Genomic DNA, 230,686 nt, shown 5'->3' with positions numbered 1-230,686 from the left:
GGATGTAAAAGGAAAGGTGATGATGCCGATTCATTGGGGAGCATTCACATTGGCTTTGCATGCGTGGACAGATCCGGTGGAACGTGCATTGAAAGCTGCTGAGCGTAAGAATGTGGCAGTGGCAACGCCGCGGATTGGCGAAACCATGGCTGTTGAAGGTGAAATCCATGTAAACACGGCATGGTGGAGACAAGTTTAGAATTCGAGTAGGTTAAAAACTGAAAAAGTAAAGAACTGGATACTGCATGCCAGCCATGGTATTATGGATAGGTTCGTAGAAAGCAGCAATCAGGAGAGGTAACAATAAAAGATGGCAGAACAAAAAAGTGAACGAAGATTTCATTTCCTAGGTGTTCTATTAGGTTTATGCGTGGACAATTTGGGGACCTTTATCTCATCGGCATTAATTGGCAGCATTTATTTCGCCTCAACCACAGTTGATGAGAATGATTGGAGTCGAATTTATTCGAACATTGGTTTATTACTCGTGTTTATGGTGGTTGGCTTATTCTGGTCTTTTCTTGGCGGTTTTGTCGCGGCTAAGGTTGCCAAGCGTGCTGAGTATTTCAATGCGTCGATTATCGGTGTCATTGGGGCAGCGATTGGCTTTGACTCCATGCTGACGAGTCATGATAGTCCGCTTTGGTATGACCTTACCGGTTTTATCATCATTGTTCCAGTTTCTCTGCTAGGCGGGTATGTGGCCTTGAAGAAAAAAAATAAGACATCCAAGTAAATCTTGCAATCACAACAAAAGAGACTCGGCGTTGCTTGGTGCCGGGTCTCTTTTTCTATGAGGGACATTGTTAACTCATAGTCGTAGGGATATGAGAAAGCATAGCGGCTTTTACTCTATCAATAGTTTGCTTAAGTTCCATATTTTCAAAAACATGCTCGCATTCTTTCCGATAGGAGACCTCTTCAATATAGTGGTTCATGTAATGATCGATGACGTCCATCGGGGTACTGCGCGCTAATAGCCGTTCCATAATGGTTTGTTTGCTTGCATAGATGAAGAGACGTATCGCTCTTTCACCGAATTCATACTTAAAACGGTTCGCTGCGTAGCGATTTACAATGACATATATCATTCCGTTCTCGCGGAGCGCCTCATTAATATCCGCTTTTTTGATGCCATAGAAGTTGCCGTCGATTTCTACGGTTTGGAAAAACTCGCCAGCAATATCTGCGTCTATAAATGCTTTGCGAGAGATGAATTTGTAGTCCCTGCCTTCGATTTCTTTCGGACGCGGAGTTCTGGTTGTATACGATACAACCGATGTGTAACCAAGCTCTTTGGCGATTTGGTGCGCAATGGTTTTGCGTCCCGAACCGCTTGTGCCAGCGAACACGAAGATGAATCCATCAGAATTATAGCCGCTCATATGAAACCCTCCCCCAAATTTGTATTGAAAGCGTTTCCTGGATAGCTCCATTATATTACGAAAATTCAGAAAATTAAAGAGGGAGTTTCATGAGCTAGATGATAACCTTGTTACTCACATAGGGTCTTTTACGGTATACTAGGAGGAGAAGATATGATGCATGGAAAGGACAATGACTATGCCCAAATATGCGAATTTCAGTGCTGAAGCAACGGAATCACTTAGAAGCAAAACAGGCAGCACACAATTGGAATGTTATACGTACATAGATCCCAAAGTATCGGAAGACAGTTTTTTTATTGTGAAGACGACAAATAAGGTGATTCAGGTTAGCTTTTCGGAAATTACGTATGACCCTATCCGTTTCTCCAGCTTAATGGATGGCTTATATCGAGCTTTATATGAATAATTGCGTGGACAAGCTTTTCGATAGATGATAGGATGAGGGTAATTGCATAGCGATGGAAATAGGTGCTGTATGTTTAATCGCATATAGTTAAAAGGGAAGACCGGTGAAAAACCGGCACGGACCCGCCACTGTATAGATCGCCGTTCAACACGGCATTTCCTTGAATGAGGTCACTGGTCAAATGGACTGGGAAGACACAAGGAGAAAGATCGAAGTCAGGAAACCTGCCTATTTTAACAACACAATTGGCCTACGAGGAGTTAGGCTGTGTTAGAGAGCGGTTACTCCTGAACGTTTATTATTCATGTATCCAAGGAGCATTTCTAACATATTAATGTTAGAAGTGCTCTTTTTTGTTTTCGTATTCTAGTAGAAAGGGTGAATCGTATTGTTAGGAAACCTGCTTGTTATCGGCTTTGGTCCAGGGAGTTTTGAACATATAACGAAAAGAGCGCGTGAGGCCATTCAAGAAAGCGAAATCATAATCGGCTACAACACTTACGTTGATTTAATCGCTGGCTTGTTAAGCGAGCAGCAAATTGTGAGAACCGGCATGACAGAAGAAGTGAGTCGGGCGCAAGAGGCTGTACGTCAAGCAAAGCTTGGCAAGAAAGTTGCTGTTATTTCAAGTGGAGATGCCGGAGTCTACGGGATGGCGGGACTTGTTTATGAAGTGCTGATGGAGCAAGGCTGGACACAAGCTGAGGGCGTGGAGGTTGAGGTCATTCCGGGAATTTCAGCTGTTCATTCAGCGGGATCCCTGCTTGGCGCACCGCTCATGCATGATTCGTGTACGATCTCACTGAGTGATCATTTGACGCCGTGGGAATTGATAGCGAAACGAGTTGAAGCTGCGGCAATGGCGGATTTTGTAATCGCGCTCTATAATCCGCGCAGTGGAAGGAGAACGAGGCAGATTGTAGAAACGCAGCGCATTTTGCTTCAATACCGATCACCACAAACGCCTGTCGGCATTGTGAAAAGCGCATACCGGGATCGGCAGCACGTTGTGGTTACATCACTTGCGGACATGTTGAACCACGATATTGGCATGCTGACGACGATAATTATCGGGAATTCGACTACGAAGCTCTATGACGGACTCATGATAACGCCAAGGGGATATCAAAGGAAATATACGCTGGGAGCGGACATACAGGAGCTCAAGCCGCACCAAAGGTTGAAGGCCGAGGCTGAGCCGTGGGCATTGGAGCAGTTGGAAGTTCAGCCAGAACGAAGAATGGGACTGGATGATGAAGAGGATTGGGAGGCATGGGACGACGAGGAGCAGCATACGGTAATAGCATCGAAGCCGGCTGCGACCGTCAGATCAGCTGGTGGGGGCAGTTCCTTGCAGTTGGCTATGGAAGCACTGCAGCTTGCATCTAAGGGCAACAACAGCGGCATTCCCGAATTTGGCCAAGCACTTACAGCTACGAAATCGATTTTTGAATTTGCGGTTAGTCCTGGCATAGCGAATAAAAAACTCACGGCAGCGCAGCTCTGCGCTTTAGGAGAAATGATTGGCGATCGCGGTGATATTGAATATTCTCCGCATCATCAGCTCATTGTTCGCATCCAGACGGACGATCCGAGGCAGATTACTGCCGAGTTAAGCGAGCTGGGCCTGTTGCTTTCCCCAATTGGAGATGTCGCGCAAATCAAAGCATGCGACTTTTGTAATTTGGAAAAAGGTGAATCCATCCCCTACGCGGAAGCGATTCATCGGAGAATCGGCAATCTTGAAGTCCCCAAAGAGCTGAAGATTGGCTTCAACGGCTGTGGGATGGCCTGCTACGGTGCTGTTCAACAAGATATCGGGATTGTTTACCGGAAAGAGAAGTTTGATTTATTTCTGGGTGGAAAAACGGTGGGACGCAACGCCCATCCTGCTCAACCTGTTGCGGAGGGCATAGCGCCGGACGAGCTCGTTGATCTGGTAGTCAGAATTGTAGAGCGTTACCAAACAGAAGGACATCCGAATGAACGTTTTCATAAATTTTTTAAACGAGTGAAAGAAATCGAAGGCTACAAGCATCAGGAAATGGTCGGCTTTGTTATTGAAAATGCGATTTGCGGCGATTAATGCAGATGCTTACGATGCAAGTTTTGCTAAAGCAAAACTCAGTTAATGCTTACGATGCAAGTTTTGCTAAAGCAAAACTCTTAGGAGGAATTTAAAGATGGATGCTGTTTTATTTGTAGGGCATGGAAGTAGAGAGAATGAAGGGAACGAGGAGGTTCGCCAGTTTGTCGCTGAAATTGCGGGCAAAATGCAGGGACATATCGTGGAGACTTGCTTTTTAGAGTTTGTGGAACCAACTATTATGCAAGGAATTGATCGTTGCATTGAGCTTGGAGCAACGCATGTCGTTGTTATTCCGATTATTTTATTTGCAGCGGGCCATGCCAAAATACATATCCCATCTGCGATTGACGATGCAAAACGAAAGTATCCATTGGCTAAATTCACCTATGGCAGGCCGATTGGAGTTCATGATCAAATTCTGGATATTTTGACTTCAAGAGTCGAGAATGTGGGCATTCAAGTGAATGAAGAACTGGAAGAGACGGCCCTGCTCATTGTTGGACGCGGAAGCAGCGACCCGGATGCGAATAGCGATTTATTTAAAATAGCCCGTTTGTTTTGGGAGAGACTCAAGGTTAAATGGGTGGAAACAGCGTTTATCGGAGTGACGGCTCCGCTTATGGATGCAGGCGTTGAACGATGCATGCTGCTCGGTGCCAAACGGGTTATTATTTTACCTTATTTCTTATTTACAGGCATATTGATTGGGCGTATGGAAGAGATGGTTCAAGGGTACCGAGAGAAATACAGCGAGCATGAATTTCAAATGGCGCCATACTTTGGCTTTCATCCTCTTCTTCAAGAAATATTGATCTCGCGCGCGCAAGAGGCGCTTCAGGATGAAGTGAAAATGAATTGCGATATGTGCCAGTATCGCCTTGAGGCAATGAAGCATATCGATCACCATCATCACCACGATCATGATCATGGGCACGACCATCATCACGATCATGACCACGATCACGACCATGATCACCACCACGATCACAACCATGACCACGACCACGCGCACGATCATGCGCATACGGGAGGCAGCAAGCGATGATTCTCGTTCTTGCAGGAACAAGCGACGCCAGAGAGCTGGCGCTGCATATTCGTTCAGTAGGCTTCACTGTGCTCACGACGGTTGTGACGGAGAGTGCTGCCAAGAGTATGGAAGCGGAGCAGCTTCCTGTTCTGACAGGACGGCTTACCGTCACGGACATGCAGGAGCTTATCCGTGACAGAAAAATTTCCGCTGTTGTAGATGCAACGCATCCATTTGCTGAAGAAGCTTCGAAGAATGCGATGGCTGCCTCGCAGCAAGCAGAAGTGCCATATGTACGTTTTGAACGGCAGAGCTTGAGCATCGAGCAGAGCGCTTTGGTGACGACGGTTGACGATTACAAGCAGGCAGCAGAATTGGCAGCTGAGAAGAAGGGAAGCATTATGCTAACCACAGGCAGCAAGACGCTGAAAATTTTTGCAGATCGGCTCATCGGGTTGCCGGATACAACGCTCATTGCACGTATGCTTCCACGTAAAGACAATATGGAAAAGTGTGAAGAGCTGGGCATTGATCAGAAGAATATCGTCGCTATGCAGGGGCCATTTTCGAAAGAGCTGAATAAAGCGCTGTACGAGCATTACAAGGTAACACTAATGATTACAAAGGAAAGCGGTAAAGTCGGTGCTGTCGACGAAAAGCTGGAAGCAGCGCTAGAGATGGGAATTCCGAGCATTGTGATCGGCAGGCCTGCTCTTGAATACGGCAATCTGTATTCAGATTATGAAGGTGTTCTTGATTATATCCAAACGCATATTCACAAGGAGGCTTAATCTCGATGGAATTTCATACAGAGTTCAAACCGTTAACCGTCCAACCGCAGGAAATTGAAGAAAAAAGCTTTGAGATGATTACCGAGGAACTAGGGGAGCACTCGTTTACGGCTGAGCAATATCCGGTCGTACAGCGCGTTATTCACGCCTCTGCCGATTTTGAACTGGGCCGCAGCCTGGTGTTTCATCCTCGCGCAATCGAAGCGGGGATAGCAGCGATTCGAGCTGGAAAGATTTTGTTCGCCGACGTGCAAATGGTTCAGGTCGGCATTAGCAAGCCGAGAATCGAGCAATTCGGCGGCGAAGTGAAAGTCTATATTTCCGACCCGGATGTCATGCAGGAAGCCAAGCGTTTGAACACGACCCGAGCGATTATTTCGGTACGCAAGGCGATTCAGGAAGCCGAAGGCGGCATTTTTGCGATCGGCAATGCGCCGACGGCACTGCTTGAGCTGATCCGCCTGGTTAAAGAAGGGGTTGCGAAGCCGGGGCTGATCGTTGGTGTGCCGGTTGGCTTCGTATCTGCAGCGGAATCGAAGGAAGAATTGCTGAAGCTGGATGTTCCGTTCATCACGAACATCGGCCGCAAAGGCGGCAGCCCGGTTGCCGTTGCAGCGGTCAACGCGCTGTCGATTATGGCGGCGCGCCAGGAGTAGCGCGCGCCATGGAAGATCAACCGGGCAAGCCGCTGCGCCACGGTTACACGACTGGCTCCTGCGCGACCGCAGGAGCCAAAGCTGCGCTGCTGGCGCTCATTGAGCAGGCGCCGCAAGATGAAGTAGCCATCCGTATCCCGATCGGGGATACGGTTGCTTTTGCTTTGCACAGCTGTACCTACACGCAGCTGTGGGGGGAAGCTGCCGTTATCAAGGACGGCGGCGATGATCCGGACGCGACGCACGGTGCGGAGATCATCGTGCGCGTGAGCTGGCGAGCCGAGCCTGGCGTCGGCATCGATGGAGGCATCGGCGTCGGGCGCGTGACGAAGCCCGGCCTGCCCGTGGACATCGGTCAAGCGGCGATTAACCCGGTTCCGCGGAAAATGATCCGCGAGACTGTGCAGGGCGTGCTTGACCAGTTCGAGATCGAGCGCGGCGTCGACGTGCTCGTGTCCGTCCCAGCCGGCGAGGAGATCGCTAAGAAGACGCTGAATGGGCGTCTTGGCATAATCGGCGGCATCTCGATCCTTGGCACACGCGGCATCGTGGTGCCTTTCTCGACCGCCGCCTATAAGGCTAGCGTCGCGCAAGCGATTCGCGTCGCGGTCAAATGCGGTTGCGACCATATCGTCCTGTCGACTGGCGGCCGGACGGAGACGTACGGGATCGCGATGTATCCAGAGCTTCCGGAGGAAGCTTTTGTCGAGATGGGCGATTTCGTTGGATTTGCCTTAACGCAATGTCAAAGACAGGGCATCCGGAAGGTAACGCTTGTCGGTATGATGGGCAAGTTTTCCAAGGTTGCGCAGGGTGTCATGATGGTGCACTCCAAGAGCGCTCCGGTGGACTTCGGATTTCTGGCACAAGTGGCGATTGAATCCGAAGCTTCCGATGATTTAGTCCAAGAAATCAGAGGCGCGAATACGGCTTCGCAGGTCGGGGATTTGATGGCCGCAGGCGGGTATTTGCGTTATTTTGAGCGATTATGCGAGCGCTGCTGCGAGGCCGGCCTGCAAGAAGTTGGGCGCGACGGATTCGATATCATCGAAACGGTCATTATTTCCATGAAAGCCGAGCTGCTTGGCAAAGCAGCTTTAGTTAACTATAGCAAGTTGGAGGAGAACGGGGAACGATGAGCACACATATCAAAATGATTGGCATCGGAGATAGCGGTCAGGGCAGTTTGCTTCCTTTGTATACGAAATGGATCGAGGAGAGCGAGGTGCTTGTCGGCGGCGAGCGGAACTTGGCGTTTTTTCCAGCCTATCGCGGAGAAAAAATCGTGATCAAAAGCAGTTTGTCTGCGCTAATGGCACAGCTTAGAGAAGAAACGCGTTCCGTTGTTATTTTAGCATCGGGAGATCCGCTTTTTTATGGCATTGGCGGGTATGTATCCCGAAATTTGGATGGCGTCTCTTTCTATCCGCATACCAGCTCCGTTCAATTGGCTTTTGCGCGGATGGGCGAAAGCTGGCAGGACGCTTTTATTACCAGTGTACATGGGCGCAGCATGAAGGGACTTGCACAGCGGATCGACGGAAAAGACAAGGTGGCACTCCTTACAGATGAGACGAACACGCCAAGCGCGATTGCTGCCTATTTATTAGGTTTTGGCATGACGGAATATGCCGCCTTTGTTGCCGAAAATCTGGAAGGGGAGGAAGAGCGATGCGGCTGGTACACACTGGAACAGCTGCGCTCAACTTCCTTTTCACCCCTCAATGTCGTTATTTTAAAAAGACAATTTACAGTCCCCTCCTGGCCTATAGGGATTGAAGACGACCAGTTTGCGCAGCGCAAGCCGGATAAAGGTCTGATTACGAAAAAAGAAGTAAGAGTGCTGAGCATAAGCCAGCTGGCTTTGCAGCCGGACAGCATCGTTTGGGATATTGGCACTTGCACGGGGTCTGTTGCGATTGAAGCGGCCCGGATTGCTCGGGAAGGCGCTGTTTTTGCGATAGAGAAAAATGAAGACGATCTACGAAATTGTTTGGAGAACAGTGCCAAGTTTCGAGTGGATATTACGGCTGTACAGGGTAGAGCGCCAAATGGCCTGGAAGCATTCCCGGATCCGAATGCCATTTTCATTGGCGGCAGCGGCGGCGAGATGCAGGAACTGCTGGAGCTGTGCGCGAAGCGGCTTAAGCCGGATGGAACGATTGTCCTCAACGCTGCGACGATTGAGACGTTGTATGAAGCGGATCAAACGTTTACGAGACTGGGCTTTGACGTAAATGTTACCCTTGTGCAAGTGTCGCGCAGCAAACCGATTTTGCATATGAAGCGTTTTGACGCGCTGAATCCGATTTACATCATCACAGCGAAACGCAAACAAGCGGAGGCACAGGAGGCAATCGGCAATGAGTAAACTTGGTACGTTATATGGCTTGGGCGTAGGGCCTGGGGACCCGGAATTAATTACGGTTAAAGCCTTTCGATTGTTGAAAGAATGTCCGGTCATCGCCTATCCGAGAAAAAAACGCGGAGCGAAGAGCTATGCGCTTGCCATCACGGAGCTATATGTGAACACTGAAGAGAAAGAAATGATGGGGCTCACGTTTCCCATGACTCGTGATCGCGAAGCGCTGGAAATGCAATGGACCAAAACCGTTGAGAGTGTGTTTAGCCATTTGGCGGAAGGCAAAGATGTCGCTTTCGTGACGGAAGGCGATCCGATGATTTTCAGCACCTATATCCATCTCATGCGGTTGATGAATGAGCGGCATCCGGAGGTCAGGACGCTATCGATTCCTGGTATTTCCTCGGTGAACGCATCGGCCTCACGGCTGGGCATTCCGATGGCGGATGGCGATGAACAGATCGCGATCGTACCGGCTGTAGACGATTATGACAAAATGCGTAAAGCGATTGAAGAACATGATTGCATCGTTTTCATCAAAGTGGCTAAAGTGATTGATCTTATGCTTACGGTGCTGCGTGATTTGGGTCTTGTCCAGAAAGCGTCGGTGATCACGAAAGTGACCTCTTCAGAAGAAGAGATCTGGCGCAATGTGGCTGAGCTGCAAGGCAGGGAATTGGAATATTTAACCTTAATGGTGGTGAGAAAATAGATGAAGTTATATATCATTGGCGCAGGTCCCGGAGATCCGGATTTAATAACAGTTAAAGGCTTAAAGCTTCTTCAGCAAGCGGATGTAGTTATGTACACGGACTCTTTAGTGAATGAGGAATTGATTGCAAAGGCGAAGCCAGAGGCAGAGGTGCTGAAAAGCTCGGGTATGGAGCTAGGCGAGATGGTCGGAATGATTGTAGATCGGCTCAAGCAGGGGAAAATGGTTGTGCGCGTGCATACCGGCGACCCGGCGATGTTCGGCGCAACGATGGAGCAAATCGCGCTGCTTCGAAAGGAAGGGATCGGCTACGAAATCGTGCCGGGCGTAAGCTCCGTATTCGCTTCTGCCGCGGCAGTTGGCGCAGAGCTTACCATTCCTGATCTGACGCAGACGGTCATTCTGACCCGGGCAGAAGGCCGCACACCGGTTCCTGAATTGGAGAAACTGCGTGACCTCGCAGCGCATCATTGTACGATTGCGCTGTTCCTTAGCGCTACGTTAATCAAAAAGGTTGTCGGAGAGCTGGTTGAGGCGGGGTGGAGCGAAGAAACGCCAGTAGCTGTCGTTCAGCGCGCCACTTGGCCGGATCAGCTGATTGTTCGGACCACAGTAGGTCAATTGGAAGCTGATATGCGGAGCAACGGGATTCGCTCTCATGCAATGATTTTGGCGGGCTGGGCGCTGGACCCGGAGATTCACGGGAAAGAGGAGTACCGTTCCAAGCTGTACGATAAATCCTTTACACACCGCTTCCGCAGAGGTGTTAAGCCATGATTTCATTAAGTGAAGGCGTCGTTCCGGCGATTGATCAGCGAGGCGATTATGCCATTGTAGCCATTACCAAGCATGGTGTTGAAATGGCTCGGAAATTGAACGAGCAAATGAGTGGCACCGATCTGTATTACATGAGCAAATTTGCCCAGGGCGATGAGGAGCAGCGATCTATTCAATTATTTGAAGGCAGTGTGCGCTTATTATTTCCCGCTTTATTTCCCGCATATCAAGGACTCATTATTATTATATCGTTAGGGGCTGTTGTTCGAATGATCGCTCCCCTGCTTCAGGATAAAAAGAAGGATCCAGGTGTCGTCGTCATTGATGACAAAGGCGAACATGTAATCAGCGTGTTGTCGGGCCATTTGGGTGGAGCGAACGAACTTACGCTTGAAGTAGCTGCAGCTTTGAATGCGAGACCGGTCATTACAACCGCTTCGGATGTGCAAAAGACGATACCTGTTGATCTTTTCGGCCGGCGGTTTGGTTGGGTGTGGGAATCCGCAGAGAAGCTGACGCCGGTCTCCGCTTCCGTAGTCAATGAGGAGCGGATCGCTGTCGTCCAGGAGTCGGGCGAGACTGGCTGGTGGACGCATGACCGTCCGATACCGCCAAACATTCAACGTTTTGCATCCATTGATGAAGCTCGTGCAAGCGATCCGCATGCAGTGCTGCTTGTCACGCACCGGGAGCTTCTGCAGGAGGAACAGTCGATCTTGCGAAATGGCGTCCTGTACCGGCCCAAAGTCATCGTGCTTGGAATCGGCTGTAATCGCGGCACATCCGCAGAGGAAATTGAGGCGGTCATTCATGAAACGCTGGATGAGCTCGCTTTTTCCATTCGCAGTGTGAAAGCGGTATGTACGATTGATTTGAAAAAAGACGAAGTAGGCTTGCTTGAAGTTACGGCGAAGCACGGATGGCAATTCATTCATTACACGCCTGAAGAGTTGAATCGCGTGTCGATAGACGCACCCTCCGAGACTGTTCACCGGTTCACAGGGGCATACGGCGTCAGCGAACCGGCGGCGAAGCTGTACCTAGGTCGAGATGAGCTTGCGCTGGTGAAGAAGAAATCAGGCAATGTGACGATTTCGGTCGGGCTTCTTGATTTTGCCTCAGGAGGCCTGTGATGGAACGCCGAATTGTTATTGCAGGTACTGGCAGCGGCGTCGGCAAGACGACGATGACGATTGGCCTTATGGCTGCTTTGCAAAAAAGAGGTCTCATTGTACAGGGCTTCAAATGCGGCCCAGATTATATTGACCCGACGTATCACACTGCAGTGACAAGTAGAGTTTCTCGCAATTTAGACGCTTGGATGGCCGGGCGTGAGGCAGTGAAAGAAATTTACTTGCGAGGCAGTCAAGGGGCGGATATTTCCATCGTAGAGGGCGTTATGGGGATGTACGATGGCAAAAATCCGTTAACGGATGAAGGCAGTACCGCGGATATTGGCCGCATTCTTGACGCTCCGGTGCTGCTTGTTGTCAATATCGCCAGTATGGCGCGCAGCGCGGCAGCGATTGTCAGGGGCTTTCAGCAGTTCGGGCAAGGGGACCGCATCGTCGGGGTTATTGCCAATCGAGCAGGCAGTGAAGGTCATTTCAAGATGGTGAAGGCAGCCATTGAGCAGGAGTGCGGTATTCCAGTCATCGGTTATTTGCCGCGGGAAGCGGATATTGAGCTGCCAGAGCGGCATCTTGGGCTTGTCCCATCTATCGAACGTGGGGAAATGCAGCCTTTCTTTGACAAGCTGATCGAGCGCATTAGCACGCATATCGATTTGGACAAGCTGCTGGAGATTGCTGCATGCGAGCCGATGGCAAGCAGCTCTATGGCAACCCTGTCCGTACGTTCATCCAATGAAAAAAGGGTCCAAATCGCAGTGGCTAAAGATGCTGCTTTTCATTTTTATTATCCGGAAAATTTGGAGCTGCTTGAGGCCGGAGGCGGGGAGATTGTTTACTTTTCTCCATTGGCTGGTGAAGAGGTTCCCGCAGAGGCAGACGGCCTTTATATCGGAGGCGGCTTCCCGGAAGAGTTTGCGGAACAACTTGCCGCACATGAGCATGTGAAGACCTCGATCCGTGAGCGTGTCGCAGAGGGGATACCGACTCTCGCCGAGTGCGGCGGCTTCATGTATTTGACGGAGCAGATTGTAGATACCTCAGGAAACGTGTACCCGATGGTAGGCATCATTCCCGGCCGAGTCAGCATGGGGACGAAGCTGGCTGCCCTTGGCTATCGGGAGGTCGAGGGAGGAGAGGGCAACTTCCTGTTCGCTCTTGGCGAACGCGCTCGGGGGCACGAGTTTCATTATTCCTCCTTTCAAGCGAAAGAAGGCGCCCAGTTCAATGCTGCTTTTCAATCCAAAGGAAGATTCGGCACGAAGGCTGAGGGCTATACGCATAAGAACGTCGTAGCCGGTTATACGCATCTATATTTTGCCTCACAGCCCCGTATGGTGGATACATGGATCAAGGCTTGCGAAACGTATCGACGAAATCGTCTCTAACACAAAACCCCCTCCGGACTTTGCGGAAAGGGGGTTTTGTCATGGATCTTTCGACTATTTTATGTAAGACATCGCTTGGTCTGCAATCGTTTGTTTGTAGCGATCAAGACAGTTGCAAAGATAATCTTTGCGGCAGATCGGGCAAGGTTCTTTCATTAATCTATTCAAATTCGTTACTTTACCGACACCGGTTTCGGGGTCTCTTTCGAAGAAAAGACGGCATTGATTCCGGTCTTTCAGTACGACGACGATTTCGAAAAGACCGTTCTTCTTGTTATCACTGACTATTTTTGCATCTACAACCTGCGGATCGTAAGCCATATGTAATTCCTCCTAAGAGTTCTGCTAAAGCAAAACTTTCTACGTATGCAAAAGCAATAAACTAGCGTGCCTCATCTTTGTTAGCTTGGGCGCATTAGTATATTATATAAATAAAAGAGATTTTATTCAATAGGAGGCAGCGCGGTATGGTGATTGATTATTGCGAGGAGGAAATCGTTGAAGAACGGACGCAGCTCCATATTGGCCTTCAGTTCGAAGATGAGCCGGGATCCTTGTATGTAGCGGAGCTGGAGCTTGGTGTGGACGAAAGCGTGAGTAGTTGGAAGCTCTATTTTAACGGCTTCGATTGCAAGTATACATTTCGTCATGAAGAAAAGGAGCAACTCATTCAATATGCGGCTGAGCAGGGCATAGCGATTCGCATGAACGCATGAAAAAAGGAATCATCGCCCTGCATGCGGCTGAGATTCCTTATTTTATGCTTTTGATTTTGGCGGGATCGCGTTTCTTGCAGCGTGGGCGTCAGTCTGGATACAGGATTCGTGCCGTTCCAGTGCAGCCGATTTATTGCGGGATCGAGCTTGCCTTCTCGAATGTGTTGTTTTCTTTTCTTTTGAGCGGAAGACATGGACATTGTTGGTTTCCTCTTTTCATTTTTTTATAAAGAAATACGGATATCTTTTATTGTAATTTACAAGTGGAGCTGCGGCAATGGAAAGATTATTTATAATCAGTTGACCGCATCTGGAAAAAGGTGATGACATGCGCATACATATTCAACTATCTGTTGCTGGGGATCAAGTGAAAGAGGAAGTGCTGGAAATTGTCGAGCAGAAGCTTGGCGATCTCTCGGATGAAGAAATTGAGCGCGCGATTGAAGTTAAGATTCGGACTTGGATGGATCAAACGGTGCAAGTCGCGTGGGAAGTGCTTGATGATGAATGAGAAAAGCTCCGAAGCGGGATGTTGATTCCCTTTTCGGAGCTTTTTGTATACTGTCGTATGTACGGTTAGTGAACGATAGTGCTAACGCCTGTTTTCTGTAGGGCATGTTCCCAGCTGGGGTAATAATACAGAGCGTTTTTCATTAAATCGGGATGCTGTTTCTTCACATTTTTTTTAGCTAACGACTCTCCGTTGTTGTGAAGCTGCACAATATGGCCTAGCACTTCGTCCGCACTCATGTTTAGCTCCAAGAACTTTCATCTCCTTTACATAAATGATAATAGACAAAGGCTTGCCAATGATTAGGCAAATTATACATAGAAGCAGGCGATATAGGACAAAATATGGCTACCACGAAGCGAAAGGAAAGTCGGTGTCTATCATGAATTGGCCGTCTTTGTCATTATTTTCTTCGAAGCCGCTGCCAGTATGCAAAGGAAAGATTAACGTAGGTGCGAATACGAATGCCAAATTGCGGGATTTGCAGCCTGGGAGAATCGTCGTCCTTCGACAATGTGATCTGGATGAGGATATCGCCCAGAAATTCATTGACCGGAAAGTGAAAGCCGTCATTAACTGTCAGGAGACGATGAGCGGTTCATGCCCGACAGAGGGGCCGCTGATGCTGCTCCAGATGAATATCTCCATATGGGAAGTGGAAACTGACGCTTATGATCGATTTGCCGAACAATTGGATGTAAGTATTTACGAACAAATGATTGTTTACCAAGGATGTGAGATTCCATGCAAGGCGTTCACTCGGGAGGATTGGCTGTTTCACTATCAAAATGCGACGAATCGAGTCACACAGCAGCTTTCCAAGTTTATAGACAATACGCTTACTTATGCCCTGCAGCAAAAGCATGCAGTCATAGATCCATTGCCGCTGATCGCTCTTCGAACTGATCTGGCGGGTAAGCCTATTTTGATTGTGTCTAAGGGGAAAGGATGCAAACAAGATTTAATGGAGGCTAGGGCGTTCATCCATGAAATCTGCCCCATCTTGATCGGGGTAGAGGACGGCGCCGATGTCTTATTGGAGTGCGGGTATCGGCCGCATGTCATTATTGGCGATATGGCAAGTGTGACAGATCATGCATTGACCTGCGGAGCAGAATTAGTTGTCCACAACAATCGAGATGAGAATGGAGTGGCGCCAGGCCTGGTAAGAATCCATGCAATAGGCAGAGAAGCGCACTTGTTATCTTGTTTTGGCACAAGCGAAGATGCTGCGCTGCTGCTTGCTTTCGAGAAGCAAGGGGAGTGGTTGATCACCGTCGGAGCACATGCCCACATGATGGATTTTATGGAAAAAGGAAGAGCAGGGATGGGGAGTACGCTGCTTGTACGTTTAAAACTTGGGGCGAAAGTGATCGATATCAAAAGTGTTGGGGTTCTTTTTCGGCGTTCAACTTCACGTTTAAAGGACGCTTGGGTCACCTTATTGTTATCGTTAGGGTTGATCGCGCTGAGCTTGATGCAGATGAGTTGGATAACGAAGAAGTTATCCCATGTGGTTTGGAATTGGGGCGGGCATGGATGAACAAGCTTATATCGTCGATTAGGCCGGACATCATGTTCGGCCTTATTTGATATGTGGACAATGGGTGTTCACGCGTTATTCTTCTTGCGTTTCGCTTTAAAGCGGGGAGCGACATAATTGCGTTTGCGATCGCGGAAAAACGTCCACCCCCCGATAAAGGCAACGCCGATAAGGAATAATATAAGTCCTAGCGTAAATTTTCCCCAGAGCACATGACCGTCTTCCGGATTGAATTGGGCGAATATCGAATCCTTCATGGCAAGAAATCCGTAGGTCGCTGTCAAACCGGGGATGACGAGGAGAAGAATGGCAATAAATCGATAAAATGGCGCTTTCATAGCTGCTCCTTACTTCATTTCTTAAGTTTTATCTATCATCATACTCTGAATCTGTTTTTGTGTCTAATTCACAAATAAGACTATGATTTCAATCCCAAAAAAGGGTAATATAATAGAGACATCCGTATACATATGAGGGTAGTGAATGTCAGTTAATGCTTACGATGCCAGTTTTGCTAAAGCAAAACGCCTAGGAGGAATTAATATGAGTGAACATAGATATGATGTGGTGGTGCTTGGCGGAGGAATCGGCGGCTATACAGCGGCCATTCGCGCAGCGCAATTAGGCAAAACGGTTGCCATTGTGGAAAGAGACAAGCTGGGAGGCACCTGCCTGCATCAGGGGTGCATTCCAAGCAAAGCTTATCTTCGCAGCGCGGAAGTGTACGCGACCATGAAGAACAGCGAAGAATACGGCATTACGGCTGCTTCTGTCGAGCTGAAGTTTGGCAACGTCTTAAGCCGGAAGCAACGCATCGTGGACCAACTGCATCAAGGCCTGCAGTTTTTGATGAAAAAAAATAAAATCGCGATACACTATGGCAATGGCCGTATTATCGGGCCTTCTATCTTCTCGCCTAGAAGCGGAGCTGTTTCCGTAGAAAAGGAAGACGGCGATATCGAGACGCTGCTCTCCAGCAATTTAATCGTTGCAACCGGTTCAAGGCCCCGCAGCTTGCCAGGGTTGGAAGCGGACGGGACTTACATTCTTACGAGTGAAGATGCACTTCGCATGGAGGAGCTTCCGAAGTCCGTCATTATTGTAGGCGGCGGTGTTATCGGAGTGGAGTGGGCTTCCATGCTGAATGATTTTGGCGTCGAGGTAACGATTGTTGAGTTGGACAAGCACCTCGTTAGTTTGGAGGATGCCGACATCTCCAAAGAGCTCGAACGTTTGTTCAAAAAACGCGGCATAAACCTCGTAACCGGAGCCAAGGTACTAACGGAGTCCGTGGCTATTGCTGATGGACAGGTGTCTTTAAAGGCTGATAAACAAGGCGAAACGATCGAATTGGCAGCAGATAAAGTGCTCGTGTCTGTTGGACGCATTGCAAACATTGAAGGCATCGGTCTTGAAAATACAGATATTAAGGTGGAGAAAGGCGTCATCAGCGTGAATAACTTCATGCAAACGACTGAGTCCCATATTTATGCAGTGGGCGATGTGATCGGCGGCCTCATGCTGGCGCATATGGCTGGGCATGAAGGAATTTTGGCGGCTGAGCATATTGCCGGTCAAACGCCGCATGAATTGCAGGCGCATCTCGTACCTCGTTGCACCTATACGCGCCCGGAAATCGCAAGTGTCGGCTGGACACAGCAGCAAGCTGTGGACCGGGGACATCGCGTGAAGGTTGGCAAATTCAGCTTTAAGGCGATTGGCAAAGCGCTCTTGTACGGAGAAGCCGATGGCTTCGTCAAAGTCATTGCAGACGCTGATACGGATGACATTCTTGGCGTTCATATGATTGGCCCCCATGTTACGAATAGCATTACGGAAGCGGCTCTCGCCCAGGTTCTGAATGCGACGCCTTGGGAGGTTGGCCAGACGATCCATCCGCATCCGACATTATCTGAAGCGCTAGGCGAAGCGATGCTTGCCATAGATGGGATTGCAATCAGCGGATAATTCGTGGATAAAAAATTGTATTCATAATCATTTCCGTTTATAATATGCTTATAGAGTCAAGTCTTAGGACCAGGTAATAATTTTATGTAAAGAAAATCAATCAAGGAGGCAAACTCCATGTCAATCGGTCAACTTTATAAGCATAGAAGTTTAGATCTATCTGATGATGATGTTATTCGTATGTATACGGTTATGAATCTTGCCGCTAAATATGACGAAAGAGCTTTTATGCTTCAGCGTGCGGGGAAAATTCCTTTTCACGTGTCTGGAATGGGGCAATATGCAGGTCAAGTAGGGGTAGCTTTCGCCATGAAAGCGAATCATGATTATTTCCTGCCTTACTATCGTGATTATGCGTTTGTCCTTTCCGTCGGCATGACAGTGAAAGATTTGATGCTTGCTGTTTTTTGCAAAGCGGAAGACGTCAACAGCGGCGGCAGACAAATGGCGGGTCATTTTGGCGATAAGAAAAATCATGTGGTGACAGGTTCGTCCCCCGTAACGACACAAGTGCCGCATGCGGTCGGCATTGCGCTGGCCGGGAAAATGAAGAAACAGGATTTCGTTACTTATGTTTCTTTCGGCGAAGGCTCCAGCAACCAGGGCGACTTTCATGAGGGTTGCAACTTTGCAGGCGTACATAAACTTCCTGTTATTTTCGTATGTGAAAATAACCAATACGCGATCTCTGTTCCGCTTCATAAACAGGTTTCCGGCAAAATCGCAGATCGTGCTTTGGGTTACGGGTTCCCTGGTATTCAGGTCGATGGCAGCGATGTGCTGGAAATGTACAGGGTGACCAAGGAAGCCAGAGAAAGAGCGGTTCGCGGCGAAGGGCCGACGTTGATTGAAATGATGTCTTATCGTCTCATGCCTCATTCCACGTCTGATGATGATATGTTGTACCGGACAAAGGAAGAAGTCGAGCAAAACCGCCAAAAAGACGGCATTCTCAAATTCAAAGAATATCTAATGGAATGCGGTCTTTGGAGCGAAGAGCAAGATCGCGAGCTTCAGGAACGGCATAAGCAAGAGATTAATGAAGCTACGAAATATGCGGATCTCGCTCCGTACCCGAAACCGGAAGATACGCTCCTCCATGTTTATGCAGAAGGAGATGGCAACTAATTTATGGCAATGATTACTTATTTGGAAGCAATTCGTTCTGCGATGCAAGAGGAAATGCACCATGACGATAATGTCTTCGTCCTTGGCGAAGATGTGGGCAAGGGTGGCGTGCTCAACACAACCAAAGGGCTGCGCGATCTGTTTGGCGAAGACCGTGTCCTCGATACCCCGCTTGCGGAGTCTGCGATCGTCGGTGTGGCCATCGGCGCGGCGATGTATGGCATGAAACCGATCGCGGAGATTCAGTTTGCCGATTTCATTTTCCCGGCAACGAATCAAATTCTTAGTGAAGCGGCGAGAATACGCTATCGTTCTAATAATGACTGGAGTTGCCCGATTGTTATCCGGGCGCCTTATGGCGCGACCGGCGCAGGCGCCTTATATCATTCGCAGTGTCCGGAATCTGTCTTTTTCGGTACGCCGGGCCTTAAAATCGTTGCGCCATCGAATCCTTACGACGCCAAAGGGCTGTTGAAAGCGGCGATTCGCGATGCGGATCCGGTGCTGTTCTTTGAGCACAAGAAAGCCTATTTGTCGTTGACCGCGGATGTGCCGGAGGACGATTATATCGTGCCGATCGGTAAAGCTGACGTGAAACGCCAAGGCACGGACATTACGGTCATCGCTTACGGTATTGTCGTTCAATATGCCCTTCTCGCAGCGGAAGAGCTGGCGAAGGAAGGCATTTCCGCACACGTGCTTGACTTGCGTACGTTGCAGCCGCTTGATAAAGAGGCGATTTTGGAAGCGGCAGCGAAGACGGGCAAGGTACTCATTGCTCATGAGGACAATAAAACAGGCGGCGTTGGCGCTGAGGTGTCCGCCATTATTGCGGAAGAGATGCTCTTCGAGTTGGATGCTCCTATTGCAAGATTATGCGGCCCGGACGTTCCGGCTGTGGGGAGCAATCCGCCAATGGAAAAATTTTTCCTGCTCAACACGGATAAGATGAAGGAAGCGATGCGCAAGCTCGCGATGTTCTAATCACTGGATTCTTTTGGGAGGTACCTAGATATGAATGAAACCAACAGCCGGCTTACCGAGGTGACGATTCCGCATTTGGCGGAAAGTCTCGTTTCGGCTACTGTCGGCAAATGGCTTAAACAGCCTGGCGATTATATTGAGCAATATGACGTGCTTTGTGAACTTTTCACGGAAAAAGTAAACACGGAGATGCCTTCGCCGATTGAAGGCAAGCTTGTCAAAATATTAGTCGGCGATGGCGAAACGGCTGCCGTTGGCGAAGCGATTTGTCTCATTGAAGTTCCGGGCGAAGCTTCTGCAGGAGATGCAGGAACGGGATCTTCTGTCCATGGTGGCGCCGCTCATGCAGGCGCTGCTTTGTCCGAAGATGGGGACCAAAGCATGAGGGGTCGCTTCTCGCCTGCTGTTCATCGGATGGCACAGGATAATCATGTAGATTTGTCACGCGTGCCAGGCACAGGATTGGGTGGACGTATTACTCGCAAGGATGTAGAGCAGTTTATCGCATCGGGAGGAGCAACTGCTAGACCTGTGGCTGCCTCGCAACCAAGCCAGCCAGCTGCAGTACCAACGCAAGCGCAAGCAAATGCCAACGCTGCCGATAACATCCAGCCTTCCAAGCAGCCTGTACGCAGCTCCGGCATTCACTTATCGGCGAATCCGCCGACACCGCTTATCGAAGCTGAGGGACACTCGCTTGATTCCCGCAATGAGCATTTCATTGATGTAACGCCGATCCGCAATGCGATCGCTACGCGGATGCGCCAAAGCGTGACCGAAATTCCGCACGCATGGACGATGATCGAGGTCGATGTGACGAATCTCGTTGTGCTTCGCAATAAGGTGAAGGACGAATTTATGCGCCGGGAAGGCATTAATCTGACGTATCTAGCCTTTATGCTCAAAGCAGTTGTCAACGCCATCAAAGATTATCCAATCATTAACTCTGTGTGGGCTGTAGACAAAATTATCGTCAAACGCGATATTAATATTTCGTTGTCCGTCGGAACGGAAGATTCCGTATTGACGCCGGTTATCAAGAAAGCCGATCAAAAAAATATCGCAGGATTAGCCAGAGAAATCGATGAACTAACGAAGAAAACGCGTGCGGGGAAATTGTCGCTAAACGATATGGTGGGCGGAACTTTTACGGTAAATAATACAGGCTCCTTCGGTTCGATTCTTTCGTATCCGATCATTAACTACCCGCAAGCAGCTATTGTGACCTTCGAATCGATTGTGAAGAAGCCTGTTGTTATACAAGATATGATCGCGGTGCGCTCTATGGTTAACTTGTGTTTGTCGCTGGATCACCGTATTCTGGACGGCGTCATTTGCGGAAGATTCCTGCAGCGAGTGAAAGAGAACCTGGAAGGCTATAATTCAGATACGAAAATATACTAAGCTTATGAATTAAAGAATAAGCCTGCAGTAAACAATAGGCTTGATAAAACCATGATTATAAGCATGACGTAAATAACTACTTTAAACCAGCGTTTGTTCTGTAACAAGGTAATCACTCCTTTTATCGTCAAAAGCTTGTCTCATTCGAACGTACGTCAATGGACGTTGTTTTCATTGTAACTCATTGTGTGTATCGGAGGAAAGTACATGATCCAGCAAAACCGGTTAGTCGAAGAATTCATTGCCCTCGTCCAAGTCGATAGCGAGACGAGGTTCGAGCAAGAAATCTGCGTTGTGCTGAAAGAGAAGTTCAGCAAACTTGGCCTTCAAGTCGTGGAAGACGATTCCATGGCCAAAAGCGGTCACGGTTCCGGCAATCTCATCTGTACATTGGAAGCGACGGATGCCAATGCGGCGATTCCTACGATTTTTTTCACATCCCATATGGATACGGTAGCGCCCGGCAAAGGCATCAAGCCGCAAATCGGCGAAGACGGTTATATTCGCAGCGACGGCACGACGATTCTGGGCAGCGATGATAAAGCTGGAATCGCGGCCATGATTGAAGGCATTCAAGTGCTCAAAGAGCAAAACATTCCACACGGACGGATTCAATTCGTTATTACGGCAGGAGAAGAAAGCGGATTGAAAGGCGCCAGAGCCATGGATTCCAAGCTAATGGAAGCCAAATTCGGCTATGCGCTCGATTCTAACGGCAGCATTGGCGATATCGCCACCGCTGCACCTGGACGCGCGGAAATTGAAATCATTTTCCATGGCAAATCGGCTCATGCCGGGGTAAATCCGGAAGATGGCATAAGCGCCATCCAAGTAGCCAGCAGAGCCGTTTCACGCATGTCGCTTGGCCGGATTGATAATGAAACAACTGCGAACATCGGCAGTTTCTCAGGCGTAGGCCCGCTTAATGTCGTGTGCGATAAAGTGAAGCTGGAAGCGGAAGCCCGCAGTATAGTCCAGCATAAGCTGGAGACGCAAATTACTTCAATGAAGGAAGCCTGTGAATCGGCTGCCGCTGATGCAGGAACTTCATGTGAATTCCACGCGGATATTGTATATGCATCCTATATGCACGATGACTCTGCTCCAGTTGTGCAGCTTGCAGCCAGAGCGCTGTCTACGCTTGGTTTGACCGCTCGCACGTTTCACTCGGGCGGCGGCAGCGATGCTAACATTTTTAACGGTATGGGCATCCCAACGGTGAATTTGGCCGTAGGCTACCATGAAATCCACACAACCAAAGAACATATCGCCATCAGCGATTTGGTTAAAACGGCTGAATTACTGGTTGCTATTGTCAAAGAATCAGCCAAAGGTTAAATGAGATATCTTCATACGGAAAAACCGATAAGCCTGTCTCTGGTTAAGAGAGGACTGATCGGTTTTTTTGATAAACAGAATGTATTGAAGTCTTTACGGAACTAAAGCGTTAGGTGTTAGGGATGCCCAATCTAACACGCCAGAAAGCATATGTCGTCAGGTATGTGTGTGACGAGCTCACAAGAGCGGAGAGATTCCGCATGTAACATGTGTTACGAGCATTTGGCAGGATGGACGTAGAAGATTCAGAAATGCCACAGCGGTTTGGAGTATTGAAATACCTCCTCGATCTGCGTTAGATCGTCTTTTGGCATGGGCGAGCGGAACGTAGGTGCGTTAAGAGGCGGTATTTTCGGTTGTAGGGACGTTTCGCGGAACTACCGTACCTTATGAGCAGGAAATGCTGGGTTGTAGGCACGTTTTCGCAGTTTTAACGCACTCTAGTTCCGCTTCAGGAGGAGAAAAGGGTCATTACCGTGGAATAAGGCATCGTAGTTCCGTCAATATCGCTGTGCATGGGGAATCGGCGGTCCGGTAGTACCTTCACGGTTTTCTTGCGAAGCTTGCGGAGGCTTCGTAGTCCAGTCAATATCGCTGTGCATAGGGAATCGGCGATCCGGCAGCACCTCCACGGTTTCATGCGAAGCTTGCTGAGGCGAGATGTACCTGGAATCTTACAGGGGTGTCCATGGGTATGAATACTGGATGGAAGACAGGTTAGTCAAACGAGAAGTGGAAGACAGCACAAAGTCGAACAGAAGAGGGAAGGGTGTGGGGTGGAAAAGCGATAGCGGTTGGAATCCATGCCCAATTTCCCCCATGCTCAAGCGTATGGGTTTAAATAGTCTATATGCTCATTGAACCGCTATGGTGGTCTCCTATTTGGAGGGAAAGGGAATTACTTGAGGATCCTGCATGTTTCCAAGCAGTGGCTGTTTTGTGAGCATTTGATTCACATAATCCCGCAGGGTGACTTCTTTATTTACGTTTTGGAGCATCACGCGTAAACAACGTTTAACTTCCCAAGCTTTACCCACAAGTCGGATTTGATGGTCAGTCACATAGCTTTTCATAGGGCATTTCCTCATTCCCTGTAAAATTTTGATATAATGTACGATATGCACAATCTGGACAAGTTATGCTTTCTAAAAGGAAAACTCAGCAACGTTACGAAGATAGTTTTCCTAAGGGAAAACTCTAGGGAGGATATCAACAATGACAAATAATAAAAAATTTGAGGAAGTTACGTTAAGTTCACAGCCTATTTTCAAAGGGAAAATTATTTCCCTACAGGTCGATACGGTGTCACTTCCTAACGGTGAAACCGCAACTAGAGAAATCGTTAAACATCCGGGTGCTGTTGCCGTTATCCCGCTTCTGGATGACAAAATGATTGTTGTTGAGCAGTACCGGAAGCCTTTGGAGAAAAGCCAAGTAGAGATTCCGGCCGGTAAGCTGGATGCCGGCGAAGAGCCGCTAAAAGCTGCGCTTCGGGAGCTTGAAGAAGAAACCGGTTATCGATCCGAGCACGTGAAGCATGTCAGCTCTTTCTATACATCTCCAGGTTTTGCGGATGAGATCATTCATTTATATGTGGCGGAGCAGCTCATAGCCGGAGAGGCGCGACCTGACGAGGATGAGTTTCTGGCGTGCGAGTCCATCACGCTGGAAACAGCGCAGCAGTATATCCGCGAGGGTCGCATTAGCGATGCGAAAACCATTATGGCGGTATATGTGTGGCAGCTTTATAAGCTAACAGGACACATTTAAGATGAAATCTTATTATGTTGATCTTCATATCCATATAGGACGCACCGAAAAAGGCAATGCAGTGAAGATCAGCGCAGCGAATGATCTGACTTTTTTCAATATTGCCCATGAAGCTTCCGAGAGGAAAGGTATGGAAGTCATCGGCATTATCGATTGTCATTCACCGACAGTTCAAGATGAAATTATGATGTATTTGGACAAAGGGGAAATGAAGGAGCAGGAAGGCGGCGGCATTCGCTATCACGAAACTACAATACTGCTAGGCAGCGAAATTGAGGTGCGGGACCCTGGCATGGGGCCTGCGCATTTACTTGCGTATTTGCCTAACCTAGCGGTTATGCAGGACTTCACCAACTGGATGAAGGGTCACATGAAAAATGTGGAACTTAGTTCGCAGCGCATTTATGTGCCCGCCCGCGTGCTTCAAGATGAGGTGCTGGGGAGAGGGGGCATCCTCATTCCTGCTCATATTTTCACCCCGCATAAAAGCGTGTACGGCAGTTCCTCGACAAGGATGGATCACCTGCTGGATCTGGACGGCATCTTCGCTGTTGAGCTAGGTCTCAGCGCCGATTCGGAGATGGCTGGCTTGATCTCAGAGCTCGATCCATTTACGTTCGTAACGAATTCTGATGCGCATTCCCTTGGCAAGATTGGCAGGGAATATAACCGCATAGAACTCGCGGCTCCTAATTTCGCGGAGCTTGTCAAAGCGTTGCGCCGTCAAGAAGGACGTGGTGTTACCGCCAATTATGGATTGAATCCGCGACTGGGCAAATATCATCGGACCTACTGCGGTGCATGTGAATCAATTCTTGATGAAAGCGAGTCAACAGTGGAGCGTTGTTTGTACTGCGGAAGCAAGAAAATTGTACGCGGCGTGATGGACCGCATCCTGGCCTTAGCGGATCGAGAGGAGCCTTATTTGCCTCCGTACCGGCCGCCATATCATTTTCAAGTGCCGCTGGAGTTTATTCCTGGACTAGGCCCCAAAAAACTGAACCAGTTGCTGTTTCGCTTCGGGACGGAAATGAACGTCCTTCATAAGGCTGCATACGAGGATCTGGCCCGCGAAGTCGGTGAAGATATCGCCGCTTACATCGTACAAGCCCGCGAAGGGCTTCTCGATCTGGAGGTAGGCGGAGGGGGACGTTATGGGAAAGTGAAAAACCATTCATAGAAATTACGCTGCGCTCATAAGCTTGTCTGTGTAAGAGTTTGCATACATGGGACATGGGAAGGGGCCGCGGGATGAACAGAAACTTATCGATGAAGCACTATATGAAGGATAATTTGCCGCTCTTTATATTCGTCGCCGTGCTGTTTATCATTGGGGTTGTATTCGGCGCTGTGATGGTTAATGCGCTATCTCTGGAGCAGAAACAGGAGATGACGCGCCATTTGGGCAGCTTTTTTAATGAAATTAACGATGGTGCAGAGTTTGACAGTAAGATGTCCTTTACGCAATCGTTTGGCATGCATATGAAATGGATATTGCTCATTTGGTTGTTCGGGCTATCGATAGTCGGTCTGCCGCTCATTCTGGTTTTGGATTTCTTGAAAGGTGTGCTGATCGGCTTTACTGTGGGTTACTTGGTCGGCCAAATGTCATGGAAGGGCATGCTTTTTGCCCTTGTATCCGTGGCACCGCAAAATCTGATTGTTATTCCGGCCATTCTCTTTTGCAGCGTTGCGGCAATGGGATTCTCCATTTCCATCATCAAAAATCGGTTCATGAGCCGAAATGGAGCGATTTACCAGCCTTTCATGCGCTATACCTCCATTACGTTGACGATGGGTGTATGTTTGCTTGGTGCCGCATTATGGGAAGGGTATATCTCGCAGTTGATGATGAAATGGGTAACTCCCATGCTTACAGGACTTTATGGATAAGAAGACATAGCATGTTCTGTTGACTTTGTCAGTATGCTCCCTCTATAATGTATAAAGTGGCTACATTTGGGCTTTGATGCCCACCGGTTTGAGGGGGAGGCGTATGGAAGCAAGGATCGAGAAGATTAAGCAGCAGCTGCAATCCCAAGGGTACAAGCTAACCCCTCAAAGGGAAGCGACGGTTCGTGTACTGCTGGAAAATGAAGAAGATCATTTAAGTGCTGAAGATGTGTTTATGCTCGTGAGAGATAAAGCTCCTGAGATTGGCCTGGCAACGGTTTATCGTACTTTAGAGTTGTTAAGCGAGCTGCACGTTCTGGAGAAAATGAATTTTGGAGACGGCGTAGCCCGTTACGATTTGCGTGACGATAGCACACGTCACCATCACCATCACTTAATCTGCGTGCAATGCGGGTCCGTAGATGAAATTTTGGAAGATTGGCTCGGGGAGTTCGAAGAACGACTGGACCGTGATTTTCATTTTCAAGTGCTTGATCATCGGCTTGATTTTCAAGGCATTTGCCATCGCTGTAACGATAGAGGGAAGCCGGACTCATTGGATAAATCCAAAACATCAGCTGCACAGTAAGCTGTTTATACAAAGAAAATGCCTGTATGCGCGAGTTGCGTGTACAGGCATTTTTGTCTTGGGATCATAAGATAAAGGAAGAGATCCAATGGCTTGTTCACATAATGAGACTGGAAGATAGGGAACCTTAAGACAATAACGCGCGGAAGAAGGTTATCACATGAGCCTATATCAATGTATCGTCGGTGTGCCGAAAGAAATCAAAAACAATGAAAACCGCGTTGCCCTTACGCCAGGCGGGGTGGGTATGCTCCGAATGGCCGGACATCAGGTGCTTATAGAAGCGGGAGCAGGAGTTGGCAGCGGCTTTGCCGATGAGGATTATGTGAAAGAAGGGGCTATTCTCCTTGCAGAGGCCTCCGACGTATGGGCAAAAAGCGAGATGATCATGAAGGTCAAAGAGCCGTTACCTTCAGAATATGGATACTTTCGGGATGGCTTGATATTGTTTACGTATTTGCATCTGGCGGCTGCCGGTGATTTAACCGAGCACTTAATTAAGGAGGGCGTAACAGGGATTGCCTATGAAACGATCCAACTTGCGAATGGCTCGCTCCCTTTGCTAACCCCCATGAGTGAGGTGGCAGGCCGGATGTCCGTACAAATCGGCGCCCACTTCTTGGAAAAGTTTTATGGGGGGCGCGGCATTTTGCTTGGCGGTGTGCCGGGTGTGCCCCCTGCGGATGTCGTCATTCTCGGGGGCGGCATCGTCGGCACGAATGCCGCAAAAATGGCGCTCGGGCTTGGCGCCAATGTTGTTATTATTGAGCGAAGCGCTGACCGGATGAGGCAGCTTGATGATATTTTTGGCGGACGGGTGCGCACACTCATGTCCAATCCTTATCATATCGCGAGTGCTGAGCAGAAGGCGGATCTCCTGATTGGCGCCGTTCTGATCCCTGGCGCACGTGCGCCTCGATTAGTGACAGAGGCGATGGTGCAAGAGATGAAGCCTGGCGCGGTGATTGTAGACGTAGCGGTCGATCAGGGAGGCTCTATCGAGACGATAGACCGTGTGACGTCTCATAGCGATCCAATTTATGTGAAGCATGGCGTTCTGCACTATGCTGTGGCAAATATGCCAGGTGCCGTCCCGAGAACGTCTACATTGGCACTAACGAATGTTACGCTTCCTTACGCGCTTGAGCTAGCTGGGAAAGGGTTTCGCCAGGCGATTGCAGGCAATTCGCCGCTTCAGCTTGGTGTTAACACTTGCCAGGGCAGCGTTACGCATCCTGCTGTCGCCGAAGCGCTAAATAGACCCTATACGCGATTGTCCTACCTGACATAAAACCGGGTTCAGGATCATATCTTGTCCTTAATGAATCCTATGAATAGGGGGACTGGCTATGGTCTTTTCTTATCGTAAATGGATGACGCGGCTGCGGTTTATTTTTCTTTTTATGGCACTCACTGTGGCCTTGTATCAAGTCATGGTTGTATTAACGGGCTGGATTCAGCCTGTCAATAAATACAAAATGCCTTCAGGGAAGTCCGTCAAGGTGTTTGAACAGCATCAACATGCGGCTGTAGGCGATGCCAGTACGATGAGCGACCGTCTGCGATTATTTTATTGGTATGGAGAATAACGCGTAAAAAAGAGGAATAGCCTGCAGAAATGTGGAATTCTACTTTTATGAAAACATGGACATGTAGCGAAGGAGCTTATTTGCATGATGAAAAATGACCTGCAATCCTTCATCCGATTTTTGTCAGAGGAGCGCGGACTCTCGCAAAATACGCGTCAATCCTACGAGCGGGATTTGCAGCAGTTTGCCTCTTACTTGGAGCAGCAAGGGCTGAGGGCTTGGAGAGATTCAGGGAAACCCCACATTGCTGCATATGTAGCGAAGCTGAAAATTCTTGGACGAGCTTCTGCAACTCTTTCTCGCACACTGGTATCTATCCGAGCTTTTTATCAATATTTGCTTCGCGAACGTGTCATTGACACGGATCCTTCACGCCATGTGGAAACACCTAAGCTGGAGAAAAGACTGCCCAAAGTAGTCTCGATTGATCAAATTGAGAAGCTGCTTGAAGCGCCGGATGCGGGGACCGTCAGCGGTTCAAGGGATAGAGCGATGCTGGAACTCCTATATGCCACGGGGATTCGAGTTTCTGAGTTAATTTCCCTGGATGTGACGGATATCAATTTGCAATTTGGGTTTATTCGTTGTGTGGGAAAAGCGGATAAAGAACGGATGATTCCGATTGGATCTATGTCGATTCGCTGTTTAAGTCATTATTTAGACCAATATCGGTCGTTGTTAATAAAGCAAGCTTCCGATGAGGGGGCGTTATTTATCGGGCATCTTGGGACCCGCATGACAAGACAAGGTTTTTGGAAAATCTTGAAACGCTATGCGCAAGAAGTGAAAATCGAGGAAGAGATTACGCCCCATACACTTCGGCATTCCTTTGCTGCGCATTTGCTTGAAAATGGAGCTGACCTCAGGTCGGTTCAAGAAATGCTCGGGCATTCCGACATTTCAACCACGCAAATCTACGTACAAGCAGCAAAGTTAAAAATGAAAGAAGTATACAATCGCGCTCATCCGCGTGCGAACATGTGAGTTGGATCAGCGGCATGCCTGCCAATTGCGGGCGGCCGTTTTTTTGCATTCCGGCAACAGAAATGAGATAATTAAGGGTGGTTAAAACTAGCAATTGATTTGGAGGAACCCAATGTGCGTTTCGAACGAATTTGTTTAATTGTTCTTGATAGTGTTGGCATCGGCGAATCGCCGGATGCGGAGCAGTTTGGCGATAAAGGCGCTCATACGTTAGGACACATTGCAGAGACCGTACCTCATTTCGCACTGCCGAACTTGCAGCAGTTAGGGTTGGGTAACATTGCCGACTTGCAAGGGATACCGGCGGCGGCACTGGCTGAAGGTTATTATGGCAAAATGGCGGAGGTATCCGTTGGCAAAGATACAATGACAGGACATTGGGAATTAATGGGTCTTCACTTATCAATCCCGTTTAATGTATACCCAGAAGGGTTTCCGGAGAAGTTGATTCGCCAATTCGAAGAGGAGACCGGTCGTAAAGTGATCGGCAACAAGCCCGCCTCAGGTACGGAAATATTGGACGAATTGGGCGAAGAACAAATGAAAACGGGAGCCTGGATCGTCTACACATCAGCCGATAGCGTGTTTCAACTGGCTGCGCATGAGGATATCATTCCACTTGAAGAACTATACCGCGCTTGCGAGATAGCAAGAAAGCTTACTCTGCACGAAGAGTTTGCGGTTGGCCGCGTGATTGCAAGACCATATGTGGGTAAGGCGGGAGATTTCAAGCGTACGCCAAACCGTCATGATTATGCGGTAAAGCCGCCGGCGCCTACTGTTATGGATCATCTCAAGCAAGCGGGGCTGGATGTTATCGCAATCGGTAAAATCAATGATATTTTCGATGGCGAAGGCATCACACAGGCCTCATCGACCAAAAGCAATCTGGATGGCATCCAGAAAACGATTGATGTTCTTGGACAATCCTTTAAGGGACTCGCTTTTACAAATCTGGTAGATTTTGATTCGCTCTATGGACATCGCCGAGATCCTCAAGGCTACGGCAAAGCGCTACAGGAATTTGATGCTTTTGTGCCTCAGCTTAAAGCGGGGCTGGGACCGAACGATTTGTTGATCCTTACCGCGGATCATGGGAATGATCCGGTACACGCTGGTACGGATCATACTCGCGAGTATGTGCCAGTAATTCTTTACAGCCCTGGCCTGCAGTCTCCTGCATCCATCGGCGTCCGCGCTACATTCGCTGATTTGGGCGCGACAATCGCTGAAAATTTCGGCGTTCCGTCCACGGGTAACGGCGAGAGCTTCTTAAGTCTTTTAAAATAATATTCTGCTCACCCAATTTCTAGGAGGTACCTACCATGACCGAAACGAACATGATTCAGAAGATTCAAGAGGCAGCAGCGTATATAAGCAAAGAAACCGGGATCAAACCGCAAATCGGGCTTATTTTGGGTTCAGGACTTGGTGTGCTGGCTGATCTGATTGAGAAGCCTATCGTTGTTGACTATTCCCGAATACCGCATTTCCCTGTATCAACGGTTGAAGGGCATGCGGGCGAGTTAGTTGTAGGTACAATTAAAGGCAAAGCAGTGTTGGTGATGAAAGGCCGTTTCCACGCCTATGAAGGCTATGGAGCGGAAACCGTGTCTTTCCCTGTTCGTGTCATGAAGGAGCTAGGTGTTCAAACGTTAATCGTCACCAATGCGGCGGGCGGCATTAATGAGTCTTATCAAGTGGGGGATCTTATGGTCATTAGCGACCATCTCAACTTGACATACCGCAACCCGCTTATTGGGCCTAACGATAATGCGCTGGGCGTTCGTTTCCCGGATATGTCGGAAGCATACAGTAAACGGCTGCGCAAACTAGCGCACGATGTGGCGGCTTCGCAAGAATTCAAGCTGCAAGAGGGCGTATATGTCGGACTGCTTGGCCCTAATTACGAAACTCCTGCCGAAATCCGTATGTTCCGCACGCTTGGCGGAGATGCAGTTGGCATGTCTACCGTTCCTGAAGTTATTGTCGCACGCCATGCAGGTATCGAAGTGCTTGGATTCTCTTGTATTTCCAATATGGCTTCCGGTATTTTGGATCAACCGCTATCCCACGCGGAAGTAATGGAAACGACAGAGAAAGTTAAGCCTAAGTTTCTCAAACTCGTCCTGGGCATTATTGAAGCTCTCTAAGCGGATTCGAACTTGATTGATATGTATTGAATAAAAGGAGATACGACATGGAACTGACATACATAGAGCAAATTAAAGAAGCGGCGGGATATATTCAGGGCCGTTTGGGCGAAGTTAAGCCTGTTGTTGGTTTAGTTTTAGGATCTGGTTTGGGAGATATGGCGAATCAGGTTGAAAATCCAATCGCTATCGAGTATGCCGATGTGCCTCATTTTCCGGTCTCTACAGTAGAGGGGCATGCAGGCCGGTTTGTAGTGGGGACGCTAGAAGGAAAACAAGTTATCGTCATGCAGGGCCGTTTTCACTATTATGAAGGTTACTCCATGAAAAAAGTGGTGTTCCCTGTCTATGTCATGAAAGCGATCGGCGTACAAACGGTCGTGATGACCAACGCGGCGGGCGGGATGAATCGTGATTTCCATGCCGGCGACCTGATGGTCATTAGCGATCATCTCAATATGACTGGCGATAACCCGCTGATCGGGCCTAACCATAATGATCTTGGTGTTCGTTTCCCGGACATGTCGGAAGCGTACAATCGTGAATATCGTCAACTCGCCCATCGCCTTGCCCAATCCGTTATTGGCGAAGATGGAACGCCTCTTAAGCTGCAGGAAGGTGTTTATGCGGGCATTACCGGACCAACCTATTGCACGCCAGCGGAGCTGTCGATGCTTGCCCGTATTGGCGGGGATGCTATCGGGATGTCAACCGTTGGGGAAGTAATCGCAGCGCGTCACGCAGGGCTTAAGGTGCTCGGTATTTCATGCATTACAGATATGGCGATTGGCGAGGAGCTGGAGCCGCTTACACATGAGCAGGTTGTTGCGGTTGCGAACAAAACGAAGCCTAAATTCATTGCGTTGCTCAAAGCATTTGTGCGTGAAGTGAAGGTCTAGCGTAAGGTTGTTGTAGCTACAACGGATTTCATGAACCACGACTACTTTCCATTGGATCTTACCATCCGAAGGGAAGTGGTCTCTTTGTTGTTGAAATTTGCGAATAAAGATTTTATGGATGACAGGGAATATCAAAACGTATCGCGAAAGACAATAAGTGGATATGTTCATATCTTAGGAGAATTTAAAGAATATTTATAACCAAGGAATTATCGACACGAGTGATTAGTTTACGTTTTAACCAAAGAATTGCTTTGCAATTCTTTGTAGTCTTAAGCCCTTGGGCTTGGCGCTCGCAGTTGAGCAAATCTAAAGGTGTAAAGTTTTTTTAGAAACTCTTCGGTTGTAAATAGTTCTAATTCACAACTATTTGGTAACCGTGAGGGATGTCTTGGATAATGTCCATCTTTTGTTAGTTTTAGGCAATAAAGTTGATGTCCATTATCATTGAGCATTCTAGTTACCTTATTATGTCGATGGTTATAAAAACCTTTCTCACCCCACGCAACGATGACCTTACTTGATCTTTTTGCGGCTTCGAGAATATGCTAGTCATTTTCTTTTCCCTCAGGTTCTGATTCTGTTCTGATGGCAATAGGGTCAGTTGAGATAAGAGCGTAAAGATTAACTACTTCGATCCAAAACCAAACTTTTTAGCAAAATATATGCAGCGTTTGATTGATTGATCATCTATTTCGGCATCTGCAATGCTTGGATTTAGCATTACATAAAGAACTCTTGGTAAAGAAGAATCCCATTCTCTAAGAAGTGAATATCTGTACTTACGTTTATCGCTAAAAATGGCTTCCCTTTTCATTGTGTCCACTCCTTCAATCATGTCATAAATATTCCCAATAATCTTATCACTATATAGGACAAAGAGTCTATAAATTGCCTTTGTGAGTAAGAATGACCTATTTAGATTAATTTGAGATAGGTCAAAGGGTCTGGGTTCGCATTTAGATCGAAGAAGTTTATTGAAGGACTTATAATCCGAGTGTTCCATATTGCCAATAACTTTATGGCTAAAAGTATACCATTTGCAATGCCGATCTTCCTCACAAAATCGGGTGAAAAGGTCATTTCATAATGTGGTTACATTATTTTTGAATCATTGCAAATTGAACTGGTATGTTATGAAATACTATGCTAATATACTGGAAATGATTCGGAAGGTGATAGTGTGGGAGAAATCAAAAGATTTGGTTACATCCGTGTATCTTCAAAGGAACAAAATGAAGCAAGGCAAGTCGAAGCACTCAAAGGATTGGAAATACAAGAGCGTGATCTATTTATTTACAAGCAAAGCGGCAAAGACTTTGATCGTCCACGCTACAAAGCTTTGAAGATGGTCTTACGAAAGGGCGATATACTTTTCATCAAGGAATTGGATAGGCTGGGACGAAATGCCGAAGAGATCAAACGCGAGTGGCAAGAAATAACGCAAGATATTGGTGCAAACATTGTGATCTTGGATATGCCGATCTTAGATACACGGCAATATAAGAATGGACTTGAAAAGGTTATAACCAACATCGTGTTGGAGTTACTATCGTATATGGCTGAAAGGGAAAAGGAAAAGATCAATAGCAGACAAGCAGAAGGAATAGCTACAGCTAAGGCAAGTGATGTTAGATTTGGTAGACCAAGGCTGGAGATCAACAAGGAGTTTGCTGCGGTGTATGATGAATGGAAACCAGGTAACATTACCGCTGTTGAAGCTATGAAAAAGGTTGGCATGAAAGCTAATACGTTTTATCGAAGGGTTAGCGAATATGAGAAGGCAAGAGCGTCCGTTTAAGTTGGATGCTTTTTTTCATTGTTTATATTGGGGGAACCCCGGGGTGGATAAAACCTAATAAAAAACATGCTTTTTCTTGATGGGGCTATGCACAGCAGAGCAGCGATCTTATGTTAAAATACAATTCCAATTTCAGATCATTTGGTAGTATTATAGGCGAATTACCGAAAATATCAAATATTACTTGACTAATTTATAGTTAAAGTGTAAATTGGTAGATGTAAGTAGTACTCTTAGTGGGGTGTTCGTGTGAGGAAAATAGAGTTGCTGTCTGAAATTTTGGCTAAAGAGTTTGTAGAAATGATGATACTAGGGAATGAGCAACACAAAGAGTCGCTTTCGGAAAGTGCTTCCTATACTAATAATGGACCTCAGTTCTCTAGGTCAGATTCCATACACACATCTATAAACAGCTCATTTTCAAAAAAACTTGGCTATTTAGTTTCCAAAAAAAGGGTTGTCAACTATGAACATATCAGAGTATATGATCATTCTACCAAGCACCTATATGTACTCACAAGAGATCATACTTATAACAATCTTTTGAAGCGGGACAAGCCAAATAAGCAGCCCCACTTTCTTGAAACGTATGCTTTAAGCAATCGAGATCTTAAGAAAGTTAATGAACTTCCAGGTCAAATTGTAATGGACTTAGAGCAAGAGAAAAGTGTATTACCGACTGAGAACGAATATCTGAAAAGGAAGTACTTGTCTGAATTTATTTTTGGATTAGAAGTTGAAGTTGTAGTTATCGTTACTTACAGTGTTTATAAAAACAACATTTTTAGGATAAAGGCGATAGTTCCTTCTGCTAATCTTAAAGAAGATGTATTATCTGAAGTGGATTGGACAAAATATAGTGTTAACTACAAGAGTGTGGAGAAAGATTTTACGTCCGATTCTAAGGCTAAACAGTTGCAGGACGACGTTGACAAACAGAAAACGGAAATTAAGCAAATGCTTAAGTTAAAACCAAATGTTAAATCCAATGATTAGAGTTTAGTCGCACTACTTAATAGGAACTGAGGGAAGCAAAAATGGCACGTTCAAGTAACTTTAATCCGAATAGGTTAAGGACAGCTAGACAATACGCAGGATTAACGATTTCTGAGCTTGCTGAGCAGGCTTGTGTTTCAAAACAAGCGATTTCTCAGTTTGAAACTGGACGTAGCACTCCTAGTTTAGAAACTCTCATGAGAATGATGGCAGTTCTTAAGTTTCCAAGGGATTTTTTCTATGAGAATGAAAGAAGTGAAGAAATACAAATAGGTAACACGTTTTTTCGCTCATTGGCAAGTACCAGCAAAAAAGAACGTATCTCACAGGTTCAAAAAACAGAATTACTCTCAGAAATAGTTAGTTTTTTTGAACAATACATTGACTTCCCATTACTAAACTTACCAAATTTAAAGGAAATAATTGAACTTACAGACGAGAAGCTGGAGAATGCAAGTTTGCTATCTAGCGATGATATTGAAGATATTACATTAGCATTGCGGAGAGTTTGGAATATAGGAGAAGAACCGATCACTAATATGGTTTATCTCCTTGAATTGAATGGTATCATAGTTTCTTCACTATCCACAGAAACTCATAACATTGATGCATTTAGTCAACGTCAAATCTTAGGTGGTAGGGAGCGGTATTTAGTAGTCCTAGGGGATGGAAAGCAATCTGCTTCAAGGAGACAGTTTGATGCTGCTCACGAGTTGGCGCATATATTGCTGCACAATTGGAACGTTGATTCAAACGAAATCCTTGCAGAAGAGCATCGACTTATAGAGCAACAAGCAGATAAATTTGCAGGGGCATTTCTTCTTCCCAAAAATGCTTTTACTCAAGACTTACACTATCCAACGAATCTTGACTTTTATGTTGAACTGAAGAAGAAATGGAGAGTTTCAATTGCTGCAATGGTAGTTAGGGCATATCACTTGGAGGTTATTTCCTACAACCAGTATCATTACTTAATGAGACAAATGAACTCTAGGAAAATGAGGGTAAAAGAACCACTAGATGATTTTTTGCCTATTCCGCAACCTGTACTATTAAGTCAGGCAGTTGAAATGCTGCTTGCAAATAATGTGTTGAAACCACAGCAAATTTTGCAAGGTAATGGACTAAGTTTGACAAAAGATGTAGTTGAATATCTTTTGAATTTAGAATCGGGTACGCTGAATGAAAAAGAGGAAAAAGCGGAAGTTATATTGCAATTAGTAGGAAAAAAGGCAACTACTTGGAAGGCATAGAGGAATCAATATAGATACCCCGCAGGCAGATAGAAGAAAAAGAAGGTATTTGAAGGGCTTCAATCATGATGCTCTTTTTTTGTTTCTATATGTTGGTTGCTTTTGACTTAAGTGCGCTCACAGTCAGTAAGTCAAGTGAAGCATGTAGTTAATAAATTAGGAATAAGTTCAACCTTCCTTTACCTGATGTAGGGAAAGTGCTGGTCGGACTGGCTACCCTTTGCTATAATCTTTGTAATGGAATTTTATGGTATTGGAGGATGCGGTATGGAGGACGAAGAATATGTAGAAATAAACAAAATGGACAAAGATAGAATCCTGTTTTTTATGAACAATTATGACTTGATTACCAAATACGAATTAGTTGAGGATAGGATTTGTTTAGGTGAGATTACTGATGAAAATACTTGTAGGTTTTGTGGCAAAGGAACGCCTGAGGTATCCTTCAAAACAATAGCCCATGCTATTCCTGAATTTATAGGAAATAGACTTCTATTTTCAAGTTACGAATGTGATACATGCAATGGAAAATTTGGAAGATCAATAGAAAATCACTTTGCTAATTTCTTAGGCATTGCAAGAACTTTGTCGCAGATTAAAGGCAAAAAAGGCATTCCATCTTATAAAAAAGGTAATTCAAGGATTGACGTTGACAAGGTAATTAGCGTAAAAACTAGCGTAAATGACCCGATCTATAAGCTAGATCAAGAAAGTCATGTCATTGACTTTGAAGGCTTCAAAGAGCCTTTCATTCCAGCAGCTGCATATAAATGTTTAGTAAAGATGGCAATTAGTATTATGCCCGAAGAAGAAGTACAACATTACCGAAAAGCCGTTAAATGGATACTGGAGGAAGATCTTAAAGAATGTACGTACCCACATTTGACATTACAAGCATTAAGAGCGTTTTCGCCTGTTCCGAGTAAATCCATTACAAATCTATTGTTTAGGCGTAAAGAACATAGTAAGGACAATGTTTTCTATATGATTTATGTTGTTATCTTTAGCAGTTACATGTACCAGATTTATTTGCCACTGTCCCCAAAAGACGATTCATTAATTGGTAAAGACATTGTCATAGCACCCTTTCCTGCATACTTGAATAGTCCTCTTGATGAATCAATATATGAATGGAGGGACTTTACGAATTACGATTTAGTGAAAGACGAACCAATAACAATCCGATTCAGATATGAGAGTGAAACAGCACCTATTTAAATGGATATGGAAGGGTATTGTTGAATAGATGAAAGCAGCAAACATTGATAAGATCAAGGAATTAGGACATTTATTTAGAAATGCAATCGAAAAGTTAGAGAAAAGTGAATTTTCTAGTTCTACTTGGTTCGAAAACTTTCCAAGGGGTTGCTGTGGGGACACTAGTGACCTTTTTGCAAAGTATTTACTAACCCTTGGAATACAGACAGAATACGTTTGGGGCATTAACAGCAAACGTCAGTCTCATGGATGGTTAGAGTATGAGGATTACATTATGGACCTAACGGCTGATCAGTTCCATGAAATTAGTGAAAGAGTTTTAATTACTAGAGAAGGGATTTGGTATCAACAATTTAAGGGGCAAAGAAGGAGTATACACGACTTTGAGAAATTCAGTGACTTCAACTCTTTGCGGCTTGGAAAAATCTATGGTAACGTTATTAAACGTTTAGAACTTTAGCACACGAATAAAACTTGCATTTTATCTAACTCTCATTGAATGTTCAACTCCATACATAAACGCCAATAGCCGCAGGACTTGTGGCTGCTAGAGCAAGAGGAAGAAAAGGTGGCAGCCCTCCGCTGGATGAAAAGAAGGTTAAGCAAGCGTTGAAGCTATACGATAGCAAAGAGTATTCGTTGAAGGAGATCGTTGACCTCACTGGTGTTTCAAAGCCAACGTTGTATCGTGAGTTAGAGAAGCGGAAGGTAATATCATAGTAATGGTTAAATGGTAAAAGCATCCTCATGGAGGGTGCTTTTCTTTGTTTCTATAAGGGAACAGGGGGGGGACTTATGATCAAATGAAAATTCACTTTTTTCCCAGACCCCATGTGCGCTCCCAGCCAGCGCCAATAAACCTAATTTGTACGATACCAAACATACCTAACATCTTGCTGAATAAAATTTATTAAACTAAATGGATTTCTAATATTTTCCTAATAACATCATGCTATTATTTCTCTATAAGATACTTTACGGAAAAATTCCCCATTAAATGGAGAGTGATATTATGGAATCAACCCTAAAAGCAAAAATCGAAGCTTTACGTTATGAGATGTTTGAACAGGCATGGATTCACGGAAGTCTTACACATGATAAAGTTGTTGAAGTTAGCCAACTATTGGATCGCTACATTTTAGTCTATCAAAAGCATATACTGAAAAAAGTTAATTTGAAGCTAATTGGTTAGATTTGGGAATATGACACATATAGCTTGAAAGCAATATGAAGAAAGAAAGCTATCCGTTGTGGGGAGCTTCTTTGTGTTGAGTTTGATGTATAATAGGAATAAAAAGGAAATAGGGGCATATCCGTTTGAAATACTTTACAGATAAATTATGGACTCTAATGAATCAAGGGAGCTTTGAAGATCAGGAACAGGCGCATCTGCAATGGACTGAGAACAATCAAGTATATAATGAACTCTATCTACAACTTCAAAATAGGCTGTCACGTAAGGTTTACGATCATTTCAAAACAAAAAGCTTTCACGATTATTGCCTAAAGAGTGTTGATGTGAAGCATTCTGCTTATGGCGTGTTGAACCCAATTGAGGTTACGGTAACAGTGATCAATGACATAGAGGAATGGAAAATCACGTTCAAGAAAATCAAGAAACTTGAATTGAAATTTGGGTGTGGTGAGAGTGACTTTGAACAGCGCAGAGGGTTTGATGACTGGGGCTATAATGAGATACTGATTGTAGATGATGATACGTTGTCATTTGAGGTTTTGTTTGCTTCTGGAGCTACTATTTTGGTTCATTTCAAGAACAAACAGATGTTTTTGGAGAAAAGGAATGGATATGGAACAATTTAAATTAACAGGTGAGCATGGTTATATCGTAATTTCCATTGAAGAAGTCTGGGGTTATCCAAGTTCTACTTCTCATTTTGGTGGGTACGATACTATAGGCACAGTGGAGTTAAAAAGTGGGAACTATAAATTAGCAGGTGAACTATGGTTTACGACAGGTGAAGTCTACTCATTTTATAGCCAATTAGGGGATTGCTATAAAAACCTACAAGGTACAGCAACATTCTGTAACCATGAAATGAATTTGACTATTGAAGTAGCCTTTAGTAATCGTGGTCAAGTCATTATTAGAGGAAGTTATAAAGAACAATCTCATGTTGATAACGAATTGCGATTTGAGTTCCATAGTGACCAAAGTTATATAGCTGCCACGTTGAAAGAGATTGAATGCCTAGTTGAAAAGTATGGGGATATGAAGGGCAAGAAGGTGTAGAAAAGCTATAATGTAAATATGGTTCGTGAAACGAAAAGTGTGCTTGCCTATCACCATACTCGCCCCTTCTATCCATTACATATAGCAGTTATTCCGAAAAGACATATTTCTTCGCTTATAACTTTAGATGAAGCTGATAATATGTTTGGACCTCTGTCAATAGACTGGACACATAGAATCGAGAGAATTACGCAATCGATCGGAGCGTACGTTCGTACTCATTGGGTTGTCATATACCCTATGGAAGAATGGATTATTTTCCCATTATAGAAGCATGTTATGTACTCGAAGATTTTCTCCTTTGCTTCTTGCCGAGTCTTAAATTTGTGGAGATAGATCAGTTCTTTCTTCAGGATACTGTGAAAGGACTCGATACAAGCATTGTCGTAGCAGTTTCCTTTTCGGCTCATGCTGCCCTTCATCTTGTATTTTCTGAGATGACCCTGATAATCCGCCGAGGCATACTGGCTGCCGCGATCGGAGTGGTGAATGAGGCCTTCTGATGGGCGCTGGATCCTATAGGCATGATCCAGCGCCTCCATGACTAATCCTTTCGTCATTCTTTCATCCATGTGAAAGCCCACGATCTTGCGCGAACATAGATCTTCAACGCTCGCCAAATAAAGCCATCCCTCATCCGTTGGAATGTAAGTGATGTCCGAAGCCCAGACTTGATTAGGTTTTTCTGTGGCAAACTGTTGATTCAGAACATTGTCGGCCACGGGTAGGTTGTGTTTAGAGTTTGTTGTGGCTTTATATTTCCTCACTGTGCGTGACTTCAGGCCGAGCTCCTTCATAATACGTGCGACCGTACCAAGTGAGATTTGAACACCTTGCTGGGTTAGAGCCTTCCGCACTTTTGGACTCCCATAGAGCTGCCTGGAGTCGAGAAAAGTGCGGCGGATCAACTTCTCCCATTCTTTTCGCCGCTGCTTGCCAGAGCTTTCCGGACGCTTCGTCCATTCATAATAACCGCTTCGTGAAACCTTGAACACTTCGCACATCTTTGCGACTCGGAGCTTTAAGCGGTATCTGTGGATGAACTTGTAGATTAGCGCCGGTCTTTGGCAAAGTAGTGCATTGCCTTTTTTAAAATGTCGTTCTCCTCTTCCAGATCACGAATGCGCTTTTGGAGTTCGCGCATAGCCTTATCTTCGGGCTTTAACTGTCCACTACCAGGGAAAGCTTGGTTTCCATCTTGCTTCACTTCTGTAATCCATCTGTACAGAGTATTCTCGTGGAGCCCCATCTCACGAGCTACCTGCGCCACCGTCTTCCCCTCTTCTTGTACTAAACGAACGGTGTTAATTTTGAATTCCTTGTTGTATTTTTTCGTCATTGTTAGACACCTCACTATGGATGCTTTTATTTTCGCATTCTCGCTTCTATGTGTCCAATTAAAAGAGTACCATCAGATACAACTCAATGGGATAGGGATAAGTTGAGTGAAATGGTAAGTTTATTGTATTAATGGAATCAAGGGAGAGGCTAAGGCTGCTCTCTTTTCGTTTAATTGATACAATTACGTTTTCATATGCCTTCGCAAAATCGCTCCTGAGCGTTCTTGGTTGATTGGAGTAGGAATTTACTTTCTACTATTTAAAGTGGCTCATATTCAAAATCTGCTAGTCTAGATTGGATTTATGTGGTTGTTGTATGTTCGTTAATGTATATGAGGATTGATGTAGCGGTGAAAAGCTTCTCTAAATATATAGATGAATTTCGTCGGTTGAAATGAAATGGATGAATTACTTGGGAGTAGTCTGCAATGCTGTATCTTTTTTATTTTTAGACTTATATTTTTGGTGAAATGTGGAATTTGAATGCTAAGAATCTACGTAATAACGTTACTTTTTGGTTGAATATGTGTGTCGAACAAGAACAACGAATGTAATGATATGTAATTATTGATAAGTTTTACAAAAAAAGAAAACCAACAGCAATTACGCTCTTGGTTTTCTTTTTTCGTATTATATTTTTATTGTTCACCCTACCTAATCCTTTTATAGGTATCAGGTAGGATGGTGTAGTCAATTTTTGTTTTTGAGTATGGTGTCGTCAAAATCCTTTTTCGTTGAATGTAAAGCTTAGGGATGAAACTCAGCGATTAGAGCTTTAGCCTTTCCCAAAAGTAAGAAATAAGCAACTTCAGAATTTTTGGATTATAGTTCAGGAATAAATCAAGTAACAGAAAGAGAAAATGTGCTATTTGGTTCATCTATATGTCCTCCAGTGGACACCACCCTAGACACCATGCACTTGTTCAGTACAATCATATAATTTTTGGCAAGGGTGAATCAATATTATCTTTATGGAAAAGAACTTACGTCGAAAGGTGTTTGCACTACTGCCTGGATGATTATTTTTACTCTTAAAAATAGACTTTTGATTTATCACCCTATTGCTATTAAGAATAGTTTTTTAAGGATTGGGGTACAAATCAATGGTGGTGAGTTAGTGTAGGGGTCGGATCTGGATGCTGGATTGGGACGGCGAATACTTTCCTTCTAGGCAACGAATAATACAAAATAATGAGTCTTATACGGTAATGTACAAAGCCCTTTACAAATCACCACAACTACTTTATTATAATTGCTGGAGAATACGATGTAAGGTAGTTGTTGAGAGTGAAACCCGAGGGAAATCCTTGATACATAAGGGATTTAACGAGCTAGGACGGCGAGGAGCTGGAGCCGCTTACACATGAGCAGGTTGTTGCGGTTGCGAACAAGACGAAGCCGAAATTCATTGCGTTGGTCAAAGCATTTGTGCGTGAAGTAAAGCTGGGCTGAGGCTGCGCTGAACAGCCTATCTCCTTTTAAAATAAGATCCTGAAGACCTATGCTAAAAGGCGGAGTCATGCTACAATGTAGTTAATTAGAACTACAAACCTCCAAAACAAGGACGTGATGGAGCATGACAAGTCCTCAACTATTAGTAGCTAACTGCCCGCGTTGCGGGAAGGTTTATCAGAGGAATTTAAGAAATCAGTGCACGGATTGCAGCCGAAGTCTGGATTCGATGCTTTATAACTGTCTTGAGTACTTGCGTAAAAACCATCGTTCTACCAGTGAACAAGTTAGCGCGGCAATTGGCGTAACGACGGAGCAATTAGTCATCTGGATGAAAGAGGGAAAATTGCTGCTTTCGGACTATCCCAATTTGCATTATTACTGCGCTGCTTGCGCGAAGCCTATTAGAGAGCATAAGTTATGTGTCGATTGCACGAGCAGATTGAATAACGATATACGTAAGCTGTCATTCAAAGAGCAGCCCGTTACTTACTTAAGGGAGAAACAACGAGGACTTGTTGGCGGTTTCCAAATACGCGAGAGGTTAAGAGGCGTGTAATTAACGGCTGAATGGGCAATAGTAAAATTGGGTCTCGGCAAGTGAAGGTTTGCAGATACCTCGTTCACACTTTCGTCACGAAATATTCAACAGTTTGCCATCAATCATATATGGGATTGTTTGAACTTGTTAGGTAGAATAGATGAAGTGAACCACACTAAGAGGGGGATATGCATGCAAAAGTGGATTTTCTTTGTGTTATTTATACTTGCGGGCGCATTGGGACTGGGAGTCCTCTTTCAAGATATTTCCGCACGCCAAGATGCAAAAGCTGCTGATGCAGCAGCAAGCAAAGGTCAACAACTTAAAATTACAGCTTCTAACTGGCAGTTCGACTCCGCTGATTACACGATTAAAGCTGGTGAACCTACAAAGGTTTCCTTGTCTTTAAAAGAGGGCGTTCATGCAGTTGAAATCAAAGGTCTGGATATCAAATTGGACAAGGAAAATCCTTCCAAGCAAATCACGTTTGATAAACCGGGAACTTATGAAATTGAGTGCGTTCTTCCATGCGGTGAAGGTCATGCGAAAATGAAGTCGAAATTAGTCGTACAATAAGAGATATTTCAGAAGGGGGCTCATGTGGCTCCCTTTTTTCGATTCGAATTGGAGGTATGGGCGATGAGAATGGTGGATTTGATCCATAAAAAGAGACTAAATGAAGCACTGGATGAACAGGAAATTCAGTTTATTGTTAATGGCTACACAAACGGAGATATCCCCGATTATCAAATGTCCGCGCTGCTGATGTCGATATTTTTCAACGGTATGACTGGAGCAGAAATCTCTGCGCTTACTCTCGCTATGGCAGGATCTGGAGAAATGATTGACCTTTCCGAAATTCAAGGGATTAAGGTGGATAAGCATTCTACAGGGGGCGTTGGTGACAAAATCAGTTTGATCGTCGGACCCATTGTAGCTTCATTAGGCATTCCTGTTGCTAAAATGTCGGGACGAGGCCTAGGGCATACAGGTGGTACGGTTGATAAGCTGGAGTCCATACCAGGTTTCCAGATCGAATTGACCAAAGAGGCTTTTATTGAGGCCGTAAATACGAATAAAATTGCAATCGTTGGTCAGAGCGGCAATTTGGCGCCTGCAGACAAGAAGATGTATGCATTGCGCGATGTAACCGCAACGGTAGAGTCGATTCCACTGATCGCAAGCTCCATTATGAGTAAAAAAATTGCTTCAGGCGCTGATGCCATCGTGCTCGATGTAAAGATCGGTTCCGGCGCTTTCATGAAAACGTTGGACGACGCTAGAGTACTAGCCCGCACAATGGTGGATATCGGCAAGAGTTTGAACCGCAACACAATCGCGATGATTACGGATATGGAACAGCCGCTAGGCCGCGAGATTGGGAATGCGAACGAGATCATCGAATCCATCGAGGTGCTTCGCGGCACAGGGGATAGGGAATTGACGGAGGTCGCGATTTCGGTAGCATCGTACATGGCGGTGCTGGGCAAAGCGTTTGACACCTTTGAGCAGGCACAGGCGGCGATCAGAGATATTGTAGCGAACGGGAAAGCGCTGGAGACATTTAAGAAATTCGTTGCCAGCCAAGGGGGCAACCCGCAAGTCGTTGATCAACCGGAGCTGCTGCCGACGGCTGCTTATCATGTGGAAGTCCTCGCTGCCAAAGAGGGCTATGTGAATCAAATCGATGCCGAACAGATCGGCATCGCGGCTATGCTTTTAGGCGCCGGTCGGGCGAAGAAAGAAGATCAGATCGATTATGCGGTAGGTTTAACGCTTAACAAGAAAATTGGCGATACGGTTCAGGTTGGCGACTCCATCTGTACGATTCATGCCAATCGTCTCGATGTGAAAGAAGTTGAATCCATGATTCATGATGCGTATCGGATTGAAGCTGAGAAGCCACCTGCCGTGCAATTGATATACGATGTAATCGCATAAAAATGGTTTCACGCAATGAGCACTTCCCTATGTGGAAGTGCTTTTTTATTTTCCCTTCTTTGGAATATTTTATGAAGAAAATGTCAACACTGATTAGCAGTAATTCATGCTGCAAGTGTAACGCTTACGCTTCATGCTTACGACGCCAGTTTTCTGCCGAAAACTCAAAGTTTACGCTTACAAGGGCCAGTGTTTCTGGCGCAAAACTCTCAGGAGGGGTAGAATTGCTATGCTAAAAAAAGGGTTTATCAGTCTAATATGTTTACAGATGTGCATGCTGCTGCTAATGCCGGCAGTTTTCGCTGAAGAGAAGAGGGCACAACCGGTAGATTTAACGCCTAATGCACAATCAGCTGTGCTGATGGACGCGGACACAGGCACTGTGATTGTGGACAAGAATAAGGATGCGAAGCTGCCGCCAGCCAGTATCACGAAAATTATGACCATGCTGCTTATTATGGAGGCTATCGATCAAGGCAAAATTAAAATGGATGAGAAGGTGCGAGCAAGCGAATACGCAGCATCCATGGGCGGCTCTCAAATATTTCTTGAACCAGGCGAAGAAATGACGGTTCAGGAAATGCTCAAAGGCATCGCGATGGCTTCAGGCAATGACGCATCCGTTGCGATGGCTGAGAAAATCGCTGGTTCCGAAGAAAATTTCGTGCAAATGATGAACGAACGCGCACAGCAATTAGGTATGAAAAACACACATTTCTCTAACTGCAACGGTTTGCCTGTCGACAATCACTATACAACCGCAAATGATATCGCCATCATGTCCAAAGAACTGCTCAAACATGAGGAAATTACGAAATTTACAGGTGTCTACCAAGACTATCTGCGCAAGGAGACAGCAAGTCCATTCTGGTTAGTTAATACGAATAAGCTGGTTAGGTTCTATAGCGGAGCCGACGGCCTCAAAACAGGTTATACCAGTGAAGCGAAGTTCTGCTTGTCGGCTACTGCGAAGAGAGACAATTTACGTGTGATTGCCGTTGTTTTGGGAGAGCCCAATACGAAAACGCGGAATGCTGAAGTAACGAAGCTGTTTGACTTTGCATTTGCACAGTATTCTAATTATCCGTTATTCAAATCGGGCGACAGCCTTGGGAATTTCACGATAAATAAAGGCCAAGTTTCATCTGTCCCATTGGTTGCGAAACAAAATTACAGCATTCTGATGAAAAAAGGCGAGGCAACTCAAAACATTCGACATGAGCTGCAAATCGATCCGAATCTCAGAGCGCCGATTGCTTTAGGGCAGCCGATTGGCAAAATCATCGTCTATAATGGCGATAATGTGTTGGCAGAGTATCCGTTGGAGTCTCCAGTCGCAGTAAGCAAAGCATCCTGGTGGAAGCTGTTTAAACGGACGACATCCCATCTGTTCCATACAGATTAATAGGGAGATTACACGAATAAACTCGCATTTGTTCTTGTTTTAGCGCTTTTCTTCTAGTTTTGTCGGGTGGCAGGAAATTCCATCTTCCCTGTAGAAATCTTGTTTCATGACAGGGAAGGAGTGAACATGTTTGAGCCTGCAAATTGAATTCGAGCAAGGCCGGAGAGCGCTGATTGTTAGATTGAAAGGCGAGCTGGATCATCATACGGCAGATAGTGTTAAAGCAAGGATGGAGGAAGCAATCGCTAAGGAGGAGACGAGGCATCTCATTCTTAGTTTAAGAGATCTTTCCTTCATGGACAGCTCCGGTCTCGGCGTTATACTCGGTCGCTACAAGCAAATTACGGGCAAGGGCGGTAAGATGGTCGTGTGCGATGTTACTCCTGCTGTTTACCGACTATTCGAGCTTTCCGGTATGTTCAAGATTGTAACGATTCAAGATGACGAGAGATCCGCAATCTCCAGCCTGGAGGTTGCCTTATGAGTGATAAAAATTTTATGACCTTGCAGTTCGCCAGCCGTTCTGAGAATGAAGCCTTCGCACGGGTAGCCGTTGCGGCATTCGTATCTCAGCTGGATCCGACGCTGAATGAGTTGACGGATATTAAAACGGTTGTATCGGAGGCTGTGACCAACTCCATTATTCATGGATACAACAACCGAACCGACGGCGTGATTACCATCTCGACGCAAATTGATGAGGACATCGTCCACATCACGGTTGAAGATAATGGGCAAGGAATTGATGATTTGGAGCAAGCCAAGCAGCCGCTTTATACATCTAAGCCGGAGCTAGAGCGTTCAGGCATGGGGTTTACGATCATGGAAAATTTTATGGATGAAGTGGAAGTTGTGACAGCCGTCGGAATCGGAACCAAAATAAAAATGTTGAAGCGAATTGAATCTAAAAAAGCTTTATACAATTAGGGGTTTGATCTATGGATGTGGATTTGAAGCACGCCTCTCACAGTTACTTAGACGACAGTGAAGTCAAACGGTTAATCGCCCTCAGCCAATCCGGAGATCAACTCGCTAGAGAAACGCTTGTCAGCTGCAATATCCGACTGGTTTGGTCTGTTGTTCAACGGTTCTTGAACAGGGGATACGAAGCCGAAGATTTGTTCCAGATCGGTTGTATCGGACTTCTCAAGTCCGTTGACAAATTCGATCTATCTTATGATGTCAAATTTTCTACCTATGCGGTGCCGATGATTATCGGCGAGATTCAACGCTTCCTGCGCGATGACGGAACGCTTAAGGTCAGCCGCTCGCTCAAAGAGCTCGCGAACAAGATTCGCAAGACGAAGGACGAGCTTTCCAAACGTCTCGGACGGCTGCCGACGATCAAAGAAGTCGCGGAGGAGCTGATGATAACGGCAGAGGAAGTTGTCTTCGCCCAAGAGGCGAATAAGCCGTTATCCTCGATTCACGAGACCGTATTCGAAAACGATGGAGATCCCATTACATTGATGGATCAAATCTCGGACGAGTCCGGTGAGAAATGGTTCGAGAAGCTGGCACTCAATGAAGCTATTGGCACCCTTTCGGAGAGAGAACGGCTAATTGTCTATCTGCGTTATTTCCGCGACCAGACGCAGTCTGAGGTGGCCAGCCGGTTGGGGATTTCGCAGGTGCAGGTCTCCCGGCTGGAGAAGAAAATTTTGCAATCGATCAAAGATCAGATCGCTCAGTAGTGGCCAACACGCTTAATAAACCGCTATTTCCTTCACCGGGGAATAGCGGTTTTTCGTTATTTTCAGATAGGAGGATTTACCATGCCGTTCAACGATTATGCGCATGAAAAATTTTGCATACTACCCCTATACATGGATGTTCACAGCCAATGCTTCTTAAAGGAGTGAGAAAATGAGACAAGCTGCCGCTCCGTACTTGTATATCCGACTTCGCAGGAGAGCGCGCGTACGCAAAGGAAATCCTGTGAATTTAAGTCATATCGCCCAGTTGATTGTCGAACCTGAATATGAAACCTATCTATCAGAGCTTGTGATCCATCATCCTCAGCACGCGGACGGGAATCGTGTACTTATCGATATGATGCTGATTGTACGTAAAGTAAAGGAGCGTTTTCCTGAACTGCAAATCGAACATTTCGGGGAGCCTCATGTCCTTCTTGAAATTTACACGGATAATAAGAAACCAAATCCGGTTCTTATCGGCATCGTATGGTTGCTGCTCTTTATCGGTTCAGGACTTGCCATTATGAACTTTCATGCAGATGTCAGCATGCTGGAAGTCCATCAACGCATTTATGAGCTGATGACAGGAAGGAGGGTGGAGCACCCTCTTATTTTGCAAATTCCTTACTCCCTTGGCATTGGGGTAGGTATGGTCATTTTCTTCAACCATCTATTCAAGAAAAAATTCAATGAGGAACCAAGCCCGCTGGAAGTGGAAATGTTCATGTACCAAGAGAATGTGAATCATTACGTGATTACGGAAGAGTACGGCAAAATTCATGAAAAGGAAGAAGCCAAGTGATTGTGCAGGCTGGAGAAGCTCTATTAGCTGCTTTTATTGGCCTGGCAGGCGGGATCGCTGTAGGTAGCGGAATGGTTGCCTTCCTTGTTGTTTTGGATATTATCCCTAGATTAGCTCAAATCACCTATTCCTTTAAAAGCATTCACAAGTATGAAGCCGCAGTTGTTACAGGCTCTCTCGTTTGTACATGGGTTGATTTCAGCCAGTGGAAGCTGCATTTATTTCCGATGGGAGCTGCTTTTGTTGGCTTGTTTGCAGGTTGTTTTGTAGGCATGCTTGCCGCGGCCTTAACGGAAATCATTAATGTTCTGCCCATACTGGCCAAAAGAGTGGGCATGGGATCTTATATGATTTTACTGCTGATGGCGATGATTTTTGGAAAGGTCATTGGCTCTTTATTTGAATGGCTGCTGTATTAATAATCGCGGATGAGGTGAAAGGGAATGAAAGTGATCGTAAAAGCAGGTGATGCCAATAGTAACGACACGGCCAAGGATCAAAAGGAAGAGCAAAAGCTGGCTGTCGATGAGGAAGGCAATTTGTCTGCATACAATCCGGAAAGGGATATGACTGCGACAGAAAAGGCTCTGAAGGTTCAAGAAGATATTCCCCGCAACTTGAGGGAAGTGCAAAGAGTGCTTGAGGAACGAGTCGGCCTTAACAAAAGCTTTGATCTTGTGCTCAGGGAAATGGTATTCGGCTCAAAGCGCGTAGGCGTTTTTTATTGCAATGGCTTTATCAAAGACGAAGTATTGACTGAAATTATTAAACGCTTGACTTATGCGGATAAAGCGGCAGTTGAGCACCATACGGTGGAAGCCTTCGCCGAGAAGCTTATTCCCCATAATCAAGTTAAAACGTATAAAAAAATATCCGAAGTTATTGGGCAAGTGCTCATGGGGGGGACTGCGCTTTTCATTGAAGGCGAGACGTCGGCGATCACCATCGATGTGAAGAATTACCCGGCTCGTTCTACGGAAGAACCTGATTTAGAGCGCGTAGTCCGCGGGTCTAGGGACGGCTTTGTTGAAACGTTGCTGCTTAACGTGACCCTTGTCAGACGTCGAATACGGGATGAAAGATTCAAGCTTGAAATTATGCAAATTGGCAAAAGAACGAAGACGGATATATGTGTCGCATATATTAATGACATCGCTGATCCAAACTTGGTGGAATCCGTCAAAGATAAAATAAAGAAGGTGGAGATCGACGGGCTTCCGCTTGCTGAGAAGCAATTAGAGGAAGCTATTGTGAATACAGGCTGGAATCCGTACCCGATGGTCCGTTATTCCGAGCGGCCGGATGTTGTGTCCGCACATTTATTGGAAGGGCATGTCTGTATTTTCGTCGACACATCACCTAGTGTAATGATATTGCCTACAACATTCTTCCATCATGTCCAGCATGCGGAGGAATACAGGCAGACGCCTTTCATTGGCACCTATTTAAGGTGGGTGCGATTCGCCGGCATCATGGCTTCTTTATTCCTGCTGCCCTTGTGGTTTCTAATGGTGATGGAACCATCCTTGAAGCCGGCGGGTTTGGAGTTTCTCGGTCCGCAAAAGCAGGGAACGCTGCCGCTGCTCGTACAATTCCTTCTCGCCGATATCGGTATCGATCTCATGCGGATGGCCGCGGTGCATACCCCTTCGCCGCTCGCGACTGCGATGGGGCTAGTTGCAGCGATTTTGATCGGGGATATCGCCGTCAAGACGGGACTTTTTATTAACGAAGTCATTCTCTATTTGGCACTTGCCTCTATTGGCATGTTCGCCACGCCAAGCTATGAGCTCGGACTTGCCAACCGCATCACCAGGTTGGCGCTTCTCATCGTCGTCTCTATTTTCCAAGTGCCAGGACTCGTTATCGGAGCAACCTTATGGCTGCTGTTTCTAGCTACGCGGAGATCCTATAATTCTCCGTACATGTGGCCGTTAATACCATTTAACGCAAAAAGTTTCTTTTCTATTCTGGTACGTCGGCCTGTTCTTGCTGCCAAAACGAGACTGAGTCTAACCAAGCCGATTGACGGTACTCGCCAGCCGAAATAGCATAGGAAAAGGGCATGGAACTTTCCTGTCCTTTTTTGTATGTTCTGTCGAAGCGTGTATTGTCAAAAGCGCTTGCCATATGGTACTTTAAATAGTAATGCTCATAAAGCCGCAGAGCGGTAAATGGCAACAAAGTTTAGGAAGAGGGGAAACCAAAGCTATGTATTTACACGGTACGAGCAAAATAAATGATCAAGGCCACCTCGAAATCGGCGGTGTCGATGCAACCCAGCTGGTTGCAGAATACGGTACGCCTTTATATGTGTATGACGAAGCACTCGTGCGTCAACGCTGCAGCGAATTTGTAGAAGCCTTCAAAGCCTCTGGCTTGAAGTTCCAAGTTGCTTACGCAAGCAAAGCTTTCTGTGTGATGGCAATGTGCCGCATCGTTGAAGAAGAGGGCATGTCCCTTGACGTCGTTTCCGAAGGCGAACTGTTTACAGCGCTGCAAGCAGGATTCCCAGCGGAGCGTATCCATTTCCACGGAAACAATAAAACGGTAGAAGAGATCGAAATGGCGATCGATGCGAAAATCGGCTGTTTCGTTGTTGATAACTTCATCGAGCTGCAAATGTTGAATGCAATTGCCGGCGAAAAACGCCAAAAAGTTAAAATCTTGCTGCGAATTACGCCGGGCGTTGAGGCGCACACGCATGAATATATTTCGACAGGTCAAACCGATTCCAAATTTGGTTTCGATTTGGGCAACGGTTCCGCACTTCGCGCGATTCAAGAAGCTTCCCAATTGAGCAACTTGGAAATTTTGGGCGTTCATTCCCATATCGGGTCGCAAATTTTCGAAGTAGAAGGTTTCCGGATGGCAGCTGAGAAAGTGGCCGGTTTTGCTGTTCAAGTTCGTCAAGAAACGGGCGTCGTCTTCAAGGTAATTAACCTTGGCGGCGGATTCGGCATCCGTTATGTGGAAGGCAATACACCTCTTCCTGTAGCGGTTTACGTGAAAGCTATCACGGACGCTATCAAAGAAAACTTTGGCAGTAACAATTATCCGCTGCCAGAGATTTGGGTAGAACCAGGCCGGAGCATTGTAGGCGATGCGGGCACAACGCTTTACAGCGTAGGTACGACCAAAGATATTCCTGGCGTTCGTAAATACGTTGCTGTAGATGGCGGCATGACTGACAATCCGCGTCCAGCTCTGTATGAGTCAGAATATGAAGCAATGCTCGCTAATCGTGCTACGGAGCAAGCGCAAGAAGTCGTTTCTATTGCAGGCAAATGCTGCGAGAGCGGCGACATGCTGATCTGGGATCTGAACTTGCCGAAAGTAAACGCGGGCGACGTTCTGGCTGTATCCTGCACAGGTGCTTACAACTATGCGATGGCTAGCAATTACAACCGTATTCGCCGTCCGGCTGTTGTATTTGTGAAAGATGGACAAAGCGATTTGGTTGTGAAACGCGAGTCTTTTGACAATATCGTAGGCAATGATGTTATCCCGGCAAGAATGAAGCAAGTTAGCAAAACCGTGTAAACGAAAAAAAGATGCGAAAGAAGGTACCTTGAGCTCAAGCTCTAGGCTGCCTTCTTTTTTTATCAGAATGTTTTACCCTTTACGGAACTAAAGCGTTAGGGGTACCCTCACTAATACGTGAGAAAGCATATGTCGTCAGGTATGTGTGTGACGAGGTTACAGAGCGGAGAACCGCAGGCATCGTGTGGCACGAGCTTTTGACAGGATGGATGTGGAAGATCCGGAAGTACCGCAGCGGGTTGGCGTATTGAAATACCGCCTCGATCCTGCGATAGATCGTCTTTTTGCATGGGTGAGCGGAACGTAGGTGCGTTAAGAGGCGGTATTTTCGGTTGTAGGGATATTTCGCGGAACTACCGTACCTTATGAGCAGGAAATGCTGGGTTGTAGGCACGGTTTCGCTCATTTAACACACCCTAGTTCCACTTCAGGAGGAGGAAAGGGTCGTTACCGTGGAATAATGCATCGTAGTTCCGTGGATATCGCTGTGCATGGGAAATAGGAGGTCCGGCAGTACCTGTTCCGTTTTCTTGCGAAGCTTGCGGTGGCGAAATGTCCCCGGAATCCCCGGAGTCTTGGGGAGGAATACCGGATGGAAGACAGGTAAGGGAAGAGAGAATCTTTTTCCGAACACTGTATAAAACCCTCTCCCTGGAGCAAATATAAAGTTTGTTGCAAACACGAAATAAGGGAGAGATTAGGGAATAATGACAACAAATAGCGGACAACAGGGTGCACACGGAATTGGACAGGTGGAAGAACAGTTGAACAAGCAAGCACAAGCAGCTGAGCAAATGCAAGGACTCAATGAAGTCGATCAGCATGTGCGCGCTGCAGCAAATGAAAGAAGTTCGGAACTCGATGATGTTATCGACAGAGAAACAACCTGAAAAGAGTGAAAACACCACGGGCTTCCTCACGAAGTCGGTGGTGTTTTTGTCTCCGTTTGTGAAATGAATGCTTTCATAGTAGAATAAAGTAATATTGTCTAAAGGAGTGGACCACAAATGGCCAAACAAGCAAAAATTAAACTCGCAGGCGGCGGAGAAGTTGTTATCGATCTATTCGAAAACGATGCTCCTAATACCGTTGCTAACTTTGAAAAACTAGCAAACTCCGGTTTCTACAACGGACTCGTTTTTCATCGTGTTATCCCAGGATTCGTAGCACAAGGCGGATGTCCTTCCGGCACAGGAACAGGCGGCCCTGGCTACCAAATCAACTGTGAAATCAATCCGAACAAACATGAGCGCGGCACGCTTGCTATGGCTCATGCAGGCAGAAACACTGGCGGAAGCCAATTCTACATCTGCTACGCGCCTCAGCCGCACCTTGACGGACAACACACGGTTTTCGGTAAAGTGTCCAAAGGCATGGAATTCATCGATGCTTTCAAAGGCAAAGATTTGATGGAGAAAGTTGAAGTTGTAGAAGCTTAGTCCCTACATAGATTTTTAACGTGAAAACCCTTGTCAATCAAGGGTTTTCTCTATTTGTTGGCTGTGAGAGAAGGTAGGGAAAAGAGCGGCTTGCGGACGTGATTTCTAACATGAAGAGAGAGATAGCGAATGTGAAATGTGAAAATTCCCCTTGCTTTTTCCATGTCCTAGTGATAAATTCATAACCAAAGTAAGTTGTTGCTTTTCAGGCAGCATCTTTGCTTTTATGAATATGTGCAACCTTCGGGGCGTGGCGAAATTCCACACCGGCGGTGATTCGTTGGAAGCTATCCAAGCTTCCGATCGATAAGTCCGTGACCCGTTTTGAAGCTCAGCGGTACCTGACATACAGCTTCGCTACGGCTGACCCGGTGCAATTCCGGGACCGACAGTATAGTCTGGATGGGAGAAGGAGAATGCGAATTACAGATTCGCTATGCACGTTTGTACATTTTTTCACAATGACAAAAATTCGACAAGTCTGTTTTCAAATGCGGACTCGTCGTTGTTGTTTAGTTTGAACGAAAATGTAACAAGCGCGTATGGCTGAAGCTTCTTCGTGTTACCTAAACATTCTCTGGCCCCTTTCCTACACTGGATGGGGCTATTTTGCATTTTGAATACTTCTTTGGAGTGGACGGTGAGCATTGTGCAGGCATTGAATGACGAAACTTACATGCGGCTCGCTTTGCAGTTGGCGGAGAGCGCGTTGGGTCAGACGGGCATTAATCCTGTTGTCGGATGCGTACTGGTAAAGGATGGACGCATTATCGGTATGGGAGCCCATCTTCAACGCGGTCAGGGCCATGCCGAAGTTCTCGCGCTGCAGATGGCAGGTTTAGAGGCAAAGGGCAGCACGGCATACGTGACGTTAGAGCCTTGCAGTCACTTTGGGAAAACGCCGCCATGCAGCGATCGTCTGATCGAAGCTGGTGTCGTGCGTGTCGTCGTCGCCGGAACGGATCCTAACCCGCAGGTTGCGGGTTCCGGCATTGCCAAGCTGCGAAACCATGGTATCGATGTGAGCGTGGGACTTCTTGCAGAGGAATCTTCGGCGCTAAACGAGGTTTTCAATAAGTACATTGTCACGCGGTTGCCATTCGTGACGATGAAGACGGCAAGCACGCTCGATGGCCGAATCGCGGCCAAAACCGGTGATAGCAAGTGGATCACGTCTGACGCATCCCGGGCTTTCGTGCATACCTTGCGCCACCGGCATCAAGGTATTATGGTCGGCGTCAGCACCGTCATCGCCGACGATCCGCAGCTGAGCGCCCGCGGAGACGTACCGGCTGTGCAGCCGGTACGGATCGTCGCGGACTCACAGCTGCGAGTCCCGCTGGGCGCCCGTGTGCTGCAGGAGCAGGATCGTCAGCCGACGATCCTGCTCGCGAGCGCACAGGCGCCAGCAGAGCGCCGCGCCGCGCTGGAAGCGCGCGGCATACGCGTTCTCACCTGCGGCGACGGCCCGCAGGTGGATCTGGCGCTCGCCATGCGTCAGCTCGGCGAGCTCGAGATCGGCTCCATCCTCCTCGAGGGTGGAGGCCGGTTGAACGGCGCCATGCTCGAGCGGCGCCTGATCGACAAGGTGGTGCTGATGTTCGCGCCGAAAATTATCGGCGGCGGTGCGGAAGCACCAGCGAACTTCAACTTCGTCGGCTTCGCGAAGATGGCGGATGCCATTGTGCTCGACCGCTTGAAGGTGGAGCAGATCGGACCGGACATTTGCATGACGGGTTATCCGCTTTATAAGTAATGAATGGGTTATTCAAGAGGTTGTTTAGCTTCTAACGAAAGGAGGACTGGCATGTTTACCGGAATAGTGGAAGAGATTGGCAGCATGCGCCGCATTCACAGTCAAGGACAAGCCATGGTGCTGACCATTGGCGCTACAAAAGTGCTGGAGGATGTTCTCCTTGGCGATAGCATCGCTGTGAACGGCGTATGCCTGACCGTCATCGCTTTTGATGCGGATTCCTTCTCCGTGGATGTAATGCCAGAGACGTACCGCAAGACCAATCTGCGCAAGCTGACAAGCGGCACGCGAGTCAATTTGGAGCGGGCCATGGCAGCGAATGGGCGCTTTGGCGGTCATATCGTACAAGGGCATGTCGATACTACGGCGACGATCCTCTCTCGTATCCCCGAAGAGAATGCGGTTGTTTACCGGTTCGAGCCGGAGAACAAACAGATATTCAAATATATGATCTCAGGCGGCTCCATCACGATTGACGGCATCAGCCTCACGATCGTAACCGTGACAGAACGCGATGCCGCTGTCTCGATTATCCCGCATACCTTAGCGCAAACCGTTCTTCACGATAAGAAAGCGGGAGATACGGTTAACATTGAGTGCGATGTACTGGGCAAATATATGGAGAGACTTCTGCATTTCGGGCCATCCGAAGACGGGGGCAAAGGGAAAAAGACGGGTTCTTTATCCGAAAGCTTTTTGGCCGAGCACGGTTTTATGTAAGTACAGAAAGTTTTTCTTAGGAGAGATGACTATGGCAGACATACGCTTTAACCGAATTGAAGATGCGATTGAAGATTTAAAACGAGGTAAAGTGATTATTGTTGTTGATGATGAGGATCGTGAAAACGAAGGGGATTTTATTGCTCTCTCGGATAAAGCGACGCCTGAAGTCATCAACTTCATGATCAAAGAAGGACGCGGGCTCGTGTGCGTGCCGATTACGGAAGAACGAGCGCAAGAGCTGGATCTGCCTCCGATGGTTGCGCGAAACACGGACTACCATGGTACGGCTTTTACGGTTTCCGTAGACTCGATTGAGACGAGTACGGGCATTTCTGCGCATGAACGCTCAAGAACAGTTCAAGCGCTGATTGATCCGCGGACGAGACCGCATGATTTCCGCAGGCCTGGACATATTTTCCCGCTGATTGCCAAAAAAGGCGGCGTGCTTCGCAGAGCTGGCCATACGGAAGCTGCTGTTGATCTTGCCATTATGTGCGGAGCGTACCCTTCCTCAGTCATTTGCGAGGTAATTAAAGAAGACGGCTCCATGGCGCGCGTCCCTGATTTGATGGAAATCGCTGAGAAGCATGAGCTTAGCATCATCACCATTCAAGATTTGATTCATTATCGCAATCAGAAGGAGAAGCTTGTTGAGCGTGAGGTTGAGATCAGCCTACCCACCGATTTCGGTACTTTCAAGGCGATTGCTTACACCAACCAGCTGGATAATAAAGAGCATGTCGCTCTTGTTAAAGGTACGCTAGACCCCAATAAACCGACGCTGGTTCGTGTTCATTCCGAGTGTTTGACTGGCGATGTGTTTCATTCTCACCGCTGTGATTGCGGACCTCAGTTGGACGCTGCATTAAAACAGATTGATGAAGAAGGCTCTGGTGTATTATTATATATGCGACAGGAAGGTCGCGGCATCGGCCTAATTAATAAATTGAAGGCTTATGCCTTGCAGGAGCAGGGATTTGACACGGTCGAAGCGAATATTAAGCTTGGCTTTGCTCCGGATTTGCGTGATTATGGCATCGGCGCTCAAATTTTGAAAGACCTTGGCATCAGCCAACTGCGTCTATTGACCAATAACCCGCGGAAAATTAAGGGTTTGGAAGGCTATGGCTTGGAAGTGGTAGAGCGCGTGGCGATCCAAATGGAGAGTAAAGAGCACAATGTAAATTATTTGCATACGAAAAAGAAAAAGCTTGGACATATGCTGGAATTTCATGACTCTGGCAGCGGTATTTAATATACACAACCTCACATAGAGAAAGGGAGAAACACTCATGGCAAACATTTTCGAAGGACATTTAATTTCACAAAACTTGAAATATGGTATCGTTGTAGGCCGTTTTAATGAATTCATTACATCCAAACTTCTAGGAGGCGCGCAAGATGCTTTGAAGCGTCATGGAGTCCAAGAAGATGAAGTGGACATTGCTTGGGTTCCTGGAGCATTTGAACTTCCTTTAATCGCGCAAAAAATGGCGGAAAGCGGCAAGTACGATGCCGTCATTACGTTGGGTACCGTTATTCGCGGTTCTACTCCGCATTTCGATTATGTATGCAGCGAGGTAGCTAAAGGCGTTTCGGCCATTAATTTAAAAACGGGCATTCCGACGATCTTTGGTGTGTTAACGACAGATTCCATTGAACAAGCCGTGGAACGGGCCGGTACGAAAGCTGGCAATAAAGGCTGGGAAGCCGCTGTAACTGCGATAGAAATGGCGAATTTGACGAAGCAATTCTCCTAATGCTGTCTTATTTTCACCTGGATACTTTGCTTCCCAGACTGCTCGCATTTCTCATCGCGATGACGCTGCATGATGCAGCGCATGCAGGCACAGCCTGGCTATTGGGAGATCGAACAGCTCGGCAGAGCAAGCGATTGTCGCTAAACCCCTTGGCACATTTAGATGCCTTGGGGCTAGCTATGATTGTGTTCGGCCCCTATGGGTGGTCAAAGAAGATTCCTGTGGATAGGACGCAATTCCGCTCGCGGCCCAGGCTGTCGCATTCGCTAGTATATTTGGCAGGGCCTCTAATGAATATAGGGCTTGTATTTTTCTTTTGGTGGCTGTATTTTTTTCTTCCTGCTTGGGTAGGCGAAGGTATGGAGACGACGGCGATTGAAGAATGGCGTGTTTATTTGCAGTATTGCGTGATCGTAAATGTGATGATAGGACTTATTCATATATTGCCGTTATACCCGCTTGATGGCTGGTTTATCATGCAGGGACTCGTTCCTGCCAAGCACCAACAATGGTTTAAGCGAAATGAACGCTATGGTTTATTACTCGTTCTTATTCTTATGATTACACCGATAGGCCAGTGGGGATTGGCTCATATCTACCCGTTTGCCGCGCAGCTGGTTATGAACTTATTTTCACTATGACAAGGGGGAGAGCGGAGTGAAAGTCACCTATAAGTTGGAAGCGTTTGAAGGCCCCCTTGATCTGCTTTTACATTTAATTGATAAAAACGAACTTGATATTTATAATATTCCAGTCAAAGAAATCACGGATCAGTATTTGGCTTACGTGCAAGCGATGCAGGAATTAGAGCTTGAAGTGACAAGCGAATTTCTGGTTATGGCGGCCACACTGTTATCCATTAAAAGTAAAATGCTGCTGCCTAAGCCCCCCGTTATTGAATTTGATGAATACGATTACGAAATGGATGATGAATTCGATCCTCGCGCCGAGCTCGTAGCGAAGCTGATTGAGTACCGGAAGTACAAATCGATTGCCGATATGCTCCGGGATAAAGAGGTGGAACGAAGTTTAGTTTACACCCGTGAACCGGAGGATTTAACCCCATTTATGCAAGTTGTGCATGAGAATCCGGTCGAGGGTCTTGATGTAGGCGACCTGCTCATTGCGTTCCAACGTACGCTGCGCAAACTATCAAACCGCAATGTAATCGCCAAAATTCGCAGGGATGAAATATCCGTGAAAGACCGCATGCGAGAAGTGGTTGACCTGCTTAAGTTCAAGGGCGGTAAAATATTATTTTCCAAACTGTTCGATTATGAAATGACGCGTGAAGAAATTGTCGTCACGTTCCTAGCTTTACTAGAATTGATGAAAATTAAAAAGATTATGTGCTTCCAGCATCAGCTGTTTGAAGACATTGTCATCCAAGCGAAAGAGGAGGATCCTGCAATTGACACTCAATTTTCAACAGATGAAATCAATTATTGAAGGCTTGCTCTTTGCGTCAGGCGACGAAGGCTTGGATGCCAAGCAATTGGCTGAAGTATTGGAACTGGATTTGTACCTGGTGAATGACTTGGTCCATGATATGAAGAAAGACTTCAAGCGCAAAGGCCGCGGCATCCAGATTGTAGAAGTAGCCGGAGCTTACCAATTGACAACTCTAGCCGAGCATGCGCCTTATTTTGAACGGCTTGCCTATACGCCTTCACGCTCTTCCCTTTCACAAGCGGCGCTGGAGACATTATCCATCGTTGCGTACAAACAGCCTATTACGAGGATTGAGATTGAAGAAATTCGCGGTGTAAAATGTGATCGCGCGCTACAAACGTTAACAGGCAAAGATTTAATCGAGGAAGTCGGACGCGCTGATGCAGTCGGCAGGCCGATCTTATATGGGACCTCCAAGCAATTCCTTGAATATTTCGGTCTTCGATCTATCCAAGAATTGCCGGATTCCGCAAATTTCCAAGGGAATTTCGATTTAGAAGAAGAAACGCGAATGTTGTTTGACCGACTAGGCGATCAGAAGCAGATCACTTTCGAGGACATGGATAAAGGCATCGAATAATGACATATACTAACTCCAATGGCGAGAAGACTCTTTCTTGCAGTGGAGTTTTTTTGTTGAGGAGGGATGAACGGTTGTGGTTATGGCTAGGGCTGGTCGGCATCATTTTGATCGTTTGTGTCGTAAGCTTGTCATTTAGCTTTGTTCGCGGAGAGCTGTATTTCTCCAGAGTTAAGGATAACGATACGCTTTCTATGGAAATAAGGGCTTTGTTCGGTCTGGTTAAGTACCGCTACGTCATTCCCATCATTCAATTCAAAGGTTTTGCCCAGGGGATTATGATACGATCTGAAACCGTGACGAAGTCGAGCTCCAAGCTGTCGGATGCACATAAAAAGCATATTACGAAAGAAAAAGTGATAGAGTTTTACAAAAATGCCCAATTGATTCTTGTTAAAACGCTCGATTTCTATGATTGGATGAAACAAACTTTAGCCAGAGTAGAGTGCACTGAGCTCAAGTGGGTTACTCGCGTCGGTGTTGGCGATGCCCCGGAGACAGCCATCACAACGGGGGCGATTTGGGGAATCAAATCCTCATTAATCGGATTTGGCATTCGTTTTGTCAAGCTAAAGGTAAAGCCGCGAATTGATGTGATCCCGCAATATAATCAACCTCAGTTCACTACAGAGTTTCGCCTCACTGGGCGCATTCGGGTAGGATTCATCGTGTTTGCCGGTGTCCGATTGCTTATGAGGGCAGCGAAAATCAAAGGCGGCATGCGTACGTGGTATCAATTACTAATGAAGTTGAGAGTCAAGCCAGCTTCTTGATTTTTCTTACATAAGGGCTTTCCAATGGGGGCAATCTAAAAAAGAACCATTCCAGCTCTTTTAAGCTTACGTTTTCGCATTTTAGAAAAATCTAAGGAGGAATCTCACGATGTCCGAGCATCCGATTCAAGGATTAATGAAAGTAGCCATGGAAAATATTAAAGAAATGGTGGACGTGAACACCATCGTCGGGGATCCGGTTGAAACGCCGGATGGCAGCGTCATTATGCCGATTTCCAAAGTCGGTTTCGGCTTCGCGGCAGGAGGCAGTGAGTTCGTAACCGATTCTGAAATTGAAATTGAAGGCGGCATGAGTAAAACCGATGCGTTTAACGCGAAAGTAGCTCTTCCTTTCGGAGGAGGCAGCGGCGGCGGGGTCTCCATAACGCCAATTGCGTTTCTCGTCGTTGGCAAATCGGGTGTGAAAGTTGTGCCACTCGACAACCAAACACATATCCTGGAACGCCTAATCGATTCGGCTCCGCAAGTGGTCGATAGGATTCAAAGCATGATCAAAGGGATGAGTTCAAAAACACATGCAACGGGGATCAACACCGTTCCGGCATCGTCGACGAATGTTGACGGACCCAATTTCATCGTGTAATTTGATCAGCGAATTAAAAGAACCTTCAGGGCCACGATAAGGTGGTTTTGAAGGTTTTTACATTCAGAATTTTAATATTTGTTAGATCAAATAACGTAAATACACGTAAACCTGAGCAATCACCAGCGAAACGATTGTAAGGGGGGCTCCAACTTTTAAAAACTCCAAATAACTGAAACCTTTGCCCTCTTTAGAAGCAAGACCCGCGACAATGACATTTGCGGATGCGCCAATGATTGTACCATTCCCTCCTAAGCAAGCGCCAAGCGCAAGCGACCACCATAGCGTATTGATTTGCGGTGAATCAACGGCGAGACCGAGTCCATCTGCCATGTCTTTGATCAAAGGAATCATCGTGGCAACAAAAGGGATATTGTCGATGGTGGCAGAAGCAATACCTGATCCCCAAAGGATAAGAATGGCCGCAATGCCGATATCACCTTCGGTCACCTCCAAAGCTTTCATCGCTAAATGCTTAATCAGCCCAACCTCTTGAAGCCCCCCCACTAAGCTGAACAATCCTGCAAAAAAGAAGATCGTCACCCATTCTACGGAATCAAAAGCAGTTTCAACCTCGTGTTCTTTTAGTCCAAAAAGCATGAGTAAAATCGCACCCGTAATCGCGACGACGGCGGCATCTACATGAATGATGGCATGCAGCATGAAGCCTAGAATGGTTAAAGTCAGTATGAGCAGCGATTTTTTCATGAGCACAGAATTTTTAATACATTCATGTTCATTCATTTTCATCAATTTAGCCTGCAGTTGGGGATTTGGTCTCAACTGTTTTTTGTACATCCAATATAGAAGCAGAAGCGTTACTGCCATGATGATAAGTGTGACGGGGGCAAGATTAAGCAGAAATGCATTAAAGGTTAAATGGGGGTTGGCAGACCCTATCATAATGTTCGGGGGATCCCCGATCAGCGTCGCTGTTCCTCCTATATTAGAGGCGATGATTTCCGCCATGAGATAAGGAACGGGATTGACTTCAAGAATGCGCGTAATCGCAAGCGTGACAGGGACGACCAAAAGCACAGTAGTTACGTTGTCCAGGAGGGCTGAACCGAAAGCTGTTAAGATCGTCATGATCAATAGGATACGAAGTGGATCTCCTTTGACCCACTTAGCCGCCCGGATAGCCACAAATTGAAATATGCCTGTTTGGTTCGTAATGCCAACGAGAATCATCATGCCAATCAGTAAAGTGATGGTTTCCCATTCGATATAGTGTTCAAATGCTTTGTGAACATCTAGGATACCTGCAAAAATCATAACTGCAGCACCCAGTAGAGCTATTACGGCCCGGTTTACTTTTTCAGAAATGATGAACGCATACGTCACTAAAAAAATAATGAATGCAATCCAGGTAAGCATGCCATTCCCTCCCTAATCGTTGAGTTTCTGTTTAGTTTGCTCGGATAACCCTGAAAATAGCAAAAAGAAGCCTGCGTTGGCAGGCTCCTCCGGTGATTTCCGTATGCAATTCATTCTCATTATATCGGCGAAGTGCCTTTTTGTAAATAACGGGACTTGGACATATCCGGCGCCTAAAGGCATATACTTGTACAAACTCAGCCTAATCTCACGAAGAAAGTTTTGCTACAGCAAAACTCTTAGGAGGAAAACAATGAAGAAAAGATTCAGGATCGGTATGCTTTGGGCGGTTATTGTGGCCTTGTTATGCGTTCCAATCGGACAAGTCGAGGCTGCGCCTCCTGCCATAGGCACGAATGCGGTCGGTGCATCGCTCATCGATGTGGAGTCTGGCCGGATTTTATACAGTGAAAAGGGAGACGTGCCTATGCGCATCGCCAGCTTGACCAAAATCATGACAGCGATCGTCGCCATTGAGCAGGGCAAGTTGACGGATAAGGTCAAAGTAAGCAAAAATGCTTTTGGCAAAGAGGGCTCTTCCATTTACTTGAAACTAGGCGAAGAAATGCGCCTCCAGGATATGCTGTATGGCTTGATGCTGCGCTCGGGCAATGATGCTGCGACGGCGATTGCCGAGCATGTCGGCGGAAGTGTCGACGGCTTCGTATATTTGATGAACGAGAAAGCCAAGATGATCGGCATGGAACATTCGCATTTTACGAATCCATCCGGTTTGGATGAAGGAGAGGGGCATCGTTCCAGCGCGAATGATATGGCCAAGCTAACTGCTTACGCGTTAAAAAATCCAGTCTTCCAAGATATCGTGTCCACAAAGATGAAAAAGGTTCCGAACCCGAATGAGAGCTGGGATTATACGTGGTTGAACAAAAATAAGATGCTTTCCCTTTTTGAGGGTGCGGATGGTGTCAAGACAGGGTATACGAAGCTCGCAAAGCGTTGTCTTGTATCTTCGGCAACGAGAGATGGACAGCAATTGGCTGTCGTTACTCTGAATGATCCGAACGACTGGGGAGACCATGCCAGACTGCTCCAATATGGGTTCAAGTATTATCCGCTTCAGCAGATCGCAAGTAAGGGCGAAGCCGTGGAGGGTAGTCCTTGGGTCATTGGCAGCACGTTTTCCTATCCGCTTGCCGAAGGGGAAGCAAGTTTACTTAATAAAAAAGTGGAACTGGCCGATCCGGTTTCAACGAGTTATCGATTAGGCGAACGAGGCGCTATTCAATATTTTCTGAATAAGAAGCTCATTCAAACGATCCCTTTATATGATAAAACGAGCACACGGATGCAAGCTAAAGATCTCTCGACCTTCAGCTTCAAGGAAGGAAAGCAATATCAAGAAACATTGCTGGACCGTTACGGGATGATCTGTCGAATGCTGATTATAAAGCTATTTAATTACTCTGAGCCCGAATGGACGGATTAGGAGGTTTGCCAAGATGGTGAATTGGATCTGGTTATTTTTTATCGTGGTCGGGTTTGTGGTAGCAGCGTTTAACGGCAACGTGGAGGCTGTCACTCAGGCAGCTTTTGACGGCGCTAAAAGCGGGGTAACCGTGTGTTTCGGATTGATTAGTGTGCTCGTATTTTGGCTTGGCATGATGCGCATCGCGGAGGATGCAGGCATTCTGAGCAAGCTGGCTGTCCTGCTGCAGCCTTTTGTCCGCTTTCTATTCCCCAGCATTCCGAAAAATCATCCGGCCTTGGGCTATATCATGTCGAATATGAGCGCCAATATATTAGGGTTGGGCAATGCGGCCACACCTATGGGGATCAAGGCCATGCAAGAGCTGCAGAAGCTGAATGCGGGCAAGGATACCGCGAGCCCTGCCATGTGTACGTTACTTGCGCTCAATACTTCAAGCATAACGCTAATTCCTACTACATTAATTGCCATTCGAATGAATTTTAACTCGGTGAATCCGGCAGAAATCGTGGGCACTACATTAATCGCGACAGCAATATCGACAGCAGCGGCTATACTGGTTGACCGTTGGTATCGGAGGTCGCGCTCGCCCATTCCTCCTTTGAAAGGATGATCACGTATGTACGCCTTCGTATCGCTCCTATCCGCATGGGCCATTCCTGTTATGATCGTCTTCATTCCGTTATATGCAGCATACCGTAAAGTTCCGGTCTATGAATCTTTCGTAGAAGGGGCGAAGGAAGGTTTCGATACCGCAATCAAAATTATTCCGCATCTTGTGGGCATGATGGTGGCTATCTCTGTTTTCAGAGCATCAGGAGCCATGGATCTCGTGTTAGGTTGGATGCGGCCCTTGTTCGAACATTTAGGCATTCCTCCGGAGGTTCTGCCGCTGGCGATTCTACGGCCGATCACTGGTGCGGGTTCGCTTGCTTTCACTACAGACCTGATTGAACAGTTCGGGCCTGATTCGATGATAGGGCGCATGGCCTCAACCGTTCAAGGCAGCACAGACACAACTTTATATGTGATAACGGTCTACTTTGGGGCTATTGGCATTCGGAAAGCAGGCTATGCGCTGAAAGTCGGTCTTATTTCCGATCTTGTAGGCTTCGTCGCATCGGTTATAATTTGTTATCTCGTGTTTGCATAAAATCATTGCGCACTTGTGATTTGCATTTAACTCCGTTATCATTAGCATGAGGTGAAAACGGATCATGGAAAGACTGCAAAAAGTATTGGCCGAAGCGGGGATCGCATCTCGCAGGAAGTGCGAGGAAATTATTACGTCCGGACGCGTACAAGTAAACGGGGAAGTCGTTACAACACTTGGCGTGAAAGTGAATCCGCAAGAAGATGAAATTAAAGTGGATGGACGTTACATTAACCAACAAAAGAAGATTTATGTCATTTTGAATAAGCCAAAAGGGGTTATTACAAGTGCAACAGATCCAGGCGGGCGTAAAGTGGTTACGGACTTCTTGCCTGGGATTAGAGAACGTGTCTATCCGGTTGGACGACTGGATTATGACACGGAAGGGTTGTTGCTCCTGACTAATGATGGGGAATTCGCTCATTTGTTAACACATCCAAAGCACCACGTGCCCAAAACCTATCAAGCCACGGTAAAGGGTGTCCCGCACGGAACGCTGCTAGATAAGCTGAGAAACGGCGTGCAGCTTGAAGACGGTATGACTTCGCCTGCTGAAGTCGAATATGCGGACGTCAATCCGGATAAAAATGAAACGATAATTGAAATAACGATCTACGAAGGCCGGAATCGGCAGGTGCGCCGTATGTTCGAATCGATTTCTTTTCCCGTCATTAAATTGAAGCGGATTAAGTTTGGTCCGATCTTCTTAACTGGCTTGCCTAGAGCGAAGTATCGCCATTTGACTCCGAACGAGGTTGAAGAGCTTAAAGGTGCAGCTCTCCAGACACATAACGTTCAAAAAGGCCAATAAGAAGTTGGCCTTCTTTTCGTTATAATGGACATAGAATCGTTTGGAAAATGGCTAAGAATGCTAAAAAGCGAAGGTGATTGAACGTGGGTAAAAAGAAGAAATGGGTACAGATTGCGATATTCGCCGTCGTGCTCATTATTGGCGTGTTTACCATTATTACGAATTTATCTGCTGCCGATAGCAAGAAATATCCGCAGGTGGGAAGTAAAGCGCCTGATTTCTCCTTAATCGGCTTAGATGGGAGTTCCCACAAATTGTCGGATTATAAAGGTAAACCGGTATTGGTCAATTTCTGGGGCACATTCTGCCCTCCGTGCAAAGAAGAAATGCCTGATCTGCAAAAGCAATATGAGAAATGGAGCTCGAAAGGCGTCGTTTTCCTGGAAGTGAATGTCGATAAGAACAAAATCACCGTGCAAAGCTTCATGGAGCAATATAAGCTGAATCTTCCCGTGCTGCTTGACGCAAAGGAAGAAGTTCGCAAGCTTTATGGCGTCATGGATTATCCAACGACTTTCTTTATTGGACCTGATGGTAAAGTGGAAGTAAAGAAAATTGGTCAAATGACAGAATCATTTATTGACCAAACGCTTGCCGATTTGGTGAATACCGCCAAATAGAATCGCGAACTCAGCTAATGCTTACGAAGTAAGTTTTGCAAATGCAAAACTCAGTTTATGCTTACGAAGATAGTTTTCCTCCGGAAAACTTTTAGGAGGTCATCATGTTTCACAACACCAAATGTGATTGCGGGCATCAGAATCCGACAGGCACCGCGCTTTGCGAAGCATGCGGCAAGCCGCTCGTTGATGTGGATGGCAGAGATCTGCTGGAAATGCGATATGATGGGATGGCCCGCCGTTCACAGAAAACAAATCCTTCATACCTCGATAAAGTCTGGAATTTCTTCTCCTCGGTTAAAATAGCGGTATGGATTATTATCGTAACGCTGATTGCTTCTGCGGTAGGTACGATTTTCCCACAGGAAAATACGTTTCTGGATATGGATCCGGCACAGTACTATCAGCAAAATTATGGTACGCTGGGCACTATTTATCATTCGCTTGGCTTTTCCCACACGTTCAGCTCATGGTGGTTTATTACGCTGCTCTTTATGATTGGCACATCGCTTGTTATATGCAGTTTGGATCGCGTATTACCGCTATACAAAGCTTTGTCGAAACAGCAAATTCGCAAGCATGAGAACTTTTTAACGAGGCAAAAAGTTTCGTTTCAAGGTCCCATTCCAGAAAAGGCGAAAGCTGAACAGTGGACAAGCGGTCTAGCAGTGCTCCTGCGAAAAAAGCATTATCGCGTACATACAGATGGAACAGCGCTATTGGCGGAGAAATATCGATTTAGCCGCTGGGGGCCCTATATCAACCATATTGGTCTCATTATATTCCTATTGGGAGTATTAATGCGCAGCATACCTGGATGGCATATGGACGAATATATGGGAATTCTTGAGGGGGAAACCAAACAAATCCCTCATACGTCCTACTACATAAAAAACGAGAAGTTTACGCTTGAGCTTTACGATAATAAGGACTTGCCGGAAAGCATTAAAGATAAGGGTCAGATTGTACCGAAAACTTATGAAACAAAAGCTGTTCTGTATCATTGCTCAGCAAACTGCGAGGATACCTCGAAAGAGCCGGTGCTTGAGGAAGTCCATCAAGCGGACATTCTAGTTAACCATCCTCTGGATTATAAAGGGTTGCAAGCGTATCAATTTGATTATAAATCCTCGCCAATGTTGATTTCTGTGAAGCCAACGCTAAGCAATCCGCAGACGGGCGAAGCCTATGGAAGTTTCGAACTTCCGATGAACAACCCGAAGGATGAATATCAAGTTGGCGCTTATAAGTTGAAACTGAAGGGATATTTCCCAGAATTTGGACTAGATGACAAGGGCCAACCGATTAGCAAATCGAATGAACCGAAAGCGCCTGCATTTATTTTTAATATAACAGGCCCTGGCCTGGCTTCATCAGGCGAGCCTTATCTGTATTTTCCAAGACAAGTGGATAAAGAAACGTTCTCGCAAGATGTCATAAACGGGGCTATTGCGCAGAAGCTGAAAATTGCAGTAGGTTCCATGGAAGGCGTGCAATTCGCGGAATATACAACCTATTTGAACATTCGTGTCGATAAAGCCATGCCATACATCTGGGTTGGATCCGCCATCTTTATGATTGGCGTGATTATGGGCTTTTACTGGCAGCATCGCCGGATATGGCTTCGAATTGATGATGAACAAATCACGCTAGGCGCCCACACCAATAAAAATTGGTTTGGACTTCGCAATGAAGTGGCTGCTGCTCTGGCGAAAAATAGCTTAGTTCTCGACCCAAAATCGTTGGATAAAGGAGGAAAGCAAGGGTGAACGTCAATTCAGTCTCCAGTACATTTCTGTTCATTGCCTTTTTTGTATATCTCTTCGCCTTTTTGATTTTTGTTCTTTCCATAACGGGGAAAAAGTGGAGCAATCGCGATCCTGAAGAACATACGAAGCGTTGGGGCTTTGCTGCTTTTATTTTATCAGTAGCAGGTTTCGCTTGTCACTTGACCTTTTTCTTCACGAGATGGGCAGAAGGCGGTCATATTCCAACGTCAAATATGTACGAGTTTATGACCTTCTTAGGCATGATGATCATGTTTGCGTTTCTGATCGTGTATCTGATTTATCGCACGCCTGTACTCGGTGTGTTCGCGCTTCCGATTGGCTTCCTGATTATCGCGTACGCATCCGTATTTCCGAGTGAAGTGCAACCACTAATTCCCGCTCTGCAAAGCTATTGGTTGAAAATACACGTAACAACAGCCGCAACAGGAGAAGCCTTCTTTGGTGTTGGTTTTGCCGGCGGATTAATGTATTTGCTGCGTGCCATTGATTTCAAGGGAACTTCCAAGCAAGATAAGCGTGAACAAAGAGGGGTGGAACTAACGTTACTTTTCATCCTGATCTTAGTCGGCTTCATTGCTTCAATATTTACATTTAATGGTTCCGGATATAAAGCTGAGTTTACGAAGCAAGTAACGGTTACCGATGCACAAGGGCAACAGCAAATTCAAACAAAAAATGAGACTTACGTTCTGCCTCCTATCGTTCAGCCGTCTGGTATGCAAGTAGTCCAGATGAAATCGTTCCTCGGCATGTCGGAGCCTCTCTTTACAGCTCCATCATGGATGGAAGGTGCAAGCGCAGGACGTAAGCTGAATACGGTAATATGGTCCGTCCTAGTGGGTCTGATCCTGTATGGGCTGGCTCGACTAGTGGCAGGCAAACAATTAGGTGCGGCTATCGGTCCCGTTGTGAAGGGAATGGACCCGGAGGATTTAGATGAGATTAGTTATAGAGCCATTGCGATCGGCTATCCGATCTTTACGCTAGGTGCACTCATCTTTGCTATGATCTGGGCACAGGAAGCATGGGGCCGTTTCTGGGGATGGGATCCTAAAGAAGTTTGGGCGTTGATTACTTGGTTATTCTATGCCGTGTTCCTGCATTTACGTCTTTCCAAAGGCTGGCAAGGTAAAAAGTCAGCATGGTTATCAGTAATTGGCTTTATCGTGGTCATGTTCACCCTAGTTGGGGTGAATCTTGTGATCGCCGGTCTTCACTCTTACGCAGGGGTTTAAGGCTAAACTAGGAAAAGGATGTGGCTCCTCATGGAGATGAAAGCTAGCATACTAGTCGTTGACGATGAAGAACGGATTCGCAGACTGCTCCGGATGTACTTGGAGAAAGAAGGCTATATCATAGAAGAAGCAGAAGATGGTGAGACCGCTTTGCGTATGGCGACGGATGCAGACTATGATTTGGTTCTGCTTGACGTGATGCTGCCGGGTATTGACGGCATTGAAGTATGTGCACGTTTGCGTCAAGTCAAATCTACGCCGGTCATTATGTTGACGGCCAAAGGGGAAGAGACGAACCGTGTAAGCGGGTTTGAAGTAGGTGCCGATGACTATGTCGTCAAGCCGTTCAGTCCTCGTGAAGTCATTTACCGGGTCAAAGCGATTCTTCGCCGCTCTTCGGCAACGGCTTATTTGTCCAAAGACGCGGGTTCAAGCAACAATATTGTGTTCCCGAATTTGATCATCGAACATGACGCGCACCGTGTAACCGCAGGCGGGCAAGAAGTGGCATTAACGCCGAAAGAATACGAGCTGCTGCACTACTTGGCTGTGTCGCCTGACAAAGTGTTCTCGCGTGAAGAATTGCTTAAGGATGTCTGGAATTATGAATTTTTTGGAGATTTGCGAACCGTAGATACCCATGTTAAAAGATTGCGCGAAAAATTAAATAAAGTATCCCCGGATGCTGCAGCTATGATTACGACCGTATGGGGTGTAGGTTATAAGTTAGAGGTGCCTAAATAACGTGTTTATTTTCAGAAGCGTCGTAGGTAAGCTGTGGTTGACAATTATTGGCCTGGTTGCGGTTGTACTGCTCATACTGGGCTTTTTTCTTGTCAATTATATGGAAAATTACTTCTCCCAAGCCAAGGATCAGAGAGATAACATGGAAAAGCTCGCTGTTCGCTTCTCCGATGAAGCATCGCGGCATATGTTTGACGATCAATTTTATTTGCTTAGCAATGAACTGCTCAGCTTTCAGGATGCGAGGATGCTGGTCATCATGAAGGATATGAAGGAAACAGTGCTTCCTCCTGTAGAGGGCAGCAATCTACCTTCGTATCACGCATTGGATTTCTTCACAGAGAATGAGCTTAAACAAGTATTTGCCGGACAGATTGCTTCGAAGCCGAATATCAATTCGGGCAGCGCCCGCTTTCGTGGAGGAACCGAATATCTGGTAGTGGCAGTACCTCTGAAAAGTCCCCAAGGTACGATTGTCGGCGCTACCCTCGTGTATCAATCTCTCCAATCATTCGAGGCGACGCAGAATTATATGCTCAAGCTATTTGTTTCTGTTTCGTTTGTTGGTTTCTTAATGACGACTTTTTTCGCTTTCTTTTTGTTTTCACGAATTACCCGTCCGCTTCAACAACTGAAGAAAGCAGCAGATTTAATTACGCACGGCGAATATGGGACGCGTGTTCCCATTCTGTCTAAGGATGAAATCGGTGAGCTGGCCAAGACATTTAACCATATGGGCGAGAAGCTCCAGGAGAGCATTAAGGCACTGAGTCAGGAAAAGGAACACCTTTCCAGCATTCTGCGAAGCATGACGGACGCTGTCATTACGTTAGACGCTGACGGATCTGTCATGCTGACGAATCCGCAAGGCGAGAAGATCGTTCAAGAGTGGAGCGCGATTGAATGGGCCGATGATGAAGGGATGGAGCGTTTCCGCAAGCCGGATACGTCGCTGGGCGACTGGGGGCTTACCAGCTTCAGAAATCCTTATTCCGAGCCGATTCCGGCTCCGCTAATACCGCTCTTTGAAGCGGTCGTAGACGAGTCCACGGAAGCCGCTTCAAAGCTGTACGTGCAGAATGGCGTCTGGTCTGTAGCCATGACGCCGCTGTATTCGCGTGAGCATGTACGGGGAGCCGTCGCCGTCCTGCGTGATGTCACGGAAGAGGAACGGCTCGACAAGCTGCGCAAAGACTTCGTAGCGAACGTGTCGCATGAGCTGCGCACGCCGCTCTCCATGCTGCAGGGCTACAGTGAAGCCCTGCTGGACGATATTGCCTCCACGCCGGAGGAGCGCAAGGAGCTGGCGCAGGTCATCCACGACGAGTCGCTGCGCATGGGGCGGCTCGTTAGAGATCTGCTTGATCTGGCCCGGATGGAAGCGGGCCATCTCGAGCTTTATTTCAGGGAGACGGAGGTCGACTCCCTGGTGAGGCGCATGCACCGTAAATTTACGGTGCTGGCCAAGGAGCGCGGCATTGCGCTTAGCGCTCAGCTGCCGGAGCAGCCGCTCATCCTCCAGCGGGGGGATGAGGATCGCCTTGAGCAGGTGCTGACCAACCTGCTCGACAATGCCTTCCGGCATACGGCGTCTGGGGCGCGTATTGCCGTTAAGGCGGAGCCGACGATTTATAAGGATATGCCGGCGATTCGTATTGAGGTCACGGATGAGGGGAAAGGGATTCCCGCCGAAGACCTGCCGTTTATATTCGAGCGCTTCTATAAGGCGGATAAAGCGCGGACACGCGGTTCTTCCGGCGGTACGGGGCTCGGGCTCGCCATTGTTAAGAATATCATTGACGCCCATCAAGGCAGCGTCACCGCTCAGAGCTCGTTGGGGCAAGGAACGACGTTCACCATTTTGCTGCCATGTGAGCATAAATGAGAATTGTGTAAATATTTCGACAAAAAGAAGAGGCGTTTGCTGGAGAAAGACTCAGCAAACGCCTCTATTTTGTAGAATATTCAAACAAAATCTTGTTGTTCGTGAAACACTTTAATTCTTAACAGCTATATGTTTCTTACAGGGTTACAGAGTAAGAGCTCGTACATTGACGATTTCAGCTAGTTTGGTCAGATCAGCCAGCACCTCGGCAGGAGCCGATTTGTCAATCGTCAGAACCATGATTGCTGAACCGCCGATTACTTTACGGCCTACTTGCATGGTGGCAATGTTGACTTCGTTGCTTCCGAGCAGAGTACCTACGCGGCCGATAATACCTGGCTTATCGTTATGGGAGATCAACAGCAGATTGCCTTCTGGAGCGAAGTCAACCGGGTATTGGTCGATACGCACGATGCGTTCGCCGAAACCTGCGAGCAATGTACCAGCAAGTGTTTTTTCTTCTTGCTTGGTTTTCACGGTTACTGTGACCAAGTTCGTGAAGCTGCTTGATATGTTGGAAGTTTGAACAACGATGTTCACACCGCGCGATTTAGCCAAATGCATAGCATTGATGATGTTAATGGACTCAAGTTGGTTCTGGAACACACCTTTGACGATGTAACGAGTCAATTGGCTGGTATCCACATCTACCAGATCACCGGCATAATTGATGACGATTTCCGAAACGGCACCTTGTGCGATTTGACCAAGGACGCTGCCGATTTTCTCGCCAAGGCCGAAGTAAGGCTGAAGCTTGCTCAGCACGTTTGCCGGAACCGGAGGCATGTTAACCGCATTTTTGAACGGCTCATTGCGCAGGATGTGAAGGACTTCCTCGGATACGTCAATCGCAACGTTTTCTTGGGCTTCAATTGTGGAAGCGCCAAGGTGAGGCGTTACAATTACTTTAGGGTTGTTCAAGAAAGGATGATCTTTTTGCGGAGGCTCCACTTCAAATACGTCGAAAGCAGCTCCAGCAACGATGCCTTGATCGATGGCTTCTACCAAAGCCATTTCATCAATAATACCGCCGCGTGCACAGTTTATGATGCGAATGCCTTTTCTCATGAGATCAAATTGCGGTTTGGAGATAAGATGGCGAGTTTCCGGCGTTAGCGGTGTATGCACGGTAATGAAATCCGCTTGTGCAGCAATTTCGTTCACCGTACCCAGTTTCACGCCCATTTTCTCAGCGCGCTCTTCCGTCAAGAAAGGGTCATAGCCAATAACGTTCATGCCGAATACTTTAGCGCGTTTGGCAACTTCGCTGCCGATACGGCCCATACCAAGGATACCAAGTGTTTTGTTGCGCAGCTCGACGCCGATAAATTTACGATCCCATTCGCCGCCGACTGTTTTTTTGTAAGCTTGTGGAATCATCCGAGCAGTCGACATCATCATCGCGAAAGTAAGCTCGCAAGTTGCAATCGTATTGCCGTCAGGAGCGTTAATGACAACAATGCCTCGTTTTGTTGCTGCTTCCAAATCAATATTGTCTACCCCGACACCGGCGCGTCCGATTACTTTCAGTTTACTTCCGGCATTCATAATCTTATCCGTTACTTTGGTTTGGCTGCGAACGAGCAGGGCGTCATAGTCGCCAATAATAGCCACGAGTTCATCTTCCGAGAGTCCGGATTGTTTAACAACCTCAACGTCGCTTGCATCGTAAAGCATTTGAATTCCCATGTCGCTGATTGGATCGGATACTAATACTTTAAACATAATAGTTTGCCTCCCTTGAGTTTGTGGAGCTGTACGGAGCAACATTGGCTGCGCAAGCCACCATTTCTTGTGATTGAACATAAAAAAAACTCCCAACCCCTCAGTTACAGACACTTATGTCTATAGCCAAAGGGACGAGAGATTGATTTCGTGGTACCACCCTAATTCGCTACCCGTTCGCACGGACAGCCTCAACGGTCTTATGACCTGGAACTGTAACGGGTTCCTATCCCGATTGCACCTACTGAATTCAATGCAATAACTCTGGAGTGCTCCGCAATCGTTAGCTGCCGATTCTCACCAACCATCGGCTCTCTGAAAGCTATTTTACTTGCTTGGCTCCGTCAACGCTTTACTGTATGATAGAATTTTTATAAGAGTAACATGGGTTTGAAGTGGTGTCAATACATGTCGAAGCATTTTCACAAGTAATCAGCTTGAAACCACCACGTTCGTTTTTCGCGCATTTCGTTATTTATTTTATAGTATGCGTTTGGAGAATGCAATGCTCAAAGGTTGATATTTCGTTGCTTTTTCGCTATTCTTCTTTTTAAATCGATGTACGCAAGCATGACGGAAAAAAGGGGGGGATACAAATGGAAATCGCAAGCATTCAACCGCATAAATTCCTTGAAGCATTGGAGCAAAATTTGTTGCAGGACAGCTTGATTGTTGATGTAAGAGAACCATATGAATGGGAGTACTACCATTTGGAGGAGGCTTTTTTACTACCCATGCAGCAAATCCCAAATCGTTTGGGGGAACTGCCGGGGGAGAAAGATATTTATGTTGTTTGCGCGCATGGTGTTCGGAGCTTTCATGTCGCGCAATTTCTGATGGAGAATGGATACCAGCGCGTAATCAATGTAGAAGGCGGTATGGCGGCTATCGGCATGCTGCGTGGCTTTCAATATGATTGAGATGACAAAAGCCGTGCGCCTGGGGCGCACGGCTTACTAATTAATTGACATCATAGAAGAAGGGAAGCTGTGGCAGCAATTCGTTGCCATACCATTTGGCTTTGCCTTTCACAAAATCCCCTGATCGGACAGCATTCGTGTTAAGCAGGAGATCCATCGTTTGATTGACGTCATTCACGTTCATTTTCTTCGCTTGCCCATTAGCGATGAATTCATCGATACGAATGGTTAAATCTTGCGGATAAAATGGCGTGAAAGCTTTGTTGTTCAGCAATTTGGTTGTTATGTAAAGATTTTTGACATTGACATTCATAGCCCGCCATTGATCCAGATTTGCATTGTTTTTGGGGTCGAATGCTTCTAAATCGTGATCCATCGTTCCGTTCCATACGACGATGGAATCGAAGTAGTCTTTTTGAGCTGTTAACGCCTGCATTTTTGCTTCTTGGAAGTAGGCGTCGCTGTCGATTGCCGCTACAAGCTGAGAAGCGCTCATTCCATTTGCTTTACTTTGGTAGCTTTTTAACGTATCGGCGAAAAGCTTAAGGCTTTTCAAGTAGCCTTGGTGGGCCTGCACAAGCAGCGGAGAAGACGCCGGCATATTTTTGCTGTGTAAGGCATTGTATTTCTCGTCAGCGAGTTTAGACAATTCTTTGAGAACAGCAGAGGCGTCAACCGACGAATTGCCGAGTTCAATTTGGTTCATTTGTTCGAACCATTTATTCTGAAATTCCCTAAAGGGTAAAAAGATGGTATGGTAATATGAGACCAAAACCTGTTGATCATAAGCCCCAATTTCTTGTGCCGCGGCTTTGTCTGCATGCATGATTTTGTCATATTTTTGATCCGATTTCTGACCTCCAATCTTCAAACCATAAAAAAAAGCGCCGAGTATACAAACAAGCATAAAGATGAACATGAGGGCAAATAAATAATCAGTGCGGGTCAGACGCTTATCCATAAATCAAGCTCCTTATTCTCTCTTTTTCTTTTAATAAGTATAGGTGAAATAGCCAGAAAAGGGAATATGTGAGGAAAAGAGGCAGCTTTCATGAGAAAATTTGATTTCAAGAATATTCGCTTCGGCAAAGTCGATTTGAACGACTTAAACGATCGGGCGCTACTGCTCAATTTATACATAACCCAGCTTCTAACACTTATTATCGGAATGATCATCGTTTTATTTCAGAGCAACAACAAGATTCTTTCTATATTTCAGATTAGCGGCGGATGGAAGATCCCGATTTGGGGTTGTTTGTTCGCCATTGTGGTACTGGGTGTTGATGTGCTTATATCCAGATGGATTCCCAAGGAAGTGTCTGATGACGGTGGAATTAATGAGATGCTGTTTGGCCGACGTGCCATTTGGCATATTGTTTTAATTTCTTTGATTGTCTCGATTTGCGAGGAATTGTTGTTTCGCGGCGCGCTGCAATATTGGTGGGGGCCTTACTGGACGAGCATTGTATTCGCGGCCATTCATATCCGTTATTTGCAGCATTGGCTTATGACAGGGATGGTATTCGGGATTAGTTATGGTCTCGGTTGGATTTATCAGCAAACAGGAAGTCTCTGGACGCCGATCATCGCCCATTTTATTATTGATGTAGTGATGGGCTGCATACTACGCTTTAGCAAGGAGGAAGAACAGACCTCATGAGAGTAGGAGAAAGGAAGAGCATGCGTTCGGCGCAAACAAACCAGGATGATGAAATAGACGATACATACTTGCCGCCCCGCAGAGCGATTCACCCTTCCGAACAGGGGAAATGGACACGAATTTTTTATTTAACGTTGCTCTGGTTATTTATTGTTCTCGTTGTAGGGTTGACGATTTGGGGGATTCGCTATTCATGACATCATCTAAAAGATGCCAGTCAAGCAAAGTTGTTTAACATCACTTAAGAAGCTATGATAGATTCATAGTTTCTTTTATTTTTGGGAGGGAACAGCCAGATGATATCCGTACAACGTTCAAAATGGTTTTTATTTTTCAAAATGGGTGCAATCATGTTTCTCTTATTATCCGGCATGATCTGGGCTGCGAAGCCTTCGTATGCGCTATCCTACGGATCCACGACGTATCCGAAAGGCAATGTTGGCATCTCAAGGCCAGACATTATGGCTACTATTTACTTAAGTGAAGGCAAGACGACGGAGAGCTATCATTTTTATTTAAATGGGAAAGAAGTTAAAGCGAGTTATGATCCAGTCTCGGTCAAATATGTGTACCGTCCGGAGAGTGATTTGCCCCCAGGGGACTATTCGGCAAGTCTGGTTTTCTCGTTTGAAGGTTATCAGCCAGTAAGTATTGACTGGAAGTTCACGATTTTACCTAACGCTACTGCGATATCTACAACGACGTCCAAAGAACAGCAGGATGGTTTGCGGGCAATTAATGATTATCGGGCTAAGCTGGGATTGTCAGCAGTCAAATTCAGTGATCCATTGAATACCGCGGCGCAAAAACATGCGGAATATTTAGCGCAAAATAAAATTGATCCGATAAGTAGTTCAGTGTCCATGCATGAGGAAGATGCTTCATTAGCTGGTTACTTCGGCAAAACGCTTGGTGATCGAATGCAGTATATTGGGTACTCGCGCTCGGGCAGTGAGGATGTGGCTTACAATCACTCGACACTCGTGGAAGCCATTGATAGCTTATTTGATGCTCCTTATCACCGTTCTCCGTTTATGGTACCTGGTCTCGTAGAAGTTGGCATATTCAAATCCGGAGATTTTCACGTCATTGAATTTGGTTATGCGGATGGCGTTTCTCCAGAGCTTGTGGTATCTCCAGGTAGCAATGATGTGTATGCCCCAACGGAATTCGACGGGCACGAAGACCCCGATCCACTTCGCCTTCATTCAGGAAATGAATATCCTGTTGGTTATCCGATCATGGCCACTGTCAATGGGCCAGGCGTCCAAAAGGTTAGCCTAGTGGAAGCTGAGCTAAAGGATGAGAGTGGAAGTGTTGTGCCGCTTCTGATCAATGCTCCGGATAAAGATGAGCATTTGGATACAGAAGTCATTCTGATTCCTGCAAAGCCGCTACGATTGGATACTACGTACAAAGCCAAAATTAAACTGACGGCTGCGATGAAGGATGGTAGTACAAGGCCGTTTGATAAAGAATGGAGCTTCCGCACAGAACCTAAATCAGGGCTTGGCGTCCTGAAGCTTCACAAAGACGCTGTGGCATATACGATGCAAATGGGTAATTTCGGCCTGAATCGAACGCACACAGTTACATTTGGTTTAAATGACGATGCTTACAAGCTGGATATGATCTCTTATCCGATGAATAAAAAGCCCTATATTTTAGATGGAACTTCATATCTATATATCCGGGATTTAGCAGCGGCATTGGGAGCGACAGTCGAATGGGACGATAAGCAGAAAGCGGCTATTTATAAAAAGAAAGATAAGACGATTATTTTTTATACGCAGCGCAATGCCTATTCAATTAATGGCGAGGAGCATGAGACAAACTCAGGAGCCAAATTGGTCAACGAAACAACGATGATCCCTGTCAGGCTGCTCTCGGAAACTTTGGGTGCAAAAGTCAGCTACGTTGAAAGCACACGTACCGTGATCATTAATTATTAATCGTAAAAGCAAGAGCCCTTCCAGCCAATTTAAGTTGGTTGAAAGGGCTCTTTTTTCTTATCTCATCTCAAGCTCTATGGCATTAGGATCAACAAAGGAATAGCCTTTTTCTTCGAGCTGGGTCAATAGTGTATCGAGGATTGAAACGGTCCAAGGCAGCTCATGCATTAAAATATTGCTGCCATTATGCAACTGCTTCATAACATTTTCAAGCACTTTATTCGGATCATTCTTTTTATTGGTCATTTCCCAGTCGAGGGAACCATTGGACCACGTCATGTAAAGCATATGTTTGTTTTTGATTTTTTCTTTTAAATAATCGTTGCCCGCACCAAACGGCGGACGGAAAAATTGCGGCTCTTGACCAATCAGGTCTTTGACAGCCTTTTGAACGTCATCGACTTGTTGATCGATTTTGGCATTATTCATATCCTTCAAATTATCATGATCCCATGCATGATTTCCAATGATTTGACCGCTGTCATGAATAAGTTTAACTAATTCAGGCTTCTGCTTGATGCGATAACCATTGAGGAAAAATATCGCCTTCGCATTATGCTTCTTCAGAGTAGCAATAAGCGCGGCGTTCATTTCCTGCTCTTTCGGTCCATCGTCGAATGTGAGCAGGACAACTTTTTTGTTGCCGCTTGGATCGTTGGGAACGATATCATAATTTTTGTTCATATGGTAGTCCTTTTTGACTTGTTCTGGCGCCCGGGTTGGAATCGGTGTCGGAACTGGCGTAGCTGTAGGCGTTGGACTGGGTGTTGCGGTTATTGCCGGTGCCTGACTGGCGGTTGCTGCAGGACTCGTCGTGGGCTTTCCTTGATTGCATGCTGTCAATAAACATACTGCGCAAACCAGAAGTAAACTTGCTTGTTTCATTTGAATTCTCCTGTCCTCTTCGATAGTTCTTGTGATAGTTCTTATTTCGGCCTGTTAGTATTTTACCATATTTCTCGACGAACATATCTCCTTTGTTTTCCTATGAGTACGAGCGTATGCAGGTCATGAATCTGCACAAGCTAATCTTGATTCAAACTACTTGACATGGAGGGAGACCAAATGAAAATTGGTACATTTTTACTTGGTGGCATAGCAGGTGCAGCGGCGGTCATTTATTTGAATCGCAAAAGCAAATCCATGATGCTGTCCGCATTCAGTTCTTCAAGTGAATCAGTGGGCAAAGTCATGGACAAAGCCAGGGACAAATTTGTAAGTAAAACCTTCAAAGATTCATCCATTGATTCATCGGCCAAAAGTTATTCGAGTGCAAGTTCTGGCAGCGCCGGAGGCCTTAGCCAAGTAGAAAAAATCGTCAAGGAAGACCCTGGTTTAAAGTCAACCGTCAATGAAATATTGCAGGAAAATGAGAAAACCACCGCAACCATTCAATAAACATAAGGCACAAGCACAGTCAGGCTTACCTACGGGGCCTGCTGTGTTTTTTTTATTTATATAGAACTTCCGCGTGCATTTATCAAGAATAAGTGTTAACATGAAAGGTGAAAACGTCAGGGGATGCAAGTCCATTTCGTTTTCAACGACTCACCTTTTTCTTTTTTCAGTCATATTCTGTTTTAATAAGGTGAACATGCTAATGATGATAGCTTTTCTTCGAAAAGCTCAGTAGCGCTTACGATGCAAGCTTTCCAATCGGAAAGCTCTAAGGAGGATCCTATCATGAAAATTGAACGCTTAAGTCAGGATAAGATACGGATTTTCCTAACATTCGATGACTTAACTGAACGCGGAATTCAAAAGGACGATATGTGGAGAGAGATTCCGAAAGTACACGAGCTTTTCAGCGAAATGATGGACCAGGCTTACTCTGAACTCGGATTTGACCCATCCGGCCCCCTTGCAGTCGAAGTATTCGCGTTGCCGGCACAAGGAATGGTAGTTATTGTAACGAGAGGCAAGCTTGATTTATATGCGAACTCCGACGCTTATGACGAACATGAGGCTGAAGAAGTGTACGAAATGGAAGTCACGCTTGAACAGAGCGATTTGATCTCCTATGCTTTCCGTGATTTTGAAGATCTGCTTCGCGTTTCTAAAGTAATTAATCCGCTTTTGATGGAAGGCGGTACATTGTATTCCTATAAAGGGAAATATATTTTACAACTCGAGCCTGTTGAGCTGGAGGATTCCAAATATCAGGCGCTTATTGCGGTGCTGTCGGAATTCGGTGAAGCCGCTTCAGTCACTCCAGCCGTTCTCGAAGAGTATGGAAAAACAATCATTGCCGACGATGCGGTGAAGGTGCTTTGTCACCATTTTCGTTAAGTCGTTGCAGCATGCAGTTAAATGAAACAAGCATCTCTCAAAAACTTCCGTTTTTGCAGGATGCTTTTTTTCGTTGTGTACAATAGTGAAAGAGATGTGCCTGTATCGGCAACTGTTGATTAGGACTGGTTTTTGTTCTAATGCCCACGACAGATGTTGCGAGAGGCTTCTTTGTATTTCTCCCATTCATAGCGCCGTATAGAATACTTAACCAGCGAACAAGCTAAAGCAACACGTTTGTACAGGGTGAGACAGCCCGGTTTGTTTCCATGACCATGATCCAACAATTAATTTGCCTAGAGGTGCATCTAATGTCGCATACAGAAAATTTAAATGTGCTCCAAGCGACTCAATCTGTTGTTCATGAGGCGCTCAAAAGACTGGGCTATCCGGAAGAAATGTATGAGCTGCTGAAGGAGCCGCTGCGAGTGCTGACTGTGCGCATTCCTATTCGAATGGATGACGGGGCCGTAAAAGTATTTACAGGCTATAGGGCTCAGCATAATGATGCGGTAGGTCCAACCAAAGGCGGAGTGCGCTTTCATCCAGCTGTTACCGAAGACGAAGTGAAGGCTTTATCGATCTGGATGAGCCTAAAGTGCGGCATTTCCGACTTGCCCTATGGCGGAGGCAAGGGCGGCATTATTTGCGATCCTCGTGAAATGTCTTTTCGTGAACTGGAGCGATTAAGCCGTGGGTATGTGAGAGCGATCAGTCAACTGGTGGGACCAGCCAAAGATATTCCGGCGCCGGACGTTATGACGAATTCCCAAATCATGGCTTGGATGATGGATGAATACAGTCGGATTCGAGAGTACGATTCACCGGGATTCATTACGGGTAAACCCATCGTTCTCGGTGGCTCGCATGGACGTGAGACAGCGACAGCCAAAGGTGTTACGATTATGATCGATTTCGCCCTGCAGAAGAAAAACATACAGTTGAAAGATGCGAGGGTTGTCATCCAAGGTTTCGGCAATGCGGGAAGTTATTTGGCAAAGTTCTTGCATGAAGCCGGAGCAAGAGTGATCGGAATATCAGACGTGCATGGAGGTTTATATAATCCGGATGGATTGGATATCGACTATTTGCTAGATCGTCGTGATTCATTCGGAACGGTCACGAACCTGTTTAAAAACACGCTGACAAATAAAGAAATTCTTGAACAGGAGTGCGATATTCTCGTGCCGGCTGCGATTGAGAATCAGATTACTTCGGACAATGCGGACCGGATAAAAGCGAAGATTATCGTGGAGGCAGCGAACGGTCCGACGACATTAGAAGCGACGAAAATTTTAACGGATAAAGGCGTGCTTATTGTGCCGGACGTGCTTGCGAGCAGTGGCGGGGTCATTGTTTCTTATTTTGAGTGGGTTCAAAATAATCAAGGGTATTACTGGACGGAAGCTGAAGTTCATGCCAAACTGCAAATTGTCATGGAAAAGTCGTTTGAAAATGTCTATAATATTCATAGCACTCGTGGAGTCGATATGAGACTAGCTGCCTATATGGTTGGTGTGCGCAAGATGGCGGAAGCGTCCCGTTTCCGCGGTTGGGTCTAATCGTAGCAATGGATTGAAATTTGAGCAAAAGGGGGAGCTATGCATGCAAATACTGCCGATTATTTTGGCAGCAGTAGCCCCGGGTCTCTCTCTGCTTGCATACTTTTATTTGAAAGATCGTTATGAAACCGAACCGATTCATTTGGTCATTCGAATGTTCCTATTCGGCGTTCTTCTGGTGTATCCGACAATGGTACTGCAGCATTCTTTTATTGAAGAGATTGGCGAAGGCACATTTACATCTGCATTTTTCTTATCCGGTGGAATTGAAGAGTTTCTAAAATGGTTTGTATTGTACCATCTCATTTACCGGCATGCGTCCTTTGACGAGCCTTACGATGGGATCGTATATGCGGTTTCAGTCAGCTTGGGCTATGCAACATTAGAAAATATTATTTATGCATTCTTGAACGCGTCCTCTTTCTCAGCTTTGATGATTCGCGCTCTGTTGCCTGTTTCGGGGCATGCCCTTTTCGGTGTGATGATGGGTTACTATATGGGCAAAGCCAAGTTTTCGCCACAAAGGTCGCAAAGATACCTATGGTTCTCTTTACTGCTGCCTATCGTATGGCATGGGCTTTTCGACTATATTCTGCTTATTGCTAAATCGTATTGGTTCTGGATTATGATTCCGGTCATGTCTTACCTCTGGATACGTACGATTTGGCGGGTTGATCGAGCGAATGCGCGTTCGCCACTGCGCATGGCCGCGACGGATGAGAAGATTAAAGTAGGCTGAAATTGGTCATAATGGACAGTAACAGGGCGATTCTAACGAAATCTGCCGGGAAACAGCCGGGAGGGTGTACATGTCCACAACACGAGTAAAAGTGACAATCCGCTGTAAACAGTGCGGAGAACGGTTTGTGCTGAAAGGCAAAAAGGAAAAAGGAAAAATTGAAACCGGATTTCGTCAATGCATCTGCAGCAATGAGCATGATTTTGACGTTGACACCGATGATTGAGAAGGCCCATTCTTATCGAATTGGCCTTTTTTCATTGTCATTTTTGTATGCATAAACCTTTGTTTCCAAGCAAAAACTAATGCTAATCTTAACGGAAATGAAAGGAGAGTCATCTTGTGTACAAAAGATTAAGTATTGTCATGTTCCCATTCCTCGTGCTCGCTGTTATTGGCGCATCCGTATGGGGGTATTTGGAACACCAGGAGAAGAATACGATTCTCATCAAGGCCGAAAATCAATATCAACGTGCCTTCCATGATCTTTCTTTCCATGTGGACAAACTCCAGACTGAATTAGGCAATACGTTGGCTGTGAACACTGCGTCAGAGCCCTCCTATCGCAAAGGACTGGTGAATGTATGGAGGCTCACGAGTCAGGCCCAAAATGATATTAATCAATTGCCGCTTTCACTGCTTCCCTTTAACAAAACGCAAGATTTTTTAGCGAATATGGCCAACTTCTCTTACCGCATGTCTGTTCGGGATATGACGAAACAGCCATTGAATGAGCAAGAGGTGAAGACATTAACTGCTTTATATGACCACTCCAAAGATATTACGACGGAGCTTCGAGGGGTACAGTCCAAAGTCATCACGAATAATTTGCGATGGATGGATGTAGAGACCGCTTTAGTCTCCCAGAATGAAGTGCATGATAATGCAATTATCGATGGGTTCTCAACCGTTGATAAAAAAGTCGGAGCCTATGAGGAAATGAATTGGGGACCAGGAAATCTTAGTATTTTTTCGAAAAATGATGTCAAAATGCTGTCTGGCGAAGAAATGACGGCGGATTCCGTCAAGCAAAAGGCTGCTCAATTCTTAGGAACTACGGATACAGCCCAGATGAAGGTTATTGAAAATGGGAATGCCGGACCGGAATATCAGAGCTTTAGTGTCGTTGTACCTGGAGTTGGCGGCACTGAGGGCGACATTCAAATGGACTATACAAAAAAAGGCGGCCATCTCATTTATTTCATGAAGCCGCGCAATGTGCCGGCAACGAAATTCGATCTTCGCCAGGCCAGAGATGTTGCCAATGAATTTCTGGATCAGCACGAATACAAGGATATGAGCGCTGTTAGTTATAATCAATATCAGAATACGGCCAACATCATTTTTGCTAAACGTGAAAAAGAGATCACGATTTATCCGCAGCAAGTAAGTGTGATGGTAGCTCTGGATAATTTGGAGGTCACAGGGGTTCAGGCTACCGACTATGTGTTCGGTCAAAAACAGCGGAACTTGGGGGCGGCTCCAAAGGTAAGCGTTGAAGAAGCGCGTAAGACATTAAGCAAGACCATGGAAGTAACCAGCCAGTCGCTTGCGATCATCAAAAATGACTTGGATGAGGAAGTGCTTTGTCACGAGTTCATCGGTAAAATGAATGGAAATCTATATCGGGTCTATGTGAATGGAGATTTGGGCACAGAGGAGAAAATCGAAAATATCCGTCCGGAACAGGCGGCTGAAGCTGAGAAAAAACAATGAAAAACGAGAAGCGGGATTTTCTCCTTGCTTCTTTTTTTACTTTCTTAAATATTTTGTCGTGGTATAATCGTTGAAGTAGTGTTAAAGCACTATAAATGGTCATATTATGTCGGAGGTGCAGACATTGCTTCCAAAGGTTAACGAAATTTTACATTTACAAGTAAATTCAATTGACGATGAAGAAACAGCGGTTGAATACAAGTCTAGAATTGCCGACATTACGGCTACAGCGATTGTCATCGAGGTTCCTCTCAATGAGAAAACAGGTCGCTTGAAGAAGCTTTATATGGGGGATGAGCTGAGTACATACTTTTTGGCTCAAGGTGGCGTGAAGCATTACTTCACAACTTCAGTAACAGGTTTCAGGGAAGATGTGATTCGATTAGTTGAGCTTAAAATTCCCGAACCTGAGTCTATTACGCAGGTCCAACGCAGAAGCTTCCTAAGAGTGCTGGCTGAGCTTGAAATTGCTGTGAAATTATCGGATCACATCCAATTCGTTGCGATTACCGAAGATGTAGGCGGCGGTGGCATATCCTTTATTTGCGAAGGGCACATTCTTCTGGGCGTACAAGTGCCAATATCATGTTGGGTTCTTGTACCTTTCAAAAATGGCGTGATTGAGCATGTTCAGTTAAAAGGGGAGATCGTCCGTGTGAAAAAGTTGGAAACCGGCAAACAGCTGGCCATGGTCCGGTTCGTTGATATTACGGACAGAGACCGTCAGAAGCTGATTCGCTTTTGTTTCGACAGACAAATGGATTTTCGCAAAAGATAAGCGCATGAGACACGCGCCATTTGGGTATACTACAAGGCAAAACTAGCGATGCAAGCAGGTGAGACTATCATGCCTTCAGATCAAGAGCGTCAAACATACGAGCAGCTGTTTATTCTCTTCTCCACTAAAGTGGAGAAGGTAATCATTCGAGCGACGCTCGTCTTTTTTATTTTACTAATTAGTGCCCAAGCCTTATTGCAAATTCCATACATACGGAGTCATTTTACACGTGTGGAGCCCCTGGAGGGCAAGCCCTATCCACGGCCTCAAGACCCTTAGGTCGGCTCATCTTAGACAGGTTGCTTCTACTTGGGAAGATCATTCCTAGTTTTGCATATGCTCTGGTAGTGTGCTATAATTTTCTTAATTAGCAGGCAGTGCCTGCTTTTTTGTTCGTAAGGTATTGTTAGGAGGAACTGCAGCTTGGATAAGTTCAATATTGCCATAGATGGTCCTGCTGGAGCCGGTAAAAGCACCATTGCACGGCTGGTTGCCGGAGCGCTTGGTTTTGTTTACGTGGATACAGGGGCTATGTATCGTGCAGTAACGTGGAAAGTACAGCAAGAAGGGCTGCGTCCTGATCAAGAAACAGAAGTTGCGGCTTTAGCCAATCGTATGCGCATCGAGTTGATTCCGCGAGCCGACGGGCAACAAGTCATCGTGGATGGCATCGATGTCACCAAAGACATTCGTACAACAGCCATTACTGATGATGTTTCCCAAGTTGCAAGCATCGGTGCCATTCGGCAGCTTTTGGTCACCCTGCAGAAGCAAATGGCGGCCGCTAAAGGCATCGTGATGGATGGGCGAGACATTGGCACGCATGTTATTCCTGACGCTGAAATCAAGATTTTCCTTACGGCCAGCGTTACGGAACGGGCAGAACGCCGATTCAAAGAAATGCAAAGCAGCGGAACCTGCACGATGACGCTGGCGCAATTGGAACAAGATATTGCACGCCGCGATCAGATGGATCAGGAAAGAGAAATTTCTCCGCTGAGACGTGCACACGACGCTATTTTAATGGACAGCACAGCGATGACAATTGAAGAAGTCGTGGACGAAATTCTTGGGCTTTGCAAAGACAAAGTCGGAGGTGGCAAATAAGATGCTGTACCGCATCGGTCGAGCCATATTTCGTTTTATTTTTACGCTCTTTTTTGGACTTCGCGCAATTGGCACCGAGAATGTTCCATCAACTGGAGCGGTTGTGCTTTGCGGCAACCATACCAGTCTTTGGGATCCGCCACTACTAGGAACGCCGCTCAAACGGAAAGTTCATTTCATGGCCAAAGCGGAGCTGTTCGACATTCCGGTTGTTGGAACTGTAATTTCGAAGGTTGGAGCGTTTCCTGTGAAGCGTGGTGGCGTTAGCAAGGAATCGATTCGCCTTGCCATACAATTGCTCAAAGATGGCAATATGATGGGCGTTTTCCCGGAGGGGACACGCAGTAACGCAGGCGGTATGGGGAAGAAAGGTGCAGCCAGTCTTGCATTGAAGGCAGGTGCAGCCGTCGTTCCGGTAGCTATAATAGGCAATTACTCCTTGTTTCGCCCGATGACGATCGTCTATGGTAAACCGCTTGATTTGAGTGCGTTCACGAGTGGAAGTTCAGAGGATTTGGAATTGGCAACAGAAACAATCATGAAAGAAATTCGCAAGATCCATGCCAACCATAGCAAAGGCTGAGACCTTGCATGTATGGAAACGAAAGCTTGGAATTATACTACTCTTAAGCGAATGGAAGTTTTTAGTTTGAAACAGAGGAGATGCTTTGGTTAGCAGCTGCTTTGTGACTTATAAATGATTTATTGTTGGTTGCAAATAGAGGAGGGTAAACCCATGTCAGAAGATGTAAACGTTCAAGATCAAAATCAAGAAATTCAAGAAGCTCAAGAAACTGCCGTATCGCAAGCAGAAGCAGAGCAAGCACTTAATAATGTTGCTGTGCTGAAGAAAGGCGCTACCGTTAAAGGTAAAATCGTTAAGGTAGATGCAGATCAAGCGTTCGTTGATATCGGATACAAATACGATGGTGTTATTCCTGTTCGCGAGCTTTCTTCCGTAGCTTTGGAAGATGCCGGCCAAGCGGTTCAAATCGGTCAAGAGGTTGAATTGAAAGTGGTAACTATCAATGATGCGAAAGAAACACTGGTTCTTTCCAAACGCGTCGTGGACAGCGAAAAGGCTTGGGAAACTTTGCAAGGCCAATTGGACAGCAAAGAAATCATTGAAGCAACAGTCGCGGAAGTTGTTAAAGGCGGACTCGTCGTGGATATCGGCGTACGCGGTTTCGTGCCTGCTTCCATGGTGGAGCGTCAATTCGTTGAAGATTTCTCCTCGTACAAAGGCCGCACATTGCGTCTTCGTGTGAAAGAAATCGATCGTGAGAAAAACAAAGTCATCCTTTCTCAAAAAGATGTGTTGGATGAAGAATTCGAAGCGAACAAAAAGAAAATCATCGAAGGTCTGCAAGTAGGTCAAGTGCTTGACGGTACGGTTCAACGCTTAACTCAATTCGGGGCGTTCATTGATATCGGCGGCATTGATGGTCTGGTACATATTTCCGAAATGGCTTGGCACCATGTAGAACAAGCATCGGATGTTGTTAAAGAAGGAGATCAAGTGAAAGTGCAAATTCTGAAACTTGACTCTGCAAACGAAAAAATCAGCCTGAGCATCAAAGCTACCCAAGAAGGTCCTTGGTCCAAAGTGGATCGCGAATTCAAAGCTGGCGATATCGTGACAGGTACGGTAAAACGTCTGGCTGCATTCGGCGCTTTCGTTGAAGTAGCACCAGGTGTAGAAGGTCTTGTGCATATTTCCCAAATTGCGCACCGTCACATTGGCACACCTCATGAAGTGTTGAAAGAAGGCCAAGAAGTTCAAGTGAAAATCTTGGAAATCAACACGGGCGAGAAGCGCGTTAGCTTGAGCATCAAAGAAACAGAAGAAGCTCCAGAAGCTCCGGCGGCAGCAGCTGCGAAACCAGAAAGAGAAAGACAACCACGCGGCGATCGTGATCGTGGCAACAGCGCGAGTCATCAAAAAGAGATTGCTGGCAATGAAAACGTATCTTTGAGCAATCAAGGTTTGTCCTTGACACTTGGAGAGCGTTTCGGAGATAAACTTTCCAAATTCAAATAAGTAATCATGAATACAGCATACTACGAAGCTAGCTTTCAACAGGAAAGCTCAGCAAAGCTTACGAAGATTGTTTTGCTAAAGCAAAACTCAGTATATGCTTACGAAGCTAGCTTTCCACAGGAAAGCTCTTAGGAGGACATCAGGAATGCGCATTTCACGTAAAATGGAGCATGTCCATTACGCGCTGGAGCTTGGTCAATCAGGGCAGCAAGGGCTGTCGGATATCAAGCTTGTGCATAACTGTCTGCCTGAGACTTCGACGGATCATATCTCGTTACAAACGGAAATCGGCGATCTCATTATGAGTTCGCCGTTTTTAATTAATGCGATGACTGGCGGGGCTCAGGAGACAGAAAATATTAACCGTCAGTTGGCTATTATGGCGCGGGAGAAAGGGCTGGCGATGGCTGTTGGCTCTCAGATGTCGGCGATCAAAAACAGCGAGGTAGCTTCCAGCTATCAGGTCGTGCGACGTGAGAATCCGAACGGTCTCGTGTTCGCGAACTTGGGCAGTGAAGCGACAGTAGACCAAGCGCTAAGAGCGATTGACATGATAGAAGCAAATGCATTGCAAATTCATTTGAATGTCATGCAGGAGCTGATCATGCCGGAAGGGGATCGCAGTTTCGTCGGCATGCTGGACCGAATTGCCGCGATTGTTCATCGGGTTCACGTGCCGGTTATCGTGAAGGAAGTCGGTTTTGGCATCCTAGGGGAAAATGCCAAACAGCTTCAAAGCATCGGCGTCCGTATCCTGGACGTCGGCGGTTCGGGCGGCACGAACTTCGCCGCCATCGAGAATGCCCGTCGTCCTGCAGCGATTAGCTGGCTGGACGACTGGGGCACATCCACAAGCATCGCCTTATTGGAGGCGATGACTGTGTATCCCCGAGGCGCTGTCATCGCCTCGGGCGGCATTACGAACGCTTTGGAAGCTGCCAAAGCGCTTTCGCTTGGCGCCTCAGCCGTAGGCATGGCGGGCGCGTTCTTGAAAGTGCTGCGCGCCGAAGGCGCAGAGGCGCTTCACTGTTTTGCAGACGAGCTCGAGCAAGGACTTATTCTAATTATGACGGCGCTTGGCGCTAAGTCTGTGCATGCCTTATGGGATCACCCCGTAGTCATTATGGGTGAAACGGCGGAATGGTGCCGGACTAGAGGCATCGATTTAATTTCATATGCAGGAAGAAACAGCCGGAGTAAATAATTGTTTTTTTGCCATACTAAGGATCAGACAGCTGCTTCCATCGTTATTCATAAACGAAGGGAGGGCTGATGATCCGCAGGGTGGTAATGTAATGATTATGAACGCCGGTTATTTGTCTCTCATACTCCTCTGCATCACGTTGATTTTGTTTGCCAGCGGGTGGAAGGAGCTTTACGTCAGAAGTATATCGCATAAGGGAATGCTTCTTTTTTTTGCAGCTTGGCTCGTTTTTTCGCATATCGCAGTTACAATCCACCAGGTACATGTGCAGCTTGTCTATGTCTGGATGCTATGTGTTAGCTTGGGCATTCTTTATGTAACAAAGGGTTTCATCCATAAGTTTCATCTCCTATCCATAGGACTTCTGCTAGGCTCGCTGGACTTCTTATTGCAACAGCTTTTGGAGATGGACCCGATACTTATCGTAGGTAATTCCAAATGGGACACCGCCTTGCTGCTTGCGCTTGTAGCAACTATGCTTCAGCGTAATGAACTGGAGCAATTTGCAGGCCTTTCTATCGGTTATTTGCTTGGGGATATGTATCAGGCCAGCATTCATCCGATAAACGGCATTCATTACTTAGGAGGGTACCATTTTCAAGATCAATGGTGGCTTTCTATTTTCGCAGCAAGAACGTTGACGATTGTTGTCCAAATGGCCTATTCGGGCTGCCGCTTTGCCATCAGAAGCTGGCTGGATCGGAAGGGAGGGTGGCGAAAATAATGGATTGGCTGTATGCGCATCGCTATACAATTGGTATCGTTGTGGGGACTATCTTTGGTATTCTTGCCCGGCTGAATATGCTGCGCACGGATTATCGGCAGTACCCTACCTATCCGCATGGGAAAATTATACATATATCTTTGGGCGTCATAGCTGCCGGTTTAGGTGCAGTAGCCGTGCCCGCTTTGTTGGATAAAAACTACACAGCTGTGACTTTTCTGTCCCTCGCTGCTCAGCAGTTTCGGGATGTACGCAATATGGAAAGACAGAGTTTGACGAAGATTGATGAGTTAGAGCTTGTGCCTAGAGGCGCAGCTTATATAGAAGGAATTGCAATGGTGTTTGAGGGGAGGAATTATTTAGTTATTTTCACCTCCTTTGCAGCTTCCCTTTTTTGCATATGTTTCGCTTGGTATTGGGGGATTCTCGCTGGGGTTTTATCGATTTGCATAGCCAATTATTTCAAGTCGGGCAACAATCTCGCATCCATTGCTGATATCGAACAAGTTCCTATTCGATTAGATGGTCCCGATCTCTTTGTAGGATCGATTTACATCATGAATGTCGGATTGGAAGATAGCCGTAAGAAAATTCAGGAACACGCGCTTGGCTATGTGATCAAACCAAAAAATCGGAATTCTCGGGTTACTATAGCGAATTTAGGCCAAAGACAAGCCATTTTGCACGACATCTCCACGTTGTTCGGTGTATACCGGGATGAGGGCGAGCCATCCCTATTGCCCATGGCTAAGCTGGATATGAATTCAGGCACACTTGGTTTGCTGCTTCTTCCGCAGGAGAAGGATGCAGAGAAGACGTACATTGCGCTGCATAGAGTACCAGTTCTGGAGAGTGCGGTCCGCATGCCATCGGAAGCTGGCGTGAATAAACGGAAGGAGGCTTAGCCCATGTCGCAAATTCTCGCTATTGTGACGATGGAGAAAGAACGGGTGGGCGGAGGCGCTCCTATATTTGTGGTGGATGATGCAGATCAGCAGCAAAAAGTATCTTTCTCCTTAGAGAAAATTTTGGATGCAACCGCACATGATTTGAAAAACGGCACGATGATTTTGGTGAAGCACTCCTGATTGCAATCAGGAAATGCTGCTCAGGCGAGAGTGATCTCAAATGTGATTAGCCAAGACGTGTCTTTTTTGTTATGATGTAAGTTGCGTATTTTTCCATATCTGAACGTGGAATGAGTATACGAAGACAGTTTTCTATCGATAATTGAGAAAAAAAGCTTACGAACAAAGTTTTTCTAACGAAAAACTCGAAGGAGTGAAATTACAATTGGCTAGACCCATTATTGCAATTGTTGGCCGACCGAACGTCGGCAAGTCCACCATTTTTAATCGAATCGTAGGAGATCGTCTTGCGATTGTGGAAGATAAACCAGGTGTCACGCGCGACAGGTTGTATGGCGTAGGCGAGTGGCTAAATCAGCCTTTCAGCGTTATTGATACGGGTGGTATAGAAATTGATGAAGAGGACGCCATCCTAAAATCGGTGCGCATCCAGGCACAACTTGCCATTGAAGAAGCGGACGTAATTATCTTCATGGTCGATGCCAAAGCAGGTGTCACACCGTCTGATGAGGAAGTTGCACAGCTGCTGTTCCGTTCTAAAAAGCCGATCGTTCTAGCTGTTAACAAGGTTGATAATCTTCAGCGCCAGGACGATATCTATGAATTTTATAGCCTCGGTTTTGGGGATCCTATCGGCATTTCCGGCTCACATGGCATTGGGATTGGCGATTTGTTAGAGGCGGCATGCGCGCATTTTCCAGATTCGAAGGACGAGGAATATGGCGAGGATGTTGTTAAATTTGCGCTTATCGGCCGTCCGAACGTCGGCAAGTCATCTTTAACGAATGCCATCCTTGGCGAGGAACGCGTCATTGTTAGCGATGTAGCTGGAACGACACGTGATGCGATCGATACACCATTTGAACGAGATGGTCAAAAGTATGTTATTATCGATACCGCTGGTATGCGTAAAAGAGGCCGCGTGTATGAAAATACGGAGAAATACAGCGTTATGCGTGCAATGAAAGCCATTGAGAGAGCGGATGTTGTCCTTGTTGTGATCGATGGTGAAGAAGGCATTATTGAGCAAGACAAACACATTGCGGGTTATGCGCATGAAGCTGGGAAAGCGGCAGTCTTTGTTGTGAACAAATGGGATATTGTTGAGAAAGACGACAAAACGATGCATCAGTTCACGCAAAAAATTCGTGACCACTTCCTCTTCATGACCTATGCGCCAGTTGTATTTGTATCTGCAAAAACGACTCAGCGCTTACAGAAGCTGTTGCCTGTTGTTGTGCAAGTCGCGGAGAATCATGCGTTACGCGTGCCGACTCACGCACTCAACGATGTTATTTCGGACGCGGTGGCCTATAACCCACCACCTACGGATAAAGGTAAACGTCTGCGTATCAATTATGTAACTCAGGTAGCCGTTAAGCCTCCTGTGTTTGTTATTTTCGTGAATGAGCCTGAACTCATGCATTTTTCGTATGAGCGCTATTTGGATAATAAGATTCGTGGAGCCTTCGGCTTTGAGGGCACACCGATTCGAATATTAAGCCGCAGGAAATCTTCTGACAAAGAGTAGGAGGGACGCAGTTTGTTTCCGATCGTTACAATAATCGTAGGTTATTTGCTAGGTTCCATTAGCTTTAGTTACTTATTTGGAAAATGGTTTAAGGGTATTGATATCCGCAAACATGGCAGCGGGAATGCTGGAGCAACGAACACACTCCGAGTGCTAGGTAAAGGCCCGGCGATTCTAGTTCTGTTGCTGGATGGCTTCAAAGGAGTAGGAGCCGTTTACCTTGGTAAATGGGTCGCCCCTGGAGCCGATGAGATCTGGATTCCAGTTCTATGCGGCTTGGCAGCAATTGTCGGACACAATTGGCCCATTTATTTTGGTTTTCGCGGGGGCAAGGGGATTGCTACAACGATTGGCGTTATGGCTACCCTTTGCTTCATTCCTACTGTAATTGCTGGTGTAACTGCGATTGTTATCATTGCGATTACCCGATTCGTTTCACTCGGTTCCTTAATTCTTACCGCACTCTTACCTTTTTTGATTTGGGGAATGGATCGACCACTGCCAGTGTTATGGATTTCCATATTGCTTTGTGTGTTTGCTTTTGTTCGTCATCGGACAAACATTGTGAAGCTGTTACAAGGGAAAGAGAACAAACTGGGTCAGAAGAGGGTGCAATAAAAAGTATTGCGGTCTGGCTAGAGGGGACTCTTTGCCTATGCTTATCAAATGGATGGGGGAAAATGGACCATGTCGAACAAAGTATCAGTTCTTGTTGCCGGCAGTTGGGGCACGGCGCTTGCCTCTGTTCTGGCGGATAATGGCAAGCAAGTGCTGTTATGGTCTCGGAATGAGCAACAGGTTCTTGAAATAAATGAAAAACACCGAAACAGCCGGTTTCTGGAGGACGCCCCGTTGTCTCCGCTCATCGTAGCAACGAGCTCATTGCAAGAAGCTGTCGAAGATGCGGATGCAATTGTGTTGGTCGTTCCTTCTTCCGGCATGCGGGAAATGGCCGCACGAATTCGACCTTTCCTGAAGAAGGACGTGCTGTTGATTCACGCGACCAAAGGTTTCGAAACAGGGACGTTAAAAAGAATGACGGAAGTGCTCGCCGACGAGCTGCCTGAATTGGATGCCAGACGGCTTGTTGTTCTTTCCGGTCCGAGTCATGCGGAGGAAGTGATCCGTAAATGTCCAACGACGGTCGTGGTCGCCGCACAAGATTTGGAGGCGGCTGAAGCTGCGCAGGATTTGCTAATTAATTCGTATTTCCGAGTGTATACGAATCCGGACGTTGCTGGCGTTGAAGTCGGCGGCGCGCTCAAAAATATTATTGCGCTCGGTGCCGGATTAACCGACGGACTTGGATTTGGGGACAATGCCAAAGCAGCGCTAATGACCAGAGGCCTCGCTGAAATTGCCCGATTAGGCGCTGCCATGGGTGCGAAATCTCTTACATTTGCTGGCTTGGCGGGAATCGGCGATTTGATTGCCACTTGTACGAGCAAGCATAGCCGGAATTGGCGCGCCGGCAACAGACTGGCACAAGGCTTGCCTCTCGATGAGGTTCTTGCTGAGATGGGGATGGTTGTCGAAGGCGTCAAGACAACGAAAGCCGCCTACGAGCTGTCCCGCAGCTTCCAGGTAACCATGCCGATTACCGATGAGCTCTATCAAGTGCTCTTCGCAGGGAAATCACCAAAGCTGGCTGCGCAGGATTTGATGGGTCGCGTTAGAACACATGAAATCGAAGAGATTGCTACCGGGGCTGCGACAAATTGGTTGGGGTAGCCTACACCACCTAAACTCCGCTTTCATACTATACCTTAGACGCTTATAGTCACCAAGAGGTATAGGGAGGCGACAGGAATGGCTAACAGAGATATGTCCAAGGACGTTCTTAGCGTAGTGAAAAAGAAAACGGGAAAGTCTGTTACATCTAAGGATATTCAGAAAATTGCCAGCGGCGTCGATTCATCTACTTTACAAAGCGAGACTCAGCTTCGTCAACTGATCAAGCAAGTCTCCGGTCTTGTGAATGTGAAAGTATCTGAAGAAACGATGAATGACATCGTGCAAGCTGTAAAAAGCAGCAAGTTGGATACGAATAACATGCAGCAGTTGATGAATATGATGCTAGGCAAGAAGTAAAAAGCATAAAGGGGATGTGTCCCCTTTATGCTTTTTTTCTTACAAAGATAATTTATATGTTGTTTTAAGGGGAGCAAGCTTGGTTTGGAGAGATCGTACAGTAAGCGGTTCATCGAACCATTGGATTCTAAAGGCGTTATCATGAGCGGGCTAGCGGAACTACGGTGCGTTATGGCTAGTCATACCGGCTTAAATAGACGTTTCGCGGAACTGCAGTACGCTATGCATCAGAAATTAGGAATTACACGCTAGCAAATACCTATTTAATGCATCACAGTTCCTCGTCACTAGTAAAAAAAGGAAATTTAAAGGAATAAGGCACCGTAGTTCCGTTATTACAGCTGGGCGATAACCCGTGATGGAAAAAGAGGGGATGGGACTGGGGTGGAGAGCGATAGCGCCCCGTATTTGAATTTGTCTTACTACCGCTAAGTAAATTCAATGAAAAGACGACTTCAAGAAGCGGTCGGCACCCATTCCCAATCCACTCCCCATGCGCCAACGTAAGGTTTATATCAAGGACGCCGAGAGGCGTTTTTCTTATTGAGGCAAAGGATATTTAATCTCTCCTCCCGCACTCCAAACGTCATCCTATGAACCTCGGTAGAGCTTTAATTCACCTTATGCTATAATTAGCACTGGAAAACGCTAATCTCATGCTTACGGAGTCTATATAGGCGGCGAAAATCTTTTTAGGAGCAATGTACATGACAAGTTTGGATAAAATGTGGGCGTCATTTGTTGCCATCGGACTTATGGTCGGCGCTTCCTTCCTGATCTCGTATGCAAGAACACGCACCAAAGGTGCAGTTCGTATTATTTTATCGACAATCGCCTTTTTATTGTTTGTTCCCATTATGCTGTATATGCTGCTATCTTTGTTTTAACAGTGCTGGAGGTCGGGAAGATGCTAGAATTAAAAACGCGTAAAATTCAAAAACAGGTCGAGCCGGAAGCGGGTTTAACCCTACTGGATCATGCGCTCAAGCATGATGTGGAATGGGGTTTTTCATGTACCCGCGGAACCTGCGCCAGATGCCGTTGTTATGTTGCGACAGGCCGAGAACTGTTAGCACTGCCTTCTGAAGCTGAAGAAGACAGGTTGGAGCCAGAAGAGCTTGAGCAGGGGTATCGTTTAGCCTGTCAATGCGTCGTGAAACAAAGCGGTGACATTTCCATTACACACAAGCCATATTTCTAACATATACGGAAAGGAGTGGGCATGGTGGTCCTGCTTCAACCGCTTTTACCAACATTTGAGGCTTTACATAAGCAATTGCTACAAGCCCAAGGCGCTCGCTGGTTGATCGGCGGCAGTTGCGGATTGCTTTTACATAACGTTGATATTCAACGAAGTCCAAGAGATCTGGATCTTTATGTGGATGGAAGTGATGTGGCTGCTGTACACGCTTCTTTGAAGCAATTTGCCGTGGATTCGCCTGAATACAATGAAACCCCCATTTATGCGTCCATTTTAAGTCATTATGAGCTTCATGGAAATGCCGTTGAGGTCGTAGGGGATTTTCGAGTAAATGCATTTCATTCGGCCTATTGTGTTGAAGCTGCTTATTTGTGGGAGCATCATAGCGCGAAGATTCAAATAACAGCGAGTTGCTCAGTAAAAGTTATGCCATTAGCTCATGAGCTTCTTTTTAATTTGCTGCGCGATCGTTCAGACCGGTATCAAGCCATTGCTCAGGCGATGCGAAATGAGCCGGAACTGCACATGACAGCACTCCGTGATTTGTTAAACCGACATACATGGGGGACAGAATTTCGCAGAAAGCTTGAAGAATTGTTACAATTTTAAGCAAGGCAAATGTTCGTACAGAAGAAGGGGTTCAGCATGGCGCTTGTTGATGTGCATTTTTGGCCGGATGACAAACGGATTCAAGTTCGTCCCGGCACTACGCTGCTTGATGCAGGACGCAAAGCCAAAATTCATATACGTACACGCTGCGGGGCTAAGGCGGCATGTTTGATGTGCAAGGTGAAAGTGAGCGATCCGAGCGGCCTCCAGCCTATGAACCAGAATGAACGGTTAAAGCTCGGTTCACAAGCTGATGAAGGATATAGACTGGCTTGCCAAGCCCGGGTTTCTGGAAAAGTTGACGTAACAGTACCTGAGGATCCTCTCAAAGCGGCAGTCCGCGCCCAACTTGCTAGGCAGCAGGAGGAAGACGATCTTTTTTGAACGAGGGATGGTAGAAGTGAATAATATTCGATTGAAATTGCATGGGAAATGGATAAGTTTGGCGATATGCATCGTCTGGCTATTAAGCGGCTGCGCGTATCCGCAAGAACTGCGTAAAGAAAATCAAATTAATCCTGCGGAGTTCATTACAGTCGTTCAACAGGCCATTGATCATTACCAAGAGAAGACCGGTGTTCTGCCAATCAAAAATAGTGAGATGACAACGCCGCTTTATGAGAAATATGTCATTGATTTTGGCAAATTGAAAAAGACGAATCTGCTCAGCAGCGTGCCGGCTAACGCTTTCGAAAGCGGAGGGATCTTCATCTATGTGCTGGTTGATGTTGAAACGAAACCGCTGGTCAAGCTGATGGATTTATCCGCCTATCAAAGCGTTGAAGATGTTCAGAAAAAAGTGGATGATTATAAGGCCAAACATGGTGGGCAGCTGCCAGAGGGAATAGCTATTAATGACACGTTTGACTATGTGGATTTCGAAAAGCTGGGTATGAAATCTCCCGAAATCAAATCCGATTATAATCGACCCAATCTTATCACGTATATGTTGCACAAAAATTCAGGAAAAGTAGCGATTGATTACGGGATGGACATCATGAAAACGATCCAAAGCGGATCCTTAGCCTCCTCATTGAAGCCGGATCAAGATTTGCGTGAGCTTCTGGTTGCGAAATCATTTTTCGTACCGATCCGGAGCTATGCGTATTTGTGGCAAAACAATCAGCCGATGCCTCAAGATCAAGAATAAGCTTGAAAAGAGCCCCTTATTACATGAAAAATGTGATAAGGGATTTTTATTTTTTAGAATAACACGCAGTCTTCCATCATATATTTCTTCAGAGGTATAGGGAAAGCCGTACGTGCTAAGGCGAAATATGAGCTGCAAAAAAAGATCACTGGCATCTATCATATTTCTATCAAACGTACATATATTTCTTACTAGTCCAATTAGGTGAGACTCTGATCGTGGATCAAAGCTCCCTATATGATGTACGAGTAGTCAGTTAATACCGTCACTTGAGTCGCTTGACGACCAAACTGTAGGAGGGATTCTCTTGGAGAAAGTGGATATCTTTAAGGACATTGCAGAACGGACGGGAGGGGACATTTACCTGGGGGTTGTCGGAGCGGTCCGAACAGGAAAATCAACCTTTATTAAACGTTTTGTGGAATCTGTAGTGCTTCCGAACATTCAAAGCGAAGCGGATAGGATCCGGGCTACCGATGAACTCCCGCAGAGCGCTGCCGGCCGGACGATTATGACGACGGAGCCGAAATTCGTTCCGAATACAGCGGTTCAGATTTCGGTGGCCGAGGGGTTGAACGTAAACGTTCGCCTTGTCGATTGTGTGGGCTATGCAGTCGATGGCGCCAAAGGCTATGAAGACGAGAACGGACCGCGCATGATCAATACCCCTTGGTTCGATGAACCGATTCCTTTTCAGGAAGCGGCCGAGATCGGAACACGTAAGGTCATTCAGGAACATTCTACACTTGGCGTTGTCGTTACGACCGACGGCACCATTTCCGATATTCCGAGGTCTTCCTATGTTCTTGCAGAAGAAAGAGTCATTAATGAACTGAAAGAAGTCGGCAAGCCGTTCATTGTGATCATTAATTCGCAAAAACCAAACAGCGAGCCGGCGCTGGAGCTGCGCAGCGAACTGCAAAGCCGCTATGACGTGCCTGTCGTGACGATGAGCGTGGCCAGCGCAGGGGAAGAGGAAATGGTATCTGTGCTGCGCGAGGTACTCTACGAGTTTCCTGTGCATGAAGTGAACGTAAATCTGCCAAGCTGGGTCATGGTTTTGGACGAAAATCACCCGCTGCGTGGCAGATTTGAGAACTCGGTTCGCGACACTGTTCAAGATATACGCCGCCTGCGGGATGTAGATCGTGTAGTCAGCCAGTTTGGTGAATACGACTTTATCGACAAAGCGGCTTTGGCTGACATGAATATGGGGCAGGGCGTGGCGGAGATAGATTTGTATGCACCTGATGAGCTGTATGACCGTATCCTCATGGAAGTAGTCGGCGTGGAAATTCGCGGCAAAGATCACTTGCTCCAATTAATGCAGGATTTCACGCATGCGAAGCGGGAATACGATCAGTTCGCAGAAGCGCTTGAAATGGTCAAAACGACAGGCTACGGCATTGCGCCTCCAACGTTAGCTGAGATGGCGCTGGATGAGCCAGAGCTTATCCGTCAAGGCTCTAGGTTCGGTGTTCGCTTGAAAGCGACTGCGCCGTCGATTCACATGATTCGTGTCGATGTGGAGTCCGAATTCTCGCCGATTATCGGGACTGAGAAGCAAAGCGAAGAACTTGTTCGCTATCTCATGCAAGATTTCGAAGATAACCCGCTTAAGATTTGGGAGTCTGATATTTTCGGCAGATCACTCCATTCCATTGTCCGTGAAGGCATTCAAGGCAAGCTTGCTATGATGCCGGATAACGCTCGCTACAAACTGCAGGAAACGCTGGGACGTATTATTAATGAAGGCTCGGGCGGCCTCATTGCAATTATTTTGTAACGCTTACATGACAAAAAACACTCTTAGGAGTGTTTTTTGTCGATTTATAGCAAAAAAACCCGCAATAAAAAGGAAAACATACTTGAAATTGCACTCACGGTGTATTACTATGGATTTATTCGTCTGCTTTCGAAGTCAATTTTCACTAAGAAAATCAACGATTTTTCATGAGATTATGTATATTTTCTGACGAAACGGTGAAAACAGGAAGTAACGGAAGACAGTATTGTTGGGGGGAGGTGAATGGCATGAATAAATCTGAATTGATTAACAAGGTTGCTGAAACCTCTGAACTTTCCAAGAAAGATGCAACGAAAGCAGTTGATGCTGTTTTTGAAGCGATTTCTGAAGCTCTTCAAGGCGGAGATAAAGTACAACTTGTAGGATTCGGTAATTTCGAAGTTCGTGAACGTTCCGCTCGTAAAGGACGCAATCCACAGACTGGAGATGAAATCGAAATCCCAGCAAGCAAAATCCCAGCTTTCAAACCTGGGAAGGCGCTTAGAGATGGCATTCAATAATTGCTAGTTTTACATACGATTGTACGTGAATAACATGAACAAAGCCGTGGCTGCTAGTAGCAGTTGCGGCTTTTACTTGTTTGAGAGGATCGTCAACAAAATCCCTTTACAATTCGAAACTCAGCTACTATAATTACAAAAGTAAATAAGTAAGCTGTGGCTTACGAACGGGGTATGGCGCAGCCTGGTAGCGCGCACCCTTGGGGTGGGTGAGGTCGCACGTTCGAATCGTGTTACTCCGATCATGGGAAAGACATCGTCGAGCCGATGTCTTTTTCTTTTGCTAAACCTCTTTACGTGCTGGGCAGTACTTCATAGAGAACGTTAGGGGGAATAGCAAGTGTACAAGCTTAAGCTGAATGAAATGATCAAAGCGCAGGATTGGACGATGTATGGCATTATTGCTTCCATTTATTTAATCTGGCGAATCGGTACGGTTGGCAATTGGAGCAAGGAATGCTGGATTTTATTGCTGATTTGTTTACTTGGAGTAAGAAAGGATCAGATCGACGTAGATTGGAAACGTTTTTTTATTTTCGGTCTTCCTCTTCTAGGCGTCTTTTATTATTTTTACGGATCGGGGAACAGCTTCTGGTGGAGAATCGCCAATTGGATGTTTGAAAATAACAGACATCCCTGGCATTGGGACTCCTACATGAACGCGATTCCGCTGAATACCGGCGGTTGGGCGAGATGGATCGCGACTCCATTCTTAGATAAAGCCATGGTTTGGATCTATAACTACGGTTTTGTTCTTTCTTTATGGATTTGCATTGTACGAAGTTTTTGGACGCGCAGTATCAAGAAAATGATTTCGTACGCATTATCCGGACATATGCTGCAATTTCCGCTCATTTTGCCGTTTTACAATTTGATCCTTCTTCATGAGGTGTGGTATGTAAACAAACAGCCGGATTTGCTGCATCGTGTTTTTGCGGACGAAAATTCAATGCTGGTCGCTGCGATGAATTGTTTCCCAAGTATGCATACTTCAATTTCGTTTGCGATGCTCTTGCTTGCATTACGGGAGAAAGATCGGATTTTCAAAACAATGATGGTCACCTATTGCTCTGCGATTATTTTCTCAACGCTGTACTTGCAAATTCATTGGGTCATCGATGTTATAGCAGGCATGCTGTTTGCCTATGGAACCGTGAAGCTATCGGATTTCTTAATTCGTACGGTATCGAACAAAGTGCTGCCAGATAAGTTTAAGCTGTTTTACCGAAAAGGAGCTCCTTCCTCTTCAAAAAAATTGACTGCTTAGTTATGATGGCAGTTGACTTCCGCGTGCTTTTTTAGCATCATTAGATACAAGCGGTAAGTAGGCCAAGATCGGAGGAATGAGTGTGGACAATAATAACAACAATAACATCGGTGCTCCCAACGGTAATGAATATTTCGTCATTAAAGCCAAAGATAATGGGGTTCATGTGATTGGTTTAACGCGCGGGCAGGATACCCGTTTTCATCATACGGAAAAGCTGGACAAAGGTGAGGTCATGATCGCTCAATTCACGGACCATACGTCCGCTGTGAAAGTTAGAGGCAAAGCGCTAATCATGACGAAGTTCGGCACGATTGATACCGAGGAATAAATTTTCTCAGGCAGGCATAGCCTGCTTTTTTTCTTTGTACAATGGTATATGAGCTTGTTCCTTCTCAGGAGGTGCTATGTACAATGAAATGGTCGGTACGTATTATGGTCACAGCTGGTTTGTCTATCGCAGTAGCTGTGAGCTTATCGTTGCTCCCCCAATTAGACCAGTCAACGGGTGTGAATACGCTTGATACTTGGTCTAGCAAACGCGCAGGTCAGCTGACGGATCGCAATCTTGTGGATTTGCTCGTACAGGTTCCGCTGCAGCTCCGGATACGTAAAGTTGAGTTAACGAATAACCGGTTATCACTCGATTTGAGCCTCCCTAAGAATGCTGATTCCGTCGCAGTATACCGCGATTTGTATACAATAGCCCAAACCATGATAGCCAAAACCAAAAATGTGAATCAGGTCTGGGTTCGTGTCATGGATTATTCCAATGCGAAGGATCAATCCTCCGCTCAGCTCGTGTTGGCCATGGTTGCGGATCGTGAGCATGGGAAGGATATGGAGACGAGCGCGAATGGGCTCAGCCTCATTCAACTCGAGCAGCTCCTGCAAAATCGGTTTCGCATCACTTATACATCCAGGTGGCAGCAAAGATATCCCTTATAATGAAAGTGCCTAATTAATTGTGCGGATAGGAATCGGTTATGCTATAATGACTTGGATAGAAGCACAAATGATATTCGGCATACGGTTACGGAGGCTTTTGCATGAATTCTTATCGGATCCCAGAGATCGCCAAGCAGTACACAGAGTATGATATGATCCAAACTCATACGGAATTGCCCGACTTTCCTGAGTTAAGGACACGGCTACTCTTTGCTTTTTTGAACGGTAATACGAAGCTCAGCGCTTCAAGCGAGCTATACACATTAGCGACTTCACTTGTGCAACTAGCTCTCGATACGCACGAAATGGTGACGGCATCCAATGAGGTGAAGGAGAAGAAAGCAGCCCGTTCCAGGCAGTTGAAGGTGCTGGCTGGCGATTATTTCTCCTCTAGATTTTATCATTTGCTTTCACAAGCTGGGCAAATCGACATGATTAAGCAGTTGTCTAATGCCATTTGTGAAGTAAATCGTCTTAAGATCACGGTATATACGAAAATGAAGCAGTTGAAGCTGACGGCAGAAGATTACGTCCATCAAATGGTGGAGATAAAATCTCAGCTTTTTTTGTCTTTTTCGGAACTTATGGCAGACGTATACGATCAATCATGGCCGGACGTGCTTAAAAGCTATACCAAGTGCGAAGTGATTTTCGAAGAGATATTCCGCATTGAATCTACAGATGATTTTCGCGGAAGCTGGGGGTTTTGGCATATTCTGCAGCATGGCACAAAGGAAGAGCGCAAGCAGCTTCAAGCCGATGATACAGACAACTCCAAAATTCGTACATTGATACATAAATATAATGTTTCTTCCCAGCTGTATCAGATGCTCGATGCGCATATCAAGCAGCTTCAGGCGAAGGTCCATCAGCTCGATTCGGATAAGCTAATAAGTGAACTGTTTCACATTGGGGAACCGTTCCTTCGTTTCTCGGCGGCGAAACAGCCTAAAGTGCTTGAAGAAATTTGAGGTGAATACGACAGATGAACACGACAAAATCAAAGTCAAAAGAAGAATTCGTACATTCCGTATTTGAAAGCATTGCTCCGAAATATGATCTGATGAACAATATTTTGAGCTTCCGCGTGCAAAAAGCATGGCGCAAATTCACGATGCGAAAGATGAAAGTTCAACCAGGCTCTACGGCAATTGATATTTGCTGTGGGACCTGTGATTGGACGATTTCTTTAGCGCAAGCCAGCGGTAAGGGAAAAATGGTCGGCCTTGATTTCAGCCAAAATATGTTGGATTACGGTGCTGAAAAAATTAAAAAGCTCAACTTGGAAGAGCAGATCCAACTAATTCGCGGTAACGCGATGAGTCTTCCATTCGATGACAACACATTTGATTATGCAACAATTGGATTTGCTCTCCGCAATGTGCCAGATCTGGAGCAAGTCATCAGAGAAATGCAGCGTGTAGTAAAACCCGGGGGCTTGGTGGTGTCTCTAGAACTGTCACATCCAACATGGCAGCCGTTTAAATCCATTTATTATTTTTATTTCCAGCGTGTTCTGCCCTTCTTGGGCAAGCTTATTGTTAAAAGTTACGAGCAGTACAAATGGCTGCCGGAATCATTAATCCATTTTCCAGATCATAAACAGCTTGCCGCAATTTTCGCAAAACAGGGTTTGGAAGAAGTCCAAGCTTATCCGTTGACAGGTGGCATAGCGGCCTTGCACATCGGCACAAAAGGGAAAATGAAATCAGGAGTGTAATCAGGTTATGTTTACTAAAATAAAAATATTTCTGGAAATGATCAAGTTTGAACACAGTGTATTTGCTCTGCCATTTGCCTTTATGGGGGCGATATTAGGTTCTGTTGTATTAAACGGGCATCTGCCCTCATGGATGCAAATTTTATGGGTTACCTTAGCAATGGTTGGTGCGAGGACAGCCGCGATGTCACTCAATCGCGTTATTGATAAAGCAATTGATAAGAAAAATCCAAGAACCGAGAACAGAGCGATTCCGGCGGGTTTGATTTCTAGTAAACAGGTATTTATTTACATCTTACTTTCATTTGCATTGCTGTTCTGGGCTACATCCAATTTAAGTTCGTTATCGATGAAATTGCTGCCAATCGCAGTATTTTTTCTTGTTTTTTATTCTTATACGAAAAGATTTACATGGGCTTGCCACTTTGTGCTTGGGCTAACACTTGGTCTTGCCCCACTTGGCGGTTGGATCGCGGTAACAGGACAATTTACATGGGCGTCCATCATTTTCTATTTGACAGTCGTATGCTGGAGCACGGGATTTGACCTCATCTATGCCTGTCAAGATGCTGATTTCGACCGCGAAGAAGGCTTGTATTCATTGCCAAGCCGTTTTGGCATTAAAGCAGCTTTAAACACAGCTCGTGTGCTTCATGCGCTTACGGCAGTTGGTTTGATTACCTTATTTTTCATGACGCATCTTAGTTGGTTTTATTTAATCGGACTCGTTATTGCTTACTTCCTTTTGTATAAAGAGCATCGTTTAGTCTCACCGAACGATTTGTCCAAATTGAACGCGGCTTTTTTCACGATGAATGGCGTGTTAAGCCTAGTTGTATTTGCCTTCACGCTGCTTGATGTTTTTGTGAGGCAGCATATATGAACGGCAATTGGGTAGTTGGCCTGACTGGGGCATCCGGAGCTATTTATGGGGTAAGACTTTGTCAAGTGCTTCTGGAACAAGGACTAGCCGTCCATCTAATCATTACAGAAGCAGGCTGGAGAGTTCTTCATGATGAGCTGGACTGGAACGTCAGCAGGCGCAAAGAAACACTGCAGGAGCAATTCGGCTGTTTTCGCGGAACCTACGAATACCATCCGATTGCGGATATCGGAGCATCCGTGGCAAGCGGATCTTTTCGCACGAAAGGAATGGTCGTCATTCCTTGCTCGATGGGAACCTTGTCGGGTATTGCCCACGGTTCCTCGGATAATTTGCTCGAGCGGACGGCGGACGTTATGCTCAAAGAAGGAAGAAAATTAATATTGGTACCAAGGGAAACGCCATTACATGCTATACATTTAGAAAATATGCTCACCTTATCGAAGATGGGTGTACGTATGCTCCCAGCGATGCCTGCATTTTATAATCGACCGGGATCCATTGAAGAGATGGTTGATTTCTTGGTGGGCAAAGTGCTGGACAGCATGGAGATTGAGCATTCCTTGTACCGAAGATGGGGAGAGAACATTGAACATCCAAGACCCTAAAATTCGTATCGGCAGAATTAATTACACCAACGTTTGGCCAATTTATTACTACTTTCCAGAATTGCTCAACAATGATGACATAGAGATTATTGAACAGGTGCCTACCTCACTCAACCGTGCGATGGCAGAGGGCAGAATTGATATGGGTCCAATTTCATCATTTGCTTACGGTGAATCTTTCGAACATTATTTGTTATATCCGGATTTATCCGTTAGCGCTTATGGAGAAGTTAATTCCATCTTGTTGTTCCATGAGAAACCGCTTAGGGAAATTGCGAATGGACGGATCACGCTGCCAACGACATCGGCAACCTCTGTTAATTTGCTCAAAATCATTTTAGAAAAATTTTACGCGGGTAAGCCCACATACGCGTATGCACAGCCGAATTTGGATGAAATGATGCAAAATGCGGATGGAGCTTTATTAATCGGAGATGATGCCATTAGGGAAAGTTGGCGGAATCGCAAGTATATGATTACAGATCTTGGGCAAGAATGGGCGAAATGGACCGGACAATGGATGTCATTCGCTGTATGGGCGATTCGGAAGTCAACGGTTGAGCAGCATGCGGATTTAGTTGGACAAGTGTTCGATGCATTCTTGAAAAGCAAGTTCAAAGCTCATCAGCAGCCAGACGAGATGATTCAAGAAGCTCAAAGTAAGGTGGGCGGAACGGAATCGTATTGGAATCATTATTTTAATACGTTATGCTACGATTTTGGCCAGGAACAATGGGAAGGGCTTCAAACGTATTACAACTATTGCTATGAGCTAGGTTTCCTGCCTAAACCGGCTATTATCGGTATTTGGTCAGAGAAAGAAAAAGCCCGGGTGACAGAATGAAAAATTTAATGGATATTTATGCGCGAAAGAAAAAAGATATAGCAGCGATCGAAAAAGAGCTGGAAGAAAGTGTCTACACCGACCATGCGATGCTTCGGGAAACGTCGCTTCATTTGCTGAAGGCAGGCGGGAAGCGGATTCGTCCTGTTTTTGTGCTGCTATCAGGCGAGTTTGGCGATTACGAGCTGCAAACGATGAAACATGTTGCCGTACCGCTGGAATTAATCCATATGGCATCGCTCGTTCACGATGATGTCATTGACGATGCTGATACGAGAAGAGGACAGCTCACGGTTCGTTCCAAATGGGATAATCGGATTGCGATGTATACAGGCGATTATATATTTGCTAAGGCGCTTGGCGTCATTACACAAATTCATAAACCTGCCGTACATCAAATTATGTCCAAAGCAATTGTTGAAATGTCCATCGGAGAAATGGAGCAAATCCGCTTCTTTTTTAATGCTGATCAAACCGTTCGCGACTATTTGTTAAGAATTCGCAGAAAAACAGCGTTGCTGATTGCCATTTCTTGCCAACTTGGCGCGATGGCCGCAAATGCACCGGATTGGGTAAGCAGCAAGCTGTATTCATTCGGTTACAATGTTGGAATGAATTTCCAAATACGTGACGACATATTGGATCTGATCGGCACTGAGAAACAAATCGGCAAGCCGCCAGGCAGCGATGTGAAACAAGGCAATATTACCCTGCCAGTTCTGTTTGCGATGCAAAATCCATCTTTAAAACCGCTCATATTAGCGGAGCTTGATCGTATTCATAAGCTTGATGGACAAACGGATGTGAGCAGATTTCTTGATATCATTCGAAATAGTGGGGGTATCGCCAAAGCGGAAGCGCTTGCTGAGAAATATATTGATAAAGCTATTGCTTCACTGGATACGCTCTCGGATAAACAGGCCAAAAAAGATCTTATCGAAGTTGCGCATTTCATCGGAAATCGTTCTTATTAGTCAAAGTTCGATTTGAGAAATGCTCCCAATAAGAGTAAACTAGTTGTATACATATAGATTGTGTTTAAAATTTCAGAACCTCTAAGGTAGATTTTTTAAACGACTTTATTAGGGGAGGCGGCCCATACATGGAAAAGACATTCTTGATGGTAAAACCAGATGGCGTGCAACGCGGACTAATTGGAGAGATCGTCAAACGTTTTGAGCAAAAAGGTTTCCAATTGATTGGAAGCAAGCTGATGGTCATTACAAGAGAGCAAGCGGAGTTTCACTACGAGGAACATAAGGGCAAAGACTTTTTCGAAAGACTAGTAACCTTTATAACATCCGGACCTGTTTTTGCTATGGTATGGCAGGGGGAACAAGTGATTCCTTTATCCCGAACGATGATCGGCAAAACGAGTTCGCTTGATGCTGCCCCTGGCACTATACGCGGGGATTATGCTGTACATACGAATCTGAATTTAATTCATGGCTCTGATTCGCCGGAAAGCGCAGAACGTGAGATCGGAAATTTCTTTCAACCTAATGAGCTTATCGCCTATAGCAAAGTAATTCAAGAGTGGATTTAGCACCCTACAGACTTAATCACAGTAAGGATTCGAAATAAAAGCCTGCAGTCCTTGGATTGCAGGCTTTTCTGCGGATTTTTACGAAATTTGTCGGTTTTTGCAGGAAGTGTACCTGTTGATACAGAAATACATTAAGTAAGCAAATGTTAAGGCGGGTGTGCAACATGGATGATCAAGATTTTTCTATGTTTATTAAAAAAGTAAAAGACTACACATCGATCGATCTTGCGCTTTATAAAGAAGCTCAAATGAAGCGCCGGCTTACGACGCTCCGGACAAAACGAGGGTTTGACACATTTGTCGCTTTTTTCGAAGCCATGATGAAAGATAAAGAGTTGTTCTACGAATTTCTGGATCGCATGACGATTAATGTGTCCGAATTTTGGCGCAACCCTAATCGTTGGGAGCTGGTTGAACAACGGTTTATACCAGAAATGATTCGCAAAAATCGTCGTTTAAAGGTTTGGAGCGCTGCTTGTTCTACCGGGGAAGAACCGTATACCTTAGCGATGATATTAGCGGAGCAAGGCGCTTTATCTGAGGCGCAATTGCACGCAACGGATATTGACGATGGCGCATTGGAAAAGGCGCGCAAAGGCATTTACTTGGACCGTTCGTTAAGGGATGTGCCCGAGAAATATGTTAAGAAATATTTCCGTCAGGATCAATTGATGTTTCATGTATCGGATGAACTTAAACGCTCAATTAAATTTCAAAAGCAGAACTTATTAGTTGATACCTTTGATACAGGTTTCGATCTGATTGTTTGTCGTAATGTCATCATTTATTTCACCGAGGAAGCGAAGCATGTACTGTATCAAAAGTTCTCAAAAGCCTTGAAACCGGGCGGCCTTTTATTTGTTGGCTCTACGGAACAAATTTTTTCTCCGGGACAGTATGACCTGGAACCTGCGGATACGTTCTTTTATCGTAAAAAGGGAGTATAACAATTTCCATATATTCCAATACTAAGATGTATGGAATAGATTAGCGTAGCAACGCTTAAGACAAAGCTCATCTATAGTAATGCTTAGCTAATGCTTACAATGCAAGTTTTCCAGAAGGAAAACTCTTTGGAGGGTACATATGGATAAGAGAAAAGTGATTACCGCTTACCGCAGGGGAATGATTACGATTCAAGAGTGCGCGCAAATATTGGGTGTGGATTCCTTGCAAATCATGGGGCTCGTGAATGATCCACAAATGGCCGAAATGCCAAGAATGGTTCATAAGCAGCCCATGCACGGTTAATTGGATTTGGGATAAAGAAGATGACACGCTTTTGCTTAGAGGACAATCCTCGCAAGCGAAGCGTGTTTTTGCTTTTCACATATAATCTTCACGTTTGGGCGATATGATCTGTTGCCAAACCTCAGTACCTATACTATAATGACAAAAGATAATCGCGCGTCAAAGCGCTAAAGTGTTTGTTTCTACATAACTATTAGATTTCCCGAAAACTAAAAACGAATACATACGAAGTCAGTCTGGCTTCGCAAAACTCATAGGGGGTATCGGATTGTGAGATATTTAACGGCAGGAGAAACGCACGGCCCACAGCTCACCGCAATAATTGAAGGGTTTCCAAGTAATGTAACCCTGAACTTCGAAGATTTGAATTTTCAATTACATAGACGTCAGAAAGGCTACGGCCGTGGACGTCGGATGCAAATTGAGCAAGATACGGCGAACATTGTTGGCGGCGTTCGACATGGCAAAACAACTGGAGCTCCAATTGCGCTAGTCGTAGTTAATAACGATTGGAAGCACTGGACAACCGTGATGGGGATTGAATCTGTTGAAGAGGATAACGAAGGCAAACGCCGTGTAAATCGCCCTCGTCCTGGACATGCTGACTTGAATGGCGGTCTTAAGTACAATCAGAAAGATTTGCGCAACATTTTGGAGCGCTCCAGTGCCCGGGAGACGACGATGCGCGTAGCAACAGGCGCGGTAGCACGCCAATTTTTGGCTGAGTTTGGCATTAAAGTAGCTGGACAAGTCATCCGCATCGGTGATGTAGAAGCGCAGCGTCAAGAGCTTCCTCTTGCTGAGCTTATTCGTATCACGGAAGAGTCTCCGGTACGTGTGGTTGATAAAGAAGCTGAAGCGAAAATGATCGCTGCTATCGATGCTGCCAAAGACGATGGAGATACCCTGGGCGGTATCGTGGAAGTAATCATTGAAGGCGTTCCAGTGGGTCTTGGAAGCCACGTGCAATGGGATCGTAAGCTTGATGGTAAAATCGCCCAAGCCGTTCTTTCTATTCAAGCGTTCAAAGGCGTTGAGTTTGGTATCGGCTTTGAAGCGGCTGAACGCAGAGGCTCGAATGTGCACGACGAAATCCTGTACACAGAAGAGGGCGGTTTCCGCCGCAGAACGAACCGTGCAGGCGGTTTCGAAGGCGGCATGACGACAGGCGAGCAGATCATCGTCCGTGGCGTAATGAAACCTATTTCAACGCTTTACAAACCGCTGCAAAGCGTTGATATCGATACGAAGGAAGTATTCACCGCTCAGGTTGAGCGTTCCGATACGTGTGCAGTTCCCGCAGCCGGCGTTATTATGGAAAACGTCATTGCTTGGGAAGTGGCGAATGCATTCTTGGATAAATTCGGCGGCGATTCGATCGAAGAAATCCGTGCGAATTTGAACAATTTCTTAGCGCAAGTGGAGAGCTATTAAGATGAGAGAGCTAACCGTCGATTTGGGAGAAAGGTCTTATCCGATTTACATTGGCCAAGGCATTCTTGACAATATCGCTGTTCTCTTTGATCAGCACAAGCTGAGCCGTAAGTCGCCGATGCTCGTTATCACCGATGACCAGGTGGCTCCGCTTCACCTGGAGCGCGTCATGACGCTGCTGGAGCAGGGCGGCTTCGCCGCCACGGCCTGCGTCGTGCCCGCAGGCGAACCGTCCAAATCCCTCGCGCAGCTTGAGGGAATCGTATCCACCGCCCTCCAGGCGGGCCTTGATCGCAGCTCTGCGATCATTGCCCTTGGAGGCGGCGTGGTCGGCGATCTCGCCGGCTTCGCGGCGGCGAGTTTCATGCGCGGGATCCGCTTCGTGCAGATCCCGACGACGATTCTTGCCCACGACAGCTCGGTCGGCGGCAAGGTGGCGGTGAACCATCCGATGGCGAAGAACATCATCGGCGCGTTCCATCAGCCGGAGCTTGTTCTGTTCGACATCGACACGCTGTTGACGTTGCCGCCTCGCCAGGTGAAGGCAGGCTTGTCCGAAGTGATCAAGCATGGCTTGATCTGGGATGCTTCGTTTACACAGTGGTGCGACGACAATGCACATAAACTGCTTGCGCTTGATCCTGAAGCGTTGAGCTATGCCTTATATATTGGTTGTAAAGTGAAGTCCATCGTGGTCTCGCAGGATGAGCGGGAAAATGATCTCCGTGCAATTCTGAACCTTGGTCATACGATTGGTCACGCGCTAGAAGCGGTCGCAGGCTACGGAGAACTGTTGCACGGCGAAGCCATCGCGATCGGCATGGTCGGTGCGGCGAAGCTTGCACAGCAGTTTGGATACGCTGAGAACATCCATACGATAACGCGAAACTTATTCCTGAAATACGGACTGCCTGTTAGCATTCCGGCACATTTGGATACGGAGAGCATCCTAAGCGCTATGATGCATGATAAGAAGTTCAAAGAAGGAACGATGGTTTATGTCATTCCGACGGAAATCGGCAAAGTTGAAATTCGTAAGGATGTTACGGTGGCCCAAGTACGCCAAATCGTGGAACTTTTAAAAGGGGAGAGCTAGTCTATGTTCGTAAGGGGAATTCGCGGAGCAACGACGGTTGTGCACAACGAAGAGCAAGAGATTTTGTCGGCAACAAGTGAACTGTTGCAGGCTATTGTGGATGCCAACGATTTTCGGCCGGAAGAGATTTGCTCGGTTTTCATTACAGTAACTGGGGATATCACTGCTACGTTCCCGGCACGGGCCATTCGCTCTATGATCGGTTGGGAATTGGTGCCTCTCATGTGTTCTTTGGAAGTGCCAGTGGAAAATTCCTTGCCTAAATGCATCCGTTTGATGGTTCAAGTCAATACGAACAAAAGTCAATCCGAAATTAATCATATTTATTTGAAAGAAGCGAAAGCGCTTCGACCGGATATTGTTAAATTGACAAATTCCTAAGGTAAGTTGTATAGTGATTGTAGATGAGTAAGCAGTTAGTAGAGCAGAGTTTAGTCGAGTAGAGCAGAGTTCAGATGAGCTGAGAATAAGCACAACGTGTTTGGATTGGTAACAAGAGATGGAACGTCTCCTCAGGTAGGATACGTTTGCTTGACCATACGAACCTTGTCTTCTTTTTCATATCATGTGCTATTTTCTACAAAACTAAAGTCAAACCTCTACCTCGGTAGAGGTTTTTTTATTCGATAGGATCAGTCAGATATCGCATGCAGAAGAAGGAATAGGGCAGTGGGTGCCTTTAGCCATAGGAGCTCACAAGCCGAGAGGGGATGTTGTCCATGTATACACCTGAAATTCAAGAAGTTATCCGTCTTGCCAAAGATCATAATTTAGTTCCAGTTGTTCGTCATTTGTTGGCGGATACCGAGACACCGATACGCGTATTTCAACACCTCTACCAAGAAAAGAGAGCTTTTTTACTGGAAAGCGTGGAAGGGGGCGTCAAATGGGCGCGATATTCCTTTATCGGCAGTGACCCGTTCCTAATGATTCAAGCGAAACACGGAAAGACGGAGGTCCAAACTCAAACGGATACGACGGTGATGGAGGAAAAGCCCATTGAGGTACTGAAAGCTTATCTTCGTTCCTACTCCAGCCCACAACTTGCTGATTTGCCTCGATTTACGGGTGGAGCTGTTGGTTTTTTCGGATACGATCTTCTGCAATATTATGAGAAATTGCCAGCACATCAAATTGACGATCTGCAAATGAACGACATTCAGTTCATGTTCTGCGATCAGGTCATCGTATTCGACCATTTCAAGCAGCAAATCAAAGTCATTGCGAATGTCCATGTGCCGCCTTTTGCGACAGATGCGGATATTGTCAAAGCGTATCATGCTACTTGCGAGAAAATCGATGCGACGATTGAGAAAATCAAACGTCCGCTAGGCGTGGATATTATGACGCACAATCCAATCGTGTCCGAGCCAGCGCTAGGTGAAATTCGTTCGAATATTACGAAAGAGAAATATATGGAGAATGTAGCTAAAGCCAAAGAATACATTCGGGCAGGCGATATTTTCCAAGTTGTTCTCTCGCAACGGTTCGAAATTGAAACAAATGTTTCGCCTCTGCATGTGTATCGCGTCTTGCGTACCATGAATCCTTCCCCATATATGTATGTGCTCAAAATGGATGATGAAATCATTGTCGGCACTTCACCGGAGCTTTTGGTAAGGGTGGAAGAGGAGAAGGTAGAGACAAGACCGATAGCGGGAACAAGGCCGCGCGGAAAAACACCGGAAGAGGATGCAGCTTTCGAGAAAGAACTGCTTGCCGACGAGAAAGAGCGTGCCGAGCATCTCATGCTCGTTGATTTAGGCCGAAACGATATCGGGCGTGTATCTGAATTCGGCAGTGTCAAATGCGATACCTTTATGGATGTTGAACGCTATTCACACGTGATGCACATCGTTTCGAATGTGTCAGGGAAAATTGCCAAGAACAAGGATTTCTTCGACGCTTTCCTCTCTTGCATGCCAGCTGGTACAGTGTCCGGCGCACCTAAGCTGAGAGCCATGGAAATCATTGCAGAGCTTGAGCCGGAATCTCGTGGCGCCTATGCGGGAGCAATTGGTTACTTAGGTTTTTCAGGAAACCTCGATTCTTGTATTACAATTCGAACGATTATATTCAAAAATGGCAAAGCATACGTCCAAGCGGGGGCCGGAATTGTATGGGATTCGGTGCCGGAGAGCGAGTATCAAGAAACGGTTAATAAGGCAACAGCTCTTTTGAAATCCATTCGTATGGCTGAGGCGATGTTCAGCCCTGAACCAAGACCTGTGAGCGATATTAATAAAGATTATTATGTAAACTCTTAAGGGACTTAGGTTTACTTCAATTACTTTTATAAGGAAAGCTCGAAGGAGGCAAATTGGGAATGAGTCAACACATATTGGTTCAGCAAGCGATTGGGAAAGTTATAAGTGGCGGGCATTTGACTCGTGAAGAAGCTAGGAGCGTGATGTCGGAAATCATGGATGGCGGCGCTACGCCAGCACAGATCGGCAGCCTGTTAACGGCACTGCGAATCAAAGGAGAGACGCTGGAAGAAATAACAGGTTTCGCGGAAACCATGCGGAATAAAGCTGTACAGGTTAACGTCCAGCAGGCAAATCTGCTTGATACTTGCGGTACAGGAGGCGATGGCGCGGAGACGTTCAATATCTCGACAACTTCGGCAATCGTCGCGGCGGCGGGCGGGATTCGTGTTGCGAAGCACGGCAATCGCGCGATGTCGAGCAAGAGCGGCAGCGCTGATGTGCTTGAAGCGCTTGGCGTTAACATCACACTTAGCGGTCAGCAAGCGGCAGCGTGTTTGGATAAAGTGGGCATTTGCTTCATGTTCGCTCAAACTCACCATCAATCTATGAAGCATGTGGCGGCTCCTCGCCGTGAGCTTGGCATTCGGACAGTCTTCAACTTGCTGGGACCGTTAACGAATCCAGCTGGCGCTGACCGCCAAGTGCTGGGCGTATTCGATATCACTAAAACAGAGCTGATTGCACAGGCGCTGCAAGCGTTAGGTTTAAAACGCGCTTTGGTCGTTGCGAGCGAAGATGGGCTGGATGAATTCAGTATTTCAGCTCCAACCAAAGTGACGGAGTTAAAGGTGGATACGATTTCGACCTATATGGTTACACCGGATGATCTGGGCTTGAGAGCTCATAGCATCAAGGATGTTGCTGGCGGGGATGCCGTTATGAACGCTGAACTGATCCGTCACATTTTCGCAGGGGAAAAAGGACCTCGCCGGGATATCGTACTGGCCAATGCAGCGGCCTGCTTCTATGTAACCGGGCAAGTGGGAACCCTTCAACAGGGTGTCAAGCTTGCCGCAGATGTGATTGATTCAGGGCAAGCTGAGCAAAAATTGAACGAACTAATCCAATTTACAGGAGAATTCAGCCATGTTTCTTGATAAAATCGTAGCCACTAAACTCGTTGAAGTAGAAGCGATGAGCAGTTTTTCTATAAAAGATGCTGAGAAGCGCATTGCAGAACTTCCACCCTGTCTGGGCTTCCAGCAAGCGCTAACTACACGGAAAAATCGTGCCATGGGACTCATCGCTGAGGTGAAGAAGGCATCTCCTTCCAAAGGTTTGATACGTGAGGATTTTGATCCGGTGAGTCTGGCGAAGTCTTATGAGCGTGCAGGGGCTGATTGTATATCGGTGCTTACTGATGTGCAGTATTTCCAAGGCAGCAACGACTATTTGAGCACTGTGCGTAAAGAGGTGAATATTCCTTTGTTACGCAAAGATTTTACAATTGATGTGAAGCAAATCTATGAGGCTCGCCTAATTGGTGCGGATGCTATTTTACTTATTGCCGCAATTCTGACAACAGAGCAAATGAAGCAGTATCTTGCTTTGGCCGGCGATCTCGGGCTAGATGCACTTGTTGAGGTTCATGATCGTGAGGAACTGGAAAGAGCGCTTGAACTGGATACTCAATTAATCGGCATCAATAACCGTAATTTGAAGACGTTTGTAACTGATTTGCGAACTACGGAGGAGCTTATTCAGTACATTCCTTCTGGGAAAACGGTCGTAAGCGAGAGCGGCATTTCTTCCGCGCAAGATATGGCTTACTTACAGCAAGTCGGCTCTCAGGCTGTTTTGATTGGCGAACATTTCATGCGTCAGCCAAGCGTAGAGAAGGCCGTGGATGATCTAATGGGAGCACGAAGCTAGGTATCTAAGTTGCTCTGGAAAGAGGCGGATTACATGAGTGTACAGACGGTTCCAACGGTAAAAATTTGTGGACTTCAAAGCGTTGAAGTGTTAAAATCAATCGTGCATTTGCCGATAGCTCATATCGGTTTTGTTTTTGCCCCCAGCAAGCGTCAGCTCACTCCGGAAAAGGCTGGAGAACTGATCGCTTTTTTGAAATCCGAAGCTGCAAATGGAGTCCCTATTCCCTTGACCGTAGGGGTATTCGTGAATCCGAGCGAAGAAGAATTAGAACGGACACTCGCGTCAGCTCCACTTGACGTGGTTCAGCTTCATAGCAAGGAAACTCCTGCTTTTTGCCAATGGGTGCGTCAGCATTTTGGCGTGAAAGTGTTTAAGTCCGTGTCTATTTCCAAATCGGATGACAACGTACCTTCAGCTGAAGCAGTTGCTGCGCAGCTAGATCCATTTATAGGAACGGTGGATGCCATTCTACTGGATACATATGACCCTGTGTACGGGGGCGGTTCCGGTAAAACTTTCGCATGGGATTGCATCCCTGTTTATCAGGAGTGGGCGCGTCATGCGGGTGTTGGGCTGCTCGTAGCGGGTGGGCTTCAGCCTGAGAATGTGGATCAATTGGTAGAAGTATATAGTCCCGATGGTGTAGATGTTTCCAGCGGTGTTGAAACTGATGGTGTAAAAGATATAGCCAAAATTACTTTATTCGTGGAAAGGGTGACCCGGAAGTGACGCAAGTACCTGACCAGCACGGCAGATTTGGCAAGTTTGGCGGTAGATATGTACCGGAAACACTGATGAACGCGTTAATCGAGCTTGAAGAAGCTTATGAAAAATATAAGGACGATCCCGAATTTATTGCGGAAGTTCGCTATTTGCAAAAGCAATACTCTGGTCGGCCAACGCCTTTATATTATGCGGAACGATTGACGGAGAAACTTGGCGGCGCCAAAATTTATTTGAAGCGTGAAGATTTAAACCATACAGGCGCGCACAAAATTAACAATACGATCGGACAAGCGGTGCTCGCCAAGCGCATGGGCAAGAAGAAAGTAATTGCCGAGACCGGTGCAGGACAGCACGGTGTTGCTTCAGCAACAGTAGCAGCTTTGCTGGGCTTTGAATGCAAGGTGTTCATGGGGGAAGAAGATACGAAGCGGCAAGCGCTTAATGTATTCCGGATGAAACTGCTAGGATCAGAAGTGATTCCGGTCACATCGGGCACACGTACGTTGAAAGATGCTTGTAACGAAACGCTTCGTTACTGGGTAAGCCATGTAGAGGATACGTATTATATCCTTGGTTCTGTGACAGGCCCGCATCCTTATCCTATGATGGTGCGCGATTTCCAACGCGTCATCGGAGACGAGTCTCGTGAACAGATTTTGGAAGCGGAGGGCAGGCTGCCTGATGCGGTCGTCGCCTGTGTGGGCGGCGGCAGCAACGCAATGGGTATTTTTTACCCGTTCGTCCAAGATACGAGTGTGAAGCTGATCGGTGTTGAAGCCGCAGGCCGAGGCGTCGATACGGAAGAGCATGCTGCAACGATGACGAAAGGTACACCTGGCGTGTTCCAAGGCTCGATGAGCTATCTGTTGCAAGATGAGTATGGACAAGTGCAGCCTGCGCATTCGATTTCCGCGGGACTGGATTACCCAGGCATCGGGCCAGAGCATTCGTATTTAAAAGATATCGAGCGCGCGAAGTATGTTCCGATTACCGATCAGGAAGCGTTGGATGCTCTTCAGCTTCTAAGCCGCACAGAGGGCATTATCCCTGCTCTGGAGAGCGCGCATGCGATTGCTGAGACTGTAAAGCTTGCTCCGACGATGTCGAAAGATCAAATTATCGTGGTTAGCCTCTCCGGGCGCGGCGATAAAGACGTAGATGCTATTATGGACTATTTGGGCATAGGGAGGGATTAGGCGATGAACCGTATCGATCAACGATTTGCTGAGCTGAAAGAACGTGGAGAAACGGCGCTGATTCCTTTCTTGACGATTGGCGACCCTTCCTTGGAAGCATCGTTAGCACTTATTTTGGAGATGGAACGCGCAGGCGCCGATCTCATTGAGCTGGGCGTACCCTATTCGGATCCACTTGCAGATGGTCCAGTCATCCAGCGCTCTTCCGAGCGTGCGCTGCAGCATCGCATATCGATCTTCGATGTGATTAGCGTTGCCAGTCAAGCTCGCAGCAGAGGCTCGAAACTGCCTTTTATATTATTTACTTACTACAATCCAGTTCTGCAGATTGGTCTTGAACGAATTTTTAAACATATGCAGGAGAATGAAATCAGCGGGATTATCATTCCCGATCTGCCCCTTGAGGAAGACAGTGAGACTAGAGAGATCGCCGAGCGCTATAGCGTCCATCTGATTCCACTTGTCGCGCCTACTTCGAATGAGCGTGTGAAACGGATTGCCGCAGGCGCCAAAGGCTTTGTATACTGCGTATCATCGCTCGGCGTTACAGGAGTGCGTTCTGAATTTTTCGGAGGGATCGACGAATTCTTGGCTACGGTGAGAGAAGCGGCTAAGGTGCCAATTGTAGTCGGCTTTGGCATTTCCAATCGCGAACAGGTGCAGCGGTTTGAAAGTTTGTGCGACGGTGTCGTTGTTGGCAGTGCAATCGTTCGTCAGATTGAAGATTCGCTGCATCACTTGCAAGCAGATAGCTCCCATCCGGAAGGGCTCTTGCAAATTCGCAACTTTGTGGGACAATTAAAAGGATCAAACATTTAGTGATGAGGTGACCTGCATGCAACCCAAACAAAGCATTGTCCACTTGCCTGTCTATCAGCCAGGTAAGCCTATTGAAGAAGTAAAACGTGAATTGGGTTTGAAAGAAGTGATCAAGCTCGCATCCAATGAGAACCCGTTCGGCAGTTCGCCAAAGGTTAAAGAAGCTATTGAAGCTGAATTAGCGAATATCAGCTTGTATCCGGATGGAGGGGCTGTACAATTAACGGATGCTGTAGCTGAGTATCTTGGAGTGGCTACCAACCAAATTATTTTCGGCGCAGGTTCGGATGAAGTTATTCTGATGCTTGCTAGAGCATTCCTCGTTCCAGGCGACGAAACGGTGATGGCTTCACACACTTTCCCACAGTACAAACATAACTGCGAGATTGAGGGCGCCGTATCCATAGAGGTTCCTCTGAAAGACGGAACTCACGATCTCGATGGAATGCTTGCTGCAATTACGGAACGTACCAAAATCGTCTGGATTTGCAACCCGAACAATCCTACCGGGACAATGAATACAGACGCTGAAATCAAAGCATTTTTAGCGAAGGTACCGGCGCATGTGCTTGTTGTTTTGGATGAAGCCTATTGTGAATATAATACGACTGGTGAATTCCCTGATAGTATTGAATTGATCGGGCAATACCGCAATGTGATTTCACTCCGTACGTTTTCCAAAATTTATGGATTGGCTTCATTGCGAATTGGATATGGCGTAGGGCATCCAGATGTTATTCGTTCCATTAACCAAGTGCGTGAACCGTTCAATACAACACGTTTTGCACAGGCTGCAGCTCTTGCTGCGATAAAAGATCAAGCATTTATCGATAGCTGCCGCGAAGCGAATACAGCGGGTCTGCAATATGTCATGGAGCAGTTTGACAAGTTGGGCCTGCAAGCTTACCCAGCTCACGGAAACTTTGTCATGGTCAATGTAGGACGCCCCGCAGGCGCTGTATTCGATGGATTGCTGCGACAAGGTATTATCGTTCGCGGCGGTCACCAACTTGATTTCCCTACTTCCATTCGTGTTACGATTGGCAGCCGCGAACAGAATGAAAAGTTTATTGCCGCACTGACGAAAGTGCTCGCAGAAGTTGCTGTCCAAGCCTAATCCATAGTATAAAAGGTTGATTACATGACGAAAATTGCGATATTCGGCGTAGGGCTGATCGGAGGATCACTTGCCTTATGCTATAAAGGTAAACCAGAATACACGGTTGTCGGCCATTCACCTAACCCCAAATCAGTCGAGAAGCTGCTGAAACGGAATGTCGTCGATATAGCAACAACGTCGATGGAAGAAGCCGCTGTGGGGGCGGATTACATTTTCCTTTGTGTACCCGTAGGTAATCTTGAGGAATATGTTCAGCAGCTAATGAAGCTTCCGCTCAAACAAGGTTGTATTATTACAGATGTTGGAAGCACCAAAGCTTCAATTACAGAGAGTGCAGCTTCATTAACGATCGAAGGCGTATATTTTATTGGTGGCCATCCAATGGCAGGTTCGGAGCGGCATGGCGTAGAAGCAGCATCTTCCTACTTGTTTGAAAATGCGTTCTATGTGTTGACTCCGGCCGAAGGAACGCCTCAGGCAGAAGTTGATCGTCTTGCTTCTTTATTAAAAACGACGAAGGCGCAAATTGTACAAGTTGGCGCCCGTGAACACGATGATATTGTTGGAGCCATTAGTCACTTACCGCATATTATTGCCGTTGCACTGGTTAATCAGGTGCGAGGCTACAACTCGACGAATCCGCTTTATCAGAATTTAGCTGCCGGTGGATTCAGGGATATTACTAGAATTGCATCCAGCGAGCCGATGATCTGGCGCGATATCCTTGTAAATAATCGGGATGTGCTTCTGCGGTTGATCCAAGACTGGCAAGTTGAAGTCTCGCGCTTTATCGATTTGCTGGAGCGCAGCGATGGAGAGGGAATAGCTGAGCAATTCCGGATTGCAGGCGAATTCCGCAGTCAATTGCCTGAACGAAGAAAAGGCATGATTACATCCTTATATGATATTTACGTAGATATTCCTGATCATCCGGGAATCATAGGTCAAATTACAACACTGCTCGGTAACGCAAGAATCAATTTAAGTAATATTCAAATTATCGAGAGCCGTGAAGATGTTCCAGGTATTCTTCGTCTGTCGTTTCGTAGTCAAGAAGATGCAGACCGGGCCTCTGAGCTGCTTAAGCTGGAATATGCCGTTCATGTATAGCTTTTAATCAAAGCTGTTCACTTTTCCTTTTTGTGAATTCAAAAGGGGGAGCGGGCAGTTTTTTTGTCCATATTTCTACAATTATCAATTGTAAATGGACCCTCATTCTCAAATAAATCATCCTGTGCTATAATGACATCTGCTGTTAGATGAATACTACATTTTTATGGTGAGGCGAACAAGTTGAAGCGTGCAATGTGGAAATACATGTTATTGATCATTATTGTTATTGTTAATTTTTTTCCGTCTTTAGTTCATGCAAATGAAGTCATGTATTCGAATCAAGTCACGGTACTCGTTTACCACCACATCGATGATCAATTAGAGGGCGGAGTTACAATTTCAACGAAGCTGTTCAAGGATCAGTTAAGGTCAATGATTCGAAAAGGGTACCATTTCATCACATTGGATCAGTTCAAGGCGTTTATGTCGAGTGGGAAAAGCGTGCCTGATAATGCTGTTTTAGTCACATTCGATGACGGTTATAGAAGCTTTTATACGAATGCCTATCCTGTATTGAAGAAATTGCAGGTGCCAGCCGTTAATTTTGTGATTACGAATGGGCTGGAGGATCCTATGCATTCTGAACTGCCTTCTTTATCAAGAGAAGAAATAGCAAAGATGCGAAAGGAAACGCCTACGATTGATTTCCAAGGTCACTCGGACTCTCTGCATGCGATGTTCGATGCCAAACCGATGCTGACGAACAAAATTATAAAAAACAATATGCTCGAAACAGATGAACAGTTTAAACAAAGGATCGTGGCTGACACGACGTTGTGTCTACATAAACTGGCAGAGCTGAACGGTTCGAAAAACGTTGATGCGTACGCTTATCCATTCGGAAGCTACAACAACCAAACCATAGAATGGCTCAAGTCTGCTGGTGTTCAGTATGGCTTTACAACCAAACCAGGATTGGCTTCCAACCAAACCGATCCCATGCAGATCCCGCGAATCAATGCAGGCAGTCCGTACGTTCAGGCCTATTCGATTAATAACTTAATCAAGCAAGCATTACGTCATCAAATCGCGCCCATTTCATAATGGGAAAAGATTCGTAAACGTTTTCAAAAAGTTATTGACAAAATGAAACCGTATACATATAATAAAAGTACAGTATGGTTTCTCTCCACTCCTATCCGATAATCGCACCATAAGTGCAACCGCCAATTTGGCGGTTTTTTTTTTGTCAAAGTGCCATATTTCTGGAATTTTATTATACAATGGAAAAGACGGGCTGTTGTTTGCAGCTGACAAAGGGGAAAAATGCGATTTCTGCCATCGTTCGCGTAAAATTAACAAATATTTGTCGAATTGAGCAGGAAAATCGCAATGAATCAAGAAAGATTATAGACTAACTTTTACATACCTATAAATTTTCACATTTCGGTTGCAAAATAACGCAACTTTTCACTCCGATTGCAGTACAACATGTATGAGCAATTGGGAGTGCTACCCGGAATCGCAAGGAGGGTCGCCACGTAATGACCGATTCCCAGTTGATCAGAGAAATCAAGGATGGAAACGTTCAATTTTATAATGAACTTATGCGTCGTTACGAGCGTAAAATCCTTGCATTTATTTTTCATATGCTCAAAAGCACGCAGATGGAAGCCATCGCGGAAGATCTATGTAATGAGACTTTCTATAAAGCGTATCGCAGTTTGCATTCGTTCCGCGAAATCGAGGCCTCGTTCTCTACTTGGCTGTACACGATTGCCCGTAACACGGTTTTGAGTGAGCTGCGCAAAAATAAAAGTGTTCAAGTCTCATTGGAGCAGAGCGGTCATACACCGCACGCTTCGTATGATGCAATGCCGGAACAAACGATGCTCCGTAACGAGAAGGTATCGATGGTTCGTGATGCAATTAACAGCCTGCCTGAGAAGCAGCGTTCGGCACTGATATTGCGTGAATATGACCAGTTGGATTATCAAGAGATTGCGAATATTTTGGGCCAAACTGTCAGTTCTGTGAAATCGTTGTTATTTAGAGCCAGAGCATCGGTTAAGCTGCAGTTGGACCCCTATTTCAGCGAACCGATATTTGAAGAATCGAAGGGATGAAAGAGCGATGAAGTGTAGTGACATTCAGGAATTATTTGGAGTCTATTGGGATCTGCCGAATGATGACCTGAGACGTGCCGCGGTGGATAAGCACATTGCCGTTTGCCCCGTTTGTGCTGAGGAATTTCAGATATGGGAGGAAAGCACGCTCCTGATTCGAACTGCAGCTATGTCAAGTGAGCTGCCGGACTTTGAGCCTATCGTTTCCGATAAGGTGATGAATCGAATCTATGAGAATGAATCTTGGCGAATTCCTGTCCAAGAGCGTATGTACGCTATTTCTTATACATTCAGGAGAAATCTGACGGCAGTCATTGCATTTTGTTTAGCGCTCTTCATGTTTAGTTTCCTGTTCGCCATCGTTTATGACGGCACTCCGCAATCTTCCATGGCAGCAGCGGATAACTCGCTGTTCGATCTTGAGGCGCCGCAGGCTTTGAAATCAAGTCAAACGGAATCCATGAATGGCCATCAGATGGTGGATGCTGTTGCTAGTTTGAATCCCAGCTTCATGGAGCCGCTACGATTTCAAGTGGGTCCCATTCATTCTTACCCACATTACTTGTTAGTCATCTCTATTTTAGGTTTGATAAGTACAATGCTTATCATGAATTGGTTATCTCGTACGAAAGCATAATGCTCCGGAAGGGGCATTTTTCATTTTATTATGAATTGGGAGGCAATCATGAGTACACTTGGATTTATCCGTCATGGGAGTACGGAATGGAATCAGCTAGGCAAACTTCAAGGACAATTGGACACGGAGCTGACGCAAGAAGGCAGAGAACAAGCAAGGCGGCTAGGTACCAGATTAGCGAATGAACAATGGACGGGTATCATCAGCAGTGATTTAACAAGGGCGAAAGAGACAGCATTGATCGTTTCAGAGCTATCCGGTATTCCGCTTCTGAGAACTGACGTTAGATTGCGTGAGCGTAAATACGGGCTGGCGGAAGGAACAACAGCAGCGGAGAGGGAAGAACGATGGGGTTTGGATTGGAAGCAAAAGGACATTGGCCAGGAGAAGGATGCTGAGCTGCTTGCAAGGTGGCACCAATTGGAAAAAGATCTGATATTGAATGATCCGAATGAGAAGCTGTTATTAATCTCACACGGCGGATTTATTGTTCAGGTATTGAAAGGACTACAGTTGGAGCAGACCGATTTTTTGCAAAATACATCGTTGACGATCCTGCTGCGGAGTGGCAAGTCTTGGGAGTTACAGCTCTACAATTGCTTGCGTCACCTTGAGATTGAAGACTAATAATCTATGGATTCGGTTGCACTGCTCAGTGATGAGTAGTGCTTTTTTTATGTGAAACGGAATATTTTCGGAAAAAAATCCCATAATGGTTACTAGAAACCACGGAGCTGCAAGATTCCGGGCTGGGGGGCTATTATGGAGATGAACCTAGCGGACATGCTCAGCTATGCTGATATCCATGAGCTGAGCAGGATTGCCCACACCTATGAATGCGAATGTAACGGTCATTCTAAAAATGACTTAATCCAATCTATTTTGAGCACAGCACTCCGTAGAGAGATTTTTGAGCAGCATGTACAGAGCTTGAATATGGAAGACATTCGTTTCCTCAATTCACTGCTTTTTGATCCGCGCAATGCTTTTAGTATGGAAGAGTTAGTAGCAAGAGTTGGGCAATCGCATTTTTCAAAACAGGGCAGCGAAGATTCGAATCCTCGTGAGATGATTATCAAATTTAAGAGGCTAGGGTGGTTGTTTAACGGGTATTCACAACAAACAAAGTATTTGTTTCATGTGCCAAAAGATTTAAAAAAGCGGTTTAGCGATGTTTTAACGAGTCAATTTAAGATGGGGTTGGCAATAACCAAGGAACCTGGCGTTTATCGCGATGAACAGATGCTTATTGTCGACGATATCTCGAATTTTCTCGCCTATATCGCAGGTCAACAGGAGATTCCTTTGACAACCGATGGCACGATGTATAAGCGACAGCTGCAGCAAATCTTAGAGCGGCTTTCAGTCCAAGAAGTAATGGTGGCCAAGGGTGCCTGGAGATTTGGTTATGGCCGAATGTTTAAGGAATATCCGAATCGCTTCTCACTGATTTACGACTACTGCTATTACCACCAGCTGATCTCCGAGCATACGCAAGCACTTCAATTAACAGAGCTGGGCAGGAAGAGGTTGCAGGAAGGCCGTAAAGAAAATTTCGCAGATATATATCGGTTCTGGTTGCGGCTTTACCGAACACCGATTCCAAACGTACAAGCGATTACGCAATGGATTGATCGTTTAGGAGGGCAATGGGTCACGGCGGCTTCGTTAGGTGAAGTGCTTGTAAGGCTGATCAAGCCGTTTTATTATGACACTTCCGAGTCCATCTTTGAACAACGCATTCTTCAGATGATGATGCATTTGGGATTAATTCGGATGGGTGAAGATGAAGAACTGGGGAAGGTCGTTCAAATGACCAGGCTCGGCAGCAGCGTCATCCAAGGAACCTTTGTATCTGAAGAGGATAAAGTTGTGTTTATGCTAGATCCAAACGGCACGATCGACGGTTCTTAAGGTAGGTAAAAGCACATTCCTATTGGAACGGGCGATAGTAGGAAACGGAGAAGGTAGATGTGAATATGCTTAAGTAGGGGCATTCACGAACGCATGACATACAGCATGACAAACATAAACATATTTCTGCGAATATAAAGCTCCTGACAAACCGCGGACAACATTTGGAGGTAGGTCCTATGGGAAAAATGAATGTATCTAACGATGCGCTGTTGGCACTTTTCGCGGAGATGGTTTGGGACGATGCCATACGCAAACATAAAGAGGAAAATCTCTACAAAGAGATTGACAGTGCTTTAGCTAAGGGAGATCAAGCAACGTTCCTGGCCCTTACATCAGAGCTGAAAACCTTACAATCCTTGGGTTAATGCGTGTTTGGTGCCTTCCATATGTTCGTCTAAAGAGACATGTGAATCTTATTCACGTGTCTTTTTTGTGTCCATCGGTCATTACTGCTTTTAAAAAGAACTAATTTCTAAGTGTTCTCGTCAACTTAATAGTTGTTGATAAGATTAAACACAAGGAGAATAACGATGAGAATAAAATTATGGAATCCGCGTTGGAGCAAGGCATTTATGACTCTTTTAGTCGTTGCTGGTCTTCTAATCGGATCTGCATTTGTTTATGCCGCCTATCTGTATAACAAATTGAATCGGACCCTAGATCATATCGCAGCACCTGACACTACCCTTGAGCAACGAACAGCAAACACCACAAACAACATCGTTCAACTTCAGCATACATCCGATAAGATCGCTGAGCCGATAACATTTCTACTGACGGCGATTGATGAACGTGAAGGAAGTACAGGATCTCTCAATACTGACGTTATGATGCTGTTCAGTGTGAATCCGGAAACTCATCAAGCTACTGTGCTTTCCATTCCAAGGGATTTGGAGGTACGTGCGGAGGAATCCGGATTAGAAGCATCACACAAAGCGAATTATTTCTATGCTTACTATTACAATCAAAATAAAGAAACGGCTATCTCGCATACAAAACAATTATTTAGCCGCCTTTATGACGTACCGATCGATTTTATGGCGGTCATCAATTTCGACGGATTTCGAAAGATGGTAGATCAGCTTGGCGGCATGACTGTTGATGTAGATATGGACATGAGGTATGAGGATGAAAGTGATGGTACGAACATTCATTTGGATAAGGGCATTCAGCATCTTGACGGAAAGCAGGTGTTGGATTTCATTCGTTATCGCAAATCTAACTTAGGAACTGCCGAGTCTTCCGATATCGTACGCAATCAAAGAGAGCAGCTGGTGCTGAATCAATTGCTTGAAAAGCTAACTTCTTTAAATGGCGTTACGGCATGGGGGAAGATGTTGGATATCATTGGGGGTTCAGTAAAGACAGATGTTCCAGCAGATGAACTTCGCAGGTTCACAGGCTCTTACAAGGAATTAAAGCCTTCCAATATTAATTTTATACATCTTGATGGAGAATGGGAAAGTCCATATGTGGTCATTAAACAACAAGATCTGGATCAGGCGCTGACTGCTCTTAAAGAGCAATCTCCCATTTCAATTGACAGTATGGGAAGGACGGATTAAAGTAACAAAGAGAGCTTGCTGACGTACATAGCAAGCTCTTCTTTTGTAAAAGATACAGGGAGGATCGCTACATATGAAATTCAATGATATTGAGAAAGATGAATGGCCCGATTTAAAACCTTATCTGGATACTTGTTTATTGCCACTTACCGGACTGAAAGGCTCTGAAGATCCTGCGCAAACAACGACAGCGCTTGAGAGGCTAAGAGATGCTCTAGAGGCCATAGAAATCCCTTTTAAAGGAAGAGTGGTGACATATCCGGCGCTTCATTATGTTACGGGAGTAGATATGAAGGAACAATTAGCCTCACTCAGCGTTAAATTGAAGCATGCGGGGTTCCGGTATGTGATTGTTTTAACCATACATAATGAGGCTGATCACTGGAAGTCAGAACAGACGGACTTGATGGTTGTTGTTGATATGAAAGAATGGGAAAGCAAATCTTCAGAAATCAAATCGCATATTTCCCAGCAAGTGCAGCAGCTTTGGCAGCAGGGTGATTAACTTTTGATTCTGGCGTATTATTGGAAAAAAAATTGTGCAGGATAAGGGAAGCAATCCAATTCTGGCTTTCCAAAAAGTTGTGACAATTTCGTTAAAATTTGTCCGAAGCCCAAGATTTCAGTACTTGAAAAGGAGTTATGGATTCTTGACGCCCTAGAGGTCGTAGGCTATTATTAGTAATGTCCTAGTTATGTAGTGTAATGTCGAACGACACGTGATAGAGGTAACCGTGTGTCCGAGAGGGTTCGGACTTCGGCCAATGTAGGAGGGTAGACCTGAGAATGAGTGACCACAACAATCACAATGAAGATCAGCATGGAAAGAAACCGGGTACAAAACGCGAAATGTCCCGTCGTCAATTTCTTTCTTACACCCTTGGTGGCGCTGGGGGATTCATGGGAGCCGGTATTATGATACCGATGCTAAGATTTGCTGTTGATCCTGTCCTTCAACCAAAGAAAACGGCGGATTGGGTCAAAGTTGTCGAAGAAAGTAAAATTACTAATGTACCACAATCGTTTACGTTTCAAATCCACCAGGTAGATGGCTGGTACGAAAGCGATGCTGATCTGGTAGCTTGGATTTCCAAAGACAGCAGCGGTAAACTGTTTGCGCTAAATCCAACATGTAAGCATCTTGGATGTACCGTTAACTGGAACGACAACCCTGCTTACAAAGATCAGTACTTCTGTCCATGTCATGGTGCTCACTACACGCAAGACGGCAAGAACCTTGCAGTAGCGCCAAAGCCTTTGGATGAATACGCGGTAAAAGTAGAGAACGGTTTCGTTTATGTGGGTCAACTGCATGCTAACACAAGAGTATAAGGAGGCGTCACCATCAGATGTTTAAAAACATGTACAACTGGATTGACGAACGTCTTGATATTACGCCAATGTGGAGGGATGTAGCAGACCACGAGGTTCCGGAACACGTAAATCCTGCTCATCATTTTTCCGCATTCGTATATTGCTTCGGCGGTTTGACGTTTTTCATTACAGTTATTCAGATTTTGTCAGGTATGTTCTTAACGATGTACTACACGCCTGATATCATTAACGCTTATGCGAGCGTTGATTATTTACAACATAAAGTGGCTTTCGGTGTTATCGTCAGAGGTATGCACCACTGGGGAGCCAGTCTCGTTATCGTTATGATGTTCTTACATACCCTGCGCGTGTTCTTTACAGGTTCTTATAAAGCCCCTCGTGAAATGAACTGGGTAGTAGGCATGCTGATTTTCTTTGTTATGTTAGGTCTTGGATTGACTGGATATTTGCTTCCATGGGATAACAAAGCCTATTTTGCAACAAGCGTAACTCTGAAAATTATTGAGTCCGCTCCATTAATTGGCGGATACGCTAAAACGTTGCTACAGGGCGGCGAAATTGTTGGTGCGCAAACACTGACGCGTTTCTTTGCTATCCATGTGTTCTTCCTGCCAGGCGTATTGCTCGCTTTGCTTGCCGGACACTTCTTTATGATTCGCAAACAAGGTATTTCCGGACCGCTATAATTGAAAGGAGGAGCATGGCGTGGCGCATGGTCATAAATCTGACGAAAAAATCGTCTACGTCGGGGATTCCCGCGTAATAAAGAAAACACAGGAGCAGCGTCTGATTCCAAGAGACTACTCAGCATATCCAGGTAAATCGGAAGCATTCATCCCGAACTTCCTTTTGAAAGAATGGATGGTTGGCGTTGTTGTTTTGGTTGGAATGCTCGTTCTTGTTATGTCTGATCCAGCACCGTTAGGGTATCCGGCGGATCCGAAAAACACGGGTTTCATTCCGATGCCTGACTGGTACTTCTTATTCATGTATCAATTATTGAAGTATCCATATACATCCGATCAATTCCTAGTTCTGGGTACAGTTGTTATTCCTGGGCTGCTCTTCGGCAGTTTGCTGCTCGCACCTTTCTTGGATACAGGCAAAGAGCGTCGTTTTTATAAACGTCCTATCGCTTCATCCTTGATGATTCTCTCTTTAGTGGCTGTAGGTTATCTTACATATACCTCATGGGCTCACTATCAAGTGGAGCTTAAAGAGAAAAACATCGTGCCTGAGCATATCAAGCGTGAAGAAGAAATGCACGCGAACAAAGGTGCAGCAGGCGGCGGTGGCGCGAAAGAAACGAAGAAAGCGGCTGCCATCGTGGCAGCGGATGATCCAGGCGCAGAAATTTACAAGAAAGCAACTTGCTTATCTTGTCATGGCGCTGGATTGAAAGGCATGCCAGCATCCGGCGTACCAGCATTATTAGGTGTCGGTGACAAGCATTCTAAAGATGAAATTTTGGGTATCGTTAAGAACGGCAAAGGCAATATGGGCAAACAGTATCAAGCCAACATTGATAAAGGCTTAACCGATGCAGATATTGATAAGCTGGCTGATTGGTTATCCAAACAAAAAGCACAGTAAAGCAAAGAACCTGATCGCGAAAGCGGTCAGGTTTTTTTTGGATCTTATTTCGCACAAGGAGGGGTTTGCTTGCAGCAAGGTATAGCCTTATCATTCATATGGAGCAAGTCATTGTGGTTGAACAAAAAAATGCTGTGGCTACTGCTTATTTGCAACTTGCTTGGGACGATCTACGGATATGAGTGGTATTGGAATCAGATGGAGTATACCCTTGCCAATTACCCGACTTGGTATGTTTGGTTCGTACCTGACAGTCCTACAGCCAGCTTGTTTTTCACCGGAACAGTTGCTTTTCTGCTGGCAGATCGCTCCACGACTAGACCGCGTAGGAAATTATATAAGGCTGTCCGCGGCTTCGTGGAAGCGTTCGCACTCATTACCTCGTTTAAATATGGGATCTGGGCCGTTGCGATGATTTGGAGCGGTGCCTGGCAGGGAGTGCCTGTAGGCTGGGATGGATGGATGCTGACAGCATCGCATTTGGCGATGGCTGTAGAGGTTCTGATTTTCGCAAGATGGTACGCTTACAAGGTGCCCGCAGTTATTCTAGTAGCCATTTGGACATTTTGGAACGATTATATGGACTATGGAAGAGGTGTATTTCCGTCGTTGTCCGATGCGCTATTAGATGATCTGGGCATTATACAATGGTTTACAGTAGGGTTAAGCATCGTTGGTATTATCATTGCCTTGATGGTAAGGATGATGAGGGAAAAAAGGTAACTTATTAGGGGTTCAATTTCAAAGCTCCTGATGGCAATCTTCTAATGGTATGTAAGTCATGCTCAGCTCGGAACTTTCAATCGAATAGATGGTCTAATTAGGGACAAACCTCCATAAAATGATGGTGAAGGAGGGATGTCCCATGTTTGTATATGACGGGGTGAAACGGTTGGCTTCACTGCTGTTGGTAGTCACCGTTGTTTGTATAAGCGCGGCTTGCGGGGCCGTTACGAGCAGCAAGAGTGAGGCTGCCGTTCGAGATGACCCTGAACAGATTCAAAAGATGGAGTTTCTAAATCAAATTGCTGACGAAATGTATAAGAAAACGATGGATGGCCAAGTGCCGGAAGCTCGGAATAAATTGCTTCAAATGTCCGATCAAATCCCCAAAATCAAGTTCGAAGGAGCCACTTCGGTTGAAGGGCTTCATGAGTTCACAGAAACGATCACGCAAGCCAAACGGGTATACAATGCGGTTAATTATTCTCCTGAAGCAGGGCAGGCTGTGGTCGCCAAGATTCGACTCGCCACTGATGCATTAACGCATAAGAACCAACCAATGTGGCTTCAGTATTATAAGGTTTTGAGAAATGAAATCAATGAGCTGGAGCAAGCAGTGAAGGCTAACCAGCAGCAAACAGCCATATCTAGTTTCAATAAATTTTCGCAGCATATTGGTACCATTCATCCATCTATTCTCATAAGCAGACAGCCTGCAGAGGTAGAGAAGCTTGATTCGTTGCTTACCTTTATACACGGTAATTTGCAAAAAAGCCCGCTGCCAGGCAAGCAATTGGAATCCGGGATTGAGCGGTTGCAGCAGGTCATTGATGAGTTGTTTTTGAAAAATAAAGACGCGCTTGCACTTGTGCCGCTAGCCGATCCGAGACAGCCCATTATTTGGTCGTTAGGTATTGGCCTTATCATTGTTAGCGTACTGTCATATGCCGGCTGGAGGATGTACCAATCAGGCAAGCATGTTGTTCCTGTTAAGCAAAAGAGAGGAAGCGAGCATTTGTGAAATGAGGCCGAAACCATGGTGTACATGGTTTCGGCCTCATTGTTTAAACAGATTTGGGCGGCAAGTCAAGACCTTACGGCAACATGCTTGATAAGCCGATAAAACTGTTTTATTTATTGCGTTTTAAATCCCTCGCCAAGTACCTCGTGGACCTCGCCGATGATAATAAACGCCTTGGGATCCGCAGATTTAATGAGCTCACGCATTCTTCTTGTTTCATGCCGGTAGACCACGCAATAAACAACTTCCTTGTTATTGCCTGAATACGCGCCTCTTGCTGGGAATAAAGTGACCCCTCGGTCTAACTCTTTCGTAATGGTCTCTGCTAAAGCATGGGCATGGTCGCTAATAATGGTGAACGCTTTAGCAGCGTATGCACCTTCGGAAATGTAATCAATGATGCGAGAGGTGACAAATACGGCAACAAGTGAATAAAGTACTTTCTCCTTCGGTAAATACAGCAAAGAGGAGCCGATTACGATAACATCGATGATCAGGATGACTTGCCCTACGCTCCAGCCTCGCTTCTTATGCCCGATTCGCGCGAGAATATCCGAACCGCCAGTCGTGCCTCCGTAACGAAATACAAGGCCGAGGCCAGTGCCCAAAGTAATCCCGGCATAAAGCGTGGCGAGGAAGTAGTCCTGGGTTGTATGGAAGGGGATCAGCCATTGTAAACGAATGAGCAGCTCCATGACCCAGAGAAAGAAGGACAAGCAGACTACGCCGAAAATCGTGTACAGCATAGCTTCCTTTCCAAAATTTTTCCAACCAATATAAAATAAAGGGATGTTGATCGCTAAAGTTGAAATGGATGGAGGTATGTTCAGCACGTATTTAAGGAGCAAGGAAACTCCTGTTACGCCACCTTCCATTAGTTCATTAGAAATGACGAAATAGTGCAACCCAAACGCGTAAATCGCCGTGCCCATCAAGATGGCAATTCCATTGGTAAAACGGTCTGCAAATCGTTCTTTAAACATCATACGTTTTCCTCCAGCTCATTCAGTTCATTATGTACGGACCCCACAATGACCATTATATCTTCTTTGCAAAAATGAAAAAAATTTGTCAACTTTTCTTGTTTAGTTTAACATGGTAATGATAGCCTATAGGTGATGAAGGAGAGAAGGGTGAGCATGCCAGAGCGTACGCTAAAAGATATACAGCAAGAGGTTGATACTTATATTTCGCAGTTTAAGGAAGGTTATTTCAGTCCATTAGCGATGCTCGCCAGAATGTCTGAGGAAGTAGGCGAGTTAGCGAGAGAAGTTAACCATTCCTATGGAGAAAAGCCTAAAAAAACATCGGAAGCAGATAACTCGATTGAGCTTGAGCTTGGCGATATTTTGTTCATTACGATCTGTTTCGCGAACTCCTTAGGGATTGATTTAACGGAAGCGCACAACAAAGTGATGCACAAGTTCAACACTCGCGATGCGAACAGATGGACCAAAATTAACACCGAAAACACATAAGCTTCATAAACTGTACCATCCCCACGAACGGGAGTCTGGAGAAACGCGTGCTAGCCAAAGCTCGTTTCCGGATGAATCGCTCTTAGAAGGGAGGATGGGCAGATGAATGGAGAAAATCAAATACAGAAAGCTTACGAATCCATACTTGGTCACGATTTTGAAAAAGCCATTGAATGGTTTGAAAAAGCGATAGCGGCAGAGCCATCAAATGCTGCCTATCACTATAAGTTATCAATTACTTATGCACGAAGCAACAAACTGCAAAAAGCAATTGAACTTGCTTCGAAGGCGCTGGAGCTGGAAGCTCATAATGAAGCTTTTAGATATCACCTGCAGGTGCTTCATGCAAGAGAACTGATCGAGACAGCACAAAAACAGCTGCAAGTAGAAACCGAGCATGCAGAACGCGCTATTTTCTTGCTAAAGGAAGCTATAGTGCTGGACCCTTTAGCGGTTGAGGCCTATTTAATCCTTGCAGAGGCTTTTGCCCAGCGCAGAGATTATGTTAGAGCGTATCACACGATCACAGAAGCCATTCGCTTAGAGCCTGATCATGAATTAGCGAAACAACAAGCTGCTAAATATCAAATGTATATGAAATAGATGTTCTTGAAACATAGAAAAAGGAGACATAACGGAAATGGATCGTAAAATTCGGGTAGCAGTCATTGGCGCAAGCGGAAGAATGGGAAGAGAGGTCGTTAAGACCGTATTAACGGAGCCGGATATGGAACTGGTTGCAGGTGTTAGCCGTTCCTCCGGTCCAATAGATTTAGGAAAAATGGTCGGACTCGAGGAATGCGGCATTAGCATGCAGAGCGATATCGAACAGGCGCTCACTGAAACAAGACCGGATGTTTTGGTTGATTTTACAGGACCGCAAACAGCCGTTTCACATACGAACCTGGCCATCAAACTTGGCATACGCCCCGTTATGGGGACAACCGGATTCACTCCACAAGATATTGCTGAGCTGGACAAGCAGTGTAAAACGAGCGAAATAGGCGGGTTGATTGCCCCGAATTTCTCCATCGGAGCTATTCTCATGATGAAGTTTGCCGCGCAAGCTTCTAAATATTTCCCTCACCTGGAAATCATTGAGTATCATGGCGACCAGAAGCTGGACGCGCCATCGGGAACCTCGGTTAAAACCGCTGAGCTAATCTCGGAAGTTCGGGAAGAAGTGCGTCAAGGCAATCCGAAAGAAGAAGAAACAATTGAAGGCTCGCGCGGCGGGTATTACAATGGATTTAGAATACATAGCGTGCGTTTGCCGGGGATTTTTGCCCAACAAGAAGTGATTATGGCTCAGCACGGTCAGGCGCTCAAAATTCGCCATGATTCGTATGATCGAGCTGCCTATATGCCGGGTGTAGCGATTGCGGTTCGCAAAGTCATGACATATACAGGCATGGTTTATGGTTTCGAGCATTTTATTGACTAGGGAGTGAAAACAACATGTTGAAAATTGCACTAATTGCACATGACAGGAAGAAAGACGAAATGGTTAATTTCGTTATCGCTTATGAACATGTTTTTCATGGGCATAAATTATATGGAACAGGAACGACAGGCCAACGGATTATGGATAGCACACAATTGAGCGTTCATCGATTCATGTCTGGGCCTCTGGGAGGCGACCAACAAATTGGAGCATTAGTAGCTGAGAATGAAATGGATCTCATCATATTCCTGAGAGATCCTCTGATGGCTCAGCCGCATGAGCCGGATATTATCGCATTGCTTCGTTTGTGCGACGTGCAAGGGATTCCCTGTGCGACGAATGTGGCGACAGCCGAACTGTTGGTTCGCGCAATCGATCGAGGCGATTTTGCATGGAGAGAGCTTGTACATAAATACAAACCGGGTATCGAGGAATAATATGGCGGATTCATTAGATATATTGATATTTGGCGCGCATGCGGATGATGCAGAAATTGGCATGGGAGCAACAATTGCGAAGCATACGGCGGCAGGTTATCGGGTCGGTATTTGCGATTTAACCTATGCGGAAATGTCTTCTAATGGCACAGTTGAAAAGCGAATAGAAGAAGCTGAGCAAGCTGCCAGCATACTAGGCTTATCAATGCGATCCAACTTGGGGTTGCCGGATCGGGGGCTTTCCTTGACACAAGCGTACATAGAACGGATCACTTTGGAAATTCGCAAGCATAGGCCAAGAATCGTATTTGCACCCTACTGGCAGGATCGCCACCCGGATCATATTGCTTGTTCTCATTTAGTTCAGGAAGCCGTGTTTAATGCGAAGCTGAGGCGCTATGCTCCTGAATCTGAACCTGTGAATGTTCAGCAATTGTACTTTTACTTTATAAATGATGTCTATGAAGCAGACCTCATGGTTGATGTGACGAATGAATATGATAAGAAAATTGCTGCGCTGAGCGCATATAGATCTCAGTTCGTAACAGGTCATGACACAGTAGCTACACCGCTGAATCAAGGTTATGTAGAGCGGGTGGAAGCCCGCGATCGATTGATGGGGCAGAGAAGAATGCTGCATTATGCGGAAGGGTTCGTTTCGAAACTGCCGCTTCTCGTAGAACATTTTGACTGATCGGGAAGAGAGGAAGGCAATGAAAGATAAACTGAAGATTGGGATTACTTGTTACCCCACATTAGGCGGTTCAGGCGTTGTGGCAACTGAACTTGGGAAGCTGCTGGCGGAGAAGGGGCACGAAGTGCACTTTATTACACACAGCATGCCTTTTCGGTTGGGTAAATTCCATAAAAATATTTTTTACCATGAAGTGGAAGTAAGTGAGTATTATGTATTCCGTTACCCGCCCTATGACCTTTCGCTTGCAAGCAAGCTGGCACAGGTGGCTAAAATGGAAAATCTCGATTTGCTGCATGTACATTATGCTATCCCTCATGCCGTTTGCGCACTGCTCGCTAAACAAATGATCGGCAGTAACCTTAAAGTCGTGACAACCTTGCATGGAACGGATATAACTGTGCTCGGACAGGATCATTCCATCTCGGATTTGATTCGTTATGCCATTAATGAAAGCGATGCGGTTACTGCGGTTTCCAAGGACTTGATTAATGAAACAAGGGAATCGCTGGATATTGATCGGGATATTGATTTAGCCTACAATTTTGTGGACAAAAGAGTGTATTACCCTCGCGATATTTCTAAACTTAGAGGGGAGTTCGCGAGGCCGGATGAGAAGATTTTAATTCACATATCCAATTTTAGGCCGGTCAAGCGCGTACAGGATGTTGTCGACATTTTTGCCAAAGTTAGTTCAAAGGTGAAATCACGTCTTTTGTTTGTGGGTGAAGGACCGGATCTGTCGAAAATCATTTCGAAAGTGAAGGAGCTCGGCCTCTCGGATAAGGTGACGTTCTGCGGTAAGCAGGATGATGTTGCTCAGGTCATCTCGCTTGCCGATGTCATGCTCTTGCCTTCCGAGAAGGAAAGCTTCGGTCTTGTTGCCTTGGAGGCGATGGCCTGTGGTGTTCCAACCGTTGGTTCCAACGCAGGGGGCATTCCAGAGCTTATTACACACGGTGAAACCGGGTATTTAGCGGAGACCGGCGATACAGAAACAATGGCGGAGCATGTCATTCATTTACTTAGCAATGCGGAGCATTATGAACAAGTAGTGCAAAACTGCTTATACCGTGCAAGACATACTTTCTGCAATGATGTTACGACGGTTCAGTATGAAGAAATCTATTACCGAGTTCTGGGGAGAGAGCTTCCGGAATCACATCGTATATTGGATTCTTCTTGTCAATAAATGGATATCCTTAGTTAGGAGCTCGAAACGATCATGTCGGAAGGCGAATGGAAAAATAATGTGGCGGATCGTGGAGCGGACCTAGTGCTCGCTAAGCTTATTGCCGCCGGATACGAAGCCTATTTGGTAGGCGGTTGTGTACGCGACGCAGTGTTGGGTAAGCCCATCAAAGATATCGACATCGCGACCTCCGCAAGGCCGGAGCAAGTGATAGCTTGTTTTCCACGCACAGCGCCGACAGGACTGCAGCACGGAACTGTGACCGTCATCCTGGAACAGGGGACGTACGAGGTGACGACGTTCCGCAAGGAGGCGCAGTATGAAGGCTTCCGCCGCCCGGCATCCGTTGAATATATTTCGGATTTGACGGAAGATCTGAGGCGGCGCGATTTTACGATGAACGCGATGGCGATGGATATGGCGGGGCAGGTGCTGGATCCTTTTGACGGTCAAAAGGATCTGGCTTCCGGCATTCTTCGCTGCGTCGGAGCAGCCAGCGAGAGGTTCGGCGAAGATGCGCTTCGGATGCTGCGGTGCATAAGGTTTGCCTCGACCTACAAGCTGGAGGTCGAGGAGAAGACGTGGCAGGCACTGCTCGCGCAAGCTCCGCTGCTGCGCCACATCGCGATGGAGCGCGTGCGCAGCGAGCTGCAGCGCATGGTGGAAGGCCCAGCTCCTGCACGGGCTGTGCGCCTCCTTCTCGCGAGCGGCCTGACAGGCCATCTCAAAAAGCAGCTGCCGCTGCCTTTTGAGCACTGGCTCGCGCACGACGACGCGCTGGACGCTGTCAGCGCGCTTCCCGACCAGCATGCCCGCTGGGCGATGCTGGTCATGCTCCTCGAGGCACCTGCGGACACCGTCCGCATGGCGCTTCAGGAGCTGACCTTCTCTCGCGCCGACAGCGCCGCGGTCGTGGCTGTGCTCGCCCTGCGCGAGACATTGGCCGCGCAACTGCTTGGCGGCGCTCCGCAGGACGCCGCGGTGCAAGTGCAGGCAGACCCGGCTCCGCTGGAGCGGGTCTGGAAGCTTGAGGCTGTGCGCCGCGGTCGGTCGGCGGCGCTTACGCTTTTGCAGGTGCTGCGCGCGCTGCCGCAGCCCCGGAGCGGAAGCGGCGAGCTCGCGCGCTTCGTGAAGGAGATCGTGCCGGAGCTGCTGCGGCACGCACCGAAGTGGCTGAGCGAGGTTCCTTGCTACAGCCTGAAAGAGCTCGCCATAACCGGTACGGATTTGGCGGAATCGCTAGGCAAGAAGCCAGGCCCCTGGATGGGCCCATTGCTTCAGCAACTGCTTGAACAAACCGCGCTCGGCGATCAGCCGAACGAGCGCGAATCTCTTTTACAGGCCGCGTTTGATGCTAGTACATAGCATCGCCGCGGCTTTCTCTTGAATTTATAACAGATCGTGAGTGAGTATAGATGAATGAACGCATCTTACAGCTTTTTGAAGAAAATCCGAATGCTTATGTGTCGGGTGAAGAAATCAGCCGCAGGCTGAACGTAAGCCGGACGGCGATATGGAAGCACATCGAGGCGCTGCGCCAAGCGGGTTACGCGTTTGAAGCAGCCCCCCGCAAAGGCTATAGGCTACTTGCAAAGCCGGACACATGGAATGTGGCCGAGCTGTTGGGCGGGCTTCGGACGAAAGTGCTGGGCCAGAAGCTGCATGTTTATGGCGAAGTGGATTCTACGCAGACGATAGCTCATGCGCTCGTCGCTTCAGGAGCCGCTGAAGGCACGCTTGTGCTGGCTGAGGCTCAAACAGCAGGAAGGGGGCGCATGGGACGCAAATGGCATTCTCCGAGCGGTAAAGGCATCTGGATGAGTCTCGTGCTCACACCACGCATCCCTGTGTTTTTCATGCCGCAGTTAACGCTGCTATGCGCGGTTGCCCTCTGCCGCTCGATTCAAAAGGTAGTCAAAGTTGATATCGGCATCAAATGGCCGAATGATCTGCTCATTGGCGGGAAGAAAGTAAGCGGAATTCTTCTGGAAAGCAGCGGTGAGGATGAGCGGTTAAAGTACGTTGTCGCCGGCATTGGCATTAGCGCAAATCTGAAGCTGGACGATTATCCGGAGGAGCTCCGGAGTGTTGCGACATCCTTGGCAATTGCTTCGGGCGGTGACATTTCCAGAGAGACACTTGTCCAAGTGTTTTTGTCAGAATTTGAAGAGTTATATACGCTCTATCTTGAAAAAGGCTTCGCCCCGATCCGTCTGCTATGGGAAGCGTTGAGCGTTACGCTGCACCGTCCGATCCGGACGCACACCCCATCCGGCATTGTTGAAGGAATAGCCGATTCGCTGGATGATTCAGGTGCTTTGACTGTGATTACGGGTACAGGAGATAAGGTCAAAATATACTCTGGCGATATTGAGTTGAAGTAGCTGTACCAAAAAGAAGAAACATTTGGTATACTAATGAAAGAGGCGGTATCCTTACGGAATTGCACTCTACGCAAGTGAGGTTGGTTTCACCCAACAATGGAATACTAGTTGAAAACATGATGTTGGATTCTGCTCTGAGCCTTAGAGGACCGAGACAGAAGGATCATTGGATTCTTTCTGCATGCGCTCCTTTTAGCTCTTAGGCTAAAAGGTTTTTTATTTTATACGGAAAGCTGGGATACACAATGGTACAACGCAAACCGTTAACAACTGCAAAGATGAGGAAGATGAAGCAGGACAGCGTGCCTATTACGATGGTTACGGCGTATGATTATCCATCGGCAAAGCTGTCTGAAGAAGCTGAGGTTGATGTCATTCTTGTCGGAGATTCATTAGGGAACGTTGTGCTGGGTTACGATTCAACACTGCCTGTGACGCTTGATGACATGGTGTATCATACACGGGCCGTGAACAGAGGGGCGGGAAGCACATTTATCGTTGCGGATATGCCTTTCTTAACTTACCACGGGAGCTTGGATACGACTATGCAAGGCGTAGCCCGTTTGATGCAGGAAGGCGGAGCGAAGGCGGTTAAGCTTGAAGGCGGAGCCGAAATTGCGGCGACCGTTGAAGCGATTACCAAGGCCGGCGTTCCCGTCGTTGGACATCTGGGTCTGACCCCTCAATCCGTTCATCAATTGGGCGGTTTCCGCGTACAAGGGCGAAGCTCTGAGCAGGCGGAGAAGCTGATGCGCGATGCGAAAGCTATTGAGCAGGCGGGAGCCTTTGCAATTGTGCTGGAGCTTGTGACGGAGGAGTTGGCGGCGTGGGTGACGAAAGAGCTGTCCATCCCGACGATTGGCATCGGCTCAGGGGTGCATTGCGATGGCCAAGTGCTCGTCTTTCATGATCTGCTGCAGTATGGATCCTCCAATGTAACCAATAAATTCGTAAAGACGTACGCGAATATTGGGGAAACTATTCGAGCAGGCATCAGCGATTATGTAAAGGAAGTAAAATCGCGCTCTTTTCCATCGCCGGAACACACGTTTCATATGGACAATGATGTTGTTAAATATTTGTACGGAGATAAGGAGTAGTGGTTGCCATGGAAGCTGTCCATACGATGGAAGTGATTCATTCAATCGCCGATTTACGGGAACGAATTGCCGCGTTCAGGCGAAAAAGCGAGCACTCAGTCGGTTTTGTGCCGACAATGGGTTATCTGCATGAAGGCCATGCCAGTTTACTTCGCAAAGCCCGCGAGCAAAACGGACTTGTCGTCCTGAGCATTTTCGTAAACCCGCTGCAATTCGGACCTAATGAAGATTTTGATAAATATCCGCGTAATGCGGAGCGGGATTTGAACGTGGCGGAAGCCGAAGGCGTCGACATCGTCTTTATGCCCGAAGTGAAGGAAATGTATCCAAGCCAGGTGCGGACAACGGTCAGCGTAACAGGATTGACGTCAAGACTTTGCGGCGCTTCGCGTCCAGGCCATTTCGACGGCGTTGCGACAGTTGTCAGCAAGCTGTTTCATATTGTACAGCCGGATCAAGCTTATTTCGGCCTTAAGGATGCCCAGCAAATTGCCGTCATTCAGCAAATGGTGAACGACCTCAATATGCCTGTGGAAATTGTTCCATGTCCGATCTTGCGAGAGTCCGATGGATTGGCGATGAGCTCAAGAAACGTGTATTTGAATGATGAAGAGCGCAAGCAAGCGCTCGTCTTATCACAAGCGTTGATGAAGGCAAAAGATTACATCCAGGCTAACGCGAACTTTACAGCAGCTTCGCTGTACGACTTGATCACACGTCATATTGAAACCGCCTCGCTCGCGCAGATCGATTACGTTGAAGTGCTGGCCTACCCGACGTTGGAGCCTTTTGCAATGGAAAGCAGCCCTCATGCCGAACACTCGTCTATTATTATTGCTTTGGCTGTTAAATTCGGAAAGACTCGATTAATTGATAATTTGATTATATAATTTCATTCTTAATTTGATTCTTAAGTAAGGACGTGATCCCTATGTTTCGTACGATGATGAAAGCAAAAATTCACCGCGCAACCGTAACGGAAGCGAATTTGAATTATATAGGCAGCATTACGATTGACGAAGATTTGATAGATTTGGTGGATATGTATCCAAACGAGAAGGTTCAGATTGTCAATAATAACAATGGAGCGCGTCTCGAAACTTATATCATTCCGGGACCGCGCGGTTCCGGTGTCATCTGTTTGAACGGCGCCGCGGCACGTCTTGTGCAAACCGGTGACACGGTTATTATCGTTTCTTACGCCATGATGACGGATGAAGAGGCCAAGCGGCACCATCCGACGATTGCAATTATGGGCGAGGGCAACAAAGTCGCGCAACTGCTTAAAGAAGAAGAGCATTCGACCATTCTTTAATCTTCAGGTTCCGTAAAATAGACATTGATGATCTGTTATGAATGAAATCTTCGCTGTTTACAAAGAATGAGGATAAGCTTTCGAAGCAAAGGTGGGATGCCAAATGTTTAAGCATTTATTTTCCACAATGAACGAAGTTTTGGAAGAAATTCAAAAAGAGTATCCAAGCAGTGACGGGGACAAAAAAGCGGAGCTTGACGAACAATTGCAAGTGTTGAAGACGATGAGCGATGAATTTATTGAGGCATGGCTGCTTTTCGAGGAGAAACTGGGAAAGTTTTATGGGGGCGTACCGATAAGTACTCAAACCCTTCATAACGAGTTATTGGATCTTGATGTATCCGGCAAGCAAACGGAAGAGTTTCTGAGGGGACAGGGCTATTACAAGCTAACGATGTATGAGCAGGCCATTCATGAATTTGAGGCGTTGATTCAGCGGCAGCCGGATTTATTATTAGCTCGTGTATATTTAGCTATGGGTTACTTGCGCAAGGGGGAATATGGGGAAGCCTATCGCCATTTTCAGTTCCTCCTCCCGCTTACCGACAATACGAAGATGAAAGCTATTTCATATAATGCCATGGGTTGCATTCAGATCCAGAACCAGAACATGGAGAAAGCTTTTGAGTATTTTCAAAAAGCGTATCATACCGATCCTGCCTGTATGGAGCCGCTTATCAATCTGGACGAGTCCTAATGAATGGAAGTAGGTATTCCCTATTCCCTTTTCCTTATAAGATTTGGTATGCTAGGAGAAGCGCAGGACGAAGGGATTGAATGTATACGTCATGAAATTTGCAGTATTAGATTTTGAAACGACAGGAAGCCAGTCTGCGGATGAGATCATTCAGGTCGGGCTCGTCATTATAGATGAATTTGAAATTGTCGACAGGTATACTTCCTTGGTAAATCCAGGGATCGGTATACCTTCTTCAATTACAACTTTAACCGGAATTACCGATGAGATGGTCAAAGACGCTCCATCCTTGGATCAAGTGATGTCAGATATGTTTCCGTTGTTATTCGATTGCGTGCTTGTCGGGCACCATGTTCCGTTTGACCTGTCCTTCTTGCAAAGAGGGCTGACCAAAACCGGTTACCCGCCGTTCTCTGGACGCGTGCTCGATACAATGGATATGCTGAGGATTTTATTCCCATCGATTTCCAGTCTTCAATTAAGCATGGTGGCCGGATTATTTGGTTTAGATCATGAAAGGCCTCATCAGGCTGACAGCGATGCGGAGGTTACCGCACTCATTTGGATCATTTGTATGGAACGTTTACTCGGGCTGCCGCTTCTTACCGTACAGCGTTTATCGCATATATTCGAAAGCGGTGCCAATGATTTGGGCTGGTTCTTAGAAGAAATCCGGCTCTACAAAGAGTCGGAAACGAGTGTGGATATGGATGCGCATCGTTACTTCCGCCAATTTACGATCAATGTGAACGACTGGGGTGAAGAAGGTGAAATTCGTGAAGGCGATGACTTAGAAAGATTGGGTTCCTCCTTCGAAGAATTTCACAAAGGATTGAAAGCCGCGCTTCAACAAAAGTTCGAAGTGTTCGAGGAACGCGAATCCCAGGAGCAAATGATTCGTGAAGTCGAACTCTCGCTGAAAACCGATCAGCATTTAATGATTGAAGCCGGCACGGGCACGGGCAAATCGCTTGGCTACTTAATTCCATCCCTCTACTACGGCATAAAAAACGAGAAAAAAGTAATTGTTTCCACACATACCATTAATCTGCAGGAGCAGCTTCGCGAACGGGATATTCCGCTGCTTAAGGAGATCTTTCCCGTTGCATTTAAGGCTGCCGTCCTGAAGGGAAGAAGCCATTATCTTTGTTTGCGTAAATTCGAGAACAAGCTGACAACGCGGGATTATGAAAACGGCAAAGAAGATCCGGTGACTGCCGCGCAAATGGTCGTATGGCTTAGTGAGACGGAGCATGGCGATGAAGAGGAGCTGCACTTTGGCAATAAAGGCGCACAATTCTGGTACACGGTCGCAAGCGACACGGATTCCTGCTTGAACCGTATGTGCCCTTGGTTTAAGAAATGCTTCTATCATCGCGCCCGGAATGATGCCAATACAGCTGATGTCGTCATTACGAATCACTCGCTTCTGTTCACGGATATGAAGGCTGAGAATCGCCTTCTGCCCGCTTATAAGCACTTGGTCATCGATGAGGCGCACCATTTCGAGGAAGTGGCGAGCAAACATCTAGGCATTGAGCTGCATGCATCCGCCTTTTACCATTCCATGCAATGGCTGTACAAGGATAATCGCAGCGGCCAACTGCCCATGCTCCGTTTCCGTTTACAGAAAAATGACGATCATCCGGAACGGGTGGCTGCTTGGTGCCACAGTATAGATTCCTTATTTCCGAAAATCATTAGAATGAAAGAGGATTGGGATCGATTAAGCGATTCGTTATATGAGCTACTTTCCTCCAAGAGCGATCCGTCTCAATCGGAAAATTCGCAATATGTGCTGCGCTTGAAACCGGAATTGCTCCCTCCGAATTGGAATGAACTTCTCATTATGGAGGATAACATTTATCTGAATGCCAATGATCTGCTCCGTACGCTGGATAAGCTGCTGAGCGAGATTAAAGATATGCAGGACGTCTTTGAAGTTCAAGGTTTGGTTACGGATTTGAACGGCACGGTGAAGGAACTCTACAACCACAGAGATGCCCTTCATTTCTTTATGAAAATGGCGGACGAAGGCTATGTGTATTGGATGGAAGCCGGGACATACGCCAAAGCGAAGTCCTTGCAGCTTCTCTCCGTACCTACGGATGTGAGTTCGCTGCTTCAGACGCATTTCTTTGAAACGAAAGACAGCATTGTTCTTACGTCGGCAACTTTGTCCGTAAATAAATCGTTTCAATACTCGGCGGATCAGTTGGGACTGCGCATACCGCAGGATGAAGAGGCAGGGAAGCTTAAGACGGTTCAACTCCCTTCGCCATTCAATTACAGAGAGCAGGCGCTAGTCGTTATTCCACGGGATTTCCCTACGATTAAAGGCGCTTCCGGCGATCCTGTATTCATCCATGCATTAATCGAATCTCTTAGCGATGTTGCACTTGTGACGAAGGGGCGCATGCTAATCCTTTGTACTTCTAACCGGATGTTGAAGCAAGTCTATGCAGGAATGAAAGATCGCCTGAAGCCGCATGGCATTACTGTCCTTGGACAGGGTGTAGACAGCGGCAATCGCAGTAAGCTGACCCGCATGTTCCAAGACAACAAGATGTGCGTCTTACTGGGCACCAGCTCCTTCTGGGAAGGGGTGGATATTCCAGGCGATGCGTTAAGCTGTTTGGCGATTATCCGCTTGCCATTTCAGCCACCGAACCATCCGCTCGTTGAAGCCAAGTGCGAGAATATTAAGAAACGGAATGAGAACCCTTTTATGAAATTCTCCGTGCCCCAAGCTGTGATCCGCTTTAAGCAAGGCTTCGGCAGGCTTGTTCGGAGAGCATCGGATAAAGGGATTGTCATTATTTACGATACACGCGTCATTGATACGTATTATGGCAAACACTTCCTCTATTCTTTGCCTGGACCGAAGATTGAGCACATGACGACGGAGCAAATGCTGCCGAGGATAGAAGAGTGGATGGGGGAGGTGCAGGGGTGAAGTCGCAAAAAATATCCGAGGCGGTCGTTCGTCGATTACCCATTTACTTGCGTTTTCTGAATGAGTTAACGATGAAAAATATTATGACGGTATCTTCGCAGGATCTAGGTCAGAAGTTGGATCTCAATCCAGCGCAGATTCGTAAGGATTTAGCTTATTTTGGTGAATTCGGGAAAAAGGGGATCGGCTACGATGTTGCCTATTTGATTGAGAAGATCCGTCAGATTCTGAAGCTGGACCGTCATATTCAGGTTGCACTCGTAGGAGCAGGAAATTTGGGCAGGGCTTTATGCAATTATAATACTTATTTACGCAACGATATGAAGATTGTCGCTGTTTTCGACGTCTTGCCGAGCAAAGCGGGAGAGTCCATCAATAATTTGATTGTTCAGCCGATGCAGGACATGAATTCGACTTTAACCAGGCTAGGCGTGAGGATCGGTATCATCACAGTTCCCGCGGTGGAAGCGCAGAATGTCGCGAATCAGTTCGTGGAATGCGGGATCGAAGCGATTCTGAATTTCGCTCCTGTCATCATCAAGGTACCGCCTGAAGTACGTGTGCATCATGCGGATTTTACAACGGAATTGCAAAGCTTGGCCTACTATTTGGATTGAAATTGAAAACAAAGCTATCTCCCTTTTAGCAGGATGCTGAGAGGGAGATAGCTTTTTTAATACATACAATTCAAGTGAAAATTACTAATTTTCTTTAATATGGAAGTATATTCAACAAAAATGTGTATGTTTAGTAAACTTTTTAATTTTCGACAAAAGCCACCTTACTTCGACAATATGGGTGTGTTATATTTGATCCCATAAATGCGCAAACGTTTGCGCATTTCAATTTAAAGGCAATGTTACCTTTAAGGGTACAACCTCGGTGATTCAAAGGTTGTACTCTTTTTTGCGTTTAAATCACGAGAGGGGGATACGAATGAATCTTCATGCACTCTACCATCGTTCGAAGCAAAGTTGGGCTTATGCCTACGATGAGAAGACAATTAAGCTGCGATTACGAACAGCGCGCAACGACTTGGAGTCGGTGGATATTGTTTATGGGGACAAGTACAGCTGGAACGACACAGAACAAGCCGTACCGATGAATAAGTGGTTGTCCGATGAGCTTTATGACTACTGGGAAATGGAGGTTCAGCCACCTTACGGAAGGCTTAGTTATCGCTTTTACTTGAATTTTGGTGAGAAAAGGATTTGGTATTCAGAACGGTGGTGTAAGGAACAGCCGCCGGAAGAATCTTTTGGTAATTTTGAGTATCCCTATTTAAGCGCTGCGGATCTGATAAGCCCACCTGCTTGGGTAAAGGATGCCATCTTTTATCAAATCTTTCCTGAGCGCTTCGCCAACGGTGACGCCTCCATTAATCCTGCACAGGTCGAACCGTGGGGAGAGGCGCCTCAAACAAATAACTACTTTGGCGGTGATTTGCAAGGGGTCATTGACCATCTGGATTATTTGACAGAGCTAGGGATTACAGCAATTTATTTTAATCCATTGTTTCATGCGCCATCCAATCATAAATATGACACGATCGATTATTGGAAAGTCGATAGTCAATTTGGCACGAATGAAACGTTAAAACGTCTCGTTGAAGCCTGTCACGAGCGAGGCATCCGTGTTCTCTTGGATGCTGTGTTCAATCACTGCGGTCGTTATTTCCCTCCTTTTGTGGACGTATTGGAGAAAGGGAAAGAATCGATTTATGCAGATTGGTTTCTCGTCAACGAGTGGCCATTGCATGTGAAGGAGAAGGGGGCCAGTTACGAGACGTTCGGCTTTGAGCCATCAATGCCCAAATTTAATACGGCTAATCAAGAACTCACGGACTATTTGCTGCATTTAGCTAAGTTTTGGATCGAAGAGACAGATATTGACGGTTATCGGTTGGATGTAGCCAATGAAGTGGATCATCGCTTCTGGCGTAAGCTTCGTGAAGTAGTTAAGGCAGCGAAGCCCGATGCCTACTTGCTTGGGGAAATCATGCATGACTCGATGGCATGGCTGCAGGGCGACCAGTTGGATGCGGTTATGAATTATCCTGTGACCGATTTTATGCTGAAGTTTTTTGTTAAGGATATGATGGACAGCCGAGAGTTTGCCAACGCCATTGCAACGCAGCTTTCTTACTATCCGCAACAAGTCAATGAGGCAGCGTTTAATCTGCTTAGCAGTCATGATATCCCTAGACTCTATACCTTGTGTAAAGAAAACAAAGAGCGGATGAAGCTTGCTTCTATGTTCCAATTCACGTATCCAGGTGCACCCTGTATTTATTATGGGGATGAAATTGGTATTACGGGCGAAAATGATCCGGATAACCGCAAGTGTATGGAATGGGACATCTCCAAGCAAGACCGGGAATTGTTTGGTTTTTTTCAGTCTCTGATTGCTTTACGCAAAAAGTATGCTGCTCTGCGAAATGGCGAATTTCAATTTCTGCTCGCTGAACCTGGAGATTTTAGGCTGGCCTACGAACGCAAGTTAGGAAAAGAACGGTTCGTCATGTTGATGAATGCTTCGCCACACGCACAGCGAGTAGATATCGCTATTCCCGAAGGGCTTTGGGAGGAGCCGTTGACGGGTATCAAATATGAGCTGAAGAGTGGGTCGTATTCCGTCATTCTTCCTAAATATGGTTTTCAACTATTACATGCCATGGAGGTACAAGTATGAAAGCACTAGTGTGGACGGATCGGCATAAGTTGGAACTTTGTCACATGTCCGAACCGGTTATTCAATCAGCTGGCGAAGTGAAGATTGAAATTAAGATGACAGGAATCTGTGGCACGGATCTCGCCGTAGTAACAGGGAAAGAAGAGGGAGTCCCAGGTATTATTCGTGGACATGAAGCTGTCGGCACCATTATTGAGATCGGTGAAGAGGTGCAACGTTTACGTGTAGGAGACCGCGTCGTCATTGATCCGAACCGCAGCTGCGGACAGTGTTATTATTGCAAACGGAGTGATCCGCATCTCTGCGTGGGATTAGACGGCAAAGGCATGCCAATTGCAGGTTTGAATGCACAGGGAACATTTGCTAAATACGTAGTTAGCGATGAAAAGTATGTACATAAATTGAATGACGCGGTGAGTTGGGAAGCAGCTGTTCTGATCGAGCCAGTAGCTTGCGTCTTGCACAATTTTCACGTTGCAAGGGTGACTAAGGAAGATGCTGTGCTTGTTCTTGGATCCGGCCCGATGGGCATGTTGAGCCAATACGTAAGCGCTCGACAAGCCAAAGTCACCATAGCGACAGAGGTAAATCCTTTTCGCTTGGCTTTTGCGCAAGATGTCGCAGATATGGCGTGTAGACCGGATCAATTGAGCGAAGAAATATTAGCATCCTTAGTTCAGCATGGAAAGTTCGATGTCGTAATCGATACAGTAGGCACTCAACTGGAGATGGCTGAACGCTGGATAGACCGTGGGGGGAGAATTGTCGCTTTTGGGATCAACGCGAACTATCAGCATACGATCAAACCTACGGCTTATGTCCAGCAGGCCATTCAACTCATTGGCGCAGGTGAATATCGGTACAAATTTGAAGAAGCTCTCCAATTTGTAACGGATCATCCGGATTTGGCGCGGTTCGTCACACGAAAGTATGCGCTGGACGCTTTTGAAACTGCGATTGCTGAGCTGTTGGGAAGGCAAACAGATTTGAATAAGGGGGTGATCAGTGAAACCCTGAAAACAGTTTTTGTTTTCGACTAAATGGATACGACCATACTGGGAAGGGAGAGAAGGATATTGATTTCAAAGAGAAAAGAGAAGCAATTGGAGAGTCTTATCGGCTATTTATCCCTCCACACAGAGAAAGAAGGAGAATCGTTTTGGATTCCTGCGATTTGGAATGAATGCGGCTATACGCACATTCTCGAAGAAAAGGAGGGTGAGATTCGGGTTCAACCCTTTGCGTTTTTAACGGAGCACCTGCGCTACTTATTAGAATTATCGCAAGGTTATGGTTGGACAGAGCGAACAGACTTTGCTAATAGTGTCATCTATTCCTCCTTAGTCCGTTATACGACGGCTTGGGATTACGATCACGATGGAGAGATTGAATCGGGGACTTTTCTTCGGATGATGATCCTACTTCCTTTACTGAAGAAAATGGGTGTTACGATTCTATATCTTCTTCCGGTTAATCGCTACAGCAAACTGAATTTGAAAGGGGATATTGGCTCCCCTTATGCAGTGCAAACATTATTCGATTTAGATGCGAATCTGCACGATCCGCTGCTTGACGGCTTGGGGCATTGGTCCATACATGATGAAATGTCGGCTTTGGTCGAAGCTTGCCACATGCTTGATATTAAGGTAGTTATTGATTTTATCCCTCGCGTGACAGCTCGTAATAGCGAATTTATTCGCGAGCATCCGGAGTGGGTGTATTGGATCAAAAATGAAGCGTTAGAAGGCTTTCGGCCACCGAACATTCCAGAGCTCGGTTTTTTTGAAGAATGTACGCCGGACAAACTGGAAACCGTCTACTCGAGCAAAGAAACACAGGCATTCCTGGAGCAGTTTTCACATCCACCCAATCAAGTAAACCCAGACAAGTGGGAAGAGTTGAAACGGCGTTCTGATGAGACGGGGGAAGAGTTGCTTACCCTTGTCGAGTCGCATATGGGAATTACTACGTCTCCCGCTCACTCTGATTGGATCAATGATGTGCAGCCTATTTGGACGGATATTACATTTTTGCGGCTCTATCAAGACTTCGCTCCTCCTGTCAGGCAGTTCGTCAAACCGGATCAAGCTCCTTACGTGCTCTTCGATACGATTAAATGCAATTATTATCCAGGAGAAGAACCTACTGAGGAGCTATGGAACGTACTTGAGAAGGCCGTCGAATTTAACTTGGACACGTACGGCATTGACGGTTTCCGTATTGATATTGGACATGTTCTGCCCACTCCGCTTCTGACGAATATTTTCTCGAAGATACAAACCATGAAACCGGATGCCATTCTCATTAGCGAAGATCTGTTTAACAGAAATCATGAAAAGGCAGCGGCTACCGGATACAACATTATGCTTGGCAGTGGCTGGAATATTATGACCCAAATTACAAAGGAGAATTTAATTAGCTACGCCTCCGAGCTGCCTCAGCTAAAGCTTCATGTTTTTGCATGTGCGGAAACGGCGGATACCCCGCGAATTACGAGTCGAGGCGGGGTTAAGCTAGCACGGATGATTAGCGTCTTCAATCATTTCTTGCCGAACGCGATTCCATTCTTAACAACGGGGTTCGAGGTTAATGAAGAACAACCGCTGAATTGCGGACTTGGCGACAATACGAATGGGGCAGAGATTCCAAGAGCTTTCTTCAATCAACTGCGTATTCACTGGACAAATCCGCAACCGATGCTGCCTCTTCTGGAGCAGTTGCATCATTGTAAGTTGAAGTGGCAACCATTGATTGCACCTGAACATTTCTTCATTCCAGAATCACCTGAAGGCGTTGTAATCTATGGTTATCTGCACAAACATGAACTACTTATTGGCTGTTTCAATTTAAATCCTGAGGAAGCGGTCGAGTTTCCTTTGAACGCATTCATCCCAGGGATCAATCAATTCACTATAGAGATAGACACCGAGGCAGGGAGCAAGAGAGACATTCGAGAGGATGAAACATTTCTGCTTGGCCCGAATCAGGCTGTCATATTATCAAAAATCGGTAGAGAGTGAACGGAAATTTGAGGGAGGAACCGAATGATGGCAACTAGAGATAAAGAAATTATACTTTGGCATGAGTTTGATGGCCCTGGAGATACGTCTATTGGGGTCCTGGAGGACATTTGCCGAATGTACTCGGAACGAAATGGCATCCGTGTGGTTCCAGAAGTAATGGGTATTCAGGAACTCGGCAGACGGATAGGCGAGGTTGCAGGAACGAATCTGGCACCGCATGTGGCGTTTGTACCAGCTGATATGGCCAGCTATTATGTACAAGGACAATATTCGCAGGTTCCGAGTGATTTTAGTGAGGGCTTACTGGACAATGAGGCGCTAGCTACGATGCAAGTCCGAGGCTTGCAATATGGACTTCCTGCACTGTTAGGTAACCATCTCGTTCTCTATTATAACAAAGAAATATATGGAGAGGCTCCGCAATCATGGGAACAGGTTGCGGCTATGCTGCCCGAACTTCAAGCTAAACAGATCATACCGGTTGGTGCTGACCTGGAGCAGTCCTATTGGTTTATCCCTTTTTTAACAGCATTTGGCGGGTGGCCGATGAAAGATGGCAGACCCGATCTTATCCATGATGCTATGAAACAAGCCCTTCAGTTCGTGCATACTCAACTGGAGGAAGGACATATCGTTAGTTTGAACGGATCGAGAGATCTACTCGAACATTTCATTTCCGGTCAAGTTGGCGCTATCATTTGCGGAGAGTGGAACTTCAATTATTTGACGCAGCATATGCAGGGAAAACTAGGTATTGGAAGGCTCCCAAGTATTGGGGGCAATGACTCCATTCCGATGTCCTCATCGATCGGGATGATCTTCCCTAATCGAGCTTTAGAGAGCGAACTGAAGGATGAGCTGCGATCTTTCGCACGTTTCATGCTCAGCGAAGAGTGCCAATTAAAGTGGGTGAACGAGGTACAGCGGATACCCGCCAACCGTGCTGTTCTCCAGTACTTGGCAGCTAATAGTTCACCGAATTGGGTTGAAATTTTGTCATTGCTGCAAGAGAGCCGTCCAATGCCTATTGATCCATTGATGATTCACAATTGGGTCGCAATGGAGCATGGACTCCGAGTCTTGTTGGAGGAAAAGGATACAGATGCTGCACTGCGGAAAATCGAAAGCACGCTAAATGAAGCACTATTGGAGGTCGGAGAACAATGAAAATAACGATATTCAGCCAAATTTCGATAGATGGAAAGCTAACCTTTGGGCAAGGAGCTTCAAGTAAAGAGCTCTTCAGCCTGTTTAACGCAACGGATATCGAATTTATCCATAAATTTCGCGGACAAGTGGATGGCATTATGGTTGGCAAAAATACCATCCACACCGATAATCCATTTCTCACCAATCGGTATGAGGAAAACAAAAATCCAGTGCGTATCATTCCAACGTCGACACTCGATATCCCGCTTGATAGCAATGTGCTCACTGATAATGGCAGAACGATCATTGTTACTACAGAGCAAGGCGCTGATCCTGAGAAAATCAAGGTTATTCGAGATCGTGGAAAAGAATGTCTCATTTGCGGCACCGATAAGGTTGATTTCTTAGAGCTGGGTATGCAACTAGAACAGCGATTCGGCATCAGGAGTTTGATGGTCGAAGGAGGCGGTTTTCTGAATTGGCACGCCTTTGATCAGGATGTTGTCGATGAAATTATTCTCATGCAATTGCCCATTATTATTGGCGGCGCAACGAATATCACGTTGGTGGACGGCGAAGGGTTTCCTGATCTGTCTTTTACGAAAAAGTACAAAGTGATTGAAGTTTTGCCAAAGGAAAACTATACGTTGATGCGATATTCGAAAGCGGTGTAAGGAATGAACCGACACCATGTAGAGGCTGTAATTTTTGATATGGATGGGGTGCTTGTTGATACGGAACCCTTATACTTCCAAATTGAGAAGGATTCGTTCCGACATTTCGGAATCGACGTAGACGAAAGCGAACACCACGGGTATGTGGGTGTTACGTTGGAGAATATGTGGCAGCAGATCATACATCGCCATGGCCTTGCAACTCCACTGGAAGAGGTGCTTCTGCATCATAAAAGCAATGTGGTGCAGTTCATTACCGCTTACGCCGATTTGCAACCGATTGTTCAGGTCGAATCTTGGATTCAGTGGCTGCAAGAACGCGATATCCCAATCACAGTGGCGTCATCATCATCTATTCGTTTAATCGACATCATTCTCAATAAAGCTGGTTTGAAGCCGTATTTCCCGAATGCCATAAGCGGCGAGCAAGTCATGCAAGGAAAGCCTGCACCGGATATCTTCCTGCATGCGGCAGCTGAGCTCGGCATAGCCCCTTCCAGATGCTTAGTCATTGAGGATTCGCATCATGGCGTCAAGGCGGCGAAAGCGGCGGGCATGCTCTGTATCGGTTACCAGAATCCCGGATCTGGCCTTCAAGATTTATCAGAAGCGGATTTCAGGATAAGGAGTTACGAGGAGATGCGGGATGTCACTAGACATTTTTCATGGAAAGTAGGCAGGCAAGCATGTTCAGAAAAGATGATTTTTACAAACAAGTAATTAAAATTGCCGTACCGGTAACTTTGCAAAGTCTGATTATGTCTTTGCTCTATTTGACCGATCAGCTGATGGTTGGACAGCTCGGTGATGTAGCCATTTCTTCTGTTGGCATGTCCACCAAAATTTATGGCATTATTTCAGTTGTATTAGCGGGGTTATCGACTGGCGTTTCCATCTATGCCGCCCAATTTTGGGGAAAAGGGGAAAAGAAGAGCGTCTCGCAAGTATTAGGTTTAGGCTTAATCGGGGGACTTGTGTTGTCGGTCCTATTTACTTTATTCGTATTCATTGTTCCAGAGTGGTTCCTTGGTTTGTTTACAACGGACGAACGGGTTACAGGAGATGGATCCATATTTCTGAAAATCGTCTCGCTTAGCTATGTGCCTATGATGTTGACGATGATGTTCTCGTCCATCTTACGCAGTACCGAACATGCGAAGCTGCCCATGGTTGTCAGTTTAATTACGGTGGGGCTTAACATTGTTTTAAATTATGGTTTGATTTTTGGTCACTTCGGCTTGCCGCAATGGGGACTGATGGGGTCGGCCGTAGCGACACTGATCGCCCGAATCGTGGAATGCTTGCTTATTATCGGGGCCGTTTACAAGTTCAGATTGCCAGGGTCTGTGGATTTGAAGTATTTATTCCTCATCCCTAAACCATTGTTTCAACAGTTTCTGAAAACAACCTATCCCATCATCTTAACCGAGCTGGTCTGGGTGCTTTCTGAAACGGTGTACGCGATGGTGTACAGCCGAATGGGCACTGCGGAGATGACTGCGATGACGATTACATTCCCGCTGCAGGGCTTGAGCGTTGGGTTGCTTTCAGGCTTGGCTAGCGCAGCCGGCGTCATTGTGGGTAACCGATTAGGAGCGGGCGATGAGAGTACGGCTATGGACTATGCCAAACGCCTTATTCGGTTAGGGATTCTGATTTCAATTGCGCTGGGACTCATCATAGCTGCCATATCTCCGTTTTATGTAGCGGCTTACCATATCTCAGAGGAAGCACACAGATTGGGGATGTACATTATCCTTGTCTTCGCTGGGTTTCTGTGGGTGAAAGTGGCGAACATGATTATTGCGGGAGGGATACTTAACAGCGGGGGGGACAGTAAGTTCGTATTCGGGATGGAATCGACAGCGAACTGGATAGTTGGCGTACCTTTAGCTGTTCTCATGTCTTTCGTTTGGAAGCAGCCTGTGTTTGTTGTTTATCTCGTTCTCTCGATTGAAGAGGTCGTACGGTTCGGCTTTGGCTTAACACGGATCTACTCCAAAAAGTGGATTCGCAATCTGGTTAAAGATATAGCGGCTTAATAAAAAACAATCCCAAACTCTAACGAGTTTGGGATTGTTTTTTTAAATTGCTCTCAAGACAGCGTAACCGAGTGCTGGTAGAGTAATTTGCAGCTGATTGGCTTTAGCGGCAATGGTTTCGTTCGTAAATTCGTTTTTCCATTGACCTTTTGTCACGGGGAGTAAGAGATCAGCGCTCTCTGTACCTCGATTTATGATAATCAAAAATTGATCTTTCTCATCTGAGCGTTCGTAAGCAATAATATGGCTTTGCTCCTCTGCTTGGAGGAAGGCTAGCTTCCCTGTTCGTAGGGTGGGATTAGCCAAACGAAGCCGGGTTATTGCTTTGAAAAACTGAAATAACTCCGTATCCTGCTTGGACTCATCCCATTCCATGCACTTCCGATTAGCTGGATCGTACCCGCCGTCCACCCCGATTTCATCGCCATAATAAATGCATGGGACACCGAGGTACGTATGCTGAAACAACGTTGCCAGCTTCACAAGCTCCTTATTGCCTCCAGAAAGTGACAAGATACGATGGGTGTCATGACTGCCCAACAGGTTGAAAGCGACCTCATTGACTTGCTGAGGGTAGCTGGAGAGCTGTGCGGATAATCGATGAGCGAGACTAGCGGCATCGATTCGATCGTTCAGGAAGAAATCATTCACCGCATTGGTGAACGGATAATTCATAATCGCGTCAAATTGATCACCTTGCAGCCATGGAAGGGAGTCATGCATGATTTCTCCTAAGATGTAAGCCTCAGGATTGACGGTTTTGACAATTTTGCGGAACTCCCGCCAGAAATGATGGTCAACCTCATTCGCAACATCCAATCTCCATCCATCAATCCCAACTTCTTCAATCCAGTAACGGGCAACATTCAATAAATACGCTATGACTTCAGGATGCTCTGTATTCAGTTTCGGCATAAGCGGTTCAAATGCGAACGTTTCATAAGTTGGAATACGATCAACAACACGAATTGGCCATTCTCGTACATGGAACCAATCCGCATAGCGTGATTGCGCACCTTTTTCGATACAATCCACAAATGGGGCAAATTGCTTGCCTGAGTGATTGAACACGGCATCAAGCAAAACACGGATTCCACGTTCATGGCAAGCTTTCACCAAAGCTTTCAACGTTTCATTAGTGCCGAATTGCGGATCAACCTGCATATAATCAGTCGTGTCGTATTTATGATTCGTTGTCGCGGCGAATAGAGGGTTGAAATAGATAGCGTTAACGCCAAGCTCGGTTAAGTGATCTAAATGGTCGATCACGCCCTGCAAATCGCCTCCGAAGAAATTCGTTGGCGTAGGCACACCGCCCCACGGTTCAACATTTGCCGGGGAAATCGAAGGATCGCCATTTGCGAAACGCTCCGGGAATATTTGATAGAAGATTGCATCTTTCACCCATGCAGGCGGTTCTATGACATCAACGGCATTGAGATAAGGAAAATCGAAAACGCCTTCATAGAAATTTTCAGGTTTATTATTGCTTATGCCTTTTTCTGATAAATAGATCGTTTCCTGAACATCGTGCAGGGCAAAATAATAAATGAGACGGCGGAAAGGTGGCTGAACTTCAGCTGTCCAGTAGTCGAACATGCTATCGGATACCCATAGAGACATAGGAACAACGTGATTGGTTTCCTCCCAGGCGTATTTGTCTCCGCAATGCAAATCGACGGAAGTCACGTCTCCTTTTTGAGTGCGGATACGGATGTGAATGGTTTGACGATCGTAAGCATAGGACCAATTTTGTTTTGCGCGATGATACACAGCATGTTTATTCATATATCATTCTCCTCTCGACATAAAAAAGGTACAATCCCGAATCGAAATCGATCGAGGTTGTACCCTTTGGCGGTAGCATTGCCTTTCAGCTTCTCCCATAATAACACAAAAAATAACGAAATTCAACGAGAAAACCGGTTTCCTAGTGAATTTCCACTCAAAAAATGAGCCTGAAGAGGAGGAAATAAATCGAGAACGCTAACGCAATAGAAATCGGAATTGTAATCACCCAAGTAATCAGCATGCGTCCGACAGTTGCCCACTGAACCTCATGGAAACGGAGCACGCTGCCTGTACCAATAATTGCTGAAGAAATAACATGTGTAGTGGATAGCGGTTTACCGATGTGTGTAGAGAATTGAATAACGATTGCGGATGTTAAATCCGCCGCAAAGCCATTGATCGGCTCGATTTTGACAATTTTGCCGGAAATGGTTTTAATAATCCGCCATCCGCCAATGGAAGTTCCGAGTCCCATGGCTAAAGCTGCCGCAATTTTAACCCACAGCGGTACGTTTAAATCTGTCTGATAGCCCGCTGCCACAAGTCCGAAGACGATGATGCCCATTGCTTTTTGAGCATCGTTTCCACCGTGGGAATAGGACAATAATCCGGCAGATAAAATTTGCAAAGTACGGAACATGCGATTTAATTTGGATCTTGAAGTATTTCCTGACCAAAGAATGATGTATTTGATAAGCACCATGATGAGATAACCGAGAGCGAATGCAATGATGGGCGACAAAATTAAAATGATAATAATCGACGTGAAGCCGCTCCAGTTAACAGCATGAATGCCTGCACCAGCAATAACGGCTCCTGCTAAGGCGCCAAGGAGCGTATGAGAAGATGAAGACGGTATGCCGAGATACCAAGTCAACAAATTCCAGATGATTGCTGCGAGTAGAGCGGCGATGACAATTTCCACACCATTTTCGATCTTGGCCGGATTTGCTATGCTTCCTCCGACGGTCTTGGCAACTTCCGAAGACACTACAGCCCCAACAAAGTTTAACGTAGCAGCCATCATAACCGCGATACGTGGACTTAATGCTCTGGTTGAAATGGATGTAGCAATTGCATTGGCCGTATCGTGAAATCCGTTGATGAAATCAAATAGCAATGCCAGGGCCACGATGACGATCAGATAGGTTAACATGATTTCCTCCTAAGAGTTTTCGCGAGAAAACTAGCGTCGTAAGCATAAAGCTGAGTTTCCTTCGTATGCAAGGCGCCACAGATGAGCCTTATGAATAGCGAAGAACCACGCTTTCAAGAATGTTAGCTACATCTTCACAGGCGTCAGTCGTTTCTTCTAGCCGTTCATAAATTTCTTTTAGCTTGAAATCCTCGTAGGGGTCTTTGCGAGCGATGAAAATTTGGCGAATTCCTTCGCGCATCAAGCGATCGCCATCGTTTTCGAGGCTGTTAATCGCTACCGTATGTTCGGGGATTTGCATATATTTTTTCTTAGCCAGCAATTTGAACGCATCCAGCATGTGCTGGCAGGAGTCCACAATGACGGCAGAAAATTCTTTCATATACGAATCTGTATAAGAAACGCTGAGATAGTCAAAACGCGCGATCGTCGCTTCAATGCCATCAGTCACGTCATCCAGCTTGGAAGCCAGCTCCATAATGTCTTCACGATCCAGAGGGGTAATGAACACTTTGTTCAAGCCTTTGAAAATTTCGTGCGTAATCGAGTCGCCTTCGTGTTCCAGATCATTAATAGCTTTGACGTACTCGACAGGCGGTTTGTCCCCCATCATGGCAGTTCGAAACAATTGCGCCGTCTTGAGTCCATTCTCAGCTGAGCGGATTAATAGCTGCAAAAAATCGATCTCGCCTTTTTTCGTGAATAGCGTTGTCATAAATGCCTCCTAAATTTTTCTATATGTACAAGATTTTGATCGAATTTACAACATAATTAGACCAAATTGTAGAAAAAACTCACGGAATTAAAAATATCATAATATATCTATTGAAAGCAACGTTAATTCGGTGTCATTTTACAATTTCTCAACATATCGGAGTTTCTTGATTTTACTAGCCCGAAGTTGTACAGTTGGAAAAGCAGATCTTATCTATATAATGAGCAGAGAGAGGAAACTTTAGTATGAAAAAAACATTAATTACGAACGGAATATTTATTTCAACTAATGAAGAAAAAAATTCAGTTAAAGGCTGCATGGTCATAGAAGGCGACCGTATTACATACATAGGTGAGCAAGCACCTGAACCGAAAGAAAATTATGATGAGTTGATTGATGGGACGAATAAGCTTTATATGCCGGGTCTTGTTAATACGCACGGCCATGCGGCCATGTCATTGCTCCGTGGTTATGGCGACGATCTCGCTCTGCAGATTTGGCTGGAAGAGAAAATGTGGCCGATGGAAGCGAAGTTCAGCTCCCAGGACGTGAAATGGGGTACGCTGCTTTCCATTGTCGAGATGATAAAAGGCGGAACGACGACTATTGTCGACATGTACGATCATATGCATGAGGTGGCAAAGGGCATTGAACAATCAGGGATGCGCGGCGTACTGACCCGCGGGGTGATCGGGTTATGTCCTCCTGATGTGCAAGATGCCAAGCTGAAAGAAGCAATTGAATTTGCACAAAGCTGGCATGGTCAAGCGAATGGACGTATTACTGCAATGATGTCTCCACATGCGCCTTATACATGTCCGCCCGACTATATTGAACGAATTGTGCAAGCAGCGCATGATTTGAACTTGCCGATTCATACGCATATGTCGGAAACAAGCCGCGAAGTTCAAGCGAATGTGGATCAATACGGTCTTCGACCTGTCGCTCACTTGGAGAAACTCGGCGTATTCTCAAGACCGACGCTAGTTGCGCATGGCGTGCACCTCACAGATGAAGAAATCCAACTTTTAAAACAATACGATGTGCGCGTCTCGCATAATCCAGGAAGCAACCTGAAGCTTGCCAGCGGTGTTGCCCGAGTGCCTGAACTGCTGCGTGCCGGTGTGAAAGTATCGCTAGGAACAGATGGCGCAGCATCCAACAACAATTTGGACATGTTTGAAGAAATGCGTCTTGCTGCTTTAATTCATAAAGGCGTATCAGGTGATCCTACAGCTGTTCCTGCCGCTGAAGCACTTCAGATGGGCACTGTGATGGGGGCAGAATCTATTTGGCTGCAGGATGTGGGGCAGCTCTCGCCAGGGATGAAGGCTGATTTTATCGCGTTGGATATCGATCAACCGCATTTCTTGCCGAAAACCGATTTTGTTTCACATATTGTTTACTCTGCTTCAGCAAATGATGTAGTTGATGTGTGCGTAGACGGAAATTGGATCGTTCAAAAAGGCGTATGTTTGACGCTGGATGAAGAAAAAATCAAACGAGAGTTTGAGCAATGCTTTAATAAATTGATTGGATAAACGTCATTTTGAGAGGAGAGCGGTTAGTGAATTGGAAAAGAACAGTGGCGCTCAGTGTATTCATCTTATTAACACTTGGTGTTGTTCTGAGCCGCTTTTACTTGGACGTTCAGAATGAACATTGGGATGAGAACAGTAAGGCTGTTGAAATTGCGTATGAAAAGTCGATTCTGACAAAAGCTAGCCGAGTGGAATCGTTCTATGGCGATGATCCTTTTAAGATTATCTATGGTGAAGATAAAGTCGGTCAATCTGTTTTAGTTTGGGTTTATGGCAATGATGTCCATACAGAAATGACTGATGATGCATTTACCGAAGCGCAGGTGCGTGAATTGATGCTGAAAAAAGGACTCGACTATCAGGTGCAGCGCGTGCTTCCAGGAAAGCTAGGCAATGTCTACGTGTGGGAAGTCTTCTATAAAAAGCAGGACGAGACCGGCACGAGATATTTCTATGATTATTATAATTTTAAAGATGGCACTTATATGGATACGTATCGACTCAGCTTGCAATAGGCTGAGTTTTTTTATGTTTCCACTCTTTTCATAGGGCAATCATCTATACTGAATGATATACTAGGCGTATAGCAAAAGCGACGAGTTAACAAAATAGATTATAGAAAGGGGGACGTTGTCTGATGAAGCTACGTCTCTTACCTGTTGTCCTGAGTGTGATTGTCTCTTCCGCAGTATTATTCGGTGGTTGGTTTGCATATACAAGTCTAGCTATGGAAAATCCTTTATCTGATATCATCGGCAAAGCTCCCGGTGTGGTAAGCTCTACGATGAAGTTTGACAGCAATGAAGTGAATATTGATTTGACTTTAAAACCTGACGCGAATTTACGTGATATTGTGAATCAAATTCAAACGGAGGGTTCGTCTGTTATCGGCAAACGTACGATCCATGTTGAAGTGACGGGAACCCCATCTGCAAAGCTTGAAGCATGGTGGTCGAAAGCTCTATTTGAGGTTGCACAAGCGATGGAAACGAAGCATTATGCGGATATTCCGGCTACATTGCAGAAATATGCGGCAGATGTTCCGAATATGAAAGTGGATAGTGAAATGGACAATTCGTATGTCTATATACGGCTCTCGGATGGTGAATCAACGAAATTCGTAATGCTCCCTAGATCTTCTCAGATAGGAGTGTGGCCGAATGAGTAAAATTTATAAAGAAATAGGAATTGGTTTTGTTCCCGTTCTTCTCATTTTCTTAGCCTTTGTAGGCGTGAATGTGATTCCTTTGTTGTTTGTGGCCGTGCTGGGGGTTTCGTTGTTTTTTATGATTCGGAGCCGCGGCGGTGTCGGCATTTCGGCAGGCGGCAGCGATCGGAAAAGTAAAAATCGAACGCCATCTTATTTAACTTTCGACGAAATCGGCGGTCAAGACCGTGCCAAACGAGAATTGATGGAAGCACTCGATTTTCTGATTAAGCATGATCAGATTAAACAGTTAGGAATTCGCCCTTTGAAAGGGATTCTGTTAACAGGTCCTCCGGGAACTGGGAAAACGTTGATGGCGAAAGCAGCCGCACACTATACGAACTCGGTCTATATGGCTGCATCCGGCAGTGAATTCGTTGAAATGTACGTTGGCGTTGGTGCAAGCCGTGTACGTGATCTATTTAAAGAAGCGCGCACTCGTGCTGCGAAAGAAGGTAAAGAGAGCGCGATTATTTTCATTGATGAGATTGATGTCATTGGCGGTAAACGCGATGGCGGGCAGCACCGTGAATATGATCAAACGTTGAATCAATTGTTGACCGAAATGGACGGTATTCATACGACAGATGCGCCGCGCATTCTGATTATGGCTGCGACGAATCGGAAGGAAATGCTGGACAGCGCATTATTGCGTCCGGGCCGTTTCGACCGCCACATCGATGTGGATTTACCTGATAAAAAAGGCCGCTTGTCCATCCTTGATATTCACGTGAAGAATAAACCGCTTGCGGCACAAGTTTCCTTGGATGCCATAGCGGAACAAACCTTCGGATTTTCCGGAGCCCAGTTGGAAAGTGTACTGAATGAAGCGGCTATTTATGCGCTGCGTGAAGAAAAGTCTGAAATTGAGCAGCAGCATCTTGCGTCGGCCATTGATAAAGTGATGATGGGCGAAAGAACAGACAAGGAAGCAACTCGGGAAGAGAAAGAGCGAGTAGCCTATCATGAGCTTGGACATGCGATTGTCGCAGAACTCGTTCGTCCCGGAAGTGTCTCTCAAGTAACGGTCAGCCCTCGCGGGAAAGCATTGGGATATGTCCGGCATAATCCGCCTCAAGATCATTATTTATATACGAAGGATTATATCGAAGAGCAGATTATGATTGCATTAGGCGGAGCAGCGGCTGAAGAGATTTTCTACGGAGGCCGCAGTACAGGCTCGCGCAATGATTTTGAACAAGCGTTATCGATGGTTCGCAATATGATGGATTCCGGATTAACAGCACTAGGCATTATGGATCGTGAGATGGTAACGAAAGATCAGCTCATGAAAGAGAACACGGCGATCATGGATGCGCTCATGCTGCGCACCAAAGAACTGCTGGAACAGCAGCGCCGCGTGTTTGACCATTCTTTTGATATTTTGATGAAAGAGGAAGTGCTCTCCGGAAATTCATTCCGCAAGTTATTAGAAATGCAAGTTGCTGAAACTGCATAAGCATGACCGCTGACCCAAGAGTCAGCGGTTTATTTTTTTGCCGGCATGTTCGTGCCCAAAATGTGTCGAAGTTTTGAAATGCTCATGAATTTTTGCGTATTCGGATGAAATGCCGGTACAAAACTAGTATGATAATAATGAGTTAGAGATCATAAATCAGTGCTGTGGACATAGACAACTTGAAGTGGAGAAGGAGAAACGAGCATGGCATTCAAAACGATTGGGGTAGTAGGCGGAGGCACGATGGGGCAGGGGATCGCCGAGATGCTTGCAGCGAGAGGCATGGAAGTGCTGCTTGTTGAAAAAACAGAAGAAAAAGCGGATCGCGCATTAGCCATGATTACGGCCAGCCTGGATAAACAATTAGAGCGTTGGGCATTGACAGAAGCTGAGAAAAAGTTGATTTTGTTAAAAATCAAAACAACAATTTCGCTTCAGGAAATGGCAACCTGCGATATGGTCATTGAGACAATTACGGAAGATTTAAATGCAAAAAAACACGTGTTTTTTCAACTCAACCAAATCTGTCCACCGTCAATCATTTTAGCCAGCAATACGTCTACCTTAAGTGTCACGGAAATTGCAGCCGTTACAACGAGTCCCGAGCGGATTATCGGCCTTCATTTTCTACATCCTGTTGCAAAGATTGATTTGGTCGAAATTATTAGAGCCATGAAAACATCGGATGAAACTTTTGCTCAAACACGCAACTTTGTGGATGAGTTGATTCAGAAAAAAAGCATTAAAGTGAATGAATCGCCCGGGTTCATTACAACCAGGTTAATTTGCACGCTAATTAACGAAGCCTTGCATACGCTCTCAGAAGGCGTTGCTTCTGCAGAAGATATCGATAATGCGATGCGTCTTGGCTATGATTTCCGTTATGGACCGCTGGAAATGTGCGACCGCTTTGGATTGGACTCTGTTCATTCCGCGCTGGATGGGATGTTTCGCGACTTCGGAGACATTAAATACCGCCCTTCTTTTTTATTGAAGCAAATGGTTCGCGCAGGACATTTAGGTGTGAAAACAGGCGAGGGCTTTTTCCGCTATAATAAGGATGGTGATCGTCTATGAACATCCTGGTCATTAACGCGGGGAGTTCCTCGCTCAAATATCAGTTATTTAATATGCAAGATGTATCCGTTCTCGCGAAAGGTAAAGTGGAGAGAATCGGCATGGAAACTGCGATTTTGACCCATGAGCCGACGAACAAGGCCGAGGTGACTGAGGTTAGTGAAATCCTGGAACACACTTCGGCGATTCGCAAAGTGCTGGACAAGCTCGTACATCGCGAACATGGCGTTCTGAGCTCCGTTCAGGAGATCGACGCCGTTGGCCATCGCGTAGTGCACGGCGGCGAATCGTTCAAGAGCTCCGTCATCGTCGATGATGCGGTGAAGCGGGAGATCAAGCGGCTCTTCGATCTCGCGCCGCTGCACAATCCGGCGCATATGCTTGGCATCGCGGCGGTGGAGGCCAATATGCCTGACGTGCCGCAGGTCGTCGTATTCGATACCGCCTTCCATCAGTCGATGCCGGCGCAAGCTTACCTCTACCCGGTGCCGATGGCGCTGTACCGGAAGCACAAAGTGCGCCGCTATGGCTTTCATGGCACCTCGCACCAGTATGTGAGCGAGCGCGCCGCGCTCTTCCTTAACCGCCCATTGGAGCAGCTTAAAGTCGTCACCTGCCATATCGGCAATGGGGCCAGCTGCACCGCTATTCAAGGCGGTAAATCGGTCGATACGAGCATGGGAATGACTCCACTCGAAGGGCTTATGATGGGTACGCGCAGCGGCGATCTAGACCCTGCCATCGTGCCTTATGCGATGGGCAAGGAGGATCTGACGATGAGCGAGATCAGCTCCATGTTGAACAAGCACAGCGGGCTGCAAGCGATCTCCGGCATCAGCAGCGATATGCGGGAGATTGTAGAGGCACTTGAAGCGGGCGATAAGAATGCCCAGCTTGCTTTTGATATGTACGAATATCGGCTACGCAAATATATCGGAGCATATGCTGCTGCGATGAATGGCATCGATGCTATTGTGTTTACCGCTGGAGTCGGCGAAAATTCCGAGCTGCTTCGCGAAACCGTTTGCAATCATTTGTCATTTCTTGGCATCGAATTTGATACGGAAGCAAACCGAATGGGCAGAGGGCAGGAACGACGCATTTCCAAGGCGGGCTCGAAGGTTGAGGTACTGGTCATCCCAACGAACGAAGAATGGATGATTGCGCGCGATACGTATGCCTTGGTGCAGGAGCAAGCGAACTGATTCTTTTGTGGAAATAGTGTACAATAAAGATGAGGTTCAAAAACCGGATGTTCCGGGTGTTACAGGAGGCTTGAAAGTTAGATGAAGTGTACGATTCGTGAGGTTAAGCATCATGTTGGCGAGTCGGTGACGATTGGCTGTTGGCTGAACAAGAAGCGCTCAAGCGGGAAAATTCAATTCCTCCAACTGCGCGACGGTTCCGGATATATGCAAGGCGTAGTCGTAAAAAGCGATGTCAGCGAAGAAGTTTGGGATGCTGCATCCAAGTTAACGCAAGAAAGCTCCTTGTTCGTAACAGGCACGGTGAAAGAGGATACGCGCAGTAAAGGCGGATTCGAACTTGATGTGTCAGGCTTGGAAATCATTCAGATCACTGAGGATTATCCGATTTCGCCGAAAGAACATGGGGTCGATTTCCTGATGGATAACCGCCATCTTTGGATTCGCAGCCCTCGTCAACGAGCGGTTCTCGTAATACGCGCCCAAATTATTCAGGCGGTGCAGCAGTTTTTCAATGAGCGCGGATTCCATCTCGTGGATCCCCCGATTTTGACGCCATCCTCGTGCGAGGGGACAACGAATTTGTTCCACACAAAGTATTTTGATGAGGATGCCTTTCTGACACAAAGCGGTCAACTGTATATGGAAGCGGCGGCAATGGCGCTTGGGCGCGTGTATTCGTTCGGTCCGACATTCCGTGCTGAGAAATCCAAAACGCGCCGCCATCTCATCGAATTTTGGATGATAGAGCCGGAAATGGCGTTCGTGAATCACGAAGAAAATCTGGACATTCAAGAGCAGTTTGTTTCTCACATCGTGCAAACGGTGCTGGCCAACTGTGCACAGGAGCTTGAAACGTTGGAGCGCGATACATCCAAGCTGGAGAAAATTAAAGGCAGTTTCCCGCGTCTTACCTACGACGAAGCTGTTGCATTTCTCAAAGCGAATGGACATGAATTCGAATGGGGCGAAGATTTCGGTGCGCCGCATGAAACAGCTATCGCGGCGCAATATGAGACGCCTGTGTTCATTACCCATTGGCCGACGGAAATCAAAGCGTTCTACATGAAACCGGATCCAAATCGTCCAGAGGTCGTACTTTGCGCAGATATGATAGCGCCGGAAGGCTACGGAGAAATTATCGGAGGCAGTCAGCGAATCGACGATCCTGAACTGATGGAGCAGCGCTTCGCGGAGCATGAACTATCGAAAGAAGCGTATCAATGGTACCTTGATCTGCGCAAATACGGTACTGTGCCGCATTCCGGATTCGGACTAGGACTTGAACGGACGGTTGCCTGGATTTGCGGTTTGGATCATGTACGCGAAACGATTCCGTTCCCACGTCTTCTATATCGCCTGTACCCGTAGACGTTTTTATCAACCACTGGTAAAAAGGGAGGGGTTCAGATGAGTAGACAGGATACACAGCTTAAATTACTGGAATCAGCCCTTATCATTGGCTTGAAAGAGGGCAGTGTTGCGGTGCCGACGCTTCTATTGAAGAATTACCGGCTGCTAAAGCTGAGTGAAATCGAAGTAATGACGATTATTCAATTGATTTCCTTTTTGGAAAAAGAGAAGTATGACTTTCCAACCATCGAGGAAATTCAAGCGCGTATGTCAGCATCGCCAGACCAAGTCATTGCAAGCTTGCAAAAGCTGCTCAACGAGCAGTTCATTACGATTGATGAAGAGACAGAGGCAGCCACGGGGATGCGGTATGAGAGGTACAATTTGTTGCCGCTGCATCAGAAGTTGGCTCAGCTCCTTATCGAGCAGGAAACCTTAGCAGCGAAACGTGTGCCTATTCATGCGGATACCGCTGCGAAGGATATTTACACCACTTTTGAAAAAGAATTTGCGCGTCCGTTAACGCCCATGGAATTGGAAACAATCAGCGGTTGGCTGGATAAAGATCTATACCGGGAAGAGCTGATTCTGACAGCGCTAAAGGAAGCCGTCTTTGCCGGCAAAGTGTACTTTCGTTACATCGACCGGATTTTACTGGAGTGGAGCCGAAATCGGGTGGCGACCGTGGAACAAGCGAAAGAGTATTCGCAGCGTTTCCGACAGTCTCGGTAGAAAAGAAAACGTCCTATTTTCCAGAAATGGAAGGTAGGACGTTTTTTTAACAACATGTTTAAATCCTTTACAGAACTAAAACGTTAGGGATACCCTTTCTAAATGTAAGTGTATTATGTCGTCAGGTATGGTGTGTGACGAGCTCACAGAGCGGACAGATTCACCACGCATCGTGTGGTAGGAGCATTTGATAGGATGGATGTAGAAGATCTGGAAGTGCCACAGCTGGTTTGAGTATTGAAATATCGCCTCTATCGGCGATAGGTCGTCTTTTTGCATGGATGAGTGGAACGTGGGTGCGTTAAGAGGCGGTATTTTCGGTTGTGGGGACATTTTGCGGAACTACCGTGCGTTATGAGCAGGAAATGCTGGGTTGTTGGCACAGTATCGCTCATTTAACGCACCCTAGTTCCGCTTCAGGGGGAGAAAAGGGACATTACCGCGGAATAAGACATCGTAGTTCCGTCGATATCGCTGTGCATGGGGAATAGGCGGTCCGGAAGTACCTCCTCCGGTTTCCTTGCGAATCTCGCGGAGGCGAGTTGTCCCCGGAATCTTGAATCTTACAGGGGTGTTCATTAGGAAAACTGGATGGAAGACAGGGTAGTTAAAGGGAAGTAGAAGACAGCACGAAGTAGAACAGAAAAGGGAAAGGGGTGGAATAGCGATAGCGGATGGAACCCCTTTCCCTTTTCCCTCCCCATGCTCAAACGTATGGGTTTAGACAAAAACCTGAGGCACAAACCTCAGGTTTTTCGTCTTTCTAAAAGATAAGAATTGAAATGCGCTCATCGAAATTCAGCATTATTTATGCAATAAATGGGAGTGGTACACATATTCGAACAGGAATTCAAAGGCTTCCAAATGACGCTTCGCCTCGAAAGCGTTAGCGCCCCAAGCATAAATGCCGTGGTTGCGAAGAACAATCCCTGGAATACGAGGGACAATAGCGCCTTCCACTAATTCAGCAATCCGAGGGATTTCAGCGTAGTTTGGCAAAATTGGAATTTCGATCTGAATATCCTCTTCCCAGATATTGAATGCCTTAATAAGCTCAACGCCTTTGACGGGAATGCTTTTGCGCTCTGCATACAATTCAGATATCAGGTTATTAAAAATCGTATGAACATGAAAAATAGCGCCCGCGCCTGTTAACCGATAGATTTCACTATGAATTAACGTCTCGGCGGATGGTTTTAAGCTTGTCGCATCGGTAGGCTGGCCTTTCTCATTGACTAGCAGGAAATCCTCCGGCGTTTGTACCGATTTATCTTTGCCACTTGAGGTGATAGCAAACGTAAAGGCGTCAGGCTCGAAGCCGCCTACGCGAATAGACAGATTGCCGCTCGTTGCAGGAAACCAGCCTCTTGCGGCCAAATTTGCTTTAATATCACGCAGCTGCGCGAATGCGCGCTGTTTTTCTTCCAATAGAATACTCATGCTACCGGTTCAGCCTCCAGTTGTTTCATTATATCAAAGAACGTATCAAAAGCGTGATACGGATAATTCAGCTGCTCACACATCTCGATCAGATGGGATCTCGCGAATATGGTATCCACAAGCTTTGCCCCTTCAAAGTCGGTGATGCTGTCACCAATAATAATGCGTTCATATTGCTTGGAGTCGTAGGAACGTATGATGCTCGTTTTGCACATTCCGCAGTCGGTGCGGCAATGCTCGTCACAGCGGTTTGGCCATAAAATTTCAATGGTGCTGCCCTCGAACGAGCTGGCATTGCAATAGATATGATTCGTTGGTATCCCAAATGGTTGAAGCAGCGGATATATGAAGAAATCGATGCCTCCGCTCGTAATGAGCAGCGTGATGTTTTGCTCTTTGCAGAACGAGACAAACTCGCCGAATCCATCGCGGATTTTGGCATTGCCAATGGCATAATCGACGATTTCCTTCTTGCGGGATGTCGGCAGGAGGGCGAACATCGCGCCAACGCCTTCACGAATGGAAATTTTTTTGTCAAGCAGTTGCTGAACCAGTGCATCCCAGCCTGGGGGGTTAAAATGTTTCATAATCGCCACGATGTTATCGTTGACGGTGATCGTGCCGTCAAAGTCGCAAAAGATGATGCGCTGCTTGCTCATTCTTTATTCCCCCAAGTGTCAATAGCGGTTTGTAACTCTGGATGTGTCAGGGCAAATTCGCGCAAGGTAATTCCTTGCAGGCTCGCGTCAATCGCTTGACGGAAAGCGCGCCCACCGGCAATAGTGCCAAGCGGATGGCCGTGGATGCCGCCGCCTGCGTTCACCACAACATCGCCGCCGAAGTCTCGCAGGATGAGAGGGACAAGTCCAGGGTGTATCCCGGCAGAAGGCACAGGGAAGCTTGCAGCAAGCTTTAATGCGGCACCAGCAGCAGCTCCATACGCATAATCCTGCTGCAGATCGCTGGTCAGCAACGCGTGTTTGATGGCGAGGTTTTCTTCTCTCGGCATGACCACGGATCCGTACGGAGAAGGGAAAAGCACTAAGTCCGCACCGGCGAGCCGCATTAATTTTCCGAGCAAAACAGATGCAGACATGCCGTAATGCGGAGACGGATACGTAGCTCCAGCCATGGCAGGATGCGCCATAATAGGAATTGTTATTTCCGGGTCCGAGCTTAATTCATGCAGGACATCGAATCCATAGGCAAGTACGTTGAAAAGCAAGGCATTTGCGCCTGCGTTTATTGCTCGCTTGGCTTGCGCGGCCAGCTTGAACGTCGGACCGGTCAAATTGACCGCATAGAGCAGCTTCTGACCGGTTTCTCTGGTTGCTTGCGCAGCTGCGTCCAGACAAACTTCGATGCGTTTCTCCAGTGGAGTTAACGGATTTTCAAACAAAATTTCGTCGTCTTTGATTAGATCAACACCGCCGGCGGCCTGCAAATAAAATTGTTCTCGCAGCGCGGGCAGGTCATAACCGACAACGGATTTGAAAATACTCATGAGCAGTGGGCGATCGTGTACGCCGAGAAGGTCCCGTACGCCCTGCATACCGAATTTAGGGCCTGCAAATCCAGCAAGAAAATCGGAAGAGAAGGACAAATCAATTAGCTTGATTTTGCCATCCATGGATAGTTTTCCGAATACGGTAACCAGCAAAGCAGGGATATCACGGCTGAAATTAACATCCGGATAAGCAATTTGAATGTCTGCGTAGCGTTCGGATGGACCTTGTCCTGCAACAGGTTCGTGCACCTCAACGGAAACGACCTTGCCCAAGTGTTTTTCCATCTGCGCTTTTTGCGTTTCAGGAAGTTCTGTCCAACTACCTACGGTGAGACCGATTGCGATGCCGTTTGCCTTTTTATGAAAATCGGCTTTCTCATCGAAAGCGCGGTATGTGGCTAAGCAATAATTACTCATTCTATTCACCTGCCTAATAGGAGTAGGGGTTATTTCACATGCTGTCGATTATGATTGCACACTTGAACTGGGTGCAGCTGCGATTTGTTCACCCATTTCTTTGGTGCGATCTGCGGAACGGAAAACAGCGCGCTCGATGCCTTCGGCGAACTGGTAGCGGTCAAGAACTTCGATCGCAGCTTGTGTGGAGCCGTTCGGCGAAGTGACCTTCCGGCGCAGCTCGGCTGGGTCTTCTTGGGTGATCTGCACCATGTGGGCAGCGCCTAACACGGTTTGCAGCGTTAATTTTCGGGCATTTTCTTCGGTGAGGCCACCTTCGATACCGGCTTTTGTCATAGCCTCCATGAAATAGTACACATATGCGGGGCCGCTGCCTGACAAGCCTGTTACAATTTCAATTTTTGATTCTTCTACAATGCTGACGATACCAACGGCTTCAAACATTTGCGTTGCCAGTTGTCGCAGCGGCTCATTCACGGCAGTGGAGAAGCTCATTCCGGTAGCGCCAAGACCAATCGTACTGGATGTATTTGGCATTGTTCTTACGATCGGCATACGCGTTTGCAGCAGATGTTCAATCTTGGCAATGGATAAACCGGCGATAACGGACACAAGCAGCTGTTTTTCGTTAAGAAGCGGCTGCAAATCCGCAAAAGAAGCTTCCACATCTTTGGGTTTCATGCAAAGCACGACAACATCGGCTTCTCGAATGTAGGCTTCTCTTGTGGCAGCGTCAGAAGTTGTATGGACGCCGTACTCGGAGCGGATATGCTCCATTCTTGCTTGATTGGAACGATTCATCACATATATATGCTGAGGTGTGGCGACTTCGCGTTCGATCAGCCCGCGGAAGATCGCTTCTGCCATGGAGCCTGCTCCGACAAAGGCAATTTTAGCTTGAGATAAGGTTAAAGACATCGATCTGAACCTCCTTGGGGTGTGTTATTCTCGTATTTGGCCGCTTCCATAGACGCGGAATTTCGTTGATGTGAGGGCAGGCAGTCCCATAGGCCCGCGAGCGTGCAGCTTTTGTGTAGAAATGCCGATTTCAGCGCCAAAACCGAATTCAAAGCCGTCTGTGAAACGCGTCGACGCATTGTGATACACGGCAGCCGCATCAACTTCCTGCAGGAACCGTTCGGCATTAGCGGCATTCTCTGTCACAATGCACTCGGAATGCATGGTGCCATACATACGAATATGAGTGATAGCTTCATCAAGATTACGCACAATTTTAACCGAAAGGATATAATCTCCATACTCGGTGCCCCAATCATCAGCCTCGGCAACTTTCATAGAAGGAACTAGGGCTCTAGAGCGGTCATCGCCTCTTAGCTCGACATGAACGTTTTGAAAGGCGTCTGCCAGCGCTTTTAAATGTTGATCAGCAAAAGCTTCATGAACGATCATGGTTTCCATGGCATTGCAAACAGATGGACGCTGCGCTTTAGCATTTACAGCAATACGGATAGCCATGTCCAACTGCGCGCTTTCGTCTATAAAAGTATGACATACACCAGCGCCTGTTTCAATGACAGGAACCGATGCGTTATTGACAACATTTTGTATGAGAGAGTGTCCGCCTCTAGGAATGAGAACATCGATAAGGCCATTCAGCTTCAACATTTCATCTACGGATGAGCGGTCGGAACTAAGAATGAGCTGCAGCGCATCGACAGGGATCGAGGAGCGGCTTAGCGCTTCCTGGAGCACTTGAATAATTTTTTCATTTGAAAATAAAGCGGAAGATCCGCCGCGCAGGACAACCGCATTGCCGGTTTTCAGGCATAATCCCGCAGCATCAACCGTAACATTTGGCCTTGCTTCATAAATAATGCCGATAACGCCCAGCGGAACCCGAAGTTTTTGAATGCGCAGGCCATTGGGACGCTCGAACGACTCTAGCGTATCCCCGATTGGATCGGGAAGCTCGGTAATTTGGCGAAGCCCCTCTGCCATAGCGGCGATTCTGTTTTCATTGAGTGCGAGACGATCCAGTAAGGAAGCGCTCGTGCCGGATTCCTTGCCGCGCTGCAAATCCTTCGCATTAGCTTCTATAATGGCTTGCTGCTCAGTCACCAGTGCATCTGCCATGAGAAGCAAGGCTTCGTTTTTCTGCTTGGTTGTCAGGTTGCCCATGGATTGGGCGGCTTGCTTGGCAAGCTTAGATTTTTGTACAACTTCACTCATCGGTTTTTCCTCCATATGTGAAAAATGATTGACAGTGCACGAGTAAGCTATGAAGCTGAAGCTCGTACTGTTCTATATTTAAAAGGAACTACAGTACGCTATTGTGAGCTAAACGGACTTGTTGAAAGAATTGGCGGAACATGAGTGCGTTATTGCAGGCAAAAACAAGGATTTCTGCATCAAAATCTTGGAATAACGCATCATAGTTCCGCGAAATGACCATGAATATGGCTTAATGACTTAATAACGCACTCAATTTCCTTTAAACCTTGAATAATTAAGAAGGAATTACCCAAACCACTCAAGGCAGAGGAATCCATTCGTCCCTGTGGATCACTTCAATACGAACAACCTCGAGGCGTTTCTGCACCTCGTCGGTCGATAAACCAGCGGCGGCTTGCAGCTGCCAAGCCGCGTAGTTGACGACACCGCGGCCGAGCAGCGTGTTGTCAGTGCTAACCACCTCGACGACATCGCCGGGGTGGAACTCGCCCTCAACGGCGGTGATGCCGGCGGGGAGCAGGCTCTTGCCGCCATCGACGAGCGCCGCCTTGGCGCCTTGATCGACGATGATTCGCCCTTGGGGGAGCGAATGGTAGCCCACCCACTGCTTTTTGACCGGCAGGTTATCCATCGCCGTGTCAAAATAAGTGCCCTTGCCACGGTCGTCCACGGCAAGCTGCAGGTCATAGGGCTCGACTACGCGCCCTATGAAGACCGGCACGCCCCCGCGCATCGCGATGCGGGCGGCTTCGACTTTGGAGCGCATGCCGCCTGTGCCGACCGCGCTCCCAGAGCCGCCAGCGAAGCTGAACAGCTCATCGCTGATGGCGTCAACGCGCTCGATGCGCTGCGCACTCGCGTTTTTGCGGGGGTCGTCGGTGTATAGACCGTCCATATCTGTAATAATGATCAATCTGCTGGCTTTGACCAGATTACCGACCAGTGCCGACAACGTGTCGTTGTCGCCGAACTTGAGCTCGCCCACCGATACGGTGTCGTTCTCGTTGATAATCGGGACGACGCCGCGTTGCAGCAGTTCGTCGATGGTCATCAGCGCGTTTTGCACACGCTTGCGGTTGGAGAAATCGTAGCGCGTCAGCAGTATTTGCGCGACGCCAACACCATGCGAGGCAAACGCCTCGTGGTACGCCTGCATGAGCAGTGCTTGGCCGACCGCGGCTGCGGCTTGCTTCTCGTGAAGCGCCTTTGGCCGCGTACGATAGCCGAGGGAGGTGAAGCCTGCGGCAACGGCGCCGGATGTAACGAGCAGCACTTGGTTGCCGTCCTTCTGGAGGCGCGCAAGCTCCGCAGCAAAAAAACGAATTTTATCCGGATTGAGCCCGCCTGTATCTGAAGTTAAAGAGCTGCTGCCGATTTTGACGACGATGCGCCTAGTCATAACAATCCCATCCTTTTGATTCCAAATATGTAAATGAAAAAAGACTTCCGTCCTCATAACATAAGGACGAAAGTCTGTAGCTTCCGCGGTACCACCTTAGATTGGCGCATGCTGAAAAGGCTGCACCCAACTTTAGATTCCCTATATAACAGCAGGGGGCTGTTCAACTCATCGTTGACCGTTCAGGGGCGGGTTCGGAATCGGTTCACGGTAAGCTCTCTCAGCCGGTGGAGCTTACTCTCTGCGCGTGCAGCACGCTTCCTACTATTCCCATCATAACGTTGCGATATGAAAGCCATTTGCAGGCTCCCTTTTTTATTCTATCTAGAATAGCACGCGGTACAAGCCTTTGTAAAGGATCGGCTGCCCCGCTCATTGTTAATTTTTAATTAAACAAATTCAGCTTACCGATTCGCTGCACCGCTTCTTCCAAGCGGTCTTCCGTCGAAAGCAGCCCGAGTCTGACATAACCTTCGCCATGCGCTCCAAAACCTACGCCTGGAGCAACTACAACCTTTGCTTCTTGCAGCAGCAGGTCTGAAAGGCTCGTTGAGGTATGACCTTTCGGCACAGGCAGCCAAGAGAAGAAGGAGCCCTGCGACGGGGTTGCTTTCCAGCCGATGCTGGTCAGGGACGTGTAGAGCGCATTGCGGCGGCTTTCGTAAACATCGCGCAGCTCTGTCACGCAATCTTGCGGACCGGTTAGCGCTGTCGTCGCTGCAACCTGGATACCGCCGAAGAGCGAGCAGTAATAATGATCCTGCATCAAGTTGATCAAACGAATAATTTCGCGGTTGCCTAGCGCAAATCCAACGCGCCAGCCAGCCATGTTGTAAGTTTTGGAAAGGGTGTAGAACTCTACGCCCACTTCTTTCGCTCCTGGCGTTGACAGAAAGCTTACAGGCTTTTGACCGTCAAATCCGATCGCGCCGTAAGCGAAATCGCTAGCAACAACGACGCCGTGCTTATGCGCGAAGTCGACGGTTTCCTGATAGAAAGAAGCGGGAGCGGTTGCGCCAGTCGGATTGTTCGGATAATTAATGAACATCAGCTTCGCACGTTTCAAGTCGTCTTCCTTCAGAACGGAATAGTCGGGCAAATAGTTGTTGTCTTCTTTGAGCGGCATGAACGCCATTTCGGCGCCGGCAAGTGCGACGCCTGACCAATAATCAGGATAACCGGGATCGGGAACGAGACAAACGTCTCCAGGATTGAGCAGACACTGGGCGATCTCGATCAACCCTGTTTTGCCGCCAAAAAGAATAGCGACCTCGGTTTCTGGGTCTAGATCGACGTTATGATCTTCTTTATAACTCTGAGCAACCGCCTGTTTCAAAAACGGAAATCCGCTGAAAGGTGGATACTTATGGTAAAGAGGATTTGCGGCAGCTTCCTGCATGGATTGAACAATATGCGGGGGCGTCGGACGGTCTGGATTGCCCTGACCCAAATTGATCACATCATGCCCTTGGGCGATCTGTTCGTTAGCTTTGCGCACGAGTGTCGCAAAAAATTGTGTCGGAAGTCCCTGCATGCGATCCGCTGGCTGTATGGAAAAAGGGGTTTGCGTACGAGATAAGTTGTTCACGAGTCAAATCACACTCCGTAGGTCGGGATTTACATAATACCATTAATATACCATGATTCTATTAATTTATCATAATGGGAAAATTCTTAGTAGTTATAACAACCCTGATGACGAAAAACTTTTTTTCAAGCTGATTCAAAAAATCAATCCCACACGTTTAATCCTAATTGAGTTCATCGCGCAATTCGTCTAAAATAGTAGAAAAAATAGTTTGCTAATTGGAAGGAGTCCTCGCTATGAAGGACACACATACACTGCATATTGCTCTTATTCAAATGGATATCGCCATCGGTGATCCGGATACGAACTACACACGATTGAATAAGCTTCTGACTGAAGCCGTTTCTGCGGAAGTGAAACCGGATGTCATTGTATTTCCCGAGATGTGGAACACGGGCTATGCCTTGACGGAGATTCATCATTTAGCGGACCAGGACGGGGCGCGTACGAAAGCTTTTTTAAGTGAATTTGCCCAGAAACATAGCGTCAACCTCATCGGAGGCTCTATTGCCGATAAAAGAGGGGATCAGGTGTTGAATACCATTTATGCGTTCGACCGCCAAGGCCAAGAAATTGCCGAGTACTCCAAAATACACCTGTTTCGCCTCATGGATGAAGAAAAGTTTCTGCATAGCGGTGATCAACTCGGCCGATTTGAACTGGAAGGCGTACCGGCAGGCGCGATGATCTGTTACGATATTCGCTTCCCCGAGTTAGCGCGCAAATTAGCGCTGGATGGCGCGAGAATCTTATTCGTGCCGGCCGAATGGCCGCATCCGAGGCTGCATCATTGGCGTACGCTGCTCATGGCAAGAGCGATTGAGAATCAAATGTATGTCGTCTCTTGCAATCGCGTAGGCACAAGCGGTACGACAAACTTTTTCGGTCATTCCATGGTCATCGATCCTTGGGGTGAAGTGCTTGTCGAGGGCGATGAGCGTGAAGCCGTCCTGCATGCAACGATTGATTTGAATGAGGTTGTGCGCGTGCGCGGAAAGATTCCTGTTTTCGAGGATCGTCGTCCTCATTTGTATTAGGCTTTTTGTGAAATTGTTATGAAATAACAAACATCATTTGATTTTTTTTTTGTTTTTCTGTACACTAAAGCCAATTGCATGACAATTGTGGCTGTGATGGATGAATAGTACTTGAAACCCTTCATGTTCAGCGAGCTGGGGACGGTGAGAGCCCAGAGATGAATTTCAAGGAAAAGGCAATTCGGAGCCAATTCGATAAAGGGGATGCGCGGGTAGGATTCAGCGTATCAACTAGGGTGGAACCGCGGGTGCGTAAGGCTCTCGTCCCTAGGCATTTTTGATGCCTTTGGATGATGAGTCTTTTTTTGCGCTCACCACCCGGGGCGGAGTTACCGGTCGACAGACCCATTTTGCTTAGATGAAGGAGAATTGTGGCATGAGTGTTACTATGGAGCAAGTCGTAGCGTTAGCGAAACACAGAGGTTTTGTATTTCCAGGATCCGAGGTATACGGCGGTTTGGCGAACACATGGGATTACGGTCCGCTTGGCGTCGAATTGAAAAATAACATCAAGCGCGCTTGGTGGAAAAAATTTATTCAGGAATCCCCATACAACGTAGGGCTCGACGCGGCGATTTTGATGAACCCGCAAGCTTGGGTTGCTTCCGGTCACGTGGGCAACTTCAACGATCCAATGATCGACTGTAAACAGTGTAAAGCACGCCATCGCGCCGACAAATTGATCGAAGGTAAACTGGCTGAAAAAGATATCGAGATCATCGTCGATGGCATGACTTTTGACCAAATGGCTGATCTTATCAAGGAACACGATATTGTTTGCCCGGATTGCGGCAGCAAGGATTTCACGGATATTCGCCAATTCAACTTGATGTTCAAAACGTTCCAAGGCGTGACAGAGTCAAGCGCCAATACAGTTTACCTGCGTCCTGAAACCGCACAAGGTATTTTCGTGAACTTCAAAAACGTGCAGCGGACGATGCGCAAAAAGCTGCCTTTCGGTATCGGCCAAATCGGTAAAAGCTTCCGCAACGAAATCACGCCCGGGAACTTTACGTTCCGTACACGTGAGTTTGAACAAATGGAGCTAGAATTTTTCTGCAAACCAGGCGAAGATTTGAAATGGTTTGAGTATTGGAGAAGCTTCTGCCATAACTGGCTGCTTTCCTTAGGCGCGAATCCGGACAATCTCCGATTGCGCGACCACAATGACGATGAGTTGTCCCATTATAGTAATGCGACTACCGATATCGAGTACAAATTCCCATTCGGCTGGGGCGAGCTATGGGGTATCGCGGACCGCACAGACTTTGATTTGAAACAGCATATGGAGCATTCCGGCGAAGATTTCAACTATATCGATCAAGAGACGAACGAGCGTTATATTCCTTATTGTATCGAGCCTTCACTTGGTGCGGATCGCGTTACTTTAGCGCTATTGATCGATGCATTCGAGGAGCAACAGTTGGAAGGCGATGACAGCCGTACGGTGCTTCGTTTCCATCCGGCACTTGCGCCGATCAAAGCAGCCGTATTCCCGCTGTCGAAGAAGCTGGCCGAAGGCGCTCAGGCTGTATTCGCAGATCTTGCGAAGCACTTTATGGTCGATTATGACGATGCAGGTTCGATTGGCAAACGTTACCGTCGCCATGACGAAGTCGGAACGCCATTCTGCATTACGTATGACTTTGAGTCCGAAACAGATGGTCAAGTTACTGTTCGTGACCGTGACACCATGGAACAAACGCGTATGCCGATTAGCGAACTCAAAGCGTTCATCGAAAGCAAATTGCAGTTCTAATTGTAAAAAAACAACCCCCTATATTCACGCGGTCAAGCGCGCGGATTAGGGTTTTTTTTCAAATGCTAAAATCAAGTGTTTCACAATAAGTCAAGTAGCGTTTCACGCTTCGAAGCGGTGGAGAATAGACATGCAGCGAAATCGCACGTTCGTGGAAAGGATTGCTTAGCTGATGAATTTGTCCGGCGGGTGCTTCGATACATTGTCCGGCTTGAATAAGGTTATCATGTTCGGTGAGGGGGTAGCCTTCTAAATCCAAGGTAAAGGTGGTATTGATAAGGGAGCCTTCGACTACATATGCCGTACCGATGGACAAACCATGGTTATGGATTGAGGTAGCCCGATTCGCTGGGATATGAATGACAATCACTTCTAGCTCCTTGCCGCTAAATACTACATTCCTGCCATAGGGAAGAAACGTTGGTTCCGTCATATACGTTGGGGTCGCTGCAAGTAGATTATCCAATGTGAGTATAGCTGCTTTCATTGTTTCAATCGTGGGTTCATTCAAATTACTGAAAGTCTGTTCAATGGCTTGGAGTAGTGGCATGGTTTTCGCCTCCTGTGGACAAATATCTCTTTAGTAATATCAGAAAATAATGGGATATTAATAAATTTTTTTGATATATGATATGCAGGATTAGGTGAATAGGTTTATTTACCTTGAAACCAATTATTGCTACAAACGAAATGGAGACACCTGTCTGCCGTCAATGTCGTAAAGCCATACTCTGTGGCAAGCGAGCCTGCCTCGAAAAGAAGACCTGTTTTTGCATGCACCTGTGGATCAGAGGCAAGCGCGACAACAGCTCGACCAATGTATTAGACCGATTCCGTTGCTTGAAGTCAGCGATCTTCATGAATTCAGGGTCGCCGTTTTTGAGCCCATAGTGCTTATACACGGCTTCCGTACGCATCCATCCAGGTGCAAGAGCAAGAGCCGTTACACCGATCTCATTTGCTTTGAGGTTGATTGACATCATGCGAGTCATATTTACAACTGCAAGCTTGACCGTGTCGTAAAACACATTAACAGGATAATTGCCGCCAATATCGGATTTGACACCCGTATTAATAATTAATCCGCGCTTCTGTTCAAGAAAAAGCTAGTCATGGCACAGCGGCTGGAAACCATTTGAGCGCGCAAGCCTGCTTGAAACATGTTGTCCCAATGCTTCATGGGCTGCTCCCAAAAAGGCGCCAAAAAATCCGTTTCTTCAATAATCGTTATCCGCTGCGAGGTCCAAATTCCGTATAAAGCGGCATGCCCATCTCACTTAGTTCCTGCAGATCGTGGTGCATCGTTCTTTCGGAAACGCCAAACTCATCTGCCATTTCTTTAACTGTGAACTGCATGCGCTCATTTACAGCCATCATGAGTTGAATTAAACGTTGTGTCTTATTCACTACAGTTGCCTCCAAATGGATGTGGATGGTTATTCGATACGGTTACACGATACCGCCCATGACTTCTTTCATCGTTGAAACAAAAGCTTCAGCTGCCTTGGAAATATATCTGCCTTTCTTATAGGCAATAACAAGCGTTCTCGCGGGGCGGCCCTCTAGAGGGAGATGAACGGGAGATAACTCGCTAAAGCTTCGTCTCGAGATCAGATATGGGACGAATGCGATGCCCATTCCAGCTGCGACAAGGGATTGCACCGTTTCCATATTGCTGGACTCAAACACAATATTCGGCGTGATGCCAGCGCGCTGACACAGTTCTAAGGTAAGCTTGCGGAATCCTTGGCCTTTTTTCAAAGCAATAAAGGCTTCTTTCTCCAATTGTTCGATGCGCACTGGCACTTTGCTTGCAGCTAATGGGTGCTGGGGGGGGACTGCGAGAACGATTTCTTCTTCCAGCAGCGTCTCATAAACAAGGGAGTCTTCCCGAAGTGGGAGCGAGAGCAAGCTGATATCGGTTTGACCATTGCTGGTAAGCGACTCAAGATTGGCTGAAGTTTCCTCGACAAGCGATATTTCGATATCCGGGTAGGTTGCTTGAAATACAGGTACGACGAACGGAAGGATCGTCGAGCCGGTAATTGGCATGCTGCCAACGACAAGCCGCCCTTTTTTCATTTGTGAAATGTCTTCCATCTCTTTCTTTAGCATCTCAACCATGTCAAGAATTTTTTGAGATTTTTCGACAAACAGAGAGCCTGCATGGGTAAGCTCAACGGAATTGGTGCTGCGCTGAAAGAGCAGAACACCGATCTCTTTCTCTAGCTTGGATAACTGCTGGCTAAGCGAAGGTTGGGCGATGTGCAGTTTCTCCGCAGCGCGTGAGAAATTGCGCTCCACAGCGATTTGGATGGCATATTGCAGCTGGCGTAATTCCATCGGTATAGGGTCTCCTTTTATATGAAGATCGTTTGCTTTATTGGTTGTACCTATGAACCTCCTCATTATAATACAAAACAGAGCTTTATTATATGAACACGCAATCAAATAACACCTTTAACCAATTTTGTTTTATAGGAAACTCCTATGAACCTTATAGTTATTATATCTTGGAACTATGACTTAATCCGTGCTAGTATACGTTATGAGGGTAATACAAGTAAGTATTTAAGAGCGGACAATGACAAGAGGTGACTGGATATGAGTAAAAAAACGATGTTCGAAAAGATTTGGGAAAATCACGTCATTCACCAGGAGGCTGGCAAGCCTAGCGTGATTTATATTGACTTGCAACTGGTGCATGAAGTTACTTCACCACAAGCATTCGAAGGTCTTCGTTTGTCGGGACGTAAAGTTCGCAGACCGGATCTGACTTTCGCAACGATGGATCATAATGTGCCAACGAAAGATCGCTTCAACATTACAGATCCGATTTCCAAACAACAGATCGATACGCTTTCTCAAAACTGCCGTGATTTCGGCGTTACGCTGTTCGATCTAGACAGCATTGATCAAGGTGTTGTTCACGTTATGGGGCCTGAGCTTGGTCTTACACACCCAGGCAAAACAATCGTTTGCGGCGATAGCCATACGTCTACGCACGGAGCTTTCGGCGCACTTGCATTTGGTATTGGTACGAGCGAAGTTGAACACGTACTTGCTACTCAAACGCTGCAGCAATCCAAAGCGAAAACATTGGAAGTTCGTATTAAAGGCAACCTGAAACCAGGCGTAACAGCTAAAGATTTGATTCTTGGCGTTATTGCCAAGTATGGTACTGACTTTGCGACTGGCTATGTTATTGAGTATACAGGTGAAGCAATCCGCGGTCTTTCCATGGAAGAGCGCATGACAGTTTGCAACATGTCCATTGAAGCCGGCGCAAGAGCAGGATTGATTGCTCCTGACGAAACGACATTCAACTACCTGCGTGGCCGTGAATATGTGCCGCAAGGCGCTGCCTTCGACGCTGCCGTACAACAGTGGAAACACTATGTAACCGACGAGGGAGCTTCCTACGACTGGACAGTCGATTTCGATGCGGATTCCTTGATTCCGCAAGTAACTTGGGGAACAAGCCCGGGTATGGGAACTAGCGTTACTTCATTGGTTCCAGATCCGCAAAGCTTCGAAACCGAAAACGAACGTAAAGCGGCTGAAAAAGCGCTTGAATATATGGATTTAGCACCAGGAACGCCAATGACTGAACTGAAAGTCGACTACGTCTTCATCGGTTCTTGTACAAATGGCCGGATTGAAGATCTCCGCGCAGCTGCCCAAATCGCACAAGGCTACAGTGTAGATCCTAGCGTAACGGCAATTGTCGTACCAGGCTCAGGCCGTGTCAAAATTCAAGCTGAAAAAGAAGGCTTGGACAAAATTTTCACAGCAGCTGGTTTTGAATGGCGCGATGCAGGTTGCTCGATGTGTCTGGCTATGAACCCTGACGTTCTGAAACCGGGACAACGCTGCGCATCCACATCCAACCGTAACTTCGAAGGCCGCCAAGGCCGCGGCGGACGTACGCATCTCGTATCTCCGGCAATGGCTGTAGCAGCTGCAATCAAAGGTCATTTCTTCGATGTGCGCGATTGGGAAATTAAAGAATACCAACAAGCATAACTACGGTTGATTATAGGTACCAGGTATAGTAAAGGAGAATGTCACTATGGAAGCTTTTAAACAACACACCGGCCTTGTAGGCCCGGTAGATCGTGTGAATGTAGATACAGATGCAATTATTCCTAAGCAATTTCTGAAAAGAATCGAGCGTTCCGGCTTTGGACAATTCCTTTTCTTCGAATGGAGATGGGATGAAGCGGGCAACGTAATCGAAAGCTTCCCATTAAACCAAGATCGTTACCAAGGAGCTTCCGTTCTGATCTCCAGAGCGAACTTCGGTTGTGGATCTTCCCGTGAACATGCGCCATGGGCGATCCAAGATTTCGGCTTTCGTGTTATCGTCGCTCCGTCCTATGCGGACATTTTTTACAACAACTGCTTCAAAAACGGTATTTTGCCGCTGAAGCTTTCTGAAGAGCAAGTGAATGACTTGTTTGAGCGCACAGCAAAATATGACGGCTATAAGCTGCATGTGGATTTGGAGAACAACAAGCTGTCTGACGATTACGGTCTAAGTATCGACTTTGAACTTGATGAGCACCGTCGCCAATTTTTGCTGCAAGGTTTGGATGACATTGGATTGACCCTTCAACATGCTGATAAAATTACAGCATACGAAGAAGCGCACCAACAACGTCTAGCTTATAAATAAGTTATATGCCAAATGAAAAGCGTGCTAATTGATGCATTCAATTAGCACGCTTTTTTGTCGTCTGCGGATGCAACTTTTGGCAGTTCTTCGCGTCTAATAGATTACTAGAATGTCGTTTGAACGGAGGTTTTGCTGTCGGTAATTTTACTATTTTGATATAATGAGAGAGCTGCTTCTAGATGCTGATTACTTCTTAATCCAATTATGACATTATTGATTGATTCCGACATTACATAGAGGTGAATGATGAGATTACCTGCTATTTTTTTGACGCTCGTTGTATTTATGTTGATTTTGCCTACATATGCTTTTGGTGCTGAAGCTTCCCCAAAGGCAATTAAGCTGTATATGAATGAAAAGCTGCTCCCATCTGTCGAAGTGCCGCCACGAATTGTAAACGGCAACACGATTGTGCCTGTGCGGATTATCGCTGAAGAAATTGGAGCTAAGGTTGCATGGGATGAAGCGACCCGTAAAGTGACGATTTCAAAAGGCGAGATGAATCTTCAACTCACGATCGATAGCAAGGTTGCTTTGAGTAAAGGCAAGAAGCAAACCTTGGAAGTAGCCCCTGTCATTACTGATGGGAGCACGATGCTGCCGCTTCGCTATGTCGGTGAACAACTTGGCGTCGAGTTCAACTGGGATGCGCTGACGAATTCTGTGCATATGTTTAAAAAAGATGACTCGACGTCTCTACCAGTCACCGCTCCGCCGGATGATAACGATCAAGAAGATAAACCTCGAGGCGAAGTCAAGCCGCCAGCGACAGTCACACCTACGCCGCCTGCAACGGGAACGAAGCCGCCTGCGGGAACAGGTTCGGAGGCAGGCAGTAAAACGCCTGATCCGAATGCACACTTGGTGACTTCAATTGAATTATCGGAGAAAGACATTATTGTCAAAGCAAAAGATGGCTCGCTTGCGCCGACGATGCTGAAGCTAGTGAACCCTAATCGAATCGTATTCGATTTTCCAAATACAGAACTAGATGAGTCACTCGCAAAGTTGTTAAACAATAATGCAGGCGAATTGCCGTCCAAGCATCCGCTTGTCCAAAAAGTTCGGTTTTCCAATTTTTCGGACAATCCGGCAACGGTTCGTATTATTTTGGATTTGAAGGAAACTGCCGACTATCGGGTTCAAACGACTAAACCATCGAATCAATGGATTGCGTCGATTGAAGAGCATCATTTGAGAGTTGTCATTGACGCTGGACACGGCGATCAGGATCCAGGTGCGTTATCTATAACTGGGAAGCATGAGAAGGATTTTACACTTGCAACAGCGAAGAAAGTAACGAAGCTTCTATCGCAGGACAAGCGTGTCGAGGTTTTAATGACTCGATCCGATGATACATTTGTTGAGCTGGACGATCGTGTCGCTTATGCGAATGAGAAACAAGTCGATCTTTTCCTGTCTATTCATGGCAATAGCGCCAAGGCTAGTGTTTCAGGGACAGAAACTTATTATAATCGGCCTGAAAGCTTATCATTTGCCAATGTTATTCACAAATATGTGGTTCCTGCAACGGGGTTCACCGATCGTAAAGTACGCGCAGCGGACTTCCGGGTCATTAAAAAAACGACGATGCCTGCTGTGCTAGTTGAAGTTGGCTATTTGTCCAATAAAAACGATGAAGCCGCCATGTACAATGAAGCTTTTCAGGATAAAGTAGCTGCCTCTTTCGTAACTGCGATTAAAGAATACCTGAACCTCAAATAAGCTTCAAACAACGAGATCGGCTTTCCAAGAGAAAGCTCAGCAATGAATATGAAGCAAGTTTTCTAACGGAAAACGCTAAGGAGTGAATGAGATGACAAAAACAAGTCGCCTAATTCAAGGGGCGCTTCTTGTAAGTGCCATCACGTTAACGGTAGCTGGTTGCGGCCAGAAGGTAGCGTTGATCGGTGGGGCTACTCCACAACCGACGATGAATACCGAGGCGCCAGTCGTTCAAAGTCCGCAGCCTGCTGCGACACCAACGGCTGATGCAATGAAGCATCAAAAGGTAAAGGCCTATTACAGCGATCAAGATGAGATGAAATTAGTCGAAAAAGAAGTTGAAATCAGCTATAAACTGGATGGCACCCCTTATGAAGCCGCGTTAAACGTACTTACAAAGAGCGATGATGCTAAGGCACTTACTTTATTTGATGATATGAAATTTACATCAGTTGCTTTTGACAAAGCCAAAGGAGAACTCAAGATTGACCTCAAGTTTGGCCCGAAAACGCAAATGGGAGCGCCTGGCGAAGAATTATTTCTGCAAGCCTTGAAGAAAACAGTTTTCCAATTTCCCGAAGTGAAGTCGCTATTTGTACTCAAGGATGGGAAACAAGTGGAAAGCTTAATGGGACATCTCGAGCTTCCTTTTCCAATCAAAAGATCGAATGAATCCAACTAGAAGAGGAGTTTATACAAAAGATGAGAAACAGAAAATTAGCAAGCGCTATTCTTAGTTCTTTGATCGTGACTAGCCTAGCCGCAACGCCGGCTTTTGCAGAGTCTACCAACAATACATCATCTTCAAATTTAGGTTTAGTCAAGCTATCTTTTCCTGATGTAAGTTCAAATTATTGGGGGATTCGTCACATTTCCAAACTTGCTCTGGAAGGCATTATTGAAGGTTATGAGGATGGTGCGTATAGGGCTGAAAACTCAGTCACACAGCAAGAAGTTCTTGTTATGGCAGTAAGAATGATGGGGCTTGACGATGAAGTTAAGGCCATGACCGCTTCTACGGTTTTCCCTGATTTTATGCAAGTGGATTCTTTCTTCAGAAACTATGTGGCGGTTGCCCTTCAAAAGGGACTGATTACTAACGAGGAAGAAAAATCGAGAGCGCAAGGCGACACGTCTAAAGAGAAGTGGGGCCAGAAGAAGGCGACTAGAGAATGGGTAGCAGAGGTTGTGATCCGTGCCATTGGCAAAGCTTCGCTTGCTCAAAGCATGTCATCTTCACCAAGCGCATTCACAGATAACAGCGCAATAAGCTATTCTGCCTTAGGCTATGTGAATTCGGCTGTCGCTTTGCAAATTGTTAATGGATTTGAAGATGGCTCTTTTCAGCCGAAAGGTGCGGTAACACGCGCTCAAATGGCGGCATTCCTGAGTCGCTCACAGAAAGAACTAGACACCCTTCCATCTCGTGTAGTAAAAGGGTATTTAACCAGCTTGACGAGTGGCACGATCGGCATCATGGATAAAGACGGAAATACAAGTACATATAAACTATCCACAAACGCATCTTTTTACGGAAAAAAAGATGATAATCCGATTGCTTCCAACACGATTCAAGAAACATATGAAGTTTCTATTGTACAAGTGAATGGAACGGCCTATTATGTTGAAGTTTTAAATGATGAACTGCAAATGGACATTCATGAGGGGAAATTATTAAAGCTTAACATGACTTCCATGAAAGCAACGCTGGATGATTATGAAAGCTATGATCTTGCTTCCGATGTTACGGTTACAGATGCGGACGGCAGAGGCCTTAGCCTTGCTTCCATCGTTGATGGAAGTACGATTCAAATTAGGAAGAGTAAAATTGTTAAAGGAGATAAATTTACTTCCATCGTTGTTAAACAAGTTCCAGTGAATAAGACGGCTACTGGCTCCATTCAAGTATTGAATAAAGATGCCATGCAGATCACAGTTCTTGATGGAACTTCAGGACAGCCTGAAACGTTCGGCTTCTCAAGCAATCTGATCGCCACATTGCCTGATAATAGTTTGATTGACATCAATTCCTTACATGTGGGAGATTCGGTCGAATATACGGTGAAAAATAGTGAAATCATTAAGGTCTTAGTTAAAAAACAGGCAGATGTTGGCACAAGTGTAGAAGGCACACTTAAAGCGCTAAGTGATGATAAAACGTACCTTACGATTACCAAAACAGCAGGAGGACAATTAGCCTCGTATCTTCTCGGCGACAATGTGCAGGTGAATGTCAGCGGCCTGACCAATGCCAGTATTTATGATATATCTCCTGGGGATCAGTTGAAATTGGATGTTATGAACAATAAAGTGACACAAATTAGTGTAACGAACCGCTCGATTGAGAACTTATACTTTGCTAAAATTATTTCCTACGATCAAACAACGAAGATTTTGACGGTAAAAGATAATTCCGGTGTCCCGCATGCATACCAGTTAACGGAAAGTATGACCATTATGTATGCAGGGATGAAGCTGCCATTCGCTAATTTCGCGACTACATTTACAACAGGTAAATATGTCGATTTGCTTGTATCCAAAAATAATGTGACGCAAATCCAAATGTCGACGCAGCTAGACGGTACTTTGACACAGCTGAATCTAACGACTAGCGATATTACTTTGAAAACAGATAGTGGACAAAGTTTAAGCTTTAAGCTTACTTATGCGCCCGTAGTTGAAGTCGCTAATAAACCAAACAGCACGCTATCTGATTTGAAGGTTGGCGAGAATATTAGTCTCATTCTGAGCTTCGATCAAACGATCGTAACGAAGCTTGTGACGAGCAAGACGGCGTTGTATAAAATGGTTCTAGGTAATGTACTAGGCAAACAAATTACGGTTTCGGACGAAGCAAACGTGACTAGTGTCGTTAGCCTTGACGGAGTGCCGATTATTAAAGAAGATCAGAGTACAGGCGCAATGACTGATTTTGTGACGGATGAGTATGTGAAGCTTACGTTCAAAGGGCTTACGGTTGTGAAAGCGGAACTTATTAATGCGATTCGCGGCAAAGTGACGGCTATAGACGCTGCGAGCGCAAGCTTAACTGTTCAGGATTTCTCCGGCAAGAGCCAAGTCATTAATGCAGGCAGTAATTATGTGGTAAAAGTGAATGGCGGGGGGACGATGAACTTCTCTTCCATCAAAGTAGGCGATCGCGTGCAAGTGATGAAGGATGCCAGTGGTAAGCAAACGATTCAAGTTGCCGCAGCAACAAAGAGAGAATTCGCAAGTTACAATAACATTGTGAATCAGATGAGTTTTAAAGCAACACTAGGCAGCGACAAAACAACTTATAACCTGTTCCCTAGAGCCTATTATCATAAAGGTGCTGACGGATTAACGGCTTCCTCCTTCCAAGCTGGCGATATTCTGATGGTTTACGTGCTGGACGATAAAATTGTTGAGCTTGATAAGCAGTAATTTTTGAACAAATAATGGAAATGATCCGTCTGTTTGATTAGGAGCATGTCTCTTTCATGCAGACGGTTCGTTTTTTGTTGGCTGAATAAAAAAAATATGTAACTTTTATAAAATGTTCGCATTTTGACGCTTTCAAGCATTGATTCTACCGCTACAATTCGCTACACTGGAGAATATTACGCCGTAAGGAAGAATTAATATGACACAGAAGTTGGTTAGGCACATTTTAGATACGATTGGCGAGTTGTTCCCGGATGCGCATTGCGAGCTTCATCACAGCAATCCGTTTGAATTGACCATTGCTGTGCTTTTGTCCGCACAGTGTACTGACGAAACCGTTAATAAGGTCACGCAATCCTTGTTTCAGAAATATAAGCGTCCTGAAGATTATTTGGCCGTTCCTCTCGAGGAACTGGAGCAGGATATTCGCCGAATAGGTTTGTTTCGGAATAAGGCGAATAACATCCAAAAATTATGTCAGTTGCTGCTGGACAAGTTTGAAGGTGAAATTCCGGAGAAGCATGAACAATTAGTCGAGCTGCCAGGCGTAGGGCGCAAGACTGCAAATGTCGTCGTATCGAACGCTTTTGGCGTACCTGCAATTGCGGTGGATACTCATGTTGAGCGTGTTTCCAAAAGACTCGGTCTTGTGGGAGCAGAAGATTCCGTGCTTGAAGTTGAGAAAAAGCTGATGAAGAAGGTTCCACGCGAAGAATGGACGCAGACTCATCATCGACTGATCTTTTTTGGCCGGTATCACTGCAAAGCACAGAATCCGCAGTGTGACGTTTGTCCGCTGTTGGACAATTGCCGAGAGGGCAAAAAGCGTATGAAAACAAGTAAAACTAGGAAAACTATTACAAGCAAATGATATGCAAACAAAGGATGGGATGGAAATGAAATGCATCGCCGTATACACCAACAGTTTCGAATTGTTCTCTGATATCTATGAGCAAGTGATTAATACGCCACTTAAAGAAAATGAAGAAAAAGTTATCGAAGGTGTAACCGTCAGCGAATCCGGTGAGGTTCCACAAAACTACATAGACAAAATGAAAGCGAAGCCAGAAGTCGTTGTTATGAAAGATAAAGATTCGGACATCACGATTTTGCAACATCGCGATGTGTTTGAAATCTTTTTGCCAGAAAACGAAAAAGTGGTTATGTCCTAAATCTCCCTTGCGGAGATTTTTTTCTGCCACGACATTCAAATGTGGAGAAAGTCTGTTTATGGCTAGTCTAGCTGGGGGAGATTGACGATGAATGAATTATTAGATGCAAGCTTGGTGGGTATGCCGGGTGCGATAAAAGAGATGCAGGTCGTACTACACCGAGCCGGAGATGGGGATAACGCGAGCAAGCTCGGGCAGTTGCTCGATAAAATAAGTTCGGAACGAATGAATATTGCCTTTTGCGGACATTTCTCAGCAGGAAAATCCACGCTTATTAATCAGCTCTGCGGACATGGTTTGCTGCCGTCCAGTCCTATTCCCACAAGTGCGAATATTGTTAGCATTCGGAATGGAAAGCCTGGCGCTCATGTTACACATCGTGAAAAAGAAACAAGTGTGGAAATGTCCGGTAACCGAACAAGGCAGAAGACGATAGCTCTCGAGGAGCTGGAGGCATACTGCGTCAACGGTACGGATATTGAAACGGTTGAGATTACGTATCCAATCCCCTTCCTGGGCGAGCATTCTGCATTGCTGGATACTCCGGGGATTGATTCTACCGACGATGCTCATCATCAGTCAACCGAATCTGCGCTGCATTTAGCGGATGTCGTTGTTTATGTGATGGATTATAATCACGTGCAGTCCGAGGTGAATCTTGCGTTCACGAAAAAGATGAAAGAGTGGGGCAAACCGCTTTATTTAGTTGTGAATATGATTGATAAGCATAAAGAATGGGAGCTGCCTTTTAGCCAATATCAAGAGGGGACTAAGCAAGCTTTCCATAGCTGGGGAATTGAACCGGATGGTTTGCTGTATGTCACTATGAAAGAGCCGGGTCATCCGCATAATGAGTATGCTAAACTGCGATGGCTGTTAAACGGCCTTATTGAGCGCGGCGAAAGCCTGCGTAGTTATAGCATTGACGCATCAGCGCGGTATCTGGCGACTGAGCACGGCAAATGGCTGGCTGAGCAAAATGAACCGCAGAAGGCGGAGCTCATGGAGCAAATTAGCCAAGATGGCGACGTGCAGGCAGTGCAAGAACAAGCGAATACGAAGCAGCACGAGCAGCAGGAGCTAAGGGAGCTGCCGGAGGTGTTTACTGCAGCTGTGCGTAAAGAAATTGGCGTCATCATTGAGAATGCCAATATTACGCCAGCCTTGACCCGGGATCAGGCTCAACTCTATTTGGAGAGCCGCAAGCCGGGGTTCAAGGTTGGTTTCTTCTCGCGTGCCGCACAGACGCTAGCGGAGACGGAGAAACGGCTGCTGGCGTTTCAGGCGGATCTCGCCGAGCAAGTGGAAGCCCAGCTCGACTGGCATCTGCGCGATGCCCTTAAGAAGGCTGCTCAGCAGCAAGGGCTGCATAATCCTTCTCTGATTGCGCAGATTGAAGCTCTTAAGGTCGATGTGACGCCGGAATGGCTGGCGGCACAAGTACATGCAGGCGCAGTGTTCGGGGGCGAATACACGCTTAACTATACCAAACAGGTCGCAGCCGATTTGAAGCAGCAGTACCGCAAACAGGCGTTTGTGGTCATTGATGAACTCGCGGCTGCGGTCCGCGAGCGATCCCAGCAAGCGGCTGACGTGCTGGCTGGGGAGCTGGCGGCGCTGAATGAGCGTCTCAGCGCCTGCCAAGAACTGCAGCGGCTCGTGGAAGCCGAGGCCGCTGCGCAGGCTGAACTGCTGCAAATGGCCAGCTGGCGGAAGCCGCTTCCGCCGGCGCTGCCTGATTTGCTGCAGTTCACGGCCATGGAGGAGCTTGAAGCAGCTCCGCTGCATGTGACCTCCATGGGCACGATCCTGCAGGCCGCTGCTACGGCAGTGGCAGCCGCTGGAAGTTCATCTGCTGCCACAGTGGAGGCAGCGGCAACGCCTTCCGTGTTCACTTCGGGTGAACACGTGGGGCGCATGGAGCGCAAGGCCGCCGCTCTGCAAGCGGCCTCGACCCTCATCGACGGCTTGCCGTCGATGAAGTCGATCGCGCGCTCCATGCGCGGCAAGGCAGAACGTCTGCGTGAGCGGACGTTCACTATTGCGCTGTTCGGCGCGTTTAGCGCCGGGAAATCCTCGTTCGCCAATGCGCTTATTGGCGAACGAGTTTTGCCGGTGTCGCCGAACCCGACAACGGCGGCGATCAATAAGATCATGCCGCCGCAGGAAGGCTGGCCGCATGGGACGGCCAAGGTCAAAATGAAAGCTGCGGATGCCATCCAGCAGGATGTTTTGTACTCTTTGGAGCTGCTTGGGGTACAAGCTTCAGATATGTCGGCTGCTCTGAAGCGCATAAGCGCCTTGTCTCCGGCCGATGTGACAGCCAAGGGGAAGCCTCACTATTCATTCTTGAAGGCTGTAGAGAAGGGCTGGTCATCAGCGGAGAGTCATCTTGGCACCGAACTCAAAATTACGAAAGATGAATTCCCGGCCTATGTGGCGGATGAATCTAAATCCTGCTTTGTCGAATTTATTGAATTGTATTATGCAAATCATTTAACTGAACAAGGTATTATTTTTGTTGATACGCCAGGAGCCGATTCAATTAATGCTCGCCATACAGGCGTAGCGTTTAATTATATAAAGAACGCTGATGCGATTCTTTTCGTTACGTATTATAACCATGCTTTTTCGCAAGCCGACAGGGAGTTCCTGTTGCAGCTTGGACGTGTGAAAGACAGCTTTGAAATGGATAAAATGTTTTTTATCGTCAATGCGGCGGATTTGGCATCAAGTGCAGATGAGCTGGAAGGTGTAGTCAAGCATGTGGAAAACAACCTGGTGCAGCATGGCATCCGGAATCCGCGCATATATCCCATCTCCAGCTATTTAGCTGCGGAAGGAAAGATAACGGGGAACGAAGCTTTGGTTACGCAATCGGGCATTCGTCCATTTGAACAAGATTTTGTTCAATTTACGTTTAACGAACTAAGCGATGTCGCGATTCACGCGGCTAATCTGGAGCTGAGTCGCGCTATTCAGACGATGCAGCAATGGATGGAGCGAGCGCAAACGGGGGAAGAGCAGCGAAAACAACAAATAGCTGATCTTCAAAGAGATGAGCAAGTAGGGGTACAGCTTCTCCAGGAGAGCGATTTTGCACCGGAATTAAAAGAAATGAAAAAAGAAATTCAAGAACTCTTGTACTACGTGAAACAGAGAACGATGTTCCGTTTCGGCGAGCTGTATAATTATGCATTTAATCCTTCGACCTTCCGCGAAGAAGCGCGGGATCCGAAGCAAGCCTTGCAGTCGGCTTGGGGCGAGTTGCTGCGCATGATCGTTTTCGATTTATCCCAGGAAGTGCTGGCGACTACACTCCGAGTAGAAAATAAATTGAATGTGTTTAGCGGCAATCGAGCTCGTCGTTGGGAAGCGCAGCTTTCGGAACTGATCGAAGGATTCGAGTGCGGCTCCTATGAAACGAACCAATTTGGAACGCCTGAGGTTACACCCAAGCTGGAAGTGGCAGATGTGTCTTTGAAGCTGCTGCAAAGTTATTTTAAAAACGCGAAGCAGTTTTTTGAGGGTGATGGCAAAAGCAAGCTAAGAACGGAATTGGAAAGCCGAATCACTGCCCCAGTTTCTGCTTTAATTGAAGAACAAACTTCGGAGCTTGAAGTGGCGTATGCCGAACAATTGGAAACATGGCTTGTGAATTTGCGAAATAACATGCTGCAGCAACTGAGCGAGCATACGCAAGGTAATCTCGATGCGCTGCAAATGAAGATCGATCTGAATGAACTGATCGATATCCAGCATCAATTAAAGGCTCTTGTTAATTAATAAGAAGAGGGCTGTCCCCATCAAGGGGGGCGGTCCTTTTTGTTCAGAATGGTTAAATCCTTTACAGAATTAAAGCGTTAAGGATACTCTCTCAAATAGAATAAGAAAGTATATGTCGTCAAGTTCATGTGCGCGACGAGCTCGCAGCGCTGAGAGGTTCCGCACGCATCGTGTGGTACGAGCATTGACAGGATGGACGTTGAAAATCTGAAAGTGCCAAAGCGGGTTTGGATCATTGAAATGTCGCGTCAATCTGAGATAGATCGTCTTTTTGCATGTGTGAGCGGAACGTTGATGCCTTATGAGGCAGTATTTTCGGTTGTAGAGACATTTCGCGGAACTACTGTGCGTTATGAGCAGGAAATGCTGGGTTCTAGGCACGTTTTCGCTCATTTAACGCACCCTAGTTCCTCTTCAGGGGGAGAAAAGAGGCGTTGCCGTGGAATAAGGTATCGTAGTTCCGTCAATATCGTTGTGCATGGGGAAAAGGCGGTCCGGCAGTACCCTTTCGGTTTTTTGCGAAGCTTGCGGAGGCTAAATGTACCCTGAATCTTACTCCTACAGGGACGTTCATGCGCAGGAATACAGGATGGAAGACAGGTTAATTAAAAAAGAGAAGAAGAAGGCAACTCAAAGATGAACAGAGGGAATGGGTTCGGGGGAAAACCATCCCCATGCCTCGACGTATGGATTAAGATAAGGACCTGAGGCGCAGCCTCAGGTCCTTGTCTTAATCATCCTTGCATCATTGGACGGAATTTGCCATTTTCTGAAGATCCTCTAAAGCAATCGTAGGCGAGGACGTGGATATCGTGTAAAGGATGGTATGGTTGTTCTGATTCTCAATCCATTGCAAGGATTGTAAGTAGCCGTTCTCACTCGAGAAATTGTTATCATTCGCGACATAATAACCCGCCGTTTGATTGCGAAGATTTACGGGTTCGGCTTTCGCCTGTTCATTGATCATTCCTTTTATTTGAATATTTCCATCCGTTTGGGGAAAGATTTGATACCTGATTTCAAGCTGTTGAGATGCATGATTGCGGTAAATGAGCCCGGGACTGTCTAAAGAAGATAGAGCTGGCCGATTGTCCGGTGTTTTTTCCCAAGTGATGCCAGAAGAACCCTTCTGAGATTTCTTGCTTAATTTGCTTTCATAGGACTTTGCTTCATCTGGAGAGTAAACACCGATCCAATTTTGTAATTGTCCAGCGGCAAACGAATATCCTTCTGGCAGATCGGTAGGCATTTTGAGCGTTGGATAAATGGCTTCGACAGCTGCCTTCCATTCATTCAGTACGTTGTATTGGACGGGTTGCTGGACAAGCAAAAGAGCAGGCACTTGACGTTCAGCTAGTGGTCGTAAGTAGACAAATGCGGATTGCTTGTCAGCTAATTGACTCTTTACTTGCTGCAGTTCGTTGTAGATCGCCACGGATTCACTATGGCTAAGATCTATGGCGGATTCTTTGCTTACCTGTAGCTGGACGCCCTTGCCATTCAAACTATAAAGCAGTTGTGATGCATAGGCCGCACCTGAAAGCAGAAGCATGGATGCGAGCGCTAAAATAACAATTTTTCGTTTGCTGCCTTGGAAGAGGGAGAAGGGACGTTTCCTTCCTGTATCTTCCGATCGAACTGCTTGGTTATCGACGATATTTGTATGAAATAGTTGTTCGATTTTTGCATCCAGTTGCTTGGGAGGGTGCAATTGATCTGTAACTTGCTTAAACGCTGTTTTTAGTTGTTGCTGAGTAGACATGTGGGGAATCCTCCTTCATGGATTGAAATGTAAAGCTGTGAGCCGAAAGGCGAAGCTTCTCCAAAGCATTATGATGTCTGGATTTGGCCGTACCGACGGGAATTTCTAAGATGTCAGCAATTTCCTCAAAAGAACATTCTTGATAGTAACGCAATACCAACACACTTCTGTGTTTATAGGAGAGCACTTGTAACAACTGAAAGAGTTCATTTTTGCTTTCTTGGCGCATGAAGATTTCTTCGGAGCCAGGTTCTTTTTCGTGATTTTCCAATAGCTTGCTTCGTTCGAATAATCGCCATTTGCGCCACAATTTTCGGTTCCAGCTACGGCATTGTCTGACGATAATGCCGTTTAGCCAACCGCGAAAAGCCCATCTGGCATCGTATTTGGGGATCGATCGAAACAGCTCTGCATAAACCTCGCTGACCACATCGCAAATATCGTTTTTGTTTGTCATCAGCAGAGTTACGGTGCGATATACTTGCTCACGGCTTTCGTTATATACGCGGCGAAAAGCGTCCTGATCGCCTTGACTCATCCGTTGCAAGGATTGTTGCCATTCTTGTTCTGTCATGGGCGGCCGGCCTCCTGTTTGGTTATTTCGTACTATCTTGGTCCGGTTCCTGAAAAAAGTTCAGTATTAGGTTTCGTGATCTTTTTTAGAAATCCTTGCCGAGAGAACGCTATTTAGTATGCGTTTATATGTAAGGGCTTACATTTTAGGGTATCGGGATGATTTCCAAGAATAGGGCGGATTCTTGCTAGTTTTTGTGAATTTATGGTCATTTAATCGTTTAAATCCTCGTATCCTGGCTTCGGCCGAGAGAATTTTCGAATATATCGATGAAAAGCCAACGGTTGCCGAGCTGCCCGGAGCCAGAGAACTTCCTAGCATTGTAGGTCATGTTGCATTTGAGAATATTGTGTTCGAATATGAAGCAGGCCGACCGGCACTTAAGGGCATCAATCTGGATGTACAGGCAGGGCAATCCATAGCCTTAGTCGGCCATACGGGTTCAGGCAAAAGCACCATTATGAACCTGTTGTGCCGCTTCTATGACCCTGTAGAAGGACGCGTGCTTATCGATGGTCAAAATATTCGCGAAGTGACGATTCAAAGTCTCCGTTCGCAAATCGGCATCGTGTTGCAAGATACGTTTATTTTCTCGGGCACCATTCGCGACAATATTCGTTTCGGCCGTCTCGATGCGACGGATGAGGAAGTCGAGCAAGCGGCAAAAGCCGTTCACGCGCATGACTTTATTATGGGTTTGCCGCAAGGCTATGAAATGGAAGTGCAGGAGCGCGGCAATGTGCTTTCTATGGGACAGCGGCAACTGACTTCGTTTGCTAGAGCTTTACTCGCGAATCCGCAAGTGCTTATCCTAGATGAGGCAACGGCAAGTATCGATACGGAGACCGAGCTGAAGATTCAGGAAGCGCTCAAAACACTGCTCGCTGGCCGAACCTCTTTCATTGTCGCTCACAGGCTATCCACAATTCGGGGCGCAGATAAAATCATCGTGCTTGATCACGGAAGTATGATGGAAAGCGGCAATCATGAAGAATTGATGCAAGAGAAGAAAATTTACTATGGCTTGATACAAGCCCAGTACAAATTTTTGCAGGATGCCGGTTAGGAATAAAAGCTGCTTGAACGCGATTTGCGCTCAGGCAGTTTTTTTTGTTCGCAGGAACTGTAGAGATATCAAGTTTGCAATATCAACCAAGAAGCTATAATCTTATAGTGAATTATGCCATTATTCGCAGGAGGGGACTCGCTTGAGATCATCTCGCTTTATCTGGGGAGCTATCGGCCTTACGGCTTCGATATCGACGATTGTTTTTGCAGTAGGCTTTGCCTATGCAGCGAATCAAATTTGGTTTCCGAAAGCATCGGGAGACCTTGCTATTTCAACTACAGCGCCAAAGAAAGAAACTGTGATTGAAGCGAAAAGTAAACTGCAAATTGTGGCGCTTGGCGACTCGCTCACTGCAGGAACAGGCGACAACACAGGCAAAGGCTATGTAGGACGAGTCCGGGAAAAACTCGAGCTCCAAAGCGGAAAGCCGGTTTTTGTGTTGAATAATTTGGCGATTCCTGGATACAAAAGCGATCAGTTGCTTACGGACTTGGCTTTGAAGAAAACTCAGGATGCGCTGGCGCAAGCCGATATCGTGCTTTTAACGATTGGGGGCAATGACCTTTTCGCTGGCGGGGAAGACATGTTTAAAGGCGAGAAGCAGGAATTCAATCCGGACGCTGCGCTTAAACGGATTGATCCTGCTTTAGAGAGGGTAGATCAAGTGCTGAAAGCCATTAACAAGGCCAATCCGAACGCCGTTATCATGTATGTCGGACTCTATCATCCTTTTTTGGATCTTGATCCTAATCGCGAAGGTTCACTCATTGTGCAGCGCTGGAACAACCGCGTTTTTGAAATGAGCAATGTCTACCCGAATATGGTCATTGTTCCCACCTATGATCTGTTTGAGCAAAATTTGATTAAATATTTGTCAGCTGCCGATCATTTTCATCCTAATGGAGATGGTTATGAGCGCATAGCTGACCGCATTGTGCAAATTTTGAGGTAGGGGAGGAGTCGCTCACATGGCACAGATTGCCAATGAAACTCGGACTGTATTATCCGTGAAAAATGTCAAGAAATCCATTAAAAATAAAGAGATTATTAAGGGCATTTCGTTCGATGTCTATGCCGGAGAAATTTTCGGTTTCCTTGGGCCTAACGGATCGGGTAAAACGACGACCATTCGGATGCTCGTTGATTTGATTCGCCCGACTGAAGGGTCTATACATATCTGCGGGTATGATGTTCACAGGGAGCATGATCAAGCGCTTCGGCATGTGGGCTGTATCGTAGAAAACCCGGAGCTCTACTCATATTTGACAGGCTGGGAGAACCTGGAGCATTTCGCCGGTATGCTGCCTGACGTGGATGAGAAACGAATTGCTGAGGTTGTGGAGATTGTTTCCATGGATGGGCGCATTCATGATAAAGTTCGCACATATTCGCTTGGTATGCGGCAGCGGCTGGGGATCGCGCAAGCACTTCTTGGACGGCCAAGTTTATTGATTTTGGACGAGCCGACCAATGGCCTCGACCCACAGGGAATCAAAGAAATGAGAGAGTTTATCCAACGATTAGCCGAGGGCGGGCTAAGTTTATTCGTGTCCAGCCATTTGTTAAGTGAAATTCAGCAAATGTGCGATCGCGTCGCGATTATAAGCCACGGCGAAGTTATTAAAGTCGGCTCTGTCGAAGAGCTTGTCGCAAAAGGCGGTAAAGTAGTGTGGTCTGTTGTACCCGCTGAGCTTGCTGAACAAGTGTTTCTTGCTTCTCCTTACGTAACGGACATCGAGGAGATTTCGCAGGAAAACAGTCATGCAACCGAGCGATCCGTTAAGCAAATCGTAACTCATATGAATCAGGAGTATGTTCCGCAAATAACTCGGCAATTAGTAGAAGCAGGAATTAACCTCTACGCTGTAGAAATCAAAAACCCAACGCTGGAAGAATTGTTCTTGAGCCTAACCGAAGGTGAGAAAATCGAATAGGGGAGGGTGATGGAATTGAATAGTATATATCCGCTTGTGAAAAATGAATGCATCAAAATGATGAAGAAGAAGCGATTCTATGTCATTTTACTTATTCTGCTTGCCTTAATTCCTATGTTTACTTACGCGCAAATGCGAGTCGCACAGAATACGCAGAAGCAATTCGGAACCACGGATTGGAAAGCCGATCAAAGGCAGAAAATTGCGGATTGGGAAAAACGTCTCAGCTCTGCACGCACACCGGATGAATGGAAGCAGCAGTTACAAGTGCAAATACAGATCGCCAATTATTATTTGGAAAAAGACGTGGATCCAAGTTCACCTAATGCGGTGACTTTTACTCGCGAATTTGTCAAAAATGCGGTAGGTTTATTTATTCCGCTCATCATCATGGTCATTTCTGCCGATATCGTATCATCGGAGCATTCTACGGGGACTATTAAATTATTGTTGACAAGACCGGTCAGGCGTTGGAAAATCCTAATGAGTAAATTAATTACGGTTGTGTTCTTTACTTCATTGACGGTTTTGTCCACAGCGGTGCTTTGTTACTTGATTTCAGGCGTTGTTTTCGGATATAACGGATGGACGATGCCCGTTTTTACTGGCATTCAATTAACAGGCACAGAGGTGGATTTCAGCCTTGTCCGAGCGGTGGATCAATGGTTCTTCTTGCTCATGGAACTTGGTTTGGTCTGGTTCTCCGCGCTGGTTGTAGCCTTGATGTCGCTTATGCTTTCTGTGCTGATTCGCTCGACAGCGGCTGGCATGGGTGTTATGCTCGCGGTATTAATCTCTGGGACAATCCTTTCTAATATGGTATCCTCATGGGAAACAGCCAAATATTTGTTCATGGTCAATTTAGACCTCACGAAATATTTGACCGGTGGGCTTCCGCCGATCAAGGGGATGGATTTAACGTTTTCTCTTAGTGTTTTATCGATATGGGCGATCGCTTCCTTAATCGTTTCATTCTCTGTATTTACACGTAAAGATGTTTTAAATTAATGATGTGTTTAGTTTAAAAGGAGGGCTTCGATGACCGAGCAGCTAGAATTATTTGCGAATGGAAATGCCCCGGCTTCGGAATATAATGCAGATGACATTCAAGTGCTGGAAGGCCTTGTTGCGGTGCGGAAGAGACCGGGTATGTACATCGGCAGCACCAGCACGTCAGGCTTGCACCATTTGATCTGGGAGATCGTGGATAATGCGGTTGACGAACATCTCGCCAAGCATTGTTCTAAAATCAGTGTGACCATTCATAAAGACCAATCGATCACCGTTCAGGATAACGGCAGAGGAATTCCAACCGGGATGCATAAAACAGGGGTTCCTACTCCGCAGGTCGTGTTCACGATTCTGCACGCTGGGGGGAAATTCGGCGGTGCGGGATATAAAAAGTCAGGCGGGCTTCACGGTGTAGGCGCTTCCGTGACGAATGCACTGTCAGAGTGGCTGGAAGTAGAGGTATACCGAGACAGTAAAATCCACAAAATGCGCTTCGAGTACTGGGTGGACGATTCCGGCATCGAGCATGTTGGAGAGCCAGTTACAGGACTCGAGGTGATCGGCAACACGAATCGGACAGGCACGAAAGTAACATTTAAACCCGATAAACGTGTTTTTCAAAGCGGTACAACGATTAATTACGACACACTATCTGAGCGTCTGCAGGAAATTGCTTTCTTGAATTCCGGTTTGCTAGTTAATTTGAAGGATGACCGGACGGATAAGCAGGAATCGTTCCAATACGAAGGCGGAGCGAGCCAGTTTGTCGAATTTCTGAATGAAGAAAAGACCGTTCTGCATCCCGTCATTCATTTCGCTTCAGAGAAAGATGAAATTGAAGTGGAAGTCGCTCTTCAGTATAATGACGGCTACACGGAGACGATTGCTTCTTTCGTGAACTCGATCCCGACACGAGGCGGGGGCACGCATGAAACCGGTTTTAAAACCGCATACACTCGTGTCATGAATGAATATGCCCGTAAAGCAGCGCTTCTCAAAGAAAAAGATAAGAACTTGGACGGTACGGATCTCCGCGAAGGCATGATGGTCGTGATCAATATCAAAATGGGTGACGTAGAGTTTGTCGGTCAGACGAAAGACCAGCTCGGCAGTGCTGTTGCCCGAAGCGTAGTCGATGCGATTGTTTCGGATAAAATGGCCGTGTTTCTTGAGGAAAACCCGCAAATCGCACAAATGATGTTGAAAAAGGCTGTGCAAGCATCGAAAGCGCGTGAAGCTGCGCGTAAAGCCCGTGAGGAAATCCGTAACGGCAAAAAAGGGAAGAGCGAAAGTTCCAATTTGAACGGAAAGCTGACACCTGCACAGTCCAAAGATTTGCAGCGCAATGAATTGTTCATTGTGGAGGGCGATTCAGCTGGCGGTTCGGCTAAGCAAGGACGCGACTCGAAACATCAAGCGATTCTTCCGCTCAAAGGGAAGCCAATGAATCCTGAGAAAGCGAAGCTTCTCGACATCTTGAAGAATGATGAGTATAAGGCGATTATTTCCGCAATTGGCGCTGGCGTTGGCCCGGAATTCGAGTCCGATGAAACGAATTACGGTAAAATTATTATTATGACGGATGCGGATACGGACGGCGCGCATATTCAAGTGCTGCTGTTAACATTCTTCTATCGTTACATGAAACCTTTAATTGATTCCGGTAAAGTGTATATTGCACAGCCTCCGCTGTATAAAGTGACGAAAAAAGGTGGGAAAAGCACTGCACATCGTTATGCCTGGACGGACGATCAGCTGCAATCGGTGATGAAGGAATTCGGAAAAAACAGCGAGCTGCAACGTTATAAAGGACTCGGGGAGATGAACCCGGAGCAGCTGTGGGAAACAACGATGGATCCGGAAACACGCATCTTGCTCCAAGTCCAGATCGAAGATGCGGCCAAAGCAGAGCGGCGCGTAACGACATTAATGGGTGATAAAGTAGATCCTCGTAAACGATGGATTATGGAAAATGTCGATTTTACCGAATATGTAGAGTAGACCAAAAAGAGTGGTGACTGAAGGTTGAGTATGTTAGAACAGTTTTTGCCTGCTTTTCTGGAGGAGGTCGTTGGCGATCGCTTCGGCCGTTATTCCAAATATATTATTCAGGATCGCGCGATTCCTGACGTTAGAGACGGTTTGAAGCCTGTACAAAGGCGCATTCTGTATGCCATGTATGATTCAGGAAATACACATGATAAACCGTACCGCAAATCGGCGAAAACCGTCGGTGACGTGATGGGGAATTATCACCCGCATGGTGATGCTTCGATTTACGATGGCATGGTGCGCATGGCCCAGCCATGGAAAATGGCCCATACGCTAGTCGACGGTCATGGCAACTGGGGTTCCATCGACGATGACCCGCCGGCGGCAATGCGTTATACCGAGGCGCGATTGTCGGAAATTGCGATGGAGATGCTGCGCGACATAGAGAAGCGTACGGTTATGTTCAAAGACAATTTCGATAATTCGACCAAGGAGCCTGTGGTGCTTCCTGCTCGTTATCCGAATTTGCTTGTTAATGGGGTAAGCGGGATTTCTGCCGGATTCGCCACTGAAATTCCTCCGCACAATTTGCGTGAAGTCATCGATGCGTGTATTGCGATGATTGATAAGCCAGAAATCACCATGGAAGAGATCATGACGATTGTTAAAGGACCCGACTTTCCTACGGGCGGAATCATCATGGGCGATGAAGGCATACGCGATGCTTACCGAACTGGAAAAGGCCGGATTTACATAAGGTCGAAAACGGCCATTGAGGACATGCGCGGCGGCAGACAGCAAATTGTCATTACCGAAATTCCTTATCAAGTGGTCAAAGCCCGCCTAGTCACAGCGATGGAAAATATTCGTCTGGAGAAAAAGGTAGAAGGTATCGCAGAAGTACGTGATGAAAGCGGCAGGAACGGTCTGCGGATCGTGGTTGAATTAAAAAAAGAAGCGGATGCTCAAGGCATCCTGGCTTATTTGCTCAAGAAGACAGATCTCCAAGTGGCCTACAATTTCAACATGGTCGCTATCGTCAATAAAGCGCCGCGCCAGCTTGGCTTCAAAGAGATTCTCGAAGCATATATCGAGCATCAGAAGGAAGTTGTTACGCACCGTTCTCAATATGAGTTGGAGAAAGCCGAGGATCGTGCTCACGTGTTGGAAGGGCTTGTCAAGGCGCTGAATATCCTGGATGAGGTGATCGCAACGATCAAAGCGTCCAAGAACCGTCAGGATGCGCAGAACAACCTCGTAGCGAAGTTTGGATTCTCGGAGCGTCAAGCAGATGCGATTCTCGTCTTACAACTTTATCGCTTAACCAATCTTGAGATCACTACTTTGGAGAAAGAGCTTCGCGATGTGGAGAAGACAATTGCTTACTTACGCGGAATTCTAGGCAGCTTGAAGAAGCTTCTCGGTGTGATCAAGGATGAGATTGGCGATATTCGCAAAAAATACGGCATTGACCGCCGTTCCGACATTCAAGGTGAGGTCGAAGAGCTCAAAGTGAATCTGGAGGTCATGGTAACCCCGGAAGACGTTCTGGTAACGTTGTCTAACGAGGGCTATCTGAAGAGAACAAGCAAATTGTCCTTCACGCGATCCGGCGGAGAGCTTGAAAACACCGGATTGAAGGAAGGCGACTATGTGCGCTTCCTGCTTGACGTGAATACGATTGAGAATATGTTGATCTTCACGAAGAAAGGCCAGTACTACCTGCTGCCTGTCCATCAAGTGCCTGAGTACAAGTGGAAAGAAAACGGAACCGCAATCGTGAATGTGATACCTATTGCGAAGGAAGACCGCATCGTTAGCGTAATTCCTGTCAAAGGATTTGATGATCCGGGAAAATCACTCGTTTTCGTTACGCGAAAAGGGCAAGTGAAGCGAACGGAGCTAAAAGAGTACATGACGAACCGTTCAAACGGAATCGTTGCTTGTAAGCTGGGCGAACAAGATGAAGTGCTGCAAGTGTATTTAAGCGACAATTCGAAGGAAATACTGCTAGTTACGAAGCAGGGAATGAGTATCCGGTTCCGCGAAGAGGAAGTGAATCCTATGGGTCGAGCCGCCGCAGGAGTTCGCGGCATTCAGCTCAAGGAAGACGATGAGGTCGTCTCGGCGGAATGGATCTATGGCGATGAGGGAGAAGTGCTCGTCATCTCGGATCTAGGCTATGCCAAACGCTCGCTAGTGGTTGATTATCCGATTCAAGGACGTGGAGGCAAAGGCATTCTTACCTTTGAATTTAAGGAAGGCAAGCGGGTAAGGCCGAATGGTTCGGCATTAATTCGTACCTTTATTGTGAAAATGGATTATACGATAACTGCCATTATGAGCAATGGAGAAAAACTTCGCTTTTCAACGGAGACGGCACCTCTGGAAGATCGCAAATCGCAAGGCAAGCAGTTAGTGCCTGTGTCGAAAACGGAATCCATTCTAGATATTCTACGGTTTCCTCAATCGTAGGAGATCGAAGGCGGATCCAGTTTATCAATGAGTTGAAACGCAATTTCCAATAAGACCCACAGGGGCATGGGTTCGTCTAATCGATCCAGCCACTGCGGGTCTTTTAATATGCCAGACTCCAGTGCCTTTTTGCCAAGTTCCAGCTTCCAAGCTTCCAACGGGAATCACTCCTTTGTGAAAATCGATACGAGCCTATTGCGCTTACGCCACAGTATATGACAGGAGAAGCCTATGTGTTCATGAAATGACAAGACTCCCATTGAAGGCTCTTCAATCATGCCGATTCGACAGCATGTCCTGCCGGAACCGCAGGTATTGTCAGAAAATATTAACGCCATTAACCTTTAAACCGAAGAGAGGTCGTGGTATACTCCAAGTAGGATTATTCTGGAAGGTAGATGATGTGCGTGTATTCCGATGAATTCGGGAAGATATGGCTGAAATTGTCCAAGGAATTGAAATCTCAGATGGAAGTTGGCTTGTCGCCTTCGCTAACGGAAGGACAACTAGGCGTTCTGGAACTGCTCTTATCCAATGAGCGGATGAAGCCGTCAGATCTCATTGAATATTTAGCAACGACACCAGCCGCTGTTACAACGCTGCTTGATCGAATGGAAAAGAATGAGTTGATTGTACGTGAACGGGATGAGAAGGACCGCCGGATCGTCTGGGTCAACGTGACGGATAAAGGAAAGGCGGAATGCGAGAGAGGCAGCCGAATCCGTGAACAGCTGTTGGATTCTTACCTCAGTCGCGTTTCCGCCCATAATCAGAAACTGCTTATTTATTTATTGGGGAAGGTCGCGAATTAGCTCTGACCACAAGAACCACGGATGCTGCTCGGGAGGGTACGACCGGAAGCGCAGCTCGTCTTTGAGCGTTGGATGCTCAAAGGCAAGCTCAGTCGACCAGAGCGCGAGCTGCTGGCCTGGTTTGTTGACCGCGCTTCCGTAGCGCTGGTCGCCGTAAAGCGGGCAGCCGATGGCCGTCAGCTGTACTCGAATCTGGTGCGGCCGCCCGGTGTGCAGCTTGATCTTGATCAAGCTGAGCCCATCCGAGCTGCCGAGCACCCGATAGTCCAGCACGGCCTCCTTGGCGTCCGGCTGGCCTTCTCTCACCACGCTGACCGTATTCGTCCGCGTGTCCTTGCGAAGCCAATGCCGCAGCGTTGCAGACGGCTGCGGCGGTTTGCCGTGCACGACAGCGACGTACGTCTTGTCGAGCTGCCTTGTTCTTACCGCGTCCGATAGCCGGGACGCGGCTTTTGACGTTTTGGCGAATACCATTACGCCGCCAACGGGACGGTCAAGCCGGTGCACAAGCCCGAGGTAGACGTTGCCTGGTTTGTGGTGTCGGTGCTTCAGATCAGCCTTCAGCACGCTGAGCAGGTCAGGATCGCGCGAGTCGTCCTCCTGCGTCGGCATGTTGACGGGCTTCTCAACCACGAGAATGTGGTTGTCTTCGAACAAAATCGGAATCTGTGAAGCCTCCGATATATCTTTTGGTCCTGCCACCTTTACGCCTCCCAGCGTCCTAGAATGCCGCAAGGCAGCATTAAGCCGGAATGGGTGATCGGCAGTCCGATTTCACCGCTGGATATCGTGCCGCCATGCTTTTGCTTCATCGCCATGGAGAGGATGTTGTGCAGAACGGTCGACGAAATGCCGGTCGTATAGGAATTGATCAGCAGGAACAAAGGGTTGTCTGTCAAAATGGACATGCAGGTCTGAATGAACGGGTAGAGATCCTCTTCCAGCTTCCAGGTTTCTCCATTCGGGCCTCTTCCATAGGAAGGAGGGTCCATAATGATCGCGTCATATTTGCTGCCGCGACGTTGTTCCCGCTGCACGAATTTGAACACGTCGTCTGTAATGAAGCGCACAGGACGGCTGCCCATCCCCGACAAATGTAAATTCTCTTTCGCCCATTGGACTACGCCTTTGGAGGCATCTACGTGGCAAACCTCTGCGCCCGCGTAAGCGCAAGCCAGAGAAGCTCCGCCTGTGTATGCGAACAGGTTCAACACCTTGATCGGACGGCCTGCGCCTTGTATTTTCTCGATCATCCATTTCCAGTTGACGGCCTGTTCCGGAAACAGTCCCGTATGCTTGAAGCCTGTCGGCTTAATATAGAACGTCAGCTTCTGGTCATACGTAATCGTCCAGCGTTCCGGCAGCTCAGTGTGGTTCTCCCATTGCCCGCCCCCGCTGGTGCTGCGGTGATAATGCGCATCGGCTTCGCGCCAAGCTGATGTTTCTTTGACGAGCGGCCAAATGATCTGAGGATCTGGTCTCCTCAGCACATAGGTGCCCCAACGCTCCAGCTTTTCGCCGTCGCCGGTATCCAGGAGCTCATAATCGGCCCAATCTTTTGCATAAAACATGCTGCAATCCATCCTTCAACTTTTTATACTTTGTCAAACAACCATTGTACACCATTTATTGACCTAAATCGATCTTTTCAATCAAGCCAGGCAGTTCTTTTTCAGTGAAGTTTTTTGTTTTTTCCTGGACGAGCTGACTTTTCAATTGATCTTTCACCGAATCGAACGATTTGACGCTGCGCGATTCCACTTTCATAATGTGGTAGCCGTATTCAGTTTCTACTGGATCGCTGATCGTATCGAGAGATAATTCGAGCGCAGCCTTTTTAAATGCAGGAACCCAATCACTTACAGCAGCATTCTCATACAGGCCGCCATTATCCTTGGAACCTGGATCTTCCGAGTATTCCTTTGCAAGTGCTGTGAAGTCACCGCCATTTTTCAGCTTATCGAGCACCACTTTGGCGCGTGCAAGCGCTTCTTCTTTGGTACGAAGCGGTTTGCCTGTTGTGCTGTCGTTAAGGCTAATGAGAATGTGTCGAACGGATGCCGTTGTATAAACCGCTTTGTCAGTTTTTAGCGTGTCATCATATTTCGCTTGCAGGGCATCATTGGTGATAAGGGAGGAGATATAGCTTTGAGCGCTGAGGCTGACGACTAGAAAATTGTGAAGATCCCCTTCGGTCAGCTTGGCTTTCTTCAAATCATCGCTGAATTTCGTCTCGGTAACTTGCGCTTTCCATGCCGTGATTTGTTTGTCAGCGTCGGCTTTCGCCGTATTGAGCTCATCAGCGGTTGCTCTGCTTGAGAAAATTTTGTTTTGGATGAGATCCTTAACCAAATACTGTTGGTACTCCGGGTTGTTTTGAGAAGTAGCTGCTCTCGGGTCAAAAAATGTTTGAAGCGCTGCGTAAGTGTCGTAATCGGCTTTCGTCACTTTTCCGTCTTTGTAAGTGGCGACGATTTGACGCGGATTGCTGCCGATCCAAATGGTTTCATTCTCCTCATCCCACTCCACAGGTTTACCGAGCGCTTCGCTCACGAACCGAAGGGGGACATAAGTCGAACCCTCATAAATAAATCCTTTCCCCTCCGCAGGTGCTTTTTCAACACCGTCAAACATATACTTAAGATTTCGGAAGGCGACATCAATTTGGCTGCTGGCTGCAAAAGCGGCAGTCCCGCTTAATAAAGATCCTATCGTTAAACCTACGATTAATCCTTTTACTTTGTCTTTCATGATTAAATTTCCACCTCTCATTTATACGTTCTCTTATCAATTCACCGGAATCAAAGGAATTCCCTTTTTTTCTTATGGGAAGATTAAAGGAATTCTTCACCTGTTTGTAGTATTTGTAAGTGATAAGATGGATTGGAAGTCAACTGGGAGTTAAGAAGTTATTTAGGGTGAAGGAGGGATTTTGTGAAGGCGCTTGGCAGTCCCAGCTCAGAAGATTTATTTTTGCTTCATGAAGGATCCCTTTTCCACAGCTACCGTCTACTGGGGGCGCATGTCAGTAAGACGTTAGGGCAAGAAGGCGTACGTTTTGCAGTATGGGCTCCTGAGGCTAGACAGATTCAGCTTCTTGGTGATTTCAACGGTTGGACTTCCGGCACGCATCCGATGGAACGCATCAGCACGTTAGGCGTGTGGATGTTGTTTGTACCCGAGGCGCGTGAAGGTGACTATTACAAATTCGAAATTCATAGCAAGACGGGACAACTTCTTTTGAAAGCTGATCCCTATGCCTTTTATTCGGAGCTTCGTCCTGGAACGGCATCGCGAGTCGTTGATCTTAAGGGTTACGAGTGGCAGGATCAGGAGTGGCAGCAGCAAAAGAGGAACAATTCGATTTATGATAAGCCACTAGCTATTTATGAAGTTCACCTCGGTACCTGGCGCAAAAAAGATCGATACAGCGAAGAACTATATACATACGAACAGCTGGCAGAAGAATTGGTCGATTATGCCGCCTCTATGGGGTATACGCATATTGAGCTTATGCCCTTAGCGGAGCATCCGTTTGATCGCTCATGGGGTTATCAGGCTACAGGGTACTACTCGGTGACTAGCCGTCATGGCACTCCGAAAGATTTCATGCACTTCGTGGACAGTTGTCATCGACGGGGAATCGGGGTCATTATGGACTGGGTACCTGGCCACTTCTGTAAGGATGATCATGGATTGCGGCAGTTTGACGGCAGTCCGTTATATGAATACCAGGATCCGCGCAAAGCGGAGAAACTGGAGTGGGGGACGCTAACGTTTGATTTCGGAAGGCCGGAGGTTCAAAGTTTTTTGATCTCTAATGCGGTCTTTTGGATGGACATGTATCATATCGATGGAATAAGAGTGGATGCTGTGGCTTCCATGCTTCATTTGAATTTCGGCAGGTGGAACGAGAAACCTATTCGTAATCAGTATGGCGGCGACGATAATCCCGAAGCCGTGGCATTCTTACGTAAGCTCAATAAAGTGGTATTCTCCTATTATCCGCACGCACTCATGATGGCCGAAGATTCCACGGATTGGCCGCTTGTGACGGCACCTGTCCATGATGGAGGACTTGGATTTAACTATAAATGGAACATGGGTTGGATGAACGATATGCTCCGCTATATGAAGTTAGATCCTATTCATCGCAAATATTATCATAAGCTCATTACTTTTTCCTTTATGTATACATTTTCAGAAAATTATATCCTGCCTCTATCTCACGACGAGGTTGTCCATGGCAAACGTTCGTTGCTGCATAAGATGCCGGGCGACTATTGGCAAAAGTTCGCAAACCTTCGTGTGTTGTACGGGTATATGACAGGGCATCCTGGTAAAAAGTTGCTGTTCATGGGGAGCGAAATCGGGCAATTCGATGAGTGGAAGGACCTGGAGGAAGTGGACTGGTTTCTGCTTGAGCACTATGAAAAGCACCGCCAAATGCAGCATTATGTCCAAGCGCTCAATCATTTTTATTTAAGTGAACCTGCCTTATGGCAGTTGGACCATCATTCAGACGGCTTTCAGTGGATCAATCCTCATGATGAGAGCCAAAGCGTTGTAACCTTCATGCGAAAAGGGAAAAGGGCGGAGGATGATCTGATCCTCATTTGCAATTTTACGCCGGTGGTTCATCCGGATTATCGGATCGGGGTGCCAAGGTATGGGATCTATCAAGAAGTGTTTAATAGTGATTTGCCCGAATACGGCGGATCTGGCCAAGCCAATTCAACTCCGATATCGAGCGATCAGCGCTCGTGGCACCGGATGCCCTACAGTTTAGCCCTTTGTATTCCGCCGCTTGCGGCTATCTATATCAAATGCGTTGACGTATTCCAAACCAATCTCGAGGAAGACGAAGGGGGAAATCAGCTATGCGCAGCAAAGAATGCGTTGCCATGCTCCTTGCTGGAGGAGAAGGACGAAGATTAGGCGTATTGACAAACAATTTGGCCAAACCAGCCGTTCATTTCGGCGGGAAATACCGGATTATTGATTTTACCCTGAGCAATTGTACAAATTCTGGCATTGATACCGTCGGTGTTCTGACGCAGTATCAACCGCTCGTTCTAAATTCTTATATTGGCATTGGCAGTTCGTGGGATTTGGACCGCAAATACGGCGGTGTAACGGTGCTCCCTCCATTCATGGAGCAAAAAGGCGGAGATTGGTACAAAGGGACAGCCAACGCCATTTATCGAAATATTGGCTTCATTGAGCAGTATGATCCTGAGTATGTGTTAGTCATCTCAGGCGATCACATCTATAAAATGAACTACGATTCCATGCTGGATTTCCATAAGCAAAAAAAAGCGGACGCGACGATTGCGGTAATTGAAGTGAAGTGGGAGGAAACAAGCCGTTTCGGGATTATGAGCGTAGGTGAGCATCAGGCGATTACGGAATTTGCTGAGAAACCGAAGGAAGCCAAAAGCAATTTAGCTTCGATGGGCATCTATATTTTCAAATGGAGCGTCCTGAAATCGTATTTGACCAAGGATGAGGAGAATCCGGATTCCAGCAAGGATTTCGGTAAAGACATCATCCCTATGATGCTGAAGGACGAGGCGCGCATGTTTGCTTATCCTTTCCAGGGGTACTGGAAAGATGTCGGTACCATCGATAGCTTATGGGAAGCGAATATGGATCTGCTTGATGAACAGAACGAATTGAATTTAAACGACAAGGACTGGCGCGTGTATTCGCAGAATCCGTATCAGCCTGCTCAGTATGTGGCGCCAACAGCCAATGTGCGACGTTCGTTGGTGAACGAAGGGTGCGCTATTTTCGGCGATGTCGAACATTCGGTGTTGTTCTATGGCGTTCAAGTAGGGGAAGGAACGGTTATCCGTGATTCCGTCATTATGCCCAACGCGAAAATCGGCAGCCATGTGACGATTGAGAAAGCCATAATCGGTGAAAATACAGTTGTAGAAGATGGAGCGGTCATCGACGGACACGGTGAGATTGTATTGATTGGCGGCAATGAACGGATTATCGCGACTGCAAATCAGAAAGGATGAGTTCAATGAAGCATGTGATGGGTGTCATCAATTTAGTGAATGAACCGGATGATTTGGAGGAACTAACGTATTTCCGTTGCCCGGCATCGGTACCCTATGGCGGTCGTTATCGACTGATCGATTTTGCGCTTTCCAGCATGGTGAACTCGGGCATCGATAACGTTGCCGTTTTCACACAACATAAATACCGCTCGCTCATGGATCATCTAGGATCAGGTAAAGAATGGGATCTTGACCGGAAACGTGGCGGCTTGTTTGTTCTTCCGTCTGTCTTGGATGAGCCAACGGGGATATCTCGTGGGGATTTGTACCAGTTCTACAGCCATCGCGACTACTTCTATCGTGGCAAAGAGGAGCTTGTTATCATCTCGCGGAGCCACATGGTATGCAACATCGATTTGGTCGATGCAGTGAGATACCATGAGGACACACAGGCAGATATTACAGTCATTTATAAACAAACGGATGAGGACATTCATGGCAAATTCCGGCGTCTTGCCGTCAAGGACACCGGACAAGTAACGGTGATGGAGGATCATACGGGGCGTCTGCGAACAAACAACATTTCAATGGAAATGTACATTTTGAGTAAAGCGCTGCTGCTGGATATGGTGGAATCGTGCCTTGCCCAAGGGTTTGATCATCTCGTCCGTGACGGCATTATGAAAAATATCGATAAATTAAGCGTATATGGCTATAAATTCGAAGGATATGTCGGTGTCGTGAATTCCATCCAAGGCTATTACAAGCACAGTATGCAGTTGCTGAATCCAGCCATTTGGAGAGAATTATTTTTCCAAAAGAATCTGATTTATACGAAGGTCAAAGATGAACCGCCTGCCAAATATTTGGAAAGTGCCGCAGCCAAAAATGCTTTGATCGCTAATGGCTGTACCATTGAAGGCAAGGTAGAGAACAGCATCCTCTTTAGAGGTGTGAAAATCCGTAAAGGCGCTTATGTAAAGAACAGTATCATTCTGCAAAACTGTGAAATTGAAGAGAATGTCATCATCGAAAATGCCATTCTCGATAAGGACGTTTTCATCTCCCGCGGTCGCGTCCTCACCGGCGACAACAAAGCGCCGTTCATCGCCGCCAAAACCAAGGTGATCTAGAACTTCAATGATAAGCCATATTATCATTAATTTGGAAGGAGTGGGATGATGAAAATTCTGTTTGCTGCAGCAGAAGCCGTGCCTTTTGTCAAAACAGGTGGCTTGGCAGACGTCATTGGCGCTCTGCCCAAAGAGTTGACGCGGCTTGGACTCGACGTGCGCGTTATTTTGCCTAAATATGGAGATATTCCAGCTAAGTACCGCAATGCGATGACATCCCTTGCTGCCTTCGATATCTATGTCGGTTGGAGGAAGCAGTATCTGGGTGTCGATGTGCTGCAATATGAGGGTGTCACTTTTTATTTCGTTGACAATGAGTATTATTTTAAGCGTTCAGGCTTATACGGTTTCGGAGACGAGGCGGAACGCTTCGCCTTCTTCTGTCGCGGGGTCATCGAGGCACTTCCTGTTCTTGATTTTCAACCTGATGTCATTCACTGCCATGACTGGCAGACAGGCATGATTCCAGTCTTACTGAAGGCGCATTACGGACATTTGCCCTTCTTTAATGGGATCAGAACGGTATCGACGGTTCATAATCTCAAATATCAAGGCGTCTATGGCCAATCGCTCATGAAGGAACTTTTTGGTTTAAGCGATGATCACTTCTCAGGTCTTGCACTCGAGTTGCACGGCGGAGCCAGCTTCTTGAAAGGCGGACTGCTCTATTCAGATCGCATCACGACCGTCAGTCAAACTTATGCGGATGAGATTCAAACGCCTTATTACGGCGAGCATTTGGACAGCCTGCTGCGTCACCGTAAAGATCAATTAACGGGCATTGTTAACGGGATTGATTATGAATTGTTTGATCCGATGAGCGACCCGCACCTCGTTGTGAACTATCGGGATTCATTGCCGAAAAAGCAGCAGAATAAGCTAGCCCTGCAGGAACGGCTGGGACTTCCCATCAATGGCGATGTACCCATGATCGCTTTGGTTACCCGGCTGGTACAGCAGAAGGGATTAGATCTTATTCAACACGTGCTTCCAGAAATATTATCGCTCGATATTCAGCTTGTTGTGTTGGGTACCGGAGAAGAAAGCTATGAAACGATGTTCCGTCATGCAGCCGCAGCACATCCGGATAAAGTATCCGCACAAATCACATTCAGTGAACCTTTGGCTCATCAAATCTATGCATCCTCCGATATGTTTTTGATGCCTTCGCAGTTCGAACCATGCGGAATAGGTCAGCTCATCGCGATTCGCTATCGCTCTGTACCCATCGTACGGGAGACCGGAGGGCTTAGAGATACCGTTCAGCCGTACAATGAATTTGTTGGCGAAGGAACGGGCTTTACATTCAGCCATTATAATGCTCACGACATGCTGCATACCATTCGACGTGCCGTATTTTTCTATAAGAATGATCACGAGGCATGGAACCGAATTCAGCAAAATATGAAAAAAATTGATTTCAGCTGGAAAAAATCGGCTCAGCAGTACATCTCGCTTTACAAAGAGCTGCTGAAAAACGGTGCGTGACAGAAACTGGAGGCCTAGGGGCTTCCAGTTTTTTTTCTAATAGGTTTACATGATCTTTGTAAATACAATAATTACTGGAAAATTTATGATATAATAGTGAGTACAAACGTTTGTATTGTTTAACTTTTACGAAATCCAACAACTCCAAAAGGAAGGGGGCTTATTGTTAAGTAGCAGCTTCGTGCAGACAGCTCAATCAGTTAGTGCAAACGTTTGTTCATCGTTCGTTTTTTAGAGAAAATTTGAAGAGGAACAGGAGTGGTATGAATATGAGAAAAATCTTTGCCTTTGTTCTCGCATTAACAATTAGTTTGGGCTTGCTAATCGGACAAAAGCCGGCAGAGGCTTCATCTGTAAACGGCTCGATTGATCGGACAGAAGGCGGCATTGTAACAGTCAGCAGCGAGGATAGCCCGATAACGGAGGCCAAAGTGAATGCGTTTGACAACAATTATTATTCCAAATGGTTGGTGAGTTCGAGCTCAGCGTGGATCCAGTATCAATTCGCTGGCAATGCTTCTTATGCCATTAACTCGTATCAAATATCCGCTGCGAACGACTATCCCGATAGAGACCCTAAAAGCTGGACGTTGAAAGCTTCTAACAATGGAACGGACTGGACACTGTTAGATACCCAGCAGAATCAGGATTTTGCCTATCGCTATAAAACACAAACCTATTCATTTGTAAATTCGGTTGCTTATAACTATTATAAATTTGAATTCAGCAATCATAGCGGGGGAATCCTGCAGCTTTCCGAAATTCAACTGTTTGATGGTGCTTTAAGTTCGGTTCTTCACCCGCAAGTTACTGCAAGCGGCGAGAATGGGCCAAATGAAGGCAAAGAAAATGCGGTTGATGGCACAAGCACAACCAAATGGCTGACTTTTCAAAGTGCCGGATGGCTTCAATTTGATTTCGGACAAGCTATTACACTTGACGGTTACGCGATTTCTGCTGCCAATGATGCAAGCGAACGCGATCCCAAAAGCTGGACTTTAAAGGGATCCGCAGATGGGTTAACTTGGACTGATATCGATAGTAAAAGTAATGAGAATTTCAAGCTTCGCCATCAGCGGAATCATTATATCCTTCAAGCTAACCAAACGGCATACCGGTATTATAAACTTGATTTGCAGAATCACAGCGGAACGATTTTGCAAGTGGGGGAAGTTGAGTTTTCGTACAAAGAAGACAAATGGCATGCCATTCATCCCGAGATTGAATTCCAAAACTTGGATACGGCGGGCAACGGGTATTTGTTCGAGCAGGCATTGCCTAATCCTCAAGAAGAAATTAGAGCGATCATTAATAAAGTAGTCCAAGTGCTGTACAATGACCCAAGTGAGGTGCAGTTACGTAAACAAAAGGTTGTTATTACAATTGAAAATTTTGACGGCGTTGCCGGGGCATCAGGAAGTGCATCAGAGGGGCATATTGCGATAAGCTCCCGGTATCTCAAATCTTATTACGATTCCGGACAGCCGCTGCACGAGGAAATTATTGGGATCCTCTATCATGAGTTAACTCATCTGTACCAATTCAGCGACGACAATTACGGTCAAATCGGCTATATGATCGAAGGCATGGCGGATGCGGTGCGGTTCGAAGTGGGCTACCACGACCGGTATCATCCACCTATTGGCGGTACATGGAAAGACGGATATGGGACAACGGGAAATTTCTTTAGATGGATAGATGAGCATAAGCACCATGGTTTTTTACGTGAAATTAATGCCAGTCTGGATCCTTTCGATGGCGTAGCTTGGACCGAGAATGCGGTTCAGCAAATTACGGGAATCCCTGTTCTAACGCTTTGGAATGAATATCAAGGCGCTGATACGATAGCTCCTTCCACTCCTTCCGGACTGGCCTCAACTAGCCAGACGAGCAATAGTGTCAGTCTTTCGTGGAATGCTTCTACGGATAATGTGGGAGTAACGGGGTATGACATTTACCAAGCGGGAACGAAGGTAGGCACTTCGGCAAGCACGAGCTTTACGATAACTGGACTAAGTGCAGGCACCGTTTATGCATTCACGGTTAAAGCGGTGGATGCCGCGGGTAATGCATCTTTGGCAAGTGCCGCACTTTCCGTGACAACAAATGCCTCCAATACAGCAACAATCTACTATAAACAAGGCTTCACGAACCCCTACATTCATTACCAAGTAGACGGAGGCGCTTGGACAAGTGCCCCAGGTGTGGCCATGTCCTCCTCAGAAGTAGCAGGTTATAGTAAAATTACAATTAATTTAATTTCGGCGGCTGGGCTGAGCGCAGCATTTAACAACGGAAGCGGGACTTGGGATAACAATAATGGACAAAATTATCGTTTCGCAGCAGGGACCTCGACTTTTGTTAATGGAACGATCACGCCAGGTGTACCGCAACCGGACAGCATAACCTTTATTGTCGCCGCACCGGCAAATACTCCAGTTACTTCGGCCGTCTACCTAGTTTCTTCACTCAATAGTTGGAATCCGGCGGATGCTAATTCGGTGCTAACAAAAAATACGAATGGCACATACAGCATAAAATTGAATGTTTCTTCTGGAACCAGCATTCAATACAAGTTCACCAAAGGGTCTTGGTCAAGTGTGGAAGTAAACAGCAATGGCACGGATATTGCCAACCGGACCTTAACGACAACAGGCGGGGCTCAAACGGTTAATTTGACTGTGCAGCGTTGGAAAGATCAATAATGGTTTTTTGATAAAGCATGCTTTTTTGCAGGTTTTAGGTATAATAGCCATATCGACAGAGGATATGGAGTGTTGTTATGGATTGGATTTCTCATGTACTTACCGGATTATTCGTTATCAATATCTTACTTGCGTTGACTGTAGTATTCCTTGAACGCCGTAACGTCGCCGCCACATGGTCATGGCTTATGGTGCTGCTATTCATCCCGATTCTAGGTTTTGTTCTATATGTTATGCTGGGCCAAAACTTAAGCCGCCGAAAGCTGTATAAATGGAATCGCCAAATGCTGGAGAGAGTTAAGACGCTCACGGCGGATCAACGAAAGCAGTTAACAGATGGCACTCTGCCTTATATGACTCCTATGGTAGGCCAATACCGGGATCTGATCTTTATGAATGTTGCGACGAATGATGCTTTTTTGACGCAAGATAATGATGTCCACATTTTTACAGACGGCGTATCCAAATTTAATGATTTATTAGCAAGCATTAACGCGGCGCAAGGGCATATTCATATTCAGTACTACATTGTAAAAAATGATGAGCTGGGTCAGAGAATCATTCAGGCATTGACCCGGAAAGCGGAGCAAGGCGTAAAGGTCAGGTTTCTCTACGACGATATCGGCTCACGCTCGCTGAAGGATGCCTTCTTTCGCGCTTTCGTGCAAGCCGGTGGCGAGGTGGCTGCATTTTTCCCATCCCGCATTCCCTATCTGAACTACCGGGTCAACTATCGGAATCATCGTAAATTGGTCATTATTGATGGGAAAATCGGTTATATGGGCGGATTTAATATCGGAAATGAATATTTAGGTCTTGACCCTCGGTTTGGCTTTTGGCGGGATACTCATCTGAGATTACAGGGAAGTGTTGTCCGGGCACTGCAATCCCGCTTTATATTAGATTGGAATTTGGCTTCGCCTGCTTCAATGGATATTGATGGTGCTTATTTTCCCGAAAGATCCTCGGAAGAAATGTCTGGTACAGTGCCGATGCAGATCGTTGCTAGTGGTCCTAATGAAGAATGGCCTCATCTCGTGTATACATTTCTTAAAATGATTAGTGCAGCAAAAAGCCGCATTCTGCTGCAAACGCCATACTTTATCCCCGAAGAAAGCATGTTGAACGCCTTGCGCATTGCCGCTTTATCGGGGATTGACGTGAGAATCATGATTCCACAGAAAGCGGATCATCTGTTCGTCCATTGGGCTTCATTGTATTATGTTGGAGAACTGCTGCAAGCCGGCGTGAAATGTTATCTTTATGATCACGGCTTTCTGCACGCGAAAACACTTGTTGTCGATGGGGAAATAGCTTCTGTAGGTACAGCAAATTTCGATATACGGAGCCTGCGGCTTAATTTTGAAACCAATGCACTCATGTATCATGCGGAGACAGCTGTGCAATTAGAACGGATTTTTTGGAAGGATATGGATGGATGCCTCGAACTGACGCTAGAAGAGTATGAGAAGCGATCTTTGCGTATTCGATTTTTGGAGTCTGTATCCAAGCTGATCTCACCAATATTGTAGCGGGAATAAAGACGAAGTAAAATGAATGGAGGCTGTACCAATTCGCTAAAGAGCGGCTGGTGCAGTCTTTTTCATGTCAGTTTTCATATTGTTTTCATAGGAGGAAAAGAGTATAGTAAATAGTAGCGATAGATACAGAATTATGGAGCATACGGATGGATTTTCTTCTTTTTATGGTTTTTAGCGTTATGGAAACCTCAGCTATGTACTATTTTATGTTTCGCCTATTTAAGATGGACATCATTCCGGTTTCCATCTTTTTTGCCAGCACGGTTGCCAGCGTTATTTCTTTTTCCCTAAGAGAAATTTATTACTATCCAACTTTGGATATTATTCTCCAATTACTACTGACTTTTTTGTTTCTATGGCAGCTGTGCAAAGTGCAAATGTTTTACTCTGCGCTCGTGAGTATTACAGGATTTGTCGCCGTGGCAGCTATTCAAACAGGCTTATTTTACATAGTTCATATGATCGGTTTCTTTCAAAATCCCCCTGAGCCCAATTCAACAGACACCCATATCCTTCAGTTAGTTTCAGCGAGTATCGTTATTCTAATAAGCGTTTTCATTCGAAAGAGGAGACTGGGGTTCACATTCGTTCCCCTCAGCAACTATCAAGCGTTTCAGTTCACAGCCAGCAACCGGAAAGCTGTGTTCATCTACATTTCCTCTCTATTTCCTATATGTTTGGTTTATTTTTTTCTGGATAAACATACGAGTCGTTTGTTTTTTATTATTCCAATGTCCCTTGGCTTCATTCTTGTAGCCCTGTTATCCTGGGCAAACAAGCGAGAGTTCAGCGATGATTGAGACGCTGGCTCAATGAGTTGCTGATGGGTTGTTCGATCAGGTAAAAGCATTCAGGAACGCAACATGCTATGCTTTGCAGTTCCGAAAACCCTCATGCATTAAAACGAGTGAAGAATTAATTCATCTAAATGGAGTTGGCTAAGAAGAATGCGCGTTCTACGTGAGGACGGAACTATGTATGATTTGCCGGAGTCAGAAATTCTATATTTTACAATACATAGAAATGCAATTTCTGTTCATACAGAAACGGCATCCTTTTTTTATCCTACTTCTTTTGAACAAATTCTTTCGGCTTACCATGATAAAGGTTTCGAACGTGTGGATCGTTCATATATCGCACAGCTGACACAGATCCAAGGTTACGATGAGTCTAGACAGTCTATTTATTTCGGAAATAATGATTTCATACCTGTCTCAGCTAAAAATTATCCGAGAATCCTTCAGCACATAAGAGAGCGAAAGGAAACATAAATAAAACGTGCAATCCCCAAAGATGATGAAGATCATTTTTGGGGATTGCGTGCTTATTACGTTTCCCCATTTACAATTGCCGAAAGCCGTTCCTTGATTCGATCGGTGCAAACGCCACCATGATACGTAATGACGGTTTCAATGTCGAAGTTCAGTAATTTACGAAGGGATTCGAGCGCTGTTTCCATGTCGGGTGTGAATTTCGGTTCCGGGCCCAAGAGTACACCGTCCCGTGATGTGAGTGCATCTCCTGAGATCAATGTCTTGCTCTCTATATGATAGAGGCTCACATGATCTGGCGAATGGCCTGGCGTGAAAATGACTTGAACGCCTCCGGCGAAAGGGAGGACATCGCCGTCTTTTAAGGTTACGTCTACTTGTGTAGAGGGGAAAATCCGTCCGCTTTTGACAAGAGGAATTTCCCCAAGAAGGTAAGGCTTGGCTAATTCGTGAGCAAGCACGTCAAGCCGATTTTCGCCAGCAGATAGAAGTTCAGGCAAGCCGCCGATATGATCCATATCTTGGTGAGTAATGATCACTTTCGTCAGTTTCTCGAATGGGATGGATGCTGCTGCGAGTGCATCCCGGATGACTTGTAGTTGACCGGGGAGCCCCGCATCTACAAGTATGCAATTATGCTCGTCCCACAGCAGTGATGCGTGAGCCACGAATGGGTTGCCTCCTGCATTCATTTCCAATAGTAAGGGTTTAATTCCTGTTTTCGCTGGCATTTACCTACACCGCCTTTTAAATATTCATTTCGCATGCTTATTTTATTGTAAAGCGTGGGCTTGGGAAGTTCAAACTTATAAACTTCGATATTCGATCGAAGCGTATAGCTTAAGCTAAGTTCATGGAATTTCCAATATATAGTAAAAGTGTGATATAGTGAAATTGAGATGATTGTTCCATATTTAACGGAACGTTTTGGTAATCGGAGGGATTTGATGAAACTTGCTTAAGCCCTGGTTCTGCGTGCAGATGCCCAAAGGAAAGTAGCTCAATTAAAGCAAAGATTAGAGAGAGTCGTCAAAGTTCAAGAAGGAGAGCAACCAGCAGAAGAGCCAACTTACCTTTTTGGAGAAATCAATAGTACGATCGAAGAATTAACAAGTTGGGTGAAAAAGATCAACAAGACGAATGCACTAAGCCCTTTTGATGCAAATTGGAGCATAGCTGATGCACTTGCTGAGCGTGATCAACTCATGATTTGTTGATAATGGTGAGGGTGGGTACGGGGACTTGAATGATCAATCATTTTTTCGTTCAATCATTTCACTTCGAACAATGGTTTTTACAAGGTCACACGTCATATCAGATCTAAAATCATGAATGTATTGCTTTGCTGTCTCCTCATCTAAACCTAGCATAATGGTGAAATAAACATGCATGTGCTCATAGAGCGAAGCATAATGATCAAGGGTTGTGGGGTTCTCGGATACATATTTTCTGTGTTGATTAACATATTGTTCGGTTACATGGTTCAACGACATTTCCTCCAGTGGTTTGTGAACATAATCTAACACATTTTTATTAGAAAATCTGTTCTTTACAAAAAATTATAAGTACACGAGAGTTAAGTAAAGAAAAGTGCCTCCAATTGCTTTGCAAGCGCTTACTATTTCTATTTATTATATTAAGATTGTAAAGATATTTCTCATCATATTTTATTCATTCTACTTCATATCTTGCATTTTTTATAATGCATTTAACCGAATGCCGTTCGCGACGAATTGGATTGCTGCTGCCGAGGTTTAACAGCGTCTCACGCGCTGAGGCTGGATGGAGATTGGAATTTCTATCCGCAATCTCTTGCATCCAACAAATAACGCTCAGGGGGGATGGATAGGGAGTTATGTATTTCCCTCTCATCTACTATGTGATACAATATAGCTATTCAACTACAATGCATGACCTATTAGGGAGGCGTCGTGAGCGACAGATCACAATTGTTAAAAGGTATTCTGGAGGGATGTATACTGAAGGTGATTCACGACCACTTAACCTATGGTTATGAGATCGTGGAAAAGCTCAGGGACTATGGCTTCAACGATGCCTGTGAAGGAACGGTGTATCCACTGCTGCTGCGCTTGGAGAAGAATGGGCAGCTCATCGCCAGCAAGAAAGCTTCTCCGCTGGGGCCGATGCGCAAGTATTATTCTTTAACCGATGTAGGTTTGCAAGAACTGACCCTGTTCCGGCACAATTGGGCGGTGGTTGCCCGCAACGTTGATAACATTCTGCAAGATAACCTGGGAGGGATAGGGAATGAATCGATCCATTCGGGCAACGTTCAAAAGAAATAATGAGTTGGGACAGCAACTGCGGCTCGCTTATAGACATGTTTACACCGACATCGTGACCAATCTGAGGACGGGCACACTAGAGGAATCGGAGACTGAAGAGGCTATCGAAGACGTGCTGGACTTGCTGTTATGCGCTCAGGAACGCGGGGAGACCGTAGAGCGTGTTTTTGGTGGCAAGGATGTGAAGCAATTTTGTGCTGAAATTGTTGCCTCTTCAAGGCCTAGGCTGTTCACTTGGAACAAAGCGCTTGGACAACTGAAACTATTTATTATGTGTGCGGGCTTGCTGTGGGCCATCGAAATGATAGGCGGCATGATGAGTTGGTTGATCAGAGGGATCCCCTTGTCATGGGACTATTCATTTACGTGGGGGACGATTCTAAAATATGTCGCTTGCTATTTGCTTTGTATGGCGACACTCCGTTATATCGGCAGGGAAGTAAAATCGACGAAGATCACGATGCGCAACCGCATTATCGTCGCTTCGTTATTTCTGGTCAATCTGGCCATCCTTGTATCCGTTACCTTTTGGGTCTCGCCAATACCGATCTTGACACTGAACAGTGCAGTGATTGCTCTTGGATTCGTTGTTGCATACTTTCTATTCGCACGAATCCAGCAGAGCATTGCTCGTCGCGAATAAAGCTTCGAACAGCTTGAAAATTTGCTTTCGGAACGATGATAATAATTATCATTATTGGTTACAATGTACATAGAGGCACAAAAGAAGAGGCCGTAAGGCCTCTTCTTTGTCACCAATATTCAGATCAGCTCGAGACATTCGAATTAAACGTTCGTCAGTGCTTCAGCTTAGCTCAGGCTTTCAATTCAGACGATCTGCATGCCATCACTTTAGATCTAAACTTTCGATTCAAACGTTTTGCAATCTGTTTCTTCGGAATTGCGTGCTTGATTACTGCCGTGGTGGCTCACGATAGCAATTGAGGCCGCATTGCATTTGTTGCCGCTCGCCCAATATTTGCAGGAATTGACTTCGCATAACACATCTTTTGCCATGTTTTCTTCACCTCCTTTACTTCATAGGGTGGGCGAAGAAGGCATGGTTTTATACATGTCATTGGAAAGAAATGTTTTCGCTTGCCATAAAGACACCTCCGCGATAAACCACATATACATGAAGTAGGTAAATAAGCTTCAAGGAGTGATGGGTTATGGCGGAGGAGGAGCTCCAAACCTGTGTTAGGTGCGGCTTTGTTGCCGACAAAGAGGAAAAGTACTGTATTAAATGCGGTGCGCCGCTTAAGAATAGGTGCACAAAGAAAAAGACGCCGCTGCACGGTGGTTGTGGCAAGATCAATAAACGAGATGCCAAATATTGTTCGGATTGCGGTACGGAAACCTTATTTTCAGATATGGGGCTGCTCTGAATGAGAGCAGTCCTTTCCATATCTTTTATGGCTTATTTGAAGCCATTGAATTCACTTGCATCATTTGGCTTGTAAAATTGTTTTCCATAAATCCGCCGAATCGTACCCTAGGCGCCAAGCGGCTACGCCGACAATATCGTACTTTTTCGCCATATCCATTCGTGCTTTGACCGTCGCTTCATTCTCTAGCCAGAATACGTAGGTAAAGCCATCTTCTTGATATTCGACACGATACTGCTCGAAGGTTTTGTCCCACGTTTGTGTGGTTTTCTTGGCCGCAATAAGGGCTGGAATATCTTTGAGCAGCACAGTGCGATTACTTTGCAGGGCGCCGCTTGCGTCAAGTTTCCATTCTCTTACATAGTAAGGGATGCCCAGGATGATTTTGTCGCGTGGTATGCCATACGACAGGAACTCTTGGATACCGCCGTCTGTCCATGGCAGACCGGCAACAGAGCCAGCGGAGGTGCTGCCGCGATAAAACTGATCGTAGGCCATAATAACGATATAGTCGACTAGACCGCCGAGCTTCTCGTGATCGAATGCAGACAGATGGTTCCATTTGACGCTGCCGCGAGGCAGATCGATGGATATTTTCACATTTTTCTCATGGGCATAAGCCGTTAATTTCGTTATGAAGGCCGTAAACGCGTTGCGATCGGAACCCGATAAGCTTTCGAAATCGATATTCAAACCAGGAACGCCGAGCTGTACCGCACGATTGATCAAGTTATGTACAAATGTATCTTGAGCGCTTGGATTGGCGAGAAATTTGGTTGTTAAGCCGGCATCGAATTGATTGCTTACTAACGGATAGACGGTGAAACCTTGCTTTTGCAGCCAAGCTACCGTATCCGGGCTGGAGTTGTCTTTCAAATTTCCATCCGCATCGGACAGTTCAAAATAGCTCGGGGAATCGACATCGAGCCCCAGTGTTTGATTGACATGCGTTTTAATCGTATCTGCGCCAGCCATACCGTTCCAACCCCATACTTGCAGCTTTTTAAAATTATCCCAAAGCGTGCGGCGCTCCAGCGTCTGGATGGAGGCATTGCTGTACTGTACGCTGTAGTTTAAAGCGTCCGGAATCGTCTGGAATTCACCGATAAGAGCGTCATTTTGATACACTTGGTAAGAAGCATAGTTGTTCCAAATTTTACGGCCTTCCATGAAGATAGAGCTGTGTCCCCATAGACGCGCATAATCCACTGCATCGTTCAACGATGTAAAGTCTTGCAAGAATGAATCATTCTGGAACACTTTAAAGGGTTTGCTGTTGCTGTACACGGTGTTTTTGGTGTTCATATGGATGATCGTTGAGTTGCCCCATTTCAGCGCTTCGGCAATTGCGTCCTCCAGATAGGCAAACGTCCAGTTATCCGCCGAGAATGTACCTTGATAGACTTTATAGACGGGCGTGCCTTCGCGGATTGTTTGTTTTTCTTCAGGGGAGGTGTTGTCCCAAACCCATTTATTGCTGCTTAAATCGATGACGTGGGCGCCGCCCCATTTTTTCGCTTCGACGATAGCCTCATTCATTGTTGCAAATTTCCAACTGTCTAGTGTGATTTCGCCTTGGTAGACCTGGAACCTTGGGTAATTGTTCCACACCCAGCCGGTCGACTGCAGATCACGCACACTGGCGTAGGTCCATTTCTTCGCTTCGGCAATAGCGGCATCCAGGCTGTCGAATTGCCACTCCGGCAAAGAGGTGTCTAATTGAAATACCTGATAGCGCGGGAGATTGTTCCACACCCATTTGCGAGAGCCAATTTCTTCTATGTGGCTGTTCGTGTAACCTTTGGCAAAGGATTCGGCTTGTTTGTAACCAGCGAATTCCATGAGCACTTGATTATATTGATAAACGCGATATTTCGTCGTTTTGTCCGCAACTGCCTGAGCTGAAGCCGCTGCGCTTACGGATTGAGGAACCGCAATTGCAAGCAATAAAGTACTAGAGAGCATCCACTTTCCTATTTTCATTTTTCACGCCTCTTTCTGCTAGTCTACTTAATTGGACGTAGGGATTGATAGATTGGTTGCGCTGGAAAATGATGTAGCTTACGATGTTGGACGATAAGGCGCATTTCGGGTAACATGGATAGGAAAGACTGTTATCGGATCACACATCAGAGCGAGGGGAACGAAACATGAAGTCATATCCGGAGGCATACACGGATTACTTGCTTTTTTTCCATGGGGAACGTGATTATTTTGAGTGCCACGAAGTGATGGAGGAATTCTGGAAGGAACATCCAGAGGATGCAGCCAGCAGAACGTATGTAGCTCTCATTCAAATTGCTGTTGGCCTCTATCATGACCGGAGGGGAAATCGTTCAGGCGCACTGAAAATGCTGCAAAGCGCGGCCAAAAATGCAGAAGATGAACACATGACTGCTTTCGGACTTCACGCTGAGAAACTGCAAGATCATCTTAAAGAACGCTGTGTAAGCATTCAGTCTAGCGATCATGTATATGAAGATATGAATTTGCCGTTTATCGATCATGAGCTTGAAGAGTGGTGCAGGATCGAATGCGAGAGAAAAGGACTCCACTGGAAAGCCCCGAGCCGCCTTGAAGACGAATCGCTGATACAGAAGCATACGCTTAGGGACCGTTCAGGCGTTATTCGTGAGAGAGCGAGACAGCAGCAGCTTCGTAAAGAGAAGGGGGAGGCCAGATGAGCTCCGAAGGCAAAGTTCTAGTGGTGGATGATGAACCGAATATCGCGGAAGTCGTTCGATTATATTTGGAGCACTCCGATTTTGAGGCAATCCTGCTGCCACGCGGTCAAGATGTGCTTCGTACAATTCAAAGCGAGAAGCCTCAATTGGTGCTTCTCGACATTATGCTGCCGGATATTTCGGGCTACGAATTGTGCGAAAGTATACGAAGGATGGAGCCTCCATTTGACCAAACTCCGATTATTTTCCTAACGGCGAAAGGGGAATCCATTGATAAGCTGAGAGGATTTAACATGGGCGTTGATGATTATTTGGTTAAGCCTTTTGACCCCAATGAACTTATAGCCAGAGTAAAGGCCGTTCTGCGCCGCTCCAGTCAGGCGCGTCCTGAGCAGGTTCATTCACAGTCGCGGAAATGGCTGGAAATCGGCAATATTATCGTGGATATGGAGCAGTACCGGGTTACCGTGGGAGAGAAGCGGGTGGAACTGACCCCGAAGGAAATTGAGCTGTTGTATTTTCTGTGCAGCAATCCGGGCCGTGTGTTTACAAGGGAAGATTTGCTGGGCTACGTGTGGAATTTTGATTTTAGCGGGGGAACTCGCACCGTGGATGCACACGTCAAAAACTTACGCAAAAAGCTGGGACAGCACGAGGAGTGGAATATACAAACCTTATGGGGAATCGGCTATTCCTTTGAGGTGACCCCGCATGGTTAAAAAATGGTTGGTCTTAAAATACCGCAGCCTGTATTTGAAAATATTTTTATCTTTCTTGGCGACCTGTGTCCTTTTTTTTGTTGGGCTTTTCGTATTCTGGAATTACTATTTCACAGATTTGTTTTATAAAGACAAGAAGGAACTGCTGGATAAGCGGTTCGTCGAAGTAACCCGATTACTGAATTCGTTTCAAGATGGCTCGATCTCGACTCGGGAGCTAAAGTATACGATCCGGATTGTAGCGAGAAGCATTAATGGACAAGTCTGGCTTGTCGATGACAACGGCAATTTGCTGAATGGTTCCTCGGAGAGCGAAGGCAGAGCGCTGCCCAAGCCCATGGATGCCATGTTTATCGACGGCCTCCATGGCCGATCCGGATATGGCATGGTCAGCTTTACGACGTCGGATCAACGGTCAGTCAATTTGTTCACTTATCATGCGCCTTATCAGCTGAACGGCCAGCCGATTGTGGTGTTTTTACATTTCCCTGCTGGTGATATCAGCGAGGCGATTGCCGCTGTCCGCTTTAATATTCTCGTCCCGCTCTTATTCTCGCTTCTGGCAGTTGGCGTCATTCTATTCGTTATTTCACGTAAATTGGCGCGTCCGCTGCAGCAGATGAACCGGGCTGCGCTAGAGCTTGCCGGAGGTGATTTTACCACACGAGTTCCCGTTTCTTCGGAGGATGAGGTGGGGCAGCTCGCAGCAAGCTTTAATTTCATGGTCGAGCAGTTGGAAGAATGGGAAGACACGCGCCAGGAATTTTTGACGAATGTCTCTCACGAGCTTCGATCGCCTTTAACGACACTTCGCGGTTTTATCGTTGCGATGAATGATAAGGTGATTCCAGAGGACAAATACGCCCATTATTTGCATATTTGCGACCAGGAGGTTCAGCGGCTGCAAAGGCTGGTAAGCGATTTGCTTGACTTAGCCCGCATTCAGAATGGCGTCGATGTATTCCGCATGAGGCCTGTTGCGCTGCATGAAAAGCTTGAAGAAGTGCTGGAGTTGTTAAAACCGTCAATCGCACAAAAAAATATGCAGCTTCATGTCATTATGCCTCCTAGAGAACACGATCCCCTGCGGGTTTACCTGGATCCTGACCGTTTCGCGCAAATTGTACAAAATCTGATCTATAACGCAATCAAATTCACACCTCCTGGCGGGACACTGACCGTTGCGCTTGAGCAAGCGGATGATGACGCTGTCGTTTACGTTCGGGACACCGGGATGGGCATGTCAGAGAATGAGCTTGCGCGCATATGGGAGCGCTTCTACAAAGCCGATGAGGCAAGAAGCCCTCGCTCAGAGGGAATGACGGGAACGGGTCTTGGTTTGACGATTGTCAAACATTTAGTGAGCGGAATGAAAGGTTCTGTACAGGTTCGCAGTCAATTAGGCCAAGGAACGGAATTCCGCGTAGCATTTCCGCGAATGACGTAGCTATTTACACTTTTTTTACAACTTAAACTCACATTTTTCATGAAGTTCCTGTATCCTGTTCCTGTTGGACAGGATTTTTTTGTTACGGAGGTGCGGGGATGTTGACATGTAAACAAGTTATAGCTGTGACAGTCTTGCTTGTCGGGGGACTCATCAGTGGCTGCAGCTACACCGCCAATAAGCTTGATTCCTCAGCGTCTGTATCTCCTGCTGAAACAATGTCGCAAACGCAACAGGATGCGAGTCCGGCAGACGACGTGCAAAATGGCAAGGAGAGAACGCTTGTCATGATGTTCCACGCTTTGATAAAAATGGATCGACAATCGGGGCTGACGATAACGAATCAGCAAGCGAAAGCTATGCTTCCCTTGGTCCGCAAAAGTATGGAAGAAGGAAGCTTGAATGAGTCGACAAACATGCAGGTCATGAATGTGTTGACAGCAGAACAAAAATCATTCCTGGATGAGCAATCGAAACAGGCAAAAACCCAAGCCGCCCGGAGAGACGGTCATCCGGCTAATGAGATATCGCCTGAAGAGCGAGAGAAGAGGATTGCGGAATTCACCAGAAGAAGAAATCTCGATCAACCTCAAGAAACAGGTAAAACCGATGGAGGCAGCAGGGATAGTTTGCCACCATCAGATAGTAAAAGTGGCGGGAAAAGTGTTGAAAAACAGTTGATTGAATTGTTGGAATCCAAGCGGCCGTAAAGGTGTAATTGTTATTCAAGACCTTCGATGTTGGATCTCTCGACAGAGAAGTTTTCATGTTGAATGTATGTTGTTAACAAAAAGTGAGAGGATGTCCCTCGGTCATTTTAAATGACTTACGGGACACCCTCTTTTTTACGCTTGAATATGGGGTTAGCATGAGACCCGGCAACGAAAGGTCGCTTGCTCAAATGGATTAGAGAACAATTCCCAGGTTAGCGGAACGGGAGTTCGTTAACAAGGGAGAGATGCGAGAAAATGGCGCACAGCAGTATTTATTCAGTACGCTGTTGAATCGGTTTACGCAAACTATTCATTTACGATAGCTTCATAACCATTCGCAAGCAGATCGAGGCGGCCTGTTTCAGGGTCGATGATGAGACCGTGAACGGGCAGGTTTTTCGGAAGCAGCGGGTGGTTCCGGATGATGTTAACGCTTTTCTCGACGCCTTCCTTGGCATGGTTGAATCCGATTAACCAACGGGATAGATCAATGCCGGAGTGACCGAGCGTCTTGATCACATCATCGGAAATGCCGCGATTCTTCACCTTCGAAATGACTTGTTCGGAATTGAGGCCGGTCATCCCGCAATCGTAGTGCCCGATGACGAATACTTCATCGGCATCCAGTTCGTAGACAGCCACGATGATGCTTCGCATAATACTGCCGAAGGGGTGGGAGACAATGGCGCCGGCATTTTTAATAATTTTTGCATCCCCATTATGCAAATTCATTGCTTTCGGAAGCAGTTCGACAAGACGGGTATCCATACAGGTGAGAACGACCATTCGTTTGTCGGGAAATTTGGTTGTCAGGAACTCTTTATACTGTTTCGTTTCTACAAAATTCTTATTGTGGTCAAGTATTTCTGTGATTAAAGACATCACATTCCCTCCATTCATTGGTGTACCGAAGCGAGTAATCTCTCGGCGTGTTTGTCTATCTTTTGTCAATTACGCTCATATGAGCATTGTAAATCTGACTATTGCTCTTTAGTATATAAGATTTATTTCCGGGATGGTAGTCCAGTTTCATGAGCGCTTCGAAAAAAATCTCATCTTTAGGCTTGTATATAAGCTGGAACGGATCAACTTCCGCATGAAGATCGCCGGTTTCCGCTTCCGTCACGATCCAAAGGGTCGGAACGCCATTGACGGAGCATCCACAATCTTCTGTGTCAAAGACTAGCTTCAACATACCTTGCCTGCTTCCCATGAGGGCGGTTATTCGTTCAATAGCTGTATCTGTAAACGTAATTTTCAATGGTGTCATCTCCTTAGCGCATAGTATTTTAATATTGTACCACAAGCCAGCATAAATTTGATTCTGTGTAGGGGACGAAGTATGATGAATAAAGAAACTTTTGGAAGGAGAACTGAGCATGAGTGTGAGTGTACAAGAGAACCAAACAAAGCTTGAGGCTTTTAAAGCGTACGTGCGTAAAATGAAGCAGTACGAGGAGG

239 protein-coding genes, 1 tRNA gene, 4 pseudogenes, 2 riboswitches and 1 other annotated feature (2 of these 247 cut by a window edge) are annotated in these 230,686 nt (G+C 46.3%); of the genes and pseudogenes, 205 read left to right on the top strand and 39 right to left on the bottom strand.

From position 1 onward, the window contains the following. Window positions 1-199, top strand: the end of a protein-coding gene (locus ABRS97_RS08000) for an MBL fold metallo-hydrolase (protein WP_367812691.1). It extends 905 nt beyond the left edge of the window; 199 of the gene's 1,104 nt are visible here — the last part of the coding sequence; its start codon lies off the left edge, out of view; its stop codon occupies window positions 197-199. A gap of 111 nt (window positions 200-310) precedes the next feature. Next, window positions 311-736 carry a hypothetical protein gene (locus ABRS97_RS07995; RefSeq protein WP_367812689.1) on the top strand — a complete coding sequence of 142 codons (426 nt, stop codon included), beginning with the start codon at window positions 311-313 and terminating at the stop codon, window positions 734-736. Between the two features lie 70 nt (window positions 737-806). On the opposite strand, the gene ABRS97_RS07990 is transcribed toward ABRS97_RS07995, so the two are convergent. Then, window positions 807-1,385 carry a guanylate kinase gene (locus ABRS97_RS07990; RefSeq protein WP_367812687.1) on the bottom strand — a complete coding sequence of 193 codons (579 nt, stop codon included), beginning with the start codon at window positions 1,383-1,385 and terminating at the stop codon, window positions 807-809. Between the two features lie 160 nt (window positions 1,386-1,545). Between ABRS97_RS07990 and ABRS97_RS07985 the strand changes: the two genes are divergently transcribed. The 11 genes from ABRS97_RS07985 to ABRS97_RS07935 all read left to right on the top strand — a co-directional run bounded on the left by ABRS97_RS07985 (window position 1,546) and on the right by ABRS97_RS07935 (window position 12,726). Then, window positions 1,546-1,794, top strand: a complete 249-nt coding sequence (locus ABRS97_RS07985; RefSeq protein ID WP_367812685.1) for a hypothetical protein — start codon at window positions 1,546-1,548, stop codon at window positions 1,792-1,794. A gap of 43 nt (window positions 1,795-1,837) precedes the next feature. Further along, a riboswitch (cobalamin riboswitch) is annotated at window positions 1,838-2,040 on the top strand. 142 nt (window positions 2,041-2,182) lie between these two features. Next, a complete protein-coding gene (gene cobJ / locus ABRS97_RS07980; RefSeq protein WP_367812684.1) occupies window positions 2,183-3,880 on the top strand; it encodes a precorrin-3B C(17)-methyltransferase in 1,698 nt (565 codons plus the stop codon). Window positions 3,881-3,977: 97 nt separating this feature from the next. Then, window positions 3,978-4,928: a sirohydrochlorin chelatase gene (locus ABRS97_RS07975; protein WP_367812683.1), complete on the top strand. Its 951-nt coding sequence runs from the start codon at window positions 3,978-3,980 to the stop codon at window positions 4,926-4,928. Continuing rightward, the gene (gene cobK / locus ABRS97_RS07970; RefSeq protein ID WP_367812682.1) at window positions 4,925-5,701 is read left to right on the top strand and encodes a precorrin-6A reductase; all 777 of its coding nucleotides are present in this window, start codon (window positions 4,925-4,927) and stop codon (window positions 5,699-5,701) included. Before ABRS97_RS07975 ends, cobK begins: the two co-directional genes overlap by 4 nt. A gap of 5 nt (window positions 5,702-5,706) precedes the next feature. Further along, on the top strand, window positions 5,707-6,357 hold the full coding sequence (locus ABRS97_RS07965; protein ID WP_367812680.1) for a precorrin-8X methylmutase: 651 nt from the start codon (window positions 5,707-5,709) through the stop codon (window positions 6,355-6,357). Window positions 6,358-6,365: 8 nt separating this feature from the next. Continuing rightward, window positions 6,366-7,496, top strand: coding sequence for a cobalt-precorrin-5B (C(1))-methyltransferase (locus ABRS97_RS07960; RefSeq protein ID WP_367812678.1), 1,131 nt, complete (start codon window positions 6,366-6,368; stop codon window positions 7,494-7,496). Further along, window positions 7,493-8,728, top strand: a complete 1,236-nt coding sequence (gene cbiE / locus ABRS97_RS07955) for a precorrin-6y C5,15-methyltransferase (decarboxylating) subunit CbiE (RefSeq protein WP_367812676.1) — start codon at window positions 7,493-7,495, stop codon at window positions 8,726-8,728. Before ABRS97_RS07960 ends, cbiE begins: the two co-directional genes overlap by 4 nt. After that, window positions 8,721-9,431 carry a precorrin-2 C(20)-methyltransferase gene (gene cobI, locus ABRS97_RS07950; protein ID WP_367812674.1) on the top strand — a complete coding sequence of 237 codons (711 nt, stop codon included), beginning with the start codon at window positions 8,721-8,723 and terminating at the stop codon, window positions 9,429-9,431. The genes cbiE and cobI overlap by 8 nt, the downstream gene beginning before the upstream one ends. Then, on the top strand, window positions 9,432-10,208 hold the full coding sequence (gene cobM / locus ABRS97_RS07945) for a precorrin-4 C(11)-methyltransferase (protein ID WP_367812672.1): 777 nt from the start codon (window positions 9,432-9,434) through the stop codon (window positions 10,206-10,208). After that, a complete protein-coding gene (locus ABRS97_RS07940) occupies window positions 10,205-11,341 on the top strand; it encodes a cobalt-precorrin 5A hydrolase (RefSeq protein WP_367812670.1) in 1,137 nt (378 codons plus the stop codon). Before cobM ends, ABRS97_RS07940 begins: the two co-directional genes overlap by 4 nt. After that, on the top strand, window positions 11,341-12,726 hold the full coding sequence (locus ABRS97_RS07935; RefSeq protein ID WP_367812668.1) for a cobyrinic acid a,c-diamide synthase CobB: 1,386 nt from the start codon (window positions 11,341-11,343) through the stop codon (window positions 12,724-12,726). The genes ABRS97_RS07940 and ABRS97_RS07935 overlap by 1 nt, the downstream gene beginning before the upstream one ends. 54 nt (window positions 12,727-12,780) lie before the next feature. Here ABRS97_RS07935 and ABRS97_RS07930 read toward each other — a convergent pair whose 3' ends face one another. After that, entirely contained in the window at window positions 12,781-13,047 is a 267-nt protein-coding gene (locus ABRS97_RS07930; protein WP_367812666.1) for a hypothetical protein, read from the bottom strand. Between the two features lie 146 nt (window positions 13,048-13,193). Between ABRS97_RS07930 and ABRS97_RS07925 the strand changes: the two genes are divergently transcribed. From ABRS97_RS07925 to ABRS97_RS07915, 3 genes are all read left to right on the top strand, one after another. Then, window positions 13,194-13,442, top strand: a complete 249-nt coding sequence (locus ABRS97_RS07925; protein ID WP_367812665.1) for a hypothetical protein — start codon at window positions 13,194-13,196, stop codon at window positions 13,440-13,442. Next, complete coding sequence (locus ABRS97_RS07920; protein ID WP_367812663.1) at window positions 13,439-13,672, top strand: hypothetical protein; 234 nt, start codon at window positions 13,439-13,441, stop codon at window positions 13,670-13,672. The genes ABRS97_RS07925 and ABRS97_RS07920 overlap by 4 nt, the downstream gene beginning before the upstream one ends. Window positions 13,673-13,770: 98 nt before the next feature. After that, complete coding sequence (locus ABRS97_RS07915; protein ID WP_367812661.1) at window positions 13,771-13,953, top strand: hypothetical protein; 183 nt, start codon at window positions 13,771-13,773, stop codon at window positions 13,951-13,953. A gap of 65 nt (window positions 13,954-14,018) precedes the next feature. Here the strand turns inward: ABRS97_RS07915 and ABRS97_RS07910 are convergent, their stop codons facing one another. Beyond that, window positions 14,019-14,204, bottom strand: a complete 186-nt coding sequence (locus tag ABRS97_RS07910; protein ID WP_367812659.1) for a hypothetical protein — start codon at window positions 14,202-14,204, stop codon at window positions 14,019-14,021. A 131-nt stretch (window positions 14,205-14,335) separates the two neighbouring features. On the opposite strand from ABRS97_RS07910, the gene steA reads away from it, so the two are divergent. Next, the gene (steA, locus tag ABRS97_RS07905; RefSeq protein ID WP_367812657.1) at window positions 14,336-15,496 is read left to right on the top strand and encodes a putative cytokinetic ring protein SteA; all 1,161 of its coding nucleotides are present in this window, start codon (window positions 14,336-14,338) and stop codon (window positions 15,494-15,496) included. Window positions 15,497-15,564: 68 nt separating this feature from the next. On the opposite strand, the gene ABRS97_RS07900 is transcribed toward steA, so the two are convergent. Next, complete coding sequence (locus tag ABRS97_RS07900; RefSeq protein WP_367812655.1) at window positions 15,565-15,834, bottom strand: DUF2627 domain-containing protein; 270 nt, start codon at window positions 15,832-15,834, stop codon at window positions 15,565-15,567. A gap of 205 nt (window positions 15,835-16,039) precedes the next feature. Between ABRS97_RS07900 and lpdA the strand changes: the two genes are divergently transcribed. From lpdA to ABRS97_RS07880, 4 genes are all read left to right on the top strand, one after another. Then, complete coding sequence (gene lpdA, locus ABRS97_RS07895) at window positions 16,040-17,464, top strand: dihydrolipoyl dehydrogenase (protein ID WP_367812653.1); 1,425 nt, start codon at window positions 16,040-16,042, stop codon at window positions 17,462-17,464. A 117-nt stretch (window positions 17,465-17,581) separates the two neighbouring features. After that, a complete protein-coding gene (locus ABRS97_RS07890; protein WP_367812651.1) occupies window positions 17,582-18,592 on the top strand; it encodes a thiamine pyrophosphate-dependent dehydrogenase E1 component subunit alpha in 1,011 nt (336 codons plus the stop codon). Between the two features lie 3 nt (window positions 18,593-18,595). Further along, window positions 18,596-19,576: an alpha-ketoacid dehydrogenase subunit beta gene (locus ABRS97_RS07885; RefSeq protein ID WP_367812649.1), complete on the top strand. Its 981-nt coding sequence runs from the start codon at window positions 18,596-18,598 to the stop codon at window positions 19,574-19,576. A 30-nt stretch (window positions 19,577-19,606) separates the two neighbouring features. Further along, window positions 19,607-20,980, top strand: a complete 1,374-nt coding sequence (locus ABRS97_RS07880) for a dihydrolipoamide acetyltransferase family protein (protein ID WP_367812647.1) — start codon at window positions 19,607-19,609, stop codon at window positions 20,978-20,980. Window positions 20,981-20,982: 2 nt separating this feature from the next. On the opposite strand, the gene prli42 is transcribed toward ABRS97_RS07880, so the two are convergent. Next, the gene (gene prli42, locus ABRS97_RS07875) at window positions 20,983-21,096 is read right to left on the bottom strand and encodes a stressosome-associated protein Prli42 (protein WP_367812882.1); all 114 of its coding nucleotides are present in this window, start codon (window positions 21,094-21,096) and stop codon (window positions 20,983-20,985) included. Window positions 21,097-21,187: 91 nt separating this feature from the next. On the opposite strand from prli42, the gene ABRS97_RS07870 reads away from it, so the two are divergent. Then, window positions 21,188-22,318 (top strand): M20/M25/M40 family metallo-hydrolase, encoded by a 1,131-nt coding sequence (locus tag ABRS97_RS07870; RefSeq protein ID WP_367812645.1) that lies wholly within the window; start codon window positions 21,188-21,190, stop codon window positions 22,316-22,318. Window positions 22,319-23,196: 878 nt separating this feature from the next. Here the strand turns inward: ABRS97_RS07870 and mciZ are convergent. Then, complete coding sequence (gene mciZ / locus ABRS97_RS07865; RefSeq protein WP_367812643.1) at window positions 23,197-23,391, bottom strand: Z-ring formation inhibitor MciZ; 195 nt, start codon at window positions 23,389-23,391, stop codon at window positions 23,197-23,199. 142 nt (window positions 23,392-23,533) lie between these two features. Here mciZ and ABRS97_RS07860 point away from each other — a divergent pair, with 142 nt between their 5' ends. From ABRS97_RS07860 to ABRS97_RS07815, 10 genes are all read left to right on the top strand, one after another. After that, complete coding sequence (locus ABRS97_RS07860; protein WP_367812641.1) at window positions 23,534-24,088, top strand: NUDIX domain-containing protein; 555 nt, start codon at window positions 23,534-23,536, stop codon at window positions 24,086-24,088. Window position 24,089: 1 nt separating this feature from the next. Beyond that, entirely contained in the window at window positions 24,090-25,268 is a 1,179-nt protein-coding gene (locus ABRS97_RS07855) for an endonuclease Q family protein (protein WP_367812639.1), read from the top strand. Window positions 25,269-25,339: 71 nt separating this feature from the next. Next, the gene (gene spoIIM / locus ABRS97_RS07850) at window positions 25,340-25,981 is read left to right on the top strand and encodes a stage II sporulation protein M (RefSeq protein WP_367812637.1); all 642 of its coding nucleotides are present in this window, start codon (window positions 25,340-25,342) and stop codon (window positions 25,979-25,981) included. Window positions 25,982-26,084: 103 nt separating this feature from the next. Next, window positions 26,085-26,570: a ferric iron uptake transcriptional regulator gene (fur, locus tag ABRS97_RS07845; RefSeq protein WP_367812635.1), complete on the top strand. Its 486-nt coding sequence runs from the start codon at window positions 26,085-26,087 to the stop codon at window positions 26,568-26,570. A gap of 160 nt (window positions 26,571-26,730) precedes the next feature. After that, the gene (gene ald / locus ABRS97_RS07840) at window positions 26,731-27,861 is read left to right on the top strand and encodes an alanine dehydrogenase (protein ID WP_367812633.1); all 1,131 of its coding nucleotides are present in this window, start codon (window positions 26,731-26,733) and stop codon (window positions 27,859-27,861) included. Between the two features lie 58 nt (window positions 27,862-27,919). Then, on the top strand, window positions 27,920-28,159 hold the full coding sequence (locus tag ABRS97_RS07835; protein ID WP_367812631.1) for a DUF4227 family protein: 240 nt from the start codon (window positions 27,920-27,922) through the stop codon (window positions 28,157-28,159). Between the two features lie 87 nt (window positions 28,160-28,246). Continuing rightward, a complete protein-coding gene (gene xerD / locus ABRS97_RS07830) occupies window positions 28,247-29,143 on the top strand; it encodes a site-specific tyrosine recombinase XerD (protein ID WP_367812881.1) in 897 nt (298 codons plus the stop codon). 114 nt (window positions 29,144-29,257) lie between these two features. Further along, window positions 29,258-30,433 carry a phosphopentomutase gene (deoB, locus tag ABRS97_RS07825; RefSeq protein WP_367812629.1) on the top strand — a complete coding sequence of 392 codons (1,176 nt, stop codon included), beginning with the start codon at window positions 29,258-29,260 and terminating at the stop codon, window positions 30,431-30,433. A 35-nt stretch (window positions 30,434-30,468) separates the two neighbouring features. Further along, on the top strand, window positions 30,469-31,296 hold the full coding sequence (locus ABRS97_RS07820) for a purine-nucleoside phosphorylase (protein ID WP_367812627.1): 828 nt from the start codon (window positions 30,469-30,471) through the stop codon (window positions 31,294-31,296). A 47-nt stretch (window positions 31,297-31,343) separates the two neighbouring features. Continuing rightward, entirely contained in the window at window positions 31,344-32,195 is an 852-nt protein-coding gene (locus tag ABRS97_RS07815; protein ID WP_367812625.1) for a purine-nucleoside phosphorylase, read from the top strand. Between the two features lie 272 nt (window positions 32,196-32,467). On the opposite strand, the gene ABRS97_RS07810 is transcribed toward ABRS97_RS07815, so the two are convergent. Then, window positions 32,468-32,740 carry a DUF1643 domain-containing protein gene (locus tag ABRS97_RS07810; protein WP_367812880.1) on the bottom strand — a complete coding sequence of 91 codons (273 nt, stop codon included), beginning with the start codon at window positions 32,738-32,740 and terminating at the stop codon, window positions 32,468-32,470. 83 nt (window positions 32,741-32,823) lie between these two features. Further along, entirely contained in the window at window positions 32,824-33,012 is a 189-nt protein-coding gene (locus ABRS97_RS07805; RefSeq protein ID WP_367812623.1) for a DUF1643 domain-containing protein, read from the bottom strand. 366 nt (window positions 33,013-33,378) lie between these two features. Here ABRS97_RS07805 and ABRS97_RS07800 point away from each other — a divergent pair, with 366 nt between their 5' ends. The 10 genes and pseudogenes from ABRS97_RS07800 to ABRS97_RS07755 form a co-directional block, all read left to right on the top strand. After that, entirely contained in the window at window positions 33,379-33,996 is a 618-nt protein-coding gene (locus ABRS97_RS07800; RefSeq protein WP_367812621.1) for a recombinase family protein, read from the top strand. A gap of 249 nt (window positions 33,997-34,245) precedes the next feature. After that, window positions 34,246-34,992 carry a DUF5986 family protein gene (locus ABRS97_RS07795; RefSeq protein ID WP_367812619.1) on the top strand — a complete coding sequence of 249 codons (747 nt, stop codon included), beginning with the start codon at window positions 34,246-34,248 and terminating at the stop codon, window positions 34,990-34,992. Between the two features lie 41 nt (window positions 34,993-35,033). After that, entirely contained in the window at window positions 35,034-36,245 is a 1,212-nt protein-coding gene (locus ABRS97_RS07790) for a helix-turn-helix domain-containing protein (protein ID WP_367812618.1), read from the top strand. 267 nt (window positions 36,246-36,512) lie between these two features. Continuing rightward, entirely contained in the window at window positions 36,513-37,463 is a 951-nt protein-coding gene (locus ABRS97_RS07785) for an HNH endonuclease (RefSeq protein WP_367812617.1), read from the top strand. Between the two features lie 28 nt (window positions 37,464-37,491). Beyond that, window positions 37,492-37,923 (top strand): transglutaminase domain-containing protein, encoded by a 432-nt coding sequence (locus ABRS97_RS07780; RefSeq protein WP_367812615.1) that lies wholly within the window; start codon window positions 37,492-37,494, stop codon window positions 37,921-37,923. An 80-nt stretch (window positions 37,924-38,003) separates the two neighbouring features. Next, a complete protein-coding gene (locus tag ABRS97_RS07775; protein WP_367812613.1) occupies window positions 38,004-38,183 on the top strand; it encodes a helix-turn-helix domain-containing protein in 180 nt (59 codons plus the stop codon). Window positions 38,184-38,475: 292 nt separating this feature from the next. Continuing rightward, complete coding sequence (locus ABRS97_RS07770) at window positions 38,476-38,655, top strand: aspartyl-phosphate phosphatase Spo0E family protein (protein ID WP_367812612.1); 180 nt, start codon at window positions 38,476-38,478, stop codon at window positions 38,653-38,655. A gap of 125 nt (window positions 38,656-38,780) precedes the next feature. Then, complete coding sequence (locus ABRS97_RS07765) at window positions 38,781-39,284, top strand: hypothetical protein (protein ID WP_367812610.1); 504 nt, start codon at window positions 38,781-38,783, stop codon at window positions 39,282-39,284. Beyond that, on the top strand, window positions 39,265-39,714 hold the full coding sequence (locus ABRS97_RS07760; RefSeq protein ID WP_367812609.1) for a WapI family immunity protein: 450 nt from the start codon (window positions 39,265-39,267) through the stop codon (window positions 39,712-39,714). The genes ABRS97_RS07765 and ABRS97_RS07760 overlap by 20 nt, the downstream gene beginning before the upstream one ends. 18 nt (window positions 39,715-39,732) lie before the next feature. Next, window positions 39,733-39,855, top strand: a pseudogene (locus ABRS97_RS07755) (HIT domain-containing protein); the annotation flags it as partial. Between the two features lie 77 nt (window positions 39,856-39,932). Here ABRS97_RS07755 and ABRS97_RS07750 read toward each other — a convergent pair. Beyond that, window positions 39,933-41,053 (bottom strand): IS3 family transposase gene (locus tag ABRS97_RS07750; RefSeq protein ID WP_483312424.1). Its coding sequence is split into 2 segments (ribosomal slippage): window positions 39,933-40,798 and window positions 40,798-41,053, totalling 1,122 coding nucleotides; the frame shifts between segments, so codons are not numbered across the junction. 1,339 nt (window positions 41,054-42,392) lie between these two features. Between ABRS97_RS07750 and ABRS97_RS07745 the strand changes: the two are divergent. The 24 genes and pseudogenes from ABRS97_RS07745 to ytfJ all read left to right on the top strand — a co-directional run. Further along, window positions 42,393-42,506 (top strand): annotated as a pseudogene (locus ABRS97_RS07745) (purine-nucleoside phosphorylase); the annotation flags it as partial. A gap of 124 nt (window positions 42,507-42,630) precedes the next feature. Then, window positions 42,631-43,065, top strand: coding sequence for a flagellar protein (locus tag ABRS97_RS07740; RefSeq protein ID WP_367812607.1), 435 nt, complete (start codon window positions 42,631-42,633; stop codon window positions 43,063-43,065). Between the two features lie 174 nt (window positions 43,066-43,239). Beyond that, window positions 43,240-43,623, top strand: coding sequence for a cupredoxin domain-containing protein (locus tag ABRS97_RS07735; protein ID WP_367812605.1), 384 nt, complete (start codon window positions 43,240-43,242; stop codon window positions 43,621-43,623). 63 nt (window positions 43,624-43,686) lie between these two features. Beyond that, window positions 43,687-44,988 (top strand): pyrimidine-nucleoside phosphorylase, encoded by a 1,302-nt coding sequence (locus ABRS97_RS07730; RefSeq protein ID WP_367812603.1) that lies wholly within the window; start codon window positions 43,687-43,689, stop codon window positions 44,986-44,988. Window positions 44,989-45,262: 274 nt separating this feature from the next. Further along, window positions 45,263-46,393 carry a D-alanyl-D-alanine carboxypeptidase family protein gene (locus ABRS97_RS07725; RefSeq protein ID WP_483312430.1) on the top strand — a complete coding sequence of 377 codons (1,131 nt, stop codon included), beginning with the start codon at window positions 45,263-45,265 and terminating at the stop codon, window positions 46,391-46,393. A 130-nt stretch (window positions 46,394-46,523) separates the two neighbouring features. Next, window positions 46,524-46,877: an anti-sigma F factor antagonist gene (gene spoIIAA, locus ABRS97_RS07720; RefSeq protein WP_367812601.1), complete on the top strand. Its 354-nt coding sequence runs from the start codon at window positions 46,524-46,526 to the stop codon at window positions 46,875-46,877. Beyond that, complete coding sequence (gene spoIIAB, locus ABRS97_RS07715) at window positions 46,874-47,320, top strand: anti-sigma F factor (protein WP_367812599.1); 447 nt, start codon at window positions 46,874-46,876, stop codon at window positions 47,318-47,320. The genes spoIIAA and spoIIAB overlap by 4 nt, the downstream gene beginning before the upstream one ends. A gap of 11 nt (window positions 47,321-47,331) precedes the next feature. Then, entirely contained in the window at window positions 47,332-48,087 is a 756-nt protein-coding gene (gene sigF / locus ABRS97_RS07710; protein ID WP_367812597.1) for an RNA polymerase sporulation sigma factor SigF, read from the top strand. Between the two features lie 172 nt (window positions 48,088-48,259). After that, complete coding sequence (locus ABRS97_RS07705; RefSeq protein ID WP_367812596.1) at window positions 48,260-48,892, top strand: stage V sporulation protein AA; 633 nt, start codon at window positions 48,260-48,262, stop codon at window positions 48,890-48,892. Continuing rightward, the gene (locus ABRS97_RS07700) at window positions 48,889-49,311 is read left to right on the top strand and encodes a stage V sporulation protein AB (RefSeq protein WP_483312423.1); all 423 of its coding nucleotides are present in this window, start codon (window positions 48,889-48,891) and stop codon (window positions 49,309-49,311) included. Before ABRS97_RS07705 ends, ABRS97_RS07700 begins: the two co-directional genes overlap by 4 nt. A 24-nt stretch (window positions 49,312-49,335) precedes the next feature. Further along, window positions 49,336-50,943, top strand: coding sequence for a spore germination protein (locus ABRS97_RS07695; protein WP_367812594.1), 1,608 nt, complete (start codon window positions 49,336-49,338; stop codon window positions 50,941-50,943). Window positions 50,944-51,103: 160 nt separating this feature from the next. After that, window positions 51,104-52,435, top strand: coding sequence for a diaminopimelate decarboxylase (gene lysA, locus ABRS97_RS07690; protein WP_367812592.1), 1,332 nt, complete (start codon window positions 51,104-51,106; stop codon window positions 52,433-52,435). A gap of 184 nt (window positions 52,436-52,619) precedes the next feature. After that, entirely contained in the window at window positions 52,620-52,742 is a 123-nt protein-coding gene (locus tag ABRS97_RS07685) for a hypothetical protein (RefSeq protein WP_367812590.1), read from the top strand. Between the two features lie 400 nt (window positions 52,743-53,142). Continuing rightward, window positions 53,143-53,325 (top strand): hypothetical protein, encoded by a 183-nt coding sequence (locus tag ABRS97_RS07680; protein WP_367812588.1) that lies wholly within the window; start codon window positions 53,143-53,145, stop codon window positions 53,323-53,325. 117 nt (window positions 53,326-53,442) lie between these two features. Next, window positions 53,443-53,874, top strand: coding sequence for a peptidylprolyl isomerase (locus tag ABRS97_RS07675; protein ID WP_367812586.1), 432 nt, complete (start codon window positions 53,443-53,445; stop codon window positions 53,872-53,874). Window positions 53,875-54,109: 235 nt separating this feature from the next. Then, window positions 54,110-54,292, top strand: a riboswitch (FMN riboswitch). Window positions 54,293-54,523: 231 nt separating this feature from the next. After that, on the top strand, window positions 54,524-55,630 hold the full coding sequence (gene ribD, locus ABRS97_RS07670) for a bifunctional diaminohydroxyphosphoribosylaminopyrimidine deaminase/5-amino-6-(5-phosphoribosylamino)uracil reductase RibD (RefSeq protein ID WP_367812876.1): 1,107 nt from the start codon (window positions 54,524-54,526) through the stop codon (window positions 55,628-55,630). A gap of 51 nt (window positions 55,631-55,681) precedes the next feature. After that, window positions 55,682-56,350, top strand: coding sequence for a riboflavin synthase (gene ribE, locus ABRS97_RS07665; protein ID WP_367812584.1), 669 nt, complete (start codon window positions 55,682-55,684; stop codon window positions 56,348-56,350). A gap of 31 nt (window positions 56,351-56,381) precedes the next feature. Beyond that, window positions 56,382-57,608: a bifunctional 3,4-dihydroxy-2-butanone-4-phosphate synthase/GTP cyclohydrolase II gene (locus ABRS97_RS07660; protein ID WP_367812582.1), complete on the top strand. Its 1,227-nt coding sequence runs from the start codon at window positions 56,382-56,384 to the stop codon at window positions 57,606-57,608. 37 nt (window positions 57,609-57,645) lie between these two features. Continuing rightward, window positions 57,646-58,113: a 6,7-dimethyl-8-ribityllumazine synthase gene (gene ribH, locus ABRS97_RS07655; RefSeq protein ID WP_367812580.1), complete on the top strand. Its 468-nt coding sequence runs from the start codon at window positions 57,646-57,648 to the stop codon at window positions 58,111-58,113. Beyond that, a complete protein-coding gene (locus ABRS97_RS07650) occupies window positions 58,113-58,754 on the top strand; it encodes a site-2 protease family protein (RefSeq protein ID WP_367812578.1) in 642 nt (213 codons plus the stop codon). Before ribH ends, ABRS97_RS07650 begins: the two co-directional genes overlap by 1 nt. A gap of 16 nt (window positions 58,755-58,770) precedes the next feature. Beyond that, window positions 58,771-59,562 carry a segregation and condensation protein A gene (locus ABRS97_RS07645; RefSeq protein WP_367812576.1) on the top strand — a complete coding sequence of 264 codons (792 nt, stop codon included), beginning with the start codon at window positions 58,771-58,773 and terminating at the stop codon, window positions 59,560-59,562. Continuing rightward, window positions 59,546-60,145: an SMC-Scp complex subunit ScpB gene (scpB, locus tag ABRS97_RS07640; RefSeq protein ID WP_367812875.1), complete on the top strand. Its 600-nt coding sequence runs from the start codon at window positions 59,546-59,548 to the stop codon at window positions 60,143-60,145. The genes ABRS97_RS07645 and scpB overlap by 17 nt, the downstream gene beginning before the upstream one ends. 74 nt (window positions 60,146-60,219) lie before the next feature. Continuing rightward, complete coding sequence (locus ABRS97_RS07635) at window positions 60,220-60,918, top strand: DUF2953 domain-containing protein (protein WP_367812574.1); 699 nt, start codon at window positions 60,220-60,222, stop codon at window positions 60,916-60,918. Between the two features lie 109 nt (window positions 60,919-61,027). Beyond that, window positions 61,028-61,522, top strand: coding sequence for a GerW family sporulation protein (ytfJ, locus tag ABRS97_RS07630; RefSeq protein ID WP_367812572.1), 495 nt, complete (start codon window positions 61,028-61,030; stop codon window positions 61,520-61,522). A gap of 81 nt (window positions 61,523-61,603) precedes the next feature. Here ytfJ and ABRS97_RS07625 read toward each other — a convergent pair whose 3' ends face one another. Further along, window positions 61,604-62,899, bottom strand: a complete 1,296-nt coding sequence (locus ABRS97_RS07625; RefSeq protein ID WP_367812569.1) for an ArsB/NhaD family transporter — start codon at window positions 62,897-62,899, stop codon at window positions 61,604-61,606. A 253-nt stretch (window positions 62,900-63,152) separates the two neighbouring features. Between ABRS97_RS07625 and ABRS97_RS07620 the strand changes: the two genes are divergently transcribed. From ABRS97_RS07620 to ABRS97_RS07580, 9 genes are all read left to right on the top strand, one after another. Then, entirely contained in the window at window positions 63,153-64,346 is a 1,194-nt protein-coding gene (locus ABRS97_RS07620; protein WP_483312422.1) for a D-alanyl-D-alanine carboxypeptidase family protein, read from the top strand. A gap of 13 nt (window positions 64,347-64,359) precedes the next feature. Beyond that, window positions 64,360-64,959: a nucleoside recognition domain-containing protein gene (locus tag ABRS97_RS07615; protein WP_367812567.1), complete on the top strand. Its 600-nt coding sequence runs from the start codon at window positions 64,360-64,362 to the stop codon at window positions 64,957-64,959. Between the two features lie 6 nt (window positions 64,960-64,965). Then, a complete protein-coding gene (locus ABRS97_RS07610) occupies window positions 64,966-65,499 on the top strand; it encodes a spore maturation protein (protein ID WP_367812565.1) in 534 nt (177 codons plus the stop codon). 64 nt (window positions 65,500-65,563) lie between these two features. Beyond that, the gene (locus tag ABRS97_RS07605; RefSeq protein WP_367812564.1) at window positions 65,564-66,310 is read left to right on the top strand and encodes a pseudouridine synthase; all 747 of its coding nucleotides are present in this window, start codon (window positions 65,564-65,566) and stop codon (window positions 66,308-66,310) included. Window positions 66,311-66,393: 83 nt separating this feature from the next. Further along, window positions 66,394-66,930 (top strand): thiol-disulfide oxidoreductase ResA, encoded by a 537-nt coding sequence (resA, locus tag ABRS97_RS07600; protein ID WP_367812562.1) that lies wholly within the window; start codon window positions 66,394-66,396, stop codon window positions 66,928-66,930. 104 nt (window positions 66,931-67,034) lie between these two features. After that, complete coding sequence (gene resB, locus ABRS97_RS07595; RefSeq protein ID WP_367812560.1) at window positions 67,035-68,699, top strand: cytochrome c biogenesis protein ResB; 1,665 nt, start codon at window positions 67,035-67,037, stop codon at window positions 68,697-68,699. Beyond that, a complete protein-coding gene (ccsA, locus tag ABRS97_RS07590) occupies window positions 68,696-69,955 on the top strand; it encodes a cytochrome c biogenesis protein CcsA (protein ID WP_367812558.1) in 1,260 nt (419 codons plus the stop codon). The genes resB and ccsA overlap by 4 nt, the downstream gene beginning before the upstream one ends. 30 nt (window positions 69,956-69,985) lie before the next feature. Continuing rightward, window positions 69,986-70,699: a response regulator transcription factor gene (locus ABRS97_RS07585; protein ID WP_367812557.1), complete on the top strand. Its 714-nt coding sequence runs from the start codon at window positions 69,986-69,988 to the stop codon at window positions 70,697-70,699. 1 nt (window position 70,700) lies between these two features. Then, window positions 70,701-72,584 (top strand): ATP-binding protein, encoded by a 1,884-nt coding sequence (locus ABRS97_RS07580; RefSeq protein ID WP_367812555.1) that lies wholly within the window; start codon window positions 70,701-70,703, stop codon window positions 72,582-72,584. Window positions 72,585-72,728: 144 nt separating this feature from the next. Here the strand turns inward: ABRS97_RS07580 and serA are convergent, their stop codons facing one another. Beyond that, window positions 72,729-74,309, bottom strand: coding sequence for a phosphoglycerate dehydrogenase (serA, locus tag ABRS97_RS07575; RefSeq protein ID WP_367812553.1), 1,581 nt, complete (start codon window positions 74,307-74,309; stop codon window positions 72,729-72,731). A 127-nt stretch (window positions 74,310-74,436) separates the two neighbouring features. Next, window positions 74,437-74,666, bottom strand: a binding site (T-box leader). A gap of 239 nt (window positions 74,667-74,905) precedes the next feature. Between serA and ABRS97_RS07570 the strand changes: the two genes are divergently transcribed. Then, a complete protein-coding gene (locus ABRS97_RS07570; protein ID WP_367812551.1) occupies window positions 74,906-75,229 on the top strand; it encodes a rhodanese-like domain-containing protein in 324 nt (107 codons plus the stop codon). A 40-nt stretch (window positions 75,230-75,269) separates the two neighbouring features. Here ABRS97_RS07570 and ABRS97_RS07565 read toward each other — a convergent pair whose 3' ends face one another. Beyond that, a complete protein-coding gene (locus ABRS97_RS07565) occupies window positions 75,270-76,190 on the bottom strand; it encodes a hypothetical protein (RefSeq protein WP_367812550.1) in 921 nt (306 codons plus the stop codon). A 90-nt stretch (window positions 76,191-76,280) separates the two neighbouring features. Between ABRS97_RS07565 and ABRS97_RS07560 the strand changes: the two genes are divergently transcribed. The 3 genes from ABRS97_RS07560 to ABRS97_RS07550 all read left to right on the top strand — a co-directional run bounded on the left by ABRS97_RS07560 (window position 76,281) and on the right by ABRS97_RS07550 (window position 78,841). Next, window positions 76,281-76,889, top strand: coding sequence for a CPBP family glutamic-type intramembrane protease (locus tag ABRS97_RS07560; RefSeq protein ID WP_367812548.1), 609 nt, complete (start codon window positions 76,281-76,283; stop codon window positions 76,887-76,889). Then, on the top strand, window positions 76,886-77,086 hold the full coding sequence (locus ABRS97_RS07555) for a hypothetical protein (RefSeq protein WP_367812546.1): 201 nt from the start codon (window positions 76,886-76,888) through the stop codon (window positions 77,084-77,086). Before ABRS97_RS07560 ends, ABRS97_RS07555 begins: the two co-directional genes overlap by 4 nt. 99 nt (window positions 77,087-77,185) lie before the next feature. Next, on the top strand, window positions 77,186-78,841 hold the full coding sequence (locus ABRS97_RS07550; RefSeq protein ID WP_367812544.1) for a stalk domain-containing protein: 1,656 nt from the start codon (window positions 77,186-77,188) through the stop codon (window positions 78,839-78,841). Window positions 78,842-78,898: 57 nt separating this feature from the next. On the opposite strand, the gene ABRS97_RS07545 is transcribed toward ABRS97_RS07550, so the two are convergent. Continuing rightward, window positions 78,899-79,726 (bottom strand): polysaccharide deacetylase family protein, encoded by an 828-nt coding sequence (locus ABRS97_RS07545; RefSeq protein ID WP_367812542.1) that lies wholly within the window; start codon window positions 79,724-79,726, stop codon window positions 78,899-78,901. A 180-nt stretch (window positions 79,727-79,906) separates the two neighbouring features. Here ABRS97_RS07545 and ABRS97_RS07540 point away from each other — a divergent pair, with 180 nt between their 5' ends. The 63 genes from ABRS97_RS07540 (at window position 79,907) to ABRS97_RS07230 (ending at window position 132,551) form a co-directional block, all read left to right on the top strand. Then, complete coding sequence (locus tag ABRS97_RS07540; RefSeq protein WP_367812540.1) at window positions 79,907-80,239, top strand: hypothetical protein; 333 nt, start codon at window positions 79,907-79,909, stop codon at window positions 80,237-80,239. Between the two features lie 285 nt (window positions 80,240-80,524). Further along, window positions 80,525-81,130 carry a genetic competence negative regulator gene (locus ABRS97_RS07535; RefSeq protein WP_367812538.1) on the top strand — a complete coding sequence of 202 codons (606 nt, stop codon included), beginning with the start codon at window positions 80,525-80,527 and terminating at the stop codon, window positions 81,128-81,130. A 311-nt stretch (window positions 81,131-81,441) separates the two neighbouring features. After that, window positions 81,442-82,692: a Glu/Leu/Phe/Val family dehydrogenase gene (locus ABRS97_RS07530; RefSeq protein ID WP_367812536.1), complete on the top strand. Its 1,251-nt coding sequence runs from the start codon at window positions 81,442-81,444 to the stop codon at window positions 82,690-82,692. 43 nt (window positions 82,693-82,735) lie between these two features. Continuing rightward, complete coding sequence (gene prsW / locus ABRS97_RS07525; protein ID WP_367812534.1) at window positions 82,736-83,431, top strand: glutamic-type intramembrane protease PrsW; 696 nt, start codon at window positions 82,736-82,738, stop codon at window positions 83,429-83,431. A 70-nt stretch (window positions 83,432-83,501) separates the two neighbouring features. Then, complete coding sequence (locus ABRS97_RS07520; RefSeq protein ID WP_367812532.1) at window positions 83,502-83,657, top strand: hypothetical protein; 156 nt, start codon at window positions 83,502-83,504, stop codon at window positions 83,655-83,657. Window positions 83,658-83,773: 116 nt separating this feature from the next. Continuing rightward, window positions 83,774-85,147, top strand: coding sequence for a germination protein YpeB (gene ypeB, locus ABRS97_RS07515; RefSeq protein ID WP_367812531.1), 1,374 nt, complete (start codon window positions 83,774-83,776; stop codon window positions 85,145-85,147). A gap of 115 nt (window positions 85,148-85,262) precedes the next feature. Next, the gene (locus ABRS97_RS07510; protein WP_367812873.1) at window positions 85,263-85,925 is read left to right on the top strand and encodes a flagellar brake protein; all 663 of its coding nucleotides are present in this window, start codon (window positions 85,263-85,265) and stop codon (window positions 85,923-85,925) included. Window positions 85,926-85,994: 69 nt separating this feature from the next. Next, window positions 85,995-86,204 carry a hypothetical protein gene (locus ABRS97_RS07505; RefSeq protein WP_367812529.1) on the top strand — a complete coding sequence of 70 codons (210 nt, stop codon included), beginning with the start codon at window positions 85,995-85,997 and terminating at the stop codon, window positions 86,202-86,204. A gap of 144 nt (window positions 86,205-86,348) precedes the next feature. Further along, complete coding sequence (gene cmk, locus ABRS97_RS07500; RefSeq protein WP_367812527.1) at window positions 86,349-87,032, top strand: (d)CMP kinase; 684 nt, start codon at window positions 86,349-86,351, stop codon at window positions 87,030-87,032. Between the two features lies 1 nt (window position 87,033). Next, the gene (locus ABRS97_RS07495) at window positions 87,034-87,615 is read left to right on the top strand and encodes a lysophospholipid acyltransferase family protein (protein ID WP_367812525.1); all 582 of its coding nucleotides are present in this window, start codon (window positions 87,034-87,036) and stop codon (window positions 87,613-87,615) included. 153 nt (window positions 87,616-87,768) lie between these two features. Next, a complete protein-coding gene (gene rpsA, locus ABRS97_RS07490; protein WP_367812524.1) occupies window positions 87,769-89,073 on the top strand; it encodes a 30S ribosomal protein S1 in 1,305 nt (434 codons plus the stop codon). A 145-nt stretch (window positions 89,074-89,218) separates the two neighbouring features. Then, complete coding sequence (gene fni / locus ABRS97_RS07485) at window positions 89,219-90,277, top strand: type 2 isopentenyl-diphosphate Delta-isomerase (RefSeq protein ID WP_367812522.1); 1,059 nt, start codon at window positions 89,219-89,221, stop codon at window positions 90,275-90,277. Window positions 90,278-90,368: 91 nt separating this feature from the next. Beyond that, a complete protein-coding gene (locus ABRS97_RS07480) occupies window positions 90,369-91,001 on the top strand; it encodes a YphA family membrane protein (protein WP_367812520.1) in 633 nt (210 codons plus the stop codon). Continuing rightward, a complete protein-coding gene (locus ABRS97_RS07475) occupies window positions 91,001-91,906 on the top strand; it encodes a YIEGIA family protein (protein WP_367812519.1) in 906 nt (301 codons plus the stop codon). Before ABRS97_RS07480 ends, ABRS97_RS07475 begins: the two co-directional genes overlap by 1 nt. 3 nt (window positions 91,907-91,909) lie before the next feature. Beyond that, complete coding sequence (locus tag ABRS97_RS07470; protein ID WP_367812517.1) at window positions 91,910-92,089, top strand: capping complex subunit for YIEGIA; 180 nt, start codon at window positions 91,910-91,912, stop codon at window positions 92,087-92,089. A 205-nt stretch (window positions 92,090-92,294) separates the two neighbouring features. Next, window positions 92,295-93,620, top strand: a complete 1,326-nt coding sequence (gene der, locus ABRS97_RS07465; RefSeq protein ID WP_367812515.1) for a ribosome biogenesis GTPase Der — start codon at window positions 92,295-92,297, stop codon at window positions 93,618-93,620. 12 nt (window positions 93,621-93,632) lie between these two features. Further along, window positions 93,633-94,238, top strand: a complete 606-nt coding sequence (gene plsY, locus ABRS97_RS07460; RefSeq protein WP_367812513.1) for a glycerol-3-phosphate 1-O-acyltransferase PlsY — start codon at window positions 93,633-93,635, stop codon at window positions 94,236-94,238. Between the two features lie 69 nt (window positions 94,239-94,307). Next, a complete protein-coding gene (locus tag ABRS97_RS07455; RefSeq protein WP_367812511.1) occupies window positions 94,308-95,351 on the top strand; it encodes an NAD(P)H-dependent glycerol-3-phosphate dehydrogenase in 1,044 nt (347 codons plus the stop codon). A 78-nt stretch (window positions 95,352-95,429) separates the two neighbouring features. Next, on the top strand, window positions 95,430-95,711 hold the full coding sequence (locus tag ABRS97_RS07450) for a stage VI sporulation protein F (RefSeq protein WP_367812509.1): 282 nt from the start codon (window positions 95,430-95,432) through the stop codon (window positions 95,709-95,711). A gap of 707 nt (window positions 95,712-96,418) precedes the next feature. Then, complete coding sequence (locus ABRS97_RS07445) at window positions 96,419-96,598, top strand: DUF2768 family protein (RefSeq protein WP_367812507.1); 180 nt, start codon at window positions 96,419-96,421, stop codon at window positions 96,596-96,598. A gap of 20 nt (window positions 96,599-96,618) precedes the next feature. Continuing rightward, a complete protein-coding gene (locus ABRS97_RS07440; protein WP_367812505.1) occupies window positions 96,619-96,912 on the top strand; it encodes a 2Fe-2S iron-sulfur cluster-binding protein in 294 nt (97 codons plus the stop codon). Between the two features lie 21 nt (window positions 96,913-96,933). Beyond that, window positions 96,934-97,521 (top strand): nucleotidyltransferase family protein, encoded by a 588-nt coding sequence (locus ABRS97_RS07435; RefSeq protein WP_367812504.1) that lies wholly within the window; start codon window positions 96,934-96,936, stop codon window positions 97,519-97,521. A gap of 36 nt (window positions 97,522-97,557) precedes the next feature. Beyond that, on the top strand, window positions 97,558-97,905 hold the full coding sequence (locus ABRS97_RS07430) for a 2Fe-2S iron-sulfur cluster-binding protein (protein WP_367812502.1): 348 nt from the start codon (window positions 97,558-97,560) through the stop codon (window positions 97,903-97,905). Between the two features lie 16 nt (window positions 97,906-97,921). After that, window positions 97,922-98,671 (top strand): hypothetical protein, encoded by a 750-nt coding sequence (locus tag ABRS97_RS07425; RefSeq protein ID WP_367812501.1) that lies wholly within the window; start codon window positions 97,922-97,924, stop codon window positions 98,669-98,671. Window positions 98,672-98,978: 307 nt separating this feature from the next. After that, a complete protein-coding gene (gene spoIVA, locus ABRS97_RS07420; protein WP_367812500.1) occupies window positions 98,979-100,457 on the top strand; it encodes a stage IV sporulation protein A in 1,479 nt (492 codons plus the stop codon). A 248-nt stretch (window positions 100,458-100,705) separates the two neighbouring features. Further along, the gene (locus ABRS97_RS07415; protein WP_367812498.1) at window positions 100,706-100,978 is read left to right on the top strand and encodes an HU family DNA-binding protein; all 273 of its coding nucleotides are present in this window, start codon (window positions 100,706-100,708) and stop codon (window positions 100,976-100,978) included. Between the two features lie 168 nt (window positions 100,979-101,146). Beyond that, window positions 101,147-101,220 (top strand) — tRNA-Pro (locus ABRS97_RS07410). A gap of 98 nt (window positions 101,221-101,318) precedes the next feature. Next, window positions 101,319-102,245, top strand: coding sequence for a phosphatase PAP2 family protein (locus ABRS97_RS07405; protein ID WP_367812496.1), 927 nt, complete (start codon window positions 101,319-101,321; stop codon window positions 102,243-102,245). Window positions 102,246-102,327: 82 nt separating this feature from the next. Beyond that, window positions 102,328-102,576: a trp RNA-binding attenuation protein MtrB gene (gene mtrB / locus ABRS97_RS07400; RefSeq protein ID WP_367812494.1), complete on the top strand. Its 249-nt coding sequence runs from the start codon at window positions 102,328-102,330 to the stop codon at window positions 102,574-102,576. Between the two features lie 83 nt (window positions 102,577-102,659). After that, the gene (locus tag ABRS97_RS07395) at window positions 102,660-103,193 is read left to right on the top strand and encodes a hypothetical protein (RefSeq protein ID WP_367812492.1); all 534 of its coding nucleotides are present in this window, start codon (window positions 102,660-102,662) and stop codon (window positions 103,191-103,193) included. A 101-nt stretch (window positions 103,194-103,294) separates the two neighbouring features. Beyond that, the gene (locus ABRS97_RS07390) at window positions 103,295-104,164 is read left to right on the top strand and encodes a heptaprenyl diphosphate synthase component 1 (RefSeq protein WP_367812490.1); all 870 of its coding nucleotides are present in this window, start codon (window positions 103,295-103,297) and stop codon (window positions 104,162-104,164) included. Between the two features lie 14 nt (window positions 104,165-104,178). Further along, window positions 104,179-104,913, top strand: a complete 735-nt coding sequence (locus ABRS97_RS07385; RefSeq protein WP_367812488.1) for a demethylmenaquinone methyltransferase — start codon at window positions 104,179-104,181, stop codon at window positions 104,911-104,913. Between the two features lie 7 nt (window positions 104,914-104,920). Further along, window positions 104,921-105,796, top strand: coding sequence for a UbiA-like polyprenyltransferase (locus ABRS97_RS07380; protein WP_367812486.1), 876 nt, complete (start codon window positions 104,921-104,923; stop codon window positions 105,794-105,796). Beyond that, entirely contained in the window at window positions 105,793-106,404 is a 612-nt protein-coding gene (locus tag ABRS97_RS07375; RefSeq protein ID WP_367812484.1) for a UbiX family flavin prenyltransferase, read from the top strand. The genes ABRS97_RS07380 and ABRS97_RS07375 overlap by 4 nt, the downstream gene beginning before the upstream one ends. After that, on the top strand, window positions 106,385-107,248 hold the full coding sequence (locus ABRS97_RS07370; protein ID WP_367812482.1) for a menaquinone biosynthetic enzyme MqnA/MqnD family protein: 864 nt from the start codon (window positions 106,385-106,387) through the stop codon (window positions 107,246-107,248). The genes ABRS97_RS07375 and ABRS97_RS07370 overlap by 20 nt, the downstream gene beginning before the upstream one ends. After that, window positions 107,245-108,222: a heptaprenyl diphosphate synthase component II gene (gene hepT, locus ABRS97_RS07365; protein ID WP_367812480.1), complete on the top strand. Its 978-nt coding sequence runs from the start codon at window positions 107,245-107,247 to the stop codon at window positions 108,220-108,222. Before ABRS97_RS07370 ends, hepT begins: the two co-directional genes overlap by 4 nt. A gap of 128 nt (window positions 108,223-108,350) precedes the next feature. Further along, the gene (gene ndk / locus ABRS97_RS07360) at window positions 108,351-108,794 is read left to right on the top strand and encodes a nucleoside-diphosphate kinase (RefSeq protein ID WP_367812478.1); all 444 of its coding nucleotides are present in this window, start codon (window positions 108,351-108,353) and stop codon (window positions 108,792-108,794) included. Between the two features lie 164 nt (window positions 108,795-108,958). Next, window positions 108,959-109,741: a CheR family methyltransferase gene (locus tag ABRS97_RS07355; RefSeq protein WP_367812476.1), complete on the top strand. Its 783-nt coding sequence runs from the start codon at window positions 108,959-108,961 to the stop codon at window positions 109,739-109,741. A gap of 139 nt (window positions 109,742-109,880) precedes the next feature. Next, window positions 109,881-110,045 (top strand): hypothetical protein, encoded by a 165-nt coding sequence (locus ABRS97_RS07350; protein ID WP_367812474.1) that lies wholly within the window; start codon window positions 109,881-109,883, stop codon window positions 110,043-110,045. Window positions 110,046-110,315: 270 nt separating this feature from the next. Next, a complete protein-coding gene (gene aroC / locus ABRS97_RS07345; protein ID WP_367812472.1) occupies window positions 110,316-111,479 on the top strand; it encodes a chorismate synthase in 1,164 nt (387 codons plus the stop codon). Between the two features lies 1 nt (window position 111,480). After that, window positions 111,481-112,575: a 3-dehydroquinate synthase gene (gene aroB / locus ABRS97_RS07340; protein WP_367812469.1), complete on the top strand. Its 1,095-nt coding sequence runs from the start codon at window positions 111,481-111,483 to the stop codon at window positions 112,573-112,575. Window positions 112,576-112,578: 3 nt separating this feature from the next. Further along, window positions 112,579-112,956 (top strand): chorismate mutase, encoded by a 378-nt coding sequence (aroH, locus tag ABRS97_RS07335; RefSeq protein ID WP_367812467.1) that lies wholly within the window; start codon window positions 112,579-112,581, stop codon window positions 112,954-112,956. A 338-nt stretch (window positions 112,957-113,294) separates the two neighbouring features. Then, complete coding sequence (trpE, locus tag ABRS97_RS07330) at window positions 113,295-114,842, top strand: anthranilate synthase component I (protein WP_367812465.1); 1,548 nt, start codon at window positions 113,295-113,297, stop codon at window positions 114,840-114,842. Between the two features lie 59 nt (window positions 114,843-114,901). Beyond that, complete coding sequence (gene trpD, locus ABRS97_RS07325; protein WP_367812463.1) at window positions 114,902-115,942, top strand: anthranilate phosphoribosyltransferase; 1,041 nt, start codon at window positions 114,902-114,904, stop codon at window positions 115,940-115,942. Then, on the top strand, window positions 115,932-116,717 hold the full coding sequence (trpC, locus tag ABRS97_RS07320; RefSeq protein ID WP_367812461.1) for an indole-3-glycerol phosphate synthase TrpC: 786 nt from the start codon (window positions 115,932-115,934) through the stop codon (window positions 116,715-116,717). The genes trpD and trpC overlap by 11 nt, the downstream gene beginning before the upstream one ends. A 33-nt stretch (window positions 116,718-116,750) precedes the next feature. Further along, window positions 116,751-117,449 carry a phosphoribosylanthranilate isomerase gene (locus tag ABRS97_RS07315; RefSeq protein WP_367812459.1) on the top strand — a complete coding sequence of 233 codons (699 nt, stop codon included), beginning with the start codon at window positions 116,751-116,753 and terminating at the stop codon, window positions 117,447-117,449. Beyond that, complete coding sequence (gene trpB / locus ABRS97_RS07310; RefSeq protein ID WP_367812457.1) at window positions 117,446-118,642, top strand: tryptophan synthase subunit beta; 1,197 nt, start codon at window positions 117,446-117,448, stop codon at window positions 118,640-118,642. Before ABRS97_RS07315 ends, trpB begins: the two co-directional genes overlap by 4 nt. Before the next feature lie 3 nt (window positions 118,643-118,645). Continuing rightward, a complete protein-coding gene (gene trpA, locus ABRS97_RS07305; RefSeq protein WP_367812455.1) occupies window positions 118,646-119,461 on the top strand; it encodes a tryptophan synthase subunit alpha in 816 nt (271 codons plus the stop codon). Window positions 119,462-119,477: 16 nt separating this feature from the next. After that, window positions 119,478-120,578, top strand: a complete 1,101-nt coding sequence (gene hisC, locus ABRS97_RS07300) for a histidinol-phosphate transaminase (protein ID WP_367812454.1) — start codon at window positions 119,478-119,480, stop codon at window positions 120,576-120,578. A 24-nt stretch (window positions 120,579-120,602) separates the two neighbouring features. Further along, the gene (locus tag ABRS97_RS07295) at window positions 120,603-121,691 is read left to right on the top strand and encodes a prephenate dehydrogenase (protein WP_367812452.1); all 1,089 of its coding nucleotides are present in this window, start codon (window positions 120,603-120,605) and stop codon (window positions 121,689-121,691) included. A gap of 183 nt (window positions 121,692-121,874) precedes the next feature. Continuing rightward, window positions 121,875-122,738, top strand: coding sequence for a polysaccharide deacetylase family protein (locus tag ABRS97_RS07290; protein WP_367812450.1), 864 nt, complete (start codon window positions 121,875-121,877; stop codon window positions 122,736-122,738). Window positions 122,739-123,178: 440 nt separating this feature from the next. Continuing rightward, the gene (locus ABRS97_RS07285) at window positions 123,179-123,760 is read left to right on the top strand and encodes an RNA polymerase sigma factor (protein ID WP_367812448.1); all 582 of its coding nucleotides are present in this window, start codon (window positions 123,179-123,181) and stop codon (window positions 123,758-123,760) included. 7 nt (window positions 123,761-123,767) lie between these two features. Then, on the top strand, window positions 123,768-124,397 hold the full coding sequence (locus tag ABRS97_RS07280) for an anti-sigma factor family protein (RefSeq protein ID WP_367812446.1): 630 nt from the start codon (window positions 123,768-123,770) through the stop codon (window positions 124,395-124,397). Between the two features lie 48 nt (window positions 124,398-124,445). After that, window positions 124,446-125,024 carry a histidine phosphatase family protein gene (locus ABRS97_RS07275; protein ID WP_367812444.1) on the top strand — a complete coding sequence of 193 codons (579 nt, stop codon included), beginning with the start codon at window positions 124,446-124,448 and terminating at the stop codon, window positions 125,022-125,024. Between the two features lie 141 nt (window positions 125,025-125,165). Next, complete coding sequence (locus ABRS97_RS07270) at window positions 125,166-126,311, top strand: hypothetical protein (RefSeq protein ID WP_367812871.1); 1,146 nt, start codon at window positions 125,166-125,168, stop codon at window positions 126,309-126,311. 179 nt (window positions 126,312-126,490) lie between these two features. Beyond that, window positions 126,491-126,679, top strand: a complete 189-nt coding sequence (locus ABRS97_RS07265) for an IDEAL domain-containing protein (protein ID WP_367812442.1) — start codon at window positions 126,491-126,493, stop codon at window positions 126,677-126,679. Between the two features lie 165 nt (window positions 126,680-126,844). Continuing rightward, on the top strand, window positions 126,845-127,879 hold the full coding sequence (locus ABRS97_RS07260; protein WP_367812441.1) for an LCP family protein: 1,035 nt from the start codon (window positions 126,845-126,847) through the stop codon (window positions 127,877-127,879). A gap of 73 nt (window positions 127,880-127,952) precedes the next feature. Further along, a complete protein-coding gene (locus ABRS97_RS07255) occupies window positions 127,953-128,384 on the top strand; it encodes a DUF2487 family protein (protein WP_367812439.1) in 432 nt (143 codons plus the stop codon). Between the two features lie 281 nt (window positions 128,385-128,665). Further along, entirely contained in the window at window positions 128,666-129,211 is a 546-nt protein-coding gene (locus ABRS97_RS07250; RefSeq protein WP_367812437.1) for a QcrA and Rieske domain-containing protein, read from the top strand. Between the two features lie 17 nt (window positions 129,212-129,228). Continuing rightward, a complete protein-coding gene (gene qcrB, locus ABRS97_RS07245) occupies window positions 129,229-129,900 on the top strand; it encodes a menaquinol-cytochrome c reductase cytochrome b subunit (RefSeq protein ID WP_367812435.1) in 672 nt (223 codons plus the stop codon). Window positions 129,901-129,919: 19 nt separating this feature from the next. After that, window positions 129,920-130,807 (top strand): menaquinol-cytochrome c reductase cytochrome b/c subunit, encoded by an 888-nt coding sequence (locus tag ABRS97_RS07240; protein ID WP_367812433.1) that lies wholly within the window; start codon window positions 129,920-129,922, stop codon window positions 130,805-130,807. Between the two features lie 69 nt (window positions 130,808-130,876). Continuing rightward, the gene (locus ABRS97_RS07235) at window positions 130,877-131,530 is read left to right on the top strand and encodes a DUF1405 domain-containing protein (RefSeq protein ID WP_367812431.1); all 654 of its coding nucleotides are present in this window, start codon (window positions 130,877-130,879) and stop codon (window positions 131,528-131,530) included. A 142-nt stretch (window positions 131,531-131,672) separates the two neighbouring features. Next, the gene (locus tag ABRS97_RS07230) at window positions 131,673-132,551 is read left to right on the top strand and encodes a sporulation protein YpjB (RefSeq protein ID WP_367812429.1); all 879 of its coding nucleotides are present in this window, start codon (window positions 131,673-131,675) and stop codon (window positions 132,549-132,551) included. 113 nt (window positions 132,552-132,664) lie between these two features. Here the strand turns inward: ABRS97_RS07230 and ABRS97_RS07225 are convergent, their stop codons facing one another. Continuing rightward, window positions 132,665-133,534 (bottom strand): YitT family protein, encoded by an 870-nt coding sequence (locus ABRS97_RS07225; RefSeq protein ID WP_483312429.1) that lies wholly within the window; start codon window positions 133,532-133,534, stop codon window positions 132,665-132,667. Between the two features lie 156 nt (window positions 133,535-133,690). On the opposite strand from ABRS97_RS07225, the gene ABRS97_RS07220 reads away from it, so the two are divergent. The 21 genes from ABRS97_RS07220 to ABRS97_RS07120 all read left to right on the top strand — a co-directional run bounded on the left by ABRS97_RS07220 (window position 133,691) and on the right by ABRS97_RS07120 (window position 155,827). Further along, window positions 133,691-134,029: a nucleotide pyrophosphohydrolase gene (locus tag ABRS97_RS07220; protein WP_367812425.1), complete on the top strand. Its 339-nt coding sequence runs from the start codon at window positions 133,691-133,693 to the stop codon at window positions 134,027-134,029. A 102-nt stretch (window positions 134,030-134,131) separates the two neighbouring features. Then, window positions 134,132-134,632, top strand: a complete 501-nt coding sequence (locus tag ABRS97_RS07215; RefSeq protein WP_367812423.1) for a tetratricopeptide repeat protein — start codon at window positions 134,132-134,134, stop codon at window positions 134,630-134,632. 37 nt (window positions 134,633-134,669) lie between these two features. Next, a complete protein-coding gene (gene dapB / locus ABRS97_RS07210; protein WP_367812421.1) occupies window positions 134,670-135,473 on the top strand; it encodes a 4-hydroxy-tetrahydrodipicolinate reductase in 804 nt (267 codons plus the stop codon). Between the two features lie 14 nt (window positions 135,474-135,487). Next, window positions 135,488-135,910, top strand: a complete 423-nt coding sequence (locus ABRS97_RS07205) for a methylglyoxal synthase (RefSeq protein WP_367812418.1) — start codon at window positions 135,488-135,490, stop codon at window positions 135,908-135,910. Window position 135,911: 1 nt separating this feature from the next. Further along, window positions 135,912-136,604 carry a bacillithiol biosynthesis deacetylase BshB1 gene (gene bshB1, locus ABRS97_RS07200; protein ID WP_367812416.1) on the top strand — a complete coding sequence of 231 codons (693 nt, stop codon included), beginning with the start codon at window positions 135,912-135,914 and terminating at the stop codon, window positions 136,602-136,604. A gap of 19 nt (window positions 136,605-136,623) precedes the next feature. After that, window positions 136,624-137,796, top strand: a complete 1,173-nt coding sequence (gene bshA / locus ABRS97_RS07195; protein WP_367812414.1) for an N-acetyl-alpha-D-glucosaminyl L-malate synthase BshA — start codon at window positions 136,624-136,626, stop codon at window positions 137,794-137,796. A gap of 33 nt (window positions 137,797-137,829) precedes the next feature. After that, window positions 137,830-139,161 (top strand): CCA tRNA nucleotidyltransferase, encoded by a 1,332-nt coding sequence (locus ABRS97_RS07190; RefSeq protein ID WP_367812412.1) that lies wholly within the window; start codon window positions 137,830-137,832, stop codon window positions 139,159-139,161. Window positions 139,162-139,211: 50 nt separating this feature from the next. Next, on the top strand, window positions 139,212-140,180 hold the full coding sequence (locus tag ABRS97_RS07185) for a biotin--[acetyl-CoA-carboxylase] ligase (RefSeq protein WP_367812410.1): 969 nt from the start codon (window positions 139,212-139,214) through the stop codon (window positions 140,178-140,180). Between the two features lie 245 nt (window positions 140,181-140,425). After that, entirely contained in the window at window positions 140,426-141,280 is an 855-nt protein-coding gene (panB, locus tag ABRS97_RS07180) for a 3-methyl-2-oxobutanoate hydroxymethyltransferase (RefSeq protein WP_367812408.1), read from the top strand. Between the two features lie 26 nt (window positions 141,281-141,306). Continuing rightward, window positions 141,307-142,170, top strand: coding sequence for a pantoate--beta-alanine ligase (panC, locus tag ABRS97_RS07175; protein WP_367812869.1), 864 nt, complete (start codon window positions 141,307-141,309; stop codon window positions 142,168-142,170). A 41-nt stretch (window positions 142,171-142,211) separates the two neighbouring features. After that, complete coding sequence (gene panD, locus ABRS97_RS07170) at window positions 142,212-142,595, top strand: aspartate 1-decarboxylase (RefSeq protein ID WP_367812406.1); 384 nt, start codon at window positions 142,212-142,214, stop codon at window positions 142,593-142,595. 103 nt (window positions 142,596-142,698) lie between these two features. Further along, window positions 142,699-143,292 (top strand): tetratricopeptide repeat protein, encoded by a 594-nt coding sequence (locus ABRS97_RS07165; protein WP_367812404.1) that lies wholly within the window; start codon window positions 142,699-142,701, stop codon window positions 143,290-143,292. A 91-nt stretch (window positions 143,293-143,383) separates the two neighbouring features. Further along, a complete protein-coding gene (dinG, locus tag ABRS97_RS07160) occupies window positions 143,384-146,248 on the top strand; it encodes an ATP-dependent DNA helicase DinG (protein WP_367812402.1) in 2,865 nt (954 codons plus the stop codon). Then, window positions 146,245-146,865, top strand: a complete 621-nt coding sequence (locus ABRS97_RS07155) for a redox-sensing transcriptional repressor Rex (protein WP_367812400.1) — start codon at window positions 146,245-146,247, stop codon at window positions 146,863-146,865. Before dinG ends, ABRS97_RS07155 begins: the two co-directional genes overlap by 4 nt. A 319-nt stretch (window positions 146,866-147,184) precedes the next feature. Beyond that, a complete protein-coding gene (locus ABRS97_RS07150; protein WP_367812398.1) occupies window positions 147,185-148,939 on the top strand; it encodes an alpha-glycosidase in 1,755 nt (584 codons plus the stop codon). Beyond that, on the top strand, window positions 148,936-149,979 hold the full coding sequence (locus ABRS97_RS07145) for a zinc-dependent alcohol dehydrogenase (protein WP_367812397.1): 1,044 nt from the start codon (window positions 148,936-148,938) through the stop codon (window positions 149,977-149,979). The genes ABRS97_RS07150 and ABRS97_RS07145 overlap by 4 nt, the downstream gene beginning before the upstream one ends. Before the next feature lie 36 nt (window positions 149,980-150,015). Then, window positions 150,016-151,959 (top strand): alpha-amylase family protein, encoded by a 1,944-nt coding sequence (locus ABRS97_RS07140; protein ID WP_367812395.1) that lies wholly within the window; start codon window positions 150,016-150,018, stop codon window positions 151,957-151,959. Between the two features lie 24 nt (window positions 151,960-151,983). After that, complete coding sequence (locus ABRS97_RS07135; RefSeq protein WP_367812393.1) at window positions 151,984-153,129, top strand: sugar ABC transporter substrate-binding protein; 1,146 nt, start codon at window positions 151,984-151,986, stop codon at window positions 153,127-153,129. After that, complete coding sequence (locus tag ABRS97_RS07130; protein ID WP_367812391.1) at window positions 153,126-153,785, top strand: RibD family protein; 660 nt, start codon at window positions 153,126-153,128, stop codon at window positions 153,783-153,785. Before ABRS97_RS07135 ends, ABRS97_RS07130 begins: the two co-directional genes overlap by 4 nt. A 3-nt stretch (window positions 153,786-153,788) precedes the next feature. After that, complete coding sequence (locus ABRS97_RS07125) at window positions 153,789-154,505, top strand: HAD family hydrolase (protein WP_367812389.1); 717 nt, start codon at window positions 153,789-153,791, stop codon at window positions 154,503-154,505. After that, window positions 154,472-155,827 carry an MATE family efflux transporter gene (locus tag ABRS97_RS07120; RefSeq protein ID WP_367812387.1) on the top strand — a complete coding sequence of 452 codons (1,356 nt, stop codon included), beginning with the start codon at window positions 154,472-154,474 and terminating at the stop codon, window positions 155,825-155,827. The genes ABRS97_RS07125 and ABRS97_RS07120 overlap by 34 nt, the downstream gene beginning before the upstream one ends. A gap of 42 nt (window positions 155,828-155,869) precedes the next feature. Here ABRS97_RS07120 and ABRS97_RS07115 read toward each other — a convergent pair whose 3' ends face one another. The 3 genes from ABRS97_RS07115 to ABRS97_RS07105 form a co-directional block, all read right to left on the bottom strand. Beyond that, window positions 155,870-157,615 carry an alpha-glycosidase gene (locus tag ABRS97_RS07115; protein ID WP_367812386.1) on the bottom strand — a complete coding sequence of 582 codons (1,746 nt, stop codon included), beginning with the start codon at window positions 157,613-157,615 and terminating at the stop codon, window positions 155,870-155,872. Window positions 157,616-157,772: 157 nt separating this feature from the next. Continuing rightward, window positions 157,773-158,774, bottom strand: a complete 1,002-nt coding sequence (locus tag ABRS97_RS07110) for an inorganic phosphate transporter (RefSeq protein ID WP_367812385.1) — start codon at window positions 158,772-158,774, stop codon at window positions 157,773-157,775. An 88-nt stretch (window positions 158,775-158,862) separates the two neighbouring features. Continuing rightward, window positions 158,863-159,489, bottom strand: coding sequence for a DUF47 domain-containing protein (locus tag ABRS97_RS07105; RefSeq protein WP_367812384.1), 627 nt, complete (start codon window positions 159,487-159,489; stop codon window positions 158,863-158,865). A gap of 245 nt (window positions 159,490-159,734) precedes the next feature. Here ABRS97_RS07105 and ABRS97_RS07100 point away from each other — a divergent pair, with 245 nt between their 5' ends. The 8 genes from ABRS97_RS07100 (at window position 159,735) to ABRS97_RS07065 (ending at window position 168,063) form a co-directional block, all read left to right on the top strand. Next, window positions 159,735-161,030, top strand: coding sequence for an amidohydrolase (locus ABRS97_RS07100; protein ID WP_367812382.1), 1,296 nt, complete (start codon window positions 159,735-159,737; stop codon window positions 161,028-161,030). A gap of 26 nt (window positions 161,031-161,056) precedes the next feature. Then, window positions 161,057-161,545, top strand: a complete 489-nt coding sequence (locus ABRS97_RS07095) for a cell wall elongation regulator TseB-like domain-containing protein (protein WP_367812380.1) — start codon at window positions 161,057-161,059, stop codon at window positions 161,543-161,545. A gap of 122 nt (window positions 161,546-161,667) precedes the next feature. Further along, window positions 161,668-162,198, top strand: coding sequence for a hypothetical protein (locus ABRS97_RS07090; protein WP_367812378.1), 531 nt, complete (start codon window positions 161,668-161,670; stop codon window positions 162,196-162,198). Then, the gene (locus ABRS97_RS07085; RefSeq protein WP_367812376.1) at window positions 162,191-163,696 is read left to right on the top strand and encodes an AAA family ATPase; all 1,506 of its coding nucleotides are present in this window, start codon (window positions 162,191-162,193) and stop codon (window positions 163,694-163,696) included. The genes ABRS97_RS07090 and ABRS97_RS07085 overlap by 8 nt, the downstream gene beginning before the upstream one ends. A 204-nt stretch (window positions 163,697-163,900) precedes the next feature. Next, complete coding sequence (locus tag ABRS97_RS07080) at window positions 163,901-164,773, top strand: 3-hydroxyacyl-CoA dehydrogenase family protein (protein ID WP_367812374.1); 873 nt, start codon at window positions 163,901-163,903, stop codon at window positions 164,771-164,773. Next, on the top strand, window positions 164,770-165,978 hold the full coding sequence (locus tag ABRS97_RS07075; protein WP_367812372.1) for an acetate kinase: 1,209 nt from the start codon (window positions 164,770-164,772) through the stop codon (window positions 165,976-165,978). The genes ABRS97_RS07080 and ABRS97_RS07075 overlap by 4 nt, the downstream gene beginning before the upstream one ends. An 81-nt stretch (window positions 165,979-166,059) precedes the next feature. Next, entirely contained in the window at window positions 166,060-167,349 is a 1,290-nt protein-coding gene (gene asnS / locus ABRS97_RS07070; RefSeq protein WP_367812371.1) for an asparagine--tRNA ligase, read from the top strand. Window positions 167,350-167,388: 39 nt separating this feature from the next. Continuing rightward, on the top strand, window positions 167,389-168,063 hold the full coding sequence (locus ABRS97_RS07065; protein WP_367812369.1) for a DnaD domain-containing protein: 675 nt from the start codon (window positions 167,389-167,391) through the stop codon (window positions 168,061-168,063). An 804-nt stretch (window positions 168,064-168,867) separates the two neighbouring features. On the opposite strand, the gene ABRS97_RS07060 is transcribed toward ABRS97_RS07065, so the two are convergent. The 7 genes from ABRS97_RS07060 to ABRS97_RS07030 form a co-directional block, all read right to left on the bottom strand. Beyond that, window positions 168,868-169,503, bottom strand: a complete 636-nt coding sequence (locus ABRS97_RS07060) for a methylthioribulose 1-phosphate dehydratase (RefSeq protein WP_367812367.1) — start codon at window positions 169,501-169,503, stop codon at window positions 168,868-168,870. After that, window positions 169,500-170,162 carry a 2-hydroxy-3-keto-5-methylthiopentenyl-1-phosphate phosphatase gene (locus ABRS97_RS07055; protein ID WP_367812365.1) on the bottom strand — a complete coding sequence of 221 codons (663 nt, stop codon included), beginning with the start codon at window positions 170,160-170,162 and terminating at the stop codon, window positions 169,500-169,502. Before ABRS97_RS07055 ends, ABRS97_RS07060 begins: the two co-directional genes overlap by 4 nt. After that, window positions 170,159-171,427, bottom strand: coding sequence for a 2,3-diketo-5-methylthiopentyl-1-phosphate enolase (locus ABRS97_RS07050; RefSeq protein WP_367812363.1), 1,269 nt, complete (start codon window positions 171,425-171,427; stop codon window positions 170,159-170,161). Before ABRS97_RS07050 ends, ABRS97_RS07055 begins: the two co-directional genes overlap by 4 nt. 48 nt (window positions 171,428-171,475) lie before the next feature. Further along, window positions 171,476-172,345 carry a pyrroline-5-carboxylate reductase gene (gene proC / locus ABRS97_RS07045; protein WP_367812361.1) on the bottom strand — a complete coding sequence of 290 codons (870 nt, stop codon included), beginning with the start codon at window positions 172,343-172,345 and terminating at the stop codon, window positions 171,476-171,478. A gap of 24 nt (window positions 172,346-172,369) precedes the next feature. Beyond that, a complete protein-coding gene (locus ABRS97_RS07040) occupies window positions 172,370-173,632 on the bottom strand; it encodes a glutamate-5-semialdehyde dehydrogenase (protein WP_367812359.1) in 1,263 nt (420 codons plus the stop codon). 286 nt (window positions 173,633-173,918) lie between these two features. After that, window positions 173,919-175,019: a glutamate 5-kinase gene (gene proB / locus ABRS97_RS07035; protein ID WP_367812357.1), complete on the bottom strand. Its 1,101-nt coding sequence runs from the start codon at window positions 175,017-175,019 to the stop codon at window positions 173,919-173,921. Window positions 175,020-175,404: 385 nt separating this feature from the next. After that, on the bottom strand, window positions 175,405-176,607 hold the full coding sequence (locus ABRS97_RS07030; protein WP_367812355.1) for a pyridoxal phosphate-dependent aminotransferase: 1,203 nt from the start codon (window positions 176,605-176,607) through the stop codon (window positions 175,405-175,407). 236 nt (window positions 176,608-176,843) lie between these two features. Between ABRS97_RS07030 and ABRS97_RS07025 the strand changes: the two genes are divergently transcribed. Beyond that, entirely contained in the window at window positions 176,844-177,644 is an 801-nt protein-coding gene (locus ABRS97_RS07025; RefSeq protein ID WP_367812353.1) for a carbon-nitrogen family hydrolase, read from the top strand. A 376-nt stretch (window positions 177,645-178,020) separates the two neighbouring features. After that, window positions 178,021-179,403 (top strand): glycine--tRNA ligase, encoded by a 1,383-nt coding sequence (locus ABRS97_RS07020; RefSeq protein WP_367812351.1) that lies wholly within the window; start codon window positions 178,021-178,023, stop codon window positions 179,401-179,403. Window positions 179,404-179,461: 58 nt separating this feature from the next. On the opposite strand, the gene ABRS97_RS07015 is transcribed toward ABRS97_RS07020, so the two are convergent. The 4 genes and pseudogenes from ABRS97_RS07015 to ABRS97_RS07000 form a co-directional block, all read right to left on the bottom strand. Further along, the gene (locus tag ABRS97_RS07015; RefSeq protein WP_367812349.1) at window positions 179,462-179,953 is read right to left on the bottom strand and encodes a cysteine dioxygenase; all 492 of its coding nucleotides are present in this window, start codon (window positions 179,951-179,953) and stop codon (window positions 179,462-179,464) included. 160 nt (window positions 179,954-180,113) lie between these two features. Then, window positions 180,114-180,395, bottom strand: a complete 282-nt coding sequence (locus ABRS97_RS07010) for a hypothetical protein (RefSeq protein WP_367812347.1) — start codon at window positions 180,393-180,395, stop codon at window positions 180,114-180,116. Between the two features lie 238 nt (window positions 180,396-180,633). Then, a pseudogene (locus ABRS97_RS07005) lies at window positions 180,634-180,810 on the bottom strand (helix-turn-helix transcriptional regulator); the annotation flags it as partial. Window positions 180,811-180,852: 42 nt separating this feature from the next. Beyond that, the gene (locus tag ABRS97_RS07000; protein WP_367812343.1) at window positions 180,853-181,746 is read right to left on the bottom strand and encodes a LysR family transcriptional regulator; all 894 of its coding nucleotides are present in this window, start codon (window positions 181,744-181,746) and stop codon (window positions 180,853-180,855) included. Between the two features lie 261 nt (window positions 181,747-182,007). On the opposite strand from ABRS97_RS07000, the gene leuC reads away from it, so the two are divergent. The 8 genes from leuC (at window position 182,008) to ABRS97_RS06960 (ending at window position 194,190) form a co-directional block, all read left to right on the top strand. Further along, window positions 182,008-183,429 (top strand): 3-isopropylmalate dehydratase large subunit, encoded by a 1,422-nt coding sequence (gene leuC / locus ABRS97_RS06995; protein ID WP_367812341.1) that lies wholly within the window; start codon window positions 182,008-182,010, stop codon window positions 183,427-183,429. Between the two features lie 46 nt (window positions 183,430-183,475). Continuing rightward, on the top strand, window positions 183,476-184,081 hold the full coding sequence (leuD, locus tag ABRS97_RS06990) for a 3-isopropylmalate dehydratase small subunit (RefSeq protein WP_367812339.1): 606 nt from the start codon (window positions 183,476-183,478) through the stop codon (window positions 184,079-184,081). A gap of 243 nt (window positions 184,082-184,324) precedes the next feature. Next, complete coding sequence (locus ABRS97_RS06985; protein WP_367812337.1) at window positions 184,325-185,806, top strand: N-acetylmuramoyl-L-alanine amidase family protein; 1,482 nt, start codon at window positions 184,325-184,327, stop codon at window positions 185,804-185,806. Window positions 185,807-185,897: 91 nt separating this feature from the next. After that, window positions 185,898-186,488 carry a GerMN domain-containing protein gene (locus ABRS97_RS06980; RefSeq protein WP_367812335.1) on the top strand — a complete coding sequence of 197 codons (591 nt, stop codon included), beginning with the start codon at window positions 185,898-185,900 and terminating at the stop codon, window positions 186,486-186,488. A gap of 20 nt (window positions 186,489-186,508) precedes the next feature. Continuing rightward, entirely contained in the window at window positions 186,509-189,232 is a 2,724-nt protein-coding gene (locus ABRS97_RS06975; protein ID WP_367812333.1) for an S-layer homology domain-containing protein, read from the top strand. A 199-nt stretch (window positions 189,233-189,431) separates the two neighbouring features. Beyond that, window positions 189,432-190,103 (top strand): endonuclease III, encoded by a 672-nt coding sequence (gene nth, locus ABRS97_RS06970; RefSeq protein WP_367812331.1) that lies wholly within the window; start codon window positions 189,432-189,434, stop codon window positions 190,101-190,103. A gap of 25 nt (window positions 190,104-190,128) precedes the next feature. Continuing rightward, window positions 190,129-190,404, top strand: a complete 276-nt coding sequence (locus tag ABRS97_RS06965) for an NAD/NADP transhydrogenase alpha subunit (protein WP_367812329.1) — start codon at window positions 190,129-190,131, stop codon at window positions 190,402-190,404. An 87-nt stretch (window positions 190,405-190,491) separates the two neighbouring features. Beyond that, a complete protein-coding gene (locus ABRS97_RS06960) occupies window positions 190,492-194,190 on the top strand; it encodes a dynamin family protein (RefSeq protein ID WP_367812327.1) in 3,699 nt (1,232 codons plus the stop codon). 745 nt (window positions 194,191-194,935) lie between these two features. Here ABRS97_RS06960 and ABRS97_RS06955 read toward each other — a convergent pair. Beyond that, window positions 194,936-195,952 carry a hypothetical protein gene (locus ABRS97_RS06955; RefSeq protein ID WP_367812325.1) on the bottom strand — a complete coding sequence of 339 codons (1,017 nt, stop codon included), beginning with the start codon at window positions 195,950-195,952 and terminating at the stop codon, window positions 194,936-194,938. After that, a complete protein-coding gene (locus tag ABRS97_RS06950; protein ID WP_367812323.1) occupies window positions 195,918-196,526 on the bottom strand; it encodes a sigma-70 family RNA polymerase sigma factor in 609 nt (202 codons plus the stop codon). The genes ABRS97_RS06955 and ABRS97_RS06950 overlap by 35 nt, the downstream gene beginning before the upstream one ends. Before the next feature lie 235 nt (window positions 196,527-196,761). Between ABRS97_RS06950 and ABRS97_RS06945 the strand changes: the two are divergent. The 6 genes and pseudogenes from ABRS97_RS06945 to gyrA all read left to right on the top strand — a co-directional run. Continuing rightward, window positions 196,762-197,592: pseudogene (locus tag ABRS97_RS06945) on the top strand (ABC transporter ATP-binding protein); the annotation flags it as partial. Window positions 197,593-197,734: 142 nt separating this feature from the next. After that, the gene (locus ABRS97_RS06940; protein WP_367812321.1) at window positions 197,735-198,547 is read left to right on the top strand and encodes a GDSL-type esterase/lipase family protein; all 813 of its coding nucleotides are present in this window, start codon (window positions 197,735-197,737) and stop codon (window positions 198,545-198,547) included. 16 nt (window positions 198,548-198,563) lie between these two features. Beyond that, the gene (locus ABRS97_RS06935; RefSeq protein ID WP_367812319.1) at window positions 198,564-199,529 is read left to right on the top strand and encodes an ABC transporter ATP-binding protein; all 966 of its coding nucleotides are present in this window, start codon (window positions 198,564-198,566) and stop codon (window positions 199,527-199,529) included. A gap of 15 nt (window positions 199,530-199,544) precedes the next feature. Beyond that, window positions 199,545-200,537, top strand: coding sequence for an ABC transporter permease (locus ABRS97_RS06930; RefSeq protein WP_367812317.1), 993 nt, complete (start codon window positions 199,545-199,547; stop codon window positions 200,535-200,537). Between the two features lie 30 nt (window positions 200,538-200,567). Then, window positions 200,568-202,541, top strand: coding sequence for a DNA topoisomerase IV subunit B (parE, locus tag ABRS97_RS06925; RefSeq protein ID WP_367812315.1), 1,974 nt, complete (start codon window positions 200,568-200,570; stop codon window positions 202,539-202,541). Between the two features lie 24 nt (window positions 202,542-202,565). Next, on the top strand, window positions 202,566-205,007 hold the full coding sequence (gene gyrA, locus ABRS97_RS06920; protein WP_367812313.1) for a DNA gyrase subunit A: 2,442 nt from the start codon (window positions 202,566-202,568) through the stop codon (window positions 205,005-205,007). Here the strand turns inward: gyrA and ABRS97_RS06915 are convergent. Further along, window positions 204,998-205,165: a hypothetical protein gene (locus tag ABRS97_RS06915; protein ID WP_367812311.1), complete on the bottom strand. Its 168-nt coding sequence runs from the start codon at window positions 205,163-205,165 to the stop codon at window positions 204,998-205,000. The genes gyrA and ABRS97_RS06915 overlap by 10 nt on opposite strands. Before the next feature lie 243 nt (window positions 205,166-205,408). Here ABRS97_RS06915 and ABRS97_RS06910 point away from each other — a divergent pair, with 243 nt between their 5' ends. Further along, complete coding sequence (locus ABRS97_RS06910; RefSeq protein WP_483312428.1) at window positions 205,409-205,819, top strand: MarR family winged helix-turn-helix transcriptional regulator; 411 nt, start codon at window positions 205,409-205,411, stop codon at window positions 205,817-205,819. On the opposite strand, the gene ABRS97_RS06905 is transcribed toward ABRS97_RS06910, so the two are convergent. From ABRS97_RS06905 to ABRS97_RS06895, 3 genes are read right to left on the bottom strand one after another with little or no spacing between them, the layout of a single operon-like run. Next, window positions 205,796-206,521: an RluA family pseudouridine synthase gene (locus ABRS97_RS06905; RefSeq protein WP_367812308.1), complete on the bottom strand. Its 726-nt coding sequence runs from the start codon at window positions 206,519-206,521 to the stop codon at window positions 205,796-205,798. The two genes, ABRS97_RS06910 and ABRS97_RS06905, sit on opposite strands and share 24 nt — an antisense overlap. A 2-nt stretch (window positions 206,522-206,523) precedes the next feature. Next, window positions 206,524-207,390 carry a class I SAM-dependent methyltransferase gene (locus tag ABRS97_RS06900; protein ID WP_367812307.1) on the bottom strand — a complete coding sequence of 289 codons (867 nt, stop codon included), beginning with the start codon at window positions 207,388-207,390 and terminating at the stop codon, window positions 206,524-206,526. A 55-nt stretch (window positions 207,391-207,445) separates the two neighbouring features. After that, window positions 207,446-208,570 (bottom strand): peptidylprolyl isomerase, encoded by a 1,125-nt coding sequence (locus ABRS97_RS06895; protein WP_367812306.1) that lies wholly within the window; start codon window positions 208,568-208,570, stop codon window positions 207,446-207,448. A 183-nt stretch (window positions 208,571-208,753) separates the two neighbouring features. Here ABRS97_RS06895 and glgB point away from each other — a divergent pair, with 183 nt between their 5' ends. The 8 genes from glgB (at window position 208,754) to ABRS97_RS06855 (ending at window position 219,968) form a co-directional block, all read left to right on the top strand. Beyond that, window positions 208,754-210,757, top strand: coding sequence for a 1,4-alpha-glucan branching protein GlgB (gene glgB, locus ABRS97_RS06890; protein ID WP_367812304.1), 2,004 nt, complete (start codon window positions 208,754-208,756; stop codon window positions 210,755-210,757). Next, complete coding sequence (locus ABRS97_RS06885) at window positions 210,700-211,848, top strand: glucose-1-phosphate adenylyltransferase (protein ID WP_367812302.1); 1,149 nt, start codon at window positions 210,700-210,702, stop codon at window positions 211,846-211,848. Before glgB ends, ABRS97_RS06885 begins: the two co-directional genes overlap by 58 nt. A 5-nt stretch (window positions 211,849-211,853) precedes the next feature. After that, window positions 211,854-212,963, top strand: a complete 1,110-nt coding sequence (gene glgD, locus ABRS97_RS06880) for a glucose-1-phosphate adenylyltransferase subunit GlgD (protein ID WP_367812299.1) — start codon at window positions 211,854-211,856, stop codon at window positions 212,961-212,963. Between the two features lie 48 nt (window positions 212,964-213,011). Beyond that, entirely contained in the window at window positions 213,012-214,451 is a 1,440-nt protein-coding gene (gene glgA, locus ABRS97_RS06875; protein ID WP_367812868.1) for a glycogen synthase GlgA, read from the top strand. Between the two features lie 269 nt (window positions 214,452-214,720). Then, the gene (locus ABRS97_RS06870) at window positions 214,721-217,156 is read left to right on the top strand and encodes a basic secretory protein-like protein (protein ID WP_367812297.1); all 2,436 of its coding nucleotides are present in this window, start codon (window positions 214,721-214,723) and stop codon (window positions 217,154-217,156) included. Window positions 217,157-217,233: 77 nt separating this feature from the next. Further along, window positions 217,234-218,688, top strand: coding sequence for a cardiolipin synthase (cls, locus tag ABRS97_RS06865; protein WP_367812295.1), 1,455 nt, complete (start codon window positions 217,234-217,236; stop codon window positions 218,686-218,688). A 155-nt stretch (window positions 218,689-218,843) separates the two neighbouring features. Beyond that, window positions 218,844-219,497: a hypothetical protein gene (locus tag ABRS97_RS06860; RefSeq protein ID WP_367812294.1), complete on the top strand. Its 654-nt coding sequence runs from the start codon at window positions 218,844-218,846 to the stop codon at window positions 219,495-219,497. A gap of 174 nt (window positions 219,498-219,671) precedes the next feature. Beyond that, a complete protein-coding gene (locus ABRS97_RS06855; RefSeq protein ID WP_367812292.1) occupies window positions 219,672-219,968 on the top strand; it encodes a LytTR family DNA-binding domain-containing protein in 297 nt (98 codons plus the stop codon). A gap of 56 nt (window positions 219,969-220,024) precedes the next feature. Here ABRS97_RS06855 and ABRS97_RS06850 read toward each other — a convergent pair whose 3' ends face one another. Continuing rightward, window positions 220,025-220,699 carry an MBL fold metallo-hydrolase gene (locus ABRS97_RS06850; protein WP_367812290.1) on the bottom strand — a complete coding sequence of 225 codons (675 nt, stop codon included), beginning with the start codon at window positions 220,697-220,699 and terminating at the stop codon, window positions 220,025-220,027. Window positions 220,700-220,933: 234 nt separating this feature from the next. Here ABRS97_RS06850 and ABRS97_RS06845 point away from each other — a divergent pair, with 234 nt between their 5' ends. The 3 genes from ABRS97_RS06845 (at window position 220,934) to ABRS97_RS06835 (ending at window position 222,917) form a co-directional block, all read left to right on the top strand. Further along, window positions 220,934-221,185, top strand: a complete 252-nt coding sequence (locus tag ABRS97_RS06845) for a DIP1984 family protein (protein ID WP_367812866.1) — start codon at window positions 220,934-220,936, stop codon at window positions 221,183-221,185. A gap of 714 nt (window positions 221,186-221,899) precedes the next feature. Then, window positions 221,900-222,274 (top strand): PadR family transcriptional regulator, encoded by a 375-nt coding sequence (locus tag ABRS97_RS06840; protein WP_367812288.1) that lies wholly within the window; start codon window positions 221,900-221,902, stop codon window positions 222,272-222,274. Then, complete coding sequence (locus tag ABRS97_RS06835) at window positions 222,237-222,917, top strand: DUF1048 domain-containing protein (RefSeq protein WP_367812286.1); 681 nt, start codon at window positions 222,237-222,239, stop codon at window positions 222,915-222,917. The genes ABRS97_RS06840 and ABRS97_RS06835 overlap by 38 nt, the downstream gene beginning before the upstream one ends. A gap of 215 nt (window positions 222,918-223,132) precedes the next feature. Here the strand turns inward: ABRS97_RS06835 and ABRS97_RS06830 are convergent, their stop codons facing one another. Then, a complete protein-coding gene (locus ABRS97_RS06830) occupies window positions 223,133-223,291 on the bottom strand; it encodes a DUF1540 domain-containing protein (protein ID WP_367812284.1) in 159 nt (52 codons plus the stop codon). Between the two features lie 155 nt (window positions 223,292-223,446). On the opposite strand from ABRS97_RS06830, the gene ABRS97_RS06825 reads away from it, so the two are divergent. Further along, complete coding sequence (locus ABRS97_RS06825; RefSeq protein WP_367812282.1) at window positions 223,447-223,662, top strand: zinc ribbon domain-containing protein; 216 nt, start codon at window positions 223,447-223,449, stop codon at window positions 223,660-223,662. A 60-nt stretch (window positions 223,663-223,722) separates the two neighbouring features. Here the strand turns inward: ABRS97_RS06825 and ABRS97_RS06820 are convergent, their stop codons facing one another. Next, the gene (locus ABRS97_RS06820; protein WP_367812280.1) at window positions 223,723-225,645 is read right to left on the bottom strand and encodes a glycosyl hydrolase family 18 protein; all 1,923 of its coding nucleotides are present in this window, start codon (window positions 225,643-225,645) and stop codon (window positions 223,723-223,725) included. A gap of 167 nt (window positions 225,646-225,812) precedes the next feature. Here ABRS97_RS06820 and ABRS97_RS06815 point away from each other — a divergent pair, with 167 nt between their 5' ends. The 4 genes from ABRS97_RS06815 (at window position 225,813) to ABRS97_RS06800 (ending at window position 229,222) form a co-directional block, all read left to right on the top strand. After that, the gene (locus ABRS97_RS06815) at window positions 225,813-226,346 is read left to right on the top strand and encodes a DUF309 domain-containing protein (protein WP_367812278.1); all 534 of its coding nucleotides are present in this window, start codon (window positions 225,813-225,815) and stop codon (window positions 226,344-226,346) included. Beyond that, window positions 226,343-227,065, top strand: a complete 723-nt coding sequence (locus ABRS97_RS06810) for a response regulator transcription factor (RefSeq protein WP_367812276.1) — start codon at window positions 226,343-226,345, stop codon at window positions 227,063-227,065. Before ABRS97_RS06815 ends, ABRS97_RS06810 begins: the two co-directional genes overlap by 4 nt. Next, entirely contained in the window at window positions 227,058-228,512 is a 1,455-nt protein-coding gene (locus ABRS97_RS06805) for a sensor histidine kinase (protein WP_367812274.1), read from the top strand. The genes ABRS97_RS06810 and ABRS97_RS06805 overlap by 8 nt, the downstream gene beginning before the upstream one ends. Window positions 228,513-228,610: 98 nt before the next feature. After that, window positions 228,611-229,222 carry a hypothetical protein gene (locus ABRS97_RS06800; RefSeq protein WP_367812272.1) on the top strand — a complete coding sequence of 204 codons (612 nt, stop codon included), beginning with the start codon at window positions 228,611-228,613 and terminating at the stop codon, window positions 229,220-229,222. Between the two features lie 309 nt (window positions 229,223-229,531). On the opposite strand, the gene ABRS97_RS06795 is transcribed toward ABRS97_RS06800, so the two are convergent. Both ABRS97_RS06795 and ABRS97_RS06790 read right to left on the bottom strand, forming a co-directional pair. Next, window positions 229,532-230,107 carry a beta-class carbonic anhydrase gene (locus ABRS97_RS06795; RefSeq protein WP_367812270.1) on the bottom strand — a complete coding sequence of 192 codons (576 nt, stop codon included), beginning with the start codon at window positions 230,105-230,107 and terminating at the stop codon, window positions 229,532-229,534. A 55-nt stretch (window positions 230,108-230,162) separates the two neighbouring features. Continuing rightward, the gene (locus ABRS97_RS06790) at window positions 230,163-230,486 is read right to left on the bottom strand and encodes an iron-sulfur cluster biosynthesis family protein (protein WP_367812268.1); all 324 of its coding nucleotides are present in this window, start codon (window positions 230,484-230,486) and stop codon (window positions 230,163-230,165) included. Window positions 230,487-230,604: 118 nt separating this feature from the next. Here ABRS97_RS06790 and ABRS97_RS06785 point away from each other — a divergent pair, with 118 nt between their 5' ends. Then, a protein-coding gene (locus tag ABRS97_RS06785) for a carboxypeptidase M32 (RefSeq protein WP_367812266.1) crosses the window boundary here: on the top strand, window positions 230,605-230,686 show its 5' portion. It continues 1,445 nt past the right edge of the window; the window shows 82 of its 1,527 coding nt (coding positions 1-82); its start codon is at window positions 230,605-230,607; its stop codon lies off the right edge, out of view.

Origin of the sequence: Paenibacillus tabacirhizosphaerae, from assembly GCF_040812395.1 — a bacterium.
Lineage (GTDB): Bacteria > Bacillota > Bacilli > Paenibacillales > NBRC-103111 > Paenibacillus_E.
Note: the sequence above shows the minus strand (reverse complement) of the source record. Positions and strands in the feature narration are given on the sequence as shown.

Bases quoted from the DNA above. Each gene is read 5' to 3' on its own strand.
- ABRS97_RS07010 (WP_367812347.1), bottom strand. From the start codon at position 180,395: ATGACTCGCATGATGTCAATCAACCTCAAAGCAAATGAGATCGGTGTA.
- ABRS97_RS06850 (WP_367812290.1), bottom strand. From the start codon at position 220,699: ATGCCAGCGAAAACAGGAATTAAACCCTTACTATTGGAAATGAATGCA.
- ABRS97_RS07610 (WP_367812565.1), top strand. From the start codon at position 64,966: ATGTACGCCTTCGTATCGCTCCTATCCGCATGGGCCATTCCTGTTATG.
- ABRS97_RS07185 (WP_367812410.1), top strand. From the start codon at position 139,212: ATGAATGAACGCATCTTACAGCTTTTTGAAGAAAATCCGAATGCTTAT.
- ABRS97_RS07380 (WP_367812486.1), top strand. From the start codon at position 104,921: ATGTTTACTAAAATAAAAATATTTCTGGAAATGATCAAGTTTGAACAC.
- ABRS97_RS07280 (WP_367812446.1), top strand. From the start codon at position 123,768: ATGAAGTGTAGTGACATTCAGGAATTATTTGGAGTCTATTGGGATCTG.
- ABRS97_RS07780 (WP_367812615.1), top strand. From the start codon at position 37,492: ATGAAAGCAGCAAACATTGATAAGATCAAGGAATTAGGACATTTATTT.
- ABRS97_RS07615 (WP_367812567.1), top strand. From the start codon at position 64,360: ATGGTGAATTGGATCTGGTTATTTTTTATCGTGGTCGGGTTTGTGGTA.
- ABRS97_RS07205 (WP_367812418.1), top strand. From the start codon at position 135,488: ATGTTGAAAATTGCACTAATTGCACATGACAGGAAGAAAGACGAAATG.
- ABRS97_RS07415 (WP_367812498.1), top strand. From the start codon at position 100,706: ATGAATAAATCTGAATTGATTAACAAGGTTGCTGAAACCTCTGAACTT.
- ABRS97_RS07570 (WP_367812551.1), top strand. From the start codon at position 74,906: ATGGAAATCGCAAGCATTCAACCGCATAAATTCCTTGAAGCATTGGAG.
- ABRS97_RS07505 (WP_367812529.1), top strand. From the start codon at position 85,995: ATGCCTTCAGATCAAGAGCGTCAAACATACGAGCAGCTGTTTATTCTC.
- mciZ (WP_367812643.1), bottom strand. From the start codon at position 23,391: ATGAAAAGCTATGTGACTGACCATCAAATCCGACTTGTGGGTAAAGCT.
- ABRS97_RS07735 (WP_367812605.1), top strand. From the start codon at position 43,240: ATGCAAAAGTGGATTTTCTTTGTGTTATTTATACTTGCGGGCGCATTG.
- ABRS97_RS07130 (WP_367812391.1), top strand. From the start codon at position 153,126: ATGAAAATAACGATATTCAGCCAAATTTCGATAGATGGAAAGCTAACC.
- ABRS97_RS07025 (WP_367812353.1), top strand. From the start codon at position 176,844: ATGAAGGACACACATACACTGCATATTGCTCTTATTCAAATGGATATC.
- ABRS97_RS07275 (WP_367812444.1), top strand. From the start codon at position 124,446: ATGAGTACACTTGGATTTATCCGTCATGGGAGTACGGAATGGAATCAG.
- ABRS97_RS06860 (WP_367812294.1), top strand. From the start codon at position 218,844: ATGGATTTTCTTCTTTTTATGGTTTTTAGCGTTATGGAAACCTCAGCT.
- ABRS97_RS07020 (WP_367812351.1), top strand. From the start codon at position 178,021: ATGAGTGTTACTATGGAGCAAGTCGTAGCGTTAGCGAAACACAGAGGT.
- ABRS97_RS07890 (WP_367812651.1), top strand. From the start codon at position 17,582: ATGTCAATCGGTCAACTTTATAAGCATAGAAGTTTAGATCTATCTGAT.
- ABRS97_RS07350 (WP_367812474.1), top strand. From the start codon at position 109,881: ATGGATAAGAGAAAAGTGATTACCGCTTACCGCAGGGGAATGATTACG.
- ABRS97_RS07080 (WP_367812374.1), top strand. From the start codon at position 163,901: ATGGCATTCAAAACGATTGGGGTAGTAGGCGGAGGCACGATGGGGCAG.
- parE (WP_367812315.1), top strand. From the start codon at position 200,568: ATGACCGAGCAGCTAGAATTATTTGCGAATGGAAATGCCCCGGCTTCG.
- ABRS97_RS07390 (WP_367812490.1), top strand. From the start codon at position 103,295: ATGAATTCTTATCGGATCCCAGAGATCGCCAAGCAGTACACAGAGTAT.
- ABRS97_RS07085 (WP_367812376.1), top strand. From the start codon at position 162,191: ATGAGTAAAATTTATAAAGAAATAGGAATTGGTTTTGTTCCCGTTCTT.
- ABRS97_RS07975 (WP_367812683.1), top strand. From the start codon at position 3,978: ATGGATGCTGTTTTATTTGTAGGGCATGGAAGTAGAGAGAATGAAGGG.
- ABRS97_RS07475 (WP_367812519.1), top strand. From the start codon at position 91,001: ATGGATTGGCTGTATGCGCATCGCTATACAATTGGTATCGTTGTGGGG.
- ABRS97_RS07265 (WP_367812442.1), top strand. From the start codon at position 126,491: ATGGGAAAAATGAATGTATCTAACGATGCGCTGTTGGCACTTTTCGCG.
- ABRS97_RS07900 (WP_367812655.1), bottom strand. From the start codon at position 15,834: ATGAAAGCGCCATTTTATCGATTTATTGCCATTCTTCTCCTCGTCATC.
- ABRS97_RS06885 (WP_367812302.1), top strand. From the start codon at position 210,700: ATGCGCAGCAAAGAATGCGTTGCCATGCTCCTTGCTGGAGGAGAAGGA.
- ABRS97_RS07225 (WP_483312429.1), bottom strand. From the start codon at position 133,534: ATGTTTAAAGAACGATTTGCAGACCGTTTTACCAATGGAATTGCCATC.
- ABRS97_RS07785 (WP_367812617.1), top strand. From the start codon at position 36,513: ATGGAGGACGAAGAATATGTAGAAATAAACAAAATGGACAAAGATAGA.
- trpE (WP_367812465.1), top strand. From the start codon at position 113,295: ATGTATACACCTGAAATTCAAGAAGTTATCCGTCTTGCCAAAGATCAT.
- glgA (WP_367812868.1), top strand. From the start codon at position 213,012: ATGAAAATTCTGTTTGCTGCAGCAGAAGCCGTGCCTTTTGTCAAAACA.
- leuC (WP_367812341.1), top strand. From the start codon at position 182,008: ATGAGTAAAAAAACGATGTTCGAAAAGATTTGGGAAAATCACGTCATT.
- ABRS97_RS07770 (WP_367812612.1), top strand. From the start codon at position 38,476: ATGGAATCAACCCTAAAAGCAAAAATCGAAGCTTTACGTTATGAGATG.
- ndk (WP_367812478.1), top strand. From the start codon at position 108,351: ATGGAAAAGACATTCTTGATGGTAAAACCAGATGGCGTGCAACGCGGA.
- panD (WP_367812406.1), top strand. From the start codon at position 142,212: ATGTTTCGTACGATGATGAAAGCAAAAATTCACCGCGCAACCGTAACG.
- ABRS97_RS06895 (WP_367812306.1), bottom strand. From the start codon at position 208,570: ATGAAAGACAAAGTAAAAGGATTAATCGTAGGTTTAACGATAGGATCT.
- prsW (WP_367812534.1), top strand. From the start codon at position 82,736: ATGCAAATACTGCCGATTATTTTGGCAGCAGTAGCCCCGGGTCTCTCT.
- ABRS97_RS06985 (WP_367812337.1), top strand. From the start codon at position 184,325: ATGATGAGATTACCTGCTATTTTTTTGACGCTCGTTGTATTTATGTTG.
- ABRS97_RS07695 (WP_367812594.1), top strand. From the start codon at position 49,336: ATGAAAGTGATCGTAAAAGCAGGTGATGCCAATAGTAACGACACGGCC.
- ABRS97_RS07445 (WP_367812507.1), top strand. From the start codon at position 96,419: ATGACAAGTTTGGATAAAATGTGGGCGTCATTTGTTGCCATCGGACTT.
- hisC (WP_367812454.1), top strand. From the start codon at position 119,478: ATGCAACCCAAACAAAGCATTGTCCACTTGCCTGTCTATCAGCCAGGT.
- ABRS97_RS07015 (WP_367812349.1), bottom strand. From the start codon at position 179,953: ATGCCACTACTCCAAGCCATTGAACAGACTTTCAGTAATTTGAATGAA.
- proB (WP_367812357.1), bottom strand. From the start codon at position 175,019: ATGACTAGGCGCATCGTCGTCAAAATCGGCAGCAGCTCTTTAACTTCA.
- ABRS97_RS07040 (WP_367812359.1), bottom strand. From the start codon at position 173,632: ATGGAGGAAAAACCGATGAGTGAAGTTGTACAAAAATCTAAGCTTGCC.
- ABRS97_RS07255 (WP_367812439.1), top strand. From the start codon at position 127,953: ATGAAATTCAATGATATTGAGAAAGATGAATGGCCCGATTTAAAACCT.
- ABRS97_RS07935 (WP_367812668.1), top strand. From the start codon at position 11,341: ATGGAACGCCGAATTGTTATTGCAGGTACTGGCAGCGGCGTCGGCAAG.
- ABRS97_RS07105 (WP_367812384.1), bottom strand. From the start codon at position 159,489: ATGACAACGCTATTCACGAAAAAAGGCGAGATCGATTTTTTGCAGCTA.
- ABRS97_RS06805 (WP_367812274.1), top strand. From the start codon at position 227,058: ATGGTTAAAAAATGGTTGGTCTTAAAATACCGCAGCCTGTATTTGAAA.
- trpA (WP_367812455.1), top strand. From the start codon at position 118,646: ATGAACCGTATCGATCAACGATTTGCTGAGCTGAAAGAACGTGGAGAA.
- fni (WP_367812522.1), top strand. From the start codon at position 89,219: ATGCGCATTTCACGTAAAATGGAGCATGTCCATTACGCGCTGGAGCTT.
- ABRS97_RS07555 (WP_367812546.1), top strand. From the start codon at position 76,886: ATGAGAGTAGGAGAAAGGAAGAGCATGCGTTCGGCGCAAACAAACCAG.
- trpC (WP_367812461.1), top strand. From the start codon at position 115,932: ATGTTTCTTGATAAAATCGTAGCCACTAAACTCGTTGAAGTAGAAGCG.
- ABRS97_RS07125 (WP_367812389.1), top strand. From the start codon at position 153,789: ATGAACCGACACCATGTAGAGGCTGTAATTTTTGATATGGATGGGGTG.
- ABRS97_RS06800 (WP_367812272.1), top strand. From the start codon at position 228,611: ATGTTGACATGTAAACAAGTTATAGCTGTGACAGTCTTGCTTGTCGGG.
- ABRS97_RS07260 (WP_367812441.1), top strand. From the start codon at position 126,845: ATGAGAATAAAATTATGGAATCCGCGTTGGAGCAAGGCATTTATGACT.
- ABRS97_RS07885 (WP_367812649.1), top strand. From the start codon at position 18,596: ATGGCAATGATTACTTATTTGGAAGCAATTCGTTCTGCGATGCAAGAG.
- ABRS97_RS07450 (WP_367812509.1), top strand. From the start codon at position 95,430: ATGGCTAACAGAGATATGTCCAAGGACGTTCTTAGCGTAGTGAAAAAG.
- ABRS97_RS07470 (WP_367812517.1), top strand. From the start codon at position 91,910: ATGTCGCAAATTCTCGCTATTGTGACGATGGAGAAAGAACGGGTGGGC.
- ABRS97_RS07135 (WP_367812393.1), top strand. From the start codon at position 151,984: ATGATGGCAACTAGAGATAAAGAAATTATACTTTGGCATGAGTTTGAT.
- scpB (WP_367812875.1), top strand. From the start codon at position 59,546: ATGAAATCAATTATTGAAGGCTTGCTCTTTGCGTCAGGCGACGAAGGC.
- ABRS97_RS07560 (WP_367812548.1), top strand. From the start codon at position 76,281: ATGAGAAAATTTGATTTCAAGAATATTCGCTTCGGCAAAGTCGATTTG.
- ABRS97_RS07985 (WP_367812685.1), top strand. From the start codon at position 1,546: ATGGAAAGGACAATGACTATGCCCAAATATGCGAATTTCAGTGCTGAA.
- dinG (WP_367812402.1), top strand. From the start codon at position 143,384: ATGAAATTTGCAGTATTAGATTTTGAAACGACAGGAAGCCAGTCTGCG.
- ABRS97_RS07620 (WP_483312422.1), top strand. From the start codon at position 63,153: ATGAAGAAAAGATTCAGGATCGGTATGCTTTGGGCGGTTATTGTGGCC.
- ABRS97_RS07055 (WP_367812365.1), bottom strand. From the start codon at position 170,162: ATGAGCAAGCAGCGCATCATCTTTTGCGACTTTGACGGCACGATCACC.
- qcrB (WP_367812435.1), top strand. From the start codon at position 129,229: ATGTTTAAAAACATGTACAACTGGATTGACGAACGTCTTGATATTACG.
- xerD (WP_367812881.1), top strand. From the start codon at position 28,247: ATGAAAAATGACCTGCAATCCTTCATCCGATTTTTGTCAGAGGAGCGC.
- ABRS97_RS07000 (WP_367812343.1), bottom strand. From the start codon at position 181,746: ATGGAATTACGCCAGCTGCAATATGCCATCCAAATCGCTGTGGAGCGC.
- ABRS97_RS07625 (WP_367812569.1), bottom strand. From the start codon at position 62,899: ATGCTTACCTGGATTGCATTCATTATTTTTTTAGTGACGTATGCGTTC.
- ABRS97_RS07705 (WP_367812596.1), top strand. From the start codon at position 48,260: ATGAGACAAGCTGCCGCTCCGTACTTGTATATCCGACTTCGCAGGAGA.
- ribE (WP_367812584.1), top strand. From the start codon at position 55,682: ATGTTTACCGGAATAGTGGAAGAGATTGGCAGCATGCGCCGCATTCAC.
- ABRS97_RS07920 (WP_367812663.1), top strand. From the start codon at position 13,439: ATGAAAAAAGGAATCATCGCCCTGCATGCGGCTGAGATTCCTTATTTT.
- ABRS97_RS06825 (WP_367812282.1), top strand. From the start codon at position 223,447: ATGGCGGAGGAGGAGCTCCAAACCTGTGTTAGGTGCGGCTTTGTTGCC.
- ABRS97_RS07545 (WP_367812542.1), bottom strand. From the start codon at position 79,726: ATGAAACAAGCAAGTTTACTTCTGGTTTGCGCAGTATGTTTATTGACA.
- ABRS97_RS07880 (WP_367812647.1), top strand. From the start codon at position 19,607: ATGAATGAAACCAACAGCCGGCTTACCGAGGTGACGATTCCGCATTTG.
- proC (WP_367812361.1), bottom strand. From the start codon at position 172,345: ATGTCTTTAACCTTATCTCAAGCTAAAATTGCCTTTGTCGGAGCAGGC.
- ABRS97_RS07285 (WP_367812448.1), top strand. From the start codon at position 123,179: ATGACCGATTCCCAGTTGATCAGAGAAATCAAGGATGGAAACGTTCAA.
- ABRS97_RS06810 (WP_367812276.1), top strand. From the start codon at position 226,343: ATGAGCTCCGAAGGCAAAGTTCTAGTGGTGGATGATGAACCGAATATC.
- ABRS97_RS06830 (WP_367812284.1), bottom strand. From the start codon at position 223,291: ATGGCAAAAGATGTGTTATGCGAAGTCAATTCCTGCAAATATTGGGCG.
- cobI (WP_367812674.1), top strand. From the start codon at position 8,721: ATGAGTAAACTTGGTACGTTATATGGCTTGGGCGTAGGGCCTGGGGAC.
- cobM (WP_367812672.1), top strand. From the start codon at position 9,432: ATGAAGTTATATATCATTGGCGCAGGTCCCGGAGATCCGGATTTAATA.
- ribH (WP_367812580.1), top strand. From the start codon at position 57,646: ATGGCAAACATTTTCGAAGGACATTTAATTTCACAAAACTTGAAATAT.
- ABRS97_RS07315 (WP_367812459.1), top strand. From the start codon at position 116,751: ATGAGTGTACAGACGGTTCCAACGGTAAAAATTTGTGGACTTCAAAGC.
- ABRS97_RS07820 (WP_367812627.1), top strand. From the start codon at position 30,469: ATGACCGAAACGAACATGATTCAGAAGATTCAAGAGGCAGCAGCGTAT.
- ABRS97_RS07925 (WP_367812665.1), top strand. From the start codon at position 13,194: ATGGTGATTGATTATTGCGAGGAGGAAATCGTTGAAGAACGGACGCAG.
- ABRS97_RS07215 (WP_367812423.1), top strand. From the start codon at position 134,132: ATGAATGGAGAAAATCAAATACAGAAAGCTTACGAATCCATACTTGGT.
- ABRS97_RS07495 (WP_367812525.1), top strand. From the start codon at position 87,034: ATGCTGTACCGCATCGGTCGAGCCATATTTCGTTTTATTTTTACGCTC.
- dapB (WP_367812421.1), top strand. From the start codon at position 134,670: ATGGATCGTAAAATTCGGGTAGCAGTCATTGGCGCAAGCGGAAGAATG.
- ABRS97_RS07660 (WP_367812582.1), top strand. From the start codon at position 56,382: ATGGCAGACATACGCTTTAACCGAATTGAAGATGCGATTGAAGATTTA.
- ABRS97_RS07455 (WP_367812511.1), top strand. From the start codon at position 94,308: ATGTCGAACAAAGTATCAGTTCTTGTTGCCGGCAGTTGGGGCACGGCG.
- ABRS97_RS07395 (WP_367812492.1), top strand. From the start codon at position 102,660: ATGAAATGGTCGGTACGTATTATGGTCACAGCTGGTTTGTCTATCGCA.
- ABRS97_RS07605 (WP_367812564.1), top strand. From the start codon at position 65,564: ATGGAAAGACTGCAAAAAGTATTGGCCGAAGCGGGGATCGCATCTCGC.
- ABRS97_RS07440 (WP_367812505.1), top strand. From the start codon at position 96,619: ATGCTAGAATTAAAAACGCGTAAAATTCAAAAACAGGTCGAGCCGGAA.
- ABRS97_RS07940 (WP_367812670.1), top strand. From the start codon at position 10,205: ATGATTTCATTAAGTGAAGGCGTCGTTCCGGCGATTGATCAGCGAGGC.
- ABRS97_RS07270 (WP_367812871.1), top strand. From the start codon at position 125,166: ATGAACCTAGCGGACATGCTCAGCTATGCTGATATCCATGAGCTGAGC.
- ABRS97_RS07115 (WP_367812386.1), bottom strand. From the start codon at position 157,615: ATGAATAAACATGCTGTGTATCATCGCGCAAAACAAAATTGGTCCTAT.
- spoIIAB (WP_367812599.1), top strand. From the start codon at position 46,874: ATGAGTGATAAAAATTTTATGACCTTGCAGTTCGCCAGCCGTTCTGAG.
- ABRS97_RS07760 (WP_367812609.1), top strand. From the start codon at position 39,265: ATGGATATGGAACAATTTAAATTAACAGGTGAGCATGGTTATATCGTA.
- ABRS97_RS06910 (WP_483312428.1), top strand. From the start codon at position 205,409: ATGTGCGTGTATTCCGATGAATTCGGGAAGATATGGCTGAAATTGTCC.
- ABRS97_RS07110 (WP_367812385.1), bottom strand. From the start codon at position 158,774: ATGTTAACCTATCTGATCGTCATCGTGGCCCTGGCATTGCTATTTGAT.
- ABRS97_RS07965 (WP_367812680.1), top strand. From the start codon at position 5,707: ATGGAATTTCATACAGAGTTCAAACCGTTAACCGTCCAACCGCAGGAA.
- ABRS97_RS07190 (WP_367812412.1), top strand. From the start codon at position 137,830: ATGTCGGAAGGCGAATGGAAAAATAATGTGGCGGATCGTGGAGCGGAC.
- bshA (WP_367812414.1), top strand. From the start codon at position 136,624: ATGAAAGATAAACTGAAGATTGGGATTACTTGTTACCCCACATTAGGC.
- ABRS97_RS07250 (WP_367812437.1), top strand. From the start codon at position 128,666: ATGAGTGACCACAACAATCACAATGAAGATCAGCATGGAAAGAAACCG.
- ABRS97_RS07075 (WP_367812372.1), top strand. From the start codon at position 164,770: ATGAACATCCTGGTCATTAACGCGGGGAGTTCCTCGCTCAAATATCAG.
- aroH (WP_367812467.1), top strand. From the start codon at position 112,579: ATGTTCGTAAGGGGAATTCGCGGAGCAACGACGGTTGTGCACAACGAA.
- ABRS97_RS07725 (WP_483312430.1), top strand. From the start codon at position 45,263: ATGCTGCTGCTAATGCCGGCAGTTTTCGCTGAAGAGAAGAGGGCACAA.
- ABRS97_RS07585 (WP_367812557.1), top strand. From the start codon at position 69,986: ATGGAGATGAAAGCTAGCATACTAGTCGTTGACGATGAAGAACGGATT.
- ABRS97_RS07960 (WP_367812678.1), top strand. From the start codon at position 6,366: ATGGAAGATCAACCGGGCAAGCCGCTGCGCCACGGTTACACGACTGGC.
- ABRS97_RS07150 (WP_367812398.1), top strand. From the start codon at position 147,185: ATGAATCTTCATGCACTCTACCATCGTTCGAAGCAAAGTTGGGCTTAT.
- cbiE (WP_367812676.1), top strand. From the start codon at position 7,493: ATGAGCACACATATCAAAATGATTGGCATCGGAGATAGCGGTCAGGGC.
- aroB (WP_367812469.1), top strand. From the start codon at position 111,481: ATGAGAGAGCTAACCGTCGATTTGGGAGAAAGGTCTTATCCGATTTAC.
- cobK (WP_367812682.1), top strand. From the start codon at position 4,925: ATGATTCTCGTTCTTGCAGGAACAAGCGACGCCAGAGAGCTGGCGCTG.
- hepT (WP_367812480.1), top strand. From the start codon at position 107,245: ATGAAAAATTTAATGGATATTTATGCGCGAAAGAAAAAAGATATAGCA.
- ABRS97_RS06835 (WP_367812286.1), top strand. From the start codon at position 222,237: ATGAATCGATCCATTCGGGCAACGTTCAAAAGAAATAATGAGTTGGGA.
- trpD (WP_367812463.1), top strand. From the start codon at position 114,902: ATGAGTCAACACATATTGGTTCAGCAAGCGATTGGGAAAGTTATAAGT.
- ABRS97_RS07355 (WP_367812476.1), top strand. From the start codon at position 108,959: ATGGATGATCAAGATTTTTCTATGTTTATTAAAAAAGTAAAAGACTAC.
- rpsA (WP_367812524.1), top strand. From the start codon at position 87,769: ATGTCAGAAGATGTAAACGTTCAAGATCAAAATCAAGAAATTCAAGAA.
- ABRS97_RS07165 (WP_367812404.1), top strand. From the start codon at position 142,699: ATGTTTAAGCATTTATTTTCCACAATGAACGAAGTTTTGGAAGAAATT.
- sigF (WP_367812597.1), top strand. From the start codon at position 47,332: ATGGATGTGGATTTGAAGCACGCCTCTCACAGTTACTTAGACGACAGT.
- ABRS97_RS07860 (WP_367812641.1), top strand. From the start codon at position 23,534: ATGACAAATAATAAAAAATTTGAGGAAGTTACGTTAAGTTCACAGCCT.
- ABRS97_RS07060 (WP_367812367.1), bottom strand. From the start codon at position 169,503: ATGAGTATTCTATTGGAAGAAAAACAGCGCGCATTCGCGCAGCTGCGT.
- ABRS97_RS07050 (WP_367812363.1), bottom strand. From the start codon at position 171,427: ATGAGTAATTATTGCTTAGCCACATACCGCGCTTTCGATGAGAAAGCC.
- ABRS97_RS06950 (WP_367812323.1), bottom strand. From the start codon at position 196,526: ATGACAGAACAAGAATGGCAACAATCCTTGCAACGGATGAGTCAAGGC.
- ABRS97_RS07740 (WP_367812607.1), top strand. From the start codon at position 42,631: ATGACAAGTCCTCAACTATTAGTAGCTAACTGCCCGCGTTGCGGGAAG.
- ABRS97_RS07540 (WP_367812540.1), top strand. From the start codon at position 79,907: ATGAAAATTGGTACATTTTTACTTGGTGGCATAGCAGGTGCAGCGGCG.
- ABRS97_RS07675 (WP_367812586.1), top strand. From the start codon at position 53,443: ATGGCCAAACAAGCAAAAATTAAACTCGCAGGCGGCGGAGAAGTTGTT.
- ald (WP_367812633.1), top strand. From the start codon at position 26,731: ATGAGCCTATATCAATGTATCGTCGGTGTGCCGAAAGAAATCAAAAAC.
- ABRS97_RS07565 (WP_367812550.1), bottom strand. From the start codon at position 76,190: ATGGATAAGCGTCTGACCCGCACTGATTATTTATTTGCCCTCATGTTC.
- ABRS97_RS07550 (WP_367812544.1), top strand. From the start codon at position 77,186: ATGATATCCGTACAACGTTCAAAATGGTTTTTATTTTTCAAAATGGGT.
- ABRS97_RS07650 (WP_367812578.1), top strand. From the start codon at position 58,113: ATGCTGTCTTATTTTCACCTGGATACTTTGCTTCCCAGACTGCTCGCA.
- ABRS97_RS07385 (WP_367812488.1), top strand. From the start codon at position 104,179: ATGAACACGACAAAATCAAAGTCAAAAGAAGAATTCGTACATTCCGTA.
- ABRS97_RS06935 (WP_367812319.1), top strand. From the start codon at position 198,564: ATGGCACAGATTGCCAATGAAACTCGGACTGTATTATCCGTGAAAAAT.
- ABRS97_RS07435 (WP_367812504.1), top strand. From the start codon at position 96,934: ATGGTGGTCCTGCTTCAACCGCTTTTACCAACATTTGAGGCTTTACAT.
- ABRS97_RS06955 (WP_367812325.1), bottom strand. From the start codon at position 195,952: ATGTCTACTCAGCAACAACTAAAAACAGCGTTTAAGCAAGTTACAGAT.
- ABRS97_RS07835 (WP_367812631.1), top strand. From the start codon at position 27,920: ATGGTCTTTTCTTATCGTAAATGGATGACGCGGCTGCGGTTTATTTTT.
- ABRS97_RS06975 (WP_367812333.1), top strand. From the start codon at position 186,509: ATGAGAAACAGAAAATTAGCAAGCGCTATTCTTAGTTCTTTGATCGTG.
- ABRS97_RS06870 (WP_367812297.1), top strand. From the start codon at position 214,721: ATGAGAAAAATCTTTGCCTTTGTTCTCGCATTAACAATTAGTTTGGGC.
- fur (WP_367812635.1), top strand. From the start codon at position 26,085: ATGGAAGCAAGGATCGAGAAGATTAAGCAGCAGCTGCAATCCCAAGGG.
- ABRS97_RS07220 (WP_367812425.1), top strand. From the start codon at position 133,691: ATGCCAGAGCGTACGCTAAAAGATATACAGCAAGAGGTTGATACTTAT.
- cls (WP_367812295.1), top strand. From the start codon at position 217,234: ATGGATTGGATTTCTCATGTACTTACCGGATTATTCGTTATCAATATC.
- ABRS97_RS06900 (WP_367812307.1), bottom strand. From the start codon at position 207,390: ATGTTTTATGCAAAAGATTGGGCCGATTATGAGCTCCTGGATACCGGC.
- ABRS97_RS07790 (WP_367812618.1), top strand. From the start codon at position 35,034: ATGGCACGTTCAAGTAACTTTAATCCGAATAGGTTAAGGACAGCTAGA.
- ABRS97_RS07090 (WP_367812378.1), top strand. From the start codon at position 161,668: ATGAAGCTACGTCTCTTACCTGTTGTCCTGAGTGTGATTGTCTCTTCC.
- ABRS97_RS07805 (WP_367812623.1), bottom strand. From the start codon at position 33,012: ATGAAAAGGGAAGCCATTTTTAGCGATAAACGTAAGTACAGATATTCA.
- ABRS97_RS06795 (WP_367812270.1), bottom strand. From the start codon at position 230,107: ATGTCTTTAATCACAGAAATACTTGACCACAATAAGAATTTTGTAGAA.
- ABRS97_RS07120 (WP_367812387.1), top strand. From the start codon at position 154,472: ATGTTCAGAAAAGATGATTTTTACAAACAAGTAATTAAAATTGCCGTA.
- ABRS97_RS07915 (WP_367812661.1), top strand. From the start codon at position 13,771: ATGCGCATACATATTCAACTATCTGTTGCTGGGGATCAAGTGAAAGAG.
- ABRS97_RS07145 (WP_367812397.1), top strand. From the start codon at position 148,936: ATGAAAGCACTAGTGTGGACGGATCGGCATAAGTTGGAACTTTGTCAC.
- ABRS97_RS07815 (WP_367812625.1), top strand. From the start codon at position 31,344: ATGGAACTGACATACATAGAGCAAATTAAAGAAGCGGCGGGATATATT.
- ABRS97_RS07295 (WP_367812452.1), top strand. From the start codon at position 120,603: ATGACGAAAATTGCGATATTCGGCGTAGGGCTGATCGGAGGATCACTT.
- ABRS97_RS07530 (WP_367812536.1), top strand. From the start codon at position 81,442: ATGTCGCATACAGAAAATTTAAATGTGCTCCAAGCGACTCAATCTGTT.
- ABRS97_RS07375 (WP_367812484.1), top strand. From the start codon at position 105,793: ATGAACGGCAATTGGGTAGTTGGCCTGACTGGGGCATCCGGAGCTATT.
- ABRS97_RS06960 (WP_367812327.1), top strand. From the start codon at position 190,492: ATGAATGAATTATTAGATGCAAGCTTGGTGGGTATGCCGGGTGCGATA.
- bshB1 (WP_367812416.1), top strand. From the start codon at position 135,912: ATGGCGGATTCATTAGATATATTGATATTTGGCGCGCATGCGGATGAT.
- glgD (WP_367812299.1), top strand. From the start codon at position 211,854: ATGAAGCATGTGATGGGTGTCATCAATTTAGTGAATGAACCGGATGAT.
- ABRS97_RS07995 (WP_367812689.1), top strand. From the start codon at position 311: ATGGCAGAACAAAAAAGTGAACGAAGATTTCATTTCCTAGGTGTTCTA.
- ABRS97_RS07230 (WP_367812429.1), top strand. From the start codon at position 131,673: ATGTTTGTATATGACGGGGTGAAACGGTTGGCTTCACTGCTGTTGGTA.
- ABRS97_RS07930 (WP_367812666.1), bottom strand. From the start codon at position 13,047: ATGGCTTACGATCCGCAGGTTGTAGATGCAAAAATAGTCAGTGATAAC.
- spoIIM (WP_367812637.1), top strand. From the start codon at position 25,340: ATGAACAGAAACTTATCGATGAAGCACTATATGAAGGATAATTTGCCG.
- ABRS97_RS07730 (WP_367812603.1), top strand. From the start codon at position 43,687: ATGAGAATGGTGGATTTGATCCATAAAAAGAGACTAAATGAAGCACTG.
- ABRS97_RS06855 (WP_367812292.1), top strand. From the start codon at position 219,672: ATGTATGATTTGCCGGAGTCAGAAATTCTATATTTTACAATACATAGA.
- nth (WP_367812331.1), top strand. From the start codon at position 189,432: ATGACACAGAAGTTGGTTAGGCACATTTTAGATACGATTGGCGAGTTG.
- ABRS97_RS06965 (WP_367812329.1), top strand. From the start codon at position 190,129: ATGAAATGCATCGCCGTATACACCAACAGTTTCGAATTGTTCTCTGAT.
- ytfJ (WP_367812572.1), top strand. From the start codon at position 61,028: ATGTCCGAGCATCCGATTCAAGGATTAATGAAAGTAGCCATGGAAAAT.
- asnS (WP_367812371.1), top strand. From the start codon at position 166,060: ATGAAGTGTACGATTCGTGAGGTTAAGCATCATGTTGGCGAGTCGGTG.
- ABRS97_RS07100 (WP_367812382.1), top strand. From the start codon at position 159,735: ATGAAAAAAACATTAATTACGAACGGAATATTTATTTCAACTAATGAA.
- steA (WP_367812657.1), top strand. From the start codon at position 14,336: ATGAATTGGCCGTCTTTGTCATTATTTTCTTCGAAGCCGCTGCCAGTA.
- ABRS97_RS07680 (WP_367812588.1), top strand. From the start codon at position 53,143: ATGACAACAAATAGCGGACAACAGGGTGCACACGGAATTGGACAGGTG.
- lpdA (WP_367812653.1), top strand. From the start codon at position 16,040: ATGAGTGAACATAGATATGATGTGGTGGTGCTTGGCGGAGGAATCGGC.
- ABRS97_RS07065 (WP_367812369.1), top strand. From the start codon at position 167,389: ATGAGTAGACAGGATACACAGCTTAAATTACTGGAATCAGCCCTTATC.
- resB (WP_367812560.1), top strand. From the start codon at position 67,035: ATGTTTCACAACACCAAATGTGATTGCGGGCATCAGAATCCGACAGGC.
- panC (WP_367812869.1), top strand. From the start codon at position 141,307: ATGGAAGTGATTCATTCAATCGCCGATTTACGGGAACGAATTGCCGCG.
- ABRS97_RS07430 (WP_367812502.1), top strand. From the start codon at position 97,558: ATGGCGCTTGTTGATGTGCATTTTTGGCCGGATGACAAACGGATTCAA.
- ABRS97_RS07990 (WP_367812687.1), bottom strand. From the start codon at position 1,385: ATGAGCGGCTATAATTCTGATGGATTCATCTTCGTGTTCGCTGGCACA.
- serA (WP_367812553.1), bottom strand. From the start codon at position 74,309: ATGTTTAAAGTATTAGTATCCGATCCAATCAGCGACATGGGAATTCAA.
- panB (WP_367812408.1), top strand. From the start codon at position 140,426: ATGGTACAACGCAAACCGTTAACAACTGCAAAGATGAGGAAGATGAAG.
- ABRS97_RS07855 (WP_367812639.1), top strand. From the start codon at position 24,090: ATGAAATCTTATTATGTTGATCTTCATATCCATATAGGACGCACCGAA.
- ABRS97_RS06820 (WP_367812280.1), bottom strand. From the start codon at position 225,645: ATGAAAATAGGAAAGTGGATGCTCTCTAGTACTTTATTGCTTGCAATT.
- ABRS97_RS07520 (WP_367812532.1), top strand. From the start codon at position 83,502: ATGTCCACAACACGAGTAAAAGTGACAATCCGCTGTAAACAGTGCGGA.
- ABRS97_RS06815 (WP_367812278.1), top strand. From the start codon at position 225,813: ATGAAGTCATATCCGGAGGCATACACGGATTACTTGCTTTTTTTCCAT.
- ABRS97_RS06980 (WP_367812335.1), top strand. From the start codon at position 185,898: ATGACAAAAACAAGTCGCCTAATTCAAGGGGCGCTTCTTGTAAGTGCC.
- leuD (WP_367812339.1), top strand. From the start codon at position 183,476: ATGGAAGCTTTTAAACAACACACCGGCCTTGTAGGCCCGGTAGATCGT.
- ABRS97_RS07480 (WP_367812520.1), top strand. From the start codon at position 90,369: ATGATTATGAACGCCGGTTATTTGTCTCTCATACTCCTCTGCATCACG.
- lysA (WP_367812592.1), top strand. From the start codon at position 51,104: ATGTATTTACACGGTACGAGCAAAATAAATGATCAAGGCCACCTCGAA.
- ABRS97_RS07870 (WP_367812645.1), top strand. From the start codon at position 21,188: ATGATCCAGCAAAACCGGTTAGTCGAAGAATTCATTGCCCTCGTCCAA.
- ABRS97_RS07535 (WP_367812538.1), top strand. From the start codon at position 80,525: ATGAAAATTGAACGCTTAAGTCAGGATAAGATACGGATTTTCCTAACA.